This is a genomic window from Occallatibacter riparius, assembly GCF_025264625.1.
In the GTDB taxonomy this organism is placed as follows: domain Bacteria; phylum Acidobacteriota; class Terriglobia; order Terriglobales; family Acidobacteriaceae; genus Telmatobacter; species Telmatobacter riparius.
On record NZ_CP093313.1, the window covers coordinates 920,970 to 1,151,655 of the forward strand.

At 57.1% G+C, this 230,686-nt stretch carries 183 protein-coding genes, 3 tRNA genes, 1 pseudogene and 1 riboswitch (2 of these 188 only partly in view); of the genes and pseudogenes, 97 read left to right on the forward strand and 90 right to left on the reverse strand.

The window, feature by feature from the left end; all coding sequences use genetic code 11:
- From MOP44_RS03665 to MOP44_RS03680, 4 genes are all read right to left on the reverse strand, one after another.
- On the reverse strand, window positions 1–546 hold the 5' portion of the coding sequence (locus MOP44_RS03665; RefSeq protein WP_260794552.1) for a 50S ribosomal protein L25. 141 nt of this gene lie to the left of the window's left edge; the window shows 546 of its 687 coding nt (coding positions 1–546); it begins with the start codon at window positions 544–546; its stop codon lies off the left edge, out of view.
- A 184-nt stretch (window positions 547–730) separates the two neighbouring features.
- On the reverse strand, window positions 731–1,834 hold the full coding sequence (locus MOP44_RS03670) for a ribose-phosphate diphosphokinase (RefSeq protein WP_260794553.1): 1,104 nt from the start codon (window positions 1,832–1,834) through the stop codon (window positions 731–733).
- 80 nt (window positions 1,835–1,914) lie between these two features.
- Window positions 1,915–1,988 (reverse strand) — tRNA-Gln (locus tag MOP44_RS03675).
- Window positions 1,989–2,111: 123 nt separating this feature from the next.
- The gene (locus MOP44_RS03680) at window positions 2,112–3,185 is read right to left on the reverse strand and encodes a 4-(cytidine 5'-diphospho)-2-C-methyl-D-erythritol kinase (RefSeq protein ID WP_260794555.1); all 1,074 of its coding nucleotides are present in this window, start codon (window positions 3,183–3,185) and stop codon (window positions 2,112–2,114) included.
- 183 nt (window positions 3,186–3,368) lie between these two features.
- Between MOP44_RS03680 and MOP44_RS03685 the strand changes: the two genes are divergently transcribed.
- A complete protein-coding gene (locus MOP44_RS03685) occupies window positions 3,369–4,337 on the forward strand; it encodes a retroviral-like aspartic protease family protein (protein ID WP_260794556.1) in 969 nt (322 codons plus the stop codon).
- 68 nt (window positions 4,338–4,405) lie between these two features.
- Here MOP44_RS03685 and ric read toward each other — a convergent pair whose 3' ends face one another.
- Complete coding sequence (gene ric, locus MOP44_RS03690) at window positions 4,406–5,140, reverse strand: iron-sulfur cluster repair di-iron protein (protein WP_260794557.1); 735 nt, start codon at window positions 5,138–5,140, stop codon at window positions 4,406–4,408.
- A 169-nt stretch (window positions 5,141–5,309) separates the two neighbouring features.
- Between ric and MOP44_RS03695 the strand changes: the two genes are divergently transcribed.
- Entirely contained in the window at window positions 5,310–6,422 is a 1,113-nt protein-coding gene (locus MOP44_RS03695; RefSeq protein ID WP_260794558.1) for a hypothetical protein, read from the forward strand.
- Between the two features lie 39 nt (window positions 6,423–6,461).
- The gene (locus MOP44_RS03700) at window positions 6,462–7,454 is read left to right on the forward strand and encodes a serine hydrolase (protein ID WP_260794559.1); all 993 of its coding nucleotides are present in this window, start codon (window positions 6,462–6,464) and stop codon (window positions 7,452–7,454) included.
- Here the strand turns inward: MOP44_RS03700 and MOP44_RS03705 are convergent.
- Window positions 7,451–9,361, reverse strand: a complete 1,911-nt coding sequence (locus tag MOP44_RS03705; RefSeq protein ID WP_260794560.1) for a LamG-like jellyroll fold domain-containing protein — start codon at window positions 9,359–9,361, stop codon at window positions 7,451–7,453. The two genes, MOP44_RS03700 and MOP44_RS03705, sit on opposite strands and share 4 nt — an antisense overlap.
- A gap of 139 nt (window positions 9,362–9,500) precedes the next feature.
- On the opposite strand from MOP44_RS03705, the gene MOP44_RS03710 reads away from it, so the two are divergent.
- From MOP44_RS03710 to MOP44_RS03745, 8 genes are all read left to right on the forward strand, one after another.
- On the forward strand, window positions 9,501–11,735 hold the full coding sequence (locus MOP44_RS03710; protein ID WP_260794562.1) for a beta-galactosidase: 2,235 nt from the start codon (window positions 9,501–9,503) through the stop codon (window positions 11,733–11,735).
- Between the two features lie 170 nt (window positions 11,736–11,905).
- Window positions 11,906–12,436, forward strand: coding sequence for an RNA polymerase sigma factor (locus tag MOP44_RS03715; protein WP_260794563.1), 531 nt, complete (start codon window positions 11,906–11,908; stop codon window positions 12,434–12,436).
- Entirely contained in the window at window positions 12,429–12,773 is a 345-nt protein-coding gene (locus tag MOP44_RS03720; RefSeq protein ID WP_260794564.1) for a hypothetical protein, read from the forward strand. Before MOP44_RS03715 ends, MOP44_RS03720 begins: the two co-directional genes overlap by 8 nt.
- Window positions 12,774–12,793: 20 nt before the next feature.
- Window positions 12,794–13,426 (forward strand): DUF4252 domain-containing protein, encoded by a 633-nt coding sequence (locus MOP44_RS03725; RefSeq protein WP_260794565.1) that lies wholly within the window; start codon window positions 12,794–12,796, stop codon window positions 13,424–13,426.
- Window positions 13,423–13,923, forward strand: a complete 501-nt coding sequence (locus tag MOP44_RS03730; protein ID WP_260794566.1) for a hypothetical protein — start codon at window positions 13,423–13,425, stop codon at window positions 13,921–13,923. The genes MOP44_RS03725 and MOP44_RS03730 overlap by 4 nt, the downstream gene beginning before the upstream one ends.
- Window positions 13,924–14,133: 210 nt before the next feature.
- Entirely contained in the window at window positions 14,134–15,513 is a 1,380-nt protein-coding gene (locus MOP44_RS03735; protein WP_260794567.1) for an APC family permease, read from the forward strand.
- Window positions 15,514–15,593: 80 nt separating this feature from the next.
- Window positions 15,594–16,523 (forward strand): glutamate--tRNA ligase family protein, encoded by a 930-nt coding sequence (locus MOP44_RS03740; RefSeq protein WP_260794569.1) that lies wholly within the window; start codon window positions 15,594–15,596, stop codon window positions 16,521–16,523.
- A 275-nt stretch (window positions 16,524–16,798) separates the two neighbouring features.
- Window positions 16,799–18,175 carry a metallophosphoesterase family protein gene (locus MOP44_RS03745; protein ID WP_260794570.1) on the forward strand — a complete coding sequence of 459 codons (1,377 nt, stop codon included), beginning with the start codon at window positions 16,799–16,801 and terminating at the stop codon, window positions 18,173–18,175.
- Between the two features lie 43 nt (window positions 18,176–18,218).
- Here the strand turns inward: MOP44_RS03745 and MOP44_RS03750 are convergent, their stop codons facing one another.
- Both MOP44_RS03750 and MOP44_RS03755 read right to left on the reverse strand, forming a co-directional pair.
- Entirely contained in the window at window positions 18,219–19,244 is a 1,026-nt protein-coding gene (locus MOP44_RS03750; protein WP_260794571.1) for an aldo/keto reductase, read from the reverse strand.
- A gap of 35 nt (window positions 19,245–19,279) precedes the next feature.
- Window positions 19,280–20,122, reverse strand: a complete 843-nt coding sequence (locus MOP44_RS03755) for a hypothetical protein (protein ID WP_260794572.1) — start codon at window positions 20,120–20,122, stop codon at window positions 19,280–19,282.
- 176 nt (window positions 20,123–20,298) lie between these two features.
- On the opposite strand from MOP44_RS03755, the gene hisS reads away from it, so the two are divergent.
- Together hisS and aspS are read left to right on the forward strand one after the other, a co-directional pair.
- Complete coding sequence (hisS, locus tag MOP44_RS03760) at window positions 20,299–21,579, forward strand: histidine--tRNA ligase (RefSeq protein ID WP_260794573.1); 1,281 nt, start codon at window positions 20,299–20,301, stop codon at window positions 21,577–21,579.
- Window positions 21,580–21,737: 158 nt separating this feature from the next.
- Entirely contained in the window at window positions 21,738–23,588 is a 1,851-nt protein-coding gene (gene aspS / locus MOP44_RS03765; protein ID WP_449290011.1) for an aspartate--tRNA ligase, read from the forward strand.
- A 96-nt stretch (window positions 23,589–23,684) separates the two neighbouring features.
- Here aspS and MOP44_RS03770 read toward each other — a convergent pair whose 3' ends face one another.
- Window positions 23,685–24,179 carry a hypothetical protein gene (locus MOP44_RS03770; RefSeq protein WP_260794576.1) on the reverse strand — a complete coding sequence of 165 codons (495 nt, stop codon included), beginning with the start codon at window positions 24,177–24,179 and terminating at the stop codon, window positions 23,685–23,687.
- Between the two features lie 148 nt (window positions 24,180–24,327).
- On the opposite strand from MOP44_RS03770, the gene MOP44_RS03775 reads away from it, so the two are divergent.
- Window positions 24,328–25,683 carry a DUF2252 domain-containing protein gene (locus MOP44_RS03775; RefSeq protein WP_260794577.1) on the forward strand — a complete coding sequence of 452 codons (1,356 nt, stop codon included), beginning with the start codon at window positions 24,328–24,330 and terminating at the stop codon, window positions 25,681–25,683.
- A gap of 17 nt (window positions 25,684–25,700) precedes the next feature.
- Here the strand turns inward: MOP44_RS03775 and MOP44_RS03780 are convergent, their stop codons facing one another.
- Window positions 25,701–25,928, reverse strand: a complete 228-nt coding sequence (locus tag MOP44_RS03780) for a hypothetical protein (protein WP_260794578.1) — start codon at window positions 25,926–25,928, stop codon at window positions 25,701–25,703.
- A gap of 159 nt (window positions 25,929–26,087) precedes the next feature.
- Here MOP44_RS03780 and glpK point away from each other — a divergent pair, with 159 nt between their 5' ends.
- Together glpK and MOP44_RS03790 are read left to right on the forward strand one after the other, a co-directional pair.
- Window positions 26,088–27,575, forward strand: a complete 1,488-nt coding sequence (gene glpK, locus MOP44_RS03785; RefSeq protein WP_260794579.1) for a glycerol kinase GlpK — start codon at window positions 26,088–26,090, stop codon at window positions 27,573–27,575.
- A gap of 29 nt (window positions 27,576–27,604) precedes the next feature.
- Complete coding sequence (locus MOP44_RS03790; RefSeq protein ID WP_260794580.1) at window positions 27,605–27,865, forward strand: UBP-type zinc finger domain-containing protein; 261 nt, start codon at window positions 27,605–27,607, stop codon at window positions 27,863–27,865.
- 68 nt (window positions 27,866–27,933) lie between these two features.
- Here MOP44_RS03790 and MOP44_RS03795 read toward each other — a convergent pair whose 3' ends face one another.
- From MOP44_RS03795 to MOP44_RS03805, 3 genes are all read right to left on the reverse strand, one after another.
- On the reverse strand, window positions 27,934–29,769 hold the full coding sequence (locus MOP44_RS03795) for a S1 RNA-binding domain-containing protein (protein ID WP_260794581.1): 1,836 nt from the start codon (window positions 29,767–29,769) through the stop codon (window positions 27,934–27,936).
- Window positions 29,770–29,831: 62 nt separating this feature from the next.
- The gene (locus tag MOP44_RS03800; RefSeq protein ID WP_260794582.1) at window positions 29,832–30,998 is read right to left on the reverse strand and encodes a PP2C family protein-serine/threonine phosphatase; all 1,167 of its coding nucleotides are present in this window, start codon (window positions 30,996–30,998) and stop codon (window positions 29,832–29,834) included.
- A 53-nt stretch (window positions 30,999–31,051) separates the two neighbouring features.
- The gene (locus MOP44_RS03805; protein ID WP_260794583.1) at window positions 31,052–32,812 is read right to left on the reverse strand and encodes a coagulation factor 5/8 type domain-containing protein; all 1,761 of its coding nucleotides are present in this window, start codon (window positions 32,810–32,812) and stop codon (window positions 31,052–31,054) included.
- Between the two features lie 226 nt (window positions 32,813–33,038).
- On the opposite strand from MOP44_RS03805, the gene MOP44_RS03810 reads away from it, so the two are divergent.
- From MOP44_RS03810 to MOP44_RS03820, 3 genes are all read left to right on the forward strand, one after another.
- A complete protein-coding gene (locus tag MOP44_RS03810; protein WP_260794584.1) occupies window positions 33,039–34,334 on the forward strand; it encodes a Gfo/Idh/MocA family protein in 1,296 nt (431 codons plus the stop codon).
- 137 nt (window positions 34,335–34,471) lie between these two features.
- Window positions 34,472–35,335 carry a sugar phosphate isomerase/epimerase family protein gene (locus MOP44_RS03815; protein WP_260794585.1) on the forward strand — a complete coding sequence of 288 codons (864 nt, stop codon included), beginning with the start codon at window positions 34,472–34,474 and terminating at the stop codon, window positions 35,333–35,335.
- A 584-nt stretch (window positions 35,336–35,919) separates the two neighbouring features.
- Complete coding sequence (locus tag MOP44_RS03820; protein ID WP_260794586.1) at window positions 35,920–36,198, forward strand: hypothetical protein; 279 nt, start codon at window positions 35,920–35,922, stop codon at window positions 36,196–36,198.
- Window positions 36,199–36,225: 27 nt separating this feature from the next.
- Here MOP44_RS03820 and MOP44_RS03825 read toward each other — a convergent pair.
- From MOP44_RS03825 to MOP44_RS03835, 3 genes are all read right to left on the reverse strand, one after another.
- Window positions 36,226–36,302 (reverse strand) — tRNA-Arg (locus MOP44_RS03825).
- A gap of 81 nt (window positions 36,303–36,383) precedes the next feature.
- Window positions 36,384–38,027: a glucose-6-phosphate isomerase gene (gene pgi, locus MOP44_RS03830; protein WP_260794587.1), complete on the reverse strand. Its 1,644-nt coding sequence runs from the start codon at window positions 38,025–38,027 to the stop codon at window positions 36,384–36,386.
- 48 nt (window positions 38,028–38,075) lie between these two features.
- Window positions 38,076–39,680 (reverse strand): glycerol-3-phosphate dehydrogenase/oxidase, encoded by a 1,605-nt coding sequence (locus tag MOP44_RS03835; protein ID WP_260794588.1) that lies wholly within the window; start codon window positions 39,678–39,680, stop codon window positions 38,076–38,078.
- Window positions 39,681–39,804: 124 nt separating this feature from the next.
- Here MOP44_RS03835 and MOP44_RS03840 point away from each other — a divergent pair, with 124 nt between their 5' ends.
- Window positions 39,805–40,617 (forward strand): hypothetical protein, encoded by an 813-nt coding sequence (locus tag MOP44_RS03840; protein WP_260794589.1) that lies wholly within the window; start codon window positions 39,805–39,807, stop codon window positions 40,615–40,617.
- 69 nt (window positions 40,618–40,686) lie between these two features.
- Here the strand turns inward: MOP44_RS03840 and MOP44_RS03845 are convergent, their stop codons facing one another.
- From MOP44_RS03845 to MOP44_RS03860, 4 genes are read right to left on the reverse strand one after another with little or no spacing between them, the layout of a single operon-like run.
- Window positions 40,687–42,096, reverse strand: a complete 1,410-nt coding sequence (locus MOP44_RS03845) for a cytochrome ubiquinol oxidase subunit I (RefSeq protein ID WP_260794590.1) — start codon at window positions 42,094–42,096, stop codon at window positions 40,687–40,689.
- A 9-nt stretch (window positions 42,097–42,105) separates the two neighbouring features.
- Entirely contained in the window at window positions 42,106–43,194 is a 1,089-nt protein-coding gene (locus MOP44_RS03850; protein WP_260794591.1) for a cytochrome b, read from the reverse strand.
- A 24-nt stretch (window positions 43,195–43,218) separates the two neighbouring features.
- Complete coding sequence (locus MOP44_RS03855; RefSeq protein ID WP_260794592.1) at window positions 43,219–43,710, reverse strand: QcrA and Rieske domain-containing protein; 492 nt, start codon at window positions 43,708–43,710, stop codon at window positions 43,219–43,221.
- Window positions 43,707–44,822 carry a hypothetical protein gene (locus MOP44_RS03860; RefSeq protein WP_260794593.1) on the reverse strand — a complete coding sequence of 372 codons (1,116 nt, stop codon included), beginning with the start codon at window positions 44,820–44,822 and terminating at the stop codon, window positions 43,707–43,709. The genes MOP44_RS03855 and MOP44_RS03860 overlap by 4 nt, the downstream gene beginning before the upstream one ends.
- 266 nt (window positions 44,823–45,088) lie before the next feature.
- Here MOP44_RS03860 and MOP44_RS03865 point away from each other — a divergent pair, with 266 nt between their 5' ends.
- From MOP44_RS03865 to pnuC, 6 genes are all read left to right on the forward strand, one after another.
- Complete coding sequence (locus MOP44_RS03865) at window positions 45,089–45,622, forward strand: RrF2 family transcriptional regulator (protein ID WP_260794594.1); 534 nt, start codon at window positions 45,089–45,091, stop codon at window positions 45,620–45,622.
- Between the two features lie 55 nt (window positions 45,623–45,677).
- On the forward strand, window positions 45,678–46,292 hold the full coding sequence (locus tag MOP44_RS03870) for a hypothetical protein (protein WP_260794595.1): 615 nt from the start codon (window positions 45,678–45,680) through the stop codon (window positions 46,290–46,292).
- A gap of 89 nt (window positions 46,293–46,381) precedes the next feature.
- On the forward strand, window positions 46,382–48,247 hold the full coding sequence (locus tag MOP44_RS03875) for a CRTAC1 family protein (RefSeq protein WP_260794596.1): 1,866 nt from the start codon (window positions 46,382–46,384) through the stop codon (window positions 48,245–48,247).
- A 112-nt stretch (window positions 48,248–48,359) separates the two neighbouring features.
- Window positions 48,360–48,454: riboswitch (TPP riboswitch) on the forward strand.
- 252 nt (window positions 48,455–48,706) lie between these two features.
- Window positions 48,707–50,923 (forward strand): TonB-dependent siderophore receptor, encoded by a 2,217-nt coding sequence (locus MOP44_RS03880; protein ID WP_260794597.1) that lies wholly within the window; start codon window positions 48,707–48,709, stop codon window positions 50,921–50,923.
- 18 nt (window positions 50,924–50,941) lie between these two features.
- Window positions 50,942–52,123: a phosphotransferase enzyme family protein gene (locus tag MOP44_RS03885; protein WP_260794599.1), complete on the forward strand. Its 1,182-nt coding sequence runs from the start codon at window positions 50,942–50,944 to the stop codon at window positions 52,121–52,123.
- Entirely contained in the window at window positions 52,120–52,710 is a 591-nt protein-coding gene (pnuC, locus tag MOP44_RS03890) for a nicotinamide riboside transporter PnuC (RefSeq protein ID WP_260794600.1), read from the forward strand. The genes MOP44_RS03885 and pnuC overlap by 4 nt, the downstream gene beginning before the upstream one ends.
- 8 nt (window positions 52,711–52,718) lie before the next feature.
- On the opposite strand, the gene MOP44_RS03895 is transcribed toward pnuC, so the two are convergent.
- Entirely contained in the window at window positions 52,719–53,690 is a 972-nt protein-coding gene (locus tag MOP44_RS03895) for an NAD(P)-dependent oxidoreductase (protein WP_260794601.1), read from the reverse strand.
- 101 nt (window positions 53,691–53,791) lie between these two features.
- Here MOP44_RS03895 and MOP44_RS03900 point away from each other — a divergent pair, with 101 nt between their 5' ends.
- Window positions 53,792–54,931, forward strand: coding sequence for an FUSC family protein (locus MOP44_RS03900; RefSeq protein WP_260794602.1), 1,140 nt, complete (start codon window positions 53,792–53,794; stop codon window positions 54,929–54,931).
- A 9-nt stretch (window positions 54,932–54,940) separates the two neighbouring features.
- On the opposite strand, the gene MOP44_RS03905 is transcribed toward MOP44_RS03900, so the two are convergent.
- From MOP44_RS03905 to MOP44_RS03950, 10 genes are all read right to left on the reverse strand, one after another.
- A complete protein-coding gene (locus tag MOP44_RS03905) occupies window positions 54,941–56,116 on the reverse strand; it encodes a pyridoxal phosphate-dependent aminotransferase (protein WP_260794603.1) in 1,176 nt (391 codons plus the stop codon).
- A gap of 79 nt (window positions 56,117–56,195) precedes the next feature.
- Complete coding sequence (locus MOP44_RS03910; RefSeq protein ID WP_260794604.1) at window positions 56,196–56,870, reverse strand: 1-(5-phosphoribosyl)-5-[(5-phosphoribosylamino)methylideneamino]imidazole-4-carboxamide isomerase; 675 nt, start codon at window positions 56,868–56,870, stop codon at window positions 56,196–56,198.
- The gene (hisF, locus tag MOP44_RS03915; RefSeq protein WP_260794605.1) at window positions 56,864–57,643 is read right to left on the reverse strand and encodes an imidazole glycerol phosphate synthase subunit HisF; all 780 of its coding nucleotides are present in this window, start codon (window positions 57,641–57,643) and stop codon (window positions 56,864–56,866) included. Before hisF ends, MOP44_RS03910 begins: the two co-directional genes overlap by 7 nt.
- A complete protein-coding gene (gene hisH / locus MOP44_RS03920) occupies window positions 57,637–58,257 on the reverse strand; it encodes an imidazole glycerol phosphate synthase subunit HisH (protein WP_260794606.1) in 621 nt (206 codons plus the stop codon). The genes hisF and hisH overlap by 7 nt, the downstream gene beginning before the upstream one ends.
- Complete coding sequence (gene hisB / locus MOP44_RS03925; RefSeq protein ID WP_260794607.1) at window positions 58,257–58,892, reverse strand: imidazoleglycerol-phosphate dehydratase HisB; 636 nt, start codon at window positions 58,890–58,892, stop codon at window positions 58,257–58,259. The genes hisH and hisB overlap by 1 nt, the downstream gene beginning before the upstream one ends.
- Window positions 58,889–59,989 carry a histidinol-phosphate transaminase gene (gene hisC / locus MOP44_RS03930; RefSeq protein ID WP_260794608.1) on the reverse strand — a complete coding sequence of 367 codons (1,101 nt, stop codon included), beginning with the start codon at window positions 59,987–59,989 and terminating at the stop codon, window positions 58,889–58,891. The genes hisB and hisC overlap by 4 nt, the downstream gene beginning before the upstream one ends.
- Complete coding sequence (gene hisD, locus MOP44_RS03935; protein WP_260794609.1) at window positions 59,982–61,271, reverse strand: histidinol dehydrogenase; 1,290 nt, start codon at window positions 61,269–61,271, stop codon at window positions 59,982–59,984. The genes hisC and hisD overlap by 8 nt, the downstream gene beginning before the upstream one ends.
- Before the next feature lie 15 nt (window positions 61,272–61,286).
- Complete coding sequence (gene hisG, locus MOP44_RS03940; protein ID WP_260794610.1) at window positions 61,287–62,159, reverse strand: ATP phosphoribosyltransferase; 873 nt, start codon at window positions 62,157–62,159, stop codon at window positions 61,287–61,289.
- Window positions 62,152–62,520 carry a phosphoribosyl-AMP cyclohydrolase gene (gene hisI / locus MOP44_RS03945; RefSeq protein ID WP_260796607.1) on the reverse strand — a complete coding sequence of 123 codons (369 nt, stop codon included), beginning with the start codon at window positions 62,518–62,520 and terminating at the stop codon, window positions 62,152–62,154. Before hisI ends, hisG begins: the two co-directional genes overlap by 8 nt.
- Window positions 62,521–62,722: 202 nt before the next feature.
- A complete protein-coding gene (locus tag MOP44_RS03950) occupies window positions 62,723–64,585 on the reverse strand; it encodes a mechanosensitive ion channel domain-containing protein (RefSeq protein WP_260794611.1) in 1,863 nt (620 codons plus the stop codon).
- Window positions 64,586–64,680: 95 nt separating this feature from the next.
- Here MOP44_RS03950 and MOP44_RS03955 point away from each other — a divergent pair, with 95 nt between their 5' ends.
- A complete protein-coding gene (locus MOP44_RS03955) occupies window positions 64,681–64,992 on the forward strand; it encodes a ComEA family DNA-binding protein (protein WP_260794612.1) in 312 nt (103 codons plus the stop codon).
- A 10-nt stretch (window positions 64,993–65,002) separates the two neighbouring features.
- Here MOP44_RS03955 and MOP44_RS03960 read toward each other — a convergent pair whose 3' ends face one another.
- Together MOP44_RS03960 and MOP44_RS03965 are read right to left on the reverse strand one after the other, a co-directional pair.
- Window positions 65,003–68,188 (reverse strand): efflux RND transporter permease subunit, encoded by a 3,186-nt coding sequence (locus MOP44_RS03960; RefSeq protein ID WP_260794613.1) that lies wholly within the window; start codon window positions 68,186–68,188, stop codon window positions 65,003–65,005.
- 105 nt (window positions 68,189–68,293) lie between these two features.
- Window positions 68,294–69,382, reverse strand: a complete 1,089-nt coding sequence (locus MOP44_RS03965; protein WP_260794614.1) for an efflux RND transporter periplasmic adaptor subunit — start codon at window positions 69,380–69,382, stop codon at window positions 68,294–68,296.
- A 537-nt stretch (window positions 69,383–69,919) separates the two neighbouring features.
- Between MOP44_RS03965 and MOP44_RS03970 the strand changes: the two genes are divergently transcribed.
- Window positions 69,920–69,997, forward strand: a tRNA-Glu gene (locus MOP44_RS03970).
- A 14-nt stretch (window positions 69,998–70,011) separates the two neighbouring features.
- Here the strand turns inward: MOP44_RS03970 and MOP44_RS03975 are convergent.
- Complete coding sequence (locus tag MOP44_RS03975) at window positions 70,012–71,256, reverse strand: tyrosine-type recombinase/integrase (protein ID WP_260794615.1); 1,245 nt, start codon at window positions 71,254–71,256, stop codon at window positions 70,012–70,014.
- Window positions 71,257–71,457: 201 nt separating this feature from the next.
- Entirely contained in the window at window positions 71,458–71,679 is a 222-nt protein-coding gene (locus MOP44_RS27975; protein WP_390905466.1) for a helix-turn-helix domain-containing protein, read from the reverse strand.
- Between the two features lie 569 nt (window positions 71,680–72,248).
- On the opposite strand from MOP44_RS27975, the gene MOP44_RS03980 reads away from it, so the two are divergent.
- The 3 genes from MOP44_RS03980 to MOP44_RS03990 all read left to right on the forward strand — a co-directional run bounded on the left by MOP44_RS03980 (window position 72,249) and on the right by MOP44_RS03990 (window position 76,355).
- Window positions 72,249–72,830 carry a sigma factor-like helix-turn-helix DNA-binding protein gene (locus MOP44_RS03980; protein WP_260794616.1) on the forward strand — a complete coding sequence of 194 codons (582 nt, stop codon included), beginning with the start codon at window positions 72,249–72,251 and terminating at the stop codon, window positions 72,828–72,830.
- Between the two features lie 87 nt (window positions 72,831–72,917).
- Window positions 72,918–73,526: a hypothetical protein gene (locus MOP44_RS03985; protein WP_260794617.1), complete on the forward strand. Its 609-nt coding sequence runs from the start codon at window positions 72,918–72,920 to the stop codon at window positions 73,524–73,526.
- 192 nt (window positions 73,527–73,718) lie between these two features.
- Window positions 73,719–76,355, forward strand: coding sequence for a helicase C-terminal domain-containing protein (locus tag MOP44_RS03990; RefSeq protein ID WP_260794618.1), 2,637 nt, complete (start codon window positions 73,719–73,721; stop codon window positions 76,353–76,355).
- A gap of 145 nt (window positions 76,356–76,500) precedes the next feature.
- On the opposite strand, the gene MOP44_RS03995 is transcribed toward MOP44_RS03990, so the two are convergent.
- The 3 genes from MOP44_RS03995 to MOP44_RS04005 form a co-directional block, all read right to left on the reverse strand.
- Window positions 76,501–77,739: a S41 family peptidase gene (locus tag MOP44_RS03995; protein WP_260794619.1), complete on the reverse strand. Its 1,239-nt coding sequence runs from the start codon at window positions 77,737–77,739 to the stop codon at window positions 76,501–76,503.
- Window positions 77,740–77,763: 24 nt separating this feature from the next.
- Window positions 77,764–80,352 (reverse strand): CHAT domain-containing protein, encoded by a 2,589-nt coding sequence (locus tag MOP44_RS04000; RefSeq protein ID WP_260794620.1) that lies wholly within the window; start codon window positions 80,350–80,352, stop codon window positions 77,764–77,766.
- A 645-nt stretch (window positions 80,353–80,997) separates the two neighbouring features.
- Window positions 80,998–81,855 (reverse strand): DUF3800 domain-containing protein, encoded by an 858-nt coding sequence (locus tag MOP44_RS04005; RefSeq protein ID WP_260794621.1) that lies wholly within the window; start codon window positions 81,853–81,855, stop codon window positions 80,998–81,000.
- Window positions 81,856–82,388: 533 nt separating this feature from the next.
- Here MOP44_RS04005 and MOP44_RS04010 point away from each other — a divergent pair.
- Complete coding sequence (locus MOP44_RS04010; protein ID WP_260794622.1) at window positions 82,389–82,760, forward strand: hypothetical protein; 372 nt, start codon at window positions 82,389–82,391, stop codon at window positions 82,758–82,760.
- A gap of 36 nt (window positions 82,761–82,796) precedes the next feature.
- On the opposite strand, the gene MOP44_RS04015 is transcribed toward MOP44_RS04010, so the two are convergent.
- The 8 genes from MOP44_RS04015 to MOP44_RS04045 form a co-directional block, all read right to left on the reverse strand.
- Entirely contained in the window at window positions 82,797–83,414 is a 618-nt protein-coding gene (locus MOP44_RS04015; RefSeq protein ID WP_260794623.1) for a hypothetical protein, read from the reverse strand.
- Window positions 83,411–84,022 (reverse strand): transglycosylase SLT domain-containing protein, encoded by a 612-nt coding sequence (locus MOP44_RS04020; RefSeq protein ID WP_260794624.1) that lies wholly within the window; start codon window positions 84,020–84,022, stop codon window positions 83,411–83,413. The genes MOP44_RS04015 and MOP44_RS04020 overlap by 4 nt, the downstream gene beginning before the upstream one ends.
- The gene (locus MOP44_RS04025) at window positions 84,019–85,221 is read right to left on the reverse strand and encodes a carbon-nitrogen hydrolase family protein (protein ID WP_260794625.1); all 1,203 of its coding nucleotides are present in this window, start codon (window positions 85,219–85,221) and stop codon (window positions 84,019–84,021) included. Before MOP44_RS04025 ends, MOP44_RS04020 begins: the two co-directional genes overlap by 4 nt.
- Window positions 85,222–85,240: 19 nt before the next feature.
- The gene (gene traF / locus MOP44_RS27980; protein WP_390905467.1) at window positions 85,241–85,822 is read right to left on the reverse strand and encodes a conjugative transfer signal peptidase TraF; all 582 of its coding nucleotides are present in this window, start codon (window positions 85,820–85,822) and stop codon (window positions 85,241–85,243) included.
- The gene (locus MOP44_RS04030) at window positions 85,806–86,261 is read right to left on the reverse strand and encodes a single-stranded DNA-binding protein (protein ID WP_260794626.1); all 456 of its coding nucleotides are present in this window, start codon (window positions 86,259–86,261) and stop codon (window positions 85,806–85,808) included. Before MOP44_RS04030 ends, traF begins: the two co-directional genes overlap by 17 nt.
- Window positions 86,239–88,251: a type IV secretory system conjugative DNA transfer family protein gene (locus MOP44_RS04035; RefSeq protein ID WP_260794627.1), complete on the reverse strand. Its 2,013-nt coding sequence runs from the start codon at window positions 88,249–88,251 to the stop codon at window positions 86,239–86,241. Before MOP44_RS04035 ends, MOP44_RS04030 begins: the two co-directional genes overlap by 23 nt.
- A 73-nt stretch (window positions 88,252–88,324) precedes the next feature.
- Window positions 88,325–89,440: a relaxase/mobilization nuclease domain-containing protein gene (locus tag MOP44_RS04040; protein WP_260794628.1), complete on the reverse strand. Its 1,116-nt coding sequence runs from the start codon at window positions 89,438–89,440 to the stop codon at window positions 88,325–88,327.
- Window positions 89,441–89,722: 282 nt separating this feature from the next.
- Window positions 89,723–90,181, reverse strand: coding sequence for a hypothetical protein (locus tag MOP44_RS04045; protein ID WP_260794629.1), 459 nt, complete (start codon window positions 90,179–90,181; stop codon window positions 89,723–89,725).
- A gap of 528 nt (window positions 90,182–90,709) precedes the next feature.
- Between MOP44_RS04045 and MOP44_RS04050 the strand changes: the two genes are divergently transcribed.
- Genes MOP44_RS04050 through MOP44_RS04060 form a run of 3 tightly spaced genes read left to right on the forward strand, consistent with a single transcriptional unit; the run spans window position 90,710 to window position 92,531 of the window.
- A complete protein-coding gene (locus tag MOP44_RS04050) occupies window positions 90,710–91,105 on the forward strand; it encodes a hypothetical protein (protein WP_260794630.1) in 396 nt (131 codons plus the stop codon).
- Window positions 91,102–91,857 carry a ParA family protein gene (locus MOP44_RS04055; protein ID WP_260794631.1) on the forward strand — a complete coding sequence of 252 codons (756 nt, stop codon included), beginning with the start codon at window positions 91,102–91,104 and terminating at the stop codon, window positions 91,855–91,857. Before MOP44_RS04050 ends, MOP44_RS04055 begins: the two co-directional genes overlap by 4 nt.
- 23 nt (window positions 91,858–91,880) lie before the next feature.
- Window positions 91,881–92,531: a hypothetical protein gene (locus MOP44_RS04060; protein ID WP_260794632.1), complete on the forward strand. Its 651-nt coding sequence runs from the start codon at window positions 91,881–91,883 to the stop codon at window positions 92,529–92,531.
- A gap of 117 nt (window positions 92,532–92,648) precedes the next feature.
- On the opposite strand, the gene MOP44_RS04065 is transcribed toward MOP44_RS04060, so the two are convergent.
- From MOP44_RS04065 to MOP44_RS04080, 4 genes are all read right to left on the reverse strand, one after another.
- The gene (locus MOP44_RS04065; protein ID WP_260794633.1) at window positions 92,649–93,110 is read right to left on the reverse strand and encodes a hypothetical protein; all 462 of its coding nucleotides are present in this window, start codon (window positions 93,108–93,110) and stop codon (window positions 92,649–92,651) included.
- 611 nt (window positions 93,111–93,721) lie between these two features.
- A complete protein-coding gene (locus MOP44_RS04070) occupies window positions 93,722–94,711 on the reverse strand; it encodes a hypothetical protein (protein ID WP_260794634.1) in 990 nt (329 codons plus the stop codon).
- Between the two features lie 14 nt (window positions 94,712–94,725).
- A complete protein-coding gene (locus MOP44_RS04075) occupies window positions 94,726–95,970 on the reverse strand; it encodes an MBL fold metallo-hydrolase (protein WP_260794635.1) in 1,245 nt (414 codons plus the stop codon).
- Window positions 95,971–96,119: 149 nt separating this feature from the next.
- Window positions 96,120–96,341, reverse strand: coding sequence for a DUF433 domain-containing protein (locus MOP44_RS04080; protein ID WP_260794636.1), 222 nt, complete (start codon window positions 96,339–96,341; stop codon window positions 96,120–96,122).
- A gap of 591 nt (window positions 96,342–96,932) precedes the next feature.
- Here MOP44_RS04080 and MOP44_RS04085 point away from each other — a divergent pair.
- Entirely contained in the window at window positions 96,933–97,172 is a 240-nt protein-coding gene (locus MOP44_RS04085; RefSeq protein ID WP_260794637.1) for a hypothetical protein, read from the forward strand.
- A gap of 70 nt (window positions 97,173–97,242) precedes the next feature.
- Here MOP44_RS04085 and MOP44_RS04090 read toward each other — a convergent pair whose 3' ends face one another.
- From MOP44_RS04090 to MOP44_RS04100, 3 genes are all read right to left on the reverse strand, one after another.
- Window positions 97,243–98,229 (reverse strand): ArdC family protein, encoded by a 987-nt coding sequence (locus tag MOP44_RS04090; RefSeq protein ID WP_260794638.1) that lies wholly within the window; start codon window positions 98,227–98,229, stop codon window positions 97,243–97,245.
- A 158-nt stretch (window positions 98,230–98,387) separates the two neighbouring features.
- Entirely contained in the window at window positions 98,388–99,464 is a 1,077-nt protein-coding gene (locus MOP44_RS04095; RefSeq protein WP_260794639.1) for a hypothetical protein, read from the reverse strand.
- A 168-nt stretch (window positions 99,465–99,632) separates the two neighbouring features.
- Window positions 99,633–100,004: a single-stranded DNA-binding protein gene (locus MOP44_RS04100; RefSeq protein ID WP_260794640.1), complete on the reverse strand. Its 372-nt coding sequence runs from the start codon at window positions 100,002–100,004 to the stop codon at window positions 99,633–99,635.
- A gap of 477 nt (window positions 100,005–100,481) precedes the next feature.
- Between MOP44_RS04100 and MOP44_RS04105 the strand changes: the two genes are divergently transcribed.
- On the forward strand, window positions 100,482–101,558 hold the full coding sequence (locus MOP44_RS04105) for a DUF4238 domain-containing protein (RefSeq protein WP_260794641.1): 1,077 nt from the start codon (window positions 100,482–100,484) through the stop codon (window positions 101,556–101,558).
- 231 nt (window positions 101,559–101,789) lie between these two features.
- On the opposite strand, the gene MOP44_RS04110 is transcribed toward MOP44_RS04105, so the two are convergent.
- Together MOP44_RS04110 and MOP44_RS04115 are read right to left on the reverse strand one after the other, a co-directional pair.
- On the reverse strand, window positions 101,790–102,551 hold the full coding sequence (locus MOP44_RS04110) for a hypothetical protein (protein WP_260794642.1): 762 nt from the start codon (window positions 102,549–102,551) through the stop codon (window positions 101,790–101,792).
- Between the two features lie 149 nt (window positions 102,552–102,700).
- Complete coding sequence (locus MOP44_RS04115) at window positions 102,701–103,567, reverse strand: RepB family DNA primase (RefSeq protein WP_260794643.1); 867 nt, start codon at window positions 103,565–103,567, stop codon at window positions 102,701–102,703.
- A 96-nt stretch (window positions 103,568–103,663) separates the two neighbouring features.
- Here MOP44_RS04115 and MOP44_RS04120 point away from each other — a divergent pair, with 96 nt between their 5' ends.
- The 12 genes from MOP44_RS04120 (at window position 103,664) to MOP44_RS04175 (ending at window position 117,124) form a co-directional block, all read left to right on the forward strand.
- Window positions 103,664–104,689 carry an ATPase, T2SS/T4P/T4SS family gene (locus tag MOP44_RS04120; RefSeq protein WP_260794644.1) on the forward strand — a complete coding sequence of 342 codons (1,026 nt, stop codon included), beginning with the start codon at window positions 103,664–103,666 and terminating at the stop codon, window positions 104,687–104,689.
- A 96-nt stretch (window positions 104,690–104,785) separates the two neighbouring features.
- Window positions 104,786–105,220 (forward strand): TrbC/VirB2 family protein, encoded by a 435-nt coding sequence (locus MOP44_RS04125; protein WP_260794645.1) that lies wholly within the window; start codon window positions 104,786–104,788, stop codon window positions 105,218–105,220.
- 62 nt (window positions 105,221–105,282) lie between these two features.
- The gene (trbD, locus tag MOP44_RS04130; protein ID WP_260794646.1) at window positions 105,283–105,591 is read left to right on the forward strand and encodes a conjugal transfer protein TrbD; all 309 of its coding nucleotides are present in this window, start codon (window positions 105,283–105,285) and stop codon (window positions 105,589–105,591) included.
- A 9-nt stretch (window positions 105,592–105,600) separates the two neighbouring features.
- The gene (locus MOP44_RS04135) at window positions 105,601–108,072 is read left to right on the forward strand and encodes a VirB4 family type IV secretion/conjugal transfer ATPase (RefSeq protein WP_260794647.1); all 2,472 of its coding nucleotides are present in this window, start codon (window positions 105,601–105,603) and stop codon (window positions 108,070–108,072) included.
- Window positions 108,050–108,778 carry a P-type conjugative transfer protein TrbJ gene (gene trbJ / locus MOP44_RS04140; protein WP_260794648.1) on the forward strand — a complete coding sequence of 243 codons (729 nt, stop codon included), beginning with the start codon at window positions 108,050–108,052 and terminating at the stop codon, window positions 108,776–108,778. Before MOP44_RS04135 ends, trbJ begins: the two co-directional genes overlap by 23 nt.
- Window positions 108,779–109,121: 343 nt before the next feature.
- A complete protein-coding gene (gene trbL, locus MOP44_RS04145) occupies window positions 109,122–110,495 on the forward strand; it encodes a P-type conjugative transfer protein TrbL (protein ID WP_260794649.1) in 1,374 nt (457 codons plus the stop codon).
- Between the two features lie 3 nt (window positions 110,496–110,498).
- Complete coding sequence (gene trbF, locus MOP44_RS04150) at window positions 110,499–111,215, forward strand: conjugal transfer protein TrbF (RefSeq protein ID WP_260794650.1); 717 nt, start codon at window positions 110,499–110,501, stop codon at window positions 111,213–111,215.
- Window positions 111,212–112,318, forward strand: a complete 1,107-nt coding sequence (gene trbG, locus MOP44_RS04155) for a P-type conjugative transfer protein TrbG (RefSeq protein ID WP_260794651.1) — start codon at window positions 111,212–111,214, stop codon at window positions 112,316–112,318. Before trbF ends, trbG begins: the two co-directional genes overlap by 4 nt.
- Before the next feature lie 17 nt (window positions 112,319–112,335).
- The gene (locus tag MOP44_RS04160; RefSeq protein WP_260794652.1) at window positions 112,336–113,778 is read left to right on the forward strand and encodes a TrbI/VirB10 family protein; all 1,443 of its coding nucleotides are present in this window, start codon (window positions 112,336–112,338) and stop codon (window positions 113,776–113,778) included.
- 36 nt (window positions 113,779–113,814) lie between these two features.
- Window positions 113,815–114,231 (forward strand): hypothetical protein, encoded by a 417-nt coding sequence (locus tag MOP44_RS04165; RefSeq protein ID WP_260794653.1) that lies wholly within the window; start codon window positions 113,815–113,817, stop codon window positions 114,229–114,231.
- Between the two features lie 115 nt (window positions 114,232–114,346).
- Complete coding sequence (locus tag MOP44_RS04170) at window positions 114,347–115,630, forward strand: hypothetical protein (RefSeq protein ID WP_260794654.1); 1,284 nt, start codon at window positions 114,347–114,349, stop codon at window positions 115,628–115,630.
- A 561-nt stretch (window positions 115,631–116,191) separates the two neighbouring features.
- A complete protein-coding gene (locus tag MOP44_RS04175; RefSeq protein WP_260794655.1) occupies window positions 116,192–117,124 on the forward strand; it encodes a YidC/Oxa1 family membrane protein insertase in 933 nt (310 codons plus the stop codon).
- A gap of 381 nt (window positions 117,125–117,505) precedes the next feature.
- On the opposite strand, the gene MOP44_RS04180 is transcribed toward MOP44_RS04175, so the two are convergent.
- Window positions 117,506–119,071 carry a ParB/RepB/Spo0J family partition protein gene (locus MOP44_RS04180; protein ID WP_260794656.1) on the reverse strand — a complete coding sequence of 522 codons (1,566 nt, stop codon included), beginning with the start codon at window positions 119,069–119,071 and terminating at the stop codon, window positions 117,506–117,508.
- An 842-nt stretch (window positions 119,072–119,913) separates the two neighbouring features.
- Between MOP44_RS04180 and MOP44_RS04185 the strand changes: the two genes are divergently transcribed.
- From MOP44_RS04185 to MOP44_RS04200, 4 genes are all read left to right on the forward strand, one after another.
- Window positions 119,914–120,693 (forward strand): replication protein RepA, encoded by a 780-nt coding sequence (locus tag MOP44_RS04185; protein ID WP_260796608.1) that lies wholly within the window; start codon window positions 119,914–119,916, stop codon window positions 120,691–120,693.
- Window positions 120,694–122,746: 2,053 nt separating this feature from the next.
- Window positions 122,747–123,532, forward strand: coding sequence for a restriction endonuclease (locus tag MOP44_RS04190; RefSeq protein ID WP_260794657.1), 786 nt, complete (start codon window positions 122,747–122,749; stop codon window positions 123,530–123,532).
- Window positions 123,533–124,671: 1,139 nt separating this feature from the next.
- A complete protein-coding gene (locus tag MOP44_RS04195) occupies window positions 124,672–125,616 on the forward strand; it encodes a PfkB family carbohydrate kinase (protein WP_260794658.1) in 945 nt (314 codons plus the stop codon).
- Window positions 125,613–126,209: a 7-cyano-7-deazaguanine synthase gene (locus tag MOP44_RS04200; protein ID WP_260794659.1), complete on the forward strand. Its 597-nt coding sequence runs from the start codon at window positions 125,613–125,615 to the stop codon at window positions 126,207–126,209. The genes MOP44_RS04195 and MOP44_RS04200 overlap by 4 nt, the downstream gene beginning before the upstream one ends.
- 675 nt (window positions 126,210–126,884) lie before the next feature.
- Here MOP44_RS04200 and MOP44_RS04205 read toward each other — a convergent pair.
- Complete coding sequence (locus tag MOP44_RS04205) at window positions 126,885–127,676, reverse strand: 8-oxoguanine DNA glycosylase (RefSeq protein WP_390905480.1); 792 nt, start codon at window positions 127,674–127,676, stop codon at window positions 126,885–126,887.
- A gap of 630 nt (window positions 127,677–128,306) precedes the next feature.
- Entirely contained in the window at window positions 128,307–129,599 is a 1,293-nt protein-coding gene (locus MOP44_RS27985; RefSeq protein WP_390905468.1) for a tyrosine-type recombinase/integrase, read from the reverse strand.
- 369 nt (window positions 129,600–129,968) lie between these two features.
- On the opposite strand from MOP44_RS27985, the gene MOP44_RS04215 reads away from it, so the two are divergent.
- The 5 genes and pseudogenes from MOP44_RS04215 to MOP44_RS04230 all read left to right on the forward strand — a co-directional run bounded on the left by MOP44_RS04215 (window position 129,969) and on the right by MOP44_RS04230 (window position 136,910).
- Window positions 129,969–130,790: a TnsA endonuclease C-terminal domain-containing protein gene (locus tag MOP44_RS04215; protein ID WP_260794662.1), complete on the forward strand. Its 822-nt coding sequence runs from the start codon at window positions 129,969–129,971 to the stop codon at window positions 130,788–130,790.
- Complete coding sequence (locus tag MOP44_RS04220) at window positions 130,766–133,003, forward strand: hypothetical protein (protein WP_260794663.1); 2,238 nt, start codon at window positions 130,766–130,768, stop codon at window positions 133,001–133,003. The genes MOP44_RS04215 and MOP44_RS04220 overlap by 25 nt, the downstream gene beginning before the upstream one ends.
- Before the next feature lie 34 nt (window positions 133,004–133,037).
- Complete coding sequence (locus MOP44_RS04225) at window positions 133,038–134,522, forward strand: TniB family NTP-binding protein (protein ID WP_260794664.1); 1,485 nt, start codon at window positions 133,038–133,040, stop codon at window positions 134,520–134,522.
- A gap of 447 nt (window positions 134,523–134,969) precedes the next feature.
- Window positions 134,970–136,649: pseudogene (locus tag MOP44_RS27990) on the forward strand (TnsD family Tn7-like transposition protein); the annotation flags it as partial.
- A 39-nt stretch (window positions 136,650–136,688) separates the two neighbouring features.
- Window positions 136,689–136,910 carry a hypothetical protein gene (locus MOP44_RS04230; protein ID WP_260794665.1) on the forward strand — a complete coding sequence of 74 codons (222 nt, stop codon included), beginning with the start codon at window positions 136,689–136,691 and terminating at the stop codon, window positions 136,908–136,910.
- Window positions 136,911–137,233: 323 nt separating this feature from the next.
- On the opposite strand, the gene MOP44_RS27995 is transcribed toward MOP44_RS04230, so the two are convergent.
- Window positions 137,234–138,979: a TnsD family Tn7-like transposition protein gene (locus MOP44_RS27995; protein ID WP_390905469.1), complete on the reverse strand. Its 1,746-nt coding sequence runs from the start codon at window positions 138,977–138,979 to the stop codon at window positions 137,234–137,236.
- A 574-nt stretch (window positions 138,980–139,553) separates the two neighbouring features.
- The gene (locus MOP44_RS28000; protein WP_390905470.1) at window positions 139,554–140,087 is read right to left on the reverse strand and encodes a helix-turn-helix domain-containing protein; all 534 of its coding nucleotides are present in this window, start codon (window positions 140,085–140,087) and stop codon (window positions 139,554–139,556) included.
- 51 nt (window positions 140,088–140,138) lie between these two features.
- Here MOP44_RS28000 and MOP44_RS04235 point away from each other — a divergent pair, with 51 nt between their 5' ends.
- From MOP44_RS04235 to MOP44_RS04260, 6 genes are all read left to right on the forward strand, one after another.
- Window positions 140,139–140,333, forward strand: a complete 195-nt coding sequence (locus tag MOP44_RS04235; RefSeq protein ID WP_260794666.1) for a hypothetical protein — start codon at window positions 140,139–140,141, stop codon at window positions 140,331–140,333.
- 488 nt (window positions 140,334–140,821) lie between these two features.
- Entirely contained in the window at window positions 140,822–141,052 is a 231-nt protein-coding gene (locus MOP44_RS04240; RefSeq protein ID WP_260794667.1) for a hypothetical protein, read from the forward strand.
- A 569-nt stretch (window positions 141,053–141,621) separates the two neighbouring features.
- Window positions 141,622–141,834, forward strand: coding sequence for a hypothetical protein (locus MOP44_RS04245; protein WP_260794668.1), 213 nt, complete (start codon window positions 141,622–141,624; stop codon window positions 141,832–141,834).
- An 837-nt stretch (window positions 141,835–142,671) separates the two neighbouring features.
- On the forward strand, window positions 142,672–143,817 hold the full coding sequence (locus MOP44_RS04250; RefSeq protein WP_260794669.1) for an endonuclease/exonuclease/phosphatase family protein: 1,146 nt from the start codon (window positions 142,672–142,674) through the stop codon (window positions 143,815–143,817).
- 558 nt (window positions 143,818–144,375) lie between these two features.
- Entirely contained in the window at window positions 144,376–144,810 is a 435-nt protein-coding gene (locus tag MOP44_RS04255) for an MbcA/ParS/Xre antitoxin family protein (protein ID WP_260794670.1), read from the forward strand.
- Window positions 144,811–145,509, forward strand: a complete 699-nt coding sequence (locus MOP44_RS04260; protein WP_260794671.1) for an RES family NAD+ phosphorylase — start codon at window positions 144,811–144,813, stop codon at window positions 145,507–145,509.
- 72 nt (window positions 145,510–145,581) lie between these two features.
- On the opposite strand, the gene MOP44_RS04265 is transcribed toward MOP44_RS04260, so the two are convergent.
- Window positions 145,582–145,755 (reverse strand): hypothetical protein, encoded by a 174-nt coding sequence (locus MOP44_RS04265; RefSeq protein ID WP_260794672.1) that lies wholly within the window; start codon window positions 145,753–145,755, stop codon window positions 145,582–145,584.
- 85 nt (window positions 145,756–145,840) lie between these two features.
- The gene (locus tag MOP44_RS04270) at window positions 145,841–146,731 is read right to left on the reverse strand and encodes a metallophosphoesterase (protein ID WP_260794673.1); all 891 of its coding nucleotides are present in this window, start codon (window positions 146,729–146,731) and stop codon (window positions 145,841–145,843) included.
- A 1,231-nt stretch (window positions 146,732–147,962) separates the two neighbouring features.
- On the opposite strand from MOP44_RS04270, the gene MOP44_RS04275 reads away from it, so the two are divergent.
- The gene (locus MOP44_RS04275) at window positions 147,963–148,865 is read left to right on the forward strand and encodes a hypothetical protein (protein WP_260794674.1); all 903 of its coding nucleotides are present in this window, start codon (window positions 147,963–147,965) and stop codon (window positions 148,863–148,865) included.
- Between the two features lie 890 nt (window positions 148,866–149,755).
- Here the strand turns inward: MOP44_RS04275 and MOP44_RS04280 are convergent.
- The 7 genes from MOP44_RS04280 to MOP44_RS04310 all read right to left on the reverse strand — a co-directional run bounded on the left by MOP44_RS04280 (window position 149,756) and on the right by MOP44_RS04310 (window position 154,693).
- Window positions 149,756–150,178, reverse strand: a complete 423-nt coding sequence (locus MOP44_RS04280) for an SOS response-associated peptidase (protein ID WP_260794675.1) — start codon at window positions 150,176–150,178, stop codon at window positions 149,756–149,758.
- 13 nt (window positions 150,179–150,191) lie between these two features.
- Window positions 150,192–151,901 (reverse strand): group II intron reverse transcriptase/maturase, encoded by a 1,710-nt coding sequence (gene ltrA, locus MOP44_RS04285; protein ID WP_260794676.1) that lies wholly within the window; start codon window positions 151,899–151,901, stop codon window positions 150,192–150,194.
- A 486-nt stretch (window positions 151,902–152,387) separates the two neighbouring features.
- A complete protein-coding gene (locus MOP44_RS04290) occupies window positions 152,388–152,819 on the reverse strand; it encodes an SOS response-associated peptidase (protein ID WP_260794677.1) in 432 nt (143 codons plus the stop codon).
- A 25-nt stretch (window positions 152,820–152,844) separates the two neighbouring features.
- Window positions 152,845–153,801 carry a non-homologous end-joining DNA ligase gene (ligD, locus tag MOP44_RS04295; protein ID WP_260794678.1) on the reverse strand — a complete coding sequence of 319 codons (957 nt, stop codon included), beginning with the start codon at window positions 153,799–153,801 and terminating at the stop codon, window positions 152,845–152,847.
- Window positions 153,798–154,001: a hypothetical protein gene (locus tag MOP44_RS04300; protein WP_260794679.1), complete on the reverse strand. Its 204-nt coding sequence runs from the start codon at window positions 153,999–154,001 to the stop codon at window positions 153,798–153,800. Before MOP44_RS04300 ends, ligD begins: the two co-directional genes overlap by 4 nt.
- 44 nt (window positions 154,002–154,045) lie before the next feature.
- Window positions 154,046–154,219 carry a hypothetical protein gene (locus MOP44_RS04305; protein WP_260794680.1) on the reverse strand — a complete coding sequence of 58 codons (174 nt, stop codon included), beginning with the start codon at window positions 154,217–154,219 and terminating at the stop codon, window positions 154,046–154,048.
- An 87-nt stretch (window positions 154,220–154,306) separates the two neighbouring features.
- Window positions 154,307–154,693 carry a hypothetical protein gene (locus MOP44_RS04310; RefSeq protein ID WP_260794681.1) on the reverse strand — a complete coding sequence of 129 codons (387 nt, stop codon included), beginning with the start codon at window positions 154,691–154,693 and terminating at the stop codon, window positions 154,307–154,309.
- A gap of 143 nt (window positions 154,694–154,836) precedes the next feature.
- Between MOP44_RS04310 and MOP44_RS04315 the strand changes: the two genes are divergently transcribed.
- From MOP44_RS04315 to MOP44_RS04340, 6 genes are all read left to right on the forward strand, one after another.
- Entirely contained in the window at window positions 154,837–156,105 is a 1,269-nt protein-coding gene (locus MOP44_RS04315; protein WP_260794682.1) for a cysteine desulfurase-like protein, read from the forward strand.
- Window positions 156,106–156,899: 794 nt separating this feature from the next.
- Window positions 156,900–157,661: an MlaE family ABC transporter permease gene (locus MOP44_RS04320; RefSeq protein ID WP_260794683.1), complete on the forward strand. Its 762-nt coding sequence runs from the start codon at window positions 156,900–156,902 to the stop codon at window positions 157,659–157,661.
- Complete coding sequence (locus tag MOP44_RS04325) at window positions 157,658–158,401, forward strand: ABC transporter ATP-binding protein (RefSeq protein WP_260794684.1); 744 nt, start codon at window positions 157,658–157,660, stop codon at window positions 158,399–158,401. Before MOP44_RS04320 ends, MOP44_RS04325 begins: the two co-directional genes overlap by 4 nt.
- A gap of 5 nt (window positions 158,402–158,406) precedes the next feature.
- Window positions 158,407–159,792, forward strand: a complete 1,386-nt coding sequence (locus MOP44_RS04330; RefSeq protein WP_260794685.1) for an MlaD family protein — start codon at window positions 158,407–158,409, stop codon at window positions 159,790–159,792.
- A gap of 773 nt (window positions 159,793–160,565) precedes the next feature.
- Window positions 160,566–163,694 carry a sensor histidine kinase gene (locus tag MOP44_RS04335; protein WP_260794686.1) on the forward strand — a complete coding sequence of 1,043 codons (3,129 nt, stop codon included), beginning with the start codon at window positions 160,566–160,568 and terminating at the stop codon, window positions 163,692–163,694.
- Between the two features lie 59 nt (window positions 163,695–163,753).
- Window positions 163,754–164,464, forward strand: coding sequence for a response regulator transcription factor (locus tag MOP44_RS04340; protein ID WP_260794687.1), 711 nt, complete (start codon window positions 163,754–163,756; stop codon window positions 164,462–164,464).
- A gap of 270 nt (window positions 164,465–164,734) precedes the next feature.
- Here the strand turns inward: MOP44_RS04340 and MOP44_RS04345 are convergent, their stop codons facing one another.
- On the reverse strand, window positions 164,735–165,709 hold the full coding sequence (locus MOP44_RS04345; RefSeq protein ID WP_260794688.1) for a neuromedin U: 975 nt from the start codon (window positions 165,707–165,709) through the stop codon (window positions 164,735–164,737).
- Between the two features lie 298 nt (window positions 165,710–166,007).
- Between MOP44_RS04345 and mdlC the strand changes: the two genes are divergently transcribed.
- The 4 genes from mdlC to MOP44_RS04365 all read left to right on the forward strand — a co-directional run bounded on the left by mdlC (window position 166,008) and on the right by MOP44_RS04365 (window position 170,727).
- On the forward strand, window positions 166,008–167,639 hold the full coding sequence (gene mdlC / locus MOP44_RS04350; protein WP_260794689.1) for a benzoylformate decarboxylase: 1,632 nt from the start codon (window positions 166,008–166,010) through the stop codon (window positions 167,637–167,639).
- A gap of 224 nt (window positions 167,640–167,863) precedes the next feature.
- Entirely contained in the window at window positions 167,864–168,751 is an 888-nt protein-coding gene (locus MOP44_RS04355) for a DUF3034 family protein (RefSeq protein ID WP_260794690.1), read from the forward strand.
- A 21-nt stretch (window positions 168,752–168,772) separates the two neighbouring features.
- Window positions 168,773–169,657 carry a hypothetical protein gene (locus MOP44_RS04360; RefSeq protein ID WP_260794691.1) on the forward strand — a complete coding sequence of 295 codons (885 nt, stop codon included), beginning with the start codon at window positions 168,773–168,775 and terminating at the stop codon, window positions 169,655–169,657.
- 242 nt (window positions 169,658–169,899) lie between these two features.
- Entirely contained in the window at window positions 169,900–170,727 is an 828-nt protein-coding gene (locus MOP44_RS04365; protein WP_260794692.1) for an alpha/beta hydrolase, read from the forward strand.
- 336 nt (window positions 170,728–171,063) lie between these two features.
- Here MOP44_RS04365 and MOP44_RS04370 read toward each other — a convergent pair whose 3' ends face one another.
- Both MOP44_RS04370 and MOP44_RS04375 read right to left on the reverse strand, forming a co-directional pair.
- A complete protein-coding gene (locus MOP44_RS04370; protein ID WP_260794693.1) occupies window positions 171,064–172,695 on the reverse strand; it encodes an FAD-dependent oxidoreductase in 1,632 nt (543 codons plus the stop codon).
- A gap of 169 nt (window positions 172,696–172,864) precedes the next feature.
- Complete coding sequence (locus MOP44_RS04375) at window positions 172,865–173,731, reverse strand: hypothetical protein (RefSeq protein ID WP_260794694.1); 867 nt, start codon at window positions 173,729–173,731, stop codon at window positions 172,865–172,867.
- Between the two features lie 158 nt (window positions 173,732–173,889).
- On the opposite strand from MOP44_RS04375, the gene MOP44_RS04380 reads away from it, so the two are divergent.
- The 4 genes from MOP44_RS04380 to MOP44_RS04395 all read left to right on the forward strand — a co-directional run bounded on the left by MOP44_RS04380 (window position 173,890) and on the right by MOP44_RS04395 (window position 181,917).
- Complete coding sequence (locus tag MOP44_RS04380) at window positions 173,890–174,534, forward strand: response regulator transcription factor (RefSeq protein ID WP_313901047.1); 645 nt, start codon at window positions 173,890–173,892, stop codon at window positions 174,532–174,534.
- Between the two features lie 320 nt (window positions 174,535–174,854).
- Window positions 174,855–177,842, forward strand: coding sequence for a sensor histidine kinase (locus MOP44_RS04385; protein WP_260794695.1), 2,988 nt, complete (start codon window positions 174,855–174,857; stop codon window positions 177,840–177,842).
- Window positions 177,843–178,230: 388 nt separating this feature from the next.
- Entirely contained in the window at window positions 178,231–179,622 is a 1,392-nt protein-coding gene (locus MOP44_RS04390; RefSeq protein ID WP_260794696.1) for an NAD-dependent succinate-semialdehyde dehydrogenase, read from the forward strand.
- Window positions 179,623–180,063: 441 nt separating this feature from the next.
- Window positions 180,064–181,917 (forward strand): sigma-54 interaction domain-containing protein, encoded by a 1,854-nt coding sequence (locus MOP44_RS04395; protein WP_260794697.1) that lies wholly within the window; start codon window positions 180,064–180,066, stop codon window positions 181,915–181,917.
- A gap of 356 nt (window positions 181,918–182,273) precedes the next feature.
- Here the strand turns inward: MOP44_RS04395 and MOP44_RS04400 are convergent, their stop codons facing one another.
- The 4 genes from MOP44_RS04400 to MOP44_RS04415 form a co-directional block, all read right to left on the reverse strand.
- The gene (locus MOP44_RS04400; RefSeq protein WP_260794698.1) at window positions 182,274–182,762 is read right to left on the reverse strand and encodes a universal stress protein; all 489 of its coding nucleotides are present in this window, start codon (window positions 182,760–182,762) and stop codon (window positions 182,274–182,276) included.
- Window positions 182,763–183,138: 376 nt separating this feature from the next.
- Window positions 183,139–184,488, reverse strand: coding sequence for a TolC family protein (locus tag MOP44_RS04405; RefSeq protein ID WP_260794699.1), 1,350 nt, complete (start codon window positions 184,486–184,488; stop codon window positions 183,139–183,141).
- Complete coding sequence (locus MOP44_RS04410) at window positions 184,485–186,152, reverse strand: MFS transporter (protein ID WP_260794700.1); 1,668 nt, start codon at window positions 186,150–186,152, stop codon at window positions 184,485–184,487. Before MOP44_RS04410 ends, MOP44_RS04405 begins: the two co-directional genes overlap by 4 nt.
- 4 nt (window positions 186,153–186,156) lie before the next feature.
- Complete coding sequence (locus MOP44_RS04415) at window positions 186,157–187,350, reverse strand: HlyD family secretion protein (protein ID WP_260794701.1); 1,194 nt, start codon at window positions 187,348–187,350, stop codon at window positions 186,157–186,159.
- Window positions 187,351–187,717: 367 nt separating this feature from the next.
- On the opposite strand from MOP44_RS04415, the gene MOP44_RS04420 reads away from it, so the two are divergent.
- The gene (locus MOP44_RS04420) at window positions 187,718–188,161 is read left to right on the forward strand and encodes a hypothetical protein (RefSeq protein ID WP_260794702.1); all 444 of its coding nucleotides are present in this window, start codon (window positions 187,718–187,720) and stop codon (window positions 188,159–188,161) included.
- Window positions 188,162–188,300: 139 nt separating this feature from the next.
- Here the strand turns inward: MOP44_RS04420 and MOP44_RS28005 are convergent, their stop codons facing one another.
- Window positions 188,301–188,495 carry a carbohydrate porin gene (locus tag MOP44_RS28005; protein ID WP_390905471.1) on the reverse strand — a complete coding sequence of 65 codons (195 nt, stop codon included), beginning with the start codon at window positions 188,493–188,495 and terminating at the stop codon, window positions 188,301–188,303.
- 413 nt (window positions 188,496–188,908) lie between these two features.
- On the opposite strand from MOP44_RS28005, the gene MOP44_RS04425 reads away from it, so the two are divergent.
- From MOP44_RS04425 to MOP44_RS04435, 3 genes are all read left to right on the forward strand, one after another.
- A complete protein-coding gene (locus tag MOP44_RS04425) occupies window positions 188,909–189,925 on the forward strand; it encodes a carboxypeptidase-like regulatory domain-containing protein (RefSeq protein WP_260794703.1) in 1,017 nt (338 codons plus the stop codon).
- A gap of 223 nt (window positions 189,926–190,148) precedes the next feature.
- Window positions 190,149–191,090 (forward strand): hypothetical protein, encoded by a 942-nt coding sequence (locus MOP44_RS04430; RefSeq protein WP_260794704.1) that lies wholly within the window; start codon window positions 190,149–190,151, stop codon window positions 191,088–191,090.
- Window positions 191,091–191,112: 22 nt separating this feature from the next.
- Window positions 191,113–191,406 (forward strand): hypothetical protein, encoded by a 294-nt coding sequence (locus tag MOP44_RS04435; protein ID WP_260794705.1) that lies wholly within the window; start codon window positions 191,113–191,115, stop codon window positions 191,404–191,406.
- Window positions 191,407–191,659: 253 nt separating this feature from the next.
- Here the strand turns inward: MOP44_RS04435 and MOP44_RS04440 are convergent, their stop codons facing one another.
- From MOP44_RS04440 to MOP44_RS04470, 7 genes are all read right to left on the reverse strand, one after another.
- Window positions 191,660–192,430 (reverse strand): endonuclease/exonuclease/phosphatase family protein, encoded by a 771-nt coding sequence (locus tag MOP44_RS04440; protein WP_260794706.1) that lies wholly within the window; start codon window positions 192,428–192,430, stop codon window positions 191,660–191,662.
- Between the two features lie 80 nt (window positions 192,431–192,510).
- Entirely contained in the window at window positions 192,511–193,248 is a 738-nt protein-coding gene (locus MOP44_RS04445) for a phosphocholine cytidylyltransferase family protein (protein WP_260794707.1), read from the reverse strand.
- Entirely contained in the window at window positions 193,245–194,117 is an 873-nt protein-coding gene (locus tag MOP44_RS04450; protein ID WP_260794708.1) for a CDP-alcohol phosphatidyltransferase family protein, read from the reverse strand. The genes MOP44_RS04445 and MOP44_RS04450 overlap by 4 nt, the downstream gene beginning before the upstream one ends.
- 378 nt (window positions 194,118–194,495) lie before the next feature.
- Window positions 194,496–195,482: a lysylphosphatidylglycerol synthase domain-containing protein gene (locus MOP44_RS04455; RefSeq protein ID WP_260794709.1), complete on the reverse strand. Its 987-nt coding sequence runs from the start codon at window positions 195,480–195,482 to the stop codon at window positions 194,496–194,498.
- On the reverse strand, window positions 195,479–196,222 hold the full coding sequence (locus MOP44_RS04460; protein WP_260794710.1) for an outer membrane lipoprotein-sorting protein: 744 nt from the start codon (window positions 196,220–196,222) through the stop codon (window positions 195,479–195,481). The genes MOP44_RS04455 and MOP44_RS04460 overlap by 4 nt, the downstream gene beginning before the upstream one ends.
- A 2-nt stretch (window positions 196,223–196,224) precedes the next feature.
- A complete protein-coding gene (locus MOP44_RS04465; RefSeq protein ID WP_260794711.1) occupies window positions 196,225–199,170 on the reverse strand; it encodes an ATP-binding protein in 2,946 nt (981 codons plus the stop codon).
- Window positions 199,171–199,248: 78 nt separating this feature from the next.
- Window positions 199,249–200,004: an RNA polymerase sigma factor gene (locus MOP44_RS04470; protein WP_260794712.1), complete on the reverse strand. Its 756-nt coding sequence runs from the start codon at window positions 200,002–200,004 to the stop codon at window positions 199,249–199,251.
- Between the two features lie 682 nt (window positions 200,005–200,686).
- Here MOP44_RS04470 and MOP44_RS04475 point away from each other — a divergent pair.
- The 3 genes from MOP44_RS04475 (at window position 200,687) to MOP44_RS04485 (ending at window position 206,839) form a co-directional block, all read left to right on the forward strand.
- Window positions 200,687–200,839, forward strand: a complete 153-nt coding sequence (locus MOP44_RS04475; RefSeq protein WP_260794713.1) for a hypothetical protein — start codon at window positions 200,687–200,689, stop codon at window positions 200,837–200,839.
- A gap of 229 nt (window positions 200,840–201,068) precedes the next feature.
- A complete protein-coding gene (locus tag MOP44_RS04480) occupies window positions 201,069–204,008 on the forward strand; it encodes an FAD-binding and (Fe-S)-binding domain-containing protein (RefSeq protein WP_260794714.1) in 2,940 nt (979 codons plus the stop codon).
- Between the two features lie 638 nt (window positions 204,009–204,646).
- Window positions 204,647–206,839 (forward strand): alpha/beta fold hydrolase, encoded by a 2,193-nt coding sequence (locus MOP44_RS04485; protein WP_260794715.1) that lies wholly within the window; start codon window positions 204,647–204,649, stop codon window positions 206,837–206,839.
- A 204-nt stretch (window positions 206,840–207,043) separates the two neighbouring features.
- Here the strand turns inward: MOP44_RS04485 and MOP44_RS04490 are convergent, their stop codons facing one another.
- Window positions 207,044–207,244, reverse strand: coding sequence for a hypothetical protein (locus MOP44_RS04490; RefSeq protein ID WP_260794716.1), 201 nt, complete (start codon window positions 207,242–207,244; stop codon window positions 207,044–207,046).
- A 504-nt stretch (window positions 207,245–207,748) separates the two neighbouring features.
- Here MOP44_RS04490 and MOP44_RS04495 point away from each other — a divergent pair.
- Window positions 207,749–208,891, forward strand: a complete 1,143-nt coding sequence (locus tag MOP44_RS04495; RefSeq protein ID WP_260794717.1) for a hypothetical protein — start codon at window positions 207,749–207,751, stop codon at window positions 208,889–208,891.
- Window positions 208,892–209,007: 116 nt separating this feature from the next.
- Here the strand turns inward: MOP44_RS04495 and MOP44_RS04500 are convergent, their stop codons facing one another.
- A complete protein-coding gene (locus tag MOP44_RS04500; RefSeq protein ID WP_260794718.1) occupies window positions 209,008–209,709 on the reverse strand; it encodes a pirin family protein in 702 nt (233 codons plus the stop codon).
- Between the two features lie 36 nt (window positions 209,710–209,745).
- Window positions 209,746–210,345: an NAD(P)H-dependent oxidoreductase gene (locus tag MOP44_RS04505; RefSeq protein WP_260794719.1), complete on the reverse strand. Its 600-nt coding sequence runs from the start codon at window positions 210,343–210,345 to the stop codon at window positions 209,746–209,748.
- Between the two features lie 556 nt (window positions 210,346–210,901).
- On the opposite strand from MOP44_RS04505, the gene MOP44_RS04510 reads away from it, so the two are divergent.
- Together MOP44_RS04510 and MOP44_RS04515 are read left to right on the forward strand one after the other, a co-directional pair.
- Window positions 210,902–211,459, forward strand: coding sequence for a YceI family protein (locus MOP44_RS04510; RefSeq protein ID WP_260794720.1), 558 nt, complete (start codon window positions 210,902–210,904; stop codon window positions 211,457–211,459).
- A gap of 1,778 nt (window positions 211,460–213,237) precedes the next feature.
- Window positions 213,238–213,396 (forward strand): hypothetical protein, encoded by a 159-nt coding sequence (locus tag MOP44_RS04515; protein ID WP_260794721.1) that lies wholly within the window; start codon window positions 213,238–213,240, stop codon window positions 213,394–213,396.
- A gap of 138 nt (window positions 213,397–213,534) precedes the next feature.
- Here MOP44_RS04515 and MOP44_RS04520 read toward each other — a convergent pair whose 3' ends face one another.
- A complete protein-coding gene (locus tag MOP44_RS04520) occupies window positions 213,535–213,984 on the reverse strand; it encodes a DoxX family protein (protein WP_260794722.1) in 450 nt (149 codons plus the stop codon).
- 910 nt (window positions 213,985–214,894) lie between these two features.
- Here MOP44_RS04520 and MOP44_RS04525 point away from each other — a divergent pair.
- Complete coding sequence (locus MOP44_RS04525) at window positions 214,895–221,281, forward strand: AAA family ATPase (RefSeq protein ID WP_260794723.1); 6,387 nt, start codon at window positions 214,895–214,897, stop codon at window positions 221,279–221,281.
- A 110-nt stretch (window positions 221,282–221,391) separates the two neighbouring features.
- Here the strand turns inward: MOP44_RS04525 and MOP44_RS04530 are convergent, their stop codons facing one another.
- On the reverse strand, window positions 221,392–222,150 hold the full coding sequence (locus tag MOP44_RS04530) for an RNA polymerase sigma factor (protein WP_260794724.1): 759 nt from the start codon (window positions 222,148–222,150) through the stop codon (window positions 221,392–221,394).
- A gap of 1,226 nt (window positions 222,151–223,376) precedes the next feature.
- Between MOP44_RS04530 and MOP44_RS04535 the strand changes: the two genes are divergently transcribed.
- The 3 genes from MOP44_RS04535 to MOP44_RS04545 all read left to right on the forward strand — a co-directional run bounded on the left by MOP44_RS04535 (window position 223,377) and on the right by MOP44_RS04545 (window position 225,640).
- Window positions 223,377–224,009 carry a response regulator transcription factor gene (locus MOP44_RS04535; RefSeq protein WP_260794725.1) on the forward strand — a complete coding sequence of 211 codons (633 nt, stop codon included), beginning with the start codon at window positions 223,377–223,379 and terminating at the stop codon, window positions 224,007–224,009.
- A 153-nt stretch (window positions 224,010–224,162) separates the two neighbouring features.
- Window positions 224,163–224,540, forward strand: coding sequence for a response regulator transcription factor (locus tag MOP44_RS04540; protein ID WP_260794726.1), 378 nt, complete (start codon window positions 224,163–224,165; stop codon window positions 224,538–224,540).
- Window positions 224,534–225,640: a sigma-54 interaction domain-containing protein gene (locus MOP44_RS04545; RefSeq protein WP_260794727.1), complete on the forward strand. Its 1,107-nt coding sequence runs from the start codon at window positions 224,534–224,536 to the stop codon at window positions 225,638–225,640. Before MOP44_RS04540 ends, MOP44_RS04545 begins: the two co-directional genes overlap by 7 nt.
- A gap of 177 nt (window positions 225,641–225,817) precedes the next feature.
- On the opposite strand, the gene MOP44_RS04550 is transcribed toward MOP44_RS04545, so the two are convergent.
- A complete protein-coding gene (locus tag MOP44_RS04550; protein WP_260794728.1) occupies window positions 225,818–226,723 on the reverse strand; it encodes a carboxypeptidase-like regulatory domain-containing protein in 906 nt (301 codons plus the stop codon).
- Window positions 226,724–228,736: 2,013 nt separating this feature from the next.
- Here MOP44_RS04550 and MOP44_RS04555 point away from each other — a divergent pair.
- The 3 genes from MOP44_RS04555 to MOP44_RS04565 all read left to right on the forward strand — a co-directional run.
- Window positions 228,737–229,531 (forward strand): DoxX family protein, encoded by a 795-nt coding sequence (locus MOP44_RS04555; RefSeq protein ID WP_260794729.1) that lies wholly within the window; start codon window positions 228,737–228,739, stop codon window positions 229,529–229,531.
- Window positions 229,532–229,673: 142 nt separating this feature from the next.
- Entirely contained in the window at window positions 229,674–230,306 is a 633-nt protein-coding gene (locus tag MOP44_RS04560) for a response regulator (RefSeq protein ID WP_260794730.1), read from the forward strand.
- A 148-nt stretch (window positions 230,307–230,454) separates the two neighbouring features.
- On the forward strand, window positions 230,455–230,686 hold the 5' portion of the coding sequence (locus MOP44_RS04565; RefSeq protein WP_260794731.1) for a cupin domain-containing protein. It continues 128 nt past the right edge of the window; only the first 232 of its 360 coding nucleotides appear in the window; its start codon is at window positions 230,455–230,457; its stop codon lies off the right edge, out of view.

Here is a 230,686-nt window from a genome sequence, read left to right on the forward strand (position 1 = left end):
GTGGGCGACCGTGGTGTCTTCGTCGTCGAGGAACTTGATCTTGTCCGAGTGCGGCAATTCGCTGACGCGCAGGACCTGATGCAGGTCGAGGTTGGAGATGTCGACGTCGATGTGGCTCGGGATATCGCCGGGGAGGCACTCGATTTCGACTTCACGCAGAACCTGGTCGAGGATGCCGCCGTGGGTCTTGACGCCGACGGAGGTTCCGACGAGCTTGATGGGCACGCTGACGCGCAGGACCTTGTCGAGGGCGATGCGCTTGAGGTCAATGTGGATCAGCTTGTCGTTGATGGGCTCGCGCTGCCAGTCGACGATCATGGCCTTGGCGGCATTGGCCTGCTCGCCGAGGGTGACGTCGAAGATGGTGTTATGGCCGGACTCGGAGAAGAGGATCCGGGAGATCGCCTTGGGATCGACTTCAACGGCGACGGGCTCGTGGCCAGCGCCATAAAGGACAGCGGGAATCTTTCCGGCGCGGCGAACGCGGCGCGCGGCATTCTTGTTGAACTTGCCCTGACGGGGCGTAGCTACGACGACTTCAGGCATTCTTCTCTCTTTTCTTGTCGGGCACGGGGTGATGCAGCTTGGAGCTTGTAGCCGGTAGCTTGTAGCTTTCGGTTACTGCCGTGAGCTGATCCTTCCGCTCCCTTTGTTAAGCGGCTTCGGGTAAAACCGCGATGTTTGGTCAAACCCGAGCGCTAGCTACTGGCTACGGGCTACAAGCTACTGGCTAGGAGAACAGCGTCGAGACGCTGGTCTCCATGTGGATGCTCTCGATTGCCGCGCCCAGGAGGCCGGAGATGGTGAGCACCTTGATTTTGCTAAGCTTCTGTGCGGCTTCGCGCAGGGGAATGGTGTCTGTGACGACGACCTGTTCCAGGCGCGAGGCGGCAATGCGTTCAATGGCCGGGCCCGAAAGCACGGCGTGGCTGGCGCAGGCGTGGACCGTGGCTGCGCCGCTTGCGTAAAGGGCGTCGACCGTTTTGACCAGCGTGCCGGCGGTGTCAATGATGTCGTCGATGATGAGGCAGGACTTGCCCTTCACATCGCCGACCACGTGCATGACCTCGGCTACGTTGATGTCAGTGCGGCGCTTGTCGACGATGGCCAGCGGAGCGCCCACTTTCTGCGCGAAGAACCGGGCCCGCTCCACGCCGCCCGCATCCGGCGAGACGACGATGAGATTGGGGAGGTTCAGTTCCTTGAAGTAGCTCACCAGCACTGGGCTGGCGAAGAGATGGTCGACCGGGATATTGAAGAAGCCCTGAATCTGCGCGGCGTGCAGGTCAACGAAGAGAGCGCGGTTGGCGCCGGCGGTGGTGAGCAGGTCAGCGATGAGCTTGGCGCTGATGGCAACGCGGGGGCGGTCCTTGCGATCCTGGCGGGCGTATCCGTAATAAGGAACGACCACCGTGATGCGGGCCGCCGAAGCGCGCTTGAGCGCATCGATCATGACCAGGAGCTCGACCAGGTGCTGGTCCACCGGATAGCAGGTGGGCTGCACCACGAACACATCAACTCCGCGGACGTTTTCAAGCAACTGGAAGTAGACTTCGCCGTCGGCAAAGCGCTGCAGCTTGGCCTCGCCCACCTTGACGCCGATGTGCCGGGCGATTTCTTCAGAGAGCGGCCGGTTGGCCGTGCCGGAGAAGAGCTTGAAGCGCTTGTCCTCGCTGAGATTGCGAGAGCGCTTGCGCTCGGCGGCCGGTTTGCTACCGCCGGGCCCCTTGGAATCCGTTGGGCCGCCCTGGCCCGGATCCTTGGACCCGCCGTCTTTACCCGACTCCGGCTGCTGCTTATCTTCCAGTGTTGCAGTCAACGATCCTGTTTCCATCTCTCCGAGGTCCTCCAAGCTGGTTTGCTTTGGCTGCTTTCCCGGTAATGCGGTCCGCGTTAGGCGGAGCGCTTGAAACTTGGCTGGGCGACAAGGATTCGAACCTTGATAAATGCCTCCAAAGGGCATTGTCCTACCATTGAACGATCGCCCAACTTCACCCCGGCGACGAACACCTGTCGCAGGGGACACAACGAACCCTTGAATTTGCTGACCCGGGCAGCCCGTCCGCGAGTCTATCGGCGGAGGTCTTACGCCTGTCAACTGTCAACAACCCTTACGGCTGAAGCATTTGACCCCAGTACTTGGGGCGAGGCAGAGTGCGCGTCAACGTGCTTGCGACTCCTGCCGCCTGCAGTCGTGCGCAGGCTGCTTCGGCCATCTCCCGGGTCAGGTATAACCCGAAGAGAGCCGAACCGGACCCGGACAGCGAAGCATGCAGGGCTGCCTCCGGAGTGCCGGAAGACGCGAGCAGGCGCTTGATTTCAGCAAGGGAAGGATGCTGGCGGAAGACCACACGTTCAAAGTCATTCGCAATCCAGCTCGTAATCCCGGTGCGGACAAGCGCGGACCCGAGTGGTCCGGCGAGGTCCCCTCCGACCGTCTTGCTATGGGGGGGGACACCGGAGGAACCTGCCTGCCGTCCTTTCGGGATGTTTCCCGCAAAGGCGCTGGCATAGGCGCGGCTCAACTCCTTTAGTTTAACGGCACTTGCCTCCTGGGTCAAACCTTCGGCGGCGCAGTGGGCGTCCCAGTCGCGGAATGCCTGGGGGGTGGAGACGCCGACGGAGGGGGTGGCGACCACGCACCAGACGGGTTCGATGTCGGGGAGGGGGTAGACTTCCTGACCGCGGTCGAGGCCGAGGATCGTGCCACCAATAAGAAACAAAGGGACATCCGAGCCGACCTGGGCGGAGATTTCGAGGCGGCGTGAGGAAGCCGTTAGCCGGTAGCCGGGTGCCGGTAGCTCGGGAGCGCCAGCCTGCGACATCTGAAGTTCGGCTTCAAGTCCAATCAACGCTGCGACAGCGTTTGCAGACCCGGCGCCCAGACCGCCCTGCACGGGAAGGTGCTTCTCGATGTGGATTTCGACTTCGGCGCTAACCCCGAAAAGCTGCAGGCCACGCTCAACCATCTTCCAGGCAGTATTGCGGCTATCCGTTGGCACTCGGCGGTCGTTCGACGTGATTCGGATCGAGGTCCGCGCGGCGTGACGGGCGGAAACCGTGACCAGGTCGTGCATTTCGAGGGTCTGGTAGACCGTGACGAGGGCGTGAAAACCGTCCGGACGCGGAGCGCCGATGTACAGTCCCAGGTTGATCTTGGCGTGCGAGCGGACGGTTGTGGGCATACCGGTTCATTGTAGAAGGGGGCCGGGCTGCGCTTTGAGGGGCCGCAGTGAATCAGGCGGCGAAAACAGGCGGCATTCGTCCAATCATCGGGCATAGAATTTGTGGCCTGGAGGCAGTGAAGAGCCAGACGGCGTGGGGGCCCCTACCCGAATCGCCGGGCGACGACGCGGAAAGGAGGAGTGATGAAACTCCCGTTTCTTCGCGGTACGATCGGGTTCTTCTTATGTGCAATGGGCTGGATAGGCTGGGCGGCGGTGTGCGCCCAGGCGCCGGCGGAGGTGCACACTGCCCCGATGGTGGAGCGCTACGGAAAGCCCTATGTGATGGTGACGATCAACGGGCGCGGGCCGTTTCGGTTCGTGATCGACACGGGCACGGGCGGCGATGCGCTGGTGACGCCGGAGTTAGCGAGCCAGTTGGGCCTGACCACCGTTGGCCAGGCGACTCTGAGCGACCCGAGCGGGCAGGGGGGCAAGAAAGTCCGTATCCTCCAGATCGATTCGCTGAATCTGGCGGGGGTTGAGTTCTCGAATATCCGCGCGGTGGAGCACACGTTTTATGCCGAGTCGGGCCAGGCGCAGGGTCTGCTGGGGTTTACCCTGTTCAAGAATTACCTGCTGACGCTGGACTTTCCCGGACGTCAGGTTACATTGGCAACCGGCTCGCTGAAGCCGGATGGCGAGAAGACGGTCCTGCCCTTCCGGCTGCAGGCAGGGGTACCGGTGGCGCGTCTGAAGGTGGACGGGCTGGAGCCGGTGGAGGCGCAGCTTGATTCCGGCGGCGGAGGCCTGGTGCTGCCGGAACAGCTTGCCGCGCGGCTGAAGTACGACGTGGCGCCGGTGGCGTTTGCGCAAGGCCAGTCCATCTGCACCAGATTTGAGATCAAGGCGGCCCGGCTGGGTAGCGACGTGAAGCTGGGGCACTACACCTTTACGCATCCGGTGATCGAGATTCACCCCGCTTTTCCGCTGGTGAACTTCGGGTCGCCACCGATGCAGATGTTCGCCATCACCTTCGACCAAAAGAGTCTGCTGGTGCGGTTTAAGGCCAGCCAGAGGCGCTTTACGCTCAACGCTCCCCCCAGCCCTCCCCGCATGACCAATGCCCCACCCAAGCAGCCGCAGCAGGCGGACCTGGTGCCCGTGGGGTAAAAGCAGTAGGGAATAGGGAGTAGGGAGTAGAAAGGCCAAGCCCCCGAAGACCGCGTTCTCCCTACTCGCTACCCTTGATAGCTACTCCCTATTCCCTGCTCTAGAGCAATCGCCTTGGGGAACAGGATGTTGTTCTCGAGGTGGATGTGCTGGTGGAGGTCCTGCTCGAACTCGCGCAGGCTGTTGTAGAAGTTGAGGAACGTGGGGCAGGCGCCGATGGGCGGTGTGTAGTCGCCGCTGAGCTTGCGGATCTCGGCCATCAGGGTCCCGGCGCTGTCGTGCTCGCTGGTCATCATGGCAATCGGATTGGAGACCGTGCCGAAGCAGCCACGGGGAGCCGGCTGGCCCTTGTCCATGGCGCGCTCAAGGCGAACGATGTGCGGGAAGAGGATCATCTCTTCCTTGCCGAGATGGCTGGAAAGTTCTTCGACGAGTTCAGCAACTTTGGCCTGGATGATGGGCAGCTCGGGCTTGGTGTCGCCGTGGCGGGCGACGACCCGGGCGGCAAGTTGCGTGAGCCGCGGGGTTTCCTGATTCACATAGGCGTGGTGGGTGTTGATGATGTAGTCGACCAGTTCGACGAGGGACCTGCCGGCCCAGTTGTCGGCCTGGGGAACGGGCTCTGCGGCGGCGCGCTCGAGGGCGGCGATTACTTCGTCGACAGCGATGCTGTTGGCCTCACAGGCCTCGGTGAGCGGCTTGCGGCCGCCGCAGCAATAGTCAATTCCGAACTTCTCAAAGACGCGAATGGTCGCGGGGTTCTCAAGGGCGATGTCGCGTACGGTCTGTGTGGCAACGGTCATTACGACCTCCTCAAGTGTCAAGGTACGCGAGGACGAAATCGGGTTCAGGGACTTTAGTCACAGGGTCCTGTGATTTCTGTTTCAGGACATGAGAGCAGGCCGGGGATATGATGGTGCACGAATAACAAGTCATTCAGCGATCATGCGGATTCCTGGGCTACTACTGCTTTTGATTGGACTCACGATTTCGGCGTGGGCTGCCGATGCATCGAATCGCGAGACCGTTTCGGTTGCGCAACTGGAGGAGATCGTCTCCAGTGCGCGCTCTGCCGATCACGAACTCGCGCGCAGGATTTCAGGGCTCGAACTCACCGAGCGGCTCAACGCGGATAGGCGCTCTCATCTGGCTGCGGCGCTACCCGGTGAACAATCGCGCGCGGCACTAACAGTGCTCGCGGACCTTTCGCAGCTCCTCGATCCACCTGCTGGCGAGATTGTTCCCACTTTCCCACCCGACGCCGCGGCGCGCGTGCAGATCTTCAACCGCGTCGTGACCTTTGTGCAGAGCGTGATGCACGGCATGCCTAATTTCTTCGCCACGCGGGAGACCTCACGGTTTGAAAGCCGCAGGCGCATTCACGAGGTTGGCAAATCGATCCTGATCCAGGACGCGCCCTTCCGGTCCACCGATCGTGCGCGAGTTACGGTGCTCTATCGCGACGGCACCGAGACCGTGGAGCAGGAAGGGCGGAAGCGGAATGGCGGGTTGAGGAGCTGGGGTGAGTTCGGCCCGTTCCTGGGTGTCATTGCAGCCGACATGCTCAAGGGGAAGGTCACGTTTCATCATTGGGAGGGCAGTCCTGGCGGAGTGCTGGCTGTCTTCGATTTCAGCGTGCCGAAAGACCAGTCAAACTATGTGGTCCGGTTCTGTTGCGCTCTCCACTTTGAGGCGGCGCATGGCACATGGAAATCGGACTACCAGTTGCAGCCTGCGTATCATGGCCGTGTCGCTATCGATCCGACATCCGGCGCCGTTCTGCGCATGGTTGTCTCCGCCGATCTGGAGCCTGCGGATGAGCTTTCGCGTGCCGACCTGGCCATCGAGTACGGTCCAGTAGAACTGGGTGGGAAGCCGTATATCTGCCCGCTGAGCAGCGTGGCCGTCACGGTTACCAAAGCGGCTGAGCAGGCGGCAGCATCGCTCTCCAATCCGGATGCGGCACCGAAAAAGTTCAACGCGATTGGAACCACGTCGCTGAATCACACGACATTTGAGGACTACCACCTCTTCCGTGGCGATCTGCGGATGGTGCCGGATCCGGATGGCCCTAGGCAGCCTTGAGGGGTGCGCCGTGGCGGCCGGCCGCGATAAGCTTCCGCCATGCACAAACGGATGGTTTGGCTTCCCCTTTTCCTTGTCACTCTTGTTGTCTTCAGTGCGATGGGCCGTGCGCAGGAGGATGCCGCGCTCGACGCGCAGTTGAAGGATTTGGCTGCAAAGCATGAAGGCAAGGTGACGCTGTTCGCGCGGGATCTGAAGACGGGTCAGACGGCGTCGCTGGATGCGGATGAGCCCGTTAAGACGGCGTCGACGATCAAGATGGGGATCCTGCTGGACGCAGCGGAGCAGATTCGCTCGGGCAAGGCAACGCTGAACGAAAAACTGGTTCTGCAACATGCGAACCAGGTGGAGGGATCGGGGGTGCTGGCGCAGCTCGATACACCGGTGGCGCTGACGCTGAAGGATGTGCTGACGCTGATGGTCGTTTTGAGCGACAACACCGCCACGAATATGGCGATCGATCGGCTGGGGCTCGACCATATCAATCACACGCTGAAGGCGGCGGGGCTGAAGCAGACATATCTGTATAAGAAGGTCTACATGCCGGCCAGCGGGCCCATGCCGGCGGATCAGTCGAAGTTCGGATTGGGCAAGACGACGGCGCGTGAGATGGCTTCGATAATGCAGCGGATCGCCGAGTGCAGGCTTGATCTGGCGGGTGGGCCGCCGGTGAATAAGGATGGGCCGATCTGCGGAGCGATCATTCACATGCTGCGCAATCAGCAGGACCGCGATGGAATTCCGCGGTATCTCGAATCGCTGGATACGAGCGAGCACGGATCGGCTATTGCGAACAAGACGGGCGCGTTGGACGCGGTTCGGAATGACGTGGCGCTCATCTCGACGAAGACCGGGCCGGTGGTGATCGCCAGCTTCACCTACGACAACAAGGATGAGCGCTGGACAGGCGATAACCAGGGAGAGCAGATGATTGGGAAGCTCGCGGAGGCGGTGGTGAAGAAGTGGTCGCCGACGGGGCTGGATGCTAACGGGTTCTCATGGGAGAACCCATTAGCAGGGAACAGGCACTAGGGATTCGTTTTGTGTTTCCGGTGTCTCAACCAGGTCTTCTTTGGTTGGGTTTCGGGTGCTGCGGGAACGGGAGCGGCCGGTGCGGTCGCATCGGCGGTACACGCCGCGGTTGATGTGGCCGAGGTGTCGTCCAGCTGGCTGAGGGCTTCGACCTCCTTCGGATTCAGGACGCGGCGGTAGACGCGCACATCGCTCACATCGCCGTTGAAGAAGACGCCGTCGTCGCGCTGCGCGCCAATGAGGATGGGTCCTTTGCTGGCGGCCCAGGGAGCGATGCCGTGGAAGACCTGGAGCTCACGGCCGTTGAGATAGATATGGAGTTCGCCAAGGGTCTGATCGAAGACGGCCGTTGTGTGGACCCACTTGTCGACGGGCAGGCCTTCGCCGTTGACGAGGTAGTCGCTCCAGCGGCCGTTGAAGGTAGTGGCGCCCCATTGCGTGTTGGGGGTGGGGCCGAAGCCGATGCGCCACTGCGATCCCCATCCCAGCGAGCTGACCTGCGAGACCCACGCGGTGTAAGAGGCAGGTGCATGCGGGCGCATCCAGGCGCTGACGCTGATTGAGCCTGCATTGGCGTAGTCGGTGCTGGCGGGGAACTCGATGTAATCGCCGTTGCCGCTGAAGCGCTGCGCGTTGTCGGGTTTGTCCGTGCGGTCAGGCGCAGAGACAGCACCGTGAATGTTCGGTTTGGCGTCAGGGTGGCAGAGGTCGGCGGGAGCGCCGGTGAGGGGCAGAGCCGCGACGAGTCCTGCATTGAGGTGGACCGCGTCGCCGTAGTTATTGGGAACAAGGCCGGGGGCATCGAGTCCGTCTGAGAAACCCGGAAGTGCGCGCAGCCGGTCGGCCTCTTCTTTCCTGCCTCGCGCTTCGAGAGCAGCGAGCAGGTTGGCGCGCTCGACAGGATCGAAGCGGAAGTCGTCTTTGTAGCCGCTCTGCAGCAGTTGCCAGGTGGACGCCAGGCTTGCGGTGTCCGGCGAGCCGACGGCATCGAGTAGCGGGCGAGCGACGGACAAGAGCGGGAGGGGTTGTGTCTCGAAGCTCGAGCCGAAGCGGCGGGCCCAGGCATGGCGGCGGCGCTGCGGTTCGGTGAGGTAGCGGGCGGGGCCGCTGTGCGCGGGTGCGTCGGCCTGGCCGATGGCCTCGAGGGCGCGATAGAAGGCGCGGAAACCGACAGAGCCGTGGACTTCGCCGGGGAAGATCTCGTAGTGGTACTCGATGTCCGGACTTGGCGCGGCTTCAAACGTCTTGGCGAAGCGCATGGCGCCCACGGAGATGTCGGCCTCCTCATCACCGCCAGCGCCGATGAAGACGTAATGCTGCCCGGCGGCGGGAGCGGCGAGCGCACGGGCGAGCAGCGCGACGAACCGGTCGTCGAGGCCGTAGCTGGGACTGAGGGCGATGTTGGCCTGGAAGACGTCAGGCCGGCGGATGAAGGCGTAGAGCGAGAACATGCCGGCGTTGGAGTGTCCGGCGAGGATGTGGTATTTGCCGATGGTGTATTCCGATGCGATGTGGGGGATGAGTTCGTCGGCGAGGAACGAGAGGAAGCGATCGGAGGGCCCCTCGGCAAACTCGGCTCCGTTGAAGCTGGGCATGAGGTCGCGGCCGCGATTGGTGTTGGCCACGCCAACAATCACAGTCGGAGGCATGAGGTTGTTGGCCATCAGGTTTTCCATGCCCACGGCTACTTTGCGGAAGTTCCACTCGCCATCGAGGACCACCAGCAGGGGCATGTTGGGGACGAGCTTCTGCGGCGCGGCGATAAGCAGGTCGCGATCTTCATTGAGGATCTTCGACGTGAGCACCTCGTGCTTGCCGACGGTGAGGTCGAAGTCGCGGGCGCTGGCAACGAGCGAGGTGCATAGAACCATGAGTGCGAGAAGGAGGGGGTTGCGGGACGACTTCATGAACGTGCTGAACCTCTCAGGAGCGTGCGTGGAATGCATTGTTGAGTGACAGGCCATGATAGAACTTTCTCGCGCGGGGTTGGGGGCTGGTAGATTCATCGGGAATGGAATCGGATACCTCTTTCGGTTGCAGGGCGGAATGAACGTGAATAAGCTTGCGGTTTTTGCTTGGGCACTGGTGATGGTTCTCGTGGTGGGACCGCGCGTCGAAACAACCGTGGAGAGCGCCGGCTCGGAGCAGGCGAAGTTCTTTCCAGTGTCAGTCTGGTACAGCGGCGGGAAGGCGCGCGCGCCTATGCTGGAGCCCGTCAATACCGGCTCGGCTGCGGCCTGGAGCGAGGATCTCCGTAAGATCAAGGGGCTCGGCTTTAACACCATACGCACGTGGGTGGAATGGAACACGGGCGAGCCGCGGGAGGGCGAATATCATCTCGAGAATCTGGACCTGCTGCTGAAATTGGCCGAGCAGGCTGGGCTGAAGGTGATGGTGCAGGTCTACGTGGATTCGGCACCCGAGTGGGTGGGCGCGAAGTATCCCGATGGGCGCTATGCGGCACAGGATGGGCAACCGATTCCCGCACAGGCGGCGCCGGGCTACTGCTTCGATCATGCAGGAGTGCGCGACGCGATTCTCAACTTCTATCGCGAGGTGGCGCGGCATGCGGAGGAGAGTCCGGCCTTCTACGGATGGGATCTGTGGAGTGAACCCGCGGCGCTGAACTGGGCGCGGGTCGGATACAAGGCGGAGCCGATGTTCTGTTACTGCCCCAGCAGCATCGCGCGCTTTCGGGCATGGCTTCAGCAGAAGTACGGCTCGCTGGATCGGCTGAACGAGGCGTGGCACCGCACTTTTACTGACTGGAGGCAGGTGGAGCCGCCGCGGTATGGAACGATTCTGACCTATGCGGATTTCATGGACTGGCGCGTGTTCTACGGCGAGAAGCTCGCCCAGGATCTGAAGGCTCGCAATGACGCGGTGAAGCAGGTGGACGCCGGCCATGTGACTATGAGCCACGCGCCCAATCCCTCGCCGCTGGTGCGGACGCTGGCCGACCCATACGATCCGACTGACGATTATCTGATGAAGGATTCGGTGGACTTGTTCGGGACCAGCTTCTATCCCAAGCTCACCGCGCAGGAGCACAACTGGACTCTGGAACGGCGTGTGCTGGCGATGGACCTGACGGCGAGCATCACCGGTGGACGCGGGTTTGTTGTGGGCGAGCTGCAAAGCGGGTATGGCATCCACGGCACTACCGTGGGCTCACCGGTGACCGCGAGCGATCTTGAGATGTGGACGTGGGGCATGGTGTCGCGCGGGGCGCGCGCTATCAATTACTACGCGTTTTATCCGATGAATGCGGGGTACGAGTCGGGCGGATACGGGATGATTAACCTGGACGGATCGCTGACGGAGCGCAGCCGCCATGCCGGCGAGATCGCGAAAGAGATCAGTGCGAATGCCGACCTCCTGCTCGATGCGAAGCCGGAGCCTGCTGAGGCCGCTGTGGTTTTCAGCCCGCTGGCGCCGCTGGTGGGCGGATACGACGAAGAAGGCAGCCGGACGGCGATGCACCAGGCCGTGGCGGGCTATCACCGGATGTTCTTCGAGCGCAATTTGCGGCTGGATGTGCTGAGCGCGCGGGAGCTGGGGCAGGATCATCTGGAGCGGTACAGGCTGGTGATCGTGCCGTATCCGCTGATGCTGACGGAGGAAGAAGCAAACGCGCTGCGCGCTTATGCGGAGGGCGGCGGGCACTTATTTGTGGAGGCGCGGCCGGGCTGGGTGGATGAACGTGGCCACGCGCAGATACGGGTTCCGGGTTTTGGATGGGACCAGATGCTGGGCCTGCGCGAAAAGCAGGTAACGCCGGGCAAGGAATTCGCTGTGAGATGGGGGACGGCAACGTTCAAGGCCATGACCTTTGCCGAGCAGTTCGAGGCAGAAGGCGCGTCGGCGCAGGCGGTTGCGACGCTTGAGGACGGCACGCCGGTAGCCTACGAGAGCAAGACGGGCAAAGGCAGCGCGATCGTGTTCGGCAGCTTCGCCGGTCACGAGAACTATCGGGAGCCTGTGAAGATGCATCCGCTGGGAGACATTCTGGCGAACTGGGCTGGGCTCTCGCGGCCGCAGCTAGACGCGCCGCCGCTGGTGGAACTGCGCGAGATGAAAGCGCCGCAGGGACGGGTGGTGTTCCTGTTCAATCACGGCGACAAGGCAGCCCGGGTGCAGTTCGCGCGGGAGCTGGAAAAACCGGCGAAGGCGGTGCGCGAGATCGCAACAGGCGCCACGGTGCCTGCCGACGGATCGCATTTGCGGATCACGGCCGAGGTGCCGCCCGGCAGCGTGGGCGTGTACCGGATCGACTACTGAGCAAAGCGAATCTCGCAGAAGGGGCGCCGCTCGCGCCCCCTTTTTCTTATGCGGAGGCGGCCCAGTTCTTTTCTTAGAAAACTGGCGGATGAACTTTTTTTCCTGCCACGCGTACCTTTCTGCATCCCCAACGGGGAATTCCTGCGGATAAGAGAGTAGACGCGAACGCAATGGCCCACGATTGGCAAGCGGATTTTGAACGGCTCGTGGACGAGCATCAATCGATGGTCTATTCGATTGCGTTGCGCATGACCGGCGATCGCGGTCTGGCCGAGGAGATTGCGCAGGACGTGTTTCTGGAACTGGACAAGAGCCTGAGCAAGATTGAGTCCGCAGAACACGCCTACTGGTGGCTGCGGCGGGTGACGATGAGCCGGGCGACGGATGCGCTGCGGCGACGTCGGGTGCGGGGCATGGATTTGTGGGTGGCGCTCGACGATCATCACGGGCAGTCAACAGAAGAGAAGGGCTCGCCGCTGGGCGCACGTCTGGAGTACCTGATGACTACGCTGCCTGAGGCGCAGCGGTCGGCATTGATCCTCCGCTACCAGGAGGACATGATGCCGGAGGAGATTGCAGCCATGCTGGACGCGCCGGTGGCCACGGTGAAGAGCAATCTGCAGCGCGGACTGAAACTGCTGCGGGCCAAGGCGACGAGCCAGTTGCGGGAGTTCATTCGCGGAGTGGGAACGGATGCCTGAGTTCGACGATTTTGAGCGGGAGCTGCAAGAGGCGCTGGAGCACCGGCCGGCTCCTCCCGGCCTGAAGCGGAAGATCATGGAGCGGCGTGCGGAACGTCACGCGCCGCGGCCGTGGTTCGCAGTCGCCAGTGCGGCCTTGTGGATGAAGCTAGCGGCAACGCTGGTGATTGTGGCGATTCTTGCCGGCGGTGGGCTGGAGTGGCGGGCGCGCAAGGTGGAAGAGCAGCGCAGGGGCGAGGCGGCTCGGCAGCAGGTTCTGACAGCATTGCGGATTACGGGCCATGCTTTGGACAAGGTGCAGGCCAAGCTGGCGGAACACGATGAGGATGGCAATTGAGCAAGCGGGGAGTGAGGACGATGAGAAAGCGTGGGATTGGCTGGGGACTGGTTGTACTGGTGCTGGGAGCGACGGGCTCAATAAGCATGGCTCGTGCGCAGGCCGCGGGAATGCCTGAGGGTTTGCCGTTGCCTCCAGCGGTGGAGAAGGAACTGGCTGCGAAGGCTGTCGATGTGACCGAGGTGACGCTGGGCAAGAACATGCTCGACTTTGCCGCGAAGTTCATGAAGGACAAGGACGATGAGCAGGCGCGCAAGCTGATCCAGGGGCTGAAGGGTATTTACGTTCGCGAGTACACCTTCGAGAAGGAAGGCGAGTACTCGATGGACCAGCTCAAGCAGCTCCGCACCTATTTCGGAGGGAGCGAGTGGTCGCCCATTGTGCACGAGATTGAGCACCACAAGGGCGGCACCACTGAGACGACTGACGTAATGATGAAGACGGTGAACGGCGAGACGCAGGGGATGTTCATTCTGTCAGCCGAGCCGAAAGAGCTGTCGATCGTGCTGATCCTCGGGCCGATTAACGCGGACGAACTGGGCGAGTTGCATGGGATCGCCGGGCTGCATGCGCTCAAGGACGTGGAAAAGAGCGTGAAGAAATCCACCAAAGACAAGGACAAGGATAAGACCAAGGACGGAGGCGCAGAATGAGACGGTTCCTGTTTGTCTTTGTATGCTTCATCGCGCTGGTGGTGCCGGTGGCTGTGCTGGCGTCGAGCGGCGAGGGCGGCTTCGACGGCGTGGTGCGATCGCTCGAATTGAAGTACCACGTGCATGCCACGCGCATTCCGTTCCTGGGATTGATCAGCTTTGTGGCGCGAAAGGCTACGCAGGACGGCGTGAGCAATCTGCACGTTGCGGAGTTTGAGCACTTCGACGTGTCGATGGACGGCGAAGAACTGAACCGCATGGTGGAGCAGAAGCTGGGCGCCGGCTGGGAACGCATGATCCGCGAGACCAAGCGCAACGGATCGGAACAGACGCTGATCTTCGTGCATCCGGAAGGCAAGCGCATGGGCATGTTCATTGTGGATGCCGACGGCAACGACCTGAACGTTGTCCAGCTCTCGGTCGATCCCGATCACCTCAACGAGAGCATCGGCAAGTACGACCATCACGACAAGGATTGGGACAACGATTCGGATTAGGCTGATTGGATTGAGGCGAGGAGGGCTTCGGTGTTTGCCGAGGCCCTTTTCTTTATGCGTTCTTTCTTGCAAAGCGCAGCGGCGTTCGTCACGATAGAGGCACTCGCTTCCAGCAGGGCATCCGGCTGGAGCGCCTTAATCCACTTCCCTTCCCGCATTTCCTAAGGACCTCGATTGCCGAACGCAACGCAAAATGCAGGTGACGCTCCCGTGGCCTCCACCTATGGATTGCAGGCGGGGGCTCTGGACCCGATGCAGACGCTGGCGCAGTCGGTCTCGGCGGTTTCGCCTACTACGGGATCGTCGCTGACGGTTCCGCTGGTCTTCGCGCTGGCGGGCAATGGCACGTGGCTCGTGTATCTGCTTGCTACGGGATCGATCTTGCTGGTGGCGTGGTGCATCAGCCGGTTCGCGCGCACCTCGGCATCGCCTGGCTCGCTCTACAGCTACGCATCCGATTCGCTGCCGCCGGTGTTCGGAGCCGCAGTCGGTTGGGGGCTGCTGCTCGCGTACGTTGCAACCGGAGCTTCAGTTGCTGGCGGCGCGATGTACTACGCGATCCTGCTGGGCGCGCAGTTTCTGCACTTATCGTTTGCGCCTGTTCCCACGCTGGCGGTGATTTGCGCTGTTGCCGGGTACATCGCGTATCGCGATATCAAACTGTCAGCCGGCGTGATGCTGTGGATTGAGTTTGTAACCCTGGCAGTTATCCTCACGGTTCTGGCAGCGTTGCTGATCCACACCGGGTTCCACATCGACGCGGATCAAGTACGGCTGAAGGGGCTGCACTTTGGCGCCATGGGGCCCGCGCTGGTGCTGGCCATCTTCACCTTCGTTGGATTTGAAAGTGCTACTACGCTGGGCGTTGAGGCGCGCCAGCCGCTGCGGACAATTCCCCGCGCAGTGCTGCAGTGCGCGGTGCTCGCGGGCATGTTCTTCATGCTGTGTTCCTACGCTGAGGTGGTGGGCTTTCGCGGACTCACCAGCAGCCTCAGCGATGCATCGAGCCCGATGAATATCCTGGCTGACCGTGCGGGGCTTCCGGCCTTCGGCCTGGTGATGGAAATTGGCGCGATGGTGAGCAACTTCGCCTGCGTGCTGGCGTGCACCACGGCAGCAGCACGCGTGCTGCTGCGCATGGCGCGATCAGGGCTGGTGCCTGAATTCATGCAGCGCACCAGCGCCCGGCGCAATTCGCCTACCGCGGCTACGGTTCTTGCTTCGCTGTTTATGTTCGTCGGAACGACCGGCATGGCTCTGTGCAACGTGACGGGCTACGAGATGTACGACCTAGCGGGCTCGCTGGCCGTCTTCGGTTTTCTCACCGCCTATGCGCTTGTCGCGGTGGCAGTTCCGTTTGCCACGCGCGAAAACGGACAGATATCGCGGCTGGCCGCAGTCATCAGCCCGGCGACGGTTCTGGTGATGGTGCTGATCACGGTGCTCGATATTCGATCAAGCGCCGACGCGGCGCATGCACGCATTCCCTATCTCTTTCTGGGATATTTGGCGGTGGGGTTCGCGATTTACTTTAGCCGGCGGCGGCAGCATCAGTGGCTGCCCGAAACTGTGGTCGAGCCGGAGTCGTAACCCCTCGCGCGAACCACGCGAGTTACGAATCAGGCAGGCTATATGCCACCATTTTTGCTGCCGGTAGCATCAAGGCAAATATGGCCACCATTGCCTGGTTGCAGACGTCGGAATACCGTGGGCGGCTCGCGCCGTCGCCGACCGGCTATCTGCATGTGGGCCATGCCCGTACGTTTTTTACCGCGTATCAGCGGGCGCGCGACGCAGGAGGCACGCTGGTGATGCGCATGGAAGACCTCGACACGGATCGCAGCAGGCCACGGTATGCCGAGGCTGCTTACGAAGATCTGCGCTGGCTGGGAATTCGCTGGCACGAGGGCCCCGACACCGGGGGGCCACACGCTCCCTACCTGCAGAGCAAGCGCATGGACATCTACCTGAAGATGTGGCGCGCGCTGTATCGCCGCGGCTATCTGTTTGCCTGCAAGTGTTCGCGCAAGGATCTCGAGGCCGCCTTGGGAGCGCCACACGAAGTGAACGTGCGCAACGGCAAGGCCGAGCCGTTGGATGATGAGCCCATTTATCCGGGAACGTGCCGGGGCAACCTGAGCTACGTACAACAACTGCCTGGAGGCCCCGACTGGGAAGGCGCGGACACACCACAGGGGTTTAATTGGCGTTTCCGCGTGCCCGATGGCGAGGTAATCGAATTCGTCGATCAGAACCTGGGACCGCAGCGCTTTGTTGCCGGCGTGGATTTCGGCGATTTCGCAGTATGGCGGCGCGATGGCACGCCGAGCTATCAGCTTGCCTGCGTGGCAGATGACGCGGCGATGCGCATCACGGAAGTGGTGCGAGGCGCCGACCTGTTGCGATCGACGGCTCGCCAGATCCTGCTCTACCGCGCTCTGGGCCTGGTGCCGCCGCAGTGGTTCCATTGCCGGCTGGTTCTCGACCAGTACGGCCGCCGTCTGGCGAAGCGCTATGACGCCCTCAGTCTGCGCACACTGCGCGCGCAGGGTCGCACGCCCATGAATATTCTGGGCGCAGAACTGCCGCTCAGCGCGTAAAAAGCAGGCATCAGGGAACAGGTATTAGGGATTAGAAAAGCGGGCTTCGTGCCGACACTTAGCGTCAACGACGCGTGCTTGCTAAGCCCCAATGCCAAATACCTCGTTATATCCAGGGCTTCGCACACGATTTATCATCCCTTTATTCCTCGCGAGCCGCGAAAGAGTGATAATGCAGCAGCACGGCTGATGCGTTATCGCGAGCTTCTCGCTGTTCTGCCCCGGTCCGCCGCGTTGATCGATTCGTCCAGGCCGTTGCCGACGAAGGAGGACCCATGCCAGCAAAGAAGCACCACCCCACTCATCCCCCGAAGCCCCACCCTCCACTGCCCCTCCCTGTCTTTCATGAGCCGGTCTTTAACGAGGATCAGCAGATCGTTGTACCGCCGCAGTTCCTCACACCGCATCCTTCTGACGGGAAGCTCTACGCCAGCCTGGGAAATCTGCTGAGCACGCAGACGACGCAGTTCGACAAGTCGCGCGTGGCCGATGGCGAAATGCTCGAGCTTGCAGCAGCATATGGCGATCACGGACCGGAACTGATCCAGCAGATTCAGCAGGCTAAGCAGATCGTTTTTCACGCGCTGGGGGATTCGGGAGCGATCACGGCGGGCGTCAAGTACCAGAATGAGCTGAACGTGACGGAGCAGCTTTCAGCGGATTGTCACACGTCAGACGCCACGAATCACCCGGCGTTTCTCTATCATCTGGGCGATGTGGTCTACGACTTTGGCGAAGAGCAGTATTACTACGATCAGTTCTACGATGCTTTCCGGAACTATCCGTGTCCCATCTTCGCCATCCCCGGCAATCACGACTCGTTCATCACAACGGGGACTGCGCCTGAGAACGAGCCGCTCAAGATCTTCGAACGGAATTTCTGCTCGCCTGATTGGGTGATTACGCCGGAAGCACGCTCGCTGCACCGCACGGCGATGATCCAGCCCGGCGTGTACTTCACGCTGGACGCGCCTTTCGTGCGCATCATCGGCCTGTTCTCCAATGCACTTGAGGATCCGGGCGTCATCTCCAGCGAGAATGGCAAGTGGTCGCGCGTGCCCGATTATCAACTCAGTTATTTGAAGGCGCAGTTGGCGGCCATCAAGCACCAGAAGTACGCGGGAGCCGTGCTGTTGGCCGTACATCATCCGCCGTTCAGCTATGCGCCGCCAACCACCGGCGCGGGAACCGGGGGCAATCATGGCGGCAGCCCCCACATGCTGGCGCAGATCGACACGATTTGCAAGCAGGCTGGCGTTTATCCGCACGCGATTCTCTCAGCGCACGCGCACAACTACCAGCGCTACACGCGCACTGTGAAGATGAACGGCGCCGCTTACGATGTTCCGTTTGTGGTCTGCGGAGACGGCGGCCACCACGTGAATCCGCTGACCCACGCCGCGAAGGGCAAACCTTCCCAGGAGCCGGCGTTCGGAGCGGATGTCTCCTATCTCGACCGGAAGCCGGTCATTCCAACTGGCGGGCTCATCCTCGAGAAGTACGATGATTCGTCGTATGGATATTTGCGGATCACGGTTGACGCACAGCAACTTCGCATCGGCTATCAGCAGGTGGGCAAGGCGAGCCTCGCGCAGTCGCGCTTCGACTTGGTGACCGTTGATATAGCCAGTCACACGATGGTGTCGAATTGAGGGCTGCACCTGTCCGTGTCCTGAGGCAGGTGCAGCTTAAGGCTTACACGACCGTCGGGTTGCGCTCGGTGAAGTTGCGCTGCCACCAATAGGGATACACGGGCGTGAGGGCGCTGGCTGTATCGAGCTTTGCGACCTGCTCAGCGGTCAGGTTCCAGCCGACGGCAGCGAGGTTTTGCTTGAGTTGCTCCTCGTTGCGCGCGCCGAGGATCACAGATGAAATGGTCGGCCGCTGCAGCAACCAGTTCAGCGCGACCTGTGGCACGGTCTTGCCGGTCTCCGCGGCAATGGCGTCGAGAGCGTCGACGACGTTGTAGACGTGCTCGTCGCTCACCGGCGGTCCGATAGCGGCGGTCTTGGGCAGGCGACTCTGCTCGGGCGCAGGCTGCCCGCGGCGGATTTTGCCGGTAAGGCGTCCCCAACCGAGGGGACTCCAGACCAGGGCGCCAATGCGTTCTTCCACGCCCAGCGGCATCAGCTCCCACTCGTAGTCGCGCCCCACCAGCGAGTAGTAGACCTGGTGCGCCGCAAAGCGCGGCCATCCGTGCTTGTCGGCCACTGCGAGGGACTTCATCAACTGCCAGCCGGTGAAGTTCGAGCAGGCGCTGTAGCGGATTTTGCCTTCGCGGATCAGCGTATCGAGCGTCTGCTGCACCTCTTCGATCGGCGTGAGCGCGTCGAATCCGTGTAGATGGAAGATGTCGATGTAGTCGGTGTCGAGCCGCCGGAGTGAGTCCTCCACGGCGCGACGCAGGTGGAAACGCGAGGAGCCCATGTCGTTGGGCCCGGACCCCGTGGGGAAGAATGCCTTGGTGGAGATCAGGACTTGGTCGCGGCGACCCTTGAGGGCGGCCGCCAGGACCTCTTCGCTACGGCCATCGGAGTAACCATTGGCGGTGTCGAAAAGATTGATGCCGGCATCGATGCATAGATCGACGAGGCGCCGCGCCTCGTCCACTTCGGTTTTGCCCCATGCGGCGAAGAACTCGTTGGTGCCGCCAAATGTGGCGGCACCGAAGCTGAGCGCGGACACCTTAAGCCCGGTTCCGGGAAGCAGTCGATATTCCATTGCTCTAGGATGCCGCAAACCGCTCAGCGTTGCAGCTATCGAGTGGGCACAGTGTTGGTGTGGAAGAGGCGGCGGTTGATGTCGGGCCAGAATTCCTTCGCCACCATCGAGGCTCCGTCGATACCGATGTCGAGGGCCCAGGCGGTGCCGACGTTCTCAAATGTGCGGCTGCTGGCGGGATAGTAGGCGGTCGAGATGGCTGCGGAGGAGCCAGCGCCGAGCACTTCGCTGACATTGAATTGCTCCTTCGCGTGGTCTGACCGCGTGACCACCGACCGGCTCAGCGCGTATCCCGTTCGCTTCAGAAGGCCGCCGTGGCCGAGAGTGTAGTAGCGCGTGTCCTGGTGCGCGATGGCGGGGACTACGAAGCCCACCATGTAGTTCTCGATGGTCTGGTCGACGGCAGCACGCCACAGGTACTGACCGTAGCCATCGGCGCCGTGGCCGAGTTCCGGGTAGGCATCGGTCCCGAGGTTATAGCCGGCGAGCGCCGCGGGAATGAAGATCGACGAGTAATCGAACGAGTCGTCCGTGGCCGTCAGGAACTTCTCCTTCGGGGTCTGGGCGGGCAGCACGTCAGTGCTCGAGACAGCGCGGAAGTTGGGAATGATGCCGAGGATGCGCTTGGTCTGCATCACCTTCGCGTTCTCAGACGCGGTCTTCGGATCGGGCTCGCTCTTTGTCGCGTTGGGAGCGTTTTTGATCTGAGGTTCGGGACCATCGGGGAGAGCGGAAGACGAGGCATGCTGCTGGGCGCCGGCCGCGCATACGCATGCCAGCGCGATGACCGACAGAGACAAGCCGCGAGCAATCAGCGATTTGCGCGGATGAGGACGAAAAGACGAGCGCGACGGAAAGAGGTCGGGCAAGGAGTGCATGAGTCGGGGAGTTGAGCTCATAGGGTATAGGACCGCAAAGATCGGTTCCGTTTACTGGTTGTACTGAAGATGGACAGAACTTCACTGGGCCGGTTGTTGGTTGGATGCCGATACAGCGCCGGGGATGCGGCGGATTGCGAGGATTCCGTCAAGGCCGCCATTTAAACTGAAGAGTTATGTCGACATTGAAAGCTGTGCGCGGAACCCGCGACCTTTTGCCGCCCGAAACCGCGCTCTGGAATCGCATTGAAGCGACTGCCCGCCGAGTTTTCGAGCGGTACAACTTCGGCGAGATCCGCACCCCAGTCTTCGAAGACACGGCGCTGTTTGCCCGCGGCGTGGGCGAGGAAACCGACATTGTCTCCAAGGAGATGTACACCTGGGAGGACCGTGCCCGCGCGGCCAGCGAAAAGACGCAGTCTCTCACGCTGCGCCCCGAAAACACCGCCGGCGTGGTCCGCGCATACATTGAGCACAAGCTGGGTGAGACGGGCCAGTTGCAGAAGCTCTATTACATTGGGCCGCAGTTCCGGCGCGAGCGGCCGCAGAAGGGACGCTACCGCCAGTTCTCGCAGATTGGCGCCGAGGTCATCGGGCCGCCATCGGCAGGCAGCGAGTCGCCCCTGCGGGATGCCGAAGTGCTGGAGATGCTGGCCACGCTGCTCGATGAATTGGGCATCACCGGCTGGACGCTGCACCTGAACTCCGTCGGTTCCTCGGCGGACCGCGCGCGCTACAACGAGGTGCTTCGTGCGGCATTGGCGGACGTAGCGCCGAAGATGTGCGGGGATTGCCAAAGGCGTGCTGTCACAAATCCACTGCGCGTGCTTGACTGCAAGGTGCCCGAGGATCAGCCGATTATCGAGGCGCTGCCCAAGATCGACTCGGTTCTGGGTGAGGACTCAAAGGCGCATTTCGCCGCGGTTCTGGCCGCACTGGATACCGCTGGCGTGCCGTATGAGCGCAATCTGCGTTTGGTGCGCGGGCTCGACTACTACACGCGAACCACGTTTGAGTTCACCCACGGCGGCCTGGGCGCGCAGAATGCGCTGCTCGGCGGTGGGCGTTACGACGGCCTCAGCGAAGCGATCGGCGGGCCTAAGGCGCCGGGCATCGGCTTCGCCATGGGCGAGGACCGCCTGGTGCTGACCTTGCAGGCCATCGAAGAGGCCAAGGCCGTCAAGGGAGACGCCTACATCGCTCCGCTGGGTGAGTCGATGAATCCCGCGGCCCTGAAGCTGGCGCGCGAACTCCGCCGTGAAGGCCTTAAGGTCGAGCTCGGCGACGGCAGCTTCAGGCTGAAGAAATCGTTTGAAGCGGCCGATAAGGTGGCGCGCAGAATCGTCATCCTGGGTGAGGATGAGCTCGCGTCCGGTATCCTGACAGTGAAGGAGTTTGCCTCCGGAACCCAGACCAAAGTTCCGCGCGCGGAGCTGGTTGACGTTCTGTCGAAGTGATTCCCCGTCCTGTCGTGAAGGTCTGATAGCGAGGCTGCCAGCCTTGGAAGCAGGTCCTCCCCCTTCGTTGCACTCAGGGTCAGGATGACAAGTTTTTGGATGAACAGTTAAGGAAGGTTTTCGTGCTCGACTTTTTAGGCAATCTGGAACGGACCCACATGTGCGGCGAATTGCGCGCCGCGGATGCAGGTAAACCGGTCGTCGTCATGGGCTGGGTTAATCGCCGCCGCGACCATGGCAACCTCATCTTCCTCGATCTGCGCGACCGCTCCGGCATTTGCCAGGTGGTGCTCGACAAGGAGTTGACGCCGGAAGGGCATGCCAAGGGCGAAGCAGTCCGTCCCGAGTATGTGGTTGCCGCAGTCGGCAAGGTTCGCCTGCGCAGCGCTGACGCCATCAACCCCAAGATGGAAACAGGCGAGATCGAGATCGAAGCCACCGAGCTGCGCGTCCTCAACGACACGCGCCTCGCCCCGTTCTCGCCCGCTGACGACGCCATCCAGAACGAAGAGGTTCGGCTCAAGTATCGCTACGTCGACCTGCGCCGCCTGGAGATGCAGCGCAACTTCCGCCTGCGGCATGACATTACGCGCGCGATTCGGGAGAGCATGAGCTCGCAGGGATTCCTCGAAGTCGAAACGCCCATCCTCTGCAAGTCCACGCCTGAGGGCGCGCGCGATTTCCTTGTGCCCAGCCGCGTGCATCCGGGCGAGTTCTACGCGTTGCCGCAGTCGCCGCAGATCTTCAAGCAGATCCTGATGATCTCGGGTTTCGACCGTTACTTCCAGATCGCACGTTGCTTTCGCGATGAAGATCTCCGTGCGGACCGCCAGCTTGAGTTCACGCAGGTCGATCTCGAAATGAGCTTCCCGCGCCAGGAGCACGTCTTCGCGGTGGTCGAGAACTTCCTGTCCGCGGCATTCGCGGCTGCCGGAGTAGCACTGCCAACGCCCTTCCCCAAGATCACCTACGACGAATCGATGCAGCGCTTCGGGTCAGACAAGCCGGACATGCGTCTGCCCGAGATGGCCGACGTGCGCGCAGCGTTCACGGACGAGGTGCTGGATAAGTTAAAGATCGATCCGGCACTGCCGGTGGTGGCGTTCCGCATTCCCAGCGTCGGCGAACTGAGCCGCAAGGAGCGCGAAGACAACTGGCCCATGTTCGACAAGAACAAGGGCGCCAAGTTCATCGACGATTTTAAGCGGCTGTCGAGAGATTTGCCCGAGACCGCCGCGAAGGTGCGCGAGCTTGCCGGCGCGTCTGAGGCCGACTTCGTCATCATTGTGGCCGGCGATCCGGCGCACCACATCAAGGCCAGCGACACCAAGTTCGAAGGCCGCTTGAGCGAGCGGGAGATCAACGTCTATGCCGCAGCCGGCAATTTCCGCACCGAGCTCGCCAAGAAGTATGCTGACCGCCATAAGGCGTTTGAAGTCACAGAAGAAGTCGTGCGTAGCGCCGATCCCCAAAAATCGAAATCGACCGGAAAGCTCGTTGACGGATCCAAGGCGTTCCATCCAATGTGGATCGTCGACTTCCCCATGTTCGAGTACGACGTGGCTACCGGGCACTGGGTGCCAGCGCACCATCCGTTCACCGCGCCGCACGAGCACGACATGCCGAACCTCGAAAGCGATCCGGCCAGTGTGCGCGCCAACTGCTATGACCTTGCGATGAATGGGCTCGAACTCGGCTCCGGCTCCATCCGTATCCATCGCAAAGACGTGCAGCAGGTCATCTTTAAATCGCTCGGCATCAGCGAAGAGGAAGCTCGTCAGCGGTTCGGCTTCTTCCTCGACGCGCTTGAGTATGGCACGCCTCCGCATGGCGGCATTGCGCTGGGGCTCGACCGCATCGTGATGCTACTGGCCGGCGCAGCGAATCTCCGCGAAGTAATCACGTTCCCGAAGACCGCGAAGGCCATCGACTTGATGGCCGACGCGCCAACGACGGTGACCGACCAGCAGATGAAGGAACTGCACCTGCGCGTGCAGTTGAAGAGCTAGAAATCGCCTATCGAGCGAAAGCCCACGCATCACAGCGTGGGCTTTTGCTTGTTGACCTCTGTTTGTCTTTTGCGAAAGGCTAAACTCCCTTCGCAGCTATCCGTAGTAGGCTGCTCCTACGCGATCCCTCCATTTGAGGAACACTTCGCGCAAGTCATCTTTCTTGCCTCTCACCTTGGGCATTTGGTGAACGAACACGTCGGTTACGCCGGGATCGAATACGCCTCCCGTGATTCCATCTTCGCGAAAAACGAGCAACGGCTTGCCCAGCGAATAGAGGATGCCGGCCTCGAGATGATTCCAGGAAGACGGAAAGCATGCGGAGCCATCCAATGGCTTCTCACCTTTGGTGCCAGGCTTCCAGACGCCGGCCGTAGCCGTGAACTGGTTGAATCCCAGGATCACGCCACCTGAGCAATGGCGCGCGATGACTAGGACCTCACGAAGCGGCAAATCGGAAGGGTAGTCGGAGCGCCCCAGGGCTCGCGGCTCAAGATTGAGCGAGTCGAGAATATCGATGACGATTGTTCGCCGTGACTCTTGCTCACGACTGAGGGAAGTGGGACATGAGACGAATACCGGGATTCGCATCTCGATATCTCCGCAATTGGCGTTCCTGGATTGGTTGAGAGTATCCCACACCCTGCTGATCGCGCGATACAGTTGAATTGCTCAACGCGTGACTCGGCCGCGAACATGAGTTTGGTAGAGCGTGCCGCCCGGGTGTATGTTCCTTCTAATGCACTGGACCGCTCCTGAAGATCGCCGCAAGCTGGGCCAGGCCCGCCGTAAGCAGGTTGGCCGTCAGGCACACTGCACCCTCAACTGCAAATCGCGCCGCACGTCGGCCTGGCAGCTTCTTCAGCACGCAGCCAAGGGACGCGTTCCCAAGCTAGTCAAGCTGAAGTGGGAACTCATGGCGGAGTCGCCGCTGGGCTACTTTCGTGGCGCGGTGCCCGTGATGGCGGCCGATCTCGCCGTGCTGCCCAACACCGGTATCCTCACGCAGATCTGCGGCGACGCCCACATCCGCAACGTCGGGGCCTTTGCCGCGCCCGACGGACGCCTGGTCTTCGACATCAACGACTTCGATGAAACCATCTGCGGCCCGTTTGAGTGGGACCTGAAGCGCATGGCCGCCTCGCTCGTCCTTGCCGGCCGTGCCGCCGGCCAGAAGAAGAGCTCCGGACGCGATGCTGCGATCCAGTGCATCACGCATTATGCCGCGCTTATGCGCATTCTTGCAAAGATGCCGGCGCTCGAAATGAGCCGCTTCCAGGTGCATCGCATCGGCACCCTGCAGCCCATTCACACTGCCCTGTTGAAAGCAGAGCGCGCCACGCCCCTGCATACACTTGAGGTGCTTACCGAGCCCGCGCGTGACGAAACCGATGCACCGCGCCGCTTCAAAGAAGAGCCCCTCCACTTATGGCGCATCACCGGCCGCGAGAGGGACGAGGTGCTTGCTGCGCTCGGACCTTATCGCGCCATGCTCGAGCCGCAGAGGCAGCATCTGCTCTCGCTGTATCGCCCCATGGACGTCGCGTTCAAGGTTGTCGGCACCGGCTCCGTGGGCCTGCGCGACTACTGCGTTTACTTCGAGGGCAACGGACCCGGCGATCCGTTGTTCCTGCAGATCAAAGAGGAGCCCGCCTCCGGCTACGCGGCGTATCTCCCTGATGCGCATCCGCCACACCAGAATGGTCAGCGCGTGGCCGAGGGACAGCGTTCGATGCAAGTGCAGTCGGATCCATTCCTCGGGTGGACCCACATGGGCGCGCGCGACTACCTTGTCCGGCAGCTCAACGACCATAAATCCTCCGTAGAACTGGAAGATCTTGCGGGCGACGGCCTGGCTGCCTTTGCGCAGGTCTGCGGTGAACTGCTTGCCCGCAGCCACGCGCGCGCTGGAGACCCTTTGGCTATCTCCGGTTACCTTGGCGGCGGTGCGGGATTCGCAGAGGCGCTGGCGGAGTTCGGTGAAGCCTACGCAGACCAGACCGAGAAGGATTGGCAGGAACTGCGTCACGCCACGGGCCATACCAATAGCCCTTCACGCGCGGCGGCGCGGAAAAAATCCCCGCAAGCAAAATAGCGAGCGTGCGCGACGGATTAAAGTACCTGGTTTGACGTGGCGACGGGATCCGGCGAAGAGGCGTTCACCGCAACTTCCTGCACTCTCGGCTTCGCAATAGGCGACTGCGTATGCGGCAAGCTGCTCTTGATTGGGGGACAAGCCGAGGCGCGTCTCTTCTGCCTCGGCCGGAATAAGGCCGCAATGGCATCGCCCAGCGAAATGGGGTGCCGCAGAACGAACGGGTTATGAGAACGGTCTCCCATACCAGCAATGTAAGGTGCAAATGTTGCTCCAGTGTGAATGCCGTTCCGCATTGCGTAAATCCTCATCAGGAACTCATAAGGCTCTCGCCAGAAACCGGCGCTGCGTTGCTTCCCTCACGTGCGGCATGTTTCACTTGAGCGCGAAACCGGAGTGACCGAATGTCCTACGTTCTTGCTCTCGATCAGGGCACCACCAGCTCTCGCGCCATCCTCTTCGACCAGGCTGGGAACATCGCAGCCGTTGCGCAAAAGGAATTTCAGCAGTTCTATCCGCAGGCGGGCTGGGTGGAGCACGATCCCATGGAGATCCTCACCAGCCAGATGACTTGTGCCGTCGAAGTACTGGGCAAAGTCGGCGCACGCCCGCGTGACGTAGCCGCGATCGGCATCACCAACCAACGCGAGACTGTCATCGTATGGGAGCGCGAAACCGGCCACCCTATCCATCCCGCTATCGTGTGGCAGGACCGCCGGACGGCGGGTTTCTGCAGTGAACTCGAGCAGAGCGGCGCCGGTGACAACATCTCCAACCGCAGCGGCCTGGTCATCGATCCCTATTTCTCCGCGACCAAAATCCGCTGGATACTCGATAACGTCCCCGGCGCGCGCGCGCGTGCGGAGCGCGGCGAGTTAGCCTTCGGCACGGTTGACTCGTGGCTCGTGTGGCATCTGACCAGCGGACACCGCCACGTGACAGACGTGACCAACGCCTCGCGTACGCTCCTGTTCAATGTGGTCGAGGGCCGCTGGGATCCCGAGTTGCTCCGCATCTTCGGCATCCCTGAAAGCATGCTGCCTGATGTAGCGTGGTCGAGCGAGCGCGTGGGCGAGGTGACGACCACTCTCGGCCTTGGCGGCATTTCGATCGCGGGAATTGCGGGCGATCAGCAGGCCGCGCTCTTCGGCCAGCTCTGCTGGAATCCGGGCGACGCCAAGAACACTTATGGCACCGGCTGCTTTCTTCTACAGAACATCGGCACGAATTTCATGCGCTCGAAGTACAAGCTCATTACCACAATCGCCGCCAGCGCGCAGCATCGGCTTGAGTACGCATTCGAAGGCTCCGTTTTCATTGGTGGCGCGGTAGTGCAGTGGCTTCGAGACAACCTGCGGATCATTGGGTCGTCCGCCGAAGTTGGCGCGCTTGCCGCCGGCGAGAAAGATGCGGGCGGACTCATCTTCGTTCCCGCATTCGTTGGACTGGGCGCGCCTCACTGGGATCCTCACGCGAGCGGGCTGCTCATCGGTCTTCGTCGTGACACGCGACCCGGCCACATTGCCCGCGCCGCTCTCGAGAGCATCGCCTTCCAGGTGGCCGACGTCCTCGAGGCAATGGACAGCGAGACGCCCCAACCGCTCGCGGCCCTGCGCGTGGACGGTGGCGCAGCCGTCAACGATCTGCTCATGCAGTTCCAGGCTGACGTGCTCGGCGTGCCCGTGGTCCGTCCGCAGGTCACCGAGACAACCGCGCTGGGAGCAGCTTATCTGGCAGGGCTTGCCGTCGGGTTCTGGCACAGCCCTGAGGATCTGCGCTCCAGCCGCAAGGCCGACACACGTTTTGAACCGAAGATGGATCGGGCTGAGGCTACTCGGCTGAGGGCGCGTTGGCATCAGGCCGTGGAGCGTTCCAAGAATTGGGCCGAATGATGGATCATAGAGACAGACGGGAGGTCGTCATGTCATCAGAATGCAGCCACGTTAAGGACCATGTAAAACCTGTGCATCCTCATAGCCGCGGCTGCGAAGAGTGCCTCAAGCTCGGCGATACATGGGTCCATCTTCGGATGTGCCTTGAGTGCGGTCACGTCGGTTGTTGCGATTCGTCGAAGAACACGCACGCGCGCAAGCACTTCCACTCCAGCCACCACCCCATCATCCAGTCCGCTGAGCGCGGCGAAGACTGGCGCTGGTGCTACGTCGACGAAGTGTATCTCTAGAATCAAAAGAGAAACAGCGAAAGAGCGAGGCGCTCTTTCGCTGTTTCGTTTTATGCGGCGTTGCTTGCCTAGGCCAGCTCCACCTCGATCTGTTTGCTTGCCGCGTCGAGCTTCGTGATTTTGAAGCTGCGCACCTGCCCCGCCTCGAGCGGCTGCGGCTTCGCATCGGGTGCTGGAGCAGCTCCCTTCCAGCGTGCTGACAACATCGACGACAGCGATGAGAGATCGGCCTTGCCCTGCGCCGCACTCGCGGACGTCGCTCCGGCGGCCGGAGCCGCGGGCGCCGTCGCACGGCACGACGCAATAATGCCTTCGCCCAGTTCAACCGTCGCCGGCGCAACCGCCACGACGCGGCCTGACACCTTATCGCCCACCTTGTGCTCAGCGATGTACTCGTCGATCGATGTCGGAATAAGCTGTTTCATGCTTAGCTTGATCTGCCGCTTGCCCGTGTCGATGGCCAGCACCTGCGCCTGCACCGTCTGTCCTACGCGCAACGCGTCTGAAGGATGATTCAGCCGTCGGTCAGCAACGATCTCGCTGATGTGGACCATGCCTTCGACGCCTTCGGCTATCTGCACAAACGCGCCGAACGCCATCAGCTTCGTTACCGGGCCCTGCACCTGTGAACCCACGGGGAACTTGGCCGCCACTTCGGTCCAGGGATCGGTGAGCGTCTGTTTCAGGCCTAGCGAAATCCGCTTCTCTTCCGGCTTGATGTTGAGGATGACCGCATCCACGCGCTCCCCCGGCTTGAGGATGTCGGATGCGATGCGCACCTTCTTGCCCCACGACATCTCCGAAACGTGAATGAGGCCTTCGACTCCCGGCTCGATCTCCACGAATGCGCCGAAATCCTGCACGCGCGTCACCGTGCCGCTCACGCGCTGCCCGGCCTGGTAGCGCTGTGGCACCGTCTCCCAGGGCTCCTGCTGCAACTGCTTCAGGCCGAGCGAAAGCTTCTTCGTGTTCGGATCGATTTTGAGAATCTTCACGTCCAGCTTGTCGCCAACGCTCAACACGTCTTCGGGCTTGGAGATGCGGGTCCACGCGATGTCGGAAACATGCAGCAAGCCATCAATGCCGCCGAGGTCGATGAATGCGCCATAGGGCATCAGCGTCCGCACCGTGCCCGAAACAACGTCGCCCTCCTTCAGCGTGCCGAATCGCTCGCCCGCGGCTGCGAGCGCCTGCTCTTCAAGCACCACACGGCGATCCACCACAACGTCTTCGTCGGCCACATCGAGCTTGGTGATGCGGCATGTGATCTGCTGCCCAACAAGGGTTTCAAGTTCCGCGGCATCGCGCGTGCCGCTGCGGCTGGCGGGCATAAAGGCGCGCACACCGACGTCCACGCGCGCTCCCCCCTTCACCACTTCCGTCACGGTTCCCGACACGGCGAGTTTCTGGTCGAAGGCGGCCTGCAGCGCGGACCAGTCTTTGGGCTGCGCCACCTTGAAGCGCGAAAGTTGGTAATAGCCCTCTTCGTTGCGGCCGGTGATCGAAACCGGGAACATGTCCCCGCGCTGAACGCCGTCCGCGTTCTTCTCAAATGCCGCCCGCGGCAGCACGCCCTCGATCTTGTATCCGATATCGAGAAACACCTGCTCCGGCGTAATCGACACCACAGTTCCCTGCAGCGTCGGCCCAGCCTCGCTCTTCCGCTTGTGCGACTTCTCGTAGTCCGCCAGCAGGGCGCCAAAATCTTCCATCGGCTCATCAGCTGGTGCGGCTTCGCCTGCCAGCACGGGTGTATTCACAACTTCATAGGATGGCGCGGTCGCGAGGGCCTCGCCCGTCGTGGGCTCTGCCGCGGGTTCGCTTAGAGACTCAGCGGCGGGCTCCGTGATGGGCGCGGAGGTGGACTCGGGGGCTTCGGTTTCCGGATTTGTATTCTCGGTCATGGCTACGCCCATATTCTTTCACGACGCAGTCAAAGTCCGCATTTGCCCCGGTTCTGGCTCGTTCAGGCCACAACGCGCGCGGCCGCCGTGCATTGCAGGGACACCACCGTAATGTCGTCGGCCTGACCATGATGCTGCGCTGCTCCGGCCAGATCTGCTGCTGTGATTCCGTCGCGCAGCAGCTTCTCCACGCGCGAAAACCCCAAAAGCTCCGCCGCCTCGTTCTGCGCCTCCACCACGCCGTCTGTCAGAAGAAACAGGTTTTCCCCTCTGCGCAGCGAGATGTGAACCTGCTCGTACGAAGCTGTTGCGTTGACTCCGAGCGGCAGTGAGCCTGCCATCGCAATCTCCACGCCATTTCTATACGGTGGAAGATGTCCCGCATTGGCCACCGTTAGTTGACCCTCGGCGTCGAGCCGGACCACCAGGCACGTCACAAACCCGCCCTGAGCCCGCCCCCAAACTCGGCGATTCAGTTCCGCCAGAATGGCGGCGGGATCCTCAGTGAAGCTGGTGATGGTGTTCAGCGCACCCACTACCATCGACACAATCATGGCCGCGCTAAGCCCCTTGCCGCTCACGTCTCCCACAATCACAAGCGAGCTTCCGCTCCGCAGCGGAATCACCTGGAAGAAATCGCCGCCCACCTGCGCTGCCGGCCTGTAGACGCACTCCAGTTCGTATCCGGGTGTGGGCGGCAGCTCCTCCGGAACCATCGCCCGTTGAATCTCTCGCGCGGCGGCCATCTCGCTGTCGAGCGCGGCTTTTTCGCCCCGCAGACGCGCGTGCCTCCTGCCTTCGCTGATCGATACCGTCAGAAAGCCGATGTACCCCAGGATCACGCACACGACTACGCCGTTGCCATCGAGCGCCAGCCGTGCATGCAGCCGTTGCGTTTCTGCTGGACCGTACTGCGTAGGCTGCCGCGAATCGGGCATTTGCTTGTTCAGCAGGGCCATGATCAAAAACTGCGCCGCGAACAGCGGAAGCACTGCCATCCAGAATTTTTGGCGAAGCGCAATCCCGCCCGTTGCGTAGCCCACTGCGAACAGTCCGGAGAGCAACACCGACAACCAGAACCGCCCCAGCGGCTGCCGCCCCATGTTCATCACATCCGTGACAAACCCCAGGCTCGCGAACACAAAGAACACAGCCAGCAGAAAGATGACGATGTTCCTCGGCGGCACATTCTTCCACGGGCTGTGGTTGGGCAGGCGCAATGTCCTCACGCTCCTGATCGCAGGCACTCCTTTTCAGCATGCCACGGGCTTGCGCCGGGCTCCTACTGCTTTTCCGGAAACTCCGTCACCCGCGGCACTGTCCGATGCGCGCCCGGCACAGCCGCTTCTCCCGTATCGTTGATGACGTGCGTGATCTCGCCCTTGTCATCCAGCGCAATCGTGATCATGTGGTGGAAGCGCACTCCCGGCTTGACCGGCACCTCGATCGCCCGCGTCAGCTTCACGTCGGGCTTCCGGAAGACCGAGTACATGCCCAGCCCCCATGCCTCATGCGATGTCACACGATCGGCCACTTTGTACGACGCCCATCCATTCACGCCCGGTCCGGACGTGAAGGCAGGCTGCGTGGGCGGATCATAGGGGATTTCAGACTGATAGAAATACGTCCGTCCCGAGTTGCCATTCCACAGCACCTGGTACTGCTGATGGTGCTCCACAAACAGCCCATACGCCGTGACGCGATCGCCATTGACTACGAGCCCATTCGTGCTCAGATTCTGGTCCCAGCCCACGCCCTTGCCGTGATCCGCGCGCCATATCCAAGTGTGATCGATGATGGTGTCGTTCGCGTTGACGCGCAGATCTACATCGGCCTTGCCCACACCAGCTCCGCCAACGCGGAAGAACACATCATGCAGCGAGATGGGATTCTTCGCGTGGCTGGCTTTACTGCCCGCTGTGCCAACCTCCATCAACACCGGCGACTTCGCCTCGCCCGCATCGATCAGCACGCTTGCAACGATCACGCCATCTGCATCGCCAACCGTCATCGCTGCCGTGCCCTTCACCGGCCTCAGCGTCGCAAACCCCAGCCCCAGCACAACGGTGTTCGCCTTCGTCACCCGCAGCGGCTCGGTGAGATCGTAAATGCCCGGCGTCAGGAAGAGATGCTTCCCCTTCGTGAGTTCGGCATTGATAGCCGCTGCCGAATCACTCGGTTTCGCGATATAGAACTTGCTCAGCGGAATATCTCGTCCTGGCGTGCTTCCGCTGTGCCAGGTGATGCCGGTCGAATCCTTGCGCAACTCCGGCACACGCACGTTCCAGTTGCCCTTCCCATCTGTCCACAAGAAGGGCTTCTCCCGCACCAAAGGCGCGGTCGCTACCTTCGTATAGGGCGGCTGCGGCCACTCGCCCTGCGGCGGATTGTTCACGCCGACAAACACCATGTTCCAATTGGAGCCTGTCCAGCTCTTCCACTCCGTGTTGCGCGAGATCCACTGCTGCTGCGACCCCGAATCCACGTTGCCGTCAATCAGCGAATCCGAAATCCATCCGCCGCTCGCCCAACCGCGCTTCTGGTGCAGCACCACGTTGCCACGCACATGCATGCGGCGGAAGAACACCGCCTGCGACACCGCCCACTGCATTGTTCCGTCGACCGTCGGCGTGACGGAGAACCCCTCCACGCCCCGCCAGAACGTGCACGTCGCATTGTTGCGCGGCAGGCTGGCATCGGCGTGCACATTGCCTGTCACATGCACGGCATCGGGCGTCGCCCCCAGGCCAACGATCTGCGTATAGAAGCCCACAGGAATGTCGAGGTGGTAGTCACCCGGCAGCAGCAGAATCGCGTTGCGCTGCGTGCCGAACTCGCTGTGCTCCTGCGCGGCGTAGATGGCGTCGATCTTCTGCTGCATCTCCGCTGCCGGCATCTGCGGCGAGAAGATCTGCACGTTGGGTCCCCACGCAAGCGCTTCCGTTGTCATTGTGAATTGCGCGAATGCCGGGGCAACCGACCACAACGCGACCGCTGCGAACAGAAAGAGGACTCCATAATGCCTGGCGAGTTTCGATCTCATGATGTATGACCCTTCGTAGACTGCGTTCACGAACCTGCAAAGCGGCGCTGGCTTGTGAGCGTACTCGAAGCTTACGCTCCGCATTCGCTTTCCGCGCATTCGCAAACGCTAGCTCAAACGCTTTACATCATAGGACCACACGGTTGAGAATGGCAGCGCAAACGAAAGGCACATCATGAAGGGCCCATTCTCTCGCAGAGATTTTGTACGTATCGGCGCAGGCGTCATGGCTGCAGGAGCGGTCGCGCCTTCGGCATTTGCTGACAAACCCAAAACCCTCGCGGCCGATATGCCGGACACCTCCGGCCGCAAGATCCGCTTCGTCTCCATCGGAACCGGCATTCGCGGCTGCGACCTGCTGCGCGCTGCCGCCAAAGTGCCGAACGGCGAATGCGTCGGAACAGCCGACCTCTACACAATGCACCAGAAGGCCGGCGTTGAAGCCTACGGCAAGGACATTCCGACTGTCCGTGACTACCGCTCGCTCCTCGACCTTAAAGACGTCGACGCGGTGATCGTTGCGACTGCCGACTTCCAGCACCGCCGCGTCGTCCTTGATTGTGTGGAAGCGGGCAAGGACGTCTACTGCGAAAAGCCGATGAGCCATAACGTCGCCGATGGTCACGCCATGGTCGACGCCATCCAGAAGCACAAGCGCATCTTTCAAGCGGGCAGCCAGCGTGTCTCTAACCCGATCTTCAAGAAAGCTGCGGAAATTGTGAAGGAAGGCCGCTTGGGCCAGATCAACCTGATCGAGGGCTACACCGACCGCAATTCCGACTCGGGCGCCTGGGTCTACCCTATCGCGCCTGACGCAAGCCCCGAAACCATTGATTGGAAGACCTGGCTCCGCGACGCGCCCGACCGCCCCTTCGACGAGGCCCGCTTCTTCCGTTGGCGCTGCTTCGCCGATTACGGCGAGGGCCTTGCCGGCGATCTCTATGTGCATCTGCTCTCGGGCATCCAATGCGCCACCGGCATCAACGCTGCTCCCAATCGCGCCTTCTCCATGGGCAGCCTCACGCACTTCAAGGATGGCCGCGACTTCCCCGATTTGATTGCCACGCTCTACGACTACAACGGCGTGACCGTGAACCTGCACTGCAATCAGAACAACGACGCTCCCGGAGAAATGACCGCCCTCTACGGCAAGGAGGGCTCTCTCATCATCAAGGGCAACACCCTCACCTTCACGCCTCAAGACACGCATCCCCAGCCCGAGTGGTACTCGCTCAACGGCTGGACAGCGGACCTGAAGAAGAAGTACTACGACGAGTGGTGGGCCGCGCATCCGCAGAAATACGACGCTCCGCTCACCGAGACCTACACGATTCCGCAAGGCTTCGACGACTCGGTCGCCCACATCGCTAACTTCTTCCGCGCTGTGGAAACGCGCGAGCACGTCCTTGAAGACGAGATCTTCGGCAACAACACTGCCATTGCCTGCCATATGGCGAATCACTCTTACTTCAACCACGCGGCTGCCGTTTGGGATCCGGCGTCGAAAACCATCAAGAGCTAACGCATTTCCTGAGTTGATGCGTCCGAACCCGATGCAATCAAGTCGACGCGACCTCAAGAAGCGGCGACCCTGCACACAGAGGGCGAGGGCACAATAACTCAGGAAATGCCGTAATCAGGGCCAGAGAGGTTACATCTATGCACGCATCGTCTCGTCGCACTTTTCTCAAATCCGCCACCGCCGCAGCAGCAGCGGCCTGCATCGCGCCGCGCCTTAGCGCCAAAACACTCGACAAACCCCTCGGCCTCCAGCTTTACTCGGTCCGCGAAATGCTGCCCAAGGACTTCGACGGCACCCTCAAAAAGCTTGCAGCCATCGGCTACAAAGAATGCGAAGCCGCCGGCTACTTCGGCAAAACACCCGCGCAGTGGAAGGCGTCCATGGACGCCGCCGGCCTGAAATGCGTTTCCACTCATCACAACCTCGCTGACCTCAAGTCGAAGCTCAGCGAACTCATCGACTACGGCAAAGCCATTGGCCTCGAATACATGGTTTGCTCCTGGGCCGGCCTCCATCGCGACCCCAGCAAGAAGGGCGGCGAACTCAACCTGGATGACTGGCGCTGGGTCGCCGACCAGTTCAACGAGATCGGTGCGAAAGTCAAAGCCGCCGGCATGACGTTCGGCTATCACAACCACACCGTCGAGTTCGGCACTGAGAATGGCGTGGTGTTCTATGACGAACTGCTCAAGCGCACCGACCCCGCTTCCGTCGTTTTTGAGATGGATTGCGGATGGGTGGTCGGCGGCGGGCACAATCCCGTCGAGTACCTGAAGCAATCGCCCGAACGCTTCCCTCTCTTCCACGTCAAGGACCTGGTGAAAGAAGCCAACGGCAAGTACAAGAATGTGATTATGGGCAAAGGCAGCATCGACTACCGGCCCATCTTCCAGGCTGCCACGGGGCTGAAGCACTGCTTCGTTGAGCAGGAGGAGTACACCTACGACCCCATCGAGGACCTCAAGCAGGACGGCGAGTTCCTGAAGAAACTCGAGTACTGATGCCGGAGGGACCGACCCTCTGCCGGTTTCACAACGAACTTCGAGTGCCCCCCATCCTTTGCGCGCCTTTTGCTAAAAGGATGGGGAAGCACGAACCCCTCCCGGCCCTGACATGAAGGGTGACAATTCAAAGCCGGGAGTCGTGATCGCCATCACAGACCCGTTCGCAGCAACGCGTTAATGTTCTTCAGACGGGTCTAGTGTCCTCTGCGCGCCATTTTTGAACAGAAATCGCCCGGTGTTTACTAGAAAATTAGCTACCCCTCCCCCTGTTTTTACTTCTCCTCTTCTTCGCTTTTCGAGGGTGATTTTACGTATAACCTATTGTTTCAAAAGAATTTATTGCAATACAAAAATCTGTATACTGCTTAGCTAAATCTCCTTTAAAAGTTGTCTCATTATAACCAGATAGTAACAATCGAAATCGCCAGAACTACCCGCGCCGACTCTCCAAAACGAAGTTCATCACATCTCAGCCGCAAGCTAGTTCGGCAGCTCCGACTCGCCGCTCGTAGAGCGGCGCCATCCCGCGTCTGAACCCGCCCGGCGCAGCACGTCGGCTCCCCATCCGATACGCTGGAAGCATGAGCGTCTTCGACGATAAGCGGACAGAGCTGGAACAGCACGAGTTCATGATGGGTCTGGAGCGCGGCCGCCTGGCGGTCGCGCTCGACCTCCTCACCGACTCCCTGATCATGGTCGGCCAGCACGGCGTCTACTGCACTTCGGCCCGCAACCCCTCCAAGCCCGCTCTCGACCTGCAGGCGGTGATCAGCGGCATGCAAGACGCCAAGGCTCTCATTCAGTCTGTGATGGAAGAGCTCCGCCAGAAGCGCGAAGCCGACCGCGATGCGGCTAAGTAGTAGATGTGAAGGGAAATAAAGCAGGACTGGTGCGCCCGGAGAGATTCGAACTCCCGACCTAATGCTCCGGAGGCATTCGCTCTATCCAGCTGAGCTACGGGCGCACTTCATCAAGAATACAGCAAAACCGAACACCGGCGGGAAACCGGCTCTGAATCAGCTATTTCCCGCCGTGGATCTGCGGCTCAGCCCTTCGCCTTCCGATACCGCCGGATCAGGTTGTTGGTCGAGCTGTCGTGTCCAAGCGACGGCTCCTGAGCATCCTCAAGCTCTGGAACGATTCGCTGCGCCAGTTGCTTGCCCAGCTCCACGCCCCATTGGTCAAAGGAATTGATATTCCAGATCACGCCCTGGGTGAACACCGAGTGCTCATAGAGCGCCACCAGCTTGCCCAGGATGTCTGGCGTAAGCTCTTCCGCCACAAGCATATTGGAGGGCCGGTTGCCCTCAAAGACGCGATGCGGAACGAGCCACTCGGCGGTGCCCTCGGCCTTCACCTGCTCGGCAGTCTTGCCGAAGGCCAGCGCCTCTGCCTGCGCAAAGACGTTGGCGATCAGCATGTCGTGGTGCCGGCCCAGCGGGTTCAGTGACTTGTTGAATGCGATGAAGTCGCAGGGAATCAGCCGCGTGCCCTGGTGAATGAGCTGGTAGAAAGAGTGCTGACCGTTGGTTCCAGGCTCGCCCCAGTAGATGGGGCTGGTAGCGTAGTCCACGTGCTCGCCGTTCAGCGTGATGTATTTGCCGTTGCTCTCCATGGTGAGCTGCTGGAGATATGCCGGGAAGCGCTTCAGGTACTGCTCATAAGGCAACACAGCCTCTGTCTCAGCGCCGAAGAAGTCGGTATACCAAACTGTCAGCAATCCCAGCAGAACGGGCAGATTCTTCTCAAACGGAGCTGTCCGGAAGTGCTCGTCCATGGCGTGGAAGCCGTCGAGCAGAGCGCGGAAGTTCTCCGGCCCGATCGCCAGCATGGTCGACAAACCGATCGCCGAATCCATGGAGTAGCGGCCGCCGACCCAATCCCAGAAGCCGAACATGTTGGCCGTATCGATGCCGAACTTTGAGACTTCCTTTGCATTGGTCGAGACGGCGACGAAGTGCTTGGCGATCGCGGCCTCATCGGTCAGCTTGCTCAGCAGCCACTCGCGAGCGCTGTTCGCGTTGGTCATCGTTTCAAGAGTCGTGAAGGTCTTGGACGAAACAACGAACAGCGTCTCCTCGGCGTCGAGGTCCACTACAGCCTCGGCGAAGTCGGTGCTGTCCACGTTCGAGACGAAGCGGAAGGTCAGGTCGCGCTGACTGTAGTGCTTCAGCGCCTCGTAAGCCATGACGGGCCCCAAGTCCGACCCACCGATACCGATGTTCACCACGTTGCGAATGCGCTTGCCGGTCTGCCCCTTCCAGGCGCCGCTACGCACCCGATTGGCGAAGTCGGCCATGCGGTCCAGCACCTCGTGCACCTTGGGCACGACGTTCTCGCCGTCCACTTCGATGGTGGCGCCTCGCGGCGCTCTCAGAGCCACGTGGAGCACCGCGCGATTCTCCGTTATATTGATCTTCTGGCCAGTAAACATGGCCTCAGTACGCTCTTTCAGGCCCGACTCTTCGGCAAGTTGCACGAGGAGCCGCAGAGTCTCGTCGGTCACTCGGTTTTTGGAGTAGTCGAGAAACAGGCCAACAGCCTCGGCGGTCAAGCGCTCGCCGCGCCCGGGATCGGCAGAGAACAGATTGCGCAGATGCGCATCGCGGATCTCGCGGAAGTGGTTCCCAAGCGCCTGCCACGCCTTTCGGCTGGTTAACGATTTCGTCTCTGCCGCCGCTGTCGCCATACCGTTCTCCTTTTAAGCTCTCGTGGAGGTAACTGATGCCTGAGGTCCCTAACTGGTTACATTGTACTGAGCAGCCAACTGGAGAAACGCCGTCACTTGTTGGGTCGCCCAAGCGTCATCGTGGCCCAGTTCGCGCGCCAGCAGGCGTGCTGCCGCAGGCGCCATACGTATTGCCGCCGCAGCATTCAACAAGAGCGCTCGCGTGCGCCGTGACAAAACATCGTCGAGCGTTCGCGCCATCTCGTTGCGCGCCGCCCAGACAATTTGCGCACCCACACAGGGCAGGTCGGGGTCGAGCAGCTGGGCCAGTCCAGGATCGGACTCGGCAAGTGCGCGAATCGGAGATGCATCGGTTCCGTACACCGCCAGAGCATCTTCGGGAAGGGCCAGCCCGCCCGACCCTTGCTCCGGTTTCAGGTATCCGTGGATGCGCAATGTCTTTGTGACGCTGGGAGCCTCGTCTAACCGGCCGAGAGTGATGGCCTGGTCCACCACGTCTTCAGCCATATGCCGATAGGTTGTCCACTTGCCGCCAACAATGGTCAGTAATCCAGTGGCGTCGATGTGGATCGTGTGGTCGCGCGAGAGAGCCGAGGTCTTTGATGCGTCAGAGCCCGCGGCTTTCACCAAGGGACGAATGCCCACAAACACGCTTAGGATGTCTTCGCGCTGCGGAGGACGGCTGAGGTACTGTCCCGCGGTGTCGAGCACAAACTGGATCTCCTGCTCGAATGGAGCGGGTTCGTACGAGGGCCCGTCAATCGGCGTGTCCGTGGTACCCACCAGCGTGTGCCCATGCCACGGGATGGCAAAAAGTACGCGTCCGTCAGTAGTGTGCGGCACCATGATCGCGGTGTCTCCGGACAGGAACGAGTGATCGAAGACGAGGTGAATGCCCTGGCTGGGAGCGAGCATCGGCTGCGATTCCGCGTCAGCCATGCGCCGCGTTTCGTCGGTGAAGATTCCGGTGGCGTTGATGACGACCTTCGCCGCCGCAGTGAAGCGCTGGCCCGATTCGCGATCGAGTGCGTCGACTCCATTGATGAATCCATCGGCATCGCGGGTCAGTTCCACGACCGGCGCATAGTTCAACACGGTCGCGCCCTGTTCCGTCGCCGTGATGATGAGTGAAATCAGCAGGCGAGCATCATCGAACTGGCCGTCGTGGTAAACCACGCCGCCCCGCAGTCCGTCCTGGCGAATGTTGGGCAGGCGCTGGAGCGTCTCTTCTAGCGACAAAATGCGTGATTTGCCAAAACCATATTTGCCGGCCAGCAGGTCATAAATTTTGAGACCAATGCCGTAGAACGGCGTCTCCCACCATGAGTAATTGGGGACGATGAAAGGCTGATCGTGCACCAGGTGGGGGGCGTTCTCAAGCATGATACCGCGCTCTTTCAGCGCTTCCATCACCAGCGAGATATTGCCCTGTTCGAGATAGCGCACGCCGCCGTGGACCAGCTTGGTGCTGCGGCTCGACGTTCCCTTGCCAAAATCTTCCCGCTCGAGAAGGAGTACGGAGTATCCGCGGCTTGCCGCGTCTACGGCGATGCCGGCGCCCGTGGCGCCCCCGCCGATAACGATGATGTCCCAGGGGTCCTGATTCGGAAGCTGGCGCTCGCGGACACGGGCCAGCATGGATTCACGATTCATGGATCGACCTCATGAACTGCTTTATAGGAAGGATACGCTGGCAGGCACCATATAAACTGAAGACTGCGCGGCAATTGCGTCTGCGCATGGACAACAACAAATGCATTTTCATTTTCCATTCACGATGGATGACGTTCTCTGGACGTTCACCTTCGCTGCGCAACTGGTGCTGCTGGTCGTCCTCTTGGGGCGCGACCGGGCCGGGCGCTTCCCTCTTTTCACCGCTAGCGTGGCGCTGGTTGCATTCCGCGTCTTGACCGGCAGGCTGCTGATGGGCCGCCTTCCGCAGATCACCATGATGGAGTTCGTGATCATAACCGCGGTGATCGGCGTGGTGCTGGGGCTGCTGGTTCTGATCGAGCTTGCACGGAAGCCATTCGGGCGCGTGCCGCGGGTCGCCTGGGTCACCGCCGCACTGATCGTGATGGCGATCGGCGCCGTCGTGCTGAAGTTCTGGGGCAAGTGGCCGGCATGGGAGCAGATGAAGGCCGGGAGCGCAATCCAACTGCTGCAGTTGCTTGCGCAGAAGGGCGGGCTGTTTCTGGATGTCGAGAACATCCTCGTGGGCTTGCTTATCGTTATTTTCGGCGCGCGCTACGGAGCAGGGTGGCGGAGCCATACGCAGCGCATCGTGATCGGCCTGTCGACTGCATCGATTGCCCAGATTTCTGTTCAGGCCATATGGCAGGTGATCGCGAGCCATGCAGCGCCGAAGTCGATGGATGAATATAACCATTTCATCGCGTTGCGCGAGCGACTGTTCAATGCTAACAGTGTCGTGTTCTTCGCAGTGCTGGTCTGGTGGATCATTACCCTGTGGCTAGATGAGCCGGGAGGGGTGAAGGCGACGCCGGAAGGAACCGTGATTGAAGGGGAATCGGAGCCGGCGGCACTGGAGTCCGGCAGCGCAGAGGCTCTCGAAGACCACGACGCGTAACAAAGTCCGGCTTGAATAGAAAGAAGGCGCCAGCTGAATCGCAGGCGCCTTCTTTTTGCCTGCTGGTTCTTATCGCTCGGCCAGGAGCGGCTTCTGCTGTCTGGACGCGGAAGGGTTGACGTGCGCGTTGATGTAGTTCGCCAGATCCTCCACATCCTGCGTGGTGCCGGTCATGGGCGGCATGAACCGGCGATATGGCGAGTCGGGTTTGTATTCATGCAGCATCTGGATGAAATTGTGAATCCCGGCGGGATCGCGCCCGTCCATCAACGTGCGCATCGAACGGTACCCGTCCATTGTGTGGCAGGATCCGCACTCGCCGCGGAAGATGGCTTCGCCGCGCGAGTAACTCGAAGGTGGCAAGCCGCCATCACCGTTCCAGGTCCACATGGAGTTGGCCAGGTACCCCTGCGCATTGAAGCGGGCCACAGAAGGGACACGGGTGCCGTTTGAATACATCCAGCGGCCTATCACGTACGGCTTGCGCAGCATTTCGCGGGCGTACTCGCCAGCGCCGGTGACCATGAGGGCCAGCATCAGAATGCTGAGCGCGTGCGCCAGGTTGAAGTCGATCGGATTGCGATAAGCGAGGTAATATGCGACCCTCACAATAGTCGCCGACGTAATGATGATGATCAGCGCAATGCGGGTGACTGTCGAGAACGTTCCGCCGGCAATGGTGTCAATGCCGAGAGTGAGCAGCGCACGCTGCGAGGAAGGCACCATCCACAGGTACCACATCAACAGGAATGGAGTGGCCACGAACGAGGGGACAAGCCACTTGACGCTCCACTTGACCATGCCCGTTTTGAGATCCGGTTGCTTGTCCCCATCGATGCGGCTGGAGGTGATGAGAGCCCAGATTCCCGCAAGCGACGTGCAGACCCCGGTGCGCAGGAAGAGGCTAGGCCAGTAGGTCGGGTTGAAGAAAGCGTTCCAGAATTTGCTCGCCTCATGGCCGGTGCCGGCGATACCGATCCAGGTGTCTCCCGGGGTGAGCATGAACGTGAGGATGCCGTTGATGATGATGAGCGTACAGACCGATGCGATGGAATACACCCAGCCGACCGTCAGGTGCAGCTTCGGATCGATCCGATTCCACGTGTAGTAATAGACCGCAATCGTGGTGAGCTCGATCATGAAGAAAACCCACTCGATAGCCCAGCCGAAGACGAAGTTATGAATCAGCGTGCTGGTGGCCTCAGGATGCGTGAGTCCGATGGCGAACCAGATTCCGACACCGGAGACGGTGCCGAAGACGCCCGTAAGCACGAGGAAGAACTTGGAGTGGCGGACGAGCTGCGCGAGCCAAGCTTTGCCGGTCTCCTTATCGGCCATCTGCATGGCCTTGCGTTCGGCGATCGGCAGAAACAGGCCGCCGCCCACCGCGAACTGCGAAATCATGACGTGATAGATGGCGATGAGTCCGATGACCCAGCCCGAGCCTAAGTGCGGAATGTCCCAGAACGGATAGTTCATCGTTGCCTCTTATCGAATCGTCCAGTAACCGATGGCGGTGGTGGTCAGCAGCAGCACAACGGCAACAATGCCGAAGTAGTGCGCAGTGCGGGCGCGCCGGCCTGAGTCCTTGCGCGTGTCGTAGAACGGAATAAGGAGCCACAGTGCAATGCCCAGCGTGAAGAGCAGCAGTCCGGCAATTTCGCCCGCCTCACCCGGCAGAATGGTGCCGAGAACCTTGAGCATCTCGAAAGGGCTCATGAAGTACCACTCCGGATGAATGCCGAGTGGTGCCGGCGAGAGAGCGTCATATTGCTTGCCCAGCGACCACGGGAATACCGAAGCGAGCAAGGCAAGCACATTGAGCGAAATGAGCCACATGGCCAGGTCCTTGCGCAGGAACGCAGGCATGAAGGGAATGCTCTTCCTCTCGCTGGGGTGCTTCAGCTCCTCGCTGGGCGGAATGGCGTTGCCGTGCTTTTGCACGAGCCAGAGGTGAAAGCCAAGCAGCGGTAGGAAGAGCGCTGGCAGCACGACGACGTGTAGAGCGAAAAAGCGTTGGACGGTGAATTCGCTTACGTCCGGACCGCCTCGAAGGATGTTGGCGATGGCGGGTCCGATGAACGGAACGGCCGCCGGGATCTGTAAGCCCACTTTGGTCGCAAAGTAGCTGAGTTCATCCATGGGCAGCAGGTATCCGGAAAATCCGAAGACTGTGGCCAGGGCAAGCAGCGCCATTCCACTCAGCCAGCCGAACTCGCGTGGCTTGCGGTAGGCCTTCATGAAGAAGACCGAGAACATGTGCACCATGATGGCGAAGATCATGAGGTTGGCTGACCAGGCGTGCGCCGACCGGATGAGCCACCCGAAGCGCATCACGAACGTGATCTGGCGGACAGACTCGAATGCATCCACGCCAGGCCGGTAGTAGACCAGCAGCAGCACGCCGGTGAAGCACTGCACAAGAAAGAGGAAAAGCGATATGCCTCCCCAGTAGTACCAGAAGGAGTAACGATGGGCGGGCACAGTCTTGTGGCGCGCGAATGCGGCCACCTCGGAGATGCCGAGGCGCTCATCAACCCACCCATAGAGCGAATTCGCAATAGATTTCGATGTCATTTCAGATCCTTGCTCCTGACGCGCTCAGGCGCGCGAGACCAGTACCCCGGTTTCATTGACGGCCACCTTGAAAAGCTTCAGCGGCTTGGGCGGAGGCCCGCTGACATTCGCTCCCGTGCGCGGATCGTAGACACCGCCGTGGCATGCACAGTGAATGCGGTTCATCTGCGACTCGTATTGCACAGTGCAGCCAAGGTGCGTGCACACTGCCGTCAGCGCGACCCATGCGCCGTCCTGGTGGTGGATGAGCATGGCGGGCGCGGAGCCGAACTTGAACATCAGCACGGAGCCGGGCGCAAGTTTCTGCGCATCCTTGAGCGTCACCTCAGTGACGGCGGAGGCGCTCGAGGCCATCTCAATAGGCGACGCCAGATAGCGGTAGACGGGATAGCCAAGGGCGCCGACATAACAAAGCCCTGCTGCACCTGCCGCGATCAGGAAGCCGCGGCGTGTGGCCTTGTCGCCGCCGGCCTCCGGCGCAGTCTGAATGGGTTCGAGGACGATGTGACCGCTCATTGTGCGGCTCCTTCCATGGGCTTTTGCGCGCGTGCGACGACGGAGATGAGCCACCCGACGACGCCGAGCCCAGCGATGAACAGGATCAGGAACAGGCCTACGACGCTCCAGTTGGTGACAACGTCACGATCCCAGACATCGAAGCCCTTGCTTAATAACGTCAGGTCGCGCACGGCATCGCGGTAGACAGTGAAGACGATCTCAATGAGGAGTACGAGCAGTGCGCCCGTCCACGCGAGCCACGCGGGAGCCCGCCCTACAAAGCCGGCAAACGCCGCAACCAGGACTGCTACGGGAACGAGAGCGAGCCAGCCGTAACCGGCGAGGCCGCCAAAGTGATAGAGCGCGTGGTTCGCGAGTCCGCTCTTGACGGCGTCGGGCTGGACGCTAGCTGCCCAAATTCCGGCAGCAAGATAAACGAGGCCAGAGATTCCAGCGATATTCCCACCCACTCCGGCAAGAAAGCGCTTCTCCTCCGCGGTGAACGTGCTGCGGGCCGCGAGATACACCATCCAGAGGCCGCCCACAAAGAGGCCACCGGCCAGCATCAGGAGCCAGCGAGGCTCGGTGGTGGGGTCGCCGGTGGGCAGGAACACGCCCGCTGCCGAAGAGGAGTACATGCTGCGCCAGGCCTCCGGGCGTAGCATGAGCGTCATATTGGTCGAGAGCAGGCGTGCGACGAATCCGGCAATGATCCATGCGCTCAGGCCTACAAGCCATGCGGTGCGCCCCGATTCAAGACGCCCCGTGAACTGGTACAGCAGCCAGTAGGCCAACGTCAGGAGGCCGATGATGGAGATCCAATAGGCTCCGATGAGGATGCTGCTGGTGTATAGCGCGCGGCCGTAGAGAACCTGCGCAAACAGGAGCGGCGGCACTCCAAGGTTGATGACATAGGTCATGACGACCGTGAGGCGACGCGCCAGCGCGCGTGCCGCCACCGTTGAAGCCGCCGAGTTGCGGAAGAGGCTCAGGATAACCGCAATCAGCAGGCCGCCAAGCAGCATCTCGACCGCCACGAAGTGGAGCGATAGCGTAACGATATGGAGCAGCTTGAATAGCCAGACCGGCGCCGGTAAAGGGATCGGATCAACGGCGGGAAATGATTGCATTTAAAGTTCCTTTCGCCCGGGGTTATTGCAAGCCGTGGCATGGAAAGCGCCATGTGCGGAACCGGGTAGAGGTAGCGTGTGGTTAGTGGACTGCTGTTGTCCGATTCGGAATGCGAGTCCAACCTAATCGGGGGTATCCCGGAAGGTCTGTGACGGCGAACACGTACTGGTGTGATCTACCCGCAATACACTCATTGCCTGAAACCCAATCTCGAGGCGCGGCAATGCCGCGGTAGGGCAGAACCATGAATGATGCAAATTCCTCAATGCAGCTGACGCGGGCCGCAGACTATGCCGTCCGCGTCATGATCCACCTGATTGGCCAGGGAGGAGAGCGCCGTGTATCCCTTCCCGCAGTGGCAGCGGCCACGGGAGCCCCGGAGAGCTTTCTATCGAAGGTGCTGCAGGCGCTGACGCGCGCCGGGTTGTTGATCTCCCAGAGGGGACAGGCCGGCGGATTCGAAGTATCGGCGCATGGCAAGAAGGCGTCTATGCGCGATGTGATCGAGGCGGTGGATGGACCTATCCATCTGAATGTCTGCCTCACATCGGGCAAGGCATGTGCACGTCAGAGCTGGTGCCCGGCGCATCCGGTGTGGGTACGGGCGCAGGAGGCAATGCTCAGAGTGCTGGAAGACGCGCGGATCGAAGACTTGGCGTTTGGAATGGGACCTGGTGGCGCAACTGCCGCCACAACACCCATCGTTGAGTCAATTTCTTCCGCGAGCACGCATGGGAGCGAAAGTTGCCACTGCCGCGAGGCAGAGAGTACTGAACCCGTTGCCGTGCCAGTTCCTTAGACGTTCAATCACAATTGAGCAGGACGTGCATCCAAGCTGTGAGGAGAAAACGCGGATGCACATGCGCAGATTGCTGGTGGTGTCTCTGGCCGGTCTGGCCCTGCTGGGCGAAGGATGCAAGAAGAACACAGTCGACCCGGGCGCCTTCAAGACAGCCCTGAACAACTACCTGAAATCGCAGCAGCAGTGCCTGTGGGCCGCGCCGCAAAAATTACCGGCGCAGGCCGATGCGTCCGACGACGCGCAGACGAGGGGTTACGACGCCCTGACTGACGCCGGGCTGCTCACGCGGACAGCTGTGGAGAAGAAGCGGTTCCTGGTGGGGTCGAAGCAGGCCAACGATTACGATCTTTCAGACCAGGGCCGCTCGGTATGGACCGCGGATGCTTCGCAGCCGGGATACGGCAACTTCTGCTACGGACATGCTGAGGTGAGCTCAGTCGACAGCTATACGCCTCAGGCGGACAACGCGACGCAATATACCGTCAGCTATCACTACCAGGCGAGTAACCTGCCGCCGTGGGCGAACTCTGCGGAAATGAAGGCGGCTTTCCCGAAGCTCGGTTCAGCTGCCGCGCCCCAGGCCGGAACGGCCACCCTGGTAAGAAGCAATGACGGCTGGCTGGTGCAGAATGCGCAGCCTGGGTCTCAGCCAAGCAGCATGCCATAGATCGAGCGGGCGGGACCGCGCACCGAGGCGTCTCGCCCATCGTTCTTTCGGACGATACTGGCGTCCACCCGGCCCCGTATACTGCGTCCATGTTCACGGTCACCAAGAAAGCCGCTGTATGGGCTGTTTTTGCCTTTTTCCCCGTTTTGGTTTCTGCACAGGCCGCCGGTCCCGGCACGCTTCCCCCGGAACAGCAAACCAACAAGAATGCAGAGGGCGCACAGGCGCCGGCTAAGAGCGGGCAGGAGAGCGGCTCGCCCCATCCCATCCAGCTTGATGCGCAGCATCGTCCCATCACGGCCGGGGGCTTCGTGAAGTCGGGCCCCATGGTCTTTGAGGACGCGTCAGAGAAGGCCGGGCTGGCCAAGTGGACGCACAAAATGGGTACGCCGGCGAAGGACTACATCGTCGAGGCGAAGGGCTCTGGAGTTGCGCTGCTGGACTACGACAACGACGGATGGATGGACATCTACGTTGTCAACGGTTCGACTTTCAAAGCGCTCGATGGAAAGGAAGCGCCGCCGCACGCCGCGCTCTTCCACAACAACCACGACGGCACTTTTACAGATGTGGCTGCGAAGGCGGGCGTAACCAACGAACGCTGGGGATTTGGCGTAGCCGTGGGTGACTACGATAACGATGGCTGGCCGGACCTCTACGTATCGAACTGGGGCAAGAACCGACTCTACCACAACAATCATGACGGCACCTTCACAGACATGGCGGACAAGGCCGGCGTGGGATTGGACGATCCTGCGGCCTGGCACACTGGTGTGACGTGGGGAGACTACGACGGTGACGGCCGACTCGACCTGTTTGTGGCCGGATACTTGCACTATGACCGACATAACATGCCGACGGCTGGTGACGCCGATGCACCTAACGCGTTCTGTACCTTCCGCGGCGAGAAGGTAAGCTGCGGCCCGCGGGGACTGAAGGGCGAGGGCGACCACCTCTTTCATAACAATGGTGACGGCACATTCACCGATGTGAGCGACAAGGCGGGCGTAGCCGATAAGCCCGGCTACTACGGTCTTGGGGCGGTGTTTGTGGACATCAACAACGACGGGAAGCCTGATCTGCTGGTGGGCAATGACTCGACGCCCAATTATCTCTATCTGAACAAAGGCAACGGAACCTTCGAGGACGTGAGCTACGCGTCAGGGTTCGCACTCAACGAGGCCGGCCGCGAGACAGCGTCGATGGGCATTGCCGTTGGCGACTATGAGAACACGGGCATGCTCGATGTGTTCGACACTACTTTCTCGGATGACTATAAGCCGCTTTATCACAACGAGGGCGATGCCAACCTTACCGACATCAGCTATCACGTTGGCCTAGGCGAGGGCACCGTTCCGTTCCTGAGCTGGGGCGATGCTTTCTTCGACTACGACAACGATGGGTGGAAGGACCTGCTGATGTCAGACGGCCACGTCTATCCGCAGGCCGACAAGTACGCGTGGGGAACAACGTGGGCGCAGCGGCCGATGCTCTTTCACAACATCGGCGGGAAGAAGTTTGACACCGTGCCTGCTGTAGAGGGATCCGGCCTGGCTGACGTGATCGCCGGACGCGGCATGGCCGTGGGCGACCTGTTCAACGACGGCAAGATCGATGCGGTGATCAACGTGATGGATGCCCACCCGGTGCTGCTGCGCAACGTGGAATCTAACACAAATCACTGGATTGAACTGAAGCTCGTTGGTGGCCAGAAGAGTCTACGCGAGGCCGTTGGAGCTACGGTCTACCTCACAGCGAACGGAATGAAGCAGCGCGGCGATGTAATCAGCGGAGGGAGCTACCTCTCGAATAATGACCCCCGCGTACACTTCGGCATCGGCAGCGCTTCCGGTGTGGAGGCGATCGAAGTGCACTGGCCGAGCGGCAAAGTTGAGCAGTTCACTGTGCCCGGCGTAGACCGCATCGTGACGTTGACGGAAGGTTCGGGCAAGTAGCAGAACAACATATCCGAGCTATGGCCGCGGGAGCGAATGCTCTCGCGGCTTTTCCTTTTGCGGCGCGGGTCGAGATAGTTGCTATTTATCCTCGGGAGTGTTCCAATTGAGTTAATTGAAACAGGGGTGCTCCGCGGTGCGGGGCTGAGAAATACCCTCGAACCCGATCCGGATAATACCGGCGTGGGAAGTTTCCGAAGGTCTTCTTCAAGGTCTGCAGTACGGGCGCTCTTGTTTCAGTAGTTCAAACAAGAGGATTCCATGCCTGGCCAGTCTGCACGTTCTGCTCCCTCCAAATCGAAATTGCATCTTTGCTTGCTTGCCGGTTGCGTGCTCGCGTGCTCTATCGGGGGGCCGAAGGGTGCTATTGGACAGGCGGAAGCGCCGCAGACTCCCAGTCCAACTCCCTCTGCCGCATCCAGCAGCGCAAATCAACATTCGCAGCTGCCACTTCCGCGCGTGACAACGACGGTAGTGGTTCATGAAGATGTGAAGGACGACTATCTCTCGAACGCGATCACCACGGGCACGCTGGACAATGCTCCGCTTGCCGAAACACCGCTCTCGATCTCCGTCGTTACGCGCGAACTCCTCAGCGATCAGGGCGCTCGCACACTGGCAGACGTAGTGAAGAACGATGCGTCCGTCGGTGAGGACTATGCTCCCGTTGGTTATTACGGCGATTTCCAGATCCGTGGGTTTCCGATCGATCTGGCCACTGGGCTGCAGATCAACGGAATGACCATCGCAGGTGAGCAGGACGTTCCACTCGAGAACAAGGAGCGTGTTGAGATCCTGAAGGGCATCTCCGGTGTAGAGAGCGGGGTCACCTCAGGCGGTGGAGTGATCGGATATGTGACCAAGCGTCCGGCGCTGGTAAAGGCGATGGACATGGCCACCGATCATCGCGGAAGCGCCTTTGGGGCGGCCGACTTCGGGCAGTTCTTCGGCAAAGAGAAGCAGGTCGGCGCGCGGCTGAACCTTGCAGGCGAGAGCATCCAGAGCTACGTGAATGGCGCCGATGGCTGGCGTGCCATGGGCGCAGGCTCTGCTGATTGGAAGATTACTCCCAAGGCTATTCTGAAGGGCGATTTCGAATACCAGCACAAGGTGGAGCGGTCTGTTTCCGGGTATCAACTGCTGGGCGGCGACACGCTTCCGGACCTAAACCGAATCTATCCGTCAACGATGCTTGGCTTTCAGCCGTGGGCGAAGCCGAACACCTTTGACACTTACAACACCGGAGCACGGTTCGATTACGACCTTCCTGGGGAGTGGCATGTCTTCGGGGCGGCGAGCTTCAGCCATTCTTTGATCGATGACAACGTCGTCTATCCTTACGGCGTTCCGTATGACGACCAGGGTAACGTTGCATGCCCGGACGCCCCGGACGCGCCCTATTACTTCTTCTGTCCAGACGGAACATACGGCATCTACGACTACCGCAATCCCGGCGAACTGCGCATCGATGCTCAGGCTGAGTCTGTAGTTACAGGCCAATGGCACACCGGCGCAATACAGCATGATCTCGCCGGAGGTGTTGAGCTGTTCCGTCGAAGCGTGCAGATGCCGGGTTATTTCTCAGCTGAGACTCCAGTGTCGCCGGACGGTGTCGTGCAGGATGGCGCGGTCTACAGCTATATCGGGCAGGAGAACATTTACCAACCCATCGAGCCGTTTCACTGGGCGACCAACGAGAACGGCATAACGCAACAGGCAGGCCCGCGGCGTCTCTGGGAGGACCATCACCAGACGGCGTTGATGGTCGCGGATCGCCTTCACTTGCCTGGGCGAATTCAGGTAAATGTGGGTGGACGGGAAACGTGGCTGCGCGACCATAACTACTCGCTAGGTGCGACGGACCCCGCGGCGGCGCCAACGAACACTGATCGGCCGGTGTGGCTGCCGCAATACGCGGTGAGCTTTACGCCGGTGACCCGCCTGATGCTCTATGGAACCTATACCGCGATGCTCTCGCTTGGGCCGCAGGCTCCTTGGTGGGTGGATAACGGTAGCCAGTTCCTGGAGCCCTACTTCACGCGCCAGGTCGAAGCAGGAGCGAAGTACGAACCCAATCAGAAGATCTTGCTGAGCGTTGCAGGATTCCACATGCGCGCGCCGTTCTTCTATCCGAAGACGATCGCGGCAGAAGAAGGGCAGTGTACGGAAGACTACTTCTTCGGGCCGGGCACGCTCTGCTTCGTGTCGCAGGGCCACGAGACACACAGTGGCGCGGAGTTCAGCGTCGAAGGCAAGGCCGCAAACTGGATCAAGCTGAATGCATCGGTTGCTGCCATCCACGCGGAGTCACAGGATACGGGCACGCCGGAATTCGATAACAAGCAGGTAATCAACGCGCCGCGCGTGCGCACGGCGCTGTTCGCGGACGTAGCTGTTCCGCATATGCGCGGGTTCTACCTGATGCCCGGCTGGGGATACTGCGCAAGCAAGGAAGCCACGCGCGATGACGCTGTCAGCGTGCCCGGATTCAACCTCTTCAATCTTGGCGCGCGCTACACTCCCGGAGGCGAACAGGGCCACATGACGCTCCGACTGTACGCCGATAACATCGCGAACAAGCGCTACTGGAAGGATACGGGAGCGAGCCTCGGCGACACTTTCATACACCTGGGAGCTCCGGCGACTGTCCGGCTTTCGGCACACTACACGTTTTGATTCAAGGAGCCCGCAACGTTGAATACGGAAATCAAGGTGCATGGACTAGACGGCTCCCTAGTTGAGCCTGACTGGGCGCCCTTGTCGCCGCATGAGATCGATTCCGTGCTCTCGCGGTACCCGGAGCTACAAGGCCCCTACAAGATCGTCAGCATGAGCCCCCGTCCTTTGTCCGCAGCGAGTGTGGTTGCAAGCCGCAGCGGGCGCGTGTTCGTCAAGCGTCATGCGCGGCTCGTCCGTGGTGCGGAGGGCTTGCGCGAAGAGCATCGGTTCGTGGCTCATCTCCGCGCGCATGGAGCACCGGTGCCTAAAGTGCTGATCTGCGACTCGGGTGATACGGTCATCGAAGCGGGTGGCTGGACCTACGAAGTGCACGCAATACCTCATGGAGTGGACGCCTATGAGGATGCGATCTCGTGGACTCCGTTTCGGTCCTCAGAGCATGCACGATCGGTAGGCGAGACGATGGCGCGGCTGCATCTCGCCGCTGAAGAGTACGACGCTCCAGTAAGGCAATCGCGGCATCTGGTTGCGGGTTTCACGATCTTCGCCGGCGAGAATGCAACTCGCAAGTTGGACGAGTATGTAACCGTGCGGCCGGCGCTGCAGCAGTATCTAGCTCAAACCGGCTGCGCACACGAAGCTATCGATTTGCTCGCTCCGTTTTATGCGGAACTCGCGCCGTTGCTGCCTTCTTTGCAGCCTCTCTGGACGCATAACGACCTGCACGGCTCAAACCTCTTCTGGAGTGACGAGGGTCCGACAGCGAAGGCGACCGCCGTAATCGATTTCGGACTGTGCGATCGCACGAATGCTCTGCACGATCTGGCGCATGCCATCGAGCGAAGTGTTGTCGAATGGCTCTCGCTGGTGAACGATCCGGCGAACCCAGAAAGCGTGCCGGTTCATATGGATCATCTGTGGGCCTTGATCGAGGGATACGAGACAGTTCGCTCGCTCTCGAAAGCTGAGCGTGCCGCGCTGGCCCCAATGCTTGCTCTTTGTCATGCAGAGTTCGCGCTGTCGGAAACCGACTACTTCCTCAGCGTGTTACATTCCCGGGAGAAAGCTTACATGGCTTGTGAAGGTTATCTGGTGAGCCATGCGCGATGGTGGTGCGGGCCAGGCGAGCAGGTGCTAAAAGCCTTGCGTAATTGGGCAGCCATAAAAGAGCCAAAGCGTGAGGTGCACCGAGGATGACCGTAGTGACGCACTATCTTGTGGCGCATTGGATCGAACTCGCCGGTTGGATAACAACGGGGCTCGGCATTTGGCTCACAACGCGACGCACTTTGTGGTGCTGGCCGGTAATTCTGGCCGCCGATGTTCTCTATCTCGTCGTGTTCTATCAGGCGAAGCTGCTCTCGGACGCGCTCCTGCAAGTCTTTTTCGTCGTTTTCACTGTTTACGGCTGGTGGAACTGGTGGCGTGGAGTCCGGCAAGAAGGCACAGTGCGTGTGGCTCCGCTTCCCTGGCTGAACAGCGCAATCGCGATCGCGGCTGGAATTGCGGGAACGTTCGTGCTCGCAGCGATTGCAAAGCGCTTCAACGCAGCGCTTCCCTATCTCGACGCATCACTGGCGAGCTTCAGCCTGGTGGCAAGCTGGTGGCAGGCCCGCAAGCATATTGCGAATTGGTGGCTATGGATCGTGGTCGATGTCTTATACATCGGCGAGTACATCTACAAGGACCTGTGGCCGACTGCTGTGCTCTATGCGGGGTTGGTGGGACTTGCGATCCTCGGACTCATCGAGTGGCGTCGCGCACCTCAAGAGGAGACCACCTAACCTATCCGTTATTCCCCGGCGTACTGAACAACATTCTGCAGCGGCTCGCCATTCAGATAGCGTTTGAGTTCTTCGGCAGCGACTTTCATGGCGCGCGGCGCAAATTGCGGGCTCGATCCAGCCACGTGCGGAGTGATGAGCAGATTAGGGCAGCGCCAAAGCGGGTGATCGTGTGGTAGGGGTTCGGGGTGGGTGACATCGAGTGCTGCACGAATCCTACCTTCATTAAGCGCGGCCAAAAGCGCCTCCGTTTGAACAATCGCCCCTCGCGCGGCATTCACCAGCAAGGCGCCTTGCCGCATCAGAGCCAACTGGCGCGGGCCCACTAAGCCGCGTGACGCGTCATTCAAAGGCAGGATGAGAATGATGATCTCGGCATCTGGAAGAAGCTGATCAAAATGCTTAACCGAATGGACAAGTGGCTCAATTCGAGGGCGGCGCGCTACTCGCACCAGATCGACATGGAACGGCGCAAGCATGCGCTCAATCTCTGTTCCTATCGCGCCGTAACCGACGAGCAGCACTCGCTTACCTGTGAGTTCCTCGAGCATTACCGGCGGGTGAAGATGGCGCGCATCGCCGGTGATGCGCTCGTACCCCACCGTCGCCTCTTTGCGGCCCCGCCAGTCCGCGGACCTTTGAAGCCCTAGAAATAGTGGAAATTGCTTCAGCATCGCAAGGATCGCGGAGATCGTCCATTCCGCCGTGGACACATTGTGGGCGGCACGCGCATTGCACACGGTAACGTCCGGGCCCGCCTTATCCGTGATCCAGTCTGTGCCCGCCATAAGAGAGAGAATGAGTCGAACGCCTTTCAGGTGAGGCCAGATGCGCAGCGCTCGCGTTGGGTAGGGATCGGGGATCCAGACATCGATTTCAATTTCATGATCCAGCCCATCGTTCAGCGGGATGAGTTCAATCCCGGTCGGCAACAGGTCAAGGAGCGTTGAGTCGACGGTGGCGGGAAATCCTACGCGCATATCTAATGCTATAGGTCCGCGCCAGCGGTTTGGTTCGCCCGCGCTCCAATGCGATTATGAATGAAAGCGCCATTCGGGAGTCGGGGAGTTGATTCAGAACCATGCGCCTGAAGACAGATAAAACATGGTCGCAACAGGAGCTAGCGCTGAAACTGGGCGTCGGAACCGCGATGCAGAGCGGCCTGCTGACGTGGGAGCGCAAACGGCTGCTGATCCACGCAACGAAGACGGCGCTTGCGGCAACTCTCTGCTGGTGGCTCGCACTTCGATTCGGACTCCACGACGGCTACTGGGGAGCGATCAGCGCAATAATCGTGCTGCAATCGAACTTCGGGGCGACCATCACGGCATCGAGAGATCGTATCCTCGGGACCCTAATCGGCGCCGTACTGGGGTTCACATTTTCTCTGTTCGGCACGCTGCCTTGGAACTACATAATCGCCGTTTTCATTGCGATCGCCATCTGCGGTCTGCTCGGTTTTCGCAGCAGTTCCCGACTTGCCGGAGTGACGATCACGATCGTGATGCTGGTTCAGTCAAGCTCTCACAAGGCAATCGCATTCGATCGCGTCCTGCAGGTGGTCCTCGGAATCATCGTGGCCCTCCTCGTCGCTACTCTGATACTCCCGGACCGCGCGCGCGTTGCTCTGCGTGATGGACTGGCCCAGGAGTTTCTCGTCCTAGGACACTTTTTCGAAGCCATTCTTCAGGGCTTCCGTGGATCGGCAGCAGGCAATCTGGATGACCTGCGTCAGGACGCTCTCGCCTCCCTTCGCGCGAACAATCAACTGCTGCATGCATCGCGCAATGAGCCCTCGGGCGGCCCGGGATGGCGCGAAGGACTCGCGATTCTCACGCGCTCAGGGCAATCGATCTTCGACTCGCTTGTCGCCCTGGAGATCGCGGTGCGAGGAAGCTCCGATGATGGATATGCCGAACAGCTGGAGCCTGTCCTGGGAAAGCTCGCAGCGGACATCCACGCCGGATTTCACTATGTAGCGGGGTGCATTCACAAGTGGCGATTTCACATTCCGCCGCCCAACCTGCATCTTGAAGATGACATTGCGCAACTCGAGACGCGCATGGCCGAGTTACGGCCGAAAGGCATCAGCTTCTCGCAGGCCGAGATTCTGCGCGGCTATGCGGTTCAACTCCATCTAAAGCAGCTTGCGCGCCTTCTCCGAGCTGCGCGTGTCGATACCAGCCAGGCCATTGGAGAATCGCAGGTCAGCAATTCTTAGTTGAGAAGCTCAGCGAAAGAATGCTCGGAGAGCTTCGACGCAGTTCTCAATCTCTTTGACTGGGATTGCATAACCGAAGCGAAGATGGCCCTCTCCCTGCGCTCCAAAAACCGAGCCAGGAATGGTGGCGATGTGTGCTTTCTCAAGCAAGATCTGCGCCGCCTTGCGGCTGTTCTTGTCGATCTTCTCCGTAAGCGGGAAAGCATAAAAGGCGCCGGCCGGCGGATCGCATTCGAGCCCGACGTCGTTCAGACCGGCAATCAGGATGTCCCGTCTCTTGCGGTATTCCTCGCGGCGCGCGCCAATGACGGACTCGGACGTAGTGAGCGCCTGAAGCATCGCGTGCTGCACGGGCGTAGCGACTCCGTTGGTGGAATATAGAATAATCTTCCGCAGCGCGGTCATGAAGGGCTCCTTCGCAACCGCGTAACCCGCGCGCCACCCCGTCATCGCATACGTCTTCGAAAACGTGAAGCAGGTGATCGTGCGCTCAAGCATCCCGGGCAATGATGCGATCGAGACATGCTCGCCGTCATACACCAGGTCCTCGTATGCTTCATCGGCGATCACGATCAGGTCGCGCTCGCGTGCAAAGGCGGCCACTTCTTCCGCTTCAGAACGTGTGAACACCAGGCCGCTCGGGTTCTGCGGAGTGTTGTAGTAAATGGCGCGAACACGCGGCGTGGAGAACTGCTCCAGCGTTTTGCGTACGCCATTGCGGCGCGCCGTAATGGTGGGGACCGACAGCGGGCGCGCCTGGGCGCCGGTCACCAGGTCACCGATGGGCGTCCAATAGGGCGAGAAAACCAGGGCGTCGTCCCCCGGATCAAGCACGCTCTGAAACGCCCCATATAGCGCCTGAGAACCACCAACTGTGACCAGCACCTCATCCGCCGTAACTTGAATGCTGTTCTTGAATGCGAGTTTGTCAACAAGCGCTTGGCGCAGCGGCGGCAGACCAGACGACGGAGCATAGTGGGTCTGGTTCGCCACCAGCGCGCGCACTGCCGCGAATTTAATGTCATCTGGCGTCTCGAAAAACGGCTCGCCGCCATGCAGGGCGTGCACCTGCAGCCCTTCAGCGCGCATCGACATCACCTTGTTGCGAATCTGCACGATGTCGGAGAATCCAACTTCATCCAGCCGCTTGGCCAATCGAATTCCGTTCTGCCGCCTAACCGTCATGCCTGTAGCATCCTCCAAAGCCCCAACTCAGCATAGTCCACGCCGCAGACCGGCGCCTGCTTTCCGAGCGAAAGCAAATCTACACGGCAAGCACTTCGGTGTAAACTGCCATTCCGGCCACGGCGTCAACGTGCAGCGCATCCAGCGTATCGATCTCCTGCTGACTTCTAATTCCGCCTGCCACGATGAGGTGTCGCTGCGTCAGGCCACGCAGGCGTCGGGCTGTCTCGATTGGGAAGCCGCCCATGAGGCCTTCTCCATCCACATGCGTGTAGAGAAAGGATGAGACGAACGGCTCCAATTGCGGAATCGCCTCGTCAGCCGTAAAGGCGACCTGCTCCTTCCAGCCTTTGACCGCAATGCGCCCCCCCTTGGTGTCGATGCCCGCCACCAGATGTTCTGACCCGACCGCGTCTGACAACTCTGACGCAAAGCCGGAGTTAACACCTGAAACAGAGAAAAGTGCCGAACCGATGATGACGCGCCTGGCGCCGTTTTCCAGCACGTGTCGCGCGCGTTCAATGGAGTGAATACCTCCTCCAACCTGACATGGCAGGCGCCGCGCAATCCGCTTCACGAGTTCCGAATTATCACCGGACCGCATAGCGGCATCCAGATCGATGAGCTGCACGAGCGGGAAACGAGAAAACTTCCGGATCCAGTATTCAAAGTCGTCGAAAGCCAGGCGGAGCTTCTCGCCTTGGACCAATTGAACAATACGTCCGCCGAGCAGATCGATAGATGGAATCAGCATGGCAACCTCACTGGAACTCCTGAAGCGGCAAGTTCTTGCTTGAGCGATCTGGCGCTGGACACGCCGAAATGGAAGATGCTCGCGGCCAAAGCCGCATCAGCCTTGCCGCGCGCAAACACATCTGCAAAGTGCGCAACCGTTCCTGCGCCGCCCGATGCGATGACCGGAATGCTTACCGATTCACTCACCGCGGCCGTCAGCTCGCAATCGAATCCGTTGCGCGTTCCGTCCGAATCCATCGAGGTAAGTAGGATCTCGCCTGCACCCCGCGCTTCGGCTTCGCGCGCCCACTCAACTACACGACGTCCTGAGGGCTTGCGCCCGCCTTGCACAAACACCTGCGCATTCCGAACAGGATCCGCGGCAGCTGGGTCCCGCCGCGCATCGATCGCAACGACCACCGCCTGTGCACCGAAACTCCGGCCTATCGACTCAATCAGCGATGGGTTCGCCAGTGCCGCGGAATTGATGCTGACCTTGTCTGCCCCTGCTTCGAACACCTGTTCCGCATCGGAGGCAGTCCGAATACCTCCCCCGACAGTAAACGGGACGAAGAGTTCGCGCGCAGTTCGCTGAACTGTATCGAGCAACGTCTTCCGCCCCTCATGGGTAGCCGTAATATCGAGCAGCACGATCTCATCCGCGCCTTCCTGCGCGTGACGGGCCGCAAGAGCGGCAGGGTCACCGGCGTCCACGAGATCGACGAACTGCACGCCTTTCACCACGCGTCCAGCGTGAACGTCGAGGCAGGCGATAATGCGTTTGGTCAGCATGCTTCTCCGTTCGGAGTCCAATCAAGAAAATTGCGCAAGATGCGAAGGCCGGTTGCGGACGACTTTTCCGGATGAAACTGGACGCCCATCACGTTGTCACGTTCGACGGCGGCCGCGAAGTCGTCAATGTAGTTAGTGACGGCGCACGTATCGGCAGAGATAGGCGCGCGGTAAGAATGCGTAAAGTAAACGTGTTCTCCGGCCGCGACGCCGGCGAGAAGCCGTGATCCGATGCGCGGAGTGATTGCATTCCATCCAACGTGGGGAACTTTCTGTCCACACTCGCGGAAGCGTTCGCACGACCCGGAGAAATGGCTCAGGCCAAGACACTCCGGCGCTTCCGTCGATCCAGCATAGAGCCACTGCATGCCGACGCAAATACCAAGGAAAGGAACTGCACGATCAACCGCAGCACGAATTGCGGAAGTCATACCTGTCGCATCCAGAAGCCGGGTCGCAGAGAAGTGGCCAACCCCCGGAAGGACGAGCCGTTCCGCAGAGCCGATCATCGAGAGATCGTGGTCAGTCACCTCGACGTCTGCACCCAGGTGGCGCAACGCCTTCACCACCGAGGTGAGGTTCCCGGCCTTGTAGTCAATGACAGTGACGCGCATCAGAGCAGGCCCTTCGTCGATGGCAACATCTCGCCGAGTTGTTTGTCGCGGCTGCATGCAACGCGCATCGCACGCGCGAACGCCTTGAAGATGGCTTCGATCTTATGATGATTTGACCGCCCGTACATTGTTTTGACATGCACGTTGGCCCGTGCCCCACGCGCAAATCCCTCGAAGAAATCCGTCACCAACTCCGTCTGTAGATCGCCCACGAGTCGTGTCCGCACTTTGCTATCGACTGCGAACGCGGCACGGCCACTCAGATCAACGGCCGCGATAGCGAGCGTCTCATCCATCGGCATGAGGAAGTAGCCAGCCCTCAATATCCCGCGCTTGTCGCCGAGTGCGCGATCAAATGCTTCACCCAAAGCGATACCCACGTCCTCAACCGTGTGATGCTGATCCACGTCGAGATCGCCATCGCATTTGAGCGTCAGGTCGAAAGCTCCGTGACGCGTAAACAGCTCGAGCATGTGGTCGAAGAAACGAATGCCCGTGCCGACCTCGTACCGGCCGCTGCCCTCGATTGTGAGTTGGATCGCGATGCGCGTCTCCGTCGTATTGCGCTCAAACTGAGCGGAGCGCAGGGCCGTTTGCGTTTTGGGTGCCGAAGCGGGACTCTTCTTCGTCGTCATGCTTCCTTCTCCTTGCCGTTGCGCATCAGGCCGATCACCTCTTTGAGAACCTCTGCAGCGAGCCGCATCTGTTCGCGCGTGCCGATCGTGACGCGAACACAGCCATCACAGCCGGGATCGTTGCTCCTGTCGCGCACCAGCACCCCGGCGGAGTTCATTCGGCGAACAAAATCGCGGTGTTCCGATCCTATATAAGCAAGCACAAAATTGGCCTGGCTCGACCATCTGCGAAGCCCGGCTGCGTCGATAGCAGACTCAAACTCCTTTCGAGCAGCAAGGACCTCTCCGACATACCAGTTCAGATAATCGGTGTCGTTCAATGCAGCCGGAATACACGCAAGAGCAACGGAATTCACGCTGTAGGGAGAGATCACACGGCGCATCCACTTCATCTGCTCCGCTGATCCCGCCAGAACCCCTACGCGCAGGCCGGCAAGGCCGTAGGCCTTCGAGAACGTACGCGCAACCACGAGGTTCGGTATCGAATTGAGAAGGTCGATAGCTGTCTCGCCGTAGAAGTGGAAGTAAGCTTCGTCCACGAGAATCACCGCGTGCGGCGCTCGCTGAGCTATGGTTATGATCTGTTCACGCGTAATCACACTGCCGGAGGGGCTGTTGGGGTTGGCAAGCGCAATCACTTTCGTACGTGGCGAGATCCCATCTAGCAATGCCTTGAATGGAAACACCAGGTCATCGCCGGCCTGCACGGTTACGATCCTCGCGTCCGTTGCAGATGCATACACCTCGTACATCGTGTACGTCGGCACAGGCAGCAGCAACTCATCGCCGGAATCCAGGAATGTTTGGAACAGTACGTGTATGGCTTCATCCACGCCATTTGTGAGAAGAACTTGCTCCGGCGTAACGCGCAGATGTTGGGCGACCTGCGCTTCGACAGTTTCACGCTCTGGATAGCGCGTGAGGTCGCCTGCCGAAATCTGGCTCAGCACTTCGCGCACTGCCGGTGAACACGCGATTGTATTTTCGTTGAAATCCAGCCGCAGAGCATCGCGGCAGCCAAGCGGAGGATGATACTCCTTCATGGCTTGGACACGTGCTCGAGGTTGAGGCCCGGCAGTTGCGGTTACGTCACCCATTGGAACTCCTCGATTTCCGGGGCTTCGATAGTCTCACCAGAATCGCCTCTGCGTGCCCAACCAGGCCTTCAGCCCGCGCGAGTAGAAATGCCTCCGGTCCAAGCTCGCGCATTGAGGCGGATGTGTACTCCTGCACCGTAATCAGCTTCACAAAGTCATTCACGCTGAGGCCACCGCGAACACGCGCCATGCCGCCCGTGGGCAGAGTGTGGTTCGGCCCGGAGATGTAATCACCCATTGGTTGCGCCGACCAGCGGCCCACGAACACCGAACCCGCGCTCTGAACCCATGAGAGATCAGCAAAAGAATCGACGGTGAGATGCTCGGGTGCGATCCTGTTTGTTAGATCGCGAGCCTCAGCCGGTGTCGCTGTGAGGAGAACCACGCCATTCCTTTGCAGAGACTCTTTCGCAACGGGATTACTCCTCGCGCGATCCTTTACTTCCGTCATCACTGTCCGGGCAAGCTCTTCGCGTGAGGTGATGAAGATGGCCAGCGCCTCGGGATCGTGCTCGGCCTGCGCGACGAGATCGGAAGCTATCTCAGCGGGCCGGCCCTTTTCACTGGTGACAACGATTTCTGTCGGCCCAGCAAGCATGTCAATCGCACAGTCGAACGCAACCGTTCGTTTTGCCGCCGTGACGTAGAGATTGCCCGGCCCCACGATTTTTTCGACCCGCGGGATGGACGCAGTGCCATAAGCGAGAGCCGCAATTCCATGCGCCCCACCAATGCGGTAGAACTCCGAGATGCCCAGCAGATGCGCGGCAGCCAAAGCTTCAACCGCCGGGCGAGGCGATATGGCCACAACCCGCGGAACGCCCGCGACCTGTGCCGGTATCGCTGTCATCAGCAAGGTTGAGGGTAAGGGGTGCCGCCCGCTGGGAACGTAGCATCCAACCGCTCCGATCGGCCTGACGACTTGGCCTCTGGTCAACCCGTCGGCGGATGTTTCAGTCCACGACTGCGGCATCTGCTTCTCGGCAAAGCTGCGGATCTGTTCCGCGGCCGTGCTCAGTGCCGTTCTGAGAGCGGGCTCGATGCGCTCCCATGCCTCCGCCATCTCTTCGCGCGTGACGCGAAGTGATTCAGCGCCAGGCAAGCCATCGAACTCGCGACCATAGCGCAGCAAAGCGCGATCGCCCTGGTTTCGGACCGACGAGACAATGCGGCTCACGGCGGGCATCACCGTATCGAGCGCAGCACCCCCACGCACTTCGAGCGTCGCGATCAACTCGGCCGCCGATTGTCTGCTTCGCCCGAATGTGCGAATCAGCTTCATCTTGCCTCCGCTGTGCTAGAGCACGACCTTGTTCAATGGGTATTCGACGATGCCCGTAGCGTTTGCAGCCTTGAGGCGAGGAATCACGTTGCGCGCCATGCGCTCATCCAGGATTGTGTTCACCGCGACCCACTCCGAGTCGCTCAACTGCGAAACCGTCGGTGAGTTCAGCGCGGGGAGCACCGAGAGCACAGCATCCAGATCGGACCGCTTGACGTTGAGCATGAGCCCCACCTGCGACTGCGCATCAATGGCGCCGCGCAGCATGAGCGCGATGGAATCGATCTTGTTGCGCTTCCAATCATCAGCAAGAGCCGACTTGCTGGCGATCAGGTGCGTCTCGCTCTCCAGCACCGTGTCGATGATCTTGAGGTGATTCGCCTTGAGCGAGCTGCCGGTCTCTGTGACCTCAACAATCGCGTCCGCGAGCATGGGCGGCTTCACTTCAGTCGCGCCCCAGCTGAATTCGACCTTCACGTTTACGCCGCGATCTGCGAAGTAGCGCTTGCTCACTTCCACAAGCTCTGTGGCGATGATCTTGCCCTCGAGGTCCTCAGCCTTTTCAAATCCGCTGTTCTCGGGCACCGCCAGCACCCAACGCACCTTCCGGCGGCTCTGCTTGGCATAAGTGAGCGACGTAACGCTCGCGACGTCGAGACCGCTCTCCACCACCCAATCAATTCCGGTCAGCCCGGCATCGAGCACGCCGTGATCGACATACCTTGCCATCTCCTGCGCGCGGATCAGCATGCACTCGATCTCGCTGTCGTCGATGGATGGGAAATACGAACGGCCATCCGCGTAGATGTTCCACCCTGCCCGCTTGAAAAGAGCGATGGTCGCTTCCTGCAGGCTGCCTTTGGGAATTCCCAAACGAAGCTTAGGCATTGCCGACCTCCTGCGCATTCGAACCAACCTCGATAGGACGCGTGAAGCAACTCACTGTGCCTTCGTGGCAGACCAGGCCATCGCCTTCCACTTCCACGCGAAACAGCAGCGTGTCGTTGTCGCAATCAGTCGAAGCGGAGATAACGCGCAAGCGATTACCGCTGCTCTCGCCCTTCATCCACAGCTTCTGGCGTGTGCGGCTCCAGAAGGTAACGAAGCCGGTTTCAAGTGTCTTCGCGTAGCTGGTGGGATTGAGGAAGCCCAGCATCAATACTTCGCCGGTCCGCGCATCCTGCACAATTCCCGGCGCCAGGCCGTCCATCTTTTCAAAATCGATCATGTCTGCTGTCTCGCTTTGGATTGGAATTAGAGCACGAAAAAGCCCGCTGGCTGGTTGCCGGCGGGCTGGGTGATTCTTAGATCTGGTGGGCCTAGATCAGGCCATAGCAGTCCGCCGGCATGGAATGTCCATGATGGTGGTGATGGCCGTGATGGTGGCGGATCTGCATCTGCTTTTGACCATAATGGCACAACGCCACATGTGTCAAATACTTTCCTAGTACCTAGGAACGCCTCGCCGATCCTGATTGTGCGCCAGTGGTCGAATCAAGAGGCATCTGCAGCAAGTCAATTACACGCTGGTACAAGCGATTACGCGTCTCGAACCGATCGGAGGCGCGCGTGATGTAATGCACCTGCAACTTGAATTCATTCCCCGAAGGACGAAGGTTAACTGAAGGCAATGCCCGAGTGTCGGTGAGGCCTGGGACTCGCGCTCCACGCCACTCTCGTTCAGCGAGTTGTACGTCCCCAGCCGTTGCCTCCGTGAGTACACCCAGAATCTGTTCCGCACGCAGGTGCGTCTTCTCCGTTGAAGGAAGGGCGACATCGAACTGGTCCCACATCCATTGGCTCGTCGAGGAGAAATTGAAGTATTTGTGCTTGACGGCAAAGCTGTTCATGAAGGTCACACGCCGTCCGGTGGGATATCCCTGCTCGGCCAGCGTTCCAGTCTCGAGGAGCGTGGTAGACATCAAGCCAATCTCCAGAACCTCTCCACCGACGCCATCGATCTCAACAATGTCGCCGACACGCATACCCTTTTTGCCGATGAGAATGAACCAGCCAAAAAATGCGAGGATGAAATCCTGAAGCGCCACAGTGAGCGCCGCTGTCCCAAGGCCCAGCATCGCGCCGAGTTGTCGAGGCGGACCAAAGATCACCAGGAGAATGCACACTGCTCCGATGATCTGAATACACAGCTCTAGGATGCTCCGAAGCGTATGCCGCTGCCGAACATCCAGCAACGGGTGTTCCATGGCGCGCCGGAGCACGGCAATCGCAATTACCATGCAGGCTCCCATCGCGAGAACCCATGCCAGCGACTTGAAAATGAGATGCAGCACAATGCGATGCTGGACCTGCAAATGCGCTCCCCACTTTTTGTACACATTCGCAAGCTGCTGCTCGGTTTGAATTCGATCGTCGTAGATGCTGAGCAGTTGGCGCTCTATGCTTCGGCTCTGCAGCCGTGCAAGCCGGGAGGCCTGATCCTGTGCCGGAGCCGTCCCATTCCCAGCCGCGCCGGCTTTCGTTTCGAGCGCATTGTGCATCGCAGAGAGTGCGCGGACGTTGGACTCAGCCTGTTTTCCTGCCTGGTCAAGCAATTGTGCCCGTGTTCGTTGCCGATTCCACGCACCCACTCTGCGAGCAAGCGTGCCGTACTGGCCCACAGACAAAGCCGCAAGCTGCCCAGGCGCCTGCGTCTGGTTGTCGTAGCTTTTCATCTGCGCTTCGTGCGCTGACAACTCGCTCTGGATCTGAGGCCGCTCATCCCCCGTTGCGCGAGCAAGGTCCTCCTGCGCGTCAGAAAGCTCGTCAGAATCGAGCTGAAGCTGCGCTTTCGCCACCTGAAGATCGGTGTCGTCCGCATCCTCGGCCCCTGACTTGGTACCGGCCCGGGCTGCAGCGAGTTGCTTAACAGCGGACTGGTCCTGCGCAACCTGAAGCTGCAACTGATCAATTCGGTCGGCGACAGCCTTCGCGTCGCCTGTCAACTGGCGGTTCTGCGCGCTTAGCGTGGCTACGCGAATCGCGGCAGCAAACGCCTGGTCCACCGAGTGATCTGCCAATCGCTCCGCCTGCTCGGCGTAGTCTTTTTCTTCGGCGCTGTAGGCGAGTTGCGCCAGGGCTTCGGCAGTTTGCCACGAGCTAACATCGACGATCGCCTTGGGCGTGGCACCCCGTCCCTTCGTGCTTCCCGCTGAGGACGGGAGCTTCCCCACTGAATCCTGCGTAAACCACGCCGATGAAACACAGATGGCGAGCAGCAACCCGATGACGCCAAGAATCACAACCTGGGTACGGCTGAGGAAATGCGAATTCTTTTCCTTCTGGGCCGAACGGTCGGGCGACAAATTACTCATATCGCCATTGTCACAGGTCTTTCGGTAGGTGTTCCTGCAAAATGCAACAATCAGCCTGCGCTTGCGCGCCAGACTACAAGGAAGCAGAATAATCAGTGCACAGAATCCTGGCGATCACCGCCCTCCTACTCATGGTGCCCTGCGCCACGCCCCAGGCGCCAGCGCGCGCCGCCTTTACGGACACTGCAAGCAAACCGTCGTCAGCGGAGGACCTCGTTGATATCAATCACGCCAACTTGGAACAGCTCCTCCAGGTCCCCGGAATGACGCGGTCATGGGCCGAGCGCATCGTGCGCTACAGGCCCTACCGGACAAAACTCGACTTGGTGCAGAACGGAGTCATGCCCCTCGATGTTTACAAACGCATCAGGGATCACATCATCGCCCATCAAGATAAGAAGCAGTGACGCACACGCATCACGCGTGCGCCATCTTCTTCGTCGTGCTTCGCGTCTTCGAACCCAACAGCGTGCTCAGAATCACGTAGAGCGTCGGGATGAAGAACAGGTTCAGAACAGTGGAAAGTACCATTCCGCCCACAATCGTCGTTCCCACGGAACGCCTGCCGAGCGAACCGGCGCCGGTGGCGAACACCAGAGGCAGAATGCCCAGAATGAAGGCGAACGAGGTCATCAGGATCGGCCGCAGACGAAGCTCACCAGCCTCGATCGCCGCCTCCGCAATGGAGCGGCCTTTCGCGCGCAACTGCTCGGCGAACTCCACAATCAGAATCGAGTTCTTCGCCGATAGCCCGATCAGCATCACAAGACCGATCTGGCAGTAGACGTCGTTCGAATACCCCCGGAAAGAAACCAGGCCCAACGCGCCCAGCACAGCCATTGGAACCGCAAGCAGAATGATGAAAGGCAGCGCGAAGCTCTCGTATTGCGCCGAAAGCGTCAAATACACGACGAGAATACCGAGGCCGAAGATCACCAGAGCCTTGCCGCTCGATTCAATTTCATCGAGGGTGAGGCCGGTCCACTGATATGTCATTCCTGGCAGCATCACCTTCTTCGCCAAGTCTTCCATACCCGCAATAGCTTGCCCCGAACTGTAGCCGGGCGCCGCGTTCCCATCGATTTCGACTGAGCGGAACAAGTTGTAGTGACTGATTACCGGCGGACCAGAGCTGTTGGCGACCGTCACCAGGTTGTCGAGTGCCACCATTTGCCCTGAGTCAGATCGCACATAGAAATTGTGCAAATTGGCCGCACTCATGCGGAATGGCTGATCGGCCTGCACGTAGACGCGGTACGTCCGGTTATTGAAGTCGAAATCGTTGACATACGCCGAGCCCATGAAAACGCTCAGCGTCGACGTGATCTGCGAGAGGGGAATGTTCATTGCCTTCGCCTTCACGCGATCGATGGTTACAAGGACCTGGGGATCGTTGGCCGAGAAACCTGTGAATAGATCCCGGATGTCTCCACGCGCGCGGCTCGCACCAACAAGGGTGTGGGCGACCCTGTCCAAATCCGACAGCGTGTTCTTGCCCTGATCCTGGAGCATGAACTGGAACCCGCCGAGACTTCCCACTCCCTGAACAGCGGGAGGCTGAATCATCTGCACAATGCCGCCATTAGGAGCAAACATGAGCATCTGGAGCTTGGGATTGATGCGGGCAACAATGTCGGCAGTGGCGTGTCCCTTGCCGAGTCGCTTATCTGAGGGTGTCGTGGAAATAAACATCATCCCGGCGTTTGAAGCGTTCCCGGCGAAGCTGAACCCTATCACGGAAAACGCTCCGGCGATGTCCTTATCCTGGGCAATGATCCCCCCAGCTATATCTGCCAGATTGCTCGTGTACTGCATAGATGATCCCGGCGGCGCCTGCACGATGACCATGAGGAACCCTTGGTCTTCCTGCGGGATGAACCCCGTCGGAACCTGCTTGTACATCCAAATGGTCGCGCCAATGCCGACAAAGAACAGGAGCAGCAAAAGATAGCGCAGCCTCAGCGCGTAATGAATCGAGCGCGCATAGGTCTTTCCCATCCAATCGATGGTCGCGTCTGCCCCATGAATGAAAGCGGCAAACATGCGAGAGAGCGGACGAATGTGAAGGAAATCCAACTGATGTGGGCGTTCTTCCTCGCCGCGGAGAAACAATGCCGAGAGAGCCGGCGAGAGTGTCAGTGCGTTGAACGCCGAGATCGCGATGGAGAAAGCGATGGTGAGCGAGAACTGACGATACAGAATGCCCGTTGTTCCCGGGAAGAACGATACCGGAACGAACACCGCGATGAGCACCAGCGATGTGGCGATAACTGCGCTGGTGACTTCGCTCATGGCGCGCGAAGTAGCTTCATGCGGGTCAGAGTGTTCAAGGTGGATGTGGCGCTGCACGTTTTCAATCACCACGATAGCGTCGTCGACAACTAGCCCTGTTGCCAGCGTGATTCCGAAGAGAGTGAGAGTGTTGACTGAGAATCCGAACAGCTTCACGAAGGCGAATGTCCCGATCAGCGAAACCGGAATTGTGGCCGCCGGAATGATCGTGGCACGCCAGTCGAGAAGAAAGAGGAAGATCACCACGATGACAATGGCGATGGCCTCGCCAAGTGTGATCAACACCTCCCGGATCGAATCGCCAACCGCGGTGGTCGAGTCAAACGCGATGGCATACTCAAGTCCCGGCGGGAAACTCTTCTTCAACTGCTCCAGCACAGCCCTGCACTTTGCGTCCACGTCGAGGGCGTTGGCGTTGGACAACTGCTGAACGCCGAAGCCCATGGCAACCATGCCGTTGTACTTGAGCATCGAGCTGTAGTCTTCGGCGCCTACGACCGAATGCCCTACATCCTTGAGCTGAACCAGACCGTTGGGCGAGTTCTTGATGATGATGTTGTCGAACTGTGCCGGATCGCTGAGTCGGCCGATCACGCGCACCGGAATCTGAAATGCTTGCTTTGTATCAGCAGGAGGCTGACCCAGCTGACCTGCGGGAATCTCCACGTTCTGTTCCTGCAGGGCATTCAGCACGTCGCTCGCTGTGAGACTCCTCGTCGCAAGCCGGACCGGATCGAGCCATACCCGCATGGCGTACTTGCGCTCGCCGAAGATCATTACATCGCCAACCCCAGGAACGCGCTTGAGCGCGTCTTTGATGTACACATCGAGGTAGTTCGAGATGAATTCGTTCGTGTACTGGTAGCGCGGGTCGCGACTGAAAAATCCGGCGCCAAATACAAAGTTTGTGTTGGCCTTGATGATGCTGATACCGGTCTGGTTTACGGCGGCCGGCAGACGCCCCTGGACACCTGCCACGCGGTTCTGCACGTCGACGGCGGCGATATCGAGGCTGTAGCCGGTCTGAAATGTGATCGTGATCTCGCTGGTGCCGCTGTTGGTGCTTGAGGAACTGATATAGCGCATGCCCTCCACACCGTTGATCGCTTCTTCCAGCGGAATGGTGACGGCCTTCTCTACCGTGTCGGCATTTGCGCCAACATAATTGGTCACCACGGAAACCTGCGGAGGCGCCAGAGTCGGATACATCGCCACCGGCAGCGTGGGAATACAAACCGCGCCCCCAAGAATGATCATTAGCGCGCACACTGTAGCGAATACGGGCCGGTGAATAAAGAAATCTACAAACAAGCTATGCCTTCCTTCCCTCTTGCGTTCAACGCGCTCACTCACCAAAAAGGCGCGACCCTTTCGGCGCCCATGAGTACGACATCGCGCTTGCTCTTACGCGCCCGCTTATCCGGGAATCAGAATGACCGGCGCTCCGTTCGTCAGGAATTGCGTGCTCGACACGATGACCTTCTCGCCGGATTGCAGCCCGGAGGTGACCGCATAGTTGTTTCCAACCGTGTCACCAAGGGTAACCGGCGTCTGCGCGGCGAGATACTTCCCGCCCTGCTCACGCGCTACAAAGACGAACGGCTGCCCACCCTGTCGCATCACCGCTAGCACCGGCACAACTGCTGTCGGAGCCGTATTCCAGACCACCTGCACCTTTACTAACTGCGAGTTGCGCAGCTTCTCCCGCCCGAAATGAACCGGAGCCTTCACCAGGATGCCCTGCAGAGAGTTGTCCACCTGCGGCGATATGAAGTCGATCGATGTCTTCTCCAATTGATTGCCGTTGGTGTCCATCACATTCACTTCCAGCCCGGGGCGCAGTTGCCCGGCGCGCTCCGTAGGGATATAGATGTACGCTTCGAGGTCTTTGTTCTCATCCACGGTCGTCAGAACGGTAGTACTCGAAACATAATCGCCCACGTGCACGGGAACGTCTCCGACGATCCCATCGAAGGGCGCGCGAATCGTGTAGTACGCCAGTTGCTCTTCCTGCGTCTTGCGCGAGGCCACAGCCGACTCATAGTCAGCCTTCGAGTTGTCGTACGCCTGCTGCGCCTGATCGAAAAGCTCACGGCTGATGATCCCGGCCTCAAACAGTTTCTTCTGCCGATCGAGTTGCGCCGTGTTGTAGTCGTACATCGCCTTTTTCTGCCGCTCAGTCGCCTGCTGCGTGTCCACTGAAGCCTGCTGGTGCAGCGGATCGATCGTCATCATCACCTGCCCGGACTTCACCCGGTCGCCCGACTTGACAGTAATTCCAGTCAGCCGGCCATCCACCTGCGGCTGCAAAGTGGCGCTGCGACGAGACTTGATCGTCCCCACGTACTCGCTGCTCTGCGGAACCGGCTGCATCGTCACAGCGACGGTCTGCACCGGCATGGCCTGCATTCCACTCTGCGCGGCTACAGGCGCCGCCTTCTGCTTGCATCCCACCGCGGCCAGTGCCACAACAACACAACCAATCCCTGCTAAGCGTCTTAACACGATGTCCTCGCCAAGGCTTCTTCCCTCTGATTCAAGGCCAGGGAAAACCTTTTAGATTGAGCTCTTGATTCGATTCAGCCGAAAGGATTATTGTCGCAAAAATCCTCTTGGAGCGCCGTGATTCAGTTGCAGATCGGCTTCGTGGATGTGCAGTCGCCGCTACTGGCCAGGCCGGAAGATCCAGGCCCGAGACCCTCAGCATGTTCCAGTTCAAGCAAGATCAAGCTCTGCTATTGGATACGTACCGCGATGCTCGATAGTTGCGACACTGTGGCTTGCAGGCTCGAATCGTCCCCTAAACCTAAGCGGACTTCGCCGATCGCAAGGTGATGGCAAGAGGCCCCAGCACCGCTCGCGTTGCAAAACGGACCAGCATCATCCGCTTTGGTGGCCGCCCGATATGAACCTCGGCAACTTTGACACACCCGCCCTGAATTGGTAGCCTTTGAGTAGGGCGTTCCGTGCCAGCCGGCCTGATTCCAGGCCGCTCAAGAGCGCATACCGGTGGGATCCTCGGTTCTCCTGCCCAACTCAAGCGTCCCCGTCGTCTAGCCCGGCCTAGGACACCGCCCTTTCACGGCGATAACACGGGTTCAAATCCCGTCGGGGACGCCAATTAAATCAATAACTTAAACGATTTTCTCCAGTTTTTCTGCGGAGCATTTTGGGGAGCAGTTAATCGCCGGTTGAGCCGTCACCTCGGTTGCTGGCTTACGCACCATCTCAACAACCTTCTGTTGCGCGGCTCGTTTTGCCGGCATCTGCGCCTGAGCGTAGATGTCCAAAGTGACTCTGCTTGATCCGTGGCGAAGCAATTCCTGCACAACCTTGACGTCCTCCCCGTTCGCTTTGAGAAGAGTCGCGTAAGTGCGCCGGAAAGTGTGCCAACCGACTCGCTTTTGAATGCCCAGGTTCCGTACAACAGGATCGATGTGGTAACGCATAACGGTTGAAAGCCACAGCGGCTGTTTCCCACGCTTGTTCCCAGCTCGACTACTGTTCGTGGCAAAGACCCAATCCTCGGGCTCGCGAAATGGCGTTTCGCGAAACCAAGCGAATAGATCACCCATTGTGTATTCGTCGATGGGCACGGGCTTCTGCGATGCTTCGGTCTTGCATCGACCAACAACCTGGTCAACGACTGACCTCTGAACATCGATTTGCATATTCTCAAAATCGATGTCCTGCCACTTTAGCCCGGCGAGTTCACCACGACGAAGCCCTGTCACCATGCTTAACAACACCAGAGTCCGGTCTCGCGATAGAAGCTGCGCAAGAATGTCCTGCATTTCTGAAATGTCCAAAATGTCAGGCACAGAGACTCGCTTGGAGCTTTGGCGAACACCGGCTCCTCGCGTGAGGCCCTTGATCGGATTTCGATCAGTGAACTCCCAGCGCATTGCGTGATTGAAAAGCACACCCATGATGTTACGGATCTTGGCCTTCGTCCCAGGGGCAAGCGGCGTTCTTTTCTTACCCCGTCCTTGTTCTGTGCACTCTGCTGGCGAGACCTGTTTCATGGGTTGAAGCTGCTCCAACCATTCCTCCACCATCGGAGTTTTGATTGCAGCAAGTTCGTGCTTTCCCCACCTCGGTTCGATCCACTTCTTGAGGTAAGTCTCGTAGCGGTTTCGCGTGGACCACGCCCGTCCCTGCTCGCCAGAGCTGTCAAGCTCCTTGAGACGAAAATGATCGATCAGATCCTGCACGGTGATTCCGCTAAATGCATGAGCTTCATTTGAGTTGATGGCCAGTCGCCAACTTCGCACTGCCCGTTCGGCAGCAGCTTCGGTCTTGTACTGGTCAAGGGTGCCTACCTGCCTCTTGCGGCGAACGCGTTTGCCTGTAGGCATGATGTGAAACCAACTGAACATCCACACGGGGAGTTTGCTCCCGTTGACGTCCAAATATAAGGAACCATTTTGTTTCCGCGCCTTCCTCAAACCATCCTCCTTCCGCTGAGGGCGCAGAACGCATCGATAGACACAACTGTACCCTGAAGAGCTAAGCCGCAGAAAGACCTCATCTCGATCGGAGTTCAGAATCCCGTTCTGGATCAGGCACTTGATGATCTGCTACTCATCACCCGACCGCCGGGCAAGCCATTTGCTCAGCTCCGACAAGAGGAATCGCCACTGCCGCCTCTTTGCGTTGCGGACTGGATGTCCCGGAAGATGGCCCTCTCGTGCGAGCCGCATCACAGTCACAGGGTGTAGTCCCAAAAACTCTCCAGCCACAGTTGAATCTACGTACGGTTCAAGGCTCACTGCCACGCTTCTGAGTCTCTCGGCCGCCATGAAGTCGCTCCCATCTGGTGAGAAGTTTTCGATCTCGTTATAGAAATGCACATTTCAATACAAGCGTGCCACAATGCTCTCTGAACAGCAAGAGGAGCGGGGTCGCAGTGTTCATTTTGCTCTCCCATTTGAGTGTTTCGAACGATCTGCCCTGCGCCTGGCCTCCTGCTCCAGTCGAAGATTCGCCTTGTGCCTACGCATCGCCGCCTGGTAGACCTCCTCCCATGGGACTGGCAGGGCCTCGCGCACTCCCGATAACTGGATTAGGGCGTATTCAGGGCGGCTTTCTACGGTCATCTCTCGCGGCTTTCCATTGGCTACGATTGACGTTCCTGTAACAAAAATGGTCTGGCTCTTTCGCTCGATCAGGTATGCCATGGGGGGATGGGTCTCCTGTGCGCGCTGCCCGGCGCTCGAACCAACTCGCGGTTCCTGAACTGCGTCAAACGGTCTAACACTCTTGGCGCTTTCAGGGGCTAAAGTTCTTTCACTCTCATAGCTGTTCGATCGTTCGATAGTTTGACACCCGATCATTCATTTCTTTTTTCCGTTCAAGCTTCGGGCGATTTATGGCAGCAACCCTTCTTCATCTGGTCGACGAACACGGTGCCCCTGCCCCTTCTCAAGTACGAGTTGCGGTTGAGAGCGCGTACCGCTGGGCCATCCGGGAATATCGGCATATGGATCAAGCCGTGCTCGCCGGCTTGGCGGAATCGGTGGCCGTAGGGATGTGCCGGCACCTGGACCAGATCGTTTTTCCGAGGCGATACGCGTTCGCGGCATTAACGGGGAAACTGCAAGAGTGGTATCGGGCGCACCCGGTTGTCGAAATCGCAGTTGGACCGGACGACCTGGATCGCGTGAAGGGACCCAGGCGCAAGACTGCTTCTGTCACGGAGATGAACCTGCTGTTTTCCGAGATAAAGGCTCGATTGAGTGAACGTGACCGGCAGATTCTCGTCCTACTCGAACAGGATCTCGGCGCTAAGGAGATCGCCCAGGCGTTCAACATCAGCTATGCGGCCGCCGCAAAAGGCATCCAGCGCGCAAGAGACAGGATGGCGGCGATACTTTCCGGGACCGACAATGAAGGCAACGAAAAAGACGAAAAAATGCCTCGACCACGAACATTTAACTTTAAGATTTGGTGAGCCGAGTCCAGAGTGAAATCGATCCGACAATTCTTTCTCGAAGCAAATCCGAACCCGCAGCGGGAGGGCTGTCCTGACGAGAAAACCTTGCGGGACATCGCGGAGAATCGCCTGCCGCCAAATCACCCGGCGCGGCTGCACCTCGCTACTTGCTCGCCATGCTTCGCGGAGTTCCGCAGCTTCAAAGCGGAAGCTGACGCGGCTCGTGCGACGCGACTGAAGGTGCTTGCGTGGGGACTTGCGGCCTGTCTCGTGATCGCCCTGGGGGTTTACGGATCAAGGGCGCTGCTCAGGAAGCAGTTGCCGCAATCCGCAGAAAGCGGGACACAGAAGCAAGCCGGCCAACTGGCGGCGGTGGACCGGACCATCGATCTCTACAATCATGGGACTCCGCGCGGCGGAAGCGAACCGAGTCCGCTGGAGGCGGTTTCGCTGCCTTCAGCGCTTGTGCATCTCAGGTTGATTCTGCCGCGGTTCAGTGATCCCGGAAACTACGTCGTTGCGGTGTCAAAGGATAAGGCCGGGACGGCGATTGCTGCTCGCGGTAGCGGGAAAACTGTAGCCGATGGTCCGCGATTGGTTTTGGAGGTTCCGCTCGATTTGCGACGGGCACCCGCTGGATCATATTTCCTGGCCACCGTGCGAGAAAGCGATAACGGGACCTACTACTACCCGCTGAATGTGCGGGGGCATTGAAGACAGGAAGGTGCTTTCAAAAGCAGCTGCATCGGGCCGCAGACTTGTCCGAATGACAATCGCGTGCATCGCAAGTGCGGTGGAGAGATCAGGTCGAATGTTCAATGCTGCATCGGCCTCCGACCGAAGGTCACCTCACGTTGCTATCCTACTTAGGACATTTCCAAGAATCCGAATCGGAGATTTGGGCCCATGAATCCAGCAGCGTTGAGCCTTCCGACAAGTTTCGTTGACTTCCTCCATTCGCTGAACTCAACAAAGTTCAAAGACCTTTGGCCTGCACAGGAACATATTCTCGCGAAGTACAAAGACTTCTGCCTGACCCCGGATCTCGCTGTCGAATTGCCCACCGGCGCTGGTAAGACGCTGATCGCGCTTCTTACAGCCGAGGTGTGGCGCCGCTCCGGCGGAAAAGTCGCAATTCTCTCAGCGAACAAGACTCTAGCAAGACAAATGCTCGCTGAGGCGAATTCTCTTGGAATCCCCGCGGTGTTGATGGAAGGCCGTGGGCAAGACATCCCAGGGACCGATAAGCGCGCCTACCAGCGAGCGGCAAAAGTGGCGATCATGAACTACTGGGTCTACTTTAATCAAAATCCAGTCCTCGACCCGGCTGATCTCCTGGTGATGGATGACGCGCACCTGGCTGAGCATTGCCTTCACTCACTCTTCTCCGTTGAAATCACGAAATTCTCTCATCCCGAGCTATTTAGCACGATAGTCACTACATTACGAGATGCGTTCCCCGGATACGCTGTCTTGAACGATGCGCTCGCTGAGGAATCTGTCGGAACCATCACCCCACCTGAGCTCCTCTCATTTTTCGATCAAATACAGGTCGCCGACCGCCTTCGCACGATAATCGATTCGTCGGCGGCGCTTGGGAGTGACTCTGACTTGAGGTTTCGCTGGCAGCGCACACGACTACATTTGCGAGAAGCAAATATCTATATTGGCACCACAACAATCTGGGTTCGTCCATACGTCTACCCTCTCTCGTCCTTCGAACACTATCGGGAAACAACTCAAAGACTCTACGTAAGTGCAACAATCGGTGATCCCGCTGACCTTGCACGAAGATTGGGAGTCAACCCAATCACGACGATCCCAGTCGACGCACAATTTGGAGAGAAGACGTCCGGGAGACGCCTGATCATTATGAATCGGCTTGAGGAGTCGGATATTCCTCCGCGTTTAGGTGGAGCTATCTTCGCAGCGTTGTCGGTCCACCCAAAGAGCGTCTGGCTATGCTCTAGCGGTGCCGTTGCAAAAAGGTACAAGGAGGTTGTGAGCGAATGGCTCAACAAGTGCGGGTTCGTGGGACATCCGACTTGGGTGCTCTCACCTCTAGGAGATGAGATCGATTCATTCAAGGCGGCCCCTGCAGGTCATCTTTTTGTTGCAGGCCGATTCGATGGGATGGATTTCAAAGCGAACGAGTGCAGATTGGTCGTGATCACGACTCTCCCGCGTGCGATCAACATTCAAGAAGAGTTCATAACAGCCTACTTGCGCGATGCAGGCTTTATGCGACGCCGGCTGAATTCGCGGATTATCCAAGCTCTAGGTCGATGTAATCGGGCAGAGGATGACTTTGGTGTGTACATATTGGCGGACCGAAGGTTCGCGACGCATTTTGGTCGGGAATCTAATCGAGAGGGAATTCCGCGGAACATGATTGCGGAATTAGATATTGCCCAAGATACTGCGGAACTAGATGACCAAAAAATAAGGGATAACGTCACGAACTTCCTGCAGGGAAACTTTGGAGCCTACGACGCTTCTTTTGCTCAGTATCTGAGCAGTGTTCCCCAAGCCCAGCAATTCAATATGTCACTCAGCGCGTCGAAGGTCGTGAAGGCCGAAGTGACTGCCTGGTCGGCGATGTACGAGAGCCAAAACTACGGACTGGCGGCTGATCGTTTCGAGGAAGTCTGGAAGGCTTACCGCGATGAAAACATCATCGAACTCGGGGCATTCCACAAATGGAACCAAGCCAAAGCGACTTATCTGCTGAGCCTTTCAGGAGAGCCCGGATCGCAGGCTAAAGCATATCTCTTAGCCGAGGAGGCCATCGGTAGAGGAAACAAGACTTCTTGGTTCAATCGATTGAGAGCCTCGCTCAACCGCTCTCGAAGTTCCAACCAGCCTTCCGATTCCGAGACCTCGGAATATGGATTTTCGCTCGCCCGCGCATTCGACGAATTTCTCGAACTTAACGGAACGAGGGAGCGTTTCGAAAAAGCGTGTCAGCGGATTTCCGCAGCTCTCGCGAGCGACAAGCACGATCAATATTGCGATGGACTGAAATCCCTGGGGGTCTTGCTTGCCTACAATGCCTCGCGTCCAAAAGGCAGTGCTGCAACGGATAATCGGTGGCGAGGGACGTTTGGTAACTCGAAGGAGGCCATTACGTTCGAGGCCAAAATCGAGCACGTTGAGGGCAACGCCATCACGTCGTCGCATATGGGCCAAGCGCACAATCAACTTAATAGGGCGTTAGCTGAGCTTGCGCCGCTCGGCTATACGGTGAGAGGAACGATATTGACTCATTTGGGGGAAATCGATCCCGCAGCTCGTTCTTCGGCCGGGCCGATCAGGATTCTGCGACAAGACGCTGTGCTACGCCTCTGGAACCATGTCGAAAGGCTACTTCGCGATTACGCGAACGGGTGGAAATTAGATGACGTCACGGCGCGGATTGGGAAGACTCAGGCCCTCCTTCCGCGCTGTCCGTCGGCAGGGTGGCTGGTCCAAGCGCTAAGCGCAGACGAATTATTCGTTAGCTCTGATGTTCTCCTTCGAGGATGGCCGATCACAACTGGATAGAGCACTTCCCCGAAGACAGAACGGTGAATTATCCAGATCAGTCCCAGCAAACGGCTATCGCCGTAATTCGGTTGCAGACTGGGGCGTTGACCTGCTAGTGCGGTAACGAGCCGTGGATATTTCGCCCTGGGGGGGGATGATTCTGCTATCTCAATTCCTGGGCGACCTCCACCGCCCTGCTCAGTTGATTATCCCGCCCAAGGAGCGCTTCGCCGTATGACCAGTCCACCGGCACATCTGGCGTGATTCCCTTGCCTTCTATGCGGTTCCCGTTCCAACTCACATACGCGCCGATTGGAATGACGAGACGGTAATCATGCCCAATCTTGAAGCCAGAGCGTGAGAGAAGCCGGCCGGGCGTCTTGTTCCCGACAATGGTCCCGAGGCCATTTTCCTGGGCAAACTGAGCGAGCATCTCCGCGGCGCCAGTGGTGTGTTCATTCACAAGAATCACCACGCGGCCGTGAAAGCTCTGGCTTCCAAGGCCGGAGGTTTCAAGCACAACCGACTTTTTCCCGAGGAACTTGATCGCGAGGAGCGGAATTTCCAGCTTCGACTTGGGAATGTGATCAAGCTTCGGTAGGCTCGCCTTGTCATAGCCGCGCTCCGCGGTCGGACGATCCAGGCTGAAGCCAATCGGAACCTTCGACGGAGTGAGATAGCTCATCAGATGGAGCCCGCCGATTCCTCCCCCGGGGTTTCCCCGTAGATCGATCACCAATCGCTTCACGTTGGGAATCTTCTCGTGAAAGACCGCATCGACGTCCTTCGCGAAGTCGATCCCGATCTTGCCGGGGAACAAGCTCACCTTCACGGCTCCCAGCGACTCGGCCGCCATTGCGGCGGTCACGCTGTCTGGCTCCGAATAGGGATTGTCTTTGTACTTAGGTTCCGGCGTCGCCAGGTCCAAGCGCTTTTCGGCTCTATTCCCGTTCCTAGAGATGACGATGGGAATTCGTTCATCCATCGGGAACACAGGCGGCTCATCCGGAGAAACGTTTTGCCCCTTTGCTGAGATGAGGGAATCTCCGGGCTGCACTCCCGCGCGAGCTGCCACACCTCCCGGCAACACGTCCTGAAAGACCCATCGCGTCCCATCGGCGTTCGTTTCAACTTTCCGAAAGCTTGCATTGATCGCGTTGCGCGGCGTGATCTTGGTTGTTGGGCCAAGCAGGCCCAACCCGCTGGTATGAACCTCATGAAGCATGCTTGTCACAGCGGCCTCGAAGCCATCCACGGTATCAGCGCCGAGAATGGATTCCGTGTGCTTCGCGACGATCTGCTTCCAGTCTTTGCCGCCAAACGTCGGGTCATAATACTTCTCTGCCACTAAGGTCGAAATCTTGCCCAGCAGGTTTTGCCGATCAGAGCGTGTGAGTGCCATGACAATTCTCTCCAGGGGTATGAATTACAGCGTGGTATCTGGATTGCCGACGAGTTGAAAGCTCGCCCAGTAGTAAGGCGGCGAGTTGGCTTTGATGAGTCCAAGTTGCGCGTCTCTGAGTGCTTCTGCTTCGGGTTCGTGCATTGCGACGTGGTGATAGAAGTCGGTCATCATACGGGAGGTTGAGTGATCCTCAAGCTCCCACAGTGTAGAGACCACGCTGTCGGCGCCGGCCTCGATGAAGGCGTTCACAAGGTTTGCAACGCCTGCTTCTCCCACCGGACCAACACCGGTATTGCAGGCGGAGAGCGTCACGAGTTTTGCGTTCAGGTGCATCTTGCGAATGTCCCGTACTTGAAGCAGACCGTCGTCACTCTGGTTGGGATTCGGAGCGAACACGAGCGCTGAGCGGTCGGGGTAATCGACATCCGTGTAGCCGTGCAACGCGAGGTGAAGCACGTTGAATCGTGCAAGCGGCAAGCTCTCGAAGCGAGTCTTTGTGGCGTCATCTCCCAGAAGGATGGTGCTGGGCTTGGGCAGAGTCGTGCCGATTGACTGCACTTCTCGCTTGCTGTCAGGCAGCGGCGTCAGCTCGCTGCGCTCTGGCCCCGAAATTGCGCGCGTAATGAAGTTGCGGGAGTCGGCGGTTTGCGTCCATGCAGCGACTCCGACATAAGGCAGCGATTCGTCTGCCTGCTCGCTAGTGCGCTCTTTCAGGATGTGGAGAACAGTCGAGGATGGCGTGACGCTGACCTCATGTGTTTGCAGAAGGTACTTGCCGTTGTCGACCAGAGCCGAGAAAGGCAGCAGATGCAGCGAGCCATCCGGGATCAGGATCAGATGCGATTTCTCGTGCAGTTCCGCGACCGGGCCGAGCAATTCGTTGAAGAGTTTCTGGCCAAGAGCGGGATCGACACCCTGTGCGCGAAGTTCGCGCCGATACCGGCCTGCGTCAGCCTCCAAGGTTGCTTGATCGGGCAGTGTGTAAGGGCGAACGGTCGATTTGGTGATTGCCAATGCCTGTGATTGGGGTTCAGCAACGACGTATTCGACAATGAGGTCATCGTCGCTAAGGTCGTGCTGGAGCTGGGCAAGGGTGATGGGCCGCGTTGCTGTCCTCCCTTCCAGAGACGAACTATCGAGGTTGAGTTCGGCGTGGTAGATAGCGTCCGTGAGTTGCGCGCGTTCCCTGGGATCGTCAGTGTCGATCAGGGCCAGGTTCAGTCGGGTGAGTCTCAACTCTTCTTGCGTCGGAGCGTGCGGAGGAATTGTTGCGTGATGCTGCAAACTCTCGGCCTCGACGCGCCCACGAACCTGCTCAAGCACCCGAAACGCCTCGTCGTATTTCTTCTGGGCAGAGAGCGAAGCAAAGTAGCCTGAATAGACAAACCCCATTTCGGCGAGTTCGAGACGCTGTACATTTTGAGTGGGAGCATGGGCGAGCATCGCATCAATGAGCGCCGCACTCTTGCGGTAGAGTTCGTCCGACTCTTTCGCATTGCCAAGCTTCTGCGTGATCTCTGCCTTGATCGCCAGATTCCTCGGCACGAAATAGAGTTCGTCCGGAATATGGGTGTTCGCGTCGATGGCCTCATTGATGGCCTTCAGCGCGTCGGGCAATTGACCTTGATGCTCATACGCCAGGGCGAGAAAGCCGCCAGCTTCCGTTATGCCTCTCCAGTACGAGAGGATTCGGGCATCCGCGAGCGATCGGTTGCAGTCGGCGACTGCTTGTGACCACTGATTGAGGGCCTCATAAACTTCGGCGCGCGTCATGTAAATCTGAAATTCGTGGCCCTTCAGATTTGCATTCTGGAGATGCGCCAACGCATCGGCCGAGAGAGCCAGCGCCTCGGTATAGCGCCGAAGGCCGCGGAGCGCATCGATCTTCGAGTTGACTGCAATCGACGGGTACGCGATGTCGGGATGGTTTTTGGCGATCTTTATCGCTTCATTAAGTGGGGTGAGCGCCTCGTTGTACCGTCGCAACTCGACCAGGCCGTCTCCGTAGACGCTGGCGTACCGCACGCTGGCGGCCGGATCACGAAGAACCTTGGCCGAAGTCCACGCCTCCAGCACATCTTTCTTCGCTACGTCTGTGTCTCCAAGGATGAATGCGGCGATGCCCTGCTCGCCCGTAGCCCGCATCGCCAATTGCAGATGGCCGCGCCGGCGAGCGAGGTCGGTGACCTGCGCCCAGGTGCTCCGCGCGGATGCCGCGTCATAGTTGGTTTCCAGCATTCCGCGGATGGTGAGGATGCGAAGACGGGTTTCCGGGTCCGCGGCTGCGGGTAGGGCCAGATCGTTTGTAAGTCCAAAGATCGTTGCGGTCAGGCTTGAAGATTCGGAGTTGGGCGGGATCTGGCTGACATGGGCATACAGGGCCTTGGAGTCCCGGTGCTGCTTCGCAAAGAGGAGTTCTGCTTGATGGTAATAGGGCTCAGCTTTGATCCAGTTGTTGTTCCATGATAGGGAGTCCGCGTACTTGAGCAGAGAATCCGGGTCGCGGTCATCCACTTTGGCGCCGACGGAGCGGGCACCCCGGACTCCTGCAACCACAATTGCAATCAGGGCGATAGACAGGGCGATAAGGCGCAGCCGCGTGACCTTCAAAATCCCATCCTGCGCCGCAGGAAATTGGGTAAGGCCTACGCGGACAGGGCTCCCCTGAGTTGAAACCGGCGCGTTTGTTGTTTGACGCGACCTCTTTGGATGCGGGTTGCCTGACGGTTCGAGCGGAATTTAGCGGATCAATGGACCTATTCGGAAGGGGATCCAAATCTTAATTGTTTGTGATCTCCGCAGGCCCAGGACTCGATCGGCATCCGCCTATTCACTGGAATTTCAGGAAGAAACTGATGTCTGCAAGTGCGTCTTCCGCCGCTGCTGAGACCAGAGGATCAGATTTCATTTCAACGAGCCGCTGGAGGACTGGTTCCAAATCCAGTTGACGATGAATCCGCGCAAGATGACCGAAACAGAGAGCGGACACCCATCGTACATCTTCGTCTTTGTGGTGAGAGAAGCTCATGCACTGTCCCTGCACCCACCGCCAATCTGGATCATAGTAGGCTGCACTGAGAAGCGCATCCGCAATCTCCGTAACGTCGCTGCTGCTAAGCAGAATCTGAATCTCTGGGCGGCTTCGTTCCACCACTGCCTTGTATTGCACTTGTCGTCTGTCTCCGTTCCCAGTGTATGCTCACATCGCGTAGAGAGAATTCAGCCAAGGTCACAGCTTTCCTTCTGGAGCACAGGTCACGAGACCGCTAGTTCGCTCCCATCAGTAGGAAGGTCCTCATGGTTGCGAAACAAATGACCATATTGCCGCCATTCTGGCGAGGGCTTCGCGCAGATCACTTGCGGAGATATGAGTTCGTAGAAGGCATTCTTCTTCGCGATGCCTTCCAAGTGCAGCACGCCGTCCTTCTCTGCAATGCCTTCCAAATGGCGCCGGACAAAATAATTGCATAGGTCTGCTATCTGAAGGCCGAGGCTATCAGTCGAATCGGCGAAGAACATATCATCGTGGGCATGCCATAGACGATTGTTCGGGCTTGCCGCGAACGGGTGCTTCCTACGGAGGCTGCGATAGGTTTTGCGATATTCGTTCTTCAGATTCTTGTCCTTGCAATCATCTAATATGCACAAATATGTGTCTTGCCAGTCCAGGACCTTTGTATCGGGCGGGTTATCCGGGCGGGAATGATTCTCCGTCGCCCAGTCTTCGATTCCTAATAAGCACATATGGAAAGCGGCATGTAGAGGCTTGATTGCTCCAAACGGCGAGGGATGGGTCGTTGCGAACTTTCCACGGTCAATCGCCGCATAGATGAAAGTCATATTCTCTGCACGTACCGCAGCCATCAATGTCAATATCGCCATGAACCGCTTTTGTTCATCAATCCCCTGGAACGGTTCCTTACCCAGATACAGTGCCGACGCATGAAACTCCTGGAAATCATCCAAGTCCCCCGTCGGGAGAATCTGCCGAATTGCATTGTGATGCATTACGGAAGCTGGTCCGAATGTCCCAGTGGGAACAATGAGTGCGCCAAACATGGCAACCGAACTGTACCCGTCGATTCCTGTCTCATCAAAGTAAGCAAGGTGCATTCGTAGATCAACCTTCCGCGCGGATCGCTTGGATTCTTTGGTGAGGAGTTTACATGGAAGCTTTGCCCTCCCCCTATAGGAGCTTGAGGTCAGTTCTATCGATCTGGGCCTGCGTGTCCCTATAGGAATCGTCTAGCCTTGCGCCGCACCACGGGTAGAATTGAATGATCAAATCCGACACTAGGGAAAGTGGTGACGGACTGTACTCGGGTGGGCGTGCGTCCGCATCAAGGGCACGATGCTGGATCACGAACATCGCTTGGCCTTGCTCACTTTCGGCGGCAAACACGCCAAATCCTCTGGTTCCTGCGGCACTGTGCCAATGCTCGAATGCTCGACAGCAAAACTTCATAAGATGGCCTCAAAGCACTATACGCCGTGCTGATTCTTCCGGTGGAAACCGCGTTCGGCCGTGTTCTCCACCATGATCATCTCAGCGTGAACTGGATCACCCAGGCGCAGCATTGCCTGGTGATGCAGCGGAACTCCGATTATCATCTATTATTCAAATACCACAAGGTTGACATTCGACCATGCTTCGAACTCTTTACCGAGTTGTAGCTGTCGGCTCTGTTACTCTCCTCGGCTTATTAATGGCCTTGGACGGGATTTTTATTGCTCTTCGAATAAACCCCTTCTACACGATGCTCGAAACATGGTCGAACCTCGCCTTGCTGCCTTTTTTCCTGATTGGCGCTTTCTTCGGAATTGGCGTGATCGTCCTGTGGTTCGGGATGATGTGGGATTGTGTCTTCACCAACAAACTGCGGATTTGGTCGAAAGCGTTGTGGCTGCTTCTGATGATACCGACCAGTTGTATCGGGGCGTTGATCTATTTCTTCTGCGAGTACAGGAACCGACCATCAGAAAATCCATTGACGCAGGACAAGCGAGTACCGGTGTAAGTTCGCGTTGCTGGTCAAATACGGCAGACACGATTGTTATGGGAACGGGAACAAATCCAGAGAATTGGATCGATCCCGACCTGGTACCGGCTTTCGTCTGGAAAGATCAGGGTCCACCGCGAGTATCAGCATTCGCCTGAGGTTCTCGCTCTGGAGCGTTTGAGCCTCCAACTGGAGTTCTTCTGAGGACTGCGCCAGTGACCTCGCCCAGCGGAGCGTGATGCCGTTTTCCATCGCTAGTTCACGAAACAACTCGGCCGACGCAATATCCGAGCCTTGGTCGAAGGGCTTGATCAGGTCGGTTTCGCGTAGGTAGTCCGCAACCCGTATCGTCCAAGCATCCAGCTCCAATCCTTTAAGCCGATTCTCCCCGGCGAGCCTGTCGAAAAGACGATCCAACGAAGATGACAGAGAGGACTGTCGGGGCGCGCGGAGGTGGCCTGCCTGCGGAAGCACGTCCCGAAAAATGCGAGCATGAATCTGCTGAAGGTGATTGGCATCGAACGCGCCGATGACCGGAGCAGATTCCATTGCCAACAAATTTGCCGCAATCGAACGCAGGGTGGTCTGGTTTACCGTGCCGGGTGCGGAAAGCGCGAACTCGGATCGATGCGTGGCCGTTTCGGGAATCATCAGATCTTCGGGCTCGATCACTTCTGACCTCCTGGGTGTTGAGCCCTGCTGGATCGTGTTGGATTGGGCAGATGGGAGAGTTGTTTGAGGGCTGCCATCACGCGCGCAAGATAGCCGTCATCGATCCCCCGGTTCGTATCGCCAGTGTTGAAGCGCGAAAGTGCATGTTGTAGAGCGGCCTGTCCTGGACCATAGGTTCGCACTTCGAGTTCGTAATCGTCGCTGAGGATCGCCCATCCCGTCCGGATGTTTGTGCATGGATCAAGCAGTGCAGCCGTCGGGATGTGCCGGCGCATCGCTTCCTCGGTGCTCACTTGCATCAAGCCGACATCGACCGAGACGTGCCATGCGTTCAAGTAGTCGATCCATTCGAGAGCTTCCTTGACGTTGCTGGGCTGACGCATGAGACGGAGGGCGCCTGGGGGAAGCTGCCACTGGCGAAGCAGTCTGTTGGGGAAATCGAGCTGCAGGGCGATGGGGTTTCCACTCGACTCCGCGTGGACGATTGCGGACAGTGTGGCCAAGGATGCGGTGGGCACGCAGCGGTCACGAAGTTGACCGAGATTCACTGTCTGGGCGAAGCTTTGCGCCGGAAGGAGAATCGCAAGTGCGATGAATGCAGTTTTCATTCGTTCCGCGCCTCGTAAAGAGGAATGTCCCAGAGGTCAGCCCAATCTCTCGCTGCTTCATGCTGAATCGCCGGAATGGGAGTCTTCGAGGCCCAGTAGTCATTGCTGGGGGCCAGCAACATGTCCGGGTTGCGGGCAAGAGACTGCATGGCGGGCCAGACGAGAAGCTGCTCGTAGCACATGAGCACCGCAGCATGTTGATTCAGTACACGGATCGTCGGCGGATAGCGGAGCATCAGCGGAAAGCCATCGCTGCCGCCGAAATGCCACATGGCCAGAGGAACGGGAATGCGCTGCACATATGCAAAGTGCGGACCGAAGCCGCGCGCGAGCAGAATGTTGCGACTTCCTTCCGTCGCTGGAACAGGGACTGTGGTTCCCAGCAAAAGAGTCGTGTGTTGTTGCTCTAAGGCGCGGAACGTTCCGCTCCAGTGGGTATCCGTCATCCGGGACCAGGCGGGTACGATCGTCTCCGGAAACAAAACAACGGCGTCAGGGTGCTTGAGAGACTCGTTCTGAATCAGGCGCTCTTGTTGATACAGCACAGACGGCGAAAGAGGCACGAACGCTGTCCCACCGAAATGTGTGTCTATTGCTGCTACGTGAGGATCCGCGGTTGGCGGAATCCACCTGACATGAGTGACCAAGAATGACGCCAGCAGAACACCCGCGGTGTAACGTTGCCCGAACCAGCGATAGAGGAGAATAGCGAGCAGCGGCAAGAGGATTCCAAACCATCTTGTTGCCGGGAACCACTGGCCTGCCGAGATCAAGGGGTGAGCAACAGTTACGAAGCTGAGTGGTGGTAGGGCCAGGACTACCAGCGCGGCGATTGCTGACACTTCGGTCAACCGGCGGTTGTAGAGCAGAATCCAGGGGAAACCGCCGAGCGTAATACAGCCAAGGAAGAGAAGTAACGGGAGTGCGAAGCTCGCGTTGGTCCCGAAGAACACTGCGGAGCCTGGGATGACACTCCAAGTGGCTCCGGCGTAGTAGAACACGGCAGAGAGCGATTCCAGTCTTGAGCGGGATTGCAGGTACAAGAACGGATAGAGTAGTGAGATCCAGCTCAAGCGTGCCACGCCGCTCCAACCCAGAAAGCCGATGAGGGCCGCGGCGGCGAACAACATGACCGCGCGGCTGGCGGCGTGACTGCCGATTGATAGCGATAGGGTGTGATTGTTTTTGAATGGAAACATGTCGCTACTCGATGACCGCTTAGTGCGCTCTATATGGTTCAGTGATGAGCGGGCGGACCCACTCTCTGATGGTTCGCAATGGCACTGGACCGAAGTAGCGCGAATCGAAACTCCTTGAGCTGTAGGAACTCACTACCCAAATCTGACCTTCAGGTACTTGGTAGGTCCCATAGGGGTATGGGTGAAGTTCTCTGCCCAGAGAATCGCGGGAGAGTGGCGATGAATTGGGGACCTGTGTTCCGTTTACGATGATTCCTCCAGGCCAAGTCGTCACAACGTCGCCAGGCCAAGCGACGACCGGCTTTAAGAGCGCTGCATAACCGTCAGGACAGGTGCCCAGGTTCCGCCGCGTATTCGGGTTGTTCCTGAGACCTGGCCAGCGCTGATCGGGGCAAAAGAACGCATACGGAGAATTCTTGCGAGTGGTGAGAGTCGGCTCCGCCGCGTGTCGGTAGATCCCGAACGGCGCCGAATGAGTGAAATTGAAGACGAATCCAAACTCACAGAATGCCACCGTTGCAATCGCTGCGCCCATGGCCAGGAATAGAGCTACCCGAATCGCCTTTTGGATCACTCCGCTGGTATCAAAGCGGCCAATCATGGATGCTCTCTTGGAGGTAGGTCGGGGGCTGGTAAGGAGATTGAGCACGGCGCATATCGTTCTGGTGGATGGGTGCTCCGTCGTCTGCGGTGAGGCTTGAGATGCGATGGGCGTCTGTGACATGAATTTCCCAAACCGTGGATGGGCTCTTGCCGGCCTCTGACTCGTCAACTTTCCTCGGCATCTCGCGGCGGATGAGCTGACCCGTGACGTGGATGTTGTCACCCTTTTCAAAATGGCGAGCTGCCTGAACGCTACGGCCGAAGAAAACCAGCGGCAGGAATTGCCGATGCGTCACGGTTTTTCCCTGAGTGTCGTATTGCCAGCTTTGCGCCAACCGCGCCCTGACAAATTCACGATTGCCCACCCGGTCAATCGTCGGTTTGTCTGTGAGATTCCCTGCTTGGTGAGTGATGTTAGAGCTCATTGCGCTGCCCATGGATGGCCTCCTGCATTGCCTGTTTCGCGATCATTGCTGTGTCAAGAGAGAATTTTGCGGCTTCTTTGGTTGGCAACGGCTCGTTGGCGGCCGTATTGAATCGGGGCGGTGGAAGTTTGGTCCGCGCCAAGAGGGTCTTGCTCAAGAAGAAGAGACTCTGCGTGCCGTAGATAGGGGCGACGCCATTGATGAAGATCAGCATGTCCCCTGGCTCAATGATTCTGCTGTTGGGATCATTCGTGGCTTTCCGAGGCGGTCTCATCCTCCGAATCTCATCAACCGTGATGAGCGGTCGCTGGACCTGTTCGACGCTCCGGAAGATGTGCTTCAAGTAGAGGTCTGTCCTTTGTCCGCTGTAATTCACGGTTTCTTTTTCGATGGTCATGTTGCCGGACAGCTCCGACAGGCTCTTGCAGGTGGTAAGGTTGTCCGTTTGAAATGCAGCCTTGATGTAGCAGTTGTCAGTGATGGATTCGTTTTCCCCGTACTCTTCGCGAATCTGGGTCAGAGTCTGGGCGATGAGATAGGGTTTGATCTTGTAACCGGCCATCAGGCTCATCGCCGACGCGAGATTCGGAATCTTCTTCAGCTCCGGGAATTCGTCCAACATCAACAGCAAATGGTGACGGTTCTTCGCGGGCTGCTCCATGAGCCGAGTGAAGATCAATTGCAGAATGAGGCGTACAAGCGGGCGAAGGCGATCCCGGTCTGGCTGTGGGACTTTGAGGTACAGGCTCATGGGTCTTTCACCATAGACGAGATCCCTGATTTTGAAATCGCTACGGCAGATCGTCTTCTGCACTATTGGGTCGTCATATATGGTCATCGGAGTGACGATGCTGGACTGCACGCTTGCGCCTTCCCGGTCAGCTCGATTCAATTGCCGCTGAACAGCCTTGGCAACGAACGGATGGGTCACTGTGGGCCGGCCGTTGATGTCCTTCCAATTGAGTCGCGGCGCAGACATGCCACCCGGATCATGCGTCTCAGCTTGCATTTGCCTGAGCGTGTCGGAGATGTCTTTCCCTGGCAGCGAGTAGAGGGCGAGAACATCAGAGAGCGTCACTTGGCGGGGCGGATCGAGACGACGGAAGAAATAGCCCAGATGCAAAATGCCGGCGGAGACGAGGTCTACTGCGGCGTCCTCGAAGTGCTGATATAACGTGTTTTCGCCGCCGTTGCGGATGACTGCGTTTGCGATTGTTTGCACGTCCCCGACGTCGTGGTCGGTTTCCCAGCGCACTTCTGAGAGGGGGTTGTAGCAGCAGCTTTCTTCGGGTAGCGTCGGGGCGAATTTGAGCACCCGCTGTCCGATCTTGTGTCGAAACCCTGCGGTGAGGTCCCAGTTTTCGCCCTTGAGATCGTAGACAACGACGCTCTGGCGCCACTGGCATAAGGACGGAACAATCGCGCTCACGCCTTTGCCTGAGCGGCTCGGAGCGAACAATAGGACTGGCTCTGCCCCCGAGTGGATGAGATAGCGGAGCTCTTGGGTAGTCGGATCACGCCAACCGCCGATATACACGCCGTCTGTAGCATCCAGCAGGCCGAGTTCTTCGATTGCCTTTTTGTCTGCCCATTTTGCTGAGCCGTGCAGGTTCTGAAGACTGTCGGTGTCCTTGCGATCCCTGATGAGTGAAAGAAACCAGTATGTTATCCATGCGAGGAATAGACCAAGGATGACGGTTGCAGCGAATGCAAGCCAAATGTCACGGCGCACTGCGGAGCTGATGAGTCTGCTAGCGGCATATAGTCTCCACAGCCGGATGCCGGCGAACGGCTGGAATACCCCAATCCCTCTGAACCAGAAGAGCGGCTCGCCCATTTCGACGGGATTGCCGAGTGTCATGGCGAGCCATTCTGTGTTGGCAGATGCCGTGAGCACGAACATCACGAGAGCCCCGCAGACAGCTTTGAGATTCCAACCGCCCTGCCAACCAGGACGTTTCGGTAAGACATAGCCCGGCGGTGCAATTTGTGCATTTCGCATCCTTGTTCTCCTTTACTGCTATGCGCATTGCAATTCGCGCGACGAGATCTTGAATACTGTGCTCGCCTGACTGTCAGTAGCTGATGTCGGTCTCTTTGTGGCGGAGTGAACGGCGGAGTTCACCCATCCATCCCTTGTCGTTCTCAGAGACGATAATGCCCATCGTTCTCACCCTCTTCGCGATGCCTCCGAGCGCCTTCGGGTCGTGAAGAATGCTTTCTTCATTCCCCAATGCGACCGCGTACAGGCGGCTTGGATCACTCTTCAAGCTGTCGATGGATACGATGTTGCCCGCCTTCAGGTCGCCCCGCGCCCACGCTAATCGTAGGGTGGCGTCGTGGCGGAGAATTACGACCCTGGCATCAAGGGTTTCGAACGCGGTTTGGAATTGGCCCGTCCGTTCATCCTCACTGTTGAGGAGCACCCTTCCGATTAGCTTTCGTGATTGCGTCCCGAATTCCATTGGGGCGTGCGGGTCGCTGATGGCCGCGCCGCTCTGGAACAGAATCCGCGCGCGATCCTGTAAATCCTTCATTTGGCTTAGCTGCGTCGTGAAGTCAGATCTTACAAGCCATCCCGCATGCTCCTTGCGGGCGAGGCCGAACCCGAGCAGAACCGCCAAACGGCGTCTTTCGAAGTCATCTTTCGGAGTGATAGGAGAGAACTCCGCACCTCGCGCCACCTGCCGCGCCATACTCCGATCCGCACCCGTTACTCGAAATGCCGCGATCTCGGACGTTCGTTGACGTACAACGTCGGCCACGGTGCGCGGGCCTAGCTGGCGCGTTAGGGATCTTTGGACCTCGTCCCGCAATACCTCACGGATCACACCGGGCTTAATGAACAGGGGCTGTCCGGACAGGGAGCGCCCCCGCACAACGATGTGGACGTGGGAATGGTCTGTATTTCTGTGTACGATTCCAGCCCATTCGAGGCGTTCGCCCGTCCGTTGCTCCAAAGCGCGAATCATATCCTCAGACGTAGCTCTAAAATCCACGCCGGCGCCGTCCTCAGGAGAGATGATGATCTTGAAGAGGCGAGTGTCTCCTGCCCGTTGCCATTGGTCAGTGATGGAATGCAATGGCTGCTCGCTTCGAGAATCGAGCCGTTCATGCTCCAGCCCGCCAGACTTCCCGGCTGCGCTCTCCCGCTCCAGATATTTTCCATGCGCCTTCCAGGCACCCTTCACGCGCGAATTGGAATATCTGACATTCACCACCGCTCGACGTTGGAACTGCGTCGCCCCAGGCCCACGGTCTTGAGCCTTGCCCCGTTGGCCTGATCGCAACCCTGTAGATCTGCTGACTGTTCGCGCCAGGCGAAACAGACGGCTAGCGGTGCCGGTTCTCGGACTGGTCGCCAACCGCCGGGCGCGACCAGGTCGTAGTCGAGCGGATGGGCCTCCGGCGCTTGACTGCTTTCCGTCTCGATTAGGGTTCGAAAGTCTGGGAGATCTCGCCATGCGTCGTCTCTAGGTAAGGGCCTCGGGATCTTCGTCGATGCCGAGCGAGGACGGCTCGTAGGCGTCGCTCTTTCGGCGGCGTTGGAATTCACGCGCAGCGGTTATGTTGATTCGCTCGTAAATCTGGGTTCCACGGAACCTTGCAGCCTCAAGCAGCTGGGCCGGAACATCGGGGAGTGCGCTGACCGCGTATTTGATGAAAGAGTCGGTCAGGGCCAAGTGCAACTGATTCACGGTCTCGACGTGTTGCAGCCTTTTGCCGATCATCTCCCCTAATCGATCGATCAGTGAATAGAAGAGAATCTCCTGATCATCCCGCTTGGCCGATGCGAAAGTGACCAGGTAATCAAATACGTCGCTTTTGCTCTTGACGTTCAACTCTCCCTGAATCTTGTTGAAACGCTCGGCTTGAGCCTGGCTGAGTCGAAGAGTGAATTGAACGCTCTCCGATCTCTTTCGGGTATTCATGGCCGAATATTACAGCAATGCACATTTCACTACAAGCCGCCACCTCAATTTCAACCTGACTCACTTTGCACTTGCATCAGTCGATAGTGACTCTCACCTAGCATCAGAAGGTGCAATCGGATAGAAAAGAAACGCCACAAAATTAGAGTCACACCTTTTATGTTCCACTACCGCTATACCCGTTGAGACCGGCTGCTTGCGAGCAGCCCACCCCTTCGAGGCCTTCGGCCGGAAAGTGCAGCCTACGGCTGCAACGAGAAACGAGATCAAGCGAGACAGACCGAGCCTAGCCGAGATTGCAGGGGGAACATACTGCCCAATCTGTACTCTGACTGCCTGAGTCTCGCTTGCTATCGGGTAAGCGCGACCTGTCTCGCTTCGGCTCTTGCATTGTTTGCGTTTCTCTGGCATGGTGATATTGAAATGTGCTCGTCAGTACCCGAACGCATCGTCGAACTACAAGCTTTAGTCGTGAAATTCTCCGGCCTCAGAGGTGCTGCGCATCTGCGCGCACGTTTGCTGAGGGGAATGTCAGTCGAACTGATTGCGGCGTACGGGACCGGGCTCACATTGAAAGAGATTTGGAAGGCCCTCTGCGAACACGGATACCAGGGCAGCTATCCGCAGTTCTGTAAGACATGCGGGCGGATCGTCGGGTTGCGCCGCGAGTCGCGGTCTGCCGAAACAAACGTAGAAGAAATCCTCCGCCCCCAGAAGGGGGAAAGAGTAGTAGCGCAAGGCGAGTCGAGCAGCTCGGCTAACGATGGAAGTGAGATTCAGGAGAGGGGAAAACCAGCATGGCAGCAGCAGAGAGAACAAGTAGCGGCGAGACTGGATCGGGAGGCGGAGGAGTATCGCCGGCGGGAGTCGAGCAAGGTCAAGCCCAAGCTGTTCACGAATCATCCATTCGAACCGCCGAGATGAATGGAGAATGGCCCGGAGAACTTAAGCCCAAACGGGTGGTCTTTCCGATGGCGGGCAAAGGTGGCGTTGGAAAAACAACAGTGATGGCAACGTTGGCCGAGTGGTATGCGAGCAACGGATTCAAGGTGGCCATGTTCGATATGGACCCGGACAACAAGGCTGAAGGATCGCTCTTTTCATTTTTCCCGGATGCTCACAAGCTGCCCGCCCTTGAGAACTGGACATATGACAAATTGCTGGGAGTGTCGCTGGACTCGGAGGCGGACATCGTCCTGGCAGACATGGGCGCAGCGCAAGGCCATCGGATGATTCCGTGGTTTCGCGATTTTTACCGCGTAATGCAGGATTCGGGAATTCCTCTGCGCTGGACGGCAATCGGCGTGGTAGACACCGATATTGCATCGGCCCGGTCGGTTCTCGATTGGGGTGAGGCGCTGCAGGACGGCGTGGATTACCTGATCGTCCACAACCATCATCGCGAGGACGCGATTTCGGCGTGGGAGAGTCCAGCGATCGCAGGGCTTGTTTCCGCTTTTCGGCGGGCGTTCTCTCCAATGGAAATCCGCATGGACGCGCGTAGGCCCGATCTCCAGAAGTTCATGCGGATCGGCTGTGACACGCTCACCGCGGTCGGGGACCGAAAGGCGAAGGCGCCGGAATTGAGAGCGCCCGACATGATGCTGCGTGCGCGAACCTATCGGTTCCGAGCATTCAACGAATTCGCGACTGTTCAGAGGGTCCTTTTGCCATGAACTCATCCACAGCAGAGTTGAAAATGGGTTCGACCGATTGGATTCGTGATCTTGTCTACCTGGCGTTTCCCGAGGGCGATGCCAGGGAACGCGTTCTTCTCGACCTTATTCAGCAGTTCGCGAAGATGGACCCGCAAGATCCCGAGTGGCTGCGATACAAGCTGACCGTGGTCGAATGCAGAGCGATGGAGAACATCGCTGCCGGCCTGGTCGCGTCGGCTGCTGCGCAAGATCGGCTCCGCGGGGTCACGAGGGAGATTTCCGACTTTGCGGCTCGCGAATTGAAGGTCACCGTCCAAAATGCAGCCGCTGAGACGCGGCAGCTTCTGGAGGACGTTCAGGCCAACTTGCACGACGCCATTGCCGGCGAGGCAATCCTCAAAAGCTATACAGAGGAAACGAGGGAAAGATTCGGCATCGTGATCGCTCGAATCATGGAGGCACAGCTCGGAAGGGCGCTCGAAATCAGCCAGGCCAAAATGGAGTTGTGGGTGACCAGCAAGCTCAACGACTCTATTAAGCAGGCCGAAGGCGCACTCGCCGCCGTGACAAGGGATTTTCGCGTCAAACTCTTCGGAGCCTGGAGCAGCCTGTTGTGGGGCGTCTTCGCTGCGGGCTTATTGGCTGGCGTCGGTCTCCTGGCCGGTGGTTTTTGGCTCGGGCGGCATTGGTAGAGGTGCAGTTGATGTTCTGGATATCATATTCCGTCACCTTCGTCTTGGCCTCGGCGATTTCTATAGCGTTGATGGCAGTCCGCTTCGTGCTTTCAGCCGTGGGAAGAGCGTTTAGAGTTATCGCTCCGCTCTAGCCCCACAATTCTTGCACTTGTAGTGCGGGTCACTTTCCGTTGTGGTTGTCGAAGGTAAATGAAGTTCGGCGAGCAGGTGCTCAACCATTGGCTTGTCTTTCAATATGCATCTGTCGGCGAAAAACATAAATGTGTCTGTTTTTGTGTTGTAAACAACACGACCCCGAGGATAGTCCTCGTATTCTGTATCCCGCGGAACGATGCGATTACGTTGAAGAAACTTCCACAAGTGTATGTGGTCTTCTTTGTAGTTTTTGAACTCTCCCCATGGTTCGGCTTCGACGAGTGGGTCCCCGAAGACCAAAGGTTTGCCGTCGACCACCCAGAATATGCCGATTTGGGGGGCACCTACATCCCTTAGCTTTTTCCGGGCTTGTCCTCTCTCATATATTTCAGCGAGCATCTTCCTTAGGTCGTCCTGTGAAGAATAGTCGTCGCTGCTCATAAAGCCTCCGTTGGAATAATCCGACCAGATTGGCCTAATGTGCGCCCTGCGACAGGTTTAATTCCGATACCGCATTTGCGCATGGGCCGTGTGCGTGCGTGAGATAGTCGTAGTCATCATTGCGGCATCCTGAAGACATGAGGGCTATTCCTCATCACAAAAGCCCTGCAGGGAAGCGCGGCGTTGACGAAGAGGGTGTCTTTGGTGCTTTCAGTTCCGTATGCACCATGGATATGTCCGACAACGTGTTACGGTCCTGGGTACTCACGCCGGTGCATCGTCGAACAAATTACGCCAACTACTTCAGCACACTCCACTTCTCCCATTTGTTACAAGAGCTCGTAGCATTCTTCTGTTGTCTATTCCATACCCCGCCGACGCACTCACCCTTGTCTTCGTCGCTTCCGTACAGCACGTGGTCGCGGTACCTTGAAGCGTTTCTTGTCCCTCCCCATTTTTGGCAAGTCACGCATTGTTTATACAGTGGCGATTTTTCTTTTGACATTTTTCCTCCATTTCCTTGCTCCAAGGAAAATTCGCTAGACGGCAAGAAGGAGCATTTCCTTGACGACCGCTAAGTTCAATCTCCTGGATTTGGACATGCATTGTTCTCAATGGCTGAAGGTGAAGTCGCCGTTTTCGTCTTGAGGGTAATCGAGAATGGCGGTTTCAAATTGTATGGGCCTGTCCAAGGATGGTTGATTGGTCGCCTGATTCAGGCATGCGAAGATACTCGGCTCGGAAATGAGCGGATGAAGTTTCGGGGCCAGCAACACTGCCGAAATACGGCTGCACGCAACGATGTCTTCGGGCGCAATTGCGCAGTTGCTTCGCGCTTTTTGGGATTTGAACTCGAAAGCGGCTGAGGCACCGATGGAGTCGCGCATAACGCTTGCGTAAAAGAACAGTTCCGAGACTGCGCCTACCTTTTCGTTGCCGCGCTTTTTCAATTCGAACAGGACCAGGGTGTCGGCTCGAATGCCGATCAGATCGATGCCGCTTTTTCCGCCGGTAAAGATTCGATTTCCGCTGGTCACGCGTCCGTCAAACAACCCTACAGGCCACTGGCGCATGACCTTATCGAGCTGGAAGCGCGCCTTGAATGCCTTGGAAACCTCGAGGGCAAGTTCCAGGTCCGATTCACTTCGTCCATCGCGGGAAGCGGCGAACATCCGTTCTTTGGAGTGAGTTTCAGGAGCTTCACTGCGATCGTTGGACTGATTCCAGATACGCTTGCCTCGCGTTAGTGCTTTCGGCTCTGGCATGAACGCGGTGATCACCCGATCGGGAAACAAGTCGGCAAAGCGCCTAAGGCGATAAAGAAATCGCTGATAATGCGGCCCGTCTTGCTTCGCGGTTGGGTCGATATCAATCTGAACGCGATTCACCTTGCAATGGCAGAGCAGCGTCAGTGCCCAACCCTCGAATGCGGCGGCATCGGATTGCATGTTTGCCAGCAGTCCTTTTTCCTTCATCGTGATGGTCGCGAGCTCACGCGTTCCGCCGAGTACAATCTCACTGTTTTTGGGAAATTGGCATGCCTTCAAGGCAGAGAGGCTGCTTCGAAGCTCCGCCTGCCAGGTCTTGTTATCAAAACTCAACTTGCACGCTCCGTTCAGGCGAGAAAAAAGTCCTGGCCATCGTTCAAGTTCACCACATTGGCAAAAACCTGCGAGTACTCTTGGCCATGCTCGGTGTGGATGGGAACGAGCACACGCGGATGGAATGCTTCAGCCAGCTTCTTGAGGTCTTCAACCGTCGCATGCCCACTAGTGTGGGCATAAACAAAGTTCACAGCGGGATCGCTGCGGTAGGACGCGATTTTGTCGCAGCCGTAGTAGCTGGCGTGGTTGCCATCAAGATACCCGAGCCATTGCGAATAAATCACATTGACAGGCACGGAAGCGCTTTTGAATGACTCGATGAACGGGAAGCTGGACACCTTGCCGAAGTAGAGAAATGCTTCCGGAGTGTCATGCAGATCTTCAGGCATCACCCGGCGGCGAAAAAGCCGGTTGCTGAAATCACCAAAATATTCAGGGTTGGCCTTCAACTCTTCATACTGGCTGCCTTTGGCATAAACCCGAATCTCTGGCCAATCCATACAGGGGGTGTTCTGAGTCACCAGTCGAAGCTGTTCGAGCACCCAGGCAGTGTAAATGTCAATGACCAGGAGCTTGGCAGCACGTTTGCAGGCCCGATAGGCGGAGACGATGCGGTCGATGTTTTGCGAGGACGATATCAGAAACGAGATGTTCCCCTGCTGGAGGATTGTCTCAAAGATCTTGTCTTCAACAGACTGTTCGTTCGGAAACTGATCGTTGCTTCGATGCAGCATGGTGCCTTCGAGGAAGAGCACGTCGATGTCGCGAACGGGGCGCTTAACGAGATTCTCGAAAAGTATTCTCTTGCGGCCATGCGAGCGAAGGTCACCGCTGTAGAACAGGCGCTTGCCTTCACCTTCGATGAGGAAGGCGTAGGCGTCGGTGGCGGAGTGATCGACGAGATAGGGGGTGATGGTGAAATCGCCGATGATAAACGGCTGCCAGGCCTTGAAGTCACGGAAGTTGAGCGCATATCTGTCGTCGCCGATAAACACCCGCGTGGCATCGATCAGGCTGCGGGCCAGCTTGCCGATGTAAACCGGAGTGCCTGGCGGCAACAAACTCATCAGGCCGAAGTGATCCTGGTGAGGGTGACTGACCAGAAGGGCATCAACGGACAGGTGCGAAAGGTCTACGGGCTGGCTGTCGGGGTTAAGAGGAAGTCCGGCATCAAGGAGAATTGACGTCTTTCCCGACGAGATCTGGATGCAGGTCCCCCCGATCTCCCGGCTGCCTTTATGAATGGTGACTTGCATTAGTGCCCGATTTACCCGATGCCTTTCTCGCTTTTATGGAACAGCGCGCCCCTCGTTCTCTGTATGCCGTGCCGATCATTCTAGCCGCCATGAATGCCCCATTCTGTGTTCAAAAGCACAGGCGGAAAATCACGATTCCCCGGAAATCTTCAGACACCGCGGCGCGTCCTCTCGAAGGCGATCGCCTGTTTGATTTGCTTTGCGGTCACGTAGGGCCAATCCTTCTGGAACATTCTTATGTGCGCATCACAATCACTTCCGGCACAGTATTCGTAGACGTGCTCCGTACTCAGCCGCGTCCCGTCAATGCGTGGGTCGCCGCCCAGATATGCTGGATTGGAATCGAGAAGGGGCCACTTTTTCATTGGCATCGACAAGCCCTCCAGCATATTGGCAGATCTGGGTACATAACTATTCCATGGAAGATCGGATCGCCTGCGGCACGAGACAATAAATCTTCGCCTCCTTGCGTGCCCCACCAAGCACGATGGCCACACACTCCTCTCCCTGAGCGAACAAAGGGCACGGTAGTGATTCAAAATTCGCGAGAAGAAATTTACACTTGCGGGCTCATCGAGAAAAGTTGTGGAAAACCCGAGGCGTCCATCTACGGCGCCGGATTTCTCCTCTGCCAGCAAATTACTGCTCCCATTCCGGATATCACCGCTGCGCTGGGGGCGCTCCGAGAGGATGGAGCCCACGCTTGTTGGAAGTTTCGCCATATATTCGCCTATACTGATCCCATGTTTCACGCACCGACTTCCGGCCTGTGCCCGTTCGTCATCGCCTGTAAGGGGTGTCACGAGAACATTCCGGCGCCGGTGGAGACCTTGCCGGATGACTGGATCATTGCGGCGTGTCCGCTCTGCGGCCAAAGGCGCCGCTACTTGCCGGCAGAGATTTTCCAGGGAAGGCTGGCCCATCAGGTTATGGAGCAGCGGGACCGAGGTCAGAGGTGATCCGTGGGCCTGATGAGGCGGGCGATAGCTCGCGAGGAGCAGGAGCGAAAGAAGGCGATGGAAGAGCAGAGACGTACGGCGGCGGATCGATTTGCTTCGACGCTGGTGATTGCCGCCTCGATCATTGCGGCGATACGGCTGGCGAGAGATCAAGACATCAGCCGACCGTCGCCTAGGCTGACATCTGTCATAGCTGACAGTGTCGGGCTCGCCAGAAAGATTCTCGACGCGGTCGTGCGCTAGGCTGCCGCTACTGATTTTGTGCGGGAGGAATCGCGGATTGGGCCGGGAAGTTCGGCCCAATCCGCCCCGATCAGTTCGCGATCAGTTCCGGCGCATCTTCATCTCCCACTGCGGGGAGATCCTTTTCGATCAATTCAATGATCCGTTTCGCGGCGGTGCTGATTGTCGCCAATGATTGGGTGAGCATTTCTGGCGTGACATCGTAGGTGGCCAGGTAGAACGGGCTGCCATGCTGAATTCCAAAATGCGAGAGTACGACGAATGAAGTAGACTCCGCCTCAAGTTCACGCTGCTGGCGGGTCGTGTTCTTCCGGATTTCCGCCTGTTTGTGAAGAATCTCGTGTGCCTGCTCATGGATGATTACCGCTACGCGGTCGCTGTTGCTGAGGGCTTGATTGATCTGTATTTTGCCGCCGAGGCTGTAGCCTTCCGCGCCGTCCGTGATTGTCTTGTATTCAAGCTCGATTCCAAGCTCACGGCATGCGCGTTCAGCATGCGGCAGGAGTTCTGCACAATCCCCTTTGACCTTCCACGGCAAAGAGGGAACCGGCTGGCCATCGGTACTCCCAATGTCGAACACGGTTGCCGCGCGAAATCCTCGTAGTGTGCCGATTGCGTGCACCTGCTCTTCGATTTCTTCGTCCTGCTGCTCGCGCTTCTTCGACTTGTAAATGCAGGGAGCAAGGATCGTGATTCCTTTTTCACCTTTGCGCACGAATCGGTTCATCTTGCGCCAGGCGTGAAAGCCAGCGACGCGCGTTGCGGTTGGGCATTGCATGGAAATCAGAAGCTGGTTGTTCCAGGAATAGCTGTGAAATTGGGCCATCGCGTTCAGCCATCCACGGAAAATGTCACTACGGCGGGCTGCATCGGTTTCGGCGGCGAGGGCGTTGACGCTGGTTTCGATCTGCTGGGCCAGTTCACGGGCTTTGTCGGTTGTCATGGGGTCTGCTCTCCGGGGCTTTTTGGTATTGGCGGTTGTTGTTAACCAACAACCCCTGAGCCACCCGGCGGCGAGGGCGGGGGTAGCAAGTGCAAGCCGAGGGGGATCACCCATCTCTTGGAGCGCAACGGATGTGAAGCGGAAAGAGGCGGAGCGCAGCGGAGGTCTGCACGGAACGCAGTGGAGGAAGACTGGGGATACGGCTAGCGCGCGCGAGGGGCAGCGCCCATTAGGGAAGGTACGTCGCTTGTTTCAATTAGTCGGCCGCTGTTCTAGTCGGAGCGCCAATCGGCGGCGAGTAGCGCGAAAGCTTCGATAGTTCCGGCACCTCTCAAGATGGGGTAGTCTGGAAGACGCCTAGTCAGGTTTATATATGCTTCCGGATGCGACGCGAAACAATTCTTGCGCTTTCGGAAGATTGCATATCGTATCCCTTCAGTGACAATCAATCTTTCGCAATGACTACGTTCCGCTGCCTGCACATAGCCCTCGCCTTGTTCCTTTGCGATCAGGCAAGCCTTATTCATCGCCTTACCCTCCAATACTGCTGCGAGGTTCGCGTCAGTACGAGGTAAGCGCGAGAACAGCGCAAGATCAATGTTTTTCCACTCAATGGCCATGCGTTGCGGCGTCCAACCCAAAGCTCGAAGTAGAGGAACTACAAGGTAAGCAACTGTTTCATTCTCTGCAGGCTTGTCCTTTGCACGCTTGTACCATCCGGAGAGCATCTCGAGTTCGCGCATCCGATCGATTACGGTATTTGCATCGCTCAGACCAATTCCGAGATCGAACAGTCCTTCTGTGAGTTGCTCCAACGATACCCGTTCGCGAGGCACAGCGTGCTGACAGGTTTCAGGCAAAGTCGTGAGCTTTCTGGAAGAGGCAGTTCGAGGAACGTCCAGCCCTTCTATCCACCCCTGTAATTCGGTGGAGCAGGCATCCTGAACGGAATCACCAAACCGCAAGACATTGGCTCCAAGGTTTGTTGGAGCGTCCTTATATTTCCAGATCCAGCGAACTCGCCGGACATGTTGCAGATCCCATCCGTCGATGTCGCCGAAGTCGTCTAGCCAAAGGTAATCACTCGCAACTTCGCCGACCGCGCAAACATTAGACGAACCTTTGCGGAGGATGACCAAGTCTCCTATAGCCATCTGATCGGCGAAGCGACGTATGATCGTGGCCTGATTTCGCGTTCGGGCTTCGACTACGGCAGCCTCGCAATCCGGCCAGGGTCCATATTCACCAGGTCCAATGGCGATGACATCCCATTCGATGAAGAGGTCATGATATGCCCGCTCTCCGTCTCCTGCCGCAACTTGCCAGATCCTCCGGCCATTTATCAGCATGTGCTTCTTTCTCGTTGGATTATGAATTCGCTGTTGATGTTAACACCGACGCGGGCATGAACGCCGGATCGTCGTTCATGCCAATTGGACGAAGTCGTTTAGGGCGACGAACAGTGGTTACATAAGAAGGGCGGCCCCGAGAGGCCGCCCGGTAGCATGCCGAATCGCTCACTCATCCGAGGCCTGATCGTCGGAAGGAGCTGGCGCTCCTCCTTTGGTGAGACGCTGGATCTTGCTCGCGTGGATCTCGGCGACGCGATGTTTCATGGTGGCGCCGTTGATTTCTTCGGCGTATTCACGATAGCGAATCGTGCCATCAACGCTGATGAGCTGGCCTTTCTGGAGAGTCTTCGCGAAGCGTGAAAGATTGCGCCATGCGTAGACGCGGTGCCACTCGGTGCGGCTTTCGTAGTCGCCCTGATCGTTTTTCCAGCTGTCCTTGGTGGCAATGCTCAGGACAACGTACTCTTGCTGGTTCTTGTCCGTCTTGGCTTCAGCGTCGTGTCCGATACGGCCGATGAGAAGTGTGCGATTGTACATTTTTGTAGCTCCTCTGTTGAGGGTTTGCCCGCTGGGTGCGGTACATGCTTGCCCGGAGGGTGTGCCGGCGCGACCCACTCCCAAGGCGACCGAGGAAGTTTTCCGGAAGGGGACCCAAGCTTGCCTTGGCGGGAGGAGTCCGGAACCAGGAAGGCGCGAAGCGAACTTCAGAGGGAGAGCGTGCGTCCGCTGGGCGGGGGTGCTCTTAGCGCGGCACGCTGAACGCATCCGCGGTAGAAAGCCCGATCTGGAGCTGCGGACAATCGCGCTACTCGCTTGAGCCCAGCTGAAGCTGACCGAGCAGACGGGCGGATGAGTGCGTTGCCCTGAAATCAGCAGACGAGAAGGCAGCGCCCATCGTGGGCCTTTCACGAAAGTGAAATTGGCATTATTCGATTTCGTTGGGGGATGCCTACCGGCCTAATATGTGGAGTATCCCCAATGCAACTCGGGAGGCCGATCTGACGAGGCCCTGCCATGGCGTTGACGCGCGACAACCACTTTGTTCCGCAGCTATATCTGCGGAATTTCGCTTCAGATTCATCGAAAGTGCATGAGTATTTAACGCTCGTATCCCGCCCGCGTGTGCCTCTCTGGAAAACAGTCGATGTCGCAGGAACTGGTTACGAGACGGACTTATACACAAGAATCGTCCAGGGCGAGGAAGCTGACGACATCGAGCAATGGATGCATCGCGATTTCGAAACGCCAGCTCGCGAAGCCATCCGAAACGTACTCGCGGACCGGGATCTGACACAGGATGACTGGAATCGACTCGTCCACCTGTTAGCTGCGCAGATCGTACGAACTCCAGCTTTCCTCGTTAAAAACCTCAATAGCTGGGGCGAGCAAACAAAACAGGTTCTTCAGCAGTCTCAAAGAGACCTAGAACGCCGGTTGCGAGAGGCTAAGGCGAAAGGGGAGAAGCTCGTTCCAAAAAGTAGTCCCAAACATAGCTACATCCCGCTGCGTTTCGAAGTGCGTGAGGTGCCGGATCGCAAAAAGGTCCAATTGGTCACGACCGTTCTAGTGGGGCGTGGCCATTGGTTCCAGGCCATGGAAGTCGTGTTGACGAGTACAGTGAAGATGCTTCTCAAGCACAAGTGGTCCATTGTCGAGGCGCCAGTTGGGCTGCCGTGGTTCACGAGTGACGATCCGGTGATCTGCCTCAACTACAGATCTCCAACAGACTACGATTTCAAAGCAGGGTGGGGCGTTCCAAAAGCGAACATCCTGTTCCCTCTTAGTCCGCGACACATGATGTTCACCCAAGTAGGAGACGATTTCTACCCTCGGCGGGCACCCTCACGCCACATCGCTAGAGTGTTTCGGGACATCATTGCGAAGCATGCTTATCGACGAATTTACTCATCCGAAAGAGAGGAAAAGATTTCTTCTCTTAGACCTCGCGTCGTAGATGAGAAATTGTTCCGACAAGAACGGCTCGCTTGGCGTAACTGGTACGAAGTTCAGAATGAAGCCGAGAAGCAATTCTGGGACGAGTCTCAGCATTCAGAATTTTGGTCGAAGCACCGCGATAAAAATCGTTCCTGAGCTCCCCAGTCCGACAAACTGACGCGGATCAGAGCGGCGAGGCTCGGTTTATGCATAATCCGCCAAATCGCGTTTCCAAGTACCCTGATTCCGGAAATACGATTATACGATTAGTCCGAAAGCGACCAATGACGAGCTGTTCAGAAGGGCGAATCTACCCCTTTCCGCCTGTCTAGCCTTACGCCGGTAGTGGTATTCGGAATTCCTTGGCCAAGACAGGCTTCGGGTGACTTAAAGAATCTTCAAAGTCTGAAGTTCACAGTAACGTTCCGCCAAAGCCCTTGAGGCCGTTGTGTGCTCAGGGACAAATCCGGTCATTTTATTTGTTTGGAGCATTGAGACGAACGTCAGGATATCGACTGCGCTAATCGTCTTATAGAAATTGATTGGCCGTCCGTAGTCGGAGTCCCGGTAGGCACCGTGAAGAACCCCGTGCCGATTGGTCTTGTCCAGCAATGGGTAGAGAACCGAAGTTTCGAAAAAGTACTTCGTCAGGAAATCGAGAGATCCAGTGAGCATATCCTCGATCTCTTGTGTCTTTCCTATCTTTCGAGCCCACGCATCGTCTTTCGCATTCGTTATCAATTCGACAAAAACGGCCTTAACTGAGCCTTCATGCTTTAGGCCCCTAGTACGTGCGAGCTCACGGCCCGCCCCTTCAACTACCGGCATCAGTCCGGCCACAGCTACATGATGAAGGCTGGAAAAATGCGCTGCAATCGATTCCGCAATAGTCCCTTTGTATTGATCCACGACGGGGATCTGCGCATACATGTTGATGACCATCGATGCCAACCGGTCGGGAGTGTAGAAGAACCCTAATACCCGCTCGACCTTGGCTTCATCAAATTGACCGTTCGCATCGTTGATCTCGCGCGAAAGAATGTCTAGTCGGCCTTGATTGCCATAAGGTGGCATGAACCAGCCGATGGACTTCATAGCCTTCACCGTCTCGTCGTAACGGCCTGGCCCCGCTTGAACTGGATATTCCAATCGTAGAACCTCCCTCCGTTCATTGAACTCCACCGATACGTGAATTCATCGCCAAAGTGCTTATCGAGCAAGGAACAGAGTATGGGCCAGGCGTTTTCTTCTGCAAGTCGCCTCTTCGGCGGCAACAAGTGAATGGGCGAGCCCTGGCCTTACAATCTGGCCCACGCCCGGGCCTTTAAGAGCGTACGACGGATGTAGGCCGCCCTCCGGGAAGGATTCAGATCACGGGAAAGATAGTCATCTTCCAGTGCACGCATGATGGCGTCTTCGGGCATTTCGAGGGACAGTGCCGAGATACAGAAAGCTATATCGGCTGCGGCCGGACGATCATGGTATCTGGGCAGGGCACGGAAACGCTCGACCGAGAGATTCAAGTACCTCCTCCCCGCGTGGGGAAAGCGCTTCTGCTGCTCAATGCGGCGTTCAATTGCGAGCCTGTTCTCTTCCTGCTGGAGCTGGTACCGGCTCGCCACCTCCAAGCCAAATGCCTCTGCCCGCGTGAACTGTTTTCCCGAACAACTTCGCAAAAGAACGAACGGGAAGAATCCGTTTAGCTGCCTGTGTTTCGGCTTGCAATTCGTAAAGCCGGGCAAGCGACCAAACCGCCTCCAATCCGCCGCACTTGGATCGGCCGCGTAACGTCGAGCCAATTCCTGGGCGATGAACGTAGAGACGGGAGATTCGTAGGTGCGGTGATGCTTCAGCCACCCTTGGAAGTTCCCAGGACTCGTCTCGACGACCGCGCAGGGCTCGAAGCCATCAGCCGACAGCCGGTCAACGGATTCCTGCCTAAGATCGTCGAGAACAGTCAGATTGTGAATTCCCGATGGACGGACATAGATGTGCGCTCCGCGTGCATTCTGGCTTTTGAGGAACTTGAGCTTGGTTAAGATCGCCTCTTTTGTGAGACTTGCGTGGCCGGGGAACATGCCCCGCTCGCTCAGAACGCCAACGTCATAGCTGGCCGCTGCGAGCGCATCAAGCATTCTGTGAACTGCGATGATCGTTCTGTCCATAAGCTACCTCGATATCGGAAAGAAGATGGTGTATGATGCACCGTATTGAAATGCGCATTTCTATGATACTGTGTGAAATGTACATCGCGGTAGACCATGGCAGCGGAAATTCTCCCCATTGACGAAAAATTTGGCCGGCTCGTGGAGAAGCTGCGTTATGAGCTTGGCGACACGGTATGCGAACTCCTGGATAGAGATCGGCGTGTCGAAGACATTTCTCTCAATCCTGATGGAGCTTTGTGGGTGAAGAGAACCGGAGCGCCATTTGAAAGGTGCGGTTCACTTGCTCCAGGACTGGCACAGGGAGCCATGATGACGATCGCTTCGATGCGCAAGACGACCATCACGGACCGGCATCCGGTTCTTGAAACGAACCTGCCCGTCTGGGGCTCGCGCTTTGCCGGGATCATCGAGCCGGTGGTGACAGCGCCAACGTTTGTGATCCGCCAGCCATCAGCCCAACGGTTTGGACTGAAGGACTACGAGCAGGCGGGAATTCTCTCGCGGAAGGGAGATCCTCGCAATCGCACGCGAAAGCAGATGGAGTTTCTTGAGGCAGTTGAGGGCCTGAGTCATCGTCAGGTCATCGAAAAGGCACTTCAGGAGCGGCGGAACATTGTGCTCGTCGGTTCGACTGGCGCCGGGAAGACGACTCTCGGCAATGCAATTCTAGCTGGAATTGCCGACCTCACTCCGCATGATCGCGTGATTGTGATCGAGGATACGCCGGAGCTGCAGATTGAATGTGCGAACCACGTGAGCATGTTGGCGACTACGGATTTCCCGATCCGCGGGTGCGTGATGGTCTCAATGCGACTGAGGCCTTCTCGGATCGTAGTGGGTGAGGTCCGCGATGGGACGGCATTGGAACTCCTGAAGGCGTGGAATACCGGCCACCCCGGAGGAATTCTCACGGTCCACGCTAATGACGCTTATGCGGGACTGGTTCGGCTGGAGGATCTGGTTCGTGAAGCGACCCCGGCTCCTCAGCAGCGTTTCATCGGAGAGGTTGTGGACCTTGTGATTTCGATCTTTCTCGACCCACTCGAGGGTCGGAAGGTGCGTGAAGTCGCGGTGGTGTCCGGCTATGAGGAAGGACACTACCGCCTGACGCAAGTGTGACGAAGCGGTTCCGCCAACCAGCGGAGCTAATCCATTGGCGGCGTGCAGGACCTGCCGGCACGCATAACCGATGTGCCCGGCGGGCACAGGAGGCAAATGGCAATGACTCGGCACGAATGGTTGAAAAGGATTGCGCGCAGATTCGGCAGGAGGGGTGTCGGCCGCTTTGGATTTCAGTTGGGCGTACTGTTTGCCCTTGGCACGGCTGGAGCATTTGCGTCCGAAACCGGCACAAACCTGCCGTGGGAAGGTCCACTAACAACGTTGGTCACCTCACTGACTGGCCCGGTCGCTTATGCCATCTCGGTGATTGCAATCGTTGCGCTTGGAGCGACGCTGGCATTCGCCGGCGGCGAGATGGGCGAAACGATGAAACGCTTGCTCCATGTGGGAATCGCCGTGTGCTGCGTGGTCTTCGCTGCACAGGTGATGACTTCCTTCATCGGGCAGTCCGCGGAGGTTGCGATGTTCATGCAGCCTCTGCATTCCGCAGTTTCGTTCCTTGGGCATTCGGTAATCGCCCAGGGGTAAACACCAACCTATGAGGGGCGACGAATTTGAACGCTCTCGCCCCTCATCACCTGGAGACCGTTATGGAAGATCAGCCAGTATTTACCCCTATGCGCGCGTCTCTGAATCGGCCTCAATTGCTGATGGGCGGAGATCGCGAGCTGGTTCTGCTCAGTGGTCTCTTGCTCGCGTTAGTGGCTGTCAGCGTTATGTCGTTTCTGTCCTTCTTGATTGCAGGGGGCAGCTTTATGGCGATTGTCGCGGTGTTGGCCCGAATGGGCAAAGAGGACCCGCTGATGCGAAAGGTCTATGCGCGGCATTTGTCCTACAAGGATTTCTATCCCGCGAAGAGCGGGGTTGCTGTTGTAGGGAAACCGTCTCGGCGAGGATAAGGAGCAGCGATGTTTGGGGAAGCGCGAAAACAGCCGGTGGGTCTGGGCGACTTGCTCCTGTGGTACGGACTCGTCGATGACGGGGTTGTGCTCCAGCATGACGGCTCATTGCTGGCTGCGTGGAGTTACCGTGGACCAGATCTCCAGTCGGCAACACATTCAGAGATGAATGCGATTGCGACCAGGCTGGCCTCGATTCTGCGGCTTGGGAGCGGCTGGATGGTCCAGGTCGATTCGTTCCGCTTGATGGCAAACGATTACGGGCCCAGGGGCGCTTTCCCCGACCGAGTGACGGCACTGATCGATGAGGAACGAAGAGTTCAGTTCCAGTCCGAGGGTAGCCACTTCGAAAGCGAGTATTTCCTGGCGCTCACGTATCTACCTCCGGTGGCGGCGAGCGAACGGCTACGGGGATTCATGATCTCCGGGTCGGACAAGCGGGCGGGAAGCAATGTCGGGTTAGACGCGCTGAGGTACTTCACGGCAAAGGTCCGGCAGTTCGAAGATGTGTTTTCCTCTCAATTTCCAGTCAAACGGCTGTGCGCTCTGAGGACGCCGCAGCCCGGCGGATTTGAGCGAGTAGACGATGAGCTGCTCGGATACCTGCGGCGGTGTCTGACAGGGATCAAGGGGCCTGTGATGCTTCCGGAGATTCCGGTTTTCCTGAATGACATGCTCGCCATGGAGGACTTCCTCGGAGGCATGGAACCGAAAATGGCCGACCGCCACATCCGAGTTTTGTCCGTTGATGGATTCCCACGTTCCACGTGGCCCGGTGCGCTGTCTGTATTGGATACGGTGGCCTGCGAGTATCGCTGGCACACTCGCATCATTCTGATGGACACTCGGGAGGCGGAAGCCATCATTGAGAAGACGCGGAAGAAATGGCGGTTTCAGACGCGCGGATTCAAGGACCAAGTCTTCAAGTCCAACGGCGGCGTAACAAATATGCACGCGATCGAGATGGCAGCGGACGCCGAGGGCGCAATGTCAGAAGCCGCGGCAGGAGAGGTGCAGTACGGCTACTTTTCCTCTTCGATCGTGCTCCAACACAAGGACCTGAAGTTCATTGAGACGATGGTCGGCGAATTCCGCAAGGCGCTGATTAACCGCGGATTCGGCGTTCGAGTTGAGACTGTAAACGCGGTCGATGCCTTCTTCGGGACGATGCCCGGCAACCGTACAGCCCAGATTCGCCGTCCAATGGCTCATACGAGGAATTTCGTTGACCTCATGCCAATTTCCGCAGTCTGGGCGGGTGAGAGTGTAAACCCCTCGGCGTTAATGCCACCGAACTCTCCTCCGCTTGTCCAGGCGGCGACAAGTGGCGGCACTCCTTTTCGTCTAAATCTGCACTACCAGGATGTGGGGCACTCATTGCTCGTCGGTCCGACGGGTAGCGGTAAGAGTGTTGCAATCTGCCTATTCACAAGCCAGTGGTTTCGGTATCCAAATGCCCAGGTATTCGCTTTCGACAAAGGGCATTCGCTTTACGCCCTATGCAAAGCCGCGGGTGGCCGGTTCTACGACATTGGGGAAAGCGGCCTGGCATTTCAGCCGCTAAGGGATATCGAAGATCCTGCCGAGTTCGCTTGGGGCATCGAGTGGGTTGAGACGCTCATGCGCCTCCAGGACATTCTTGTAGGCCCGGCTGAGCGCCAAACGATTCACCGGGCCGTTCGGCAACTCGCCGAATCTCCTAAGCACAGGCGAACTCTCACTGAACTCGAAGCCAACCTCCAGGATGAAAATCTCAAGGCCGGACTGAAGCCCTACGTGATCGATGGCCCTTTGGGGCGAATGCTTGATGCTTCGGACGATAGCTTGGTCGAATCGCATTTCATCGTCTGCGAGATGGAAACCCTACTTAGCGGGTCGTTTTCCGATGCAACAGTGATGGCCGTCTTGCTCTATCTCTTCCGGCGAATGGAACGGTCGCTGAACGGTCGTCCGACGTTTGTTCCGATCGATGAAGCATGGCTCTTTCTGCGCCACCCGGCCTGGAGGGACAAGATTCAGGATTGGCTCAAGACTCTGCGCAAGAAGAATGCAGCCGTGCTACTGGCAACGCAGAGCATTGCCGATGTGAAGGACTCGCCTATTGCCTCCACCATATTGCAGAGCACCGCCACCAAGATCTACCTGCCCAATTCTGAGGCCGGCAATGAGAGTATGCGCGAGTTTTATCGCTACGCCGGATTGAACGGCAGGGAGGTTGAGATTCTCCAACGAGCACTGCCGAAGCGCGAATACTACGTTGTTCGTCCCCTCGGCCGAAGGCTCATCTCATTTCGTCTTGGCCCAGTCGCGCTCAGTTTCCTTGGCGTGTCTTCTCCAAAGGATCGAGCTCGGGTCAGCGCGCTGGAAAAGCAGCACGGCGAACATTGGGTCGCTGTCTGGTTGGGTGAAAAGCAAGTGTCGAAAGAGTGGATTGCCTACTTCGAAGGAGGGAGCAGCCGTGCAGAAGAAATGGCTAGCTAAAGGAACGAGCGCAGTTGCGATTGTGGCACTCATAGCTACCGCAACAGCGATCCCAACCCAGGCGCATGCCGGCGGGGTGGGTCTGTTTGCGACGGAATATACCCAGCTCTTGAACTATGCAGAGCTAGTCGGCCAACTTGAAAAGCAAGTCATGATGGTCGAAAACCAAATGACCCAAATTGCTGATATGACGAAGCACGGAATGACCATCAGCAATCAATTGTTTGGAACGGTAGCGGGCGACATCGCCAACCTCAACAGAATTGTGAATACCGGGCAATCCTTGGCCTACACACTTTCGAACATGGACGGCACATTCAGGCTCCGTTTCCCCGGGTACGTGACCACGACCAACTACGGACAACAGTATTCGCAGTGGGGACAAACAAGCCTCGATAGTACGTTGGGAGCACTCAAGGCAGCGGGGTTGCAGAACGATCAGTTCAACAGTGATGCCGCGCTTCTCAAAACTCTCCAAAGCCAGAGCACGACGGCGGTGGGGCGTATGCAGGCTCTGGAGGTCGGAAACCAGATCGCCGAGAACCAAGCTGAGCAACTGATGAAGCTTCGGCAACTGATGATGGCCGACATGCAAAGTAAAGCTGCATTCCAGTCGGCTCAAGTCCAAAAAGACTTAACAACACAGGCAGATACTGACAAGTTCTTTGGCCAGGCGACCATCAGCAGTGACGGCGTGACGTTCTAAAGGAGGGACATGCGACGGATTGCAGTTGGGTTCCTATTAATAGTGCTCACAATGGCGGCGGGTTGCCGGCATGTGAGTGATAGCCAGATAGTTGCGAATTTCAGGGCCGCGGGCGGCGGCGATCCGGATCAGGCATCCCCGGATGACATGGGAGCGTGGCTCGCGAAGCATGATTCCGTCAGACAAGAGTTGACGCCCATGTGCGCGAGTCGTCGATCGCAAGCCGCTTCTGACTGGGCGAATACGGATGAGGGCAAGGTTTGCGCTGGGGTCACCCGCGCGACCTTCTTCTCAAAACCCAAGATTCAGTCGGACGGGAAAACGTTTTAGAGAGTTGAATTTGATGAAACGAACGACCATCTTTGTGGCTGCGGGTTTAGTGTGCTCATTGTCGATAGCCCACGCGCAGAATGCTACCAGCGACGTGGGCGGCACGTTTCAGCAGGTGCAGACAGCCGCGAATGCCTGGATACCGGCAATCATGGCGGCTGCCACAAGGCTGTTCTACCTCTTAGCAGCGATTGATTTCGCGTGGTCGGCCCCAAGTTTTCTGCGGGAAAGCGACTTCATGGGCCTGTTCTTGTCGCTGATCAAAAAACTCCTGGTGATCTCGTTCTTCTATGCCGTTCTCGTACACGGACAGACTTGGATTCCCGCAATAGTAAACAGCTTTATCACCATCGGCACGAATGCGACCGGCCTTTCAGCGGCCCAAAGCCCTTCCGACATCATGGCGCAAGGCATCCAGATTTGCAGCGATCTGTTTGACAAGGTTAACGGCGCCAACCTGCTCACGCAGACCGGAGCGGCCCTGACGACGATTCTCATGATCGTGATGGTCTTCGCTTCGTATCTGATTATCGTGCTGCACTACATCGTCACTAAGCTCGAAGCGATCATCGTGATGACGGCAGGCTACATCTTCCTTGGCTTTGCTGGTAGCCGCTGGACTATGCCGTATTTTGAAAGGTACATTTCATTAGCAATTTCGACTGGCGTTCGGTTGATGTTGATTTACCTAATGCTTGGGGTCTTCAAGACCGTCTCCCAGAATTGGGTGGCGGCGATGGACAGTTATACACCGGATCAACCGGCGCTCCAGATATTCCCGACCATCGCGTCAATGCTTCTCTTTGCGTTCGCATCCTGGATGATCCCCAAGATGGCGGGATCGATCGCCAGTGGCAGCCTCGGCCTGGGCGGAGCCGACATCGTAAATGCCGGTGCCGCGGCTGCTACAGGAGCGGCCCTCGCCGTTGCCACAGTCGCGAGTGGCGGCGCGCTCGCTGCGGGTGGAGCGGCTGCCGCAGGTGCCGGCGGCATGGAGGCAGTCGGAGCGCTTGGCGGTGATATGGCGGCGGGGACATCGGCGTCGATGGCTTCCGGCGCTGCGGACACCGCGGCGGGAGGCGCGGGCGTACCTGCGCCAGTGGGTCCTCCCCCAGGTGGCGGAGTCGAACCCATTTCGGGTGGCTCAACGCCGAGTTCACCCATCGAGGCCACTCCGGTTTCCAGTTCTGGCGTTGCGGAAGCGCCATCGCGCGGAACCGAAACACCTTCGAGTGGCGATCCGGGGCCAATCGAGAGTAATCACAGCGACCTGGGCAATTCAGAACCGAGTTTCAACGTCGGGCGGCAAAGGAAGCGGAATCTGGTGCCAGACGACGGGAGCGAACATAGTCCGCCGCCTCAACTGCGGATGGAAGGGGAGGAATAGCGAGTGGCAACAACTTCAAAGACATTGAATCCATATACTGCGGCGCGACAAGAGTGGGATGAGCGCTATGGAGATCTGATCTCTCGCGCAAAGCACTGGAGGCTGATTGCCTTCCTATCCATGTCTACGACTCTGGTCTGCGTGACTGGCATGGTCACAATTGGCTACAGGTCCCACACTGTTCCCTACGTAGTCGCGCTCGATGATGTTGGCCGTGCCGTCCCCGTCATTCCGGCGAAGCAGGTTGCTGTGAAAGATGTTCGCTTGCAAGAGGCGACGGTCGCTCGCTGGATCACGAATCTGCGGACTGTCGAGATCGATCCTGTTGTTCAGCGAAAGATGGTGGACGAAGTGTACGCGCTTGCCTCAGCAAGTTCCGCGGCATCGCAGACGCTGACGGACTGGTATCAGCAAAACTCACCGTTCGCCAGGCTCCAGAAAGAAACCGTGGACATCTCCATTGAGTCGATCGTTCAGCAATCTCCAAAGAGCTACGAGGTGGTATGGACGGAAGCGACTCACGATCTATTCGGTCAATTGCAAGGTACTCATCGCTACCGAGCGATCGTGACGGTCAACACTCAAGAGGTGAATGACCCTAAACAGGCCCTCATCAATCCTCTCGGTCTGTATGTCACAAATTTCAGTTGGGGTGAAGTCGTCAGTCCGTCGTCAACTAGCGTCGCCGGGCAATCATCGGATGGAGGTCAAGGCAAATGAGATTTTCAATCGCAGTTCTCCTTGGAGTCGCTTGCTCGCTTCCGGCGCAGACGAAAACGCCCTCGACGGACGCTAGGCAATCTGGTGCGCCTGCTGGCACTTCGCAACAATACAATGACCTCCCGAACTACGATTTCAACGGAGCACTGCAGAAGCTTCGCGGCCAGACCACTCCTGCGATCCCGCCGTTGCGCACGAACCCTCCTTCCGTTGCAGCCGGCGCGGCTTCGAAACCGGCTGGCGCTCCGCCTGATTGGCGCGCGCCTCATGTGGAACTAAATGCCACTGCGGCAAGCGCGGCATCGGTGGCAGATGCTTGGGAGTCGAGTTTCAACTTGCCGACGCCCGGCGCGGACGGACGTGTCTTGTACACATTCGGGGAAGGCATGCCGGTGGTGGTTTGCGCGCCTCTACGCGTGTGCGCATTGGAACTCGAACCCGGAGAGCATATCCAGAGTCCGCCGCAGATTGGCGACGGGCGACGCTGGGAAGTGACTCCAGTCGCGTCCGGCTCCGGGCTGACTCAGACGGCGTTGCTCATCATCAAGCCCATCGAAGCGGGCCTTGACACAGACCTAGTTGTGCCCACAGATCGGCGTACATACGTCGTGCGCCTGGTTTCGGACGCCACGCGCTACATCTCGACCGTCGCTTTTCGATATCCCGCTAACGATCCCGCGAAGTGGTCAGCGTTTCAGGCACAGCAAGATGCTGCCGCACGAAGTGCCGAAGAACAGAGAAAGGAAAAGTCCCTGCCTGATACCGGAACGGGCATGACTCCCAACGCACTGGATCATCTCTATTTCGATTACAAAGTGGACGGTGATCCCGACATGAAGCCCGTGCGGGTCCTGGACGACGGTCAGCACACGTACATCTTCTATCCAAATGACGGCCGATTCCGCGAAGTCCCCACGTTGATGATCGACGTAAGTGGCAAAACCGAGCTGGTCAACTTCCGGGTCGACGGCAACCGCTACGTCGTGGACCGCTTATTCGATAAAGGCGTTCTCCTGCTCGGAGTCGGCAAGAAGCAGAAAAAAGTCACGATTACACGAGCGCAGGATTATGCAAGCTCGGCCAATCCAGGTGGGAGGGGCTAGTCATGTCTGACGAAAAAGTGCGAGGCACCGATTCCAAGCGCGAGGCGACGGTCGAAGCCGGCTCTGAAGCCGAGGACAGGAACATTATTGACGCCGATGTGGACAGCGTAGTTCGTGGCGCCGGCGGCGCAGATACGCCCAAGGCAAAGAGAGTTCGACCCCTGGCCGGGCTGATCGTCATCGGTTTGGTCGTTCTCGCTGCGGGGTATATGCAGCATGGCCTGAAAAATCGGAAGATGAAGAAAACGGTGCAGGCCGATGCGCCTCGCACAGCAACAGGGCCGGCGACCGTCTCTGAGAAGAGCTGGATGGACGATCAGGCGCGGCTCGGTTTGAACACGGGTTCCTCCCATGCGCTGCCTCCGTCCCTGGAACCTCGAACTTCGATTACGGGCGAGACGGCCGATGGGGCCGCACGCCAGGGCGATGGACTGCATGCAGCAGGGCGATCTTCGATTCCCCCGCTCCAATACAGCCAGACGCCCGTCTCCACCGCCGCCAATGGCTCCCTGTCATTTGCCGAAGAACGACGGCTGGAGCTGTACAAACGAGAGCAAGAGGCTATCGAATCCAGCACGTCGATCAAAGGAGCATCGAATTCCTTTGGGCGAGAGGCTGAATCTGGCAAGCAGACGGCAGTAACTGACCCTATGCAGTCCGTCGCGGCTGCGCTCTTGAGAGCAAGAGCCGATCAAGCCGCCAGCGTGCCGCAACAACCGGCTTCCGGATCGGGCGAGAACTCAGAACAGAACATGAGCGACTTCGATCGCCAGAATGCTCAATTCGATAAAGAGGGATTTGCCAATAAGGCAAATTCGAAAACGGAAAGTGATTACCTCCCGCGCGCCCGCACCGCGGCGCTGGGAAAGTTTGAGGTCAAGTCCGGATGGCTGATCCCCGCCGTGCTGGAACAGGAGCTGAACTCCGATTTGCCCGGCTTGATTCGTGCCCTTGTCAGGGAAAACGTCTATGACTCGGTCACCGGTCAGTATTTGCTCATTCCGGCTGGCTCAACCCTTATTGGAATGTACAATTCACACGTCAATTATGGCCAGGACGCCTTGCAGGCCGTCTGGAAGCGCATCATCTTCCCGGATGGGAGTTCACTGCAATTGGGCGCATTCGAGGGCGACGACAGTCAGGGCGCAGCCGGATACCGCGATCAGGTGGACAGCCATTGGGCTCGCATTTTTTCCGGTGCGCTGTTAACCTCCTTATTTGCAATGGGAGTTCAACTGAGTCAGGGCCAGAATTCCTCGGTGCTCCAGAGCCAGAGCGTCGGCCAGCAAGCCGGCGCCGCGGTAGGGCAGCAGGTCGGCCAGCTTGGAGTCGAGGTGACTCGGCGGAACCTGAATATTCAACCTACGATCAGGATTCGGCCTGGTTACCGGTTCTTCGTCAGGGTCGAAAAGGATATTCTGTTCAAAGGTCCGTATACCCCCATGCGAGCCGGGGAATAGCGTGTGTCCCCGGCCAGGTTGCCGGAGGATGAACAGTTGGCTCAGAAGAAAGCTACAAAGGCCCGGAAGGGAAACAAAGAGGGCCAGCGCTGGACTGATGATCGCGTGGGCATGACCCTGCGCCTCCCTGTAGAACTCAAAGAGAAAGTGATCGAAGAGGCACGCGTGGCAGGCGACCTGTCACGCATCGTTTTGTTTGCCATGGCCCACACCGATCCTAAAGAAGTTGAGATCATTCAAACTAGGAAGACCGGACTTGGCTTGGCGAATCCCATGCTGCTCCACATCGGCAACGAAGCGCGGATCAAATTGCGGGAGTGGGCTGAGAGCGAGAGCGTCAGCGTGAATGCTGTTGTGGTCAGCATGCTGGAGGACTTTTTCAAGCAGCTCCGGAAGAGTCGTGCACTCCGTGATGAACTCCGGCAGGAGATACGCGCCCATAGAGTTCTGTGAATCCTGCCAAATTGAATTCCGCCCAATTGACGAGCGCGGCTATGTCGGATTGTAGGGAACTTGCGCGTTCTCATGCGGGTTGATGACCTAATGAGGAGCGATCGCTCGAAAGCCCATGAAGGAGGAAGCCTTGGATCATTCGGCGGTTCTCGATTCTGTCGTAAAGTTTTACCTCGAATCGCACGACTTCAATGGCTATCCGGTCTACAAGCTGAAAGAGGAGTATGGCGTTTCCGATTTAGAGGCAAGAGGGTTGATGGAGGACTTGATCTCTTCCGGCGCGATCGATGTGGTGTTAACCGGAAATCCGCACATTAAGCCATTCAACTCTCCTGGCATCGACGCACAATTAGCCGGACTGAAGTCGCTCGAGTTTAGCGAGCACTTTTGCCTATATCCACGCCCCGCAACCCTTGCAGATCTTCCAGAAGTGGGTCATTACAATGATCGGCCTTATACTCTGCTACTGGCGCGGGGAGAAGGGCAGTTGGAATTTCGCACGTTTGATCTTTCGGTGCTCGAACACTATCGAAATGACCCTAGATATATATACGAGACAGATTCCATACACGGCAACATCTCCGTACGGGATGCATTCTATGAATCTGACGCCATGGAGAATCGAGACCAGGTCATTTTGCAGACGTTTGGTTTTGCCTATGATGCAGAGATGAACCGGGCTGTCGCCGTATATCTACGCTATCTCTCCGGGTTGAGTCCCGAACACCAGCAGCTTTGGCGGGCTAAAGAATTAGCTGGCAATTTCAAAGTGCATCCTGATTATTTTCGGAGCACGATCCTAGGAGAATGGGGCACCCGAATCCCCATCTTTGATGCGTTTATCGAAGAATTGGCACTCATCAACAAGATGACAGAGCTGATGAAAATGCCGCCAATGTTTCGTCAAACCTACTCGGAGCAGAGACCTCGCGAGTTCGCGTTCTTGCTAAGGCCCACATTAGCTGAGTTCAATCGGTTTGTGCTCCTGCTCGATCAGATGTTGTCCGATAACCTGAATAAACAGTTCTTCGCTTCAGCCTCAATCCCTCTGGAAGATGAGGAAACACGATCCGACGGTAAGATCATTATTCATGCGCGGGGGACGATTGCGCTGCTTGAGGCTTGGATGCGTCGATATTTTCATCCAGCAGATCCCGAACCCATGGAAAAGATCTTCACAACGTTTCGGAAGGTCCGTAAGCTGCGGCAGCAACCGGCACACAAGATCAATGAAGATGCATTCGATCAACAGCACTTCAAGAATCAGCGGGAACTCGTCATTGAAGCCTACGACGCCGTCCGGTACATTCGACAGGCTCTTGCTAATCACCCTTTCGTAAAAAGGAACCCCCCGAAAATTGCAGAAGAACTGTTCGACGGGAAGATCTGGGATATTTGATCTTCCCGTTTATTACTCCCCATCCTGCGACGTCAGGTAAATCCCGAAGGTCGACTTGGAAAGCGGGCTGCTTCAATCTTCACTCGAGTCGCGCAACCGACCGCGTTGTACAATGGCTTGCATGGCAAGGCACGTGACAAAGCCTCAGGGCTACAGGCAGACAGCGTCGGAGCGATTGTTCTGCTTGTTTGTTCTGTGCCTTCCGTATTACCAGTCGTTGTTGTTTGCAGGGATGAGCGGGATGATCTCTTTTCTTCTGCTCACCATCCTGCTCATGTTCGTGGTTGCGCGGTCGCCGGCAATCTACCGAGTCATTACAGCCAGCCTGAGGGCTTTCCCGCGTTCTTGGATGGCTCCAAGCTCAGACCGTTGGAATCCTTCGTTTAATTGGCGTTCGTTCCCAATCCCCCAAGAACCAAGTCTCGCGCCTTCCTTCCAGCGCCCTCCTCCTCTCTTTTCCTGATCCCAGTGGGTTAGCGTATGGCGACCTTAGGGCGCCATGCACGCGCTTTATCGTCCCATGGTGCTCCGGGCCATTGTCCCGGAAGGAAAAGGTGTCTCGTGCCCGAAATCCAGAATCCCAATTTTGAATCCCGGAACCCCAGTACTGCTGGCGATATCCGTTCACTGCTAAGTTTCATCGTGCTGGCCGTTGCGCTCTTCTTCGGCCTTCAATACCTCCGCCACGGTGAACTGATCCCGGCGGTTCCGGCCAGTCAAAGCCAATCGCAAGCGGTACAAACTGAGATTGCCAGGGCGTCGTTGCCAGCATCGCAAAGCCAGTCCATTGCGAGTCATCGCGAGTTCGGCTGGCTCACATTTATAGCCAAGCCACTCTACCTGGCGTTGCGCGTTCTGAACGATCAGGGAATTCACAACTGGGGCTGGTCAATCGTCGTTCTCACGGTGATCTTCAATCTCCTGATCGTCTGGCCGCGAGTGATGTCGATGAAATCTTCTCTGAAGATGATGCGCGTTCAGCCAAAGGTCGAAGCGCTGAAGAAGCGCTACGCTCACCTGAAGCTGAATGATCCAAAGCGCTCGGAAATGAATGCGGAAATGATGGCTTTGTATAAGGCGGAGGGGGCAAACATGTTTGGCGGCTGCTTGCCCATGCTATTACAAATGCCCCTGCTCTTTGCTTACATGAAGGTGCTGCAAAATGCGGCCGAGTTGCACCATGCACACTGGTTATGGCTCGCGGATCTCGCCTCGCCAGATCCTATGCACGTCTTGCCTCTTCTCATCATCGGGAGCATGGTTCTCACGCAGTGCATCACACCGACCCCGAGTATGAGCCCTTCTCAACGCTGGATGTTCGCGCTACTGATGCCAGCGATCTGGGGTTTTTCGCTCTGGCATTATGCTTCAGGCTTGTCGCTCTATTGGGTCACCGGCAACATCTTCAACCTGTTGGTGCAGGTCGGGATCAATTGCAGCAAGTTAGGGAAGGAGATGCGCGCTCTCTCGCGAGAGCGCGCGGGGGCAAACTGAAGGCCCATCGTCAGATGGGCGAATATACGATCGCGCTTTCGACCGTGTTCACACCGGCTTCATTCTTGGGAACCTCTGGCTCCTCAGACGTATCCATAGTTCTCTTGCTGCGCGGCTCTCGTGGCCGCGCCCAGGGAGCAGCCCTGCGAATGAATTCGCGCTGTGCCGCGTCCAAAGCAATGCGAGCTTGGCAAAGGTCATAGAGTGAGAAGCAGCACGAACACGCGCCATGGATTCCAGCGCGTCCGTCCTTTTCAGGGTTGTAGCGAGGATGGCGACTGCACTTGCCCTTGACCCGCTCGGTAATCTTCAGTTTGTATGTGAATTGCAGCATCATCTCCTCCTCTGAAGAGTGGGGCCATCGCTGGCCCCCTCCGTGGTTTAGGCCGCGACTCTCTTGCTGGACTTTTTCTTGGCTGATTTTGTCTTGGCGTTTGCCTTCTTCTTCGTCGCATTCGCAGAAGGCTTCTTGGTTGCCGTCTTGGGTTGAGCGGGAGCGAACAACTTCTCCGCTTCGATCAGATGATCCGTCTCCCCCTCGCTTGGAATGTCAACATGGCCGGTGAGCGACAGCCGAAGGGCGAACGCAGGGAGCTTGTCGTCTTCCATTCCGTCCACTACAGAGAGCAGCACTTCCTCGGCGCTTTGCTGGTTGTTTTCGTCGTCGCCGACGAAATGTGCTGCCACATCGTCAGTAAAGTCGTATGCGTCGATGTTGATGAGGGCTCGAAGGACAATGCGGAGCTGCGGCCCGTTGAATGTCGTGGGTGCATTGTCGAGAATGCGATTGAACGCCTCGGTTCGGCGTTTCAGGAGGCGTTTGCGTTGTGCCTGCTCCTTCTCAAATTCTCGCTGTCTAGCCTCGGCCTCTGGGTCGATGGGAGCGACTCTGCGCGGATGATGAACGGGGCAGTCGGGATCTGTGCAGACTTGCCGGGTGGTCCCTGCGCCATCACCATAAACGACTATGGCCGTCTTTGACGCTTCACACGGCGGGACGTACTCGCCATTTTCGCTCTCATCTTCAGGCGCTTCGAGATCGGTGTATTCGTTGCGAGACAGCGTGCCTGGCTGCCGTTCCCTCGGACTCCGATAGGCGGTTTCTATCTGAACCAGTTCAGGCTTCGCGGCAACCTCGCGCTGGACATGTGCCGAGAGCTTGATGTAATAGCAATCGGAATCCATGCACTGGTCTCCAGAAACATCGGAGAACAGAGAGGTGTTATATCCGCTTCGACGTGGGCAGGCTGAGCACGATCCCGCATCGGGATTGAGGCTCGCATCGTCGCGGTCAAAAGGTGCTTCGTCCAGCGGAAGGTAGACGTTGTTGGCTATCCATGCCGAGAGATATTTGGCAGGGAGCAGGTGTGGTTCATTTTCCTGCCAGTCTTTGCGCCAGCACTGTTCGAAGGCGTCCTTCTGGCGATCCCGAGGAAGCCGCGCAATTAGCGTGGCATGGCTGGCTGTAATGCGCTCCTGTTGGAATGCTTCGGCAACCGCGGGGATGAGTTGAAGCAATGCGAGACGGGCGTAGACAAGGCTCTCGCTCTTGCCGGTCTTTTCTGCCAAGGCAGCTACGTCGTAACCGGGGAGTTCAAGGAGCCTTTGGAAGCCCTGGGCCTCTTCGTAGGGATGCACATCGACTCGTTGGCTGTTTTCAATCAACTGCCACTCAAGCGCTTGCTCATCGCTCAGAGAGACGACACGTGTGGGAATTTCCGAAAGCTCCGCAAGCTGCGCAGCGCGGTAGCGACGTGCGCCAGCGACTATCTCGAAGCCATCGGCATTTGGTCGGGCGACAATAGGCTGGATCAGCCCCTGCGCTTTCAGGCTGGCGGCAAGCTCCAGCAGTTTAGCTTCGTCAAAAACCCGCCGGGGATTGGTTGGGGACTCGTGGAGTCGTGAAAGCTGAAGCATCTGGAATGCTGACTTGGGAAGTGTGCTCATCGGGTTGTCCTTCGGCATTTTGGTATTGGCGGTTGTTGTTAACCAACAACCCCTGAGCCACCCGGCGGCGAGGGCAGGGGTAGCAAGTGCAAGCCGAGGGGGATCTCCCACCCTTGGAGCAAAGCGGAAGGGGGCGTAGCGCAGCGAAGGTCTGCACGGAACGTAGTGGAGGAAGACTGGGGATACGGCTTGTGCGCGCGAGGGGCAGCGCCCATTAGGAAACGTGCGTGGAAAGTGACGGGCTTCGCATAGTAATGCAACGGATTCTATTGAAATGAACACGTCAGTAATGGTATAAAACACAAAACTGATTGTAGCGCGTTTTAGCTTCTATTGAAATGTGCATTGCACTACAGGCGCATCTAGTTTGGAGAAGAACAGCGATGACTATCGAAGAAGCTCTAGTCAAGCAGTATGGCCCGCTCCTTAGTCTGGCGAAATTGGCCAAGGTTCTGGATCGATCTCCCGAGGGGTTGCGCATTAGCCTTCGTTCGTCGGGTGAATGGGTCAAGCAGATCAATGCAGCTCGTCTGCGACTTGGCCGAAGGGTTTATTTCCGCACTTCAGAAATCGCAAACGTCCTGGACGCACGGTGACGCCATAGAGTGTCTTCTGACCTGACAAGCATTCGATCCATACTATGGCCGGAAGGTCCGCGTGATCCGCTTTCGCGAGGGTCGTCCGATCGCCGGAACGGCGGCGCCGTTGGCCGAAACGGGAATGTCTCGAACGCACCAAGCGTACACGGACGAGGGCGGAATGCCGAGAGGATTCTCTCGTTAGTGAGCTCAATTCACGGTGAGTCAGCCATTGAGGCGGACGCTCTTGGGTTCATGGCAAAAATGCTTGTTCAGACAACGCTCCCTCATCGGGCGCAACCAGGGACGCAATACACACGTACCGATGGCGACGTAACACTGTCGATTACGGATCTGGGAGGCGCGGGGCTCCCTTACGGCGCTTATCCACGGCTCATCTTGATCTGGATGACAACCGAAGCTTTGCGAACGGGAGAGCGAAAGCTTGAACTGGGGCGTTCTCTGTCGAGTTTCATGGGGCGGCTCGGCCTGCAATGTACTGGCGGTCATTGGGGAACTATTCCTCGGTTTAGGGATCAGATGGAGCGCCTTTTTGGCGCAGCAATTTCCACACGATGGAAGCACGAGCAAGCCACGGAAGTCCACGTTGGGGGTTCCAACCTTCTGCTTGCGGAAGAATTTGATCTCTGGTGGACGCCACAAAAGCTGTTGCGAACTCCGCCGCGGTCGAGCGTAACGCTGTCCCAAAAGTTCTTTGAACAGCTTGTTGAATCACCCATCCCGCTCGATCTCCGTGCAATCAGGGCACTGAAGCAATCGCCACTGTCTCTCGATTTGTATACCTGGGCAACACGTCGCGTCAGCTATCTGGAGCGCCCTACGCTGATCTCCTGGGCGGCACTGCGCCGGAGCTTCGGGGCCGGGTACGCCGACACACCGCAAGGCCGCGGCAAGTTCCGGGCAAAAGTCCTTGACGCTCTCGGGCGGGTGCGCTGGGTCTATTCGGCGCTGCGTTTTAAGGTCGAAGACGGCGGCGTTCTGCTTCTACCATCGGCTCCGCACGTTCCCAAGCTTACAAAGTGAGCAGCCAGCCCTTTTTTCTCGTGTGGGCGGATGGAGGTGAATAATAGTTTCGCCTACCGTGCAGCAATTCCGCCTACTGGTCTTCAATTTCCCCTACCATCGCCGGGAAGCGGGACTGGACCCATCCAACATTTCCGTTAACTTCCGGCAATTTCGTTAACTTCCAACGATTCCGTTAACAAATCTAGAGCTCCGCGAGACAAGAGGTCGGTAAGTCAATGAAACTTAAGGTCTTCCGTCTTCTTGAAATGCGGGGATTTTGGCAGGGACTGGCTTCTGAATGCCGTTGCTGCCAATCTGGTCTGGAAGGCCGCTTTACCCTCAGAGGTCGACGCCGAGACTCACTCTGATAAGAGGTCATTTCCCGGGACCAGAAGTGATCCCGGGAATCTGATCAGAGGCCGAGACTTGCCGACGCGTTCTCGCTGGGCCGGATATACAACGGCGCAAAACGCAGGGTGAATCAGCCACGCAAAGAGAGCGCGCTTGACGATGATAAGCAGATTATCCTCCGGTGATGTCGACAGCGGGCGGACAGCACGCGATCACGCTCCTTGGTGCCGTCATAATTTCATAATTCGCGCTCGTCGGCAAAATGAAGAACAGAGCACATTGTCTTTCCGCGCCAACATGCGCGTTTCACTTTCGCCGGCATGGGCGGTTGCGGCGTGCCACAGCCGTTCCCGTTGCGGTGAGAGAGGATTTGAACCTCCGACCCCCTGGTCCCGAATTTGCAACTGATGTGCTACGTTGTTGATTCGTTTAGGCCGGTAGTGCGTTTTATTGAACCTCAATGCACGGTTTTCGGCACTTGTTGGACTCAAGTTGGACCCAATTCTCTAGCCCCCTGCCCCAAATGTCTCCTGCCGGCCAGGGGATTTTACGGCCATTGGCCGCGGTCAGCTACTTGTCAACTTCGTTGTCGTCTGCTCGCAGGGTGCGTTTTGGAGATATCCTATTTCACACGAGAGATTCTGGTTAAATGGCCTTGCTCTTTGGCGGCGCGCGGACTTCATTGATTGTGCTGAGCACAATCCTTGGAGCGTCTTCCATTGCAAGCACTCAGACGAGCCCCGACCTTTCACCTCTGTCGCCTGATGAACGACGATCGATCGAGTCAGCCTGTTCCTATCCGAAACTCATGGAGGGGCCGGCCGCCTACGATCGCTGCCTTCGAAACCAGCTCGCAGCTTGGTCGGTCGGTCCTTCACATCCAGATCTCTCATCTCTGTCGCCTGATGAACGACGATCAATCGAATCAGCCTGTTCATATCCGAAACTCATGGAGGGGCCGGCCGCCTACAATCGCTGCCTTCGAAACCAGCTTGAGGCATTGTCTTCCGGCGCCTCTCATCCCGACCTTTCACCTCTGTCGCCTGATGAACGGCGATCGATCGAATCAGCCTGTTCATATCCAAAGCTCATGGAGGGGCCGGCCGCCTACAACCGCTGCCTGCGAGACCAGCTAGCAGCGTGGTCGGTCGGTCCTTCACATCCGAATCTTTCACCTCTGTCGCCTGATGAAAGGCGATCAATCGAATCAGCCTGTTCCTATCCGAAACTCATGGAGGGGCCGGCCGCCTACAATCGCTGCTTGCAAGATCAGTTACAGTCCCTCAAGCAATCCGACGTTCGCCAATACAACACTCCGTCAGCGAAGCCGCCGCCGGATAATAGTTCTATTCAGAGTCCGGCGTACAGGCCAAACGTTTCGGATCTGAGGGAACAGCCTATTCCCGGCATCGAGGCTCACGGATCTAAACGACACCGGCAGGTGTTAGGGCCTAACAAGCAATCCGAAGACCGCTCTCCTTCGCCGTCTTCGGTTGACAAACTTCTGAAAGCCGGAACTCAGCACGCATATCCGAAACTCCCGAACACTCTACCGATTCAGAATGCCCCACCGCCGACAGATTATTCGTGGTCGATTTTTGTTCTATTCATGGGCATCTGCGGAATATGGATTTATAGAAGACTCCGCGATCGTCTCCAGTACCAGTGTCCGAGGTGCAAACGTCCCGTTCTATCCCAAGCGAGCATTTGCTCCGACTGCATGCAAGCAGTCAATCGAGAAGCTGAAGAAGCCGAAAGAAAAAAGCGCGCGACTCAAACAGCTTTCGATCAACGAATGGCCGAAGAGGCATCGCGGCAAGAGCGGCAGCGCCGTGAAGCAGAACGCCAGGAAGAGGAACGAAAGAGAAAGTTGCGAACTTTGGAAGGGCTGCAGCAGCTTTCTGGCACCGAATTTGAGGAGTTGATCGCCTCTTTGTTTCGGAAGGATGGTTACACGGTACGCTGTTGCGGAGGTTCAGGAGACGAAGGCATTGATCTGATCCTTCAGATAGCAAGCGATAAGGATGTTGTGCAGTGCAAACGCTGGAAGAACGATATTGGTTCTCCGGTAGTCCGTGAATTTTATGGATCAATGATGCACGCCAACGCTCGACACGGCTTCATGATCACGACTGCGGCGTTCAGCCAGAGCGCTCGTTCGTTTGCCAAAGGTAAGCCTATTACGTTGATTTCGGGCTCTGACATACTTCGTTGGATCGAGAGAGATTACTCAGCCCGACGGTCCGCGGAATCATCAGAACGCTACCGAGGACATCAATCCGATTCAGCCTCAGCAACTGGCACAGCAGGCTCGTTTGATCCCTACAGGATTCTCGGGATAAGAAGAGGAGCAAGCCGCGAAGAGATTCGCGCTGCATATCGACGGGAAATGTCCAACTACCATCCCGATAAGGTCGCGCATTTGGGGAAGGAACTTCAAGACCTGGCGAAGGTCAAGGCGCAAGCGATCAATAGAGCCTATTCCGAATTGGCTGGCCAGGGCTGAATCGTACACCTATCATCTCACTGTCTGTTACGATGACTCGTGATGACTGCCGATAAACGATCCCAAGGTGTCCTAAAAGAGTTCGAAGTGGCATTTGCTGCGATCGCAATTGCGCTTGCGATGGCTGCTAAGGAACGCTCCTTTGGTCCTGCAGTTACAGTCGCCGAGTGCTTCGGCCTAAAGGAGCGAGGGGATGGACATGCATCAGCAACATGCATATACGAGCGTTGTGACGGTGATCTGTGCCTTTGGCTTCGGACTCACTGGTATGACCAATCGCACCCATTCTCGATTCAACCTGATATGAACAAGCTCAGGCTAGAACTGAGACAAGGGTCAGCGGTGCTGCGCTCGACTGAGACATGGTATGAAGACTGAGTGAAAGTCGCAGCTAACTGCGGGGAGAGCAACAGACTGTGTGGAACGACGCGCCATACCATGTGGCACACGCCATCAGCGAATAGCATGATTTTTCTTGCTACTGCCTGGTCTCTCCAGAGTACAATCCTACTCACAAGTTACTTACATCGATACGTGGAGGCTAAGGCCATGTCAGGTGGCGGAGGCGGCGGCGAATGGCGACCCGCACCGATTCAGCCCAAAGAAGGCGGAGGCGGGATTGCAGATCCTTGCGATGTTTCAGAACTCACCTCACTCAACTCAGTGGACCGGACTGTGCTCGCAACGGTGAGTACCGGGAACACACTCGAGGTCCGCTTTGATCCGGGGCCGCCGCGTAGGCTTTTGGCTCAAACTACAGCGGGACAAACAGTCGGATCGATCACATCCCCTGCAATGGCCCAAATTATCCAATGCATCCAGAATGGGCGCGCCTATGTGGCTGAGATAAGGTCGATCCAGGGAGGCAGTTGCCAAGTGTGGGTGCACTCGCAATGAGTTCGATTACGGTAGTGGGGGGTGTTTACCATGAGCGGTGTATCTGGCCTGAGTGGAACCAAATTTGGGGATCAGGAGGACGCGCTGCCGGAGCTATCTCAGGACACGTCAATGAGGTCCACCTCATCAGTTATGCGCGGCCTGATTTGGCGAAAGCCTTCGCACCATATGTGGCACTGTGTGGCTTTCGGTTTTCACCTGTGGACTCGCCTGACGCCATCTCATTCGAATACGTACATTGTTTGTCGAACCCGTCGATAAATCCGATACGTGAAAGGATTCACCAGAACGATGCCATCTCAGTCAAGGACGACGTCGTGTTGCGCTTTGGAATGCTCGAAGGCACGGCCGTCGTTGACTCGGAGTTCTGCGTCTATGATCCCCAATCTGCATTTGCGCCCGAGCGTTTCGGGGACAATGGCAGTCGGGCTTCCAGGTTAGCGATAGTTGCCAATCGCAATGAGATTCGTTTGATGACGGGTTTGCCCGATCCGATCGCCGCGGCGCAGTCTTTGTTGCTCGAAGGAGCCGAGCTGGTCGTAATTAAGGGCGGAACAGAAGGGGCTCTCGTTGTTCAGGCGAGTGGAGTTTCTCCAGTACCGGCGTTTGAGTCTAGAAGTTCATGGACCATAGGCTCAGGAGACGTTTTCGCGGCCATATTCGCTGCTCGCTGGGCAGGGCATCAGGATACGCCTGAAATCGCTGCGGAACTCGCCTCAAGAGGTGTGGCTGAATACGCGGAAGCGATGGCACTGCCGATTCCGAACGCCGACGTTCTTCGCGCGACGAAGCGCCGATCCGTGACGAGAAAGCCCGGGAGAGTTTACCTGGCCGGCCCATTTTTCTCCCTCGGACAGCGATGGATCATTGATGAACTGAGAAGCAGTTTCCTGGGATTCGGCCTTGGTGTGTTTTCACCTGTTCATGACGTCGGAAGGGGTCCCGCTGAGGTAGTCGGCCCGGCCGACTTGAATGGCTTGGAATGTTGTGATCGGCTGTTCGCCGTTCTTGATGGATTGGACCCAGGAACGATATTCGAGATCGGCTATGCTCGTCGAATGGGATTGCCCGTGTACGTTTTAGCCCAGTCTGTGGCCGCCGAAGACTTGAAAATGATCCAGGGTTCTGGCTGTCGAATCTTCGATGATTTATCAACGGCAGTTCATCATACCGTGTGGCTAGTGTGAAGACTGCTCTTCTCCTCTCAGGCGGAATGGACTCGATTGCCATAGCATTTTGGAAGCGGCCCGCCTTGACTGTTACTGTGGACTATGGCCAACTCGCCAGCAAAGCCGAAATACGGGCATCTGAGGCGGTGTGTGCGGTTTTAAACATTGAACACCACATCGTGCGCGCGGATCTAAGCTCGCTCGGAAGCGGTGATCTTGCAGGATCTAGGCCGCTCGGCATCGCTCCAGTTCCTGAATGGTGGCCATTCAGGAACCAGATGCTCATAACACTCGCAGCAATGAAGTTGGTGCCACTTGGCTGTGACCGCCTAATGATTGGGTGCCTAAAAACTGATGGTTTTCACGCAGACGGAACATCAAGATTCATCGAAGCTGCCAGTGATCTCCTCGAGATGCAGGAAGGCTCGTTGACGTTAGTAGCGCCAGCGATCGGTCTGACTGCGCCTGAATTGATTAAAGCTGCGAAAGTACCCCTGGACGTGCTGGCTTGGGCGCACTCCTGTCACACAAGTGATTTCGCCTGCGGCGATTGCAACGGGTGCAGAAAACACTATGAGACTTTTTCACAGTTGGGCTTGCCTCCATACTGAAGACCCCCATCCACGGAAAGTGCCGCGCCCTTTCGTCCCCTTCCGTTGGCCCATCCTAGAATCAGCTCCGGGACCGGAATTGCTCCATCCTGGCAAATGTAGCTTCACCGAGGTGATGGAAAGCCGTCGTTCGTATCGGGATCTGAGTCCAGCTCCCTTCGAATCCATTGTGAATGCAATCGCACTAGCGCTCCACCCGCGTTCACTGAAAGTTGAGGATGAGTTTGGGCGCAACCGGGGGCCGGCGATCTCTGCAGGCGCACTCCATCCCATCTCGGCTCTCATCATTCCCGGACGCGACGATAGACGCTTAATGCGGTACAACGCGCTAGATCATCAGGTGGAGCGACTGGACTGTCCGGAACCTGCGATTGAAGATTGGTGCGTCAAAGCAGCAATGGTTCTGCCAAATGCGGTCGGTAGTTACGTAATTTTGATTGCGGACTCCGCACTTCCGAACGCAGTGTACCGCTCGGCGGACTCTCTGATCTGGCGCGACTCGGGAGCGGTATTACAGCTCTTGGCGATGGTTTGTGAAGCTCTTCGACTTGGCTTCTGCCCCATGGGGCTTCTTGGAAAAGAAATTGCAAAAAGCTTGGACAATGAAGGCAGGCTCTGCGCAGTCGGGAGCGCTGTGCTGGGTAAGTGTTCGACCGGCGGTATAGCTCCAGCGAATTAGGCTGGCATCAGTTGACGCGTGTCCTCGAAGAGGGTTAGCTGTTTGGAGTGTCCGTTCTGACCGGACCTAAAGACTGCTTCAGAGAAGCGCCTCATGTAGTCCCACATGAGCGCATCTAAGAAGCTCGGATTGATTTCGAGTGCGTCCGCGAATTTGACGAATTGTTGCTCTAGTTCTCGGTAATTTTTCTCCGGTATCCACCCATCAGGAAACAGTCCGATGTGGCGCCCCGCCCGCAAGATATGGACGTCAACCACTGCCACCCGACTCCCGGGACGCATATTCCTTACGATCCAAGAAGCGGTCTTCAAACCTATTCCGGGCAAATGCGCCAGTGCGTCACGGAATTCAATGTCGTCAGACGGCTCAACAAATTCCTCGAGCATGCGCAGGCTCTCGCTAAGGTACCGTGCCTTCTGGCGCGCAAATCTGTATTTCCTGAGAGCACTTCCGAACTGTATGGGCTCCTCTAGCGCACGTTCAACATCGGCCGAAGAAGGAGTTTGCCGTAGCAGTCCAAGGCTGCGAACTCGCTGATATGCGCCCATGGCAATGCCTGCTGGCATGCCATAGCCGCCCAGCAAACATGCCGCAACTTCTTCGGCTAGGCTGTCGCCCAGGCGCAAGTCAGAGTAGGTACCGAGTGCTAAATGCTGCCAAGCCTGTCCTCTCCAGTATGCCGGGGTCAAAATCTCGTCGAAGCCCCCCCACTTGATGCCCGGAAGAACCATCTGGTCAGGCGAAGGAAGCTTCAGTTGCACGCTGTTGCCACCGATCACTGAATACATGATCTGCACCGTTGTCTCCCTTATTGAGATGCAAGCTCATCCTGCGCCAGTGGTGAACCCAAAACAGCTCTCGATCACAATAAAGATGGCAACCACGGAGGGTCAAGGCAGTTCTGTTCCGCAGTGCGACACGCATACAGACGGCCTCGCCGTGCCATTATTCTTCGCGTTTTAGAACCTATTGATAGTCGGCGATTTTCGCTCGCCCGTTAGCCGTTCGTCGCCGATGACAGCCTAAGGGTTCAGCCAGCCCCCTTGGACTTTCCAAGCCGCGCTTTTCTCAGGCAAACTATCGCTAATACCAAATTCAGACCTAATTGCTAGGAGACGGTTTCCGTCGACATCTTCCTGCGTGCTTGCTCCTGTCGACCCGACGATCGCTATGCCAACGCCCTTCCCGGTTGATAGGGACGTCGAGACTCCGTATTGCGAGGTGGGGGTCGCTACGATCGAGAATGAGCTGCCATCGGTCGCGGTCCCGTTTTCTACGGGGCCAGCAGTCGACTGATGACCGTCCGGACATCCATTGCTCGGGACATATTGGTAGTAGGGGTTTGTGCCAAAAGAGAATGGGTGGGAGGTCCCACGTGCATCCACGTAGACGAAACTGGTGAAGATCCGCTGGACATACTATGATCTCATCCGAACCGCAGAACTTCGCCGTGAAAGTCGCTCCAGGGGAGTTCGACTGCCGGAGAGCTCGAGACGTTCACCTCTTACGATAAGGAGCAGTTGTATTTCGATTTCCGCCTGCTCCGGGACATAATGAGCAAGGCAATGGCAGGTGGGACAAAGTGCGACGCAGTTGCTCACATTGTCCCTTTTCTCCGCAGCCGCGACGATGTGGTGAATTTGGAGAAGATTGGGATTTGCAAATCTGAACCCGCACCGCTGGCATGTTCCATTCGCCCGTTTGAGAACTTGTTCCCTAATTTTGCGATCGCGGCGAATCCCAGACCGGACGCTCGTGAAAACCGCTTCGTCGTTGGCCTGCGTTATCAACACCTCCGGTACAACGATATCCATATAGGTGTCATCAGGAACCAACCGGCGCCTCGGATACGAGGATTTCTCTCGGGATCTCGCCGCCTGGACTCTCGTATCCAAGCCATCCATTGCTAATGCTCCGCTGTGAAACGGCAATCCAGGACCGCGTTCTTGCCTGAAGTGCCTTAGCGACACTGAGAGCGACCTCCGTAATTCGAAGGGCGTGACAGCAAGCCCTGAAATACGCCCAAACCGTTCACACAGACGGCGGACCGATCGCGGGGAAATGGGACCTCCATTCACTTCGAAGACGAGACCTGAAGCAGAGTGCACTTCGCGCTCCCAATCCCGTATCAGATCTACGGTTTTCCCCACAGCCTGCACTGTACGAACACGGTGTTTCGCCTTCTCGCCGACTCGAAAGTCCGCGGAGAAATCCCGGATAGTCACATCGTCCCATCGCAGGCCACAAATCTCCTTGATCCGAAGGCCCACATCCGCAAGGAACGCGATCATCAGTCGATCTTCAAGCGTGCCATTCTTCTCAACCGCCGTACGATATTGACCGATCTCATGGAAATTCAGCCATCTCAGTTGTTCTCTCCGTGAGCTGGGGGTTCCCCGGGTGTATTTGCCGCTCTGAACTCGACGGCTGCTCCCGCGCTGCACCCATCCGAGGAACACCTTCGCAGTTGCGAGCTTTCGCCGAAGAGTGCTCGGCCGAAATCGCTGAGACAAATGCTCGCGGTATAGATCCAATTCACGCTCGGTCAGATCGGCGAATTCCAACGACGATCCGTGGTTCGCTTCAATCCAGCGCAACAACTCCTCAACGTCGGCTCGGGAGTTCCTTATCGCACGCACCCCGACGCCCTGATCCGCCAAAGCGGTGCAAAAGCCGCTCATGAGTTCTGCATTGTGCTCCCGAGATCTCATTACCCCCGTTATATCCAGAAATTCTTATTGACGCAAAACAACCTTAGTCATATTATGCGCCGTCAGACAGCATAATAGTGCGGCGGAACACTTGAGATTTTCCGCTCTGAACAAAGCCGGGGAACGGATTGAGGGCGCCCGGGGTACGTCTGCTCGCTTGTTTATCGCGCACGCCGGGGCACCACCATACTGTCAGGCTGGGAGCTCTCACCTGAGACCGTTGATCTCCCTCCGGGAGGTTGGAAGACAGAAGCGGCTCGGCAGAGGCAGAGGACGGACCTAACTCCCTATCGTCATGCTCGATGCCCTTTGCCCTTCGCCAAAGATCACCCGCCAAAGGAGTTCACCATGCCATCACGACGTAGACGAATGACGGGGCGCGCCATTGCCAAGCGCAAGAAAGCTGGGCGGGGAAAGGGTAAGCATGCCGAATACGACCCCTGGGTGCATACAACCGACTTCGCTGCGATTAGCACATGCTCGCAGATCACGAACTGGAAAGACTCACGGCGAAGCCACATTCTGAGCTTCAGTGAGCGAAAGAATTTCTTGTGTTACGACTTCGCGGACGTGATCACCGACATCCGCGAGCAGTACCCTCTCGAACTGGAAGAAACGATTGAGATTGCCCAGTATCTCAAAGTTCCTCATCCGCGCCTAGATGGAGAACTGATGGTGATGACCGTTGATTTCTACATCGAACTCAACGGCATCACGTACATAGCACGCGATTTCAAACTTAGCAAGCATTTATGCAAGAAGAGGGTACTTGTGAAGCTCGAGATCGTGCGCCGGTACTTCGCTCTTCGCAACATCGATTATGGAATTGTCACGGAGTTGGACATCCCAGAGGTTTGCTGGTGGAACGTAAATTGGCTTCACCCACGACGCGACATTGACTCACTTTATCCTTTAACGCCCGCGCAGGTTCAGCGCATTGGGACGTCATTATCTGACGTGATCGCAGCGTCACGGGAGGTTGTTCTGGCCGATGTATGTGATCACTGCGACTCGGAGCTCCGCCTTTTCGAGGGAGCTTCGCTCGCTGTCGCACGCTTCATGCTTGCGAATAAAGCGTGGACTGTGGACATGCGTTCCAAGCTTCTGGAACCTACCCAGCCGATGCTCATCGAAGTAGGCGATCTGGACAAATTGTGGAGCAGGGCATGTCGGACAAATGTCTCCGAATAAACGAGGTTATCGAGTTCGACGCTGGGACCCCGTCCGCACGCGCCGAACGAGTCCTGTTCATCGACGCCACCGGTCGGTCCGTGCTCATGATTGAAATCTTCGGGTCTGGCTCCAAGGAACACTGGGTCAATTTTGAGGCAGTATGGAATGCCCTTGCAGTTGGCACAGCAAAGTCAGTGATCGACCCCTACGAGTATCTTATGTTGCCAGACAGCGACTATTCCGAAGCGCGTAGGGCCGAGAAAAGAATGCGCGTCGAAGCGATGTCACTGCTCACCAAAGCGGAGCCTGAATTGAAATTTAACCCTAACAAAAGGGGCGAGCTGATTCGTAAGATTTGCGCCGAAGACCGCACAGACGCGCCCCGTCTGAATAAGGGATCGGTCTACATCCTTTGGAGGCGGTTCCTTCAGCGCGGCCAACTCGACAATGCATTCCTTGGCGACCATGATCGCGCTGGCTGGACGACTGAGATGCGTTCGGACCGAAGTCACGACGCAAAACTCGGCAGAGACCGAGTCGGCGACACACAAGCAGAAGCGCGCGCAGGGGTTGTTCTGACCCACGACTTGAAGCAAACAATGTTCGCAATCGCCACTACGTACCACGAACAGCCGGTTAACGGCGTGTTTCTGACTTGGCCAAAAGCTTGTGAGCTTGGAAGGGAACAATTCTTTAACAAGAACGTCACCGTCAATGAAGACGGTGTGGCAATTTACGAGATGCCCGAACAAAGCACAATGCCTTCCGACGCACAGATCAAGCGAGAATACTATAGACGAAAACATTTCGGGGAGATCGTCCAAGCACAAAGCTCGGTAAAAAGCTTCAATCTGAATCTGCGACCTCTCAAAGAAGATCAGAGGCAGATAGCGTACGGTGCGATGGATGTGCAACAGGCGGATTTCGACTTCCTTCCAATTTATGTCGTGAATCCAGTAACGCGCAAGGTCATCGGAAAGCCCACCTTAGCGGGCATTCGTGACACCATGTGCCGAGCCAGAACTGCTTCGGCGCTTACTTGGGAGACAGACAGCGCCGCCGCTGCTCTGCTCGCCATTGAAAACCTCGTGTCCAACAAGGTCGAATACGGCAACTCTCTGCGGGTCACTATAGAGCCCAGCTGGATGCCGTACGAAGATCTGGGTGACGCGCTTCTGACCGATAACGGCGGTTTTATCACCAAATGTGCACTGCAACTTTGGGACGGCTTACGCCTCGAGTTGATGCACACTGGCAATTGCCGGCCAGAGATGAAGCCCATAGTAGAGTCGTCATTCAAGAGCCTTTACGATGACCTAATAAAGCTTTTACCCGGTGCTGTCCCTCCGGACGCAGGAGACCCGGACTCAGATCCCGTGGCCAAGCGAGCGTGGGAGCGGGCGAGACTGGACATCACTCAGCTTCGACGCCTAATCTTCTGTTACGACGTCTCTTACAACAGGTTTCACTATCTTAAAGACTATCCCCTTGCCGATGACATGAAGGGCACGGTCCGCCCTATTCCAAACGAGCTCTATCATTTTTCGAACCGCAAACGAACAGGAAGGCCGCGTCACACCTCCCTCGACGTTGTCCGGCTTCACTGTCTCACGCGTGATATCGCCACAGTAACGCGCGAGGGAATAGTCTACCGGGGCAAGACATACATTTCGCAGAGAGCGATTGATGAACATTGGCAGGAGAAAGTCGCCCGCCTTAAGCACTTCTGGGACATCGAGGTCCTAGCGGATCCCCGCACTGCCGCTCGCATCTACCACCTCTTGCCAGGTCATGCCCGCCTACTGGCCGAGCGCCTCCCGTTTCTTGAGCCCTGCTGGCGAACTCGCTCTCTCAGAGAGCGCACTGATGTTGATTTCGCGGATATTGAACATGAGCAACGCCGGCAGAAGGCGGAATATAACCGAGCCCAGGAAGGTGCACCACAACAAGCGGCCTGGCTGAATGGCTATGTCAACGACACTGTCCAACAGGCTACGCAAGGGACCGAGGCAGCCCTCGGCTGCAAGAAGCAAAAGAGAACTGATTTTCGCGAGAACTGTCGACAAGCTCGTGAGCAGGAACGAGATGAGAATGTTCATGCACCGAAGATCACCTCTAATGTTCCAGATTTGCAGGAGACCGTTCAGGAGGAGGCACTTGAAAACATGACCGCCTCAGAGCAAGCACGCCTCATTGCGCTGATGTCTGGTGATTCTAAAGGGTGCAGCTGAACCATTACCTCTATTCCATAGCGGGAGATCGTGAATGACTTCGAACAAACGCGCAAACATACCCCCCAGACGTACAGGCAATCCTTTCATCGATCGACTGCCATCGTTGCTTGCGGAGGACGTGTTTTCCAAGCGCTTTCGGCAGGTCCCATTTTACGAGGAGGAAATGAGACAAGCGAGCAATGAAGCGAGGCTCGAGTACCTGCTCGATATCCTCACATACACCTGTCCTCTGACTCGACACTACGATCTATATCTGTCGATCTGGCAAATGCTCCGGCATGGATACCTGATGCGCGATCCCACTGACCCAGATTTTTGGCCTCGTTGGCGGGTGAAGATGCTGGCCCTCAGGGAAGACTTGAGCCAATGGAATATGCCAAAACTGCGACGCAAGCGACCAAGACCGTTCGTCGCCTCGCCTTTTGACGCCTCTCTATTTGGGCTGTCTGGGAATGGCAAATCCACCTCTGAAGGTCGCATTCTGCGCATGTTCCCGCAGGTTATTGAGCATCCCCGATTCAACATCCGCCAACTCGTGTGGGCCGAAATGGAAACATCCACCCAGTCCTCGACCAAAGACATGCTGATTTCTGCGATGGCTGCAGTAGATGACGCCTTGGGAACAAGTTATGCCTTACGCTTCGGAAAGGGCGAAGAGTACCACCTTCTCTTCCACGTCATCAACATTTTCCATGTGAATGCGGTGGGATTACTTGTATCCGACGAATTGCAGAACCTGACAAACCTTAAGAGTCGCGGTGCTGATGCGATCCTTGGCTTCTTGCTTCGGCTCACGAATGAATCGAAGACGCCAATGATGGCGATGGGCACATACGAAGCGGAGAAAATGATGAAGACGCTTCGAATGAAGCGGCGGTGGTGGCGCGCTGGAACTCCGGAGTGGAAGCCGCTTGACCGACAGAGCGAATACATGGTCTTTCTCGCTGGGCTCTGGCCACTTCAATACACAAGGGACGTCACTGTTCGAAGCCCTGAGCTTGAGGATAGGTTGTACGAGGAGAGCCAAGGGATTCCGGACTATGTGGTTCGTCTGTACATCTTGGCACAGAAATATCTGATTGTCCGGAATGACGGCGGAAAGAGATCGGAAACGATTACACCAACTCTACTTTCTCAGATCGCACGTGAATACCTTGGACCCGCACACGCTGTTTTGCAAGCACTCCGCGCAAGGGACACTGAGTTGCTCAAATCTCTGGACGATGTGGAACTGCCGCCGATATCGCAGCTCATCACACATCGAGAAAATTCCTCAACGGCCGCTGGCTCTCCGAAGAAACCTTCCTCCCCAACTGAAACGAGCGATTCGGACGAGCCTACAAGACGAGCGCGGCCTCACACTGCGAGGAATACCTCGAGGAATCACAACAGCGTCTCCCCATCAGCTTGCGAGCTCCTAACCACCGTCGGCGACGGCATCGGCAAGCCTGATGTTGCTCACGACAGACTCAGGAGCGCAGGAGTAGTGAAATCTGGAGTCGAATTCTGGGAGTGAAGAAACTGGGAGGGTGAGGAGCATATTCGCTTCAGCCGGCCACGTTATCACCATAGTGAATACTCGCCGGAGTGATGCCGTTCACACTGCACGCACATTCTGACAACATAGGCGTCTAGGCACTTCTAGTGATAATGCCAAAACGCCTCGCCGCCACCGCTCCGAGCCCACAGAGATGGCGGTCTGCATTACGATACTCTCCACCTGGCATACCACACGAGGACCCGCATCTCTGCAGGCCGCTTGCCAGATCACTTTGCGCACCCGTACGACAGACGACTCTCCCTTGCCTTGACTCGAGCGTGGCATGTTGGATTATAAGTTGGCCCGTAGAAGCTTCTAAGGCGTCTAAATCTATCAAGTTCGCATCTTTATTAGGTGCGCGGTGAGAATGAGCTTTCGTCCGCGAAGACATATATTCCGTCAGCGTCTGATCGGGATTGCCTTATGCTTGGATATTTTCCTCTGATTCGAACAGACGAATCGCTTTACAGCGTCGGATCCGAATATAAGAAGCACTATCCTGGTTCGTCCGATTGGGACGTATCACGGGATCTATTTGGGGTGGATAAGATCCACGATATCGTGGATACGCCATGCCATTTGCTTTATCTCGAGAATGAGCTGCCAAAGACATTCGATATTACCGCTGATTATCTGATTCAGAAAACAACTGCCATGCCTTACTTCGCTCCGTTTCTCCGGCCCGAGGTTGCATGTGCGGCCACCGCCGCCATGAAGGGTCGACTAGAAGACGCACGATCTTTCTTCGTAAGCTGCCGGAACGGGGCAAATCGTTCGCCGCGGTTCTTGCGGGTATGTATGGAGTGCGTAGCGGAGGATCGGAGAAATGGCGGAACGACGTATTGGAGGCGCGCTCACCAACTTCCGTCAGTACATATTTGTCGGCTCCACAAGACCTTGCTGGTGCCAACGAACGTTAGTAGGGGAAGTATGGTGGCCAGTCGATATATTCACGCAGATGATGTGGTGTACGCGACAGGGGTGTATCGGAACAGCCGGTCTCTCTCCAAGGAGCTGGAGTCCACCCTGCTTTGGCTCAGTGAGCAGACTCACTTTCTGCTAGACAATTGGATCCGATGCCTGGATAAAAATGAGTTACATAGAGTCTATATTCACCGGCTGCAAGAGGCCGGATTGGCAAATGCAAGCGGTACAGTCCGTACCAGCAAAGTCGCCGCAGAGATTTCAAAGCGATATACCCGTATTGGCATGTCCCAGTTCCTGCAAGTCGGGCTCACCCCGGATCACATCCCCGGATGGTTGTGGCGAGCCCTCTGGGGTAGAGCATGTCCATTACAGCATCTCATGCTGATGCATTTCCTGGGCATGTCAGTGGCAGACCTCCTTCGCGATTTGGGATCACAGCATTGTTGGTTTGAGGAGGGACCTTGGCCTTGTTTAAATCCCACCTGCTCAAGCTTCGAAAAGGGCGTCATAGAGACACTGGAGCTGACACTATCGAGGGGCAAGGTCACAGCGATTTTCAATTGTCCATGCGGTTACTCGTACGAGCGAATCGGCCCAGATCGAAATGGTGAGCATCGCGAGTGCCCCCTAAGGGCGGTGGAGAATGCGGCATGGGATAGCGCGCTTCGTCGCTTGTGGTCGAATGAGTCATTGGGCGTAGCAGACATCAAGCGGATGCTCCACACGAACTATAGCGCCCTTGAAAGGGCGCTCGTGCGTAATGGCCTGAACCCGCTGGACAAACCAAAACCTGCTGGAAAGCATTGGCCTCGTAATGTAGAGCTTTGCGCCGGTGTATCGCATAACCGAGCGATGTTGAGAGCGAAGCACCGGCAGGCCATATCGGAGTGGCTTGAGCAACACCCGAATGCAACGCGTTCCGACCTCAATGAGGGACTATCTCGCGCTGTTCTTTGGCTTCGGAAGAACGATGGAGCTTGGCTCACCCACAACATGCCTGCACCTTTACGCAGGAAGCGGAGCGAGACGGACATTGAGACCAGGGCGAAACTGAGCAAAACAAGGCAACGAACCAGAGATTTGGCCATTGTTGGAATGGTGAAGGATGCCAGTAGTAGGCTGTTTTCGATGCAAAGCCAACCTCAGCGGGTGTCGAAGCTGGCGATATTAAGGCTCATCGGATTCCCCAACGGTTTTGGGAATAGGGAAAGTCGCATGAAGTTCACTAGGGCGGCACTTAAGAAGTACTCGGAGTCCGCACCGCAGTTTGCAGTCCGCCGTCTCGAACTGGTCACCAAAAGACTTAAGGCCTCGGGAGAAGTCGTGTCGTTCACCAAGCTTCGCGACTTGGCTGGCGTGGGCTGGGGAAAACGGACCGGGAAGCATCCCATGGTTGTTCGTGCTTTAGCCGTGGCAAGGGCCGAACTTGGAATCTAAGCTCTTTGGCTGGTCCTGGGGATCTAGGGCACGCCGAATTGCAGTTTGAACTGGCTCCGAGCTTAATAAGTCGCGCTTTAGGTTTGCGGTTTGGATCAAACGCCAATCCGCGGAAGGAAATACGGGCTTTAGTTAACAATACCCCACAAGCAAATGCCGCAGAAAACAAATGGAGCTGGGAAGGAGAGGAAGGAAGGAGTCCCGCCGACGGTTTTTCCCGCTGCTCGCCTCGCCGGAAATTTGCGAGCGCAGTGAATGGCGTTGGATTAGATCTGCTGTCGAGCCTGCCTAGTTCGATGGCCACGATGTGTGAACACGGGATCTTAGAGCCGGGAGTTCGTCTGCGCAATCAGCGCGACCTGAATCGCGTCCTCGACTGCCTTCAGGATCAACAAATCGGGCCTGATGTTGGCGGCACGAACCAACCGCCATCTGAGAGGAGTTGATCCGCCTAGCGACTGCGCCGCTGACACCTCTTGGATCCTGCGGATGGCAAAATCGACACGACTTTCCTGCCTGAGCTTTAGAGCGCTTCCCGTCAGGGGAAGGCGGGAAAGCTTCGTCAATGCCCACGTCGAGGACGCTTCCCGCAGCATCGCTGTGAACGTGAGGCGAACGAGCGGCCTTCGAAGTAGTAACCGCTCGGCCGCCCGGTCCACCTCGTCGGATAGGGCAACATCACGAACGTTCCAATCCACAGGCGAACGAACCTCTGTTGATCTTCGTGGCAACGGAGAATGCTGCCCAAGCCATAGAGGGTCATGCCTGTAAAGAAAGGTATAGAGAGCTGGTGCGGCCTCCCTCAAACGACTTCGGGCAAAGCTCGGATGGTCACGTTGCAGCTGCAACCATTGCGACCGATACTCGCCGACACCCTTGGCATTCGCCGGTGCCACAGGCATGCTGGAGGCGACGGGTGTCTCTCGGCAACCACTCCCATCGCGAACAGGCTCAAGACCGAGCCGCAGCGTCTGTAGTCGCACGGTCCGGGCATCAACGCCGAGACGGTCCGCAAGCTTCCTCATAGATGTATCCGCCTCGCCCCATCCACGGATGAGTGTTTGATTCCACTCGGGGCCGTACACTGGCACCCAGTCTCGCCGCATGCGGTCTGCAGCCCCACTCTGTGGCTGTTCGCGATCTGCGGCGCTCGCATCAGGGCCCAAGCGCACGTAGATCATGCCACAATCCAGACATGCGAATCGACCAACGAGAGCTGTCCCATTTCGGGTTGTCGCGATTTCGCACATCGGGATTGTCAGTTGACCGAAATGATTGGAGGCTTTGTTCAAGCAGGGCCACGGGGGCTTACCAAACGGAGCAGGCATCTCCGTCCGCAGGATTGACTCGACGCTCGTCTCAAGGAAATTAACCAGCAGCAGGTATCGTATGGTCGCCTGCGTTGATTCTGGCCTTCTGAACAGCCGTTCCAACCAGTTCTCGTGGGGAGGAGAGGGGAATCCGCATCCGATCGCCTCGAGCCATTTCGCGGGATATCGGGACGTGATACTGGACACCAGCCGCGAGACTCGGACAGTACCATTCCACGTCGCAAATCCGCGGAGAGCCAACTCCGAAACGAGGCGAGTTCGAAGTTCCACGCCTGACCGGGATGCCTGCGGATGAGCCAACAGCCAAGCTGCGCTCTTGGCTAACTGCAGTTGCGCGGCGTCTGAAGACGTTTCGTCCATCTTTGGCTTCTTACGCACCAAACCCGACGTCGAAGCAATCGCTGATTCAGCCGACCGGTACTCGTACCGGTTGCGGGACTGGCGAAATTGTACCTGGCTGTCGAGGAGTCGTTCCCCGTGGCTTGGGCAGACCTCAATGCTTGGGATCTGGTGTACACGGTGCCAGTATGTCTCCCGCTCTGCCGCACGATCGAGGTCTACACACGACAGGCAATACCGGAAAAACCTCAGCCAGGGAAGTGCGCTTGCCATTAGCCCAAGTGACAAGTAGGCGTTCCCGGCGCCCGCCATCTCCATGCGCGTTCTTGAGCGGCGCTCCCGAGACTGGAAAGCCGCCCAATAGGGCCACAGGGTGTTTTCGTCGATCAACGACTCCACAGTGATGCCAAACTCAGGGCGGGAGCATCTCTATGAACGCCGAGAGCCGATGAGGAAAGTCACTGATCGCCGTGGCCGTTGAAGTTGCGAAGAGGTCTACGCCAAGGCCTCGAAAATTCAGACCGGGAATTCGCTCTTGCATTCGTGCTATCGCGCTATACAGGAGTTCATCTGGATACAGACGTGGAAAATGGCCGATCATTGTTCTCTCTCCAGAACGCCGCAAACGGCTGAAAAGGTTTTTACCGATTTCGCACGTGTGAGCATGTGCCTAGGAACTTCGGTCCACCCGATTCGGGCGGCCTTTTCTGCTGATCGCGGTTCGGCAGCCTTCTCCAGGTGTGTTCTGGAAGACCGGTGGTTACCGAGCACCACAGTGCGGCCTGGTCATAGCACCTTGCGTGCGGGTGGACGCTGTCCGAATCTGCATTCGGCGAAACGACGATCCAATAGGATCGTTGTTTCGGTTGCAATGACCTGGCTACTCAATCGTGCTCCTTGTTGGTAGGCAGATCGGATGCGCGTTCGTTCGCAATGTGCCGAAATCGGCACATTCGCGGTAGTGGGCACGCGATTAGCTGGACGGTATTCGCGCTCGCAGCAGGATTTTGTCCACGCCGAGAGCGCCCATGATTCGAAGCAGATTCAGGAGTGAGGGCATGACCTGGCCGCGCTCTACGCGCGACAAATAAGTTCGGTGAATTCCAGTCAGCGAGGCTAAGGTCTCCTGGGTTATGCCGCGCCGGAACCTCAGGTTTCGAATGAGGCTCCCAACTTCAAGACCTATCGCGATCATCGATTGCGCATTCAAGGCCCCAGGAGACGTAGGAAAGAGAATCTCGAAATAGCTAAGCCCTAGTGAACTGTGGCAGCGACGGCATTTGCCAGTTCCACGTTCGAATTGGCTCAGTTGGCAGACGGGGCAGATGAGGGTTTGACGAATCGTCGAAAAATGCAAGGGGCTCCGGAAACAAGGCTGCGCCACCGCGGCTTCCGAGTCGGTGGCGGTTGTACGTATCGTGTGTGAAATAGAGCTGGGGACAGAATGGACGAGGTTGGAAGAGATCGAAGCGTTAATGACGCCAGGAATGTGCCGATCCCGGCACATTCCGAACTGTTGAACCTGCTGCCCGGACCAGAATTCGCGCGAGGATCAACTATGGGCATTCATAGTCATCGCAACAACGATCTGTCTGGATCGTTGTTGCGAGAGGAACGCGAAGGAGCACATGTTGTGCATAGCGCGATGGCTAAGGAGATGAAGGGACTCTGCTTCCTCTTCAGTGAGACAGGCACGGAAGGTAGCTGGTGGGCAATGCAGGGAGACGGCTTTGTTGAAGAGGACGGGCATTGAAAATACGAGGGACTGCGATACCTCGAACAGGGCGATGATTTTACGGTTTATGGCAAGGACGGGACGGTACTATTCCATGGCGTCATTCACCATGACAGTCGAACCGGAGCGATCCCGCGTCAGATGCTTCGCGGTGGCAACTTGGAAGACCACCCCACGTGGAAGCAGCAGTTGTCGGCGGAATGTGGGTTCACTGGACCCAGAAAGGCATTGATCCCGGAGCATGGGGCAGTTGTTCATCGGGAATATGCAATGCCTTATCCGGCGTGAAGAGAAGACGAAGAGCGCTGTAAACACGCGCCCAACCAACCGAGGTCTACCCAATGAGTGCCGAATGGCGACCGCCGGCGGTCGGACTAATAAGCTCTGAACAGATGAGGTTCACAAGTGGCCGGACTCGCGGTGAATGGGCCGTCAGCTTTCCGGAGGTGATCTGAGGTATCCCGTTCGGCATACAGGCGCCGCCTACAGATCAGAAGGAGCGTGGGATGAAGATGCAAATCACCTCCGGGAATCTGGTCCTCGTCTTCATCCACAGCCTCTTTCTTCTTCTCTTGGGTTGCGCGATAGGGATGCACTGGCGTGGAACACCGGCGACAGCTCTTTGCCTTGCGGTTCTAAGTGCCGCGCTATGGGTCTTTCACGAAGTGTTGACGGTTCTCCTTTGGTTCGGCGTGACGGCAGCGTGGACAAAGATGGTGGCGAATGACAAAAAGTAGAATCACGTTGCGACAACATATTTAGCGCTTCTTCCTGCTTTGGCTCTTTGTGATTCGGGAACGGGGGTCGGCCTTGTGGCCGATTGCGCGCAATGCTTCGGTGGGGTGGGGGCGGTTTTCATTTCGTCGGGGTGGCCAAATAGAATACCGGCTGAATGGATCGAGCTGAAATCATCGCCGAAATCGACGCATACCTCATAGAGTTGCGCAACGCACGCACTCTCCTCTCCACCCTGAAAAGCTCGACGCCCGATCGGCGCTCGGTTCACGGCACAAGAGTGACTAGAGTCGATAGGGACGAGCGGCCGGCGCAATCTGGTGGGACTCGGCGTCGGGACCGGAGAGCTCGATCCGCCCAGAATTGTGCTGGCGAGCGCCAGACCGAGAACATCCAGTCCAACCTCCAGATCCCCAACTCTGGCGCCCACAAATCTGGTGGAGTCCGCATCGGCTGCAATGAATGCATTCCAACACCCGTCGCGGTTGATACGGTACATCTATCGGAGGTGCAGACTCCGCCGGTTAAGGGTGCTCACGCAGTTGCCAGGGAGTTCAGGACTGAGCGAACGGTGGGAAAGCTGAAACCCGCCATCGCACTCGCCGGCCCAGTGAAGAGCGCGGTAGTGGTAGTCTCGGCGGCGCAGGTTCAGCAGGAGCGAGAACGGGCTGCACGTCCCACCGTTCTGCCTACTCGCATACCTCGCCTTGGAGAGAGTGGCAGAGTGGCATTCGATGCTCTGTTCAAAAGCCACATCGACGAACCGACGGGTTCCGGGAAGTAGTCGCAGCGTGGCAAATTGTTCCTGCACCCCCCTTTTGAAACACCTGACGCAAATGACCTGGTGCCTTCATTGCACGCCTGCCGAGAGAGAGCGCGGGCAGTTCTGCCTCGGGGCGTCAATCGTCCTGTTCTCTTCCTTGTTCTTGCATGTTGTGATGAGAGCTGCGATTCCCAGTCCAATGTAGTCGGGCCCGGTGACAAACAGGCGATTGGCGCATGAGAACCTGAAGAGTCTCATCACAGAATTGACCCGGGCACGATTAGGTCTGAAGATGTTACCGCTCTTCGCCGAAACGCTATGGCAGAGGTCTCAGTTCCCAGGCAGGCCTGATGCCCAGTTCCCTGCTTCAGTCACGACTTTGACACTTGGGTGGAAACGACTTCGACCAAATCGTTGAGGTGCAGCTTCTTTCTCGGATCCCTTCCCAGGTAGCGCTCTTGCCGGATTTATCTCTTTGCTCCACTCACGGGATTAGAATCCGTCGAGAGCACAATCGAGTTTCTTATGCGACATCGGGGGCACCGCGATCTGCGCGAAGCACCCTCTCCTCCTAACCCGGAGGTATCGAGCAGTCCGCTGAAGCCCAAGAACGGAAATGGCGCCCTAAAACTTCCAATCCACCATTTCCGCGTCGAGTTTGCCGTTTTCCCCGCGGCTGATCGCAACGGCGATGAAAATGTCACGGTGTCACATTCTATGGTGACCACGCGCACTGACAATCCGGCGGCGGGCGCATGTTGTTGAGGGGAACAATCCGAAGCCCAGCCTCGAGCACGCGAGCAAGCGTGGACCTTTAACGGTACCCGAGACCACGTCAGAACAGCCGAGTCGCGCGAGGTGATCTGCAGTAGCTCCCGTGCACTCGGCGCTTGTTTTTCCCACGCCAACTTAATCCCGAAGGAGGGCACTATGCGCTTAGCAACTTTCAACGCAGAGAATCTCTTCGATCGCCCGAAAGCCATGAACCTGAGCGATCGGAGCTTGGGTGATCAGATCCTGAGTGATTTCGCGGAACTGAATCAGCTCATCGAGAAAGACCCGTATACGCCCAGAGTCAAAGAGAAAATCCTGAGCCTGTTTCACAAGCAGAGCCGATACATCAAGCTGAACGAGGATCACGGTAGACTCCTCTCTGGCGACAAGAAGACGGTTATCGCGAGCGGACGATCCTCCTGGATTGGCTTCTTCGAATTGATCGAAGGCAGCGTGAAAGAACCAGCCATCGATAACACAGGCCGGGTGGTCAAGGAACTGAAGGGCGATGTCACGTGCATTATCGAGGTCGAAGATCGCGCGGCTCTCTGCGAATTCAATAAAGAAGTTCTGAATGACAGACACTTTGATCACGTGATGGTGGTCCCCGGAAACGACCTCCGAGGCATCAATGTTGGCGTTTTGGTGCGCGAGCCGCAGAAGATCATCCACATGGTCAGCCATGTCGACGACAAGGACGAAGTTGGTCAGATCTTTAGTCGCGACTGCATGGAATACACCATTCAATGTGGAGAGGGAGGCCCCAAGCTGTTGGTTTTGGTGAACCACTTCAAGGCCAAAGACCAACATCCAGCTTCGTCTGACGAAAAGCGGATGCGCCAGGCCAAAAGGGTGCGCGAGATTTACGAACAGCGCAAGACGGAATTTGACTACATCGCGATCATGGGTGACCTGAACGACTCCCCGGACAGCGATCCGCTGAAGCCATTACTCCGCGACGGTTCTGATCTCGTGGATGTGTGGGGCAGACCGGGGTTCAATGATGGAGGATACCCAGGCACCTATCTAAACTGCACCCCCAAGGAGAAGATCGACTATATTCTGGTCTCTCCCCAGCTGGCCAAAAAATTCAAAACCGGAGGAGTGGAGAGGCGTGGCATCTGGGCGGGCAATGACGGGAAGAAGTTTCATCCCTTCATGAACAAGGCGATCGAAGCCGCGTCCGATCACGCTGGGCTCTGGGCCACTTTCGATTTCCAACCGGCTTAGTCGTTCGTATTCCAAGAATACTAAGGGTGCGAACTTGACACCGCCATCATTCCCGAGACACGGCGCGCGGGTGCAGGTCTTTATCGGTGCGTAAGGCTATAAGTTTGATGTGGCGGACGCGGCTCGAGTCGGTCAACTGCAGGAACTCAACATTTACCGACGAGCCGCGGCTTCACGCAGATGCACTATTGCATCTTCTTGGAGGTGAGCCCTTGCCCCCATCGGCCGGCCTTGGCTTCCCGCACGTTCGCAAATGGGCAGACCTGGACCTTCAAGGGCGCGAGGCGCTCGTGCAGCTCACGACGAGTGGGGGGATGAGTCCGGCGCGAACCCGCGCAGCATAGATCAGTTTCCGGCCAGACTCTCTGTTTGAGCCCGATCCTCTCGGATGTCACTCAAAGCGTGTGGTTTCCGCCGTTCTGGCCGGTCCAACTTACCGTCAATAGGATCGAATGAGACCTTCGTCGCATCAAAAGATTCTGTACAGGTATTGACACTCCGGTGTTAATGTTTGGACAGAAGCGACGTCTAAGGTAGAGCAGGAAGGGGGTCGATGAGTTGGCAACTCAACCGAGTTTCGCACCCGCCGGATACCAATTCGACACCGTGCCGGACCTGAGCCGGCTGGAAACGCGCGAACGTCTCAGCCAGTCCGCCGTCGACGGCCTATTGGCGATCGCTGACAAGTGGGGTATCACCACAGAGAAGGTAGGCGATCTCCTTGGCGGTCTGTCGCGAGCGACGATCTACAAGATGAAGACAGCAGCCGGCGTCCTGAAACAGGATGAGCTGACGCGCATAAGCTACGTCGTTGGGATCTACAAAGCCTTGCACATTCTGCTGCCGGATGACTGGGCGGATCAGTGGATGACGCGGCCCAATGACAACATCCTGTTTGGCGGACAGACTCCCCTCGATTTCGTGATTCGCAACGGGATCCCCGGCCTGCAGCAAGTACGCAGTCTGCTCGATGCGGCGCGCGGTGGACGGTAGGTGGCCCGGCTCGAAACGATCGACAGACGGGATACGCATAGGCTCATCGGCACCAAGTACCCAGGGAAGAGCGTTCTTGAGACGCTGCCTCTTCCCCCGAATGTCCTCAGCGACCTGAGCGAACTGGACGCCAGCACGAACGAGCGGAGAGTTGCCGAGAAGGGCGGGAATTCGGCGATCAGCCCTCTCGAGCTGGTCTGGGGGTTCCCGGAGGCGAACGTTGTCAATGCGGCATTCACGCATCCAGGTACCCATGGGAGCAGGTTCAACAATTCGCTTCGGGGAGCTTGGTACGCTTCGGTCGATCTCGAGACCTCGATCCAAGAAGTGGCTTTTCACAAACGCCAGTTTGTGAAGGACAGCCGATTCGTCGGAATAAGGGCGTTTGAGTACGCCGATTACCTAGCCGACTTCATCGGGCGCTTCCATTTTCTTGAGGGGGATGAGCTAGTTCAGTGCCTTCAGGCTGGTCCCATTCCCGCCTGCTATGCTCCCTCTCAGGCTTTGGCCGGTTTCTTACTGACCTCAAAGTCTGCAGGCATCGTCTACCCCAGCGTTCGTCACGCAGGAGGCACCTGCATCGTCTGTTTCCGACCGCCGTTGGTGCACAACCCCAGGCGCGATAGGACCTGCTCAATCAGCCTTGAAGTTGGTACAGACAAGGTCGAATGTAAAGAGATAGCTACTGCTCTTCTGTAAATTTCGGAGGAGTACAGTTGAGTGAAATCCCTTCACCTGTTCCCGGTATGATCAGCCGTCAAGTACACAGTGCTAGTAGTTGTTCTGTCTGTTGCGATCATGGGCCTCATAGTCGCCATCGCCTCGACCGGAGTTGTCGACAAACTCTTTGCGTCGTGCCCACCCCAAGCCGATCACGTCACCCATCCGCGCGGATCGCGCGGACTTTCGCGGTTGCGGGTTGTAGACCTCATCGAGAAAGACCATGAACGGCAGCTAGATCTCGGCCGCAGGTTGCCGTGGATGAGTTGCGGGCGAAAGCGCAGAATACATAGTGCAAAACGGAGCCATATCAGATCTCGAACAACCCGACTGCCTCACGTGCTTTCGCGTAATAATCTCCATCAAAGCTTTGCAGGTATCCGACGGGAGATCGAAGCACTCTGACGCCGCCTACCGTAAGCTTTAGCGATGCATGAATGTGACCGCAGATCACTGCAACGCCGTGCGTTCGCTCGAATCGAGTGAGAACTTCCCCCAGCCGCGCCGATCCCTGGTAAGCGTCAAATGGGTCAGGAATAGTCGACCGCTCTACGCAAGCTTCGAAAGGGGTGGTGTGCACAATTGCTACCATCCTCTCGACCTGCGACGCGATTGCATCCAGGTCGTGGCCGAGTTCTTTTAGGAGGTCCGAGCATATGTCCTCGTCGCGGAAACGAAGCATTCTCCGTTTCCAATCGGGCGAGTGCGGTTCTCGCAGCCAGACCGCATATCGGGCATCGTTCCAGGAGCCCGATGCGAATGCACCTCGTTCATAGTCTTTGGACCCCAGACTTGGATCCAGGCGTCGGTCACGGAACGAGTAATCGTACCAGCCAAGCGATCCTGCAAAGCCTACCCCATTCAAGACAACTGGAGTATTGGGGAGATAGTGAAATCCCTGCTGCGCCGCGCGCTCTGCCAACGCGACCCGGTACTTCCAACGACTGTCCTGAGCTCTTTGAAGCGCGCGACGAGACTCGATCCAAACGTCGTGATTCCCTGGAATCACGAGTTTTGGAATTGCAAGGGAATGGAAGTGTTCCAAAGCCCGGGTCCAACCAGACAGATCATTTGCGAGGTCACCCGCAATCACGAAAACGTCCGCCTCAAGGTCGCGCACTCGTTCCGATAGATATGGCACAAGTGCGCCATTCTGGGCCGTGATATCGACGTGAAGATCCGAAGTGAAGGCGATTCTCACTCCGTCATTATGGAAGACATCCTATCTGTAGACAATTCAGACTCGCTACCAAAGAAATGCTCTGAGGGATACGTATTCGCGGATTCCCGTACATCGTAGGCCGTCGGCCTGGGTTATTCCGCGCCTTGATCTCAATCTTCGAATGAGCCCCCCTAGCTCTGACCACCTGCGGCTCAGGCGTTGAGAATTGTGACCAACAGGGCTGGAAAGAATGATCTCGATTTAGGTGAGGCTCAACGAGTGCTGACAGCGACGGCATTTGCCACTTCCGCGGTCAAATTGGCTCATTGGCAGACGGGACAGACGACGGTTTCGAGAATCGTAGAGACGTGAGAATTAAGGAGGAAGGAGGGGCTCAGAGATAGGTCCCGCGCAGGAATGTGCCGATTTCGGCACATTGCGGTCTGTTGCAGACGGTGAGTGAACCAGACTTTGAGGGAGGATTAGCTAATGTTCGGGATCGTGATCGAAACAACGATCTAGCTAGATCGTTGTTTCGATCACGCAAGGGCGAGCCGGAATCTTTGTGTTTCCGGGGAGTTGCCTATGAGATCGTCTCTCCGGCACGGCTGGGATTTGTTTGTGCGCACTTGTGAGGAGTGGCACTGAACCGAGCGCAGTGTGCGGGCGCCGCTGGATAGATGTCATGCGCATATATTTACCGGCGAGCGTCTCAGCTCAACTTTCGCGGCTGCGCTTGAAGGTTTGGACCGCGCCAATCCGACCGGCAGAAGAACAACAGGGCCAATGTTGGGCAAAAGTGACTCGCCAATCCCGAGCATCGAGATCGAGTTCTGTCGGCAGGTCTTGCAACGTGAGACCGAATCGGGTGGTTCTGGCAATTGACCGACGACGAGCGATTCAGCCTAGATCCGGCTCATCAAAACGATGCACCTCTCGCGGAAGAGGCAATGCGTAGCCTGGCTACAAAGGTAGGCATGATGATCGCGATTTATCGCCGTCTTGGCATCATTTATTCGGGTCAACACGCATACGGGTGGGTCAGAGGGCCAAACACAAATCTGCTCTTGCCGGGAAGCGCCCGTTAGATTTCATGATTGAGGGCGGGATTCCTCCAATGGCAATGGTCGCTTTGCTTCTCAAGGCCGACTCGGCATTGATTCTCGGTTCTGACTGGCACGCCACCTCTTCGACGGGCTGCAGCATTCCAGAGCAGAAAGTAATGAAGAGATGACGAGGGGCTGATTTCTGACCTGTTCGGAGGGGAGCTATGGGAATGTTTGACGAGGTGCTTTGCAACAATGACCTCTTCGGAGCTCACAGAGGCGAGACTCACCAGACGAAGAGTCTTGAACCAATGTTCGGCGGCCGACTTGAACAGTATGAGATCACGCCAGCTGGGCGCTTGGAATTTCTGGAGTACGTGACTGAAGATCACAGCGATCCGAACGCTCAAGGTATGGCTAAATTCGGCGGCATGTTTGCGATGGTGTTCACCGGAGGCCGCAAGGATATGAACTATCACGGATGGCTAGAGCTCTCCCGTTTCGGCCGGGCCAAGTTTACGGATGGCGTAATGGTTGCGTTTGAACCGGAGCGCGCAGGGGCGAATCACGTCGGGAGGCTGCTTGATATATCCGCGGAAGCAATGCGGTCGCCGAGAGTGCCGACCAGCGATTATCAGCTTGCAGCTGATCTCGGAGCCCTTGGGTATCCCGGCTATGCACACCTGTCCAGTGCTCTCAGAGATGCTGCTGAAGTTCTGCTGGACGCATTGGACCGGGACAATCTCGACGCCCGTATAGCCGAAGCTTTGCCGTGGTTGCCGCTGCAGTACCCTCAGATGAATTGGCGCTGGATCGTGGCTCACGCCAAACTGCGCAATCGGCAGAACCGATTGGGATTCGTGGTTAACCTCTCCGCCAGGGTAGCGGTGGCAAAAGCCCAATGTGACGTAGCAGAGGTCCTTTACCGAGTTGTGGCGGAGCTCAGGAAGGCTCGCCTGGCGGCGAACGACACCTTTTGCCATGTATGCTGGCCACCTAGCGAGAGGCGATATGCCCACGAAAAGCGTTCACGGGTTGCAGCGTACTGGAACCTTGACACGCGGCTCACGGAGAAAGACCTTGCCTGGATGGATCTTGGCCGAGAGGTGAAGAGAGGCATCAAGTGATAATGCAGGCGCACAGCTTGAATTCCCGGTCCTGATCTTCCTCCACCCGTTCTCCGTGTTCCCGTTTAGCTCCGCGGTCGGGGCGCATTGGCATCGGCTCCCTGCACGACCCTCTTCCTGGCTCTTGCTGGCGGCACTCTGATGGTGAGCCATGAAACGACAACTGGAGTGCATTGGTTTCAAGCGACAGCCCAATTGCCCCGCTCGCTCGATATCAGTGATAAGGACTACGACCTAACAATGGCTTAATAATCATCCGGTTCACTTCAAGGAGATCATGTGTGGACGTCTTGATCGAATCTCGACCATTCGCGACAAATGAACGGTCCATTCCTTTCTGGGAACAGATGATCAAGTCAGAGCGCGTCCTCGATGCGGCAATGGATAGGGAGTGGTTGGATGATGCTGAAAGACGTTTACAGTATGTCGTGTCATCTATCGATCCGCGGCCGATCATTGACGGTTATCGTGTCGAGCGCTCTGCGGATGGCCTGACGCTCTGCACTTTAACCGGGGCCGAGATTGCGAAGCGTCAAATCGGTCTGCTATCCGCAGGAGATTGGCCGTATTGGGAGGAAATCGTCGAGCAGGTACCTGAGTTCGATGGGACAGCGGTCGTGTTCGATGCGGTGCAGCGCCTCAGTGGTTCCGTAGGTGGGACATGCGTTTACAACATGATCGAATCTGTGCCGAATACGGCATCTTCAGCTAGTCAGATCCTCCCTTCAACACTCCTGATCGTGAAGAAATGGACTGATCGCAGTCACCCAGTACAGTGCGACGCTGCCAACGAACGACCGGTGCCGGCTTTTAGTAACTTCCGTAGAGATTTGACCTGTACAGAAGGTCCAAGCTTCAACCAGTCGGGCCTCATCAACGATGAGTCTTTGTCACAGCGCCTCAACGCACAACGGATCATTGTTCCGAACATTGCCGACCCGCGCGTTGACCTTCCACGCCGTCATTTCATCCGAGGTGTATGGCCGCAACAAGTCGACAGGCAGGTGCGATGGCTCTCCCGGCTCCAGCCATCGGCCGTAGTCTTCTGGCCGTAATATGACCGGCATTCGATTGTGCAAAGGTTCCATGAGTTCATTGGGGTCGGTGGTGATGATGGTGTACGTCTCCAGTGCCTGCCCTGTTGCCTTGTCCTTCCACCTGTCCCACAGCCCGGCGAAAGCGAATAGCGCCCCATCCTTCAGACCTATGGCGTACGGCTGTTTTGTCTTCGCATCGATCTTTTGGTCGAGTAGGCGGGCGGCGTTGCCGCCGTCCGCCCCTCTAAGAACCGTGCGTGAGAGTTTCCAACTCACACGGCTCAAGCCTTCATAACGCCTCCAGCGGGAGACGCGGTGCGTAGAAGCCGCAGAGACGACTATGCAGTGCGCGGTGACATTCGGGATGAAGGAGCTGACAGTTGGAGGCGCCGATAGTGCCGCCCAACACCCGTGAGGTGATGTAATGGTTGTGCCATCCAGTCTCGCGTGTGATGGGATCGCCACAGACAACGCATTTCCCCTGTTGGGTTCGCCAGAGATAAAGCAGCGATTTATAGCCCCACAACGTGCGAGCCATATGCTTGCTTTCGCGGGCCTCGAAGTATGTCTCCCAAGCCGGGTGATATGGATTCGCGTCCCGCCGGATCTTGACGTGAGGACGGATAGGCAAAGATGTTGCATGGAAGAGCCATACATTTTCTTTGCGTCCGTCCCCAAGCTCTCTCACTCCGAAGAAGCACCAATCGCGATTACCGCGCCGTGCGAAGTACTTCCGCATGACCCAGCGTTTCCCTTTGCAGGGATGTCGCTTCAGTGCCCATTGCCACAGCGCCTTGAAAATGGCGTAATCAACACGGCTGAAGATGCGCTTGCTCTGCACGTGCCCGTGGTACAGGGCCCAGCCGCGTACTATGCGGTTGAGTTCCCTAACCAGTTGCCATGCAGGGGCAGACTGCGCCCTTCGGATTACTTCACGGACGTTATCCAGCAAAGCCTGGATGTTCTTGCGAGACGGTTTAACCAGCAACTTGCCGTTGCTGTACCGTCGCAAGTTTTGTCCGAGGAAGTCGAAACCCTCTTCGATATGCGTGATCCTTGTCTTTTCCGTCGATAGTTCTAGTCCGCGTTCACGGAGGAACTCTTCGACCAGCGGCTTCACTTCACACTCCAGCAGTTCTTTAGTTCTGCCGGTGATGATGAAGTCGTCGGCGTAGCGGATCAGATGGACCCCAGCATTACGACCTTTCTCCGATCCCTTGCCGCTCACTGGATATTTCTCCCGTAAGCGTCGTTCTAGACCGTCGAGAGTCAGGTTTGCCAACACAGGCGAGATAATCCCGCCTTGCGGTGTTCCCAACTCGGTCGCATGGAAGAGGGACTTCTCCATGTATCCCGCCTTTAGCCATTTGCGGAGGATGCCTCTGTCCATTGGGACGTGCGCAACCAGCCACGCATGACTAATGTTGTCGAAGCAGCCACGGATATCGCCTTCAAGCACCCACTGCGGATTGCGATGACACAGGACGATGTGACAGCCCATGATCGCATCTGCACACGAGCGCCGTTTGCGAAACCCGTACGAGTCAGCATCCGCAATGGTTTCTGCCACTGGGTCAAGCGCGAGCAGGTGTAGCGCCTGCATCGCTCTATCCCTCATGGTCGGGATTCCAAGCGGACGCAGCTTTCCGTTCGACTTCGGGATGTATATGCGACGGAGAGGTAGCGGTCGATAGTCGCCGCATCCCATCGCATCTACTGCAGCCATCTTCTTTGCGGGCGTGTCCCACGTTACACCATCCACGCCTGCGGTTTTCCTGCCTTTGTTCTCCGTCACTCGCCGCACGGCCAAGAGCTTTCCGTCCCGCGAGTGCGTGAGCAGTCGTTGCAAGGCTTTCACCTTACCCCATCTGCCTTCTTCCACTGCCTTCACGATACGCACCTGGAGCCTGCTCACGTTTCTATTCACCGAGCGCCAATCCACTTCGCGCCAGCGGTTCGAACCGTGGGAAGCTGCACCAACGGATTGCTCCGTCGTCATCTGCGTTGCCTCCTTTGCCGGTTAATCAGGTTCTTTCGTGATTGAAGACCAGAGAGAAGTCAGCTCGCTTTCGCGCCAGATATCCATCCGTATCCATCCCATTACAGGATGGCGTTCGCTTTCTCTCTCCTCCTTTACCCGCATCGCCATCGTCCGGCCTTGCGGCCGTCCTACCCTTGCGGGAGCGATTCGGGTTTAACCTGTTCCGTTCCGATGACACGTGTGGTTTAGGCCCTCTCTACAACACCGGCGGCTTTGTTTGCCCATGACGGAAGAGAATGGAGCTTCCGTACCCGCTGCAATCGGAGCCTATCAGCATCTTTGGCTCCTTGTTCTTGACGATGCTTATGAGAGTTCGCATATGCTGGCCATGCCACTTACCCTAGCCCCTGTCCGCCACGATGCTGGCAGACCTGACCTTGTCTCGCGACTCGATCAGCAACCTTGCGGCTGCGGTTACATTGTCAGAGGGCTTTCAACGGCTCGTTACCGAACCGCTTGACCTCCTGGGGTACTGCCGATGGGACGGCAGGTCCGGTCATGTGGCCACGCCGGACAATCATCGGAGCGACTTGCAGGTCGCACCCACTCGTAGAACCACTCGGCAGGCACGAGGCACCGCCGCCGCTTCATCGGTTCCCGGAACGCCGGCGACGTGGTGACGGTTTCTGCCTTGGCATTGATCGTGGAAAATCCGACCTTGGAGTCCTTTGCCCAGTACGGCACAAGGCCCCAGCGCATGATCGTCAATTCGCGCTCGCCGGTCTCACGATCCAATCGCACAACCGGCTGCATGTCGGTCGGGGCGATGTTGAACGACGGGGCAAAGTAGGAGTCGTCGAACACGCTCGTGTTGTGGGTTTGCATCCACTCTGCAATGCGCTGTTTGTCCGCCCGCCTGCCGTATCGTCCACACATTGCCGGATCGCCTCCTGTTCTTTAATCATTCGCGCGCGACATCGAGAGCCTTCTTGTCATCGCGCAAGGCCACAAACTTGATGTGCCGGACATGATTCGAGTCGGTCCACTCCAGGAACTCACAATTGGCGACAAGTCTCGGCTTTACCCAGGTGCACTGCTTCATCTTGGCTGCTGTCAGTCCTTGCCCCCATCTGCCGCTCGTTGCTTCCGGTAGATTCGCAAAAGGGCAAACCTCGGTGACAAGCGGTTTTAATCGCGAATGAAGTTCCTGCCTTGTAGCCGGAATCAAGCCGGCACGCACACGCGCAGCATACATCAGCTTTTTGCCGTCGTAGAAGCCAACTACCAGCGCGTCGATTCCATTGCTCCCCGGCGTGAAACCTCCAATCACAAACTCCTGCCCCATGTTGAGCCGCAACTTCGCCCAGGCGCCGCTTCTCCTGCCGGCTTCGTAGACCGAGCTCAGACGCTTAGCAACGACGCCCTCTCCACCCATTTTCCGCACGGCAGTGACAAACCGGCTCGCGGGACCATCGAATTGCTCCGAATGCTGCACGCGATCCGATGCCGTGAATGCAGATTGAAGGAGGAGAGTTCGTTCTCGCAGGGTCAGACCGGTGACGTCCTTACCGCGGTGGATTAGAACGTCGAACACAAAGAATACAACGTTCGTCTTTGCTGTGGCATTTTGCATGGCGTTGAAGCTCAGTCGTCCGGTGTCATCGAACGCGACCAACTCCCCGTCCACGGCAGTCCGGCGGGGCAGAGCTTCCTTCAGCGCAGCGAAAACCTGCGGGAACTTCCGGCTAAAGTCGTTTCCATTTCTGGATAGAAGGCGCACGCGAGCGTCATCTCGAATCGCCTGCGCTCTGTAGCCGTCGAGTTTAAGTTCGTATACCCAGTCCGGGCCGTCAGGCAATCGGTTGACCTGCCGACACTCCATCGGAGAGGTAAACGGAATGGGTTCGCTCGGAATCACTTCGGATCGATAGGATATCGCTCGAAGTAAGTAAGGCACTTCTCTACGATTCCCCGATTCGGTTCGCCGGTTTCGACCGTGTTCTGGAGCCACAGCAGCATGGTGGAGTATTCCTCCTGCTCGTCGGCTTCCAAGTTCAGATCGGGGATTGCAGCGGCATACTGCGCTACTAGCGCATCAAGGTCTGTCAGAGTTGGCATTCCCCATCATTAGCTGAAATCGATGTGGATTAGTCGGTACCGAATTACTGCGCGTAGGGATGTTGGGCGGTATCGTACCAATTCGTCGGATGGTCGCTGGTATCAGGCCAATTGCCGTACAGAATGCCGTCCGGAGTGATGCCGATGGCGAAGGCAAGAAATGCCAGGATCGTGGCCAGAAGCACCACGGCGACGACGGCATCAACGAAATCTTGCACAACGCACTTCATGGGAACGACAGCAGCAGATCAGTGTCAGAACTTCTTTTTGAAATCGTTAGAAGAATCCTATACCCTCCCCAGCCGCTACCGATGCTTGAGCCTCCGGTACTGCTCCTCGGAGAGGTCCAGCCACATCCCGCCGCGGCCGATCTCGATTCCATGATCCAGCGACTGGCGTGCCTCCAGGTTCATATTGAAACCGCCGCGTTCGGCAATTTCCCAGAGCTTCTCTTGGCTCTTGAAATGAAGCTTCTTGGGAAGGGGTGTCTTCAGATCCTGCTCCAGGAACTGACAAAACCAACCGTCTCTCAGCATGTAAAACATGTACACGCGATGGCGACCTTTTTTCGTCCTGCAGGCATCGCAAAGCGTCTCCGCGGTTGTGTGTGGCGCAGGCAGATGGCGTCTGCAGAGCTCGCAAATTCGGACGGAAGGGATCTGGCTGCTGGCCGATGAACGTTCACTGTCCACTCGATGAGCATACTCCTCCTTTCGCCTTTTATTCTCCACAGGATTTCCCCGATGAAAAGGACCAGACTCTTACGGATGGCCTGTAGGTGCGCGAAGATTGCGTTGTACACTCTGCCCTGTACGGGTTCGAGGAGCGATTGGCGATGAGCGCAGGAGAATTGGGGCTGGGCGCGACGCTGGATATCGAGTGGGTGCGTTCGCAGTTTCCGTCACTCGAGACGCAGGTCAACGGGCAACCCGTCGTCTTCATGGACGGTCCCGCCGGGACCCAAGTGCCCATGCAGGTCATTGGAGCAATCCAGGACTACCTCATAAATTCCAACGCCAATACCGGTGGAGCATTCCTGACCAGTTGCCACAGCGACGAGATGATCGCGAACACACGAGCGGCCATGGCGGATTTCTTCCATTGCGACCCGTGCGAGGTTGTCTTTGGTCAGAATATGACCACCCTTACCTTCGCAATGTCGCGCGCGATCGGCCGCGAGTTGCAGCCGGGTGATGAGATTCTCCTCACAACTCTCGATCATGATGCCAACTTCTCTCCCTGGAAGGCCCTCGAGGAAAGAGGCGTGGTCATTCAGGTAGCAGGCATTCGCGAAGAGGACTGCACACTCGATCTCGACGACCTGAAGAGGAAGTTAAGCCGCCGGACCAAGCTCGTGGCAGTAGGCTATGCTTCCAATGCAGTTGGGACCATCAATCCGGTTCGAGAGATTACGCGCCTCGCCCATTCTGCCGGTGCAATGACATTTATAGACGCGGTGCACTATGCCCCTCATGGTCTGATCGATGTAAAAGGCCTTGACTGCGACTTCCTCGTCTGCTCGCCATACAAATTCTTTGGGCCGCACATGGGTGTGCTCTTCGGGAAGCGCGAACATTTGGACCGAGTTCAACCTTATAGGGTTCGGCCGTCGCATGATGAGGCTCCTGACCGGTGGGAAACCGGAACCCTCGCACACGAGTTGATCGCCGGGATCGGCGTGGCTGTTGAGTATATCGCTGGCTTGGGGAGGCACTGTAATCCTGGAGCGACGACGCGACGGGAAGCCTTGGAAGCGGCATATCGCAACACTGTCTCATATGAACGAAGCCTGATCACACGGCTGATCGACGGCTTGCTGACTATTCCCAGTCTGCGCATCTATGGGATCACGGATCCCAAGCGATTTGACGAACGTTGCTCAACGCTATCGCTCCGGATCGGCGACCATTCTCCGAAGGCGATCGCCGAGTTCCTCGCAAATCGCGGCATCTTCACATGGGACGGGAACTATTACGCACTAAATCTGATGGAGCGCCTGGGAGTGGAACAGAAAGGCGGAATGCTGCGCATCGGCCTGGTTCATTACAACACCTTCGAAGAGGTGGAGCGCCTGCTCGATGCGCTGCGCGCCTTAACCTCTTAACGAAAGCCCGGCGATAACCCACCTTCGACTTTGCTTCTCAATCTCGATGAGTGCGTTGGCAGATATCGGCAATGGACAACCAGAGGCATTTGTCAGGCTAGCCGGTTCTACAGACATGTGGATGCATTCGAATCCATTTCGGGGCCTCCTTCTATCCAGCGCCCACTAAAAGTCGAGATGATCCTCCACGCACTGGAGATCGCGATCGAACGCTCTGCGTCGAGACCTCGCTGACTCGGCAAATCGGCGGCACTGACGCGAATTTCAATCAACCCTGGTATCCGGAAGCATGAAAAGGCTATCGAGGCACTTGCGACTGACAATCCTGCACAGATCACCATGACGATTCTGAAACCCAAACACGAATCCCTATTGAGCGACAGCGCTGATAGCGGATTTCTTTGCAGGATCGAGGTTGGTTGGGGGCTGGAGATCAGCGAGCTTGGCTTCCTGTCCTTGAAACCCTGGAACTCGGCCGACGATAGCGAAAGATGATTCAGGCCATGTTCGAGCCGGACGCGAAAAGGGACCACTACTAGAATTCCAAGAAGAGCGATTCCAAGCACTCCGGCTGCGCGCGCGATGGCGTTGTTGATGAGCGTTGAACGGCTAAGGCGCTGTTCAGCGTCCGGTTAGAACTGGCTGCCAACAGTACGATAATCACGGTCACCTCACCTCTTCATCACTTCACGAAGCACACTACAAAGAGCTTTGCTGGAAATGGAGCTAGTTTTCATCTCGACTGAAACGACAGCTCCTATGCTTTCGTGAGTGCTACGACTGGGATTTCTCAAATGCCAAATCCAATCGAATTCGTTGGGAACGTCAACCTGTTCGGATTTCGAACGATGAGGGACGCCCTTCGCAGGCCTTTCGAAGTTGCTCAGATCCTGCGCCAGATAGCCGAGATTGGAGCGAAGTCGTTGCCTCTCGTGATCTCTTCGGGCTTCGCGTTAGGAATGGTCATGACGCTCCATACTCGGGGTACCTTGGTGACTTTCGGGGCAGAAGCGCTCATTCCAACCGTGCAGTCGTTGGGCTTCTTTGTCGAGATCGGACCGCTCGTCACCGCACTCCTGGTTTCGGGTCGTGTCGGCTCCGGAATCGGAGCCGTGCTAGCGAACATGCGGGCAACAGAACAAATCGATGGCATCGAATCGCTGTCGATTGATGCCTTCAAATTCCTCGTTGTTCCGCGCGTAATCGCGTGTGTCATCTCGATGCCACTGCTCACTCTCTTCGCCGATTTTGCGGGACTTTTGGGTGGATTCGTATCGGAGCACTCGTCTTCGGGAATGTCGTTCTCACTTTACCTGTCCCGTGCATTTGCAAACCTCGAGCTGTCGAACTTCATTTTGCCCACTTCCAAGACTGCTGTGTTCGGCTTAATTATCGGTACAGTTTCGTCGTACTTCGGTTACACCACCAACGAGGGCTCGCAAGGTGTCGGCCGGGCAGCAACCAACAGCGTGGTCGTCTCTTCTTTGCTCATCATTTTCGTGGACGTGGTCTTGGTGAAGTGCATCTTCTTCCTATTGCCGGAGAATGCGCTATGAGAGACGTGCCCACAGGATCCGTGGCTTTTGACGAAGTATCCAAGGCGTTTGGCCCCAAGCAGGTGCTCCGGAACGTTTCGTTTGAGATTCGACAGGGAGAGATTGTTTGCATCCTCGGGAGAAGCGGGACGGGGAAGAGCGTGACACTCAAACTGCTCATGGCATTGCTGAAACCCGACCAAGGAAAGATTTGGGTCGATGGAGACGAAATCACCGGTATGAGGGAGGCGGAACTGTCGAAGGTGCGGCGGAAGATGGGTTTCCTATTTCAAGACGCGGCTCTGTTCGATTCGCTCTCACTCTACGAGAACCTGGCGTTGCCGCTTCAACGATTGACTGGCAAATCGAAAGACGAGATCGATGCCGTAGTGGATAGCGTGCTGAAACAAGTGGGCCTGGCAGGCGACAAACTCAAGAGACCGTCGGAGCTATCGGGCGGAATGCGCAAGCGTGCGGGCCTCGCGCGCGCGCTGGTTCTAGAGCCAAAGATCCTACTGGCTGATGAGCCAAGCAGTGGTCTCGATAGGATTACAGCCTCCGAGATTGACGACCTCTTTCTACGGCAACGAGCTGCCAGTAACACAACTATCCTGATCGTCACTCATGACGTCCACGGGGCCAGGAAGGTTGGAGATCGTTTCGCAGTCTTCGACAAGGGCGATCTGGCCGCATTCGGAACAGCTGCAGAGGTAGAACGCAGCGACCACGAAACCGCACGGAGACTTATTTCGGAAGGATAGCCGTTATGAATCGTAGTGTCGCTGTTGGACTCTTTGTTCTGATCGGATTTGCATTGTTTACGGCAGGCCTGTTTCTCATCGGGAACCGCCATGAGGCCTTCCAAAAGCATCTCACGCTCTACACCGAATTCGCCGACCTCTCAGGTCTGGCTAAAGGGTCGAAAGTGGAGGTGGGAGGCATGGACGCTGGCCGGATCGAAGAGATCTCTATTCCCAACTCACCGTCATCAAAGTTCCGAGTCAGATTTCGGATCATTGACACGTTTCGCGGGCTGGTCCGCAAGGATTCGGTTGCGTCGATCACTACCGCAGGCTTGGTTGGAGACACGTATCTTTCGGTTGGTCCGGGAAGCAGTGCTTCGCCGTCCGCGGTACCAAATTCGACGCTCGGGAGCAAAGAGCCGATCGAATTGGCCGACCTTGTAGGCCAAGCCAAAGGAACGATCGCTGACGTAGACGAAACGGTGAAGAATGCCAATGGATTGCTGACATCTGTGGGGGGAAACTTGAACGTGACGCTGGGGACTGCACGCGGAACGTTGATCGATGTCGATGATGTTGTCGGAGGACTCAAACGCGGGGAAGGGCCTGCAGGAATGCTGCTCCACGACCCGGAAGTCGCCAGTTCGATCAGACGTACCATCGCGAACACCGAACAGGTGACGTCCAGTTTGCGCATTACAGCGGACCAAACCAACGCACTGGTCAATGATGTCTCTTCGCGGAGCATCCCTCAGAAGATTGATGACGTTCTTGTATCCGTACGAGACGCAGCATCAAACTTGGACTCGACTACCAAAGCAGTGCAAACAACGATAGCGGAACTCACACAGCCGGACGAACATGGTGTCGCGGCCGGAGTCAATTTGCGCGACGCAATCTCTAATGTGAGTACTGCTACAGGAAACATGGCCGAGGACTCGGAGGCGCTAAAGCACAATCTTCTGACTCGCGGCTTCTTCCGCAAGCGCGGTTACTACACCCTTACCAACATCTCTCCGGCCGTTTACCGGCGTGACCGGCTATCCGCAAGCCCGGGTAATCATCGGAGTTGGCTTGGTACGGACCAGCTCTTTCATCAGGCTAGCAATGGCACAGAGGAACTGAGCTCAGCCGGCAAAGAGCTGATTGACCAAGAATTGGCAAAGTATGGGGATGCGGTTGTGAGCCATCCGATTATGGTGGAAGGCTATTCGGCCGGCACAAACACAGTTGAAAAAATAGAGACTTCACGGGCGCGTGCAATCCTGGTCCGCAACTATATTCTGTCGCGGTTTCATCTAGAGTCAATGTCAGTTGGAGCGGTCGCACTCGATGACCAGCCACCTAAAGGGGCCGGCCGCACAACCTGGAATGGCGTTTCAATCGTTCTGCTGTCAAGGGCGCGTTAGGCACCCACAATCGGGGAGATTCCTCTTCCGGTGTTTCCAATCGTATATAGGGCCGCGGGACCTTCGTGTCCGGCGCCGGTGAACGGGACGCAGCGCCACAGCAAATCCATTCCATGCTCAATCCCGCACTTCAAGGAGCCACCGGCTTCCCGCCGGGGACCTCACTGCCGCCTTGACTGGCGGAGGCCATGCTCGCTTGCCGATCGGGGCTTGCAGGCAATCGGTGACGTGCTGCGCCTTCACCGCGCAGTCCCCGCGCCCCAGCACCACCGCAGCCCCGTCATCCTGAGCGACAAGGGCGCTGGACTGCCACTCGTCCAGTTTCGCAGTCCGGAGCTTTGCCCCCTTGCGATTCCCTCGACTACGAAAGGTGATGCTCTTCGGATCGGCCCAGAATCACGGGACTGCAACGGGGGACACCTTCAGCGAGAGAATTGAGTGCCCTTACCGATCACTTGAATTGGCCGCGCGCTCCGCTTAACATACAGTGCTCACAGGCTAAAACGGCTGCGGATGCTTTATCGTAGCTGGACCGGTACCTTGTAGGAATCTCAGCCGCCATCCAGCGCCGCTGGCACTGGACCGAAATCACACGCGATCGCGACTATAAGAAGCGTCTTTTCGGCAATCAATGAGGTTGACTTGTATCACTCAAAGGAGTGACGCGCCGAAGTCAGTGGTGCGCCGTGATTAACATTGAGAAATGACTCACCTTCGGAGGCTGATCGAAGCCACAAACGATTTCCACCGTTAACAGTAGCACCTTGGAATCTATGACGCGAACTCTTCTTTTCCTGCCACGCCGGCTTTTCCGACTCGAACGGTTCGCGCTGTTCTTAAACATCTTCTTTCTGTGCTGCGCGAACTTGTCAGCAATCGATCCCCATCAGCCAATCACTCAGATGCATCACACTGCCTGGGGTGCCAAAGAAGGGGTCATTGGCGAGGTGCTGGCGATTGCGCAAACCTCAGACGGCTTTATCTGGGTGGGCACCACAAACGGCCTTCTCCGTTTCGATGGTTCTGTGCTTGAGCGATATCAGCCTGATTTGGGCGCATTTCCTGAGCCCCGATGGATTTGCTCGCTCCTGGCCATGCCTAACGGCGGTCTCTGGATAGGCTATTTAAACGGTGGTGCAAGCCTGCTGGAACGTGGAAGACTCAAAAACTACAGTCTGGCAGACGGAATGCCGGCCGGACGGGTCAGGAGTTTGGCTCGGGATGTCGACGGAACTATCTGGGCCGCCACGCCTGCGGGCGTGGGATACTTCGACGGCAGCCATTGGTGGCACGTTGGTGAAACCGGCAATGTGTCAGGCTTGAAGTCCATCTCACCTGCCAGCCTGGCCGTGGACAATCAAGGAGTTTGGGTAACCGATGCGACCAAAGGCGTCTTCTTTTTGCCCAAGGGCGCGCGCGAGTTCCATCAAGAAGACTCGCGAGAGGTTCCAGGGTATCTCCCGAGCTTCACACAGGCCGGCGAATCAGCAACCTGGCTCTGGGTGCCGGAGGCACTAACGCTATTGAAACTCGCTGCCCGCGGGGCTGCCCAAAGTGGCTCCTCGCGACAATTTGCGAACTCGTCGGGAATGTTTCTGATCGATCGTGACGGTACTGGATGGATGATGACACGGCATGACGGGGTGCTGCGTATTCCCTCAGCAGATCATCTTCAGGAACATGTATCGCTCGACGATCCCACGATCGAGAAATTCAGTGAAACTGAGGGGCTGACCAATGCCACAGTTTACTGTTCGATGGAAGATAGGGAAGGGGACATTTGGGTCGGAACACTTGGAGGGCTGGATCGATTCCGGCCTCGCAATGCAGAGTGGTTTCAATTGCAGTCTGTCCCCACCCGTCGCATGCAGTTGGTAGCAGGAGACAGAGGAGATGTTTGGGCAAGCTCGCCTCAGGGCTTGTGGAACGCAAGAAGCGGGAAGCTGGTTCCGGGTAGTCCCCCTGATATTCAGTTTTCCTTTCGCGATCCGGAAGGGTCAATCTGGGTCTGGTCGCGGCGAGGCGACCTGGGCGATCTCTGGCGATGGCAGGACGGGCATTTCCTGAAGTCTCTGTCGCCAGATCTGAACCGGGATAAGGTCCTGCCGACATCTATCGCAGATAAATGGGTACCGATTCATGGCCCTGTGCGAGCTTTGACAAGAGACAGCTCAGGAGACCTATGGGTTTCGGTCAGGGGTAGAGGTGTTTTCCGGCTGCACAACCAAGTTTGGGATCAGGCCCGGATCATGCCGGATTACCCCTACATGACGGCCTATGGAGCGGTTAGCGACGGCCAGGGACGGGTATGGTTGGCCTACCCGGAGTTGAGAGAAATTGCACTTTGGGATCACGGTTCAGTTCAGATATTTTCAGCCAAAACCGGATTGGACATCGGCGCTGTCACCCAACTCGCTTATTCCGGTGAGCAGGTCTGGGCAGGCGGTGAATTTGGGTTAGCAATCTACAGTAAGGGAAGGTTCCACACGGTAGTGCCAGCGTCGGAAGCCAAGTTCGGCTTGGTCGCCGGAATCGCAGGAACTCCCGAGTCAGGGTTGTGGCTCAGCACCGACACCGAGATCGTCCACATCCCTCAAAGCGAGGTCTCCCTGATTATTAGAGACCCCAGCCACCGTGTTCAATTCGAAACATTTGATCCCATAACTGATTTGGCCGAACGGCCGTCAGATACTTCCGACACGCCGGCGGTCATGGGAAGCGACGGAATTCTCTGGGTCGCGACGTCGAGAGGTGTAATCCGGCTCGATCCCGCACATCTCCACCGAAATCTGACGCCTCCCCTGGTGGCGATAAGGAGCATGAGTGCGAATGGACGATCCTACTCCCTCTACGCTCCAATTACCCTTCCTCCTAATACCACTAAACTCGATATTGGCTTCTCCGTCCTGAGCTTACCCATTCCAGAAAGGGCGCGCTCCCGATATCGCCTGCTAGGATCTGACAGCGAATGGCAGGATGGAGGAAGCCGGGTTCAGGCATCCTATACACGCCTGGGGCCGGGCAAGTATACATTCCAAGTCGTCGCGCGCAACAACGACGGCGTCTGGAATGAGGCTGGAACTTCCCTGGAGTTCATAATCCAGCCCGCTTTTTATCAAACCACCTGGTTTCAACTTCTATACGTTTTGGCCGGCGCCGTTCTCGTTTGGCTCCTGTATCGGCTGAGGCTGCGCCGTGTGGCCGGCGTAATCAGGGAGCGTGCCGAAGCCCGCGCCGATGAGCGGGTCCGCATCGCGCGTGATCTGCACGACACCCTGCTTCAGGGGGTGCAAGGTCTCATGCTGCATTTTCATGTGGCAGCCCAGGAACTTCCGGAAGGAAGCCGTACCCGGGCGGCAATGGAGCGCGCGTTGGCCACGGCGGATCGGATCGTGGTAGAGGGCAGGGATCGTGTCAGTCGTTTGCGGTCCGCCCAATTCACAGCCAAAAACCTTACCGATGCGTTCGAAGCAATCGCGGATGATCTCGGCTCCGATCAAAGAGTGCGTTTTACCTTGAAGATTGAAGGACGAGGAGGGGATGTTGTTTCATCTGTTTTGAGTGAGTTGCATGACATCGGACGCGAGGCAATCACCAATGCCTTCCGCCATTCCAGTGCTTCGGAAATCACCGTAAGTCTTTTATGTGAGCGGAAGTCTGTTGTGCTCACGGTTGCTGATAATGGACATGGGTTTGATGCTGCGGCGCAAGAGATCAGTCCCCGAGCTGGACACTGGGGATTTCGTGGTATGAAAGAGCGCGCCGAGATAATGGGCGCTCGATTTGCGTGTCACAGCACGAGCAAAGGAAGTCAGATAATTGTGACTGTGCCTGCTCACCGAGCGTATCGAGAGAGTTCCCTCCGAGAGGTAGACCCGGCGAACGCACATTCTCGAAAATAGAAGAATGTTTTCGCCCTGTATCGCTGGAAAGAGTGAGGCAGACAAATCGGTGGTCTGCCATGATGAAGCATTGCAAAAAATCGACCGGATCGCCGTTGAACCCGGTCGACATCCGCGCATGTAGTACAGGGTTTATAGTGACGAACGACGCAAATCCGATCCGTTTATTGGTAGTCGACGATCACCCAGTGTTACGCGAGGGTCTCGCAGCTCTGATAGGAAGCCAGCACGATATGACTCTGGTTGCGGAGGCGGGGACAGGGAAAGATGCCGTCGCGCTATATAAGATTCACCGCCCGGACGTAACCATTATGGATATTCGGCTGCCCGACATGAATGGCATCGCCGCAATCTCTGAGATTCGAGAACAGTGCCCTAGCGCACGCATCATTGTGCTTACCACCTATTTGGGGGATGTACAGGCAGAACGTGCCCTGAAAGCTGGCGCTCAAGCCTTCTTACTTAAGGCCACACTCCGCACCGACCTCCTCGACTGTATACGCGACGTGAATCAGGGAAAGAGGCGGGTTCACGCCGATGTGGCCTCCGAGATGGCTGCACATTTTGGCGGCGATCTTCTGACGGCAAGGGAAATTGAAGTTCTTCAGCAGGTCGCCTCTGGAAAATCCAACAGAATGGTTGCGGACTACCTCGAAATCAGCGAAGACACCGTCAAGACTCACATTCGAAGCATTCTCGACAAATTGGGAGCAAACGACCGGACGCATGCCGTCACGATCGCCTTGCGACGCGGCTTTCTAGACCTGTAGAGCCTCGCAGAGCCTCTAGCGGATCAACATGCGGTGTCAGGGCAATGCCTCTCAGATCCTGGTTGGTCAGGTCGGTTTATTCAGATCATCGAGTTGCCTCGTAAAGTAACTGGCGACCCGTTATCTCTCTGAACCGTCTTTCTCGTTCCGTCTCGGCCGCGCTGGATCGTCAGTTGCTGATGAGTGGAGTCAGGCTTCCCAAAGAGCGAACCGTCGATCGCTGCATAGGGCAGTGATCCCAGCTCCATTCATCTGCAGCATGTATCTACCCTAGTGGGCAACCGCCGTAGGCGCCGACGGATGCTTCTTAATAAAGAGGAACTGCAGCTGCGTTTGCACTTGCCAGTCCGGCCCGCCAGAAGTGGTTCGCACATCGTTGAAGAACTCTGCACGAGCATTCAGGGGCTGCGCACCAAGTTTGAACACTCGGCCAACACCACCGCCGACAGGAACTGTCCACCGGCTGTTTCTGGAGGCCGTCCAATCAGCTGTGATGACAGGCGTGGATACGAAATACCACCCTGCGCGCATGTTGTAGAACAAAAATGAATTCAAGGTCATCGAATTGACGTGCTTATGATTCACGCCAGCGAACTGGTTACCCAGAAGTGAACCGCCAAGCCAATGCCCCTGTCGAAATAACCCAACCAGAGCGGGTCCTCCTCCCCACTTGTTGGTACCGAGCTCGGAATCGGTTGCGGTGGGTAACCACAGCTGCGGACCCGCCCCCCAGATGAACTTGCCCGGATGCGCCAGCGAAACATAAAACTGAGGCTGAATATTGCCCAGACCATAGTCAACCTGCCTGTTGGAGGAAAGGCGTGGAACGACCTCAACAGGAACGATCGTGCGGGAAATTACCATCCATTTTTGCGAGAGCCTAAAAGGTATCACGGGCTGGATCAAGAGCGCGTTCTCCGCGCGGCGGTACGGACCGACTCCGTAATACGTGTTGTTCTGAAAAGGCAAACTAATTGCGGCGGCGACGGGATTTTGCGCCGCGTCCTTGGCCGCTGAATCCTCTGATTGACTTGGCACCGCTGCAGAGTGCGCTTGCAATGTGACTGCTGCTTTGACCGCATATGCCTCTTGCTGCGCGATGGCCGACCGTTGCACGCAGGAGACCATGAGCACAAGAAGCAGGTTTGTTCCGATCAGTTTCGACGCCATTCGCGTACCTCGGCACATCGAATCGATCGCAATTGATTGCAGGTGTGAGCCGATTAATTTCTTTTGTCTGTTCATTGGTAAGCCCCCTCTAAGAGACTGGTGGTTCGCCGAACCACCGTTTTCGAACTTCGCCGCAGTCCGGCGCTGTCCCGTTTAACTTGAGGGTGATGTAGAAAGGCTCTCCCCAAAAGTGAGAGCCGGTGTGCTCACTGTGATGGAAATCAATGGCCGCCGAATTTAGTGTTCGCTCACTGTGAGCTATCTGCAGCACACTTCTATACGTTTCTTGACCGTTGTCATATAGCTCCTGAAGCCACAATCTCTGCAGGACATCCGCAGACAATCTCACGGCAGCTTCAGAAGAGGAACCTTTATGACGGCGGATAAACAGCAAACAGTCTGGGCCGCGACCTACGATCTGTTGAGGACGTTAGGACTGACAACGGTCTTTGGCAATCCCGGCTCAACCGAACAGCCATTCCTGAAGAACTTCCCACCCGACTTCGAGTACATCCTTGGCCTTCAAGAAGCGTCAGCAGTAGCGATGGCAGACGGTTTCGCCCAGGCGACCGGAAAACCTGCGCTAGTCAATCTTCATACATCGGCGGGCACGGGCAACGGCATGGGCAATATCATGACGGCCTTCCAGAACAAGACTCCCCTGATCATCACAGCCGGGCAGCAAACCAGAGAGATGATCATCTGCGATCCGCTTCTCACCAATCGCGATGAAACCATGCTGCCGAGGCCCTATGTGAAGTGGTCGTACGAGCCCAAACGGGCCGAGGATGTACCGCGTGCCATCATGCGTGCGTATGCGCTCGCACTTCAGCCGCCGGCCGGACCTGTCTATGTCTCAATTCCACTCGATGATTGGGACAAGACAGCCCTGGGTGCTGCTGACATTCGCACGGTGAGCGACCGCATAGGGCCCGACCCTGAACGTCTGAAAGAATTCGCAGAAAGAATCAATCGAGCCAAGAACCCAGTCCTTGTCTATGGTGCCGAGGTCGAAAAAGCCGGGGCCTGGAGGGTAGGTGTAGCCATCGCTGAGAAACTGCGGGTGCCAGTGTACCGCGCTCCCGCGGCTGAACGCGCCTGCTTTCCTGAAACGCATCCGCTATTTCAAGGAGAGTTGCCGGCAGCGATCGGTCCACTCAGCTCGCGGCTGGTCGGACACGATCTCATTGTGGTGGTGGGAGCCCCTGTGTTCCGCTACTACCCGTACGTTCCGGGGCCTATCCTTCCTGAGGGCGCCAGCCTGCTACAAATCACAACCGATCCCACAGATGCTGGCAGCGCGCTTGTCGGAGACAGCTTGCTATCAGATGTGAAGCTGGCTCTCGACGGCTTGCTCCCCTTGGTTCATGACGTCTCGAGGAATGCACCAGAGCCAAGGCCGCGACCGAAGGAACTGACCGCTGTGTCAGGAACTCCGCTTACAGCAAATGAGTTGTATGCGGTTCTCAGTGAAGTTCGGCCTGACGGTGCGATTGTCGTGCAGGAGTCGCCTTCCAATTACAACGAATTCCTGCATTGGTGGCCGACGACCGAAGAAGGTTCCTACTTCACCTACGCAAGCGGCGGATTGGGACACAATGCGCCCTCGTCCGTCGGCGTGGCCCTTGCTCAAAGAAAGCTTGGGACAAATCGCCCCGTGGTCGTGCTCATAGGTGATGGTTCTCTTCAGTATTCAGTGCAGAGCCTCTCCGCGGCAGCCCAGCATAAGCTCAAGATGGTCTACATCGTTCCGTGCAATGGAGAGTACGCGATTCTCAAAGAGTTCGCGGTGCTCGAGAAAACACCGAACGTGCCCTCGCTCGACCTGCCATTCCTTGACATCGTTTCCCTGGCGAAGGGCTACGGATGCAATGCAACGAAAGCAGAAACAAAGGAAGAAATCCAGCACGCCTTCAAGGAAGCTCTCGCCGCTGAGGGACCCACTGTCATCGCGATTCCCATCAAGCGAGAGTTGAAGTCTCTCATCCCCTCAGCCAGCAAGTGATCTCCCATTCCGCGTAGTCTCCGCGCCGCATGCAAGCGCGGAGATTGCGCGGAACCTGTTTGTTGCGTCGCGCGGGTGACAAGGCTCCCATCACCGTTAGCTCACATCCCGCGTACTTCAAAGCTAGGTCGAACGACCCGAATCTATTCACAAGCGCCTCGTCAACCATCGTACTCAGTGACCCTCACCTGTTTGACATGGCGCCGTTTGAAGGGAGGAATCTTATGAAGCGTGCTATTGAAAGGTTGATGCGTCTAGCATTCGTTGCCCTGTTGGCGGGAGCGACCGCGAGTGGGTCAAAGGAGGCTGCCGCGCAGGCTCTGACGATGGACGGCTCATCAGGCGTGTTCTTTCAGCCCTGGGCCTATGTAGTCCCGTCATCGCCCGGCAAGTTCAACGGCCCGACACTCGGTTATCACGCGGTCACGGCAGGTCCGGTTGCTGGCGACTACTTCAATGTTTCTGTTGAAGAGGGATTTGGGAGTTGGCTCGAGTTCGGCTATACCCGCGACAACCACACCGATGGCGGAGACCCGACATTCAGCCCGCTTTTCAATGAGGCTGGAATGAATATCTTCAACTTCAAGGCAAAGGTTGTCCCAGAAGATTACCGTAAGCGGAAGTGGGTCCCGGCGGTAGCAATTGGCGGTGTGCTTCGCGCCAACGATGGGTACGTAAGCCAGGCATCTGCGCGGATAGATGCGACAAACGGGGATATCTTTGGAGTCGCAACGAAGCTCGTTGTCGTTGACAAGAAGCTTCCTCTAATCCTAAGTGCCGGCGTGAGGGGCACAAACGCAGAAGTTTACGGTTACGGCGGGAACGCGACCAACTGGCAAGCGCGCGCCTTTGGCGCACTTGCAATACCAATTCCAGTGAAACATGTGCTGGTTGCTCCCACAGTTGAGATCGATCAGGAACCTCATCATCTGAAGTACGTCGAATACGCGAATATCCCCACGACCGAGGTGTACGCGGTTCGAATATCGGACCACCCAAAACAAAAGTGGGCGATCGACGTCGGCACCGGCCACGTCGCCTCGAGTGTCTATCCGGGAATTGGTCTAAAGGCAAACAACGCACTCGCAGTCGCATTCGATTACCGCTTTTAGAAAGAGAGAGGATCATCCATCATGAAGGCGAAACGTATTCCTGGACTCTTGCGTGTTATCGAAGCGAGCGAACTGAACGAGATTCGGGCTGTCAACGAGCAGCCTGAGGTAGATCGGCAATTCTCTTCAAGAACCCCTCTTCTTAACGGCCTGCTTCTCAGCAAACTCCTGGGAGTCCTTTCCTATCGCGGGAAGCGCTTCCCGACGATGCAGTCACGGCAGAGCGCCTGTCGTGCGCATGATCAGAACACGTTGTGGGATCAATTGAGTGCCAAGGCCTCATTCTTCCGCGATGGACCGGCTGAATTGGAGAGCGTCGCGGCGTGGCTCAAGGGAATCGGCGAAGTCCATGAGGTTGGTATCCTTCTTCAGGAACTGGTTGGCCGCGCATTTGAGCCATCCTACAAGGCGTCCGAAGAAAGCTGGGCCGCTGCAGTCACTCTGGCGGCAGCAATTCAAGCGAAGAATCCGATCAAGCTGTTTAGTTGGAAGATCACTGGGCGCATCCGTTCAGCGAGAAATGTTCTTGCAGCTAAAGTTGCAGGCGATCGAGCGGGAATTCATGGGACTGGGATAGCAATCCATAACCTGGTTGTTGCTCTCAATTCGATGAAGGTCCTGTACGGGGATATCGGGTTGCGCGAGTCTCTCTTGCCCGAAGAGGCTGTGCATCGATCATTGGCTGCGCCGGCCGCCGTTCTTCGCCAGGCGACGGCTCCTGGTTCTGTTTGCGGTTGTCCGTTCAAGAAAGGAACCATTTTCGTTCTCAAGTTGAGCGAAGCGTTCAAGCGATCGGGCCACGACGGAATCGTGTTCCAAAGGGGGAGTTGGAATCAGTGTCCAGCCGAACAATGGGTGCCTGCCCTTCTCGCGGGAATCTGGGTCAGGGCCACAAATCGGAGATGAACGATACGCCTGCCCGCCGTGGGCAGTTCTGAACAAAGCCAAGACTCGCGCCGCACGCCTCTCAGGCGTGCGGGAGCGCGGCACTCACAACTTTCTGCGACTACAGGTGGTTGGATCCATCTCGAGGGTCTCAACTCGACAAGAGTTCAGGAGAATGTTTGCCGTGCTTGGGCAGACCCGCAGGCGATCACCGATTCAAAGCGAAAGCAATGCAAGAACAATCCGAACCAGGAGAGAAGCATATGGAGCAAACAGCAACGGATACGATCGTCCTTATCCACGGGCTTTGGATGACCCCTTTGGCCTGGGAACATTGGGTTCATCGCTACGAACAACGGGGATTCAAGGTCATCACTCCCGGGTACCCGGGAGTCCAACAGGGAACTGCCGGGGTGGAAGCCCTCCGGCGTGACCCCTCCCCATTAGCAGACCTCGGCGTTCGTGAAGTGTTCGATCATTTGGCCGACATCGTTTCAGGAGTCAACACAAAGCCGATCCTGATGGGCCATTCCTTTGGAGGCACATTCGTCCAGATGCTTCTCGATGCCGGATATGGGACGGCGGGCGTCTCCATCGATGGCGCGGCCGTGAAGGGAGTCTTCGCGCTTCCATTTAGCGAGGTCAAGGCGACCTTCCCGGTACTGCACAATCCGGCGAATCTGCACCGCGCGGTTCCAATCACGGAGAAGGACTTCCACTACGCCTTCACCAACAACCTAAGCGAACAGGAATCGAAGGTTGTTTATGACCATTACGTCGTACCGGTGCCGGCACGAATCTTATTCCAGGGTGGATTCGCAAACTTCACGCCGCACGCAGCAACAACATATAACTTTGCCAACGATGATCGAGCTCCGTTGCTTTTCATTGCTGGAGGCAACGACCACATCCTGCCGCCATCCGTGCAATACGAGAACTTCGAGAAGAATGTCAAACACTCCGAAGCAATCACCGCCTACAAGCTTTTCCCTGGCCGCAGCCACTATACGTGCGGTGAGAATGGCTGGGAAGCGGTCGCGGACTTGGCGCTCGACTGGGCACTCGCGCCTTCAGCGGGCGAACTCAATTAGCTCAGGTCGGAGAGGCGATGAATATCGCCTCTCCACTTTGTTTCGCACTCTATAGATCTTCGAGGAAACTTCCTCGGTCTGTTCCTACTTCGTCACCGCAGCGCATAAGACGAGTCTCGCGCCTTTCGTTCACAAGGCTCCTACAGGAGTGAGCACCGGCCTTCGCAACCTCCGCGCCTCAAGACGGACTCCGCATGCCCAGCGGGTCGGAGTGACTCCGGTATTTAATGGGTCTTCGACGGTGTGCGCGGAGAGCAAAAAGCCAGCCTCTGCATGGCTCCGAGCAATGAGTAAGCTTCGGTTGAAGGGTTCTATGGCGCTCGCCAGGCTCAAACGTCACGCCGGAATTCCCGCCAGGAAACGGTGAACGAGATGGACAGCCATCGAACCTTCACCGACGGCGGAAGCAACTCGTTTAACGCTATTAGCGCGAATGTCACCTACCGCGAAGACACCGGGCACATTTGTCTCGAGGAACATCGGCGGACGTGTAAGTGGCCAAGAGCCACTATTCGACCCGCGGTCGAGATCTGGGCCTGTCAAAATAAATCCCTTACAGTCCAGAGCGAGTGACTCCTCAAGCCAATCGGTCCTAGGTGAAGCGCCTGCCATCACGAATACGTGGCGAATCATATCGACCGCGGTTCTTCCGGTGGCCGAGTTTTGCCACTCCACACTCTCGAGGTGCGCCATACCGATCAAGCTCACAATTGTAGCCTGGTAATGAATCACAATATTCGGCTTCGCTTCAATACGTCCTATCAGATATTTAGACATCGACTCCGAAAGCTTGTCGGATCGCACGAACAGGTGAACCTTGGATGATGTTCGGCTCAGATAAACAGCAGCTTGACCGGCAGAGTTACCGCCTCCAACGACGATGACCTCCTCAGACTCGCAGAGCTGGGCCTCCATATACGTTGCGTTGTAGTAGATGCCTCTCCCCGCGAACATCTCCGCGTCTTCCACCGGTAGGCGAGCATATTGTGCGCCAGTGGCGATCACGATAGCTCGCGTGCTGACTTTCAGGCCCGACTCCAATATGACCCTATAAGGTTGCCGACTTGTATCGATGTGTACGACCGATTGCGCAACCATGATTTGAGCGCCGAACTTTTGCGCTTGTGCGATGGATCGGGTAGCGAGCTCCTGCCCGGAGATGCCGATCGGAAAGCCGAGGTAATTCTCAATGCGCGAACTTGAGCCAGCTTGCCCGCCTGGTGCAGATTTTTCGATGACGAGAGTACGCAGTCCTTCAGAAGAGGCATAAACAGACGCAGCTAACCCCGCCGGCCCGGCTCCAATCACTACGACATCATGTACACTCTTGTCCGCGTCGATGTTTAGGTCCAGACATTGGGCAAGCTCGCTGATGGATGGATTTCGAAGTACATAGCGGTTGTTGCAATAGACGACCGGAATTTCACCGGTACGGACGCAAAGCCTATCCATCAACGCGCTCGGAACAGACTCGGCGTTGATGTCGACGTACGTGAAAGGATGGGCATTTCGATTGAGGAATTCGCGAAGAACAAGTGTTCGCGCCGAGGATTTCGTACCGAAAAGAACAACGTTGCCTTCACCGAGTTGAATCATGTGCAATCTTCTCGCGACAAAGGCCTCCATGAAGACCTCGCTGAGCTCAGGGTCTTTTGCCATAAGAGCGAAGACTTTGTCACGAGTCACCTCAAGAAGTGTTCCGGCTTCGGCGACGCGCGCCTTAATAAGCGATCGCTTCCCGGAAATAAGCGACATTTCGCCGGTAAACTGCCCAGCTTGTCGCACCGCAAGGACTGCTTCGTCTTCACCGGTGCGGGTGTTGGTGACAACACCTTTGAGGACGACAAAGAGGGGGACATCTGGCTGTGATGGCTCATAGAGAATATCCCCGGATGATACGTGGCGCAAGGTAGCAACTTCCCTGATGCGATCGATCTGCTCTTCAGTTAATGTCGGATTATCACGCATCTTCTTTCCTCACCTGCCGATTAACAGATCTTTTCAATGGGGATCGACCACGCCCTAACGCGGTTCGCAAATCGGGTATACATCGAGTGAGAAGCCTGGCCCCGTGTACGCCCCGAAAAGCTAGTCCCGAAGCGTTGGCTATCCTTGTTGCCACAACAGTTGCGATGCCTCAGTTTCGGAAGTGTGGCGTGCTAAACCTTGAATGCGGCGCAGCTGTGCTCAGAAACGCGCTGCAAACAGCAGATGCAATCTCGTTAGGCCGGCTCTGAAGGGATTCGCCTCTAAAACGTTCGGACCACAGAATCATGCCCTGAATGGTCGTCAACTGAAGCTGGGCAACCGGTCCGTCATCTGACTGGCGAACGCAGCCGCGAAGAGCAAACTGAATCCCAGATCTGCTCCAATGAGAAGATTGGTTCGCGTGTGAAGGCAGCCAATTGGCAGGCATGCGAAATACTTTAAGACCAGGGTTCTGCGCCAGCTCGTGCGTCAGATCCTCTTCGAGACTGCTAGCGATGTCCTGGTTTGAAGGTTCCACCGTTTTTGCATTGAAGGCAAACACTGCTAAGGTCACCGAGCGCTCATCGCGAGCATGCTGAACTGGGTAGTCGGGCTCAAAGCGGTCATCATATGGGGATGCCGGCGCGCGTTCGATTACCGGCACGTAGCTGCCACTCAACAGAGTGATTCGCAACTGTGGTGGCTTCGCCAGATCGGCGTAATATTCCTTCAACTTTGACCGGAGGCGCCGTGCTTCTGTCCGAACGATCGTGTCTTGCGTCGGATCATACGCCACGGATCTGCCATAAACCTCCGTTCCAACGGTGAATTCCTTGAAAGCGCTTGCCTTGCCTGCGAGCAGGTAGTCGACTGCCGTGGAAAGAAAGGAGGAGAGCCTCGTTGACCTGATGAAAAAGCGACTACGGAGGATACGGCCCAGCTCCTCGCGCACTTCATCGTGAGTCCAGGCTTCCAGCAGGGGCACGGGAGAGATTGACTCGCCTCGACGCTGTAGTGTTGGAAATGTGACGTTCATTGTTTGCCTCCCTTGAGTGTCGATCGTTCGGCTTCGTTCACTGGTTGCCGTGCTACAACTGGCTATGTTGAAATCTTCCAATGGACTTCCCCAACGTCCAACGCCTGTTCAGGCCTAATTCCGGTCACCTATTTGGGTGAGCGCAGGAGGTCTCTGCTTTGCAAACGATTCCTGAAGGTCGAAAAACTCGAGTGCTGATTGTCGACGATCACCCGGTATTGAGGGACGGCATACTCGCTTCAATCAGAGCCCAGTCAGACATGGAGGTCGTGGGCGAGGCAACATGCGGACAGGAGGCCATATCGCTTTTCTCGCAAAAACGCCCAGACATCACGCTGATGGATCTGCGTCTCCCGGATATGTCAGGAAACGACGCAATCGTACAGATTCGATCGACGTTTCCGAATGCCCGCATTATTGTCCTCACCACATATCAGGGAGATGTGCAAGCCATCAAGGCCTTCAAGGCGGGAGCGATGGCTTATCTACTCAAGAGTTCCCTGCGAAAGGACCTGCTGAACACGATCAGATCCGTGCTAGAAGGAAGGAAGGTCATACCACCTGAGATAGCTGCGGCAATGGCCTCTCATGTTGCCGACGACGAGCTTTCGGCGCGAGAGCTCCAGATCCTCAGACATGTCGCGGACGGTCTGTCAAACAAGCTCATCGCAGATCGTCTCTCGCTCAGCCCTGATACGGTCAAGTCGCACCTTGCGAATGTGATGGCCAAGCTCAATGCCAATGATCGGACCCATGCGGTGACGATTGCGGTCAAACGTGGTTATTTCGATCTCGACGATTGAAGGCGGAGCGGTTTTTCGATGAAGATTTCTTCTGCCGGTATCGCACCTTCATGAAACTCCTTTTCGATCCTGCCCACCGCCTCACGGTGAGATCACTGCCCGTGAAGTTCAAGGTCATTTACACTTCAATAGTTTGCCCGCGACTGCCAGAGGGGCCGGACGATTTGCGCTTGCATTCAACGATGTCGGTTTCAGGACCTTACAGGAGGCTCGATGACTTCCCACGAAGAGCTTGCTTTCAGCGAATGAGTCTAGACGGAGTGGTCCCCCGGCTGCGCCTTCTAGTTCTTTTCGCCCTTATCTTGGTGCTACCTAAGGTTGTGACGGCAGTCAGTTCGAGCACACCGATCACGCAGTATGTTCATACAGCGTGGCGACTAGAGGACGGCCAATTTGACGGAGTTCCGCGAGCAATCGCGCAGACGACAGACGGTTATATATGGATCGCCACCGAAGCTGGAGTGTTCCGCTTCGACGGCGTACGCTTCGTTCCCTTCAACGATGTTTTACAGAAGGCTCCTAATCCGAGCGGAGATGTATGGAGCCTGCTGGGGGCTTCTGATGGCAGCCTCTGGATCGGCGGAACGAATCACATCTACCGCTGGAACGGAATGACGCTCTCCACTTTCGCGGGCCGTGTGGGCAGATACGTAGCGATGGTCGAAGATCACTCTGGAGTTATCTGGGCCATTCGCGAGAGAGTTCGGGGAGAGAGAGAAGGGGGACTCTGTAGACCTTCAGGATCTACCATTGCTTGCATCGGGGGCAAATCCGGATTCTTCAGTAGCTATACCGTAGCAGTCGGTCCAGACAACTCTATATGGGCAGCAAATGGCCAGGCATTGTTCCGGTTTCATTCGGGTACCTTCAGAGAATTTCCCTTTTTCTCTTCCCGCTTACGTGGGACTCAAGGGCTTGGGGGCGTGACGGCACTGGCTCCCGACTCTGAGGGTGGAGTGTGGATCGGCTTCGACGTCGCCGGTCGTCATTTAGGTCTTGAGCATTTACAAAATGGACACCCACAACCCGTTCGCAGCTCGACGTTTTCCAGTACCGACCTGAAAGTAGAGGCACTTCTGGCGGAGAAGGACGGACCTCTATGGATAGGTTCTTTCGAAGGTGGCATTGATCGCATGTTGGATGGGGACATCGAGCACTATGGCCCAAACGATGGTCTATCAGGTGACTCCGGCGGAAAATTCTTCAAGGACAGAGAAGGTGACCTTTGGGTTCTGACTGACAAAGGTATTGACAGGTTTAGAGACGCAAGTGTCCTCACATATACAAGCGCGCAACGTCTCAGCCTCAATTATTCCGATGCTGCTCTCGCGAGCCAGGACGGCAGTATATGGGCTGTCACAGACACTGGAGCGGACATCCTTCGCGGCCAGGCGTTGCCGCGACTTTCAGATCGAGTCCACCTCCCAGGAACAAGGGGAACTTCGATTTTGGAAGGATTGAATGGCGACATGTGGTTGGGAAGAGACAATGATCTGTATCGGATAGCGAATCATTCCACTACCCGTATTCGCGCAGAGGGAGGGGACTCGCTCGGAGTGGTGGGGCGAATGGCGCAGGATAAGCAGGGGAATGTTTGGATATCCATCTGGAAGCTGCAAGACGACGATTCCATCCTCTATGTCGTCCGCCCAAATGAAGATGTGGCGCAACGTGTGGTTACCGGGCTGGGAATGTCAGACGCCACCATCGCGGATTTCAGATCAGGGATCTGGATACTCGATCGGTCGGGTCACATTGCTCATGTCGAGATCGGAAAGGTTGAACTCGAACGGAACGAAGCACTCAATCAAAAGCATCCACTGGGCCTCATGCAGGGGCCAAATGGAACGCTGTACGTCTGGTGCAAAGAAGGTTTGGTTCTTATCCGTGGAGCCGAAGGGCGCTTCATTCCAGACCCCCAATTAGCATCGTGCCAGGTTCACGAATCTATATTCGACTTGGCCGGAGCGCTGTGGGCCCGGGGGAAATGCGGACTCATCCGCGTTCCCAAAAGTGAAGTTGAAGAGTGGTGGAAGCACCCAAACACTTCGCCTCAGCCTCGCCTCCTGATTGGGGCAAAGGACGGATTGGGGCTCAATTGGGGCGACTTCTCACTGACCATATCGCGATCTCCGGATGGCCGGCTGTGGCTTGCAACGAGACACGGATTGCAGATGGTGGATCCCGCTCATCTCTATTTCAATTCGATTCCTCCGCCTGTGGTGATCGAATCGCTGATCGCTGATCATACGCGGGTACCGCACCTCGCTTCGAATGATTTCCCTGCTGGCACACGGGACTTCGAGATCGACTACACTGCGCTGAGTTTTCCCAATCCCGCGAAGGTCTTATTCCGCTACAAGCTCGATGGGCATGACAAAGAGTGGCAAGACGTAGGAAAGCGCCGTCAAGCCTTCTACACGAATCTCACACCAGGTCACTATACGTTCCACGTCACAGCATGCAATGACAGCGGCTTGTGGAACGAACAGGGCGCATCCTTCCACTTCGATATTGAGCCTGCCTGGTATCAGACGCTGTGGTTTCAGCTAATTGCCGCAGCACTGACCTTCTGTATGCTCCTGATCGTCTATATCATTCGAGCTCGAGTAATTTCCGAGAGGGTCACGCTGCGCGTCAGCGAACGCATGTCCGAACGGATGCGCATCTCGCGAGAATTGCACGATACTCTCTTGCAAGCGATACAGGGAATCATCCTGCGTTTCTCGACCCTCATGGATCGAGTGTCACCAGATGTTCAGGAAGAGATGGAGCGTTCACTGAATGATACAGAATCACTTCTCGTTTTGGGCCGAGATCGAATCAAAGAGTTGCGAGGGCAATTCTCAGACGAGGCTGACATCGCACTAGAAATTCAATCGCTGTCGGCAACTTTGTTCGCAAACCACAGGTGCAAGGTGAGCGTCGAAACAAAAGGAACGTCACGACCGCTCAAGGCCATTGCTTATGAAGAAATTGTTTGGATCGCAAGAGAGGCGATGACAAACTCATGCAAGCACTCCAACGCCGAAGCTCTGACTCTTCGACTGTCTTTCACTCCTAGCAGTTTTCGTATGTCGATTCGAGATAACGGCATCGGGCTGGGTCCGGATGCGCTCCGTGCGCACAACCGAGGGCACTTCGGCTTGGTGAGTATGCGTGAAAGGGCCGAAGGAATTGGAGGCCGCTTGAGCGTAAGCAGCGAGTCTGGGCAAGGGACCTTGGTTAACCTCTCCCTGCCAGGTCGGGTCGCCTACATCGCGAGACGCGGATGGTTCAGCGATCTAGTCTCCTTTGGTCACAGATAGCAATGTGTCTAGAGACGTAGCAGCCCGGGCCGACCCGCTAGCGTTTCATTTTCCCGCGCTACCACCGCTGCTAGCTGAGTATGTTCGGTGTGCGTATAGTTGGGCGGGCCAGTAATCGCTCGACGCTGGACGCGCATGATAGGGAGTTGAACTGGCCCGTACCGCGATCAGCCGGGCCCTCCCCGGAGCGGCGACCGCGGCCATGGAGCATCCAGCATAGTACTGGATGGCCGGTGTCACATCAGTGTTCTCCGCCTTCTCACGGTGACCTATCCGTCGCTCACTGTTCGCCTGAGTTGCCTGTCTGTTCTTCTCAAAGCAAAGCGGCACTGGATCTATTTTCACAAGAAATGGCGCCCGCGAATTTGCAAATGGAGCGAGGATCGACATGAGCTATGACAGCGTTAATCCGTATACGGGAGAATTACTCAGGAGCTTTCCGGAACACACAGACGAGCAGATGGAAGAGGCTTTGAGTCGTGCCGACGCTTGCTTCAGATCGTTCGGTGCGATCGCTGATCGCACTGCAGTTCTCAGGAGGGCCGCTGGGCTGCTGATCGAACGGAGGGAAGAACTGGCGGCTCTTATCACTCTTGAGATGGGAAAGCTTCTAAGGGATAGCCGCGACGAGGTGAACCTCAGCGCAGCTATTCTGAATTACTTCGCGGACAATGCAGCCTTGTTTCTCGCTCCACGAGCGCTTGAGCAGTTCACCGCCGGCAGCGCCTGGGTTGAATTTGACCCGATCGGCGTGTTGATTGGTATTGAGCCGTGGAACTACCCGTATTATCAGCTCGTCCGCTTCGTCGGGCCCAACTTTGCTGCTGGCAACACCATTCTCATGAAGCATGCTCCTGGCGTTCCACAGTGCGCCCTGGCCTTCGAAAAGGTGATGCAGGATGCCGGCGCACCGGATGGCGCGTATATTAATCTCTTCCTCACCAATGACCAAATCAGCAAACTCATTCCGGATCCGCGCATCCAGGGTGTCGCCTTAACTGGCTCAGAACGTGCCGGTGAGTCTCTAGCTTCACAAACCGGCAGGGCATTGAAAAAATCCACAATGGAACTGGGCGGCAACGACCCTTTTATCGTTCTTGAAGATTTCGACCCTAAGGTGGCGGCTCAGTTGGCCGTGCGGGGTCGCATGACCAACACCGGTCAGGCCTGCTGCGGCTCGAAACGATTTATTGTCGTCGATCAGGTGGCGGACGAATTCCTGGCTGAGGTCGTTCGTCTTATGGCTGAGTACAAGCCCGGAGATCCCATGGACGAAGCCACAACGATGGGTCCGGTCTCATCAAAGCTCGCACTCGAACGGTTGATGGCTCAACTCAGCGTTGCCATCGAGCACGGCGCTAGAGTGGTATTGGGCGGCGATCGTCCTGCCGGGCCCGGGGCGTTCCTGATGCCGACGGTCCTTACCGACATTACGCCATCCAATCCGGTCTTCCATCAGGAGTTCTTCGGGCCTGTCGCCATGTTTTTTCGCGCGAAGGACGAAGACGATGCAATTGCGATCGCCAACGATTCCCCATTCGGTCTCGGCGGGGCTGTCTGCACGTCGGATCCGGAACGAGCTAAGCGACTCGCGCGCAAATTGCAGTCCGGTATGGTCTTCATTAATTTCCCTGCGCTAACCTTGCCTGAACTTCCATTCGGCGGCGTGAAGAGGTCTGGGTACGGGCGCGAACTTTCGGGATTCGGCATTGAGGAATTTCTGAACAAGAAGATGGTGTGCATACCCGATATCGAGAAGATGGAGCACGTGGTTGCATAAAAGACGTTCGTCAGGCGGTCTGTCCGTCGAAGTACGTCCCCTCCCACTATTCTTAACTGAACGAAGGTCATCTCGGCTGATTCATCAAGGGTCCGGCGTGGCGCGGAGGCACTGCCGCATGCGGCGCGTCTCATGCGCTTCTTGCAGGAGGGGCACGTTCCGCGCCGAGCATTCCTAGTCCAACATCTCCTCATCGCCCTCATGCGATTCTGTTCTCGCAAGATAACTCCTGCGTCAGAGCCGCAGCCTATTGAGTGAGAATGTCACTTCCCGCGTCACAGCCTGCCCCTTGCACCCGTGGCACGAGTACCCGCTTCGGTGCCGATGCATATGTATTCGTCTCTGGCTTCTGCGAATATTCGCGCGGGCTATTCAGTCGCTGTCGGCGTCTCAACGATTAGGGGAACCCCTGTCGAACCATGGCGGCGATCACTCGCGATCATGAGTAGTGCTTCTCGAAGCTCAGCCATCATTGCAGAACAGGAATGTTCACCCAAAAAGGTGATCGGAGTCGCACCTGAACATACGTTGGAATTCCGGATGGATGAACCGATGATTCGAACATGGCAACTGTGGCAGCGGCAGGCCGCCGCAGGATGCCATTCCAAGAAAAGAGTACAGGAGAATGAAATGAACATCGCATCCCAGATGTCGGAATCGGAAACCGCGGGCCTATTTCATGCTCCTATCCCCCTTGTCTCCACTTGGAGCCATGGCGAGGCGAATATCTGCTCGCAGCCGAAGAAGACTGTTTCAACGACTGTAGAGAGGAAGCAGTGGTACCGGACAGGCGCCGACGTCGAACACGGTAATCGAGCCGAGCGGGGGTTGCAACAAGGTGAGAAGGATCTTCTCGCGATCACCGATGCTATCGCGAACCCGATCGTAGTCATGGCACCAGACGGTACAGTGCTTTATGTGAATCAAGCGATCTTGGACCAGACGGGACTCCCGTCTACCGAGGTGAGCAATGAAGGCTTCTTTTCGCGCGCCTGTCATCCTGATGACGTAGATCGAGTGCTTCATCAACGCAGCTTTGGGTTGCAGAACGGTGACTCGTTCGAATTCGAAATGCGTTCACTCAAGCATGGGGAGTATCGCTGGCATCTTGCGCAGTACAGACCGCTGCGAGACGAGACCGGGCAGATTCTACGCTGGTACTGCACCGCAACCGACATCGACGATCAGAAAAAGAATGAAGAGCGGTTGCGGAATCACAACGCTGAACTCGCCCAGGAGAGGGTCTACTTCAGAGAACAGATCCGCAGCGAGATGGGCTACGAGCAGATCATTGGGAACAGCCCGGCGCTTCAGCACGTCCTCGAATTGGTTGAAACCGTGGCTCCCAGCGATTCCACTGTTCTGTTGCTTGGTGAAACCGGCACAGGCAAGGAAATGATTGCCCGAGCGGTGCACGAACGCAGCCGGCGAAAAGCCAAGGCCTTTGTAAAGCTGAATTGCGCGGCCATTCCCACAGGCCTGCTCGAGAGTGAGTTATTCGGGCATGAAAAGGGCGCGTTCACCGGCGCAATCATCCAAAAGGTCGGACGAATGGAACTGGCCGATCAGGGCACGCTATTCCTGGATGAAGTAGGTGACATCCCCGTTGACATCCAGCCAAAACTCTTGCGCGCCATTCAGGAAAAGGAGTTTGAGCGGCTTGGCAGCACGCATACGCGAAAAGTCAATCTGCGGCTTGTGGCGGCAACGAATCGACACTTGGAAAAGATGGTCGCCGATCGGGAGTTCCGTAGCGACCTTTTCTACCGGTTGAACGTCTTTCCCATTCGCATTCCGCCCCTCCGCGACCGCAAGGAGGATATTCCGCTGCTGGTCAGCTATTTCGTGCAGAAGTTCTCCAGGCAAATGCAGAAGCGCATCGATGCCATTCCGGTGGCGACGATGAAGGCGCTGACTGCCTGGGATTGGCCAGGCAATATTCGCGAACTTGAAAACTTCATCGAACGGGCAGTGATCCTAACGCGCGGCGAATCTTTGGCGGCCCCGCTCTCGGAACTGCGCAGCCTTGCCATCGACGAACCGGTACGGGAAACCGCTCCAAAAGGGCAGGACGACATTGCGCGCATCGTCAAGGAGACGATTGCATCGCTGGAGAAAAAGAGCCCGGCAAACGATCGCATACGGAAGCAGTATGACGAGATCGCCGGTATGTTGACGGAATGTAAAGGACGTGTCGGAGGATCCAATGGCGCCGCCGTCCGCATGGGTCTCAGCCGCACGACCTTGATCTCCCGGATGAAAAAGCTCGGCATCAATGCTTTCGAGTATGCTTGAGGACAGTCTTCCCGCTGTCTCCGAGACTGCCTTGCTCATACGTTCCGATTTCGCAAACGTGTGTGCAATCTGACGAGGGACGCTTTCGACTCTCTACCCAGCCGGCGAGGTAAGCCATTGATATCTTGCGCTAAGTTGCCCAGCATTCTGGCATAACGCTTGGCATCAGACAAGGTAGCTTGAGAATCGTGATTAACGACGGCAATGCTAGGCGAATTCTGATCCTGGGGGCAAGTTTGTTCAGCCCGGGCCCAGTGAGTTGAGATCCACCTACGTAACCGATCAGGGGCACAGAAGCGATCTTTTGTTCCCTCACAAAGTTTGTTTCGCCCGATTAACATCTGACACCGGGCTGACTATCGCTCACCGTGAAGTTCCCCCTGCTCTTGCCTAGACTTCACCGCCAAAACGCTACAGGGCGCCTTCTGTTCCAAACTGAATACCGTGCTCCAAAGTCCGGCAATGTGCGAGCTGTGATGTCTGAGACCGATAATGAGAAGGTCGGTCCGGTTCGCGCGAAGGAAAGAAATCACACCATCGACTTCTTCGGCTTGGATCAGATGTCCGGTTATCTCGACGGATTGGCGCTGCCCCAAGGCTACGGCGGAATCTACGAGTTCCTTGTGCTGGCGCTTTCGATCTGCTTCAATGTCTTGCGCCACATAGGGAGCGGCTGTGGCAACGAATCCATAATATGCGGGTGGTGGCTCGATAACAGTGATGGTCTCGAGAGGCGTGCCCAGCAGCCTGCAGATCTCGATACCTGCGTTCAGGGCGTCAAGTGCGGCAGGAGATCCGTCGTACGCCGCGACAATTTTTCGGAATGCTTTTGATACCTCGAGCATGGGTTGCAATCATCCTTTCAGCTAAGAAGCTGATCAACTCGCACGTTCCGCATCAGATCGAGGAACGGCTTCAGAACACGTCTACCGTTGCGGCGCAGTACTCAGTCATCCCAGTTGCGGAATGGCATTCCATAGGCATTAAGCCGAAGTAGCGTCCTGTGCAAATAAGAAGCAAACTGCCGCATCCGTCAGGGCGATCAGTTCGGTGGACCCACATTCCGCACGAGGCTCAATGACATTCGACGGCGCAACTGCCTGAGCAGGAGTTTGAAGCGGTTGCATGGAAGACCGCGCCGAGTACTCCAACGCCGAATGCGATTTCGCCTGCACTCATGCCAATGCCACCCCACTAGTGTACGGAACCCGGTTCTGGGCGTCACTCTTTGGTCTCACCGATTGCCTCGCTCAACTCATCCTGTGCCTGCGAGTACTCGAGTTGCGCTTGCAGGAGCAGTGTCTGAGCGCCCGACTCCTGCGCGATTGCTGCTTCTGCTTGCGACCGCAGACTTGTACCCCTTTCCAGACCTTGCTCGGCCACGCGACGTGCCTCCTTGCGGGCGGCAAGCAGTTCCTTTGATACGACAATCATTTGTTCTGTCCGCTCGAGCTTGTTATAGGCAGTCAGTACCTTTACTCGAATTTCATCGGTGATTCGCGCCAGATTCTCTTTGGCCTGACCAACTTGGGACTCGCGTTCCCGGAGCACAGCCCGCTTCTTGCCACCATCGTAGAGGTCATAGCTGAGATGAACCCCGAATGTTCCAAAGTTGTGGGCGAGAAATGGGACGTTGTTCTGGTAGCTATAGCGGGAAAAAGCTTCAATGTCCGGTATGTATTCCCGTCTGGCTTCTCGGACTCCCGCGGACGCCTTTTCGACCACCGCGTTTGCTTGCGCAATCTCGGGATTCGAATCGAGCGCGAGCCGTATGCACTCTTGACGTGAAGAGCTTGGAACGGGAGCGGGAACCTCGCGGTCGAGTTCAACCTCGGTCTCGATTGGAAGACCGACCACGTCATTAAATCGCATGCGCAAGTCTGATAGCTGCAGGTCTGACGTCAACAATTCCTGTTTCGCCTGGAGCGATTGCGCACGGCTGTCTATAAGGTCGGCTTCCAGTGTACTTCCGTATTTCACTTGCTGGATGCGTTCGCTCTGAAGATCCTCAAACGCGCGAATCCTCGCTTCGATCGCGTGATGCTGCGACTGGACGATCAGGATCTGGTAATAGAGCTGTCGCACCTTAAGCTCAACTTGGTCCTTCACAGACCGAGCTTCCGCCTTGCCGGCGTCTACATCGGCACGTGCAGCGTCATTTGCCGCTTTGATTTTGAAAATCTGAGTGAGTGGCTGAACCAGGCCTGTGCCGCTCGTCTCGAAGGTTTTCTCTCCCTGGTTAATGACAAATGTGCGAGAAGGTATCGCAACGCCTCCCACCTTGCCAAACGCACCTGTTGGTATAGAGATGAATTGGGTATCCGTTAGGTGGGCAAAAACACTGTCGTTTTTGATCGTGGGAAGGTAGGCGCTCCTGGCTACTTCCCTGGCGTGTTCGGTTTCCTCCACCTTCAGGGACGCGATGCGGACGGTGTGGTTGTGCGCCAAGGCTAAGTCCACAGCCCGCTCCAGATTCATTGCTTGATGAGCCGTTGAATCTGCAGTCTGTGCCAGCACACTTTCTTGTCCTATGAGCAGGACACTCAATATCAGTAGTAGTCGAACGTTCATGGCCTCGCCTCCTGCGGTGAATCGGCACCTTGCTGCAGCGCGGGCAGCTGCCGAAAGTTCATGGGTGACCTGCGCAGCGCGGCGGTGAAGACCAACATCACCACGCAGGCCGCTACAACGATATGGAACGCGTCAATAAAGGCCAAGCTGTAGGCCTGCAAGCGGAGTCTGCTGTCGATAACGCCGACGGCACGCCCGGCAGCACCGAAGGCGCCGTTCGACCGCCCGGCCAAACCCGCAGCCAGGCCGTGCAAGGTGCCATCGACTAGCCAGTTGCCCGATTGAACGTGCAACCCAAGAAGATTGGAGTGCAGTTTCTCCCGTTCAGCGATGAAGTGCCCCATCAGGGCCACACCCACCTGTCCGCCCAGCAGTCTGACAGAATGAAAGAATGCCGAAACGGTGAGTGCGCGCTGTGGTGCTTCCAGTCCGCCAGAGAATGCGACCTGCAGGATGATGGACGAAATCAATCCCAGCAAGGCGAACGATTGACCGACTCCCATCAGCAACTCCGTAGGGAAGTAGCTCTCAGCCGACCAGGCGCTGGTGAAGTTCGCATTGAGCACACAGGCAAAGGCGATGGCCGTGAAGCCGATTGCCATCAGCAGGCGCGAATCTATGCCTTTATAGAGAAGCAGGGCGCCGACGAAAGCCAGCGCGATCTCAAGGACAGCCGTCCAGAACACAGCCGGGCCGTATTGCTCCGCGTCGAGGCCCCGCACCGACAACGACTGCGGAATAATGATGATGGTTGCCAGGAGCACTAGCCGGAATGAAAAAAGCGCAAATCCTAACAGAATTGTGTTCCAGTTGCGGAGGTAGCCTAAGTCAACCAGGAAGTTAGGAACGCGCAATCGGCGCTCCAGAGAGAAAAGCAAGAGCACCGCCGAGCCCGCGAACAATCCGTTGAACAGTCCTGACCGCCACCAGTCCAGCCTCTGCCCCTGATCGAGAGCTGCGAAGAGCAAAGCAAAGCCGGCACTCAGATAGAGGAATCCAGCAAAGCTGGGCGCTTCTTTCTTGCTTTGAGGCATCGGCGATTCGGGAATTCCGAAGTACACACACGCCATCATCGCGGGAGTTGCAAGCGCGGGAAGCCAGAACATCCATTCCCAGGAAAGGTGATTCCGGAAGAATCCGTAGATCGACGGGGCACAGTTGACCGCGCCCTCGATGAAGAAGGCGTAGAGCGCGAGCACCAGAGCCAGATACCGTAATGGAATATTACGCAGGGCGAACGTCAGCGTCAGCGGATAGAATGTCCCCGATGTCAACCCTGCAACCGCCAGCAGTACGATGAGCAAACTGTAGCTGTGTACCTGGGGAAGAGATGCGGAAACCACAGTGAATATGGACGCACCAGCCAAAAGCACCCGGCGCGCTCCAAACAGCCCACCCAAGTAGACCGAGAATGGCCCGATGAACATCAGAGCTACGTTGAATGCACTTCCGACCCATGCTCCTTCGTCATAGCTGATGCCGACGTTGCCTTTGAGGTCAGCGAGGCCGAGGCTGAGCAATCGTCCGGTAAGGGTTACGATCGCTGCACCCAGAAGGACCCCAAGGATTCCCAGCAGCGGGCTATGAGACAGATCCGCAGGAAACGGCGACGCAGGCTTCCGCTCAGGGCTTCCGGCCGCGGCTGAAATGGCGGTTACGCTCATTGGGTTACCTTCCGGTTCTCACGGTTACCACTGCGGAAAGTCCGGGCCGGAGCTGATGATTCAGAGGCGACTCATCGAGGACAATCTTGACCGGCACACGCTGCACGACCTTGGTGAAATTCCCCGTCGCATTGTCGGGAGGGAGTAAAGCGAACTGCGAACCGCTTGCCGGAGCAATCTCGAGAACTCGGCCCTTGATCACTTGCCCCGGAAATACATCAATGCGAACCTCAACCCCATCGCCGGGCTTGATGTTGGTTAATTGAGTCTCGCGGAAATTCGCTGCGACCCAACGCGTGGTATCCACGAATGGAATCACCTGGGTTCCGGGGGATACGAGCTGTCCCGGCCGGACTTGACGTTCCCCGACGGTGCCGTCCGCAGGCGCCAGAATGCGTGTATACCCGAGGTTCACTTGCGCCGCAGCCAGCGCAGCCTGCCTGGCATGGAGATCAGCGACAAGCTGGGCCTCCTGGGACTCGAGCACGAGTTTGCCGCCGCGCTCGGCTTCGGCTGCAGCCTGATTGCTCCGCCGCAGCGTGTGGGCCTGGGCAAGATCGGCGTCGCGGCTCGTTACTTGTGCCGTGAATCGCTCCTCATTGGCAACTGCCGATTCCACCATCTGCTGCGTGGTCGCCTTCGATGCGATCAGTGCTTCCTGCCGGGTGCGCTCCAAGCGAGCTCGGGTCACATCGGCGCGTGTAGCCTCTCTTCCGGCTTGCGCTGCGACAATCTGAGCATCTGCTTCGTCGATTCCGGTCAGCGCCCGGTCGATCTTTGCATCCTGCAGTTCACGCTGCCTCACGTTGTTCTCGATGGCTGCCCTGGCAGCTTCAACCGCGGCTGCCGCTTGGTCTACCTGTGCGCGGTAGTCGTCATCGTCGAGTTGAACCAAGATGTCGCCTTTGTGGACGATCTGGTAATCATTGACCCTTACTTGGCGCACGATACCCGAGATCTTCGTGCTGAGTGGAGTGACATCGCCGCGAACATAGGCATCATTGGTCGTTTGCTGGGCTCGTCCACCCTCCCAGCCGTTCCAGTTGCGGGTGACGGTCACAATGACCGCTACGGCCAGCGCGATCACGATTAAGGGCGCGCCATACTTCTGCCATGCGGCTTTCAAGATTCCTGGTTCTACAACCTGTGCTGAGTAGCTCACAATGTATTCCTTCCAAAGAGCTCTGAGTATTCCCACGGACACCTGTCTATCGGCACACGTCGTGCCAAACGGATCTAGGCCGGTAATTCCTGCAAAATGAAGGCGCACTGAATCGATGCTGGCGAAAGAGAGATGTCGAAAGTCGTAATTGTCGAAGCACATTCGACGGCGTCACAGCGTTCGAATATTCGGGCTCCTATATCAGAAACACGCGTCCGATTTCGGAAATCACATAGAAAATGGTGTTTAGCCGTCGCGGAATCTCCGAGCGAACTGCCGCATCGGGTCAGTGGAGAAATGGCATTCGAAATGCTCATTCAGGTGCAACCGGAATCTGCGAATCGATATGCTCTAAACCGAGTCGTCGGCGCAGTATCCGGGCAGAAGTAACTTCGGAGCAGCTATGAATTTGCTCATCAGTGCCCCTTTGGCAGCTATCGCCGGATCGTTCGTCGGCGCATTGGGCTCCAGCCTCGCTACCTGGATCGCGGCGAGACACCAGGACCGCCGCGAACTCTTAGGCAGACAGATCGCGCGGCGGGAGGAATTGTATTCCGACTTTATCGGCGAGAGCGTGCGCCTGCTGGTCGATGCCATGCAACACAATGGAAACGATCTTCAGAAGCTGTTGCCAATTTATGCGCTGATAAGCCGCATTCGGCTCAGTTCTTCCAAACCCGTTCTGCGCGAAGCTGAACAGGTCATGAACATCATCGTGCGTACGTATCCAGAACCCAACTTGACAGCCGAGCAAATTCAATCTCGGGCAATGAAGGGCGAGGACCCGTTGAGACACTTCAGCGACGTCTGTCGCGCCGAACTCGATTCCCTTCAACAACGTCTCTAAAGGACGATTCAGCTAGATCTGCAGCTGATCAACCATCGGCGCGATGGAACTCCGCCTGGACGGCTTCGGTTGGTGCGTGAAGCAAAAAAGGCACTACCACCAGTTTCTGCCGGCACTCCGTATGTCAGTCCCGATGGTTCTATCCTGTGCGGGGGACCCCGCCCACAAATCCGCGCAAACGATCTGACCATTTCGCGTAAGTGACGAACGTGCGGAGCACTGGGCGGGTGAAGAACTCGCGTCCGACTTCAATTTGCGACGCGATGGTGATCTTCTGCAGCCATCCATCATATATACCTCGGCCGCTGCGCGTGTGGTTGACGCCTGCCTCCACTGCGAGCGAGAGTGGATGCCCTGAAGGAAGCCCACTGGTCCCAGCTATCCTGCGCGTTCCGGCGCCGGCGGCTGACCCGCCAGATCTACTGAGAAGCAACTTGCTCGACGCGAAACAACGAAATCTAGAATGGTAAAGACCTCAATGGGCTGACGCTCGGTGGCTCTGAGCAGTTCGCAGACGTCCTCACTATCCTCCTTCTTCCTGCCCGAACAACCGAATTCGGCAGAATCGCTCCGTCTGCCTTCGGCCGGACCGCGCCTGATGCACGTTCGAATGTGTCGACGTCATTCTCGACAGATTCATCAGTCCGTCACGACGTGGCGCACGAATCTCCCTTGAGAAAAAAAGGACTTACGCGACGAAGTGATTTGGCATGCTCATTGCCTTCTTTAGGGCGAGAGGGAAATTGAATGCCACGCAAATTCTTGCTTGTATGTCTTTTGGTCTGCACGCTTCGCGGTTTCGCTGAAAAGGGAAACCGCCCGGGATCTGCCGTAAGCGGAAGCATCAGCGGAACTGTCGTTGACGTTAATGATGGTATCGTCCCTGGAGCCACTGTGGTCCTCCATTGCGAAAGTCCCTGCAAAGAGGAATCCGCAGTTGCTGGCGATACAGGCAGTTTTGAGTTCAAGAGCCTAAGCCTCGGAAGCCGTTACGAGATCGCGGTGAGGGCCGAAGGTTTCAAAGACTGGACCTCCGCACCGATCACGCTGACGCCTGAGCAGAGCGTATTCCTTCTAACTGACGTGCGAATCGAAGCCGCAAGAACTACGGAGTCGGTGACGGTCTACGCTTCGCGCGACGAGATCGCAACAGAACAAGTCCGACTCGCAGAACACCAGCGCGTCCTGGGCGTCATACCCAACTTCTATGTTGTCTACGATCCAAAGAACGCGGTGCCGCTTTCATCCAAACTCAAATTCAAGCTTGCGATGAGAACCGCATTAGACCCGGTTACCGTGTCCGGAGTTGTACTTCTCGCCGGAGTACAGCAGGCGGGAGGCACTCCCAACTATGTGGGAGGCGCCAAGGGATATGGCCAGCGCCTGGGGGCGGACGCTGCCAGTGGCTTCAGCAGCATCCTGTTAGGAAGCGCCATTCTGCCATCTCTGCTGCATCAGGATCCTCGCTACTTTTGCCAGGGAACGGGTACAACCTCCTCGCGCCTCAAGCACGCAATATTCAGTCCGTTCATCACTCGAGGTGACAACGGAAGGTCCCAGGTAAACTTCTCCAGCCTCGGAGGCGATTTGGCTTCGAGTGCTCTCTCAGAGACGTATTTCCCTAACTCGAACCGCGGGCCAGGCTTGGTCTTCGGAAACTTCGCGATCGGAACTGGAGAGCGCATGGCCGGGGCAGTTCTGCAGGAGTTCATTTTGCGCAGACTCACCCCCAGCGCCAGGAAGCAAAGAGAGGGGGTCAGATGAAACCGCGCATTCACCGCCAGACGCACGGGTGGGCCGTTGAACAAGGCATTCACCTGATCGGATTGGCGCCGACCTTTCGAGCGGCTTGCACCTTTGCGAATCAATGGTTTCAAAAAGACTGGAAACTCGTATGAAGTCCATTCGCCTGCAGCCAAATGAGCACCAGATGCATCCTGTTCTACCCGGGAAAAGATTCCCTCATTCAATGAACCGGAGAGATGGAATGACCATTTTGACCAAACTACTGCCGGCACTCGCAGCAATCGCCGTACTGGCGGCGAGTGCCTATGCCCAGAACGCAAAGGTAGGCCCTGGAGTCACACCTTTCGTAGCCTTCAAAGCCGAGTCTCCAGCGAGGGTGATTGCGGATCTTCCTAGCCCACTAGGCGCGACGACTGAAGTGCATCACACACCTTCGGCTTGCGGAAACCCAGAAGTAAACCCGCAAGTGCGAAAGGCCCTCGGACTGGTCTGTTTGCAGCCAATTGCCGATCCCGCGCCGGCGTCTGCGAACGGATTGATCGTGATTGGTTTTCTGGGCGGCTTTGTAAAAGGTCACGAATCCAATCACCCGGAGGTCTGGTTCGGTTCCTATCTTCAAGAACGATACTCGCCCGCTATACACGTTGAGACGTATTCGAATCACCAAGGCCGTCAAGCAATGAGCGACGTCCTGCAGAGGCTTGATACCGATCATGATGGTGCTCTAACCGCCTCGGAAAAGCAGCAGGCGAGTATCATCCTTTACGGACACAGTTGGGGAGCATCGGAAGCGGTGGCATTTGCAAGAGATCTTGAGCGGATCGGAGTCCCTGTCCTGCTTACGGTTCAGATTGACATTGTGCCTAAACCGGGCCAACACGCAACCGTTGTTCCACCAAACGTTCGTTCGGCTGTCAATCTCTTTCAGTCGAGCGGCCCGCTGCATGGACGGTCCGAAATCGTCGCTGAAAATCCGGAACAGACAGAGATCATCGGCAATTTTCACATGACATATGACGGTAAGCACGTTGATTGTCGAAACTATCCCCTCTTCGCCCGCAGGTTTAATAAGCCCCATCACGAAATCGAGAACGACCCTCGGGTTTGGAAGCAGGTCGCCGAAATCATTGATGCGCGGGTTGTCTCCGCGGGAAGTCCCAGTGATCGGGCGGCATTGCGTTAATGCCAGACGGGAGTTGCAGCGGATGATCCGACGATCTGCCATGCGCATCAGATCGAGCCCCACAGTTCGGGTGCCGGTACGTATCATGCCGGGCAGATTCGTCTCTATACTGCTCGCGTCCGAAACCTGGGCCCATGCAATTGTCTTGGACTGGCGGTGCCTGGTTGTATGGCTCGCCGAGAAGCGCGCATTCGTGTTTCCCTTCGGGGCTCCCGATCAACGCACCGTGTTCACCCCGGAGCGGGTAGCTATCGAGAAACTCGACGGCACCGTGATTGCTGAGCGACAGACCAAAGGACTCGTTCACCGGCCATGATTTCTTCTTCGGGGAGAATCTGATGCTCCGGCGCCACGATTAAAGCCTCAATGTTGCCGGAAGGATGGCGGCGGCCCAGCTGACCTCAGACCACATGGTCGCATACGGTATCGACTTTCTAACAAAGCGCCTCGCACATGCGCGCGGAATCGATCCCCATCACCGGGAAATGTTGATGGTCTCGATCGATATCACTGACGTCTGATACGGGTAGCAGAGTTTCTTCCGTCTTGAGCTAACTCACCGGCGCCCTCTACCACCCTTTGGAAAGGCCTAGCTCGAATGAGATCGGATAATGGTCAGACGCCTTGATTGAGTTATGGACGCGGCCCTTCTCGATCTGCACAGGACCGCGTACAAACGCCCAATCGATATGACGGCCCGACTCGAGGAGGTGGCGCGCCGGAGTGGTCGCCATGCGTCCGCTCGGCATTGCGCTGACGAATCCCTCGCGCACGATTGCTGCGCCTGCCGCAGCAGTGGACGCATCTAGGTTCAGATCGCCGGCAACAACCGTCGGGCCGGCAGCCCCTCGCGCCCTTGCGTCCATCAGCACCTCATTCAATTGAGCCAGGCGCAATTCATCGTGGCCTCGGCTTTCAAGGTGCAGGTTGTAAGAGACAACAGCGGCATTGCTGGGAACGCTGATCTCTGCAACGAGCGCAATTCTTCCTCCGAGCCTCTCCTGGAAGGGCTCGACCTTTGGAACGTACCAGCGAGGTTGCCAGAAGCTCGACTGCTGCTGAAATCGAATGGCTCGGGGATTTGAAATCCTCCATCGCGACAATGTAGCTTGCCCGTGGTACGCCGGGCTCGAGTTGGAACCTTGCGTTAGTTCCACAAATTCCCGGCCGAACACATAGTTCAGGCGAAGTTTTCGCGCGATCTCCTGAGCCACGTTGAGGCGTTGTGTGCGTCGCGCATTCAGGTCGACTTCCTGGAGGATGAGAACGTCCGCATTCGCATCGCCCAGGAAGTCGATGATCGACCGAAGCTGCAAGCCGCGGTCTATGTTCCAGTCCACCACACGTATCGAACTGCGTGGCCACGACAGCCACTGGCTTGGCGCAAAATTCTCCGCGATAATCTCTGGTGCTGACACGATCAGGCGGCCCTTGCAATATTCGGAAATACTGCTTGCTGCGCGAACATTAGGTCGAGTGGGTCATCGATCTCTGCCCAGGCCAGTCCCCCAGTGGTCGTGTAACCCACCGCAACTCCCTCGTCCGCGAGCTCCTGCACGGCGACATTAAAGAACCCGTTGACCTCACCCGACATTACAAAACTGTCCAGCTTATCGAAGAATCTTCCTTGGATCCCTTTCGAGAACACCGTGATCCCGATATACGTTCCGCTGAACTCCTCGCGGGAAATCTTCTTGCTCATTCGAATTACACGGTCATCTTCGATGATCACCTTCATCGTCTCATCGCGCCACAGTGGGTCCAGGATCATTGAGATCGGCGAAAATGGGTGGACGGCGGAAACCAGGATCTCAGGGTCAAAAACGACGTCGGCGTTGAGAACCACAAAACTGTCCCCTCGCAGCCATTCGATTGCGAGCCACAGCGAGAAGATATTGTTGGTCATTGCAAATGCCGGATTCTCGATAAGCTGAACCCTCAGTCCACTTTCAGCCCAATTGGCTTTCACATGGCGGACAATCTGCTCTTTCTCGTAGCCGACCACGATCGCCACGTCATGAATGCCGGCCCTCGCTATGGCCTCGAACTGGTGGTCCAGGATCGTGAAATCATCCACATCAATCAGACACTTTGGATGTTCTCCATGCACAGAGCGAAGCCTGGTACCCTGCCCTGCGGCCAATATTACCGCTTTCATGCCGTCTCCTTCATGGTGTTTGCTGTTGATGTCGCGCCCGCCGCGAATGGCTGGGCGAAGAACCGACGATCGAAGTAGAGCGTCAAAATCCAGGTGAGATGAGCGCCGATTGTTGCGAGAAGGAAGACAAGCGGCAGCGCTCCGATGACTGCGAAGATTACAATGTAGTGGACTAGGATGCCTCTTCTTATGAAGGCCTGAAGTTGGCGCACGACGCGGGAAATCCAGTTTCCTGAATCCCCGTCGAGCAACTGGTACATGCGACCGAGGTATTCGTTCGGCCGATCCGCTGTGGTGGCGCGGCGCCGCTGCAGGGAAGTCACAATCAAGGCCAGCACGATTCCGGCAAGCAGCACGCCGCCCATGATGATGGCCGCGCTCCCGTATCTGTGACTCAGTCCGATCATGATTCCCCCGAAGAGCAAAAGGTAGCTCAGCCCATCGGCAAATCCCTCAAGCCACGTTCCGCGGGGCGACTCAGCAAACTTGATTCGTGCCAGCATGCCGTCCATCTCATCAAAGAGACCCGCAATGTAAAACAACAAGGCGCCTAGTAGCGAATACAGATAGCCGCCGCGAGCGAATGCAACGGCTGATAGAACGGAAATGACCACACCGCCGAACGTCACCTGATTTGGCGTCACCGATGTGTGGGAAAGCATGCGCACAAAGGGGCGGCAAAGGCGGCGGTTGAAGCTGGTATGAATACCATCCAGGATTTTGCCGGAGTGGGCCACCAGAAATCGTTCCGCTGCGGCGACACTCTCTGCTGACGTGATCCGGACACCCATTGTCTCGAAAAACGGAAGGGTGGGTGTGGGCTCGTCGATCTCACTCAGACACACCTGAGCGGGCTTCGTCCAATTCACAGAGGCCAGGGGACGTAGCGGGAGACCCTTCAGAAACTGCTTGCTGGTAACCCAGTTCCATGGAATCCAAAGGAAGTGATCATTCACATAGTGCGCAACCCGATTCCAACTTCTCCTCTCTCTCGGATCAAAGGTGCTGGAGTGAATGAAGCGGACTGGAGTTCCTGAAGAGACAACATTCTGGGAGAACTGCCTGGCTAATGCATGACCCAGTATGTCTGAACTGATCAAGACTATTTCGGTCGCCCCTGCACGGCTTGCAGTAACGATGGTCCTCTTCAGCAACGGAATGCCGGCAACTGGCCGAACCAGAAGGTCCGACGTTCTATCTTGGCCTATGGGAGAATTGGAGTCGGAAATAGAGATGACTACTTGCATTTACAAACCTCCTTCAGAAATTGCGGTAGAATGCGCGAATGCTTGCGGGTCACGGACACGTGAGCGGCGCGAAGTCCAAGCCAGCCAGAGAATCCCGCTAAGTGCCCAGATCAGGTCACGCGCTCTCCGAGTCAGGGCAAGGCTCAGGCCAAGCATGGGCGAAAGACCGACAAGCGAAAACGCTGATATCGCACCGCCCTCGTCGGCACCGATGCGGGCAGGAATCCATCCGCTTGCAAGCTTCAGGGCGCGTGTCACTCCCTCTATGGCCATGACCGCCACAACGTGAACAGGCAGATGCAGTGACCACAGAACAATGAACACTTCCAGAACGATCAGTAACTGGCATGCCATACCGATCCAGAACATGCGGCTCACCAACCCGGGCTGCTCCAGGCGGTAGCGCCGAATCGCCCTTTCCCACCTTTCCGCGCGCACAAGCCAGGAGGGGGTGCGCTTTCCGCACGCTCGTACTACATGGGCTAGAACGGAATCGCGTCGCGTGATGGCCAACACGGCGAGGCCAAGGATCAGAACAGCGGGGAGCCAATGGTAGGCCGTGCCATGGACGGCAAACAAAGGAAGACATGCTAAACCCGAAATTGCGATCAGGACGGACGTGAGCCAGTACACACCTGTGTCAAGGAAAGTGGCCGTAATGGTCGCGTCGCTGGAGGTGCCCAGAAGCTTTATCTTCATAGGCTCGGAAAGCGCCGGACCGAGAACCGTGAGATATCCCATCGCCTGCGAGGCGACTCGGACTCCTACCAACGTCCTTCTGTCGACAGCAATGTTCTCGCCTTTTAGAGATGCCGACCATGTGACGCTCTGGAGAGTGAGGCGCAGAAGGCTCAGCGCAATCACAAGGGGGAGTGCAACGCGCATAGCCGTCAACTGCCCCAGCATCGTAGAGATGCCGGCATGGGCTATCACCCACGCCAACAGCATCACTGCTCCGCACGCGATAATCAGCTGAACTCTTTTCATCGTGTCAGGCTCGCAATCGGATCCGTTGCCGTCGCGCGCCTCGTAGGCGGATCGAGCACGTACCCCGAGTTGTCGATCGTTAGTTCTGAGGGTCCGAAGATTCGCACTTCGCTTGTGGTGCGGGTCGACGAGGCAAGCCAGAACTGGCCCACTCTCTGGTACGTGTGAACGAAATGTACGTTGTGCACCCAGAACGAGGGATTTCGGGCAGGCCGTCCTTCGATGCGAACGATTGCATAGGCATTCGCATCAACCCAGACCTTTCCGTCTATGAAGTATTTGTTCTCTGTTTTTGGAGTGACCGACAACACGTATGCCGGACCGGAATCGAGAGTCTCCAGCCCGACGACCTCGAATTTGTAATTTGCTGGAATGATGCGGGTGCTGGTGCGAGACTCCCGCTTCGATGCCTCTCTCTCTTCGCTCAAGATCTTGTAAAGCACATGCTTGCGAATCGCACTCGATCCCGTTTCGGAAATAATCGTGAAGCTCTTCGACCCGTCAGGGGCGGACTCCAGGCGCACCTCTAATTCAGCGTGGCGAGTGCTGTTTACGGCCTCGTAACGACGAAGAGCCGTATACCCTGTCAGTTCTGATTTACGTTCGTCATCGGCCCGCATCATCCTTGCAACCACTTCATCCGCGGTTGGAAGCGGCTCCGGGGTCTGGGACCAGGCAACCCTCGCCAGGCAAAGCCCGATTGCAAAGATCGCCGGAGCAACCTTGATAGTCAGTCTCATAGCTAAAACTCCAGTACGAATTTGCCGTGGAATGTCCGGGCGGGACCGTTGAAGAACTCGCCGAATCGTGCGCTGTCTACATCGTTTTGAACATCGCGATAGTTGTCGCGATTGAATAGGTTGTACGCGCCGGCGCCGATTCGCGCGTGCATCTCCCGAATGGGTAAGTGAACACGGCGCCAGACCTGCAGGTCAGTCGAGACAAATTCCGGGAAGCGATCTTCATTTCTTGGTCCAACGAACTCCCGGTACTGGTTGACCGTGGAGTACGCGAACCCGCTATGAACATCGAGCACCGGCGCAACCGTCACTTTCCACGGGACGGCAATCTCTCCCCAGGCGAGGAAGCGATTCGGCGCATCGAAGCTCAGACGGGCGCGCTGATTGGGTTGAATTACCGCCACAGGGTCGTTCCCGAAAAACTGGTTGATGTCGTTCAGGTCGCCATACGCTCGAGAATGAACATAGGAAGCGTTCAACGTGCTGTGGTGAAGTCGATAGATCCCCGATACTTGCAATTCCTTGTAGATGTCACCTCCGTGATTCGATAACTCCAGGATTCCGGTCGGTTTGAATACAACGGGGTTGACGAAATACGCGCGCGCTGTCAGGCGTTGCAGATAACCGGCGCGTACCAGGAACCCGCTTGTGATTTCACGATTCAACTCCACGTTCCATACTTCGCCGCGCGGACTGTTCAAGTCGCTCGAGAGAACATTCGAGTACTCTGTCGAACTGACAGCCCCACCGGCGGAATTTAGCTCAGTTACTGTTCGGTTCGGTAGATCGCGAAACGCCGGAATGTTGAGCGGAACGCGGTCATAGAAGAATCCTGCTCCCCCCTTGAGCACAGTTTTGCCGTCGCCCGTCAGGGAAAGGGTGAACCCTGCCCGAGGAGCGGCATTTACCGAACCTGTCACGGAGTCCCAATCAAGCCTGATCCCCAGATCAACCGCCAGGCGGTCTGACACAGACCACTTGTCGCCGGCGAACCACGCCACCTCATTCTGGTGAACGGAGATATTCGACGTTGGCCCGAAGTCGATTCGTTCCAGCGCGTAGTTATCACGCCCGACAACCTGCACTGATCGAAACTCCTGGCGGCCGTCGTAGGAACTCCGCGCGAAGGTTGCGCCCGCATCGAGTTCGTGCGATCCGAGAAAATGATGGGGGTGAGAGTGATAGAGCTCTGCCCACTCTGTACGCGTTGTATTACGGTCCTGAGTGTTGAAGAAGCCGCCCTTGGTGGTTTCCACCAGCATCTGATAAGGCGCAATGCTGTTCGGTCGCAGGTCAGCGTCAAATTGTTGAATACTCACTTGCGAGGTGAGCAGGTCGCTCGAATCGGTAATATAACGGTGCTGAAGATATGCCTCAAATCCGCGCTGATGCAGGTCAGGTGTGCTCTCTTGGGGCGTAAATGTGTTCAGCCCGTAGTAGTCGAGCTTTTGCGGAAAGACCGCGAACGACGCAGTCGCAGTTTGCTTGTTGCGGATGTTGGCGTCGATCTGCGTGTATGAGTTGAGGTTTTCCGAGCGCGTCCACGCTTCCAGCGGAGGCAAGCTGTATACCTGCGCCCGCTCATAACGGTATTCAAGCGACTGCGTGAATGCGATTTTGTCCTTCACAACCGGGCCCGAGACCGTAACTCGAGGGGTCGCGGCGGCAATCCCCATGATTGTCCCATCGACTCGCCGCATGCGCGGAAGCAGGTTCTGCGCAGAGAACCGGAAGTTGCTGAAGTTGCCAGGCCGTGTCTCCACATTCGAGACCGCACCAGTGAATTTGCCATACTCCGGGTCGTAGGGCGTCGAGAAGATCTGCACTGACGACACCACGTCTATGGGGATATTGAGCGTGGAAGTCCCTGTGGCCGGATCGGTTACATCAGCGTCATTGAGAAGCGAGCCGTTTTGGGATGACCGCGCGCCCTTCATGTTGATTTGGCCATTCCGACCGCGAACGACGCCCGGAACCAAAGGCAACAGATCGTTGAACCGTTCGTCGAGATTAGGCATGTTCCTGAGAGCCGACTCGCCGATCGTGTTGATTGCGGACGACTCCTTTGCATCGTTTGCTTCGGCGTTCGCGGTTACCGTAGTTGAATCCGCAACGGCAGCGACCTTCATTTCAAGTTCGATTTCCGAAACATTGCCGGCCGCAACCGTAACGCCCTGCTGTCCAACCATCCCGGGCGCTAGCGCGGCAATCGTGTAAGAGCCTGGCGGAACGATGCCAAACGCGAACTTCCCTTCGCCGTCGCTTTCCGCCTCAACATGGATCGGACCCTCCAGTGACACCTTCGCGGCCAGCACAATCGTGCGTGCGCCGCTTCCGTCGACCGTAAACACATCGCCGTGGACGCTACCGTCTGTTGATCCGCTGGTTTGAGCGAATGCAGACGTAGCGAGTAGTCCGAGCGTTAGCGCCAAATTCACGAGCCTTTGCATTCCACTTCCCTTTTCTGAGACTGAGCGACCGTTGAATGCTTTGCGCATGTGCACAACCGTACCCTTCCGCTCGAAGCAGACTTCATCCATCAAGGTCTTCATCAGATAGACCCCCCGCCCCGACGTGCGCAGCTGATTCTCCGGGGAGGTGGGGTCAGGTACTCTATCGAGTTCGAAACCCTCTCCCTCATCCTGAACCGTGATCGAGACATCTCCGCGCATGCTGCATCTGCAGCGCACATCCACGCGCTTTCCAGGGTCTTCCTGGTTGCCGTGAACGATGGCATTCGCAAGTGCCTCACGAAGCGCCAACTCGATCGCGAGGTTGTCCCCTTTCCGGAATCTCGAGACAAATTCCATCAGTCGGTCGACTAATGGCGAGATAATCGCCACGTCGCTTGGGTAGGTGTCTCGTACCTCGACAAACGGAGAGGAGTGGCGAGCCTGCGTTGCGCAGGTGGATGATTCCGGCCAGCTCGTGTTTTTGAACATCGTCATGGTTCTCCAGCTCCAACGCCCGGGCTGCCAGGCGCGCCTCTGTCTATTTGCCGGTTTCGGGCATGATCCGCGCCCCAGCTAGTAGCAAGCGTCAAACACCGATACGCCTCGCGCTTCTAGCCTGGAACGCAGAATTCTCCTGGCTCGAAAGAGACGCGACTTTACTGAACCGATCGAAAGTCCGAGAGTGTCGGCGGCCTCTTGAAGGGACTTCTCCTGAAGATGGAACAGGTCCAGGACACTTCGATATTCGGACGGAAGCCCATTTATCGCCTTGGTCAATACTCCCAGTGCCTGTCGCGTCGCATAGGTCCGTTCACTGCTTAGCGCGTGATGCAGGGTGTCCCGTAACTTCGCTCCGTCATCGGTTTCGACCGGTTGATCAATCGACACTTCCGCGCGAACTCTTCGCTTCCGGAGAAGCATCAGCGCAGAATTTGTTGCAATTCTCGAAATCCAAGTCGGGAACGCACAGGATTCCCTGAAACTGGCTAGGTGGGAGTAAGCATTCATGAGGCTCTCCTGCACCACGTCCTCAGCGTCCTCGCGATTGCGCAAAATTCTGAAGACCTTCTTGCGAATCGTCGGGAGGTACCTCCTGCTCAACTCTTCAAACGCTCGCGCATCGGAAGATTTGGCGGCGCAGACCAACTGCTCGTCTGTTGCACGCGCATGGACAAGCTGCCCTTGTTCGCTGGCGGTGTTGCTTCTACCTCTCGTGTCGCGGCGATCGCAGCCAGGCGCAACGTCACACGAAAATTCGTCGGCATTAGTCAAGTTGAACAAAATCGCGGCCAGGGTCGCGGGGTCCATCGCTGAAGGCTGCAGTTCCATGTATCGGCCCCTTTCGGAAAGGAAAATGACGTAGCTGTCTTGCTCAATCGCAATTGGCGCGCCAAAGTTGAAAGGACCGCTAAGTAGCGCAAAATGATGCCTTATTCGAGATCGCACAGGTGGCAGAGATGTCGAAGGTCGAAATTGCCGCGAGGATTTCGACAGTTGAGCACGCGAATATCCGAGACCGCGTTCGGCAGCGTTCGCGCAATGTGGGCCGTCGGCCAAGACTCTCTAACTCATCTCCCGCGCGCGGCTGACAACCTCTATGGCAAATAGACCAGCGTGACGGAGAAGAGGGAATGGCTCCGCCTCGCCTAACGATGGCGACGACGATGACCGCCAGCCGTGCTTGTATCAAACGCGCCAGCAGCCAAGGACAGCTCCCTTCAGGCCCTTGCTACTTATCAACAGGGAGGAACCCCTGCAGCCGCGGCGCTGTGACACGACCAATCCAAGCGGTCCAGAAACTTTGTCGGAAGGGTGTCTGTGTCGTTCGACATTCGACAATTTCGCCTTCGACCCGGACAGTCGACACCCACTCTCACCCCTCATGATTTTGAATCAATCACTTCGCGCGCCACGGAGTTTGGCATGCGTGTTGCCCTCGAGAGTCCTTAGGGCAACGGCGGTGTTGACGTTTCGACCAACCAAGCCAATTCGGCCGCCCTGGAGGATGAACATGCACGACACACCAAATGAAGTCATGAATGCAGAGAACGTCGAGCAATTCGACATTTGGATCTTCGAGGCGGATACGCTGGTGGTCTCGGTTGTCCCGCACAGTGCGCCATTGAATGCCTCAATCGAAAAATACGAAGTCCGCGAGCAATGAGGGATTCTTTTCCCAGAGTTCCAACCACCCCCGATCGCGCGTGCACGGTCCCATCGGAACGAGCCTGCTGAATTCTTGTCGAAGATCCCTCTCATTGACTCACGGTGACCTCACGGCTACCTACCTGTTCTACCTCGTTGGGTCATTTTATGAATGTGAACAGCACCAACGTTTGTGGCGTAGGTACTGCCGCGGAACCCTCCAGCACCACGCCTGCGGGAGAATAAGAATGGAAAAGCTATTATCCGTCGACCCAACACGAATCGGACGCCCAGACGTTCCACCATGCTCGGACGCTATAGATGAAAGCCTGCTTGACGGAACTCCTGCGCGACTCAAGAGCGACCTCGTGGAACTACTGGGCGAAGATCTTGTGCGACACCGCATCACCGATTTGGTGCGCTACGCCTCGGATGCGAGCCCATATCGCTATGTGCCCAAAGTCATCGTGCAGCCAAGGAACGTGGATCACATCGCGTCCCTTTTTGCGTACTGCGTTCGGAATGGTCGTCATGCCACCTTTCGTGCGGGTGGCACAAGCCTCAACGGCCAGTCGCAGGGCGACGATATCTTGATCGACGTACGCCAACACTGGAGCGGGTGGGGGGTAGAAGACAACGGCAAACGCATCAGGTGCAACGTAGGCACTACTCTGCTTCGCATTAACGAGGCACTCAAACCGTACGGCCGCCGAATGGGTCCAGATCCCGCCAGTTTGAACGCTGCTACTATCGGCGGAGTCCTGGCCAACAACGCCGGGGGAATGCGATGCACCCCGGCCATCGACTCATACCATTCCATTGTCGGCATGAAGATCGTTCTCACTACCGGAACCATCATCGATACAGAAGATCCCAACGCTGAAGGACAGTTCGCTCGCTCCGAACCGCTGATGGCCGCAGGCCTCATGAGGATTCGTGAAGAGATTCTTGCCGATCAAGCCCTGTCCGATCGCATCGTTCGTAAATACACGATCCGAAACACCAATGGCTATGCCATGCACGCGTTCTTGGACGGCAAAACTCCGGTAGAAATCCTGCGGCGCCTCATGGTGGGATCGGAAGGCACACTCGGTTTCGTTGCTGAGGCTACTTTCACGACCTATCGTTTACCGAAGCGCACAATGGTCGCTTGGCTGCCGTTTGAAACACTCGATGACGCTGTCGCTCAGGTAGAAAAGATCGTCGCACTAGGTGCGTCTGCGGTGGAGCTGATGGTTGGTTCAATGATGACGGCGGCTGCGAAGGTGATGGAGGGAACGCCTGCCTATTGGAGGAACGTAGACGAGAAGAACGCGGTCTTGCTTGTCGAGTTTGGCCTGGACACAGACAAAGAGTTGGAAGATATTGAGCGTAAGGTGGACGAGGGCCTTAGCGCAGTAAACCTTTTGCAGCCGCTCGAATTCATTCGACAGGAGGAAGCCGTTGAGCTCGCGTGGCACATTCGGGATGGTCTTCTTGGCTTTGTTGGCGTCGCTCGTCCTCAGGGCACCAGCCTCGTCATCGAAGATGTCTGTTTCCCTCCACAGCAACTTGCGGCCGCGACGCACGATCTTACCAACCTGCTCGCCAAATATGGATATCAGCCTGTGGCGGCTGGACACGCCGCATACGGCAATCTCCACTTCACCATGCTTACCCAGTTCAGCGAGGAAGAGAGTCGCCAGCGCTATGACGGGTTCATGCGTGAGCTTGTAGAGCTTGTCGTAGAGAAATACGATGGCTCCCTTAAGGCGGAACACGGTACCGGCATCAACATGGCTCCCTTCGTTCGAAGAGAGTGGGGCGATAAGCTTACCGATCTGATGTGGGATGTAAAAAACCTCCTTGATCCTCATGGCATCCTAGCGCCCAACGTCCTGCTCAGCCACGACCCCTTGATTCATCTTAAGAATCTCAAGTCCTCTCCTGCGATTGAGGACGTTCATTTTGCAAGTCATTGCATCGAGTGTGGTTTCTGCGAGCCCGTTTGTCCCAGCCGCAATGTCACTGTCACGCCTCGTCAACGCATCGTGTTGCGTCGGGAGATGGCGCGGCAGCCAGAATGGTCCAAGCTACTTACAAAGCTGCAGCATGAGTACGAGTACGACGCCATCGAGACCTGCGCGGTCGATGGCACCTGTGCCGATGCCTGCCCAATGGGTATCAACACCGGCGCGCTCATGAAACACCTTCGTAAGATGGAACACTCGAGCACGGCGGAAGCGGTTGCCTTGGATATCGCTCAGAACTGGGGCGAGGTAGAGCGGCTGGCGCGCCTCGGAGTAAAGGCTGCAGACATCCTCCAAGGCATAACGAGTCCACATCTACTTACAGTCCTCACGGATGTGGTGCGCAGTGCGGTCAGCAAAGATCTTGTCCCGAGCGTCGCCGGCCCTATGCCGCACGCGGCACCTGCGGAGTTGCCGAAAACACAGCAACAAGGTGCCGCCGCAGTCTACTTCCCAGCGTGCATCAATCGCATCTTCGGTCGGGACAATAGCAAACCGGCCTTTCCGGCGTTGCCGGACGTTTTCGTCAAGATTTCCGCTCGCGCTGGTAAGCCGCTCTGGATTCCAGACGACGTCCGCGGCCTTTGTTGCTCCACACCTTGGAGTTCCAAAGGCTACAAGCAAGGCCAGACGTGGATGTCGGAACAGATGTGCGACGCCCTCTGGCGTTGGAGTGATGGAGGTAAGCGTCCCGTCGTAGTGGACGCCGCGTCTTGTACACTCGGCCTCAAGGAAGACATCCTCGAGCACCTCGATGACGAGCGCAGGGAAAAACTAAAACGCGTCACCATCATCGATTCGATCGCCTGGTGCAGAGATCTGCTGCCGGCACTAAACATTGTCAGACAAATTCCCGAGATCGTCGTTCACCCCACTTGTTCCACAACACATCTTGGCCTGAACGAATCCCTGCTGGAAATATCGAGAGCTCTTGCCGACCACGCGTCCGTTCCTCTAGGAACCACATGCTGTGGCACCGCGGGGGATCGAGGCTTACTGCACCCGGAACTCATCCACTCAGCCACCCGCGATACTTTGATCCAGATTCAGAGATCAAGCGCAGACACCTGCTTTGTCTCGGCCAATCGCACGTGCGAATTAGGCATGCGACAGACGACTGGAAGACTCTACGAGTCCTTTATCTTTGCGCTAGAAGAAGCAACCCGCGTCACAAATTGATGAAGAGGAGCGCTGGTGGCTCACCACGCTGACGGGCAATAAATAGCAGCAGACGGGCTATTGTTCCGCGATCCACCTTGCCGTAAAGTCGCCGACGCGCCCTTGTGCCCGTGCCGACTGCTGCTCTGGAATCTATAGAGCGCGTAGGCCGCTACACGATCAGGTGCCGAGAAGACGATCGACCTGAACTCGATGAGCGATTTGGCCTGCTGTCGGCATCCGAGACTCCTGTCGGGACGCCGGAAAAACACCTCTCGATCAGAGAAGTCGGGCTCCAGGCGACCCCAAGCTACTGTTCGGTTTTGAACAGTCCCAGGCGACCAGCGAACTCGCACGCTCGGTAGCTGTCGACGGACGATCTATATTTTCAACCGTTAGCATTATTCGAAGTGGTATCCAGATTGCTCCACTTGAGCTCAGTCTTAAAATTTTGCTTCACCTGGGGGATCCTTGCGAAAAATAGCCATCCTCGTTTTGTCGATCGTGAGTTATTGGTGTTCTGCTTCCATCGCCGTTGCGGAAAATTGCACCAATGGACAGAAGGTTGACGTCGGCGGATACGACCTGTGGATGCGCAGCCAGGGACAAGGAAGTCCGACGGTTGTTTTCGAAAGCGGCGGCGGAGAAGACTCAAGCGAGTGGTCCAGCATAGAGCCGATCATCCGCGAACGGGTAAAGTGAGGACCGTAGTTTACGACCGCGCGGGATTGGGAAAGAGCGACGCGAATCCGCGGCCCTACCGGGTCCAGGATGAGGCGACGGCACTTCGACGCGCTCTCGACCGATGCGATATAAAGGGGCCCATTATCCTGGTGCCCCATTCGTACGGAGGCTTTATCAGCGAGATCACCGCCTCAGAAGACAAGCGAGTCAGAGGTCTCGTAATGGTAGATGCGAACGTCCCTTCATTCTTTGACGATAAAGAAGCCGCGCTCATCTCCGCGCGCTATACGCCTCTAGCGAAAGATCTAATAAAGGAAAGACCCAACCTGGGCCGTAATCTGCTCCGGCAGGATCAGGCCTATCCGGCTACGGCACGCTACATGCGTCGCGTTCACGTACCGTTGGACCTGCCCGCAATCGATATCACTGCCGAGCACACCTGGGTTGACATACCTGCCGAGCTTTCGGCGATGCGCCGCGCGCATGCTGAGTTCGTCGCGGCATCCTCAAACCGTGTGGCGGTCTTTGCGAAAGGGAGTGGGCACTACGTCTCTCGAGACCAACCCGAGATCGTGATCAATGCTGTACTCCGTCTAGCTTCCCAAATACAACAGCAACCGTCGCCGCCGAAGCGCTCGGCGGCGATAGCACTTGCGCAATCCCACTCGCCCGTGCAGACACCCCGCGGCATGGCTGAAGTTAAAGTAGCTCCGGATGAACCCTCTTTCTCGAAGGTGGATGCGCTGATCCGTGACTACGTCGGTAAAGGCGTGCCGTCCATTGCGATCGCAGTCACGCAGCACGGAAGGATAATCTGGGAGGAAGCAGTTGGATTGGCGGATCGTGATGAACGTATCGCTGCCACGGTCGACACCCCCTACTATCTGGCTTCCGTCTCAAAGACAATAACAGCGACGGCTCTAATGAAATTGGTACAAGACGGTAAAGTGAGCCTTGATGCGCCGGTCAACGACTATTTGGGCGAAGCAAAGCTGACTAGTCAGACATGGAATCCGGCAGATGCGACGATCAAACGGATGGCAACCCATACTGCGGGACTCACCTCTTACGACCGCAGTTGCCTGCTAAACGATGCTGAATGCAAGACTGACGCAGCTGATCTGATTCAACGTTATGGAGTGATCGTATGGCGGCCTGGTGACCAATTCGACTATAGCAACGCTGATTACGGGATATTAGGCGAGGTCATTGCACATTCTTATCGTGGCAACTTCGCGGGAGCGATTCAGAAGAGCGTGTTTGAACCTCTGAGGATGAACCATTGCTTCCTAGACAACGATCTGAAGAAGATGCGCTCGGCGGCACTTCGTTACGATTCCTCCCAATCGGAGCGCTCTAGTCCCCCTCAGCGTTCTTCAACGCCAGGTGCATCCGCGATCTATTGCAGCGTCCGTGATCTTGCTCAATTCGGCATGTTTTCACTGAAGGATCATCTTGAAACTCAGAAATCAATTCTTTCGGATCATTCGATCGACGAGATGCAGAAGCCGCTTGTCGATACGGATGACGGCGGAAGCTACGGTCTAGGCTGGTGGATTCAAAGCGATCTAAACGGATATCGTGGTGTTTTGGCGCAAGGGGGAACGCGCGACGCGACGGCATATCTCCAGCTCATTCCGTCCCAGGATATATCGGTAGCTATGCTGTGGAACACTGGGACAAGCGATGGCAGCGAAGTTATGGAACAGGTTCTGGCGGCACTCCGGCCGCCTGCTCAAGACACCGCGAGTCACACTTCCGCTTCCGAAGTTCCCTCACAATCCTCTTCTACGAAACCACTACAACCGGTGATCGGTACCTGGGTTGGGCTGGTCCACACCTATAAGGGAGACGTCCCGCTAACTATAGTCATAGATCCTTCAGGCGGCGGTTCGGCGCAGCTGGGCCCCGAGCCTGTAGTGCACATTCCTCATTTTAGATTCGCTGGAAACGCGGTTAAGTGTTCTCTATCCGGATTTCCGGGGTTGGGCGACACGGGACCGGATCCTTATGACATCGATTTCAAGCTGTATGCCGTGGGAGAAGCTCTTGTTGGAGCAGCAAGAACCCAAACACGACCGCCTTCGGAAGACACGTCCCAATTGTTTTACAGTGTGAGGCTGCAAAGAGCTGCTTCCGGTGACGGTAGAAGCTCGTCATCTCGTTAGGCGCTGCAACCTGCGGTCAGGTCCCGCCGCGCAGTTGGGCCTATGGGTTTATTCCAGGTGAATCCTCAACCGAAACTGCTGCTAACCGCTTGGCGTCAGGCTCCGATTACGTTTAACCGGAGTCGCCAACACACCCCCTCGAGCCGTAGAGAGGCTAGAGAGGGTCGTGCCTGCGTGTACAACGCCTAATCTAGTGCGGCGGCATTACGGCCTTTTATGCGGTTGGTGTTGGCAGATCCAGACGGAGCCGAGTTGGGCGAGCACGGCATCGCTTCTGCGAATGCAGTCCCATGCGAGATACACGCGGGCGAGGGATTCCTGGTGGAGATACTGGGCGGCTTGGTAAGTGTCTAGTCCGCCATAGATGTTGGTGTCCGTGCTGTAGTTCGGGTCGTGCTTTCGCATCGTGCTCCTTCAATCTGCTGCGGAGCCTGAGGGCATTGGGGCCGAGCGCTTTGGTGGCCGCGATGCTCGCTATCTCTGACAGAAGCACGGATTGCGATCGGATTGATAAGCCCGATTGCGTCTATAGGTACTCGGGGAAGTATCCCGCGATCCACCTTGACGTAGAGTCGCCATGTCGCGGATGTGATGGAATTCGGGTCGAGACCTAGACCACCGGCAATGCGCAGTCCAAATGTTCCTTTCCACAGACGACGCCGCCAGCAGGCAGGCACACGTCAATGAGCGGTAAGGAGTGTTCGTGACAGTTGAGCCCCGGCCACCGTAGGAGGCTGATAACTATGGAGAGGAGAAAAGCTCTCGAGGCGGCGTAGTTGCCTGCAACCCAACATCGAGCTAGACTCGTGATGCTCGCGATTGTCCCCTTCGACGGCACCATCCTCGGATATCTGGCACGGAGGCAAGCCGAGAGTCAACTTCCTCCTGGGGACTTCAGGAGGGCATCCCATGTCACGCATATGCTGGCCACTCTGCGCTCTGATGTGCGCCGCCCCGGCGCTCGCCCAAACCGCCCCCACTCCTGTGGCGTACGTCTATGTGGGTTCGCCCACCGCAGGCATTTTTGTGTATCACGCCGCCGCCGACGGCAGCTTGTCCTGGGTCGGCGGATCGCCCTTCCAGACGATAGGACTGGGCGTGGGCAGCATCGGGAGCTACTTCTTCACTTTGGGAACCTACAACATCCACATGTATCCGGTGGCCGCAAATGGGGCGCTCGAAAAGCAGATCTCGCAACTCGACACGCGGGGTTACGCTGGAAGCGACTGCGAGCCAACGTGGGGCCGGGCCGCAGTCCTGAACCACACCGGCCAGGACCTCTACGTGATGCTGATGAGCGGGAATTGCGCAACCTATCAGAGCTATGCCATCAACAAAAGAGGCGGCACTCTTACGTTTATCGGCGCAGCCACGAATTCGGTCTATTATCCCTACACGGGTTACCCGGCAATCACCGGCGACAACCAGTATGTCTACATCCCCACGGAGTGGAAGTCGTACCTGCTGCAGGGAACTCTCATCTATGGATTCCGGAGGGAGAGCAGCGGGGCGCTGGCGAACTGGAGCTTTACCGAGACCGACGCTCCGCTTGAGGACGGGCGGGTGTGGACGCCCTATCTGATCGCCGAGGACCCGACGAACCACGTGGCCGTAGCGCTCGCCCAGTACGGCTTAACCACGATCAGGCTGGCCAGCTACACCGAGGACGCGCAGGGCAACCTGAGCACCACGAACACGTACGAGAACATGCCGATTACCGACGTCTTTCCGCAACAGATCAACATGTCTCCGGACGGGGCGTTTTTGGCCATTGCCGGCAACGAACCCAATCAGATCGCGTTCCATGGGACAGCGGGGCTGGAGATCTACCACTTCAACGGATCCGCGCCGCCCACCAAATACAAGGTCCTGACCCAAACACCGATCGATGAGATCCACTGGGACAAGTCAGGACATCTGTACGCAGTCAGCAACTCGACCCAGCAGCTCTTTGTGTACTCGGTCACGGCGGCAGGCACGAATGCGGCCCCGGGATCCCCCTACAAGTTGCCGGCTCCGAGCCTCGATTCCCTGACGGTCGTCCCGAAATGAGAGCATGAGCCGCTCTCCCAATCGGCTGATGTGGGCTCTCCGGGCCCCACAGACTTTTAGACGGGCAAGACCTTCGCTGACCCGTTTTGCAATTATCGCTGACTTGCAGGTTGTTCTTACGCCAGATCGAACAGCATGATCTCACTCATGTCATCGTTGCCGATGATGACGAGTTCGTCTTCGTCGCTTGCCGCTACCGCATCACCTGTCTTCAGTTCTGCACCATTCACCGTTACGCCGCCGGAAATCACCTGGAGCCAAGCATGACGCTCTCGTTCGAGCGTGTATGCGAGTTCGCGGCCCTCCTCCACCACCGAAACGTAGATTTTGGCGTCCTGGTTAATCCGCGCCACACCGTCCCCGCCTATCGGGCTTGCAATCAAGCGCAGCCGCCCCTGCTTCTCCGCCGGATCAAACTTGAACTGCTCGTAGCTTGACGGTGTTCCCGTGCTCGCCGGCTGGATCCAGATCTGCAGAAAGTGCACCGGCTCAGTCTCTGAGCCGTTGAATTCGCTGTGCACCACGCCCGTGCCGGCGGACATTCGCTGTACCTCATTCGGTCCCAGCATCTCCTGGTGGCCCATGCTGTCTTTGTGCGCCAACGAACCCGACAACACGTAGCTGATGATCTCCATATCTCGGTGTGCATGAGCTCCAAATCCGCGTCCCGGCGCCACGCGATCCTCATTAATGACACGAAGGCTACGGAAACCCATGTGCGCAGGATCGTAGTAATCGGCGAAGGAGAAGGTGTGATAACTATCGAGCCAGCCGTGCTGGGCATGGCCCCGTTCGTTGCATTTGCGGAAGGTAAGCATGGTGGTCCTTTCAATGAAGTTTTTGCTGCACGGCCCTTAGAAGTTGCGGGCCCGCTTGGCGGCCCGGGCAAGTTCGACGAGACACCGGCCTTGGTCGTGGCTGCGTTCGTAGCCACCATCGCTTTCTCCCGAACGCGACAGCGGCGTAGCCATCACTGACATCCCTTCGCGCAGCAACGCCGCCTGTAAATCCGCTAACGCCGCGCTCCCAAGAGAACTCTCGAGTCGGGATGCAAAGGCACCGCCGATGCGGGCCTTCAGCGTACCTCGCGCCGCAAGCCATTCCAGATAGGCACCCAGTTCCGGGGAGGTGACACCCGGGGCGGCCGGAGTACCGAAGGCGATTACATCTGCCCACTCCGCATCAGCCGGCCTTGGCGCGGCGTACTCCTGGTGCATGCGGCCGCGGGCCTTCTGCCATGCCGCGTCTGCCGCGATCCGCTCCTCCGGAGCGATATCCCGCGCCCGGCGCAGCTTGATACTGGCACCCGCCTGCACAGCTCCCTCGGCAATCCATACGGCCAGACGCTCGGTTTCACCCCCGCGCGAGTAGAACACCACCAGGAGGTTCACATCATCCACGGACATTGGCGATCCTTTGCATCGGATCTCTGTTGCAGTAGCGTGGGTACCCACCCGTGAGCAATAGATCCATCGTGAGGATATTTCACCTGCTCATCCCCCTACCTGTAGTTTTCGCTAGCGGCTACGCCGAAGCCTCTACAATGACTCGAATCTTTGCGGCTGCGGTGCGTGACGAATCAACCGATGGGATTCGGTGTATCCCTGCACGGTTCTAGACCTGCACATTTCTACAGCGAGTCGTAGATTGCGAAAGCTTAATCTGAGGAAGGTGCGATTCCGATTGTTTTTTTGATCGCACGGATTATTCGGAGGGCCTGGACATCTTTTATCGCGAAGCCGGGCCACGAGACGGCGTCGCTGTTCTGCTCTTCACCTTTCCAGCATCGTCTCGTATGTTCTGCAATTCAGTTACTGTGTTTCGGATAATTATCACGTTGTCGCCCCCGAATCTTCCTGGATATGGCGAGAGCCCTCGCGGTCTGACAAATGGTCTTGAAGATTCCTTGGAGCAATTCCCGAACGCGTGACAACCAAGAATATCCAGAACGAAGACGCCCAAGTTGAAGTCATAAACAAGGGCTTTCCAAAAATGAAAAGGAGCCACGCCATGGCAACCACCACTTCAAATCCCGCAGCTCTCAGTACCTGGAAACTCGATCCCGCTCACTCATCCGCCGAGTTCAAGGTGAAACACATGATGATCTCCAACGTTAAAGGCAGCTTCCACAGCCTCTCTGGAACTCTGACCGAACACCCCACCGACAAAACACTATCTAGTATCGACGCAACCATTGATGTCAGTTCCATCACCACCTGCAACGCCGAGCGCGACGCGCACCTCAAAAGCGCAGATTTCCTCGACGTCGCTCGTTACCCGGCTATGACTTTCAGCTCTTCGAAGGTCCAGCCAAACGGCGACAGCGGCTACTACGTCACCGGCGACCTCACAATTCACGGCGAGACCCACCAACAGACCTTCGTCGTCGAAGGCCCAACGGCTCCCGGCAAAGATCCCTCGGGCAACACCCGAATCGGCCTCTCCGCCACGACAAGAATCAATCGCAAGGACTATGGTCTGAGCTGGAATGCAGCCCTCGAGACCGGCGGCATTCTTGTCGGCGATGACGTGAACATCACTATCGAAGCCCAATTCCTCAAGACGTAACTAGCCTCGCCGCCAAAGCCATAGCTCTGCGGCATGGTTCCCCGTGCCGCTTTCCCTTGTTACTCTCTCCCCAGTTCCCGATTTCTTGCCAATACTGCTGCACCGAATATCGTCTGGGCGGACTCATTGCCTGTACGCAAGGAACAGGAAGTCGAAGGTCCACCATGTCGCTTCGCGCGGTCATCATGGTGGTGCACGGGGCGCCCAGGGGAGTTCTGGACGGCAGCCCTGCCGACTATCCCGGACCTGCAGAAGACCGCGAAGTGCGGGAGCCGCGATCCAGGTCAGCCCGGCTCTCCACGTCTTTCGGCAAGTGCACACTGGGTAGGGAACCAAGATCTCTACAGCGATTACGGTGTTCGTGAACGCGGACCTCTTCTGCTTGGACGGCGGTCTCATTGGACGGCGGTCTCAAACGTCCGATCGTTCTTGAGATGACGCGGTTCACGCGGCACGATTCTTGAACCCGTGGGCAGGGATGAAAGAAGACCGGATACGGGTCCAACGGGCCAGCGAAGCTCCGCCGCGGGCTCCCACTATCCAATAGCAACACAGGAGCAATCGACTATGACCCGAAGCGAGAACAGCAAGACTGACGTCAGCAGTTCAGTACAAACGCTTTGCTATGCGACCTTGAGATCTGTAAGAATTCCGGGCAATCGTCGAGCGCACGCACCGCGTTCTTGATGCTCTCTGAGAAAGCTTTGTAACCGACGCGCTCTCGTCGGAGCCTCCTGGTGCTGGCGCCACGCTTCCTCGATGCGTTCGGACCAATACTGGCAAACGACACACTCGAGAAATATCTCGTCATCTATGCCGGCTATACTCTTTTGGCCAGTGTGAGTCCTATCCGGATCGATTGAGTTGAGATCTGCAAGTTCCAGGTGGGCCGCACATGAGTCTCGTCTTGCATCCATATTTACGCTCCAATCTCTTGATTATTCAGGGCGATCGTCTCGCGCAATGAACTCGGGCACAATGCTCCGCTCGTCGCGGCATAGCGCATTCGAGTCTTAGGGAAGTTCTCTTCGCGCCCTCGGAGGCACCCAAGCCATCAGGACTCCTTTAGGCCACAGCATTGCAAGTCGCTTGCCGTTCACAATTGCCGGGCAAGAGTCAGACTGCCCTACCGGCATTCGCGTTTGTTAATACCGACTTCGCAGATGACCAATTAGAGAAAATGGTAAGAGCGCAGAGGTACCCTAAGAGGCAAATCGATGATCATCCTCGGGACACGAGGGTTTGGCACTTGCATCAGTGATGAAGCAGACGTAGAAGAGTGTCGGCCAGAAGGCACATGATGGAAATGTGTCGGCCTCGTTGGGAGACATCCACACCTTGCCGTTCTACTCGGTAGGTGCCGCACATTGACGTGAACTCTTGCAAGACTGCAGAGCAGGCTGAAGTCGCAAATGCAGACGCTACTCGTAGGGATCTCGATGTTTAGATCTGAACGCGGCATATCGCGAAAGTGCTAAGGGAGGGCTAGAGGGCAAAAGCAATAAGCTCCTCGGTAAGCCAGTTGAGACTGCGACCGAGATGTAGCGTGGCACCCCTTACCCCAATCTGTACCAAAACATGCGTTGAAAGCCAAAGTAGCGCTTCACGCTAGATACGAATAGACAAATTTCTGGCGCTAACACGAGAGACAAAATGAGACGCTTCCCGAGTGGTATGAGAATTGCACTTTGTACGTGTGCTAGCGAGTGAATGGCTGCCACTGCAAATGCGCGCGGCTCAAACGTTCTCGAACGTGCTTGGGCGGAAGGAGAATCGATATGCCTGATGAGTTCCTAACAGCTATGACACCCGGGAACGTCGATGGTTTTGACATATGGATATTCGAAGCGCGCGATTTGGTCGCGTCGGTTGTTCCTCTTCAAGAGCCTTGGCGGGCGACAGTAGAGAATTATCAGCTCGATGAACCCGCAGATTGAGTCGCCCATCGCATCTCCGCTGTTGAAATGGGCGCATCCAACGGATCAGGTCCAATTCCATCCGAATCTAAGTAGGGACTGAATTGCTGCATCGATAATCCGCGTACGGTTGCGGATTGCGCTCGCCCATGACCGATGTCACCTCGTCAGCCAACCATCGATTGATAGCGCACCACTGCCCTTAAGGGCGATCACCATGAGCACGGCCAGAAGAAGCACAAAATATTCAATGCCTTCTCCTTTTTTTGACCCAAACCAATTCTGCGTCCATCCGTCTGGCAGATGGACAATGAGTGCTCCGGCGAAGACGAGGAAAAGCCCTGAGGCGGCGATCCTTCCTAGAAAGCCTGCAAGAAGGGCGATGCTTCCGAAAGATTGCACGATGATGACGAGCCACGCCACAGACTTGGGAATCTTCTTCGCAGTGATCTGTGCAAGCGAGCTGGCGATGCCCCGGGGTCCAAAATTGGGGCTGCTAGACCAACCCAAGAGTTTTTGCAAGCCGTAGGGGAGCACGATCAGCGCCGCGACGACTCTCAGGAAGGCGTAAATATAGGTGTGATTGGTCCGTATAAGTGTGCTGATCATTCGGAGTTGGAATCATCCATGAAAGGGTGTTTTGCCGATCGAAATCTTTCACTGCAATTCAAAGAGAGGTTATCGCTAAGATGAAGGGACCTCCAAGCGGCGGCCTAATGCCTTCGTGAGGCTAGATTTGAACAGAATCGTCATTTGGGGAATTACCTCCAAGTACCTAGGCATCGTCTATCTTTGATCCGGAGCCTGTTCTCTGGATGCGATGGCCCCTTTGGTGGTCTGCTCGCAGGACCTGTCAGTCGAGTTCATCGAGCCGGCGCGGACTCCCGTGCGACTGCGATCTTTCGCCGTTGCCATCATATCTACATTCCGACGAGTGCCTATCACCACCATGCATTACCGCCCGAACGTACTGTACGGCGAGGACGGCGCCCCCAATTACGGCGCCCACCGCCTCTCCAATTCCGACGCTTTATGGGTGGAACCTAGGTTCCTGGCCTTCCAGACGTGCTTCAGATCCATTGGTGTTCCTGCAAGCGCTTTGCCAAATCACTATGTGAGTTCGTCACGGAGGGTAACGTCGCATTTGCAACGCCATTAGCCGTAATCACCTGATAACGATAGAGCAGCATCCTCGCAGGTGCGTCGATCTGTGTCGCGCCAGAGACTTCAGGTCGAGGCCGTGACTTTTGAGAGTCTCTTCGTGTGGATGAACGAATGGCCCCAATAGGTTCTCCGAGGATTGCCGAAATCCGCGAAGGGAAGCTGGATGCGAGCGCGGTCCAGGGGCGGCTCGAACACCTGACGAAATAAATGCTCCAACCGAAATCGCTGAATTTGCAGGGACATACAGGAGCACCGAAATGAGCTCCCATTTGCTGGTTTACATCGATATCGCGGCCGGGTTTTAATTTGTCCGAGGCCGGTGTCCGACCGGTCTCGTAAGGGCCCGGAGAACCTCTTGGATCTCACAGATTTTGCGTTCGAACCGCTCCGCAATAGTCATGAGGAATTCGCTCTTTATCGGGGTCGCGCAAGACAATCAGAAAGACCCTCAGTTCTCCTGCTAACCCCGAGCTCATCTCGCCCTGCGCGCGAGAGCCTTAAGAAATTGGAGCATCAGTATTCGTTCCGCGATGAACTTGATGGTGCGTGGGCGGTACGTCCCCTTGCTTTGTCCAAATACAAAGAACAACAGGTGCTTGTACTCGAGGATCCAGGTGGCGAGCCGCTGGATGGGGTTATCGAGGGACCAATGGAAATGTTGCAGTTCTTGCGCTTGGCACTCGGACTCGCAAGTGCGCTCAGCCACTTACATAAGAGAAATGTGATTCACAAAAATGTGAAGCCAGGCAATTTCCTTGTTGATTCCTCGACCGGTCACGCCTGGCTCATGGGCTTCGGGATCGCTTCACGGCTTCTGCGTGAACGTCAGTCACCTGAGCCTCCCGAGTTTATCGCTGGAACGCTCCCTTACATGGCGCCCGAACAGACGGGACGAATGAATCGTTCGATCGATTCGCGGAGCGACCTGTATGCCTTCGGCATAGTGCTTTACGAGATGCTGACCGGTAGTCGGCCCTTCACCGCTTCGGACCCGATGGGATGGGTACATTGCCAGATCGCGAGGCAGCCGGTACCGCCGCACGAACTGCAGAATGCGCCCCGTGCTGTTTCTGCGATCATCATGAGGTTGCTCGCCAAAACTCCCGAAGAGCGCTATCAGACCGCGGCCGGCGTGCATTGTGATCTGCGACGTTGTCTGGCTGAATGGGAGTCTCAAGGTCGCATCCAGGAATTCGTTCCCGGGAAACAAGACACCCCGGACCGGCTGGTGATTCCTGAGAAACTGTACGGGCGGGCGCATGAGATCGAGACTCTGCTCAGCGCTTTCGACAGAGTTGTAGCCGGTCGCAGGCCCGAATTGGTGCTGGTTTCCGGATATTCAGGCATCGGAAAATCCGCGCTCGTGAACGAACTCCATAAACCACTGGTTCCACCGCGGGGCCTTTTCGCGTCGGGCAAGTTCGACCAATACAAGCGCGATATTCCTTATGCCACTTTAGCGCAGGCATTTCAGAGCCTTATTCGTCCACTCCTTAGCAAGAGCGAAGAGGAGCTGAGTAAATGGCGCAAAGCCCTGCGAGAGGCGTTGGATCCAAACGGGCTATTGATCGTGGACCTCGTCCCGGAATTGAAGCTCATCATTGGTGAACAGTCACCAGTTCCTGAACTTCCGCTGCAGGCGGCGCAGAGCCGGTTCCAGCTCGTGTTCCGTCGATTCATCACCGTATTCGCGCGGCCGGAACATCCCCTTGCGCTCTTCCTTGACGACTTGCAATGGTTGGACGCTGCGACGCTCGATCTGATGGAGGACCTGCTGACCCGAACAGATCTGCAGCATTTGATGTTGATTGGTGCCTACCGAGACAACGAAGTGAATTCCGCTCATCCGCTGATCCGGAAACTGGAAGCGATGCGCCGATCCGGAGCAATATTGCAGGACATCGTACTTGCACCCCTGGCCCTTGAACACCTCGGACAGCTAATTGCGGAGTCTCTCGGGTGTGACCTGGAGGGCGCCAGCCCCCTTGCGCAATTAATTGAGACCAAGACTGGTGGTAATCCGTTCTTCGCAATCCAGTTCTTTTCTGCACTTGCCGAAGAGGGGCTGCTCACATTCGATTATGACGACCAGCGCTGGTCTTGGGACCTGAACCGCATCCATGCCAAAGGTTACACCGATAATGTGGTGGATCTCATGGTTAGGAAGTTGATCCGTCTGCCAGCCGAAACCCAAAAGGCACTACAACAACTTGCGTGCCTGGGCAACAGCGCGGAGTTTGCCATACTGCGGATCGTTTACCACGACTCGGAGGAGGATTTACACGGCCAGCTTTGGGAAGGGGTGCGACAAGGCCTCATCTTTCGTTCGGAAGAATCCTATAAATTCCTGCACGACCGTGTCCAGGAAGCTGCCTATTCCTTGATCCCCGAAGAATTGCGTGCGGAAGCTCATCTTCGAATAGGCCGGCTGCTCGCGGCGTATACCCCCCCGGAGAGGCTTGAAGAGGGGATTTTCGAGATTGTCAATCAGCTCAACCGCGGCTCTCACCTCGTCACGTCAACTGAAGAGCGTGAGCGAGTCGCTAAATTGAATTTCATCGCCGGCAAGCGCGCGAAGGTCTCCACAGCGTATGCCTCGGCGCTCAGATTGCTCGCAGCTGGCCGGTCATTGCTGACTGATGAGACCTGGGACTCTAACTATGATCTGATCTTTTCCATCGAATACCTTACGGCTGAGTGCGAACTGCTGACGGCGGATATGGCGGCAGCCGAAGATCGGCTTTCGATGTTAGCGCAACGTGCGAAGAACGCACACGATATGGCGATTGTGACACGTCTGCGCCTCACGCTTTACACCACTTTAGATCGGAGCAACCGCGGCGTGGAGCTCTGCCTCGAGTACCTTCGACACCTCGGCACCGATTGGTCCCCGACTCCGACGCGCGAGGAGGTAATGCGCGAACATGATCGAATTCGGTCTCTGGTGGGAAATCGCCAAATTGAGGAGCTCGTCGACCTGCCGTTAATGACCGATCCGGCCATCCTCGACGTTCTGGACGTGTTGACCGAAGCCGTGACGCCGTCAATGTATTGCGACGAGAATCTGTTTTCGCTCGTTATCTGTCATATGGTGAACCTGAGTCTCGAGTATGGTAACTGCGACGGTTCATGCTTTGCGTATGTGTGGTTTGCCGTCATCGCCGGGCCATATTTCGGCGAGTACAAGGACGGATTTCGCTTCGGGCGGCTTGGCTGCGAACTGGTCGAGAAGCGTGGGCTAATTCGCTATCAGGCCCGAACCTATATGTCTTTCGGAAACATGGTCATCCCGTATGCGAGACATGCCTTGGAGGGGCGCGAACTGGCACGTCGCGCCTTTGATGCCGCCTACAGAATCGGCGACCTTACATTCGCTGCTTATAGCCGCACGAAGTTGATAACGAACTTCCTGACAGTAGGAGATCCTCTCGCCGAAGTCCAACCGGAAGCCGAGAAGGGTCTCGAGTTCGCGCAGAGCGTGCGGTTCGGCCTCGTTATTGACCTCCTCATTCCACAAGTCAAGATTATCCAGACTCTCCGAGGTTTGACACCGAAATTCGGCTCCTTTGATGATGGGAGTTTCGATGAGAGTGAATTCGAGCGGCATCTGGCCAGTAATCCGACTTTTGGGTTACCGGAATTCTGGTATTGCTCTCGAAAGGTGCAAGCTCGCTTCTTTGCTGCAGACTACGCGACGGCAGTCAATGTAGCTTTGCGGGCTCAACGACTGATTTACACTTCCCCGTCACAACTCGAGACAGCAGACCTTCGCTTCTATGGCGCACTTTCGCACGCGGCATATTTGGATTCCGCATCGGTCGACCAGAGACCTCAGCATCTTGAGGCACTCACCGCTCACCACAGAGAGCTCAAAATATGGGCGGAGCATTGCCCGGAGAATTTTGAAAACCGCGCAGCTCTCGTTGGTGCCGAGATCGCACGCATCGAAGGTCGTATTCTCGACGCTGAGCAACTCTACGAAAAGGCAATCCGCTCAGCGCGGGAAAACGGCTTCGTCCACAACGAGGCATTGGCGAACGAAGTTGCTGCGCGGTTCTACATGGAACGTGGCTTCGAAAAGATCGCCTACGTCTATTTGCAGGACGCTCGCTACGGTTATCTTCGTTGGGGCGCAACTGGTAAAGTACAGCAACTCGATGCCCTATATCCTCGCCTTAGGCAATCAGAATCTGTCCCAGGCAGCTCTGGCGCCATCGGCACGTCGGTCGAACAGTTGGATCTCGCTACCGTAATCAAAGTGTCGCAGGCGGTCTCGAGCGAGATGGTTTTGGAGAAACTGATTGACAGCCTTATGCGGGCGGCTCTCGAACACGCTGGCGCCGAGCGTGCACTCTTGATTTCCTCGGCTCAAGGTGAACTGAAGACCGAGGCGGAAGCCACCACAGCCGAGGGTAATGTCGTGGTGAACTTGGGAATTGATGCTGGCATTGCAGCTGCGATACCGGAGTCACTTATACGATATGTGATGCGCACTCGTGAGAGCGTAATCGTTAAGGATGGATCGTCTCCGAATCCATTTTCCGTCGATCCGTATATCGCTCAGCGACGGCCTCGCTCCATTCTCACAATGCCATTGATCAACAGAGGCAAATTGATCAGCATTCTCCATCTTGAAAACAACCTGACACCTGATGTCTTCACCCCTGACCGCATCATCGTATTGAAACTGCTTGCGTCGCAGGCGGCAATTTCCCTTGAGAATTCGCGACTCTACCGCGATATTGAATCTCGCGAACGGAAGATCGGGCGATTGATCGATTCGAATATTATCGGAGTCGTCATCTGGGATATGGATGGACGGCTTCTCGATGCCAATGACGCATTTCTCCGTATGTTAGGGTACGACCGCGAAGATGTGAAAGCGGGGCTGCGATGGTTCGACATGACGCCTCGGGAATGGCAAGAGGTCCACGCTCGCTACGAGGCCGATGAACTTGCGGCGACCGGCATGATGCAAGCCCGTGAAAAGGAGTATTTCAGGAAGGACGGCAGCCGTGTGCCTGTCCTGATTGGAGCCGCTTGCTTCGAGGACCAGCCCAACCAAGGCGTTGCCTACATCCTCGATTTGACACGGCAAAAGCAGGCTGAGGAAGCTCTGCGGCGGAGCGAAGCTCATCTGACGCAGGCACAAAGACTCGCCCACGTGGGAAGTTGGGTTTGGCAGGTTGCCGGACCGAAGGTGGTGCATCTATCGGAAGAATGCTATCGCGTGTATGGTTTCGATCCGCACGGCGGCATTCCCACCTGGCAGGAGCGCCTAGATCGGGTTCATCCGGAGGACCGGGCCAAGTGGCAAGCAACAATCGATCGAGCAATTGACCAGAAAGCGGATTACGAGATGGAGTTTCGGGTTTTACCTCCGCATTCAGCGGTCCGGTACATCCATTCTGTCGGCAGCCCGGTTTTCGGTCCGTCCGGTGAGGTAGTGCAGTACGTGGGCGTCGATATGGACGTGACCGATAGGAAGCAGGCTGACGAAGCATTCCGTCACATCGTAGTGGGCACGGCGGCCACCACAGGCAGTGACTTCTTCCAGAGCCTGGTGCAGCATGTGGCTCAGGCGCTGCACGCCCGATATGCCTTTGTAACGGCCTGCGATGATCAGAAACATGCCCGCTCACTTGCCTTCTGGAAAGGCGACCATTTGGGGGAGAACTTTGATTGGGATATAAGCGATACGCCCTGCGAGAAAGTGCTCCATGGGGACGTCTGCCACTACAGGCAAGGGCTGCATATGTTCTTTCCTCGCGATAAGTTCTTGGCGGATTGGCGCGCAGAAAGCTACCTCGGCGTTCCGATGCTCGACGGCGGCAACCGCGTCATTGGCCACATCGCAATCTTGGACGACAAACCGATGGAGGCCGACTCGCGTGCCATCGATTTGCTTAAGATCTTCGCTTCCCGTGCGGCGGCTGAATTGAAGCGGCAGAAGGCCGAAGACGAACTACAGGCCGCCCTCGAAGAGCGGGAGAGAATGCGGGAAGAGCTCTCCCATCTCGCACATCTGAACAGAGTCAGCACGATGGGAGAGCTCACAGCCTCGTTGGGACATGAGATCAAGCAGCCAATTGCAGCCGCATTGACGGACGCAAAAACCTGTTTGCGATGGCTTTCTCGCGATCAGCCCGACGTTCCAGAGGCACGGGATGCAGCGTCGAGGGTCGTCAAGGATGCGACCCACGCAAGTGAAATCATCAATCGGATCGGCTCGCTGTTTAAGAAGGGTCCTCTTCAGCGCGAGTTGATCGAAGTAAATCAGCTTATTCAAGAGATGATCGCATTGTTGCGCATTGAAGCAGACCGGCATTTAGTTGCATTCCATATCGAATTGAGTGAGGGCCTGCCTAAAATCAATGCGGATCGCGTCCAAATACAACAGGTTCTTATGAATCTGATGCTCAATGGGATCGAGGCTATGAAGGACATAGGCTATGTCGGTGAACTCACGATCAAGTCGCAGAAAGAAGGCGATGCTCAGATCTTGGTCTCGGTCCGCGACACCGGTGTGGGACTATGCCCAGAATACGAAAAGCAAATCTTCAATGCTTTCTTCACTACGAAGCCGGGGGGTACCGGCATGGGACTAGCCATTAGCCGGTCCATCATCGAGTCGCACGGCGGCCGACTATGGGCAACTTCGAATGATGGAGCGGGAGCGACCTTTCGATTCACGCTGCCAATCGAATCCAGCATAGCCGGAGCTATGGTAAGCGGGACTTGAGATCTAGCCGAAACGCATAATTGAACGCCGCACCATGTCGATGCATCATCTTTGCGAACACTCGGCGCGCAGAGATACGGGCCAGGGGGCTCCTGATACTGCAACAGGTCTTAGCCGCCGCTTGCGGGCTTCGCGAATTGGCTCTTCAATGCCTTGCTCTTGCCAGAGTTAACCTCTTCCATTGCCGAACGAATCCTGAGCCGCGCCCGCAGAAGGCGTGACTTGGTCGCCGCCACACTGATGCCGATTGTATCGGCTATCTCTTGCATTGACTTTTCGTGAGCGAGGTGCTGGATCATGACGCTGCGATGAGCGGGGGGAAGACGTGTGACGGCTCTCGACAGTTTGTCATGGGTCTGACGTTCTTCGTAGGCCTGTTCAGGATTTGGAGATGGATCGGGAAACTCCCGGATCTCCCATTTGCGTTCTTCGTTTCCTCGCTGATCACACGGCACCTCGGGACGCGACCTTCTTCTTCGTAGGAGCATCAACGCTGTATTGATTGCGATTCTGGTCAGCCAAGAGGAAAAGCGGCAGGTACCCCGGAAATACCCCAGATGAAGGTACGCCCTGAAGAATGTATCTTGCACGACATCTTCTGCATCTTCCCGATGTCGCACAATTCTGGATGCAACCTTGTAAAGTGACTTCCTGTAGCGACCGCACAATTCCGCGAATGCGAGTTCGTCAGAAGATCTTGCGGCTGTGAGCAAATCCTCATCTGATGCCAGATGGTAGTCGGACAGTGGTGAAACCTCACTCGGTCCGTTCTTTAGGTCCGATAGCGATGAATCAGCAATGGGTGCGTAGCCATGATTTGTCATGATTGCAACGAATTGAATATCGGACGCCGAGCGCTCTTGGTCCATGATGTGTTTTCCTCTTTGGCCATGGGGATGGATTAGGAACTTACGGTCGCGCTCCGATGGGAGTTCTGGAGCGACTGCGCATGTCTACGCTACCGACGTGATCCGGTGACTGCGCTGCGGACGGTCCAATTCACGAATGCGAATCCACACGGGCCACCAATCCGTTTCACATCGACCTTGGCATCGAAGCTGGTTTGCTGCCAGAGACAAACCTCCGCCACATTCAGGGCAAATGCAGTTCAGGATCGCAGATCTCAGCCCTTCGTTCGGACGACGCGGGGCTTCTATCCTCAAGAACGAATCCTGTGTAAACATGCGGTTACCCCCTCCAAATCAAGAATTGTGTTCGTTGCGGAACGACAATCTGGAATGCACGCGATGTTCCATTTGAATCGCGTCCCCAAACCGACGCTGGAACCCCGCTCCTAGGATCCGGGGTTCGAACTCTGTAAAGGGTTTAGGTCGCGGTCAGATTCGACTTGATTGAAGACTTCATTTGTTGGAGTCGCCAGTTGAATGTCACCAATGTCGATCTAACGACACCAGTTGTAAATCGGTGACGCGTCGCGTTCTGGGGCGTAAAGCTGCTCGGGGAATTGAAGTTGCTGCGGATCGGAGCGAATGGCAGAAGCGAAACGAGTAAGCGAGAGCTAATCTCAATTGGCCATTCCTAGACCTGAGGTACGGGAGAACCTCGTGACGCGATTCACTCGAGAAGTCTCGCTTGGCATCGTGTGCGACCCTAGTGATCCTTTCTATCCTTACGGATTGAGATCGAAGCCATCCTCGATTGGTAGCGTGAACTGGAGGACCGCACCTCTCCTGCTACGCACATCCACGCGGATGTCGTGCCAGATCGATCGATTATTGGAATGCGCAATTGAGGCGGCCGTCGGGCTGCTCTTCGCCGGAGGATGAGTCCACGATTCCTGAACGTTTGGCTCGCACAGTTCATAGGTCTTTTGAATGGTGATGTGTCGCCGCTATCGCGTCTTCGAGGTGACGGTGTCATCAGTTTGTTGCAGGTAACTTGTTGACTTCAAGCGGCCTCGGACTGACCATTCGAATTTGCTATAGAATTAAGGAGTGGGCGTCGCCTGGCCCATCGCTGCAGAAATCGCCTCAAGGTGAATGGGAAAGCACGCCGTATACAGTTCAGGGTGGTTATGGGGTGGAGTAGCCGCTTCCTCCAGTAACGTGTCCGAGAGGTACCCCAGAGGGCGCAAATGGCATCTGCAGCTGCTGTCCCAACAGTGTACATAGTTGACGACGATCCTCTTGTACGTGCGTCGATCCAGGGACTTCTTAAGTCCGCCGGTTTGCACTCGATTGGATTCGAAACAGCGGAACAGTTCTGGCGAGAAGCGGCGACGGATGGTCCCAGTTGTCTCATCCTCGATGTGAGCCTTCCTGGGATCAGCGGTCTCGATTTTCAGCAACAGCTTCGCAGCGCAGGGCGGTCGATTCCCATCATCTTCATCACTGGACATGGAGATATTCCCATGTCAGTCCGAGCCATAAAATCTGGTGCATCGGAATTCCTCACAAAGCCTTTCGGAGACCAGGATCTGCTGAATGCGGTCGAACAAGGTCTGGCCGGCCATTCGATCAGCCTGAGAGAACATGCCGAGATCTCGGCCCTCGAAAAGCGATACGACGATCTAACGCACCGAGAGAAAGAGGTATTGGAATTGGTCGTTTCGGGAATGCTCAATAAGCAGATAGCCGCCGAACTAGGAATAAGCGAAATTACGATCAAGGTCCACCGTGCTCGCGCAATGCGCAAAATGCGCGCTGGTTCTGTCGCCGAACTCGTCCTGATGCGAGAGAAGCTACGACACGCCCGTCCATCACATTGATTCGCAGCGCGACTTCACACCTCACAACCGCATTCCTCAGAGAGACATTCCGGGCCAGCAGTCTGCTGATTCCGGCTTCCCAGAAGGCCAGGGACAGCTGTTATACCAAAGGACAATTGAACCATTGCGCATGATGATTTAATACTTGCGGACATGGCTATTAAGGAAAAGCCGCAACTCGTTGCGATCGTCGACGACAACGAATTCGTCAGAATCGCCTTGGAAGGTTTGATGAAATCCGTCGGCTTTCCAGCTCTCGCGTTTGCGCATGCGGAGGACTTTCTGGCGTCAGACCGTAAACAGGATACCGCCTGTCTAATCGTCGACATCCGACTGCCGGGCATGTCTGGCCTGGAACTCCAATCAAAGTTAAATGCGGAGCGCTACAGGATTCCAACCATCTTCATCACCGCGCATGGCGACCAAGAAGTGCGTATGAAGGCTTTGCGTGCAGGAGCGGTGGAGTTCTTGACAAAACCGTTCGATGATGAGGCCTTGCTTCAAAGCGTGCGAGCGGCACTGGAATGTTAAGTTCCGTTTTGCCTCGAGAAAAGGCGTTTGGGGGGTCGCCGGTGGAATGTGTTGACAAAATTTCGGTAACCGAACACGGCCAAGCTGAACGGAGGTTTGAGCAAATCATCGGCAATAGCCCAGCTCTGGAGTCCGTGCTGTCAAGTGTCAAACGAGTTGCGCCAACAGATTCGACAGTTTTGATCCTTGGAGAGACTGGGACGGGCAAGGAGTTAATCGCTCGAGCAATTCACAAACTCAGTTCACGCGCCGGTCGGCCGTTCATAAAGGTGAATTGTGCAGCGATTCCTCTCGACCTCTTGGAGAGCGAACTGTTTGGCCACGAAAAGGGAGCATTTACGGGGGCGATTGCCCAAAAACTTGGCCGATTCGAGATGGCCGATTCAGGTACCCTCTTCCTGGATGAAATTGGGGACCTCCCTTTGGCACTTCAACCGAAGTTGTTGCGAGTACTTCAAGAGCAAGAGTTTGAACGACTCGGAAGCGGACGAACCCACCACATCAATGTACGCTTGGCCGCAGCCACACATCGCGATTTGAATACGATGGTTCGGCGCAACGAATTTCGAAGTGATCTCTATTACCGCTTGAACGTGTTTCCCATCGCGCTGCCGCCGCTGCGGGAGCGGCGCGAGGATGTCGAGCAGCTGGTCTTACACTTTGTTGACATCTATTCACGCCGAATGAACAAAGAGATTCGCCATATCCCAAGGGAGACCTTGGATGCATTTGCGGCGTATTCCTGGCCAGGCAATATCCGGGAACTTCAGAACCTTGTGGAGCGTGCCGTAATCTTGTCCAACGATGGGATATTTCCTAACCCGCTGCCCATTGAGGACGAGCATTCGATGGGAACCGCGACTCGTTCATTAGGTACCTTCACTGATTCTCAGCGAGCACTGATTCAGCGAGCACTTGAGAATACTGGGTGGGTCATCGGCGGACCTCACGGGGCCGCCGCTCGGCTCGGATTGAAGCGGACAACCCTGATCACCAAGATGAGGAAGCTCGGGATATCGCGTCCGACTTTTGAAGATGATCAAGACGATTTGCTGGACCGAAATTCGCGTGAACAATTCGGGCAAACCGCTATCGATTAGAAGAGCGTCTTGACTCTCTGTTTATAGAGTTTAGGATTCATCGTCGGGGAACGAACTTGTGATTCCCGTCCCCACGATCTGCACAAATCCCGCCTTCTTCGCCGTCCAATTCAAATGCTTGGTGTCTAATCCCTCGCCCGATGCGATTAGACACCTGCATCTTCTATCTGGTCTCTCTCAGGGGGTTCGCTTTCCTGCGTGCGACGTAAACCGCCGCAAAATGAATTCCTGCACGAGCCCATTGGCCATTCTCCCCCCGGCTGCAATCGCCGCATTTTCGAATACAATTCCCGTGCCGCGATTCGCTCGGGGATAGTAGAGGTTAGAGATTGCACCAGCCGCCAGGTCCCCCCCGACATTCGAATAGTTTGGCTCCCACTTGCCGTTGTCTCCCTTACATATGAAGGCGTTCGATAGGGCGTGAAAGGCCCGAGACCGTTTTGAACCCGTCCCTTGATAAAAGTAGCGGGGATCCTGATGCAGAAGCGAGGGCAATATGGCCTCGCCGATCATGACGTCGTCGAATCCATTCGCATACAAAGCGCCCAGCCGCTGTCCATAGCCCTTCGCTCCCTGCCCGAAGTCCGGAGTATCGCCCGCCTGGTGTATAGCAGCTGTGAAAGCAACTGCGGCAAAGATTATCGGGTCGGTGCTGGCCTTTAAGGCCAACTTGAATTTCAACTTTGCAGTAAGAGGCACAGCATCGTGTTCATAGACAACATAGAAATTCGGAATGAAACCGAATACGCGCTGTCGCTCCTCGACCTTTACTTGTTCGGCCGCAACATCCTCGGAGGAAGCAAAGACCGTTACCGATGCCACTTCTCCCGTGAGTTGAAGCTTGCTCCCAGGCAGAAAGTAAATCTGGGCCGGATCCACCGTAAATGTCGATGAGGTCCATGTGACAAAGCCCGCTGCGCTTATCGTGATCTGATATGCGGCCCCGGGCTCCAGATCGCCGAAAGTATAGGATCCGCCGTTGTCCGATATCGTCGATCGCTTGTCCCCAGTGAGCGGGTTCAGAAGGGTGACAGTCGCGCCTGGAATAATACCGCCATTGACATCGGTAACCGCGCCGCTCATCGATCCAGGAAGACGACTTGTCCCGCTTAAGTCTTGTCCTGTAGCCGTCAGAGCAACATAAGTGAAGAACGCGAAGATGCATAGAGCCCGCATGCTGATTAGTGACCGCATATATCTGCTCCAAGTGCCATTTCAACAAATATGGCTTTTGTGTTCTCTAAGGTGTATGAATGGGCTTGCGGAAGAGGCGGGCTACATACCAGCCTTGACTCAGTTCGATAATGAATTCCAGGGAGCCGGGATGGACTTGAATCGGTGACACTGGCGGTCGATTGCGGCGTATTCCGCGTTTGAAAGAAGAGGCCGCCACCAATCCTTCTGGGGGCCCTGACCGTATACCTGTGATCTGCAATTCCTAGAGCTGCGACACTGCCAATCCCGATCGGCTCAAGAACGGCCGCAGCGAGAAGGTACGGCTTCGCCTTCACGAGCGACTCTGTCACCCCGTATAGACGTCCACTCCGCGGAATGTTGCCTGGCACCTGCGACAGCTCATACACTTGAAATCTCAACTCTGGATGGCCTTTTGCGTAATGGTGAAGACTCGCCTCCAGTTGTTTTGGCGTAGTCATTCCCAAGTCAAAGAGGAAGTTCCGATGGACAGAGTGAGGGAAGAGCACATCCAGCATCTGCCTTGCAAAGTCCGCACAATTTGAGAAGAAGAAGTTGAAACGCGTTCGGTTTGGCCGGCGATTTAGCCACTTCATTAGCTGACCGTCCTGAGTTCTAGTCGTACGCAGGTGAATGCAGATAATCCGGCGGCGATAGGATGCTCCGAGAAGTTGAATCCAACCGTCATCTGGAGGATCGCGTTCGAAGCTTCTGGCATGCCTTGTCCGATATTCTTCGCGCAAATGATCGACCTCAGTACTCGTGGCCCTTTCTGGAATCTCATCGGAGGAATCCACGGCGAATAGATAAGGCTCTGGAGACATCGCTACCCAGTCATACCCGTTGATTCCCTTGTACCGGCTAAGGACTGCTCCGTCCTCGTCAACTCTGCACCACCGCATATGGATGTGGTCATCGGAGCACAGACGATCGATGAGCAGCGCCGCATGCCCAGTTGAGCTCACGCGGCCCAAGAAATTGATCGGCGCCTCGACGAAGAGGGTCACATCTGCGTGCGCTTTTAGCCCTGGCAGTATCAGCAGGAAGACTAGTATGTGCAGAGCACTGGATGTGAGAGATGATGGCCGTCCAGTCGCAAATGGCCACACTGCCTTGGACAGGACAGATGATCCGCTCTTCCGGAACGACAGCGTGATCCGATCTAGCATTGTCAGCCAATGATCCATCACCCCAGAGCGAGCACATCGAACTTGCGGCCGAAATAGATGCAGCAGTGAGGCAGTATGACAAAAGGGTTTCTGTGCGCTTGACACAAATACAACTCCTTCCTAATCGTGTTCGACCTGCGATATGCACGCGATTGACCAATAGCACTTGTACCCGGCGAAATAGGCGAGGTTATGAAGAAACGACACTTAAGGGCCTTGGTTCTTGTTGTGTGACGAGGGACTGTGACGATATCTCGTGACACGCGCTGCGCAAGCGTGCGGAACTTACACGATATCGTGAGCATCGAGGTGCTTCTCAGGTGTCGGAATGTCGGACATTCGCTATATCGACTTCGCGGCGGCATGCGGTGAGCTCTGGCGTCGGCTGATCGCGTTCGGAGTCGTCGCGCCGACTCAACCTGCGACAGTGTCGACGGAAAAATGACAGGGCAAATGGATAGCATTTTCCTGTCGTGATGGCGACAGGTAAGGTCACGATCACGACACAACAAAACTTCGAAGACAGCGTCCCGAAGAACGTGCGTGTCACCGCCTGTGGATCGAGGATCCCGCCACGGTTATGTTTCTGCACGCAAGAATTGGAGATACAGAACGCAGAAATACACGAGGTGGAGAAAACGAAGAGTGGCAATCTGCGTGCAAATCCTTCTGTCAAACGAAATGGTTGGTACTCGTACGAATGGAGTCCGGAGATCGATTGGGAGGAATTCTCATGAAGCGGTTTAAATGGAACAATAAGGGCAAGGGCTCCTTGATTCTGTCGACTGTCAGTTCTGCATTCTGGCGTTTTGCACTAGGGTTCTCTTTCCTGTCAGCGGATGCGGATCGGTTCGCCATCTGGGGGGTCTTTGGCGCGCCCCATAGCAGGGTTGCTCATTCTTACTGGCTGCATTCGGACAGGAGGATGGAGCCTAGACGACAAAACCATTCTGCTCAACGCCGTATTCCTTACTTGGAAATACGGATGAAGTCAAACACTGCGCAACTCACCGGGAACGCGACAGAAATCGTCCGTCTGTTCGCACGGCTCGCGTTAGGAGCTTCTTTCCTTTCCGCTGTGGCTGATCGTTTTGGTGTATTAGGGCCGCACGGAGCGAAGAATGTCTCATGGGGAGACTTCGCTCATTTCGCCGATTACACGCGAGAGGTGACGTCGCTCTTCCCGAGTTCATTGACGGTGTCGTTTGCATGGGCAGCTACCGTGGCGGAGGCGCTCTTTGGGATATTGCTCATCGTCGGTTTCAAAACACGAACAGTCTCCTTCCTCTCCGGTATTCTTCTTCTGCTCTTTGCGATGGGCATGGCCACAGGTCTTGGTATCAAGGCGCCATTAGATTATTCGGTCTTTTCCGCGGCCGCTGCAGCACTCTTACTGGGGTTCTGGGAGCCTGACAGATTTACGTCGGACAAGCTCCTGAACCGACCACCCACGCGAAAGGGATATCCGGTCGCGAGCCACAGTAAGGTCGATCACGTGCAGATTGCGCCTAGCAATCAAGCCAACTAAAAAGGAGCAAACACGATCTCTTGGCGACATTTGCTGTCCATCTGTGCTGTACGACATCGCTCAGGATGGTTCAGCGTACGGCAGATTCGTTTACCGTGGCTCGATGGAGAGATAGGCAACTTGATCTGATTGGAGGAGCGATATGCCACCACCAAAACCCGTACGAATATTGTTGGTCGACGCCCACCCCATCTTTCGGGAGGGCTTGAGTATGGTCATCCAGTCCCACCCTGATTTGCTCCTTGTCGGTCAGGCGGAGAACGCGGAGGATGCTTTCTCTCAATTTCGTAGTGTCCACCCAGACGTAACGATCATGGACCAGAGACTTCCGGGTGTGAGCGGTACGGAAGCGCTTATTGCGATCCGAAATGAAAGCCCTAGAGCGATCGTGATGATGTTGACCAGTTCGAAGAAGGTCATGGACGTACGCCGTGCACTCAATGCGGGAGCCGCAGCATATGTTTTGAAAAACACTCCGAAGGCAGAGATGCTGCGCGTGATCCGTTGGGTCTCTGAAGGGCGTAGACACATTCCTCCCGAGGTAGCGAACACGATCGCAGAACATCTAGGACTTGAGGAGCTTTCTCCTCGCGAAACCTCTGTTCTGAAACTGATCCGAGATGGCTGCCAGAACAAATGGATAGCCCACCGCTTAGGAATTGCTGAAACCACAGTTAATTTTCATATCAGGAATATCGTCGAAAAGCTCCAGGCAAATGACCGGACCCACGCCGTTACCATCGGTTTTCGACGCGGCGTTTTGGAGCTCGAATAGACAGGAGAACAACTCTCCTATAGAAAACTTCTGGCACGCGACTGTCCTGACGGTTAGTCGACTTGCCCGATTTGATGGTTAGCCTACAAGTGTTCCGTGCTCCGACCTTTGCCGTTGTGAGTACGAGAGACAAACAAAGGAGAGCGTCATGAGTGTTACACAAACTGTTGAAGCCTCGAAGATCGAGGCTATACCGGCACCATTTCCGAAGACCAAAGGGATCGCCACCCTCAAGATCTTAAACAGTGATCAATCCTTGGGCCCGGCGGTGGCGCTGTTAAGAATGGAGCCAGGAAGCGAGATTCCAAGACACCTGCACGAGCGAACAACCGAAATGTCGTACGTCCTCGACGGTGACTTCGTAAGCGAAGGCATCTCGT

Coding starts and splice junctions, on each gene's coding strand:
- MOP44_RS03715 (WP_260794563.1), top strand. CDS start 11,906: ATGGCCCACGATTGGCAAGCGGATTTTGAACGGCTCGTGGACGAGCAT.
- MOP44_RS04320 (WP_260794683.1), top strand. CDS start 156,900: ATGCCAAATCCAATCGAATTCGTTGGGAACGTCAACCTGTTCGGATTT.
- MOP44_RS03775 (WP_260794577.1), top strand. CDS start 24,328: ATGCACTGGACCGCTCCTGAAGATCGCCGCAAGCTGGGCCAGGCCCGC.
- trbG (WP_260794651.1), top strand. CDS start 111,212: ATGAGATTTTCAATCGCAGTTCTCCTTGGAGTCGCTTGCTCGCTTCCG.
- MOP44_RS03850 (WP_260794591.1), bottom strand. CDS start 43,194: ATGACATCGAAATCTATTGCGAATTCGCTCTATGGGTGGGTTGATGAG.
- MOP44_RS03895 (WP_260794601.1), bottom strand. CDS start 53,690: ATGCGCGTAGGATTTCCCGCCACCGTCGACTCAACGCTCCTTGACCTG.
- MOP44_RS04340 (WP_260794687.1), top strand. CDS start 163,754: ATGATGAAGCATTGCAAAAAATCGACCGGATCGCCGTTGAACCCGGTC.
- MOP44_RS04105 (WP_260794641.1), top strand. CDS start 100,482: ATGGCGTTGACGCGCGACAACCACTTTGTTCCGCAGCTATATCTGCGG.
- MOP44_RS03755 (WP_260794572.1), bottom strand. CDS start 20,122: ATGCACTCCTTGCCCGACCTCTTTCCGTCGCGCTCGTCTTTTCGTCCT.
- MOP44_RS04335 (WP_260794686.1), top strand. CDS start 160,566: ATGACGCGAACTCTTCTTTTCCTGCCACGCCGGCTTTTCCGACTCGAA.
- MOP44_RS03855 (WP_260794592.1), bottom strand. CDS start 43,710: ATGAGCGGTCACATCGTCCTCGAACCCATTCAGACTGCGCCGGAGGCC.
- MOP44_RS04460 (WP_260794710.1), bottom strand. CDS start 196,222: ATGAGACTGACTATCAAGGTTGCTCCGGCGATCTTTGCAATCGGGCTT.
- MOP44_RS03910 (WP_260794604.1), bottom strand. CDS start 56,870: ATGCTGATTCCATCTATCGATCTGCTCGGCGGACGTATTGTTCAATTG.
- MOP44_RS04515 (WP_260794721.1), top strand. CDS start 213,238: ATGCCTGATGAGTTCCTAACAGCTATGACACCCGGGAACGTCGATGGT.
- MOP44_RS04290 (WP_260794677.1), bottom strand. CDS start 152,819: ATGTGTGGACGATACGGCAGGCGGGCGGACAAACAGCGCATTGCAGAG.
- MOP44_RS03670 (WP_260794553.1), bottom strand. CDS start 1,834: ATGGAAACAGGATCGTTGACTGCAACACTGGAAGATAAGCAGCAGCCG.
- MOP44_RS04420 (WP_260794702.1), top strand. CDS start 187,718: ATGAATTTGCTCATCAGTGCCCCTTTGGCAGCTATCGCCGGATCGTTC.
- MOP44_RS04410 (WP_260794700.1), bottom strand. CDS start 186,152: ATGAGCGTAACCGCCATTTCAGCCGCGGCCGGAAGCCCTGAGCGGAAG.
- MOP44_RS04435 (WP_260794705.1), top strand. CDS start 191,113: ATGATCCGACGATCTGCCATGCGCATCAGATCGAGCCCCACAGTTCGG.
- MOP44_RS28000 (WP_390905470.1), bottom strand. CDS start 140,087: ATGTGCCGGGATCGGCACATTCCTGGCGTCATTAACGCTTCGATCTCT.
- MOP44_RS03835 (WP_260794588.1), bottom strand. CDS start 39,680: ATGAATCGTGAATCCATGCTGGCCCGTGTCCGCGAGCGCCAGCTTCCG.
- hisS (WP_260794573.1), top strand. CDS start 20,299: ATGTCGACATTGAAAGCTGTGCGCGGAACCCGCGACCTTTTGCCGCCC.
- MOP44_RS04520 (WP_260794722.1), bottom strand. CDS start 213,984: ATGATCAGCACACTTATACGGACCAATCACACCTATATTTACGCCTTC.
- MOP44_RS03995 (WP_260794619.1), bottom strand. CDS start 77,739: ATGGCACTCACACGCTCTGATCGGCAAAACCTGCTGGGCAAGATTTCG.
- MOP44_RS04100 (WP_260794640.1), bottom strand. CDS start 100,004: ATGTACAATCGCACACTTCTCATCGGCCGTATCGGACACGACGCTGAA.
- hisD (WP_260794609.1), bottom strand. CDS start 61,271: ATGAAGCTGATTCGCACATTCGGGCGAAGCAGACAATCGGCGGCCGAG.
- hisH (WP_260794606.1), bottom strand. CDS start 58,257: ATGCGCGTCACTGTCATTGACTACAAGGCCGGGAACCTCACCTCGGTG.
- MOP44_RS04010 (WP_260794622.1), top strand. CDS start 82,389: ATGCTTCGAACTCTTTACCGAGTTGTAGCTGTCGGCTCTGTTACTCTC.
- hisG (WP_260794610.1), bottom strand. CDS start 62,159: ATGCCTAAGCTTCGTTTGGGAATTCCCAAAGGCAGCCTGCAGGAAGCG.
- MOP44_RS04425 (WP_260794703.1), top strand. CDS start 188,909: ATGCCACGCAAATTCTTGCTTGTATGTCTTTTGGTCTGCACGCTTCGC.
- MOP44_RS03720 (WP_260794564.1), top strand. CDS start 12,429: ATGCCTGAGTTCGACGATTTTGAGCGGGAGCTGCAAGAGGCGCTGGAG.
- MOP44_RS04125 (WP_260794645.1), top strand. CDS start 104,786: ATGGCAATGACTCGGCACGAATGGTTGAAAAGGATTGCGCGCAGATTC.
- MOP44_RS04080 (WP_260794636.1), bottom strand. CDS start 96,341: ATGCCAATGAAAAAGTGGCCCCTTCTCGATTCCAATCCAGCATATCTG.
- pgi (WP_260794587.1), bottom strand. CDS start 38,027: ATGGCGACAGCGGCGGCAGAGACGAAATCGTTAACCAGCCGAAAGGCG.
- MOP44_RS04065 (WP_260794633.1), bottom strand. CDS start 93,110: ATGAGCAGCGACGACTATTCTTCACAGGACGACCTAAGGAAGATGCTC.
- MOP44_RS04275 (WP_260794674.1), top strand. CDS start 147,963: ATGGGAATGTTTGACGAGGTGCTTTGCAACAATGACCTCTTCGGAGCT.
- MOP44_RS03975 (WP_260794615.1), bottom strand. CDS start 71,256: ATGTTCAGTTGGTTTCACATCATGCCTACAGGCAAACGCGTTCGCCGC.
- MOP44_RS04470 (WP_260794712.1), bottom strand. CDS start 200,004: ATGGAACTGCAGCCTTCAGCGATGGACCCCGCGACCCTGGCCGCGATT.
- MOP44_RS04550 (WP_260794728.1), bottom strand. CDS start 226,723: ATGAGCGGCGCGGTTACCGATGTCAATGGCGGTATTATTCCAGGCGCG.
- MOP44_RS04170 (WP_260794654.1), top strand. CDS start 114,347: ATGAAGGAGGAAGCCTTGGATCATTCGGCGGTTCTCGATTCTGTCGTA.
- ric (WP_260794557.1), bottom strand. CDS start 5,140: ATGACCGTTGCCACACAGACCGTACGCGACATCGCCCTTGAGAACCCC.
- MOP44_RS04500 (WP_260794718.1), bottom strand. CDS start 209,709: ATGCTTACCTTCCGCAAATGCAACGAACGGGGCCATGCCCAGCACGGC.
- MOP44_RS03725 (WP_260794565.1), top strand. CDS start 12,794: ATGAGAAAGCGTGGGATTGGCTGGGGACTGGTTGTACTGGTGCTGGGA.
- traF (WP_390905467.1), bottom strand. CDS start 85,822: ATGATTGGCCGCTTTGATACCAGCGGAGTGATCCAAAAGGCGATTCGG.
- MOP44_RS04135 (WP_260794647.1), top strand. CDS start 105,601: ATGTTTGGGGAAGCGCGAAAACAGCCGGTGGGTCTGGGCGACTTGCTC.
- MOP44_RS04535 (WP_260794725.1), top strand. CDS start 223,377: ATGGCATCTGCAGCTGCTGTCCCAACAGTGTACATAGTTGACGACGAT.
- MOP44_RS04395 (WP_260794697.1), top strand. CDS start 180,064: ATGAGTAGTGCTTCTCGAAGCTCAGCCATCATTGCAGAACAGGAATGT.
- MOP44_RS03820 (WP_260794586.1), top strand. CDS start 35,920: ATGAGCGTCTTCGACGATAAGCGGACAGAGCTGGAACAGCACGAGTTC.
- MOP44_RS03950 (WP_260794611.1), bottom strand. CDS start 64,585: ATGAGTAATTTGTCGCCCGACCGTTCGGCCCAGAAGGAAAAGAATTCG.
- MOP44_RS04180 (WP_260794656.1), bottom strand. CDS start 119,071: ATGAGCACACTTCCCAAGTCAGCATTCCAGATGCTTCAGCTTTCACGA.
- MOP44_RS03865 (WP_260794594.1), top strand. CDS start 45,089: ATGCAGCTGACGCGGGCCGCAGACTATGCCGTCCGCGTCATGATCCAC.
- MOP44_RS03745 (WP_260794570.1), top strand. CDS start 16,799: ATGCCAGCAAAGAAGCACCACCCCACTCATCCCCCGAAGCCCCACCCT.
- MOP44_RS03790 (WP_260794580.1), top strand. CDS start 27,605: ATGTCATCAGAATGCAGCCACGTTAAGGACCATGTAAAACCTGTGCAT.
- MOP44_RS04345 (WP_260794688.1), bottom strand. CDS start 165,709: ATGAACAGACAAAAGAAATTAATCGGCTCACACCTGCAATCAATTGCG.
- MOP44_RS04555 (WP_260794729.1), top strand. CDS start 228,737: ATGAAGCGGTTTAAATGGAACAATAAGGGCAAGGGCTCCTTGATTCTG.
- pnuC (WP_260794600.1), top strand. CDS start 52,120: ATGACCGTAGTGACGCACTATCTTGTGGCGCATTGGATCGAACTCGCC.
- MOP44_RS04530 (WP_260794724.1), bottom strand. CDS start 222,150: ATGGACCAAGAGCGCTCGGCGTCCGATATTCAATTCGTTGCAATCATG.
- MOP44_RS04390 (WP_260794696.1), top strand. CDS start 178,231: ATGAGCTATGACAGCGTTAATCCGTATACGGGAGAATTACTCAGGAGC.
- hisF (WP_260794605.1), bottom strand. CDS start 57,643: ATGCTGACCAAACGCATTATCGCCTGCCTCGACGTTCACGCTGGACGC.
- MOP44_RS04480 (WP_260794714.1), top strand. CDS start 201,069: ATGGAAAAGCTATTATCCGTCGACCCAACACGAATCGGACGCCCAGAC.
- MOP44_RS04230 (WP_260794665.1), top strand. CDS start 136,689: ATGAAGTTCACTAGGGCGGCACTTAAGAAGTACTCGGAGTCCGCACCG.
- aspS (WP_449290011.1), top strand. CDS start 21,738: ATGTGCGGCGAATTGCGCGCCGCGGATGCAGGTAAACCGGTCGTCGTC.
- MOP44_RS03680 (WP_260794555.1), bottom strand. CDS start 3,185: ATGCCCACAACCGTCCGCTCGCACGCCAAGATCAACCTGGGACTGTAC.
- MOP44_RS04330 (WP_260794685.1), top strand. CDS start 158,407: ATGAATCGTAGTGTCGCTGTTGGACTCTTTGTTCTGATCGGATTTGCA.
- MOP44_RS04315 (WP_260794682.1), top strand. CDS start 154,837: ATGAGCGCAGGAGAATTGGGGCTGGGCGCGACGCTGGATATCGAGTGG.
- MOP44_RS04405 (WP_260794699.1), bottom strand. CDS start 184,488: ATGAACGTTCGACTACTACTGATATTGAGTGTCCTGCTCATAGGACAA.
- MOP44_RS04035 (WP_260794627.1), bottom strand. CDS start 88,251: ATGCGAAATGCACAAATTGCACCGCCGGGCTATGTCTTACCGAAACGT.
- MOP44_RS03770 (WP_260794576.1), bottom strand. CDS start 24,179: ATGCGAATCCCGGTATTCGTCTCATGTCCCACTTCCCTCAGTCGTGAG.
- MOP44_RS03700 (WP_260794559.1), top strand. CDS start 6,462: ATGCACAAACGGATGGTTTGGCTTCCCCTTTTCCTTGTCACTCTTGTT.
- MOP44_RS04215 (WP_260794662.1), top strand. CDS start 129,969: ATGACGGGGCGCGCCATTGCCAAGCGCAAGAAAGCTGGGCGGGGAAAG.
- MOP44_RS04025 (WP_260794625.1), bottom strand. CDS start 85,221: ATGTTTCCATTCAAAAACAATCACACCCTATCGCTATCAATCGGCAGT.
- MOP44_RS04005 (WP_260794621.1), bottom strand. CDS start 81,855: ATGCACCTTGCTTACTTTGATGAGACAGGAATCGACGGGTACAGTTCG.
- MOP44_RS04205 (WP_390905480.1), bottom strand. CDS start 127,676: ATGTATTCAGTGATCGGTGGCAACAGCGTGCAACTGAAGCTTCCTTCG.
- MOP44_RS04225 (WP_260794664.1), top strand. CDS start 133,038: ATGACTTCGAACAAACGCGCAAACATACCCCCCAGACGTACAGGCAAT.
- MOP44_RS04190 (WP_260794657.1), top strand. CDS start 122,747: ATGCAAGCAGTCAATCGAGAAGCTGAAGAAGCCGAAAGAAAAAAGCGC.
- ltrA (WP_260794676.1), bottom strand. CDS start 151,901: ATGACGACGGAGCAATCCGTTGGTGCAGCTTCCCACGGTTCGAACCGC.
- MOP44_RS03860 (WP_260794593.1), bottom strand. CDS start 44,822: ATGCAATCATTTCCCGCCGTTGATCCGATCCCTTTACCGGCGCCGGTC.
- MOP44_RS03845 (WP_260794590.1), bottom strand. CDS start 42,096: ATGAACTATCCGTTCTGGGACATTCCGCACTTAGGCTCGGGCTGGGTC.
- MOP44_RS04120 (WP_260794644.1), top strand. CDS start 103,664: ATGGCAGCGGAAATTCTCCCCATTGACGAAAAATTTGGCCGGCTCGTG.
- trbD (WP_260794646.1), top strand. CDS start 105,283: ATGGAAGATCAGCCAGTATTTACCCCTATGCGCGCGTCTCTGAATCGG.
- MOP44_RS04090 (WP_260794638.1), bottom strand. CDS start 98,229: ATGGGTGATCCCCCTCGGCTTGCACTTGCTACCCCCGCCCTCGCCGCC.
- hisB (WP_260794607.1), bottom strand. CDS start 58,892: ATGACGACGAAGAAGAGTCCCGCTTCGGCACCCAAAACGCAAACGGCC.
- MOP44_RS03810 (WP_260794584.1), top strand. CDS start 33,039: ATGGCTGCAGGAGCGGTCGCGCCTTCGGCATTTGCTGACAAACCCAAA.
- MOP44_RS03990 (WP_260794618.1), top strand. CDS start 73,719: ATGAATCCAGCAGCGTTGAGCCTTCCGACAAGTTTCGTTGACTTCCTC.
- MOP44_RS04220 (WP_260794663.1), top strand. CDS start 130,766: ATGTCGGACAAATGTCTCCGAATAAACGAGGTTATCGAGTTCGACGCT.
- MOP44_RS03905 (WP_260794603.1), bottom strand. CDS start 56,116: ATGACGGTTAGGCGGCAGAACGGAATTCGATTGGCCAAGCGGCTGGAT.
- MOP44_RS04060 (WP_260794632.1), top strand. CDS start 91,881: ATGGGTTCGACCGATTGGATTCGTGATCTTGTCTACCTGGCGTTTCCC.
- MOP44_RS04185 (WP_260796608.1), top strand. CDS start 119,914: ATGCTTGTTCAGACAACGCTCCCTCATCGGGCGCAACCAGGGACGCAA.
- MOP44_RS03740 (WP_260794569.1), top strand. CDS start 15,594: ATGGCCACCATTGCCTGGTTGCAGACGTCGGAATACCGTGGGCGGCTC.
- MOP44_RS03795 (WP_260794581.1), bottom strand. CDS start 29,769: ATGACCGAGAATACAAATCCGGAAACCGAAGCCCCCGAGTCCACCTCC.
- MOP44_RS03875 (WP_260794596.1), top strand. CDS start 46,382: ATGTTCACGGTCACCAAGAAAGCCGCTGTATGGGCTGTTTTTGCCTTT.
- MOP44_RS03840 (WP_260794589.1), top strand. CDS start 39,805: ATGGATGACGTTCTCTGGACGTTCACCTTCGCTGCGCAACTGGTGCTG.
- MOP44_RS04540 (WP_260794726.1), top strand. CDS start 224,163: ATGGCTATTAAGGAAAAGCCGCAACTCGTTGCGATCGTCGACGACAAC.
- MOP44_RS04560 (WP_260794730.1), top strand. CDS start 229,674: ATGCCACCACCAAAACCCGTACGAATATTGTTGGTCGACGCCCACCCC.
- MOP44_RS04115 (WP_260794643.1), bottom strand. CDS start 103,567: ATGGACAGAACGATCATCGCAGTTCACAGAATGCTTGATGCGCTCGCA.
- MOP44_RS04095 (WP_260794639.1), bottom strand. CDS start 99,464: ATGCTGATAAATGGCCGGAGGATCTGGCAAGTTGCGGCAGGAGACGGA.
- MOP44_RS04455 (WP_260794709.1), bottom strand. CDS start 195,482: ATGAAAAGAGTTCAGCTGATTATCGCGTGCGGAGCAGTGATGCTGTTG.
- MOP44_RS03980 (WP_260794616.1), top strand. CDS start 72,249: ATGGCAGCAACCCTTCTTCATCTGGTCGACGAACACGGTGCCCCTGCC.
- MOP44_RS04235 (WP_260794666.1), top strand. CDS start 140,139: ATGGGCATTCATAGTCATCGCAACAACGATCTGTCTGGATCGTTGTTG.
- MOP44_RS04490 (WP_260794716.1), bottom strand. CDS start 207,244: ATGCGAAAGCACGACCCGAACTACAGCACGGACACCAACATCTATGGC.
- MOP44_RS03730 (WP_260794566.1), top strand. CDS start 13,423: ATGAGACGGTTCCTGTTTGTCTTTGTATGCTTCATCGCGCTGGTGGTG.
- MOP44_RS03705 (WP_260794560.1), bottom strand. CDS start 9,361: ATGAAGTCGTCCCGCAACCCCCTCCTTCTCGCACTCATGGTTCTATGC.
- MOP44_RS04265 (WP_260794672.1), bottom strand. CDS start 145,755: ATGGTCTTTCTCGATGAGGTCTACAACCCGCAACCGCGAAAGTCCGCG.
- MOP44_RS27975 (WP_390905466.1), bottom strand. CDS start 71,679: ATGGCGGCCGAGAGACTCAGAAGCGTGGCAGTGAGCCTTGAACCGTAC.
- MOP44_RS03805 (WP_260794583.1), bottom strand. CDS start 32,812: ATGAGATCGAAACTCGCCAGGCATTATGGAGTCCTCTTTCTGTTCGCA.
- MOP44_RS04045 (WP_260794629.1), bottom strand. CDS start 90,181: ATGAATACCCGAAAGAGATCGGAGAGCGTTCAATTCACTCTTCGACTC.
- MOP44_RS04465 (WP_260794711.1), bottom strand. CDS start 199,170: ATGACGATGTTCAAAAACACGAGCTGGCCGGAATCATCCACCTGCGCA.
- glpK (WP_260794579.1), top strand. CDS start 26,088: ATGTCCTACGTTCTTGCTCTCGATCAGGGCACCACCAGCTCTCGCGCC.
- MOP44_RS03750 (WP_260794571.1), bottom strand. CDS start 19,244: ATGGAATATCGACTGCTTCCCGGAACCGGGCTTAAGGTGTCCGCGCTC.
- MOP44_RS04240 (WP_260794667.1), top strand. CDS start 140,822: ATGAAGATGCAAATCACCTCCGGGAATCTGGTCCTCGTCTTCATCCAC.
- MOP44_RS04445 (WP_260794707.1), bottom strand. CDS start 193,248: ATGAAAGCGGTAATATTGGCCGCAGGGCAGGGTACCAGGCTTCGCTCT.
- MOP44_RS04355 (WP_260794690.1), top strand. CDS start 167,864: ATGAAGCGTGCTATTGAAAGGTTGATGCGTCTAGCATTCGTTGCCCTG.
- MOP44_RS04370 (WP_260794693.1), bottom strand. CDS start 172,695: ATGCGTGATAATCCGACATTAACTGAAGAGCAGATCGATCGCATCAGG.
- MOP44_RS03780 (WP_260794578.1), bottom strand. CDS start 25,928: ATGGGAGACCGTTCTCATAACCCGTTCGTTCTGCGGCACCCCATTTCG.
- MOP44_RS04300 (WP_260794679.1), bottom strand. CDS start 154,001: ATGCCAACTCTGACAGACCTTGATGCGCTAGTAGCGCAGTATGCCGCT.
- MOP44_RS03900 (WP_260794602.1), top strand. CDS start 53,792: ATGCGCCTGAAGACAGATAAAACATGGTCGCAACAGGAGCTAGCGCTG.
- MOP44_RS27985 (WP_390905468.1), bottom strand. CDS start 129,599: ATGAGATCTCGGGAGCACAATGCAGAACTCATGAGCGGCTTTTGCACC.
- MOP44_RS03685 (WP_260794556.1), top strand. CDS start 3,369: ATGAAACTCCCGTTTCTTCGCGGTACGATCGGGTTCTTCTTATGTGCA.
- MOP44_RS04075 (WP_260794635.1), bottom strand. CDS start 95,970: ATGCAAGTCACCATTCATAAAGGCAGCCGGGAGATCGGGGGGACCTGC.
- MOP44_RS03710 (WP_260794562.1), top strand. CDS start 9,501: ATGAACGTGAATAAGCTTGCGGTTTTTGCTTGGGCACTGGTGATGGTT.
- hisC (WP_260794608.1), bottom strand. CDS start 59,989: ATGGGTGACGTAACCGCAACTGCCGGGCCTCAACCTCGAGCACGTGTC.
- MOP44_RS04020 (WP_260794624.1), bottom strand. CDS start 84,022: ATGAAAACTGCATTCATCGCACTTGCGATTCTCCTTCCGGCGCAAAGC.
- MOP44_RS04055 (WP_260794631.1), top strand. CDS start 91,102: ATGAATGGAGAATGGCCCGGAGAACTTAAGCCCAAACGGGTGGTCTTT.
- MOP44_RS04475 (WP_260794713.1), top strand. CDS start 200,687: ATGCACGACACACCAAATGAAGTCATGAATGCAGAGAACGTCGAGCAA.
- MOP44_RS04375 (WP_260794694.1), bottom strand. CDS start 173,731: ATGAACGTCACATTTCCAACACTACAGCGTCGAGGCGAGTCAATCTCT.
- MOP44_RS04545 (WP_260794727.1), top strand. CDS start 224,534: ATGTTAAGTTCCGTTTTGCCTCGAGAAAAGGCGTTTGGGGGGTCGCCG.
- MOP44_RS03815 (WP_260794585.1), top strand. CDS start 34,472: ATGCACGCATCGTCTCGTCGCACTTTTCTCAAATCCGCCACCGCCGCA.
- MOP44_RS04430 (WP_260794704.1), top strand. CDS start 190,149: ATGACCATTTTGACCAAACTACTGCCGGCACTCGCAGCAATCGCCGTA.
- MOP44_RS04400 (WP_260794698.1), bottom strand. CDS start 182,762: ATGCTCGAGGTATCAAAAGCATTCCGAAAAATTGTCGCGGCGTACGAC.
- MOP44_RS04365 (WP_260794692.1), top strand. CDS start 169,900: ATGGAGCAAACAGCAACGGATACGATCGTCCTTATCCACGGGCTTTGG.
- MOP44_RS04050 (WP_260794630.1), top strand. CDS start 90,710: ATGTCAGTCGAACTGATTGCGGCGTACGGGACCGGGCTCACATTGAAA.
- MOP44_RS04510 (WP_260794720.1), top strand. CDS start 210,902: ATGGCAACCACCACTTCAAATCCCGCAGCTCTCAGTACCTGGAAACTC.
- MOP44_RS04030 (WP_260794626.1), bottom strand. CDS start 86,261: ATGGGCAGCGCAATGAGCTCTAACATCACTCACCAAGCAGGGAATCTC.
- MOP44_RS04495 (WP_260794717.1), top strand. CDS start 207,749: ATGTCACGCATATGCTGGCCACTCTGCGCTCTGATGTGCGCCGCCCCG.
- MOP44_RS04360 (WP_260794691.1), top strand. CDS start 168,773: ATGAAGGCGAAACGTATTCCTGGACTCTTGCGTGTTATCGAAGCGAGC.
- MOP44_RS04325 (WP_260794684.1), top strand. CDS start 157,658: ATGAGAGACGTGCCCACAGGATCCGTGGCTTTTGACGAAGTATCCAAG.
- MOP44_RS03870 (WP_260794595.1), top strand. CDS start 45,678: ATGCACATGCGCAGATTGCTGGTGGTGTCTCTGGCCGGTCTGGCCCTG.
- trbL (WP_260794649.1), top strand. CDS start 109,122: ATGAAACGAACGACCATCTTTGTGGCTGCGGGTTTAGTGTGCTCATTG.
- mdlC (WP_260794689.1), top strand. CDS start 166,008: ATGACGGCGGATAAACAGCAAACAGTCTGGGCCGCGACCTACGATCTG.